Source organism: Enterococcus sp. AMC1623 (assembly GCF_058216495.1).
Genome location: NZ_CM177096.1, coordinates 880,073 through 1,110,758, shown reverse-complemented (window position 1 = coordinate 1,110,758; position 230,686 = coordinate 880,073). Strand labels below are relative to the sequence as shown.

Here is a 230,686-nt window from a genome sequence, read left to right as displayed (position 1 = left end):
TTTAACCTCACATGCACCAGGCTATCTACTTGAAGAAGAAGAAAAAATTGTTGGTTTGCAAACAGATGTGCCATTGAAACAAGCATTTCAACCATTTGGTGGCATTAACATGGCAAATAATGCGTTAGTTTCAAACGGTTATGAAGCAGATGAAGAAATGACAAAAGTCTTTAGTGAGTGGAGAAAAACACATAATCAAGGCGTTTTTGATGTATATACGCCAGAAATGCGTTTAGCTCGCAAAAACAAAATTATTACAGGTCTACCAGATGCTTATGGTCGTGGTCGAATCATCGGTGACTATCGTCGTGTGGCGTTGTACGGTGTCGATTTCTTAATGGAACAAAAGAAAAAAGATCACGATAATACTGGAAATAAAGTGATGACCGATGACGTTATTCGTTTACGTGAAGAAATTACAGAACAATATCGTGCATTAAATGATCTGAAGAAAATGGCAGCTTCTTATGGATTTGATATTTCTCGCCCAGCTGAAAATGCTCAAGAAGCAATCCAATGGTTATACTTCGGTTACTTAGGCGCCATTAAATCACAAAATGGGGCAGCGATGTCAATTGGACGTATTTCTGCATTCTTAGATATTTATATCCAACGCGATTTAGAACGCGGTGTGATTGCTGAATTTGAAGCTCAAGAAATGATTGATCATTTAATTATGAAATTACGTATGGTGAAATTTGCACGTACACCAGAATACAATCAATTATTCTCAGGTTACCCAATTTGGGCAACGTTATCAATTGCTGGTATGGGTATGGACGGACGTTCACTTGTTACGAAGAGCGATTTCCGTATTTTACACACATTAACAAATATGGGACCATCACCAGAACCAAACTTAACTGTTTTATATTCTTCTCATTTACCAGAAGGCTTCAGAACTTATGCAGCTAAAATTGCAAAAGAAAGTTCTTCTATTCAATTTGAGAATGATGATTTATTACGAACAAACTGGGGATCAGATGACTGTGCAATTGCCTGCTGTGTATCTGCAACAGTTACTGGGAAAGATATGCAATTCTTTGGTGCTCGTGCTAACTTGGCAAAAGCTGTACTGTATGCCATTAATGGTGGTATGGATGAAAAAACAAAAATGCAAGTGGGTCCTAAATATCGCCCAATGACTGGTGAAACTTTGGATTATCATGAATTTATGGAACGCTTCAAAGATATTATGGATTGGTTAGCTGAATTATATGTAAATACATTAAACGTAATTCATTACATGCACGATAAATATGCGTATGAAGCTGCACAATTAGCATTGATGGATTCTGATTTGAAACGTACTTTTGCAACTGGTATTGCAGGGATTTCTCATGCCACAGATAGTGTAATGGCAATTAAACATGGAAATGTTCAAGTAATCCGTGATGAAGATGGCATGGCAATCGATTATGTTCCACAAAATGAATTCCCAACTTATGGTAATGATAATGAAGAAGCTGATGAGATGGCGAACTGGATTTTGGATTATTTCATGACACAAATTAAACGTCAACATACGTACCGTAATTCTCGTCCAACAACTTCATTATTAACAATTACATCTAATGTTGTTTATGGAAAAGCGACTGGAAATACACCAGATGGACGACGTGCAGGTAAACCACTTGCTCCAGGTGCCAACCCAAGTTATCAAGATGGTAAATTCCTAGGTGAGAAAAATGGTCTATTAGCATCATTGAATTCAACTGCTCGTTTGGAATATACACATGCACTAGATGGTATTTCAAATACACAAACCATCAATCCAAATGGTTTAGGAAAAGATGAAGAAACAAGAATTAATAATTTACGCAATGTCATGGATGGTTATTTTGACAAAGGTGGTTACCACTTAAACGTCAATGTATTCACAAATGAATTGCTATTAGATGCACAAAAACATCCAGAAAAATATCCAAACTTAACAATTCGTGTATCTGGTTATGCTGTGAAGTTCCGTGATTTAACACCTGAACAACAAGCAGACGTTATTGCAAGAACATCACATAGTAAATTGTAAGAATAAAAAAATAAGAGAGTGGCGTAGTCACTCTCTTTTGTAAAGAGAGAGGGATTTATATGACGACTCCAGTTATGGGAAGAATACATTCTACAGAAAGCTTTGGAACAGTTGATGGACCAGGTGTCCGCTTTATCGTATTCACTCAAGGATGTCGGATGCGTTGCCAATTTTGCCATAATCCAGATACTTGGAAAATCAATGATCCGAAAGCAGCTTTGCGCTCATCAGATGATGTGTTGGCAGAAGCTGCGAAATACCGTGCGTATTGGGGAGAAAAAGGTGGCATCACTGTAAGTGGTGGTGAGCCGTTGCTTCAAGTAGATTTTCTGATTGATTTGTTTAAAAAAGCAAAAGCACAAGGGATTCATACGACGTTAGATACGTGTGGAAAGCCATTTACTAGAGAAGAACCGTTTTTTAGTAAATTTGAAGAGTTAATGAATTATACAGATTTATTATTGTTTGACATTAAACATATTGATAATGAAGCGCATAAACGATTAACAACTCAAAGCAATGAGAATATTTTAGAAATGGCTAAGTATCTTTCTGAGATTGGGAAACCTGTTTGGATTCGTCATGTATTAGTTCCTCAACGGAGTGATTACGATGAGTTTTTGATTCGCTTAGACGATTTTATCCAAACGTTGAATAACGTCGATAAAGTAGAAGTGTTACCTTATCACACAATGGGTAAATACAAGTGGGACGAATTAGGAATTAAATATCCTTTAGAAGGTATTGAGCCTCCAGGTCAAGACCGAGTGAGCAATGCGAAAGAGTTATTGCATGTTAATCAATATACGGGCTATTTGACTCGGTAATCTATTCATAAGAATGCAACAAAATAATCAACTATCCGAACTATGAAGAACAATCAAGTGGATCCTTATCTAAAAGTTATTAAGGACGACAGAATGTTTCTTGTCATATATAGTTCGGATAGTTTATTTAGATTGGCATCATTTATTATATTCTAAAATAATCCGCGTCTTTTCAAGGAAAGATATGGAAATTTCTGGATGATTTTGCTATGATTAACAATGAATTGAAAGATTGGAGCGAAGTATATGTCAAAAATTTTAGTCTTTGGACACCAAAATCCAGATACAGATGCCATTGGTGCAGCAATTGCTTTTGCAGAATTACAAAAAGCTTTAGGGAAAGATGCGGAAGCAGTCGCATTAGGTACTCCAAGTGAAGAAACACAATATGCCTTGGACCATTTTGAGTTAGCTGCACCTCGTGTTGTAGCAACAGTCGCAAATGAAACAGCTGACGTGATGCTAGTTGACCACAACGAGTTCCAACAAAGTGTGGCAGATATTGCAGATGTCAATATTTTATCTGTAGTTGACCATCACAGAATTGCTAACTTTGAGACAGCAAACCCACTGTATTATCGTGCAGAACCTGTAGGATGTACAAGTACAATCGTATTTAAAATGTACAAGGAAAACAACGTCGAAGTACCAGAAGCGATTGCGGGTATCATGTTGTCTGCAATTGTATCAGATACATTATTGTTTAAGTCTCCTACGTGCACAGAAGAAGATGTTCAAGCGGCGAAAGCTCTAGCAGCCATTGCAAAAGTAGATTTAGAAGCGTATGGACTAGAAATGTTAAAAGCTGGGACAAAATTAAGTGATAAGTCTGTTGAAACACTATTAGATTTAGATGCCAAAAGTTTCCCAATGGGAGATAAAAATGTTCGTATCGCTCAAGTAAATACGGTAGATTTATCAGAAGTATTTGAACGTCAAACAGATTTAGAAGCAGCGATGAGCAGTGCAAATGTAGAGAATAACTATGATTTATTTTTATTAGTGGTAACCAACATTTTAGATAGCGATTCTGAATTGCTAGTTATTGGTGAACCAAAAATTAATGTGGAAAAAGCTTTCAATGTGACATTAGAAAATAATCGTGCTTTTTTACCAGGAGTTGTTTCTCGTAAAAAACAAGTAGTTCCACAATTAACAGAAAGTTTTAATTAAACAAAAAACACTTCGGAAGAGTTGACTCTGCGAAGTGTTTTTTCGTAGGAGACAGAGATGAAAATTATTTATGAAACATCTGATACAGAGTTGGCAGAAATAGTAAGCAGTCCTTTTTTTGTAGAATTAGTCATTTTGCTGGAAGCTGAAATTCCAACCCTGCGACATTTAAAAGAAGTATTTGGGAATAAAGTTGAGAAAAAACTGGAAAAATTGATAAAAAAAGGAATAATTCAGCGTAAAGAACGACGCTATTTTATTGCTTTCCCTATACTCGAAATTGATAATAAATTATTAGATGACTGGGTGGTAACAATTGTAAAAAGTGCATCAGAAAAAAATAAAAGAGAACGCATAGCTTTCTTAGAAGATTTATTTCCTCATGATAATTCCGAAAGAATTTGTGGAATAGAGACATCTATTCCTTTAGCGTATTACGATTCACTTTCTAATGAAAATTTGACAGTAGCTTCGCTTTCCGTCGAAGAATGGCCGCTAACATTGCCGCGTTATTTTAGTAATTTACGAACCAAGCCAATAGAACCAGTCTATAAAGAAGTAGAACAATTAATCGGTGATGTAGATCCAAAGTATTATTTGGATCAAGTTCAGGTGGTTATTGAAAAAATATTGGTACAGCGCAGACGAGTCCGAGAAAGCATTTTTATTGAATCGATGAGAAAGTTTGGTTTAATTCACAAAACAGAACCTTTAGAATTATGCGTACCAGTATATAGCTCAGCGTCTTCATTTGAAATGCAACCTCAATTTAATCAATTATCTGTCATTATGAAGCGAATTATTCTAGCAAAAGTGATGACTGAATTGAATATCACAACAACAACAAGCATTTTTATTAAAGAAGAGCGCTAAGGTGGCGACCCCTAAAAGTTAGAGTTTTTATTATGCAGCTGATTGGCTGGATTGAATTCGGTATTCGACCGGACTCAGTCCAGCCAATTTTACTTTTGATCGTACGTGGTTATACCAGTAGATGTATTCTTTAATTCGTCGTTTTAATTCTTCATAACTGACTAGTTTCTCTCCATAATACATTTCTTGTTTTAATATGCCAAAGAAATTCTCCATCGAAGCATTGTCTGCACACGTTGCTTTACGTGACATACTCTGGAATACATTGTTTTTATTTAATGTTTTTACCCATTTATTATGTTGGTAATGCCAACCTTGATCCGAATGGATAGTTGTACGGTAGGTTGCGTGATTCTTTATTATCTCTATTGTTTCATTTAGTGGCTCCATGACTAAATCTAATGTTGGGCGTTTCTTAATTCCAAACGCAATCACTTCTCCATTATATAGGTCAAGAATAGGGTTTAAATACAACTTTTCTTCCCCTAGACATTTGAATTCCGTAATGTCAGTTACTAGTTTCTGAAATGGGATAGGTGTACTAAACCGACGTGACAATCGATTCTTCACTATTTTTCCAGTAGTTCCTTTATATGAATTGTATTTACGGGATTTTCGCATGAATTTTACACACTTTAATCCTAGCTCTCGCATAATGCGATACACCTTTTTATGATTAATACAGTATCCTAATTTCTTTAACTCGTCTGTAATCCGTTTATATCCATAACGTTCATAAAACGCCTTAAATAGGTGAGTAATGCGTTCTTTTAGTTCGATATCCAGATCTTCTTTTCCGAAGTTCTTGACATGATAGTGATAGGTTGCTTCGGGAATTCCCACAACTAGGATAATATCCTTTAATCGGAACCCTTCTTCTTTAAGTTCGAATGCCCATTTTGCTTGCGCTTTTCGAGTAAGACATTCGGATTTTCCCGAAAAGCTCTCAGCTTTTTTAAATAGGCAATTTCTAATCTCAGTAGTTCATTCTCTCGTTCTAACTCCGTTTCACGTGTGAACTTGTTTTCTTCCTTTTTCGTTTGTTTATTTAGTTTCTTAGTCATAGAAGGTCGCTCCTTTGATTTTGGTTTCAAGCCTTCTATCCCTTGAGAATTAAAATCTTTCATCCAACGATAAATTAATGAAGGATTATTTAATCCGAATTGTTCAGTCGTTTCCTGATAAGAAGCACCTGTGTCTAACATAAATTGTATCGTATTTAATTTAAATTGAACAGGATATACTTCCTTCCTTTTTCTTCGTTTTAATCCCTCCATCCCTTGTGTTTTATAAGCTCTTACCCAATTTTGTAATGGTGTTGCAGAAGGCATATTGTATTTCTTCGCCAATAATTTATAACCAATATTTCCATCCAAATACTCCGTAACAAGCTTTATTTTAAATTCTTCACTATATTTAGCCATAAAAATACCCCCGAAAGTTAGATTTATTACTCTAACTTTCGGGGGTCGGTACCTAAATAAAGCGTTCTTTTTTAATAAAAAGATAATTTTAATTTAATTCTAATGTAAGTGCTTTCTCTTTAAAGTGTTATCTAATCTATAAAAATCACCCAAAATGCATTTATTCTAGTTATTTTTATCAGTAGAGGTTATTCATTGGAAAAAATTTTTTGAGAATATTTTTATTGTTTTGTGAAAATGTTAAGAAAAAATGTTCGTGTTTTAATGTATTTTTTTTGTTTTTGAAATGAAACTATTTTCAATAGCTGTTTTGACAGTGTTTTCATAATATTTATTTGTGAAAAATGAAAGGAAATAAGTTTTAAAATTCATTCTTGAAAAATGAAAATTTTTCCGTAAATAACATTTTTTTATTGAGAATTTTAAATAATATTATTCCTGCGTTATTTTAAATAATGTTGTTAATTTTTATTTTAAAAGATTAAAAATATGATATAATCGTATTAGAAATCAAAAGACAATAGGGTTACATGGCTTTTCGATTTTTTTTATTTTTAGCATTAATAGTTATTTATTTATAAAGCGGTTAGGAGTTTTTGCATGAGTGTGAAAGACAAAAAGTTTTTAGAAGCTGAACAACGATTTTTAACCGGAGAAAATTTTTACGCTCAACATTTATTGGGAGTGCACAAAGAAGGAGAGAACTATATTTTTCGTGTTTGGGCACCAAATGCACAAAAAGTATGGTTAGTTGGCGATTTTAACGAATGGGACGATTCTTTGCCTATGGAAATACGCAAAGTATCAGGGATTTGGGAAGTAGCAACTTCTCTTCCTAAAGAAGGCGAAAAATATAAGTTTAAAATTTGTCAAGCCGATGGAAGGGAGATTATGAAAATCGATCCCTTTGCTATCAGGTTTGAAGAGCGACCTGGTATGGCAGCAGTCTTGCATACGGTTCCAACTAAAACTTGGAAGGATGGTTTATGGCGTGGACGACAAAAAAGACGTAATACATTTAAACGTCCATTAAACATTTACGAAGTCCATGCAAGTTCGTGGAAACAACATTCAGAGGGCACACCATATTCATTTGCTGATTTAAAAGATGAACTCATTCCTTATGTGAAAAAAATGGGGTATACCCATATTGAATTTATGCCATTGATGGAACATCCACTAGGTATGTCTTGGGGGTATCAATTGACCGGTTATTTTGCATTGTCTTCGTATTACGGTACACCAAAAGAATTCCAAGATTTTGTCGAGGAATGTCATTTGAACAATATTGGCGTATTTGTCGATTGGGTTCCAGGTCATTTTTGTATTAATGATGATACATTACCTTATTATGATGGTACACCGACATTTGAGTATGAAGATCCGAACCGAGCGAAAAATAATCGCTGGGGTACTATTTGTTTTGATTTAGGAAAACCACAAGTCCAAAGTTTTTTAATCTCAAGTGCTTTGTTTTGGCTTGAAATGTACCATATTGATGGGATACGTGTAGATGCAGTTTCAAGCATGTTATATCTAGACTACGATGATGGACCTTGGACACCAAATCATGAAGGTGGTAATCGGAATTTTGAAGGATTTTATTTCTTACAAAAATTAAATGCCGTAATTAAACTTGCATATCCCGCAACAATTATGATGGCGGAAGAGAGTAGCTCTGAAACCAAAATTACAGGATTAATCGAAAATGATGCGTTAGGATTTGATTATAAGTGGAATATGGGATGGATGAATGACGTCTTACGTTTTTACGAGATGGACCCATTATTCCGTAAAGATAACTTTCGTTTATTGACATTCTCATTTATGTATATGATGAATGAAAATTATATATTAGCTTTTTCTCATGATGAAGTTGTTCATGGAAAGAAAAGTTTGATGCATAAAATGTGGGGAGATCGGTATAAGCAATTTGCGCATTTACGAAATATGTATACGTATATGATGACGCATCCTGGGAAAAAACTTCTCTTTATGGGAAGCGAATTCGGACAATTTCTCGAATGGAAATATGATGAGCAATTGGAATGGGAAAACTTAGACGATGACATGAACCTCAAAATGCAACACTTTACAAGTACATTGAATCACTTCTATGAAAAAGAGCCTGCCTTATGGGAATTAGAAGACAGTCGTGAAACAATTGAAATTATCGACGCAGATAATTTAGAGGACACGGTCCTTTCTTTTATTCGTAAAGGCAAAACAAAAAAAGATTTCTTGATTGTCGTTTTAAATCTTGCACCGGTAGAACGACATGATTTTGTAATAGGTGTTCCTTATCCAGGTACGTATCAAGAAATACTTAATACAGAAATGGAGGAGTTTGGCGGAACGTGGACTAAAAATAACGATGATATGCAAACGATTGAGAAATCATTTAAGCAATTTGATTATCAAGTTCAAACCGTTTTACCAGCATTAGGCGCACTAATTATTCGTCCGAAAGATGTTAATGTACGAATAAAGAAAAAAGTCAAAAAAGCAACAAAAGTAACTAACGGAATAACAGCAACAAATGAAATACAAGCAAGTAAGTTGAAAGGGGGCAAGGTGAATTCTTCACCGAAAAAATGAAAACAGAAATGGTAGCCATGATTCTTGCGGGAGGGCAAGGTACGCGACTTGGCAAATTAACCAAAAATATGGCTAAACCCGCAGTTCCTTTTGGAGGAAGATATCGTATTATCGATTTTACTTTAAGCAATTGTGCAAATTCAGGAATTAATAATGTAGGTGTAGTCACGCAGTATCAACCTTTGGCGTTAAATCATCATATTGGAAATGGTGCAAGTTGGGGCTTAGACGGAATTAATGCAGGTGCAACTATTTTACAACCTTACTCAAGTTCTGAAGGTAGTAAATGGTTTGAAGGAACAGCGCATGCGATTTATCAAAATATTTCTTATTTAGATCAATTAGATCCACAATATGTCTTAATCCTATCTGGAGACCATATTTACAAGATGGATTATGAAGAAATGCTTGAAAATCATAAACGTAACAATGCTTCTTTATCAGTTGCTGTTATTGAAGTACCAATGAAAGAGGCGTCTCGTTTCGGTATTATGAATACAGATGATAATGATCGTATTATTGAATTTGAAGAAAAACCAGACGAACCAAAGAGTAACCTTGCATCAATGGGGATCTACATTTTCAACTGGGGTCGTTTAAGAAATATTTTAACGACAAGTTATGCAAAAGATAGTTCAATGAATGACTTTGGTAAACACGTTATTCCTGCTTACCTAGATAGCGGTGAAACAGTGGTTGCTTATCGTTTTGATGGATATTGGAAAGACGTGGGTACAATTGATTCTCTATGGGAAGCAAATATGGAATTTTTACGTCCTGACATGGAATTAAATATTCGTGATAAAGCATGGCGTATTTATTCTAAAAACCCAATTTCACCACCACATTTCGTTACGGAAACTGGCTCAGCGAAAAACTCCTTGATTTCTGATGGTTGCTATATTGCAGGGGATGTTAATCACAGTGTCTTATCAGATGATGTACAAGTAAAAGAAGGTGCAAAAATTACAGACAGTATCGTGATGTCTGGTGCAACAATTGGTAAAAATGTATCAATCCACAAAGCAATTATTGGGGAAGATGCGATTATTGGCGATAATGCTGTAATCGATGGAACAGAAGAAATTGCTGTGGTTGGCTATTCTGAAGTGATTGGAGTGACTGTTGATGAGGACTAATAAAATGTGTGCGCTTGTTGGAAATTTGCATCGTTATGATGATTTATTACCATTAACTGCAAATCGTCCACTATCTACTTTACCGTTTGATGGTAAGTATCGTTTACTTGATTTCAATTTATCTAGTATTGCAAATGCAAATATTAAATCATTGTTTATGGTGTTTAATGAAGGTGAAACACAATCCGTATTTGACCATATTGGTGGCGGAAAAGAATGGAGTTTAGATGGTATTCAAAACCGCTTCTTCATTCATATTTATCAAGATTTTATCCGTCGTGCTGACAACAATAGTAGTTATTATGATTTAGTTATTGATTATTTGAAAAAATCAAAATCTGAATATGCGGTATATATGGGTAGTAAAATCTTAGTGAATATTGATTTACGAGCTTTATTACACATTCATCAAGCACATGGCAATGACATGACGGTTGTTTATAAACGTGTACCTAAGAGTCTTTTATATAAAGAAGACATTGTGATTAACTTAGGCGAAGATAACCTGATTGATAAAACTTCTTTAGTGAAAGATACCGAAATACAAGATGTTGTAAATCTATGTGCGGATATTTTTATTATCAAAACAGAAAAATTAATTGAAATTTTACTTGAGAAACAATCTAAAAATATTTTAGGAAATGTTGAAAGTTTCTTACGTGAACGTATTTCAAAAAGTACGTATGCTTATGAATACACAGGCTATTTGAACAATATTTATGATATTCAATCTTATTATCAAGCAAATATGGATATGTTAGATACTCAAAAATTCACGTCGTTATTGTATTCAAGCCAAAAAGTTTATACAAAAATGAAAAATGAAGTACCAACATATTATTCTGAAACATCGATTGTTAATAACAGTCAATTTGCAACAGGATGTATGATTGAAGGTCAAATAGAAGATTCTATTATCGGTCGTGGTAGCGATATTGCAGAAGGTGCAAAAGTTACTGGATCATTAATTTTCCCAAGTAATACAATCAAATCAAATGCAGAAGTTAGCTACGCAATTTTAGATAAAAATATTGTTGTAGAAGAAGGTGTGAAGATTATTGGCACACCAGAAAAACCAATCGTTGTTAAAAAAGGAACGCATGTAACAGCAGATATTATTGGAGGTTAGAAAATGAAACTTCTATTTGCAGCAGCTGAATGCGCCCCGTTTTTTAAAACAGGCGGATTAGGCGATGTAGCAGGTGCACTACCAAAAGAGTTAACGAAAAAAGGTATTGAAACAATAGTTGTCTTACCTTATTTCACTAAGATGCCTCTGAAATATAAAGAGCAATGTGAAGATGTATTGAACTTTACGATCTCTGTTGGATGGCGTAGCCAGTATTGTGGTGTGAAACGTCTGGAACTAAATGGCGTAACGTACTATTTTATTGATAGCTTGTATTACTTTGATCGTGAAAGTTTATACGGTTATTATGATGATGGTGAGCGCTTCGCATTTTTCCAAATGGCAATTATTGAATTGATGGAAAGAATTGATTTTATTCCAGATGTTCTACATGTCAATGATTACCACACAGCAATGATTCCATTTTTATTAAAAGAAAAATATAATTGGATTGAAGCTTATCGCAATATTCATACGGTGCTAACAATCCATAATATCGAATTCCAAGGTCAGTATAGTGGCAACGTCCTGCCAGATTTATTTGGCATGGGAAGAGAACGGTATGATGATGGAACCATTCGGATGGGCGATGCATTAAACTTCATGAAAGCTGGAATTTTATATTCAGATCGTGTAAATACGGTAAGTCCTTCGTATGCCAATGAAATCAAGACTCCAGAGTTTGGTTCTGGACTTGATGTGATTTTGCGTATGGAAAGTGGCAAATTAAGTGGAATTGTAAATGGAATTGATTACGATATCAATAATCCTGAAACAGATCCTGCTTTGGTGAGCGCATACTCTGTGGATGATTTATCCGGTAAGGCAGCGAATAAAGAAGACTTGCAACGTTTAATGGGTCTACGTCCAATTAAAGAGGTACCATTAATTGCAGTTGTTAGTCGTTTGACTTATCAAAAAGGTTTCCATCTAGTATTAGACGAATTAGAAAACTTATTACAGTTTGATGTTCAGTTTGTTCTATTAGGAACAGGCGATCCAGTCTTTGAAAATCGATTCCAATCGATTGCTGAAAGATATCCTGAAAAGTGTTCCGTTAGCATTTCTTTTGATGTTCAGCTTGCTCAAAAAATGTATGCCGGAGCGGACATTTTCTTGATGCCATCTGCATTTGAACCTTGTGGCTTGTCACAAATGATTTCAATGCGTTATGGAACATTACCTGTTGTTCATGAAATTGGTGGTTTACGAGATACCGTTGAACCATTTAATCCGATAGAAGGCACAGGTACAGGATTTGGATTCCAAGATTTTACATCATATAATTTAATGCAGTGTTTACAAAAAGCTATTGATTTATACTATTCTTCACCAGAGGCTTGGGATAAATTACGTCGCAATGCGATGTCAAAAGATTTCAGTTGGGAAACTAGCTGTGACGGATACCTTGCTTTATATGAGAGCATAGTGTAATAAAATAAAAAAAGTTTTAGAAACAGGCAGACTGAGGCGTTGAATTATTCAATGTTTCAGCCTGTTTTTAGAAACAGGGGGTAATGACCATTTTAACAAAGGAAAATTTAAAAGAAGAATTGCGACAACGCATAAGAGAAAGCTATGCAGTAGAATTAGAAGATGCCTCAGCAGATGAGTTGTTTTTTACTTTAGGTAGTTTAGTGAAAGCTATTTATAACGATAACTGGCGGGAAACTTGGAAAAATTATTTAAAGGAAGAACAAAAACAAGCTTATTATTTCTCCATTGAATTTTTACCAGGCAAAATGTTAAAAAGTAACTTGCTAAATTTAGGATTATTAGATTTAGTGCGTGAAACATTGTCAGATTTAGATGTAGACTTGGATGATTTAGCAGATGTTGAAAAAGATATGGCACTTGGAAACGGTGGTTTAGGCCGTTTAGCTTCATGTTTTATGGACTCTATTGCTTCAAGTGGTTTACCTGGAAACGGAAATGGTATTCGTTATGATTACGGCTTGTTTAAACAACAATTTGTTGATGGCTATCAAGTGGAATTACCTGATGAATGGCTAAATAATGGGAATGTATGGGAAATCCGTCGCCCGAGTAAAGCAGTCAATGTACATTTTGCAGGAAATGTTTATTTAAAAGAAAATGAACATGGGCAATTAAAACCTGTTGCAGAAAATGAAATTATCTTACGTGCAGTTCCATATGATACTGGAATGGTAGGTTATCAAAATGGCATTGTAAACACTATGAGTTTATGGAGTGTTGAAATTCCGGCTTCAGAAGAAGGTAAATATAAGAGTATCGAAGAACGACGTGTATATGAAGATTTAACGGCTGTATTGTATCCAGATGATTCAAATGAAAGAGGCCGTATGACTCGCTTGATTCAAGAATATTTCTTTGTTTCAGCAGGGGTACAAAGTATTGTGCGTTATTTCCAAAAATTAAATAAACCTTGGTCTGCATTAAGTGAAAAAGTCGCAATTCATATCAATGATACACATCCAGCATTATGTATTCCAGAATTAATGCGTATTTTAATCGATGAGAATGACGTTAATTGGGAACAAGCATGGGACATTACTGTTAAAGTTATGAGCTATACAAACCATACTATTATGGCAGAAGCTCTAGAAAAATGGCCAGTTTATTTGATGAAACAAATTGTTCCGCGTATGTATCAAATTATTGAAGAAATTGATCGTCGCTATGTTGATTCAATGCGTGGTATCCATCCTGAAGATTTAATTCAACGCACACGTATCATTCAAGGCGATCAAGTACACATGGCTAATTTATCGATTATTGGTAGTCATAGTACCAATGGTGTCGCAAAACTGCATTCTGATCTATTAAAATCAGTTGTGTTACATGATTTCTATTTAGTTTATCCAGACCGTTTTAACAACAAAACAAATGGAATTGCACAGCGTCGTTGGTCACAATTAGCTAATGAGCCTTTATCTCATGTATTAGATGAAACGATTGGTAAAACATGGCGTAAAGATTCGTCTGACTTGAAATTATTGATGAATTATCAAAATAATGAAAAAGTGCTGGGTAAATTAGCTGAAGCTAAGCATCAAAAGAAAGAAGAATTGGCAGAATACATTCAAGAAACAACTGGAATTACTGTATCTCCAAATGCAATTTTTGACGTACAAATCAAACGTCTGCATGCGTATAAACGTCAGTTATTAAACTTAATGCACATTCTAAAATTGTATTTTGACTTGAAAGATAATCCTGAGTTAGATATTCATCCACGTGTGTTTATCTTCGGTGCGAAGGCTGCACCAAGTTATACCTATGCCAAAGCAATCATTAAGACCATTAATGAAGTGGCAAATATGATTAACAACGATGCTTCTATTCAAGATAAAATTAAAATTGTCTTTTTACCAAACTACAATGTTTCCTTAGCAGAACGTATCATTCCAGCAGCAGATGTGAGTGAACAAATCTCATTGGCATCAAAAGAAGCATCTGGTACAAGTAACATGAAGTTAATGTTAAATGGTGCTGTAACAGTAGCAACTTTAGATGGTGCGAATGTAGAAATTCGAGATGCTGTAGGCGATGAAAATATTTGTATTTTTGGGTTAACTGAAGAAGAAGTGTACGCATATTATGAAAATCATGAATATTACTCTCACCAAATCTATGATGAGAACCCGGTAATCCGACGCGTAGTGGATGCCTTTATTGATGGAACTATTCCAAATATTGGGTATGAAGGACGCGAAATTTATGATTCATTACTTCGCTACAATGATGAATATTTCTTGCTGCGTGATTTTGATGATTATTGTCGAGCGCAAGAAAGAATTGATGCAACTTACAAAGATCAATCATTATGGCGTAAAATTAGTCTAGTAAATATTGCAAATGCTGGACGTTTTTCTTCTGATGATACTGTAAGACTATATGCAGAAGATATTTGGCAAATTGAACCAATTTTTGCCCATACAGAAAAAGAGGGAACCAGCAATGTCTTTAATCCGTTTTAATCCTTGGCAAAGCTATCATAAACATCCTTTTGGAGCAGTCAAAGAAAATGGACTCGTGCGATTATCTATTGAGGTAATCGCCGAGGACATTTTACAAGTTTATTTGGTTATGCATAAGGATCATCAACCAGAACAACGAATTTTTATGGAAAAACAAGAAGAAGGCTTTTACTCATATGAGTATTTCTTTAATCAAGGGAAAGGTCTTTATTTCTATCATTTTGAAGTGCATACGAAAGTAAACGATCAAGTGTTTGTTGAATATTATGGTGCAAGTGAACAAGGTGGAGAAGGCCGTTTGTATGATGAACCAGCCACTATTTGGGATTTTCAAATTACTTGCTATAAAGAAGCAGAACGCACACCAGACTGGTATCGTAATGGAATTTTTTATCAAATATTTCCAGATCGTTTTTTCAATGGAAATAAAGATAAAAAAATTAATTCACCCAAACCAAACACGTTTATTTATGCAACTGAAGAGGATGAACCATTATATGTAAAAGGTCCAAATGGCGATATTTTACGTTGGGACTTTTTTGGAGGGAATTTACAAGGAATCATTAAAAAAATTCCGTACTTAAAAGAGCTAGGGATAACAGGAATTTATTTAAACCCTATCTTTGAAGCGTGTAGTAATCACCGCTACGATACATCTGATTACTTTAAAATTGATCCTGTTTTAGGCACGGAGGAAGATTTTAAAGAATTAATTGATATTTTACACATAAATGATATGCATCTTATTTTAGACGGCGTGTTTAGTCATGTTGGACAAAATAGTCGTTATTTCAATGCAAACGGTACTTATGGCACACATGTTGGCGCATTTCAAAATCGTCATAGTGAATATTTTTCTTGGTTTAATTTTATTAATTATCCAAATGAATATGAATCATGGTGGGGAATTAAAGATTTACCAGAAGTCAATAAGCACGACCCAGAGTTCCAAAAGTTTATTTTTGGAGAAGAAAATAGTGTGTTAACGAAATGGAATCAACTGGGTGTTGATGGTTGGCGCTTGGATGTTGCTGACGAATTACCCGATGAGTTTATTGCAGGTATTCGCAAAAACTTAAACAATTATGAAGATCGTGTATTAATTGGCGAAGTATGGGAAGATGCTTCAAATAAAGTATCTTATGATGTACGACGTGAATATATCTTAGGGGATCATTTGCAAGGCGTGATGAACTATCCATTGCGTGATAGTGCCATTGAATTATTGAATGAGACAAGCTCCCCAGAACAAATTGCGAAGTCATTGACAAGACTATATGAAAATTATCCACGGGATATTTTTTACAATAATTTGAATAATATTGGTACTCATGATACGGAGCGTATTTTGACTATGGTTGGCAACCATACAAAAAAATTAGATTTAGCATTTGGGTTTATGTTTTTATCTCCGGGTGTTCCATGTATCTATTATGGCGATGAGGCTGGTTTGACTGGAGCGAAGGATCCTGAAAATCGCAAATTTTTCCCTTGGAGCCAAATCGATCGTGAAATATATGATAATTGTCGGAAATGGGTAGAATATCGTAATAATTATGAAGTATTAATTCATGGTGATTTGAGTTTCTTCTATACAGATGAATTATTTGGTATTTTAAGAAGAGATAAGAATGAATATGTAGCTGTGATAATGAATCCAACTAATTATCCAAAACATGTTAATAAAAAACTACATTTTATTGCAGAAGAAACATCTTTGACCCAAGAAGTGAACCGTCGTTTGGTTGGACGCTCGATTGCTGAAAATAGTTATATTTTAATCAGTAGCAAAGAGAAGAAAGAAAAAATTGAACGTTTCCAAATGAATCAAGAACAATTACAACTTGTATAAACTTACGACAGAGCGCAGACATCTTGTTTGCCTCTGTTTTTTAGGATTAGAGCTGTTGAAGCATGGATATTTATGTTATCATAAAAAAAAACCGTGATAAAAGGAATGAAAGTAATGGCACAATATGAAGAAATTAAACGAAAGCATGCACGTTTTCCAGCTTATTCAGATGAGGCAGGCGTAAAATTGCAGCCTAAGAATAAACGACCTACTTTTAAAAGTGATGATAATTGGATTCTTACAGAAGCAGCGAAGCATTCACACACAGTTTCTGTTGAAAATAATGAAGAACGTTCATTACGTCGTTCACCTCGGGTAAGTCAGGAAAAAGCAGGACAGAGCATTCGTCAACGTGATGAATTAAGTAGGCATCGTCAGAATTTACCCAACTATAATAAAAAGTATCAGCCCGAAGTAACACCAACAGGGAAAAAGCGTTTGTTTGGAGATACAGTTGCGCACAGTACGTATCAGGTGACAGAAAAAAGAGCAGAAACGGTCACGCGTCCATCGATTAACAAAGAAACGACTGAAAAATCGCCATTTGTTCCTAAATATATTCCTACATCAATTATTCAAGACGAATATGCACCTGCAATTTCTGAAGAGGATTTGATGAATTCTATGAAAAAAGACGAGTATCTCTTATTTGATACAGAACCTGCTGCGTATCAAACTCGCAAAGATACCGATCCTGCTGTTCGTAAATTCAATTCCAATTCTTCTGTCAAAATGACTCGCAGTCAATATCGTGCAAATTCAAAGAAAAAGTAGAAAAAATAAGGAAATCTATTTGCATTCATAAAGTATTCGTGTTAAACTACGTAAGTAATACTTTTTGATATGTAACTATAATATGTTTATCTTTATAAAAAATGATACGCACTTCTATTTGCACTTCACTCGTTATTACAAAATAAACACATATGATGTGTAATTTGGAGGTACGTTATGAATAACGGTACAGTAAAATGGTTTAACTCAGATAAAGGTTTTGGCTTTATCACAGCAGAAAATGGAACAGATGTGTTTGCACACTTCTCAGCTATCCAAGGCGAAGGTTTCAAAACTTTAGAAGAAGGTCAAGCAGTAACTTTTGATATTGAAGAAGGTCAACGTGGACCTCAAGCAACAAACATCGTTAAAGGTTAATTATCAAGTCAGCTATCGTTCAGATAGTTGACTTTTTTTGTTTCTAAAAATAAAAAAACTAGCATTGTTACACTAGTTTTCATGAAGAGAGAATAAAGTTATTTATTCTGATAAATTTTTAAAATAGTGTAATTGCCATTTTTGAGTTTGCAAGGCAGTTTGATTTAAATTATGGCACCACACTGGGTAAAATCTCATGGCCATTTTACCATTTTGGTTTGCTGTAGATAAAATCTGTTTTTCTACAGCAATTTCTTTTGGAATAGTAAAAATTCCTTTTTTATTTTCATCATCGATTACTACTGCTAACAGCTCTGGACTATCCTCTGCTTTAAAAGGTGTATTGTTTGCTTGTGCATCCTTTTCCCAAAACGCCACAAAATAGCCTGCTTTTTTTGATGTCTTCTTTGCCAGACGGGTTCTTATGATGATATCCTTTGTTTTTGAGTAGAAGAGACAGCCTTCATACGCTGAATTTTGTTGTTCTAAAGAATAAATTTCAATGTTTCCAAATACTTTTTGTAATATATCAGTTGATTTCATTGAAATATCTCCTTAATTCTCATAAGTTATTTATGGACTTGTTATTAGGATAAGACGAATGTTTATTTTTTACAGGAAGGAAACATCGATAAATATAAAAAAACATCACTATTCCTAGTGATGACAAAATGCGGACGATGGGACTTGAACCCACACGAGCATACGCTCACATGACCCTCAATCATGCTTGTCTGCCATTCCAACACGTCCGCAGTAACAGTTAAAATCTTACTTTTTATTTGGATATTTGTCAATACTACAATTCTTACTTTTTTAGTAAAAATGAATAATAATACTTCCCGTTTTTTCAGAAAATTTGCTATAATAGGTACACTGAAAAAAAGTTCTATGGAAGACGCAGCAATACAGTTCAATATACATTATGTATATTTATGAAAAGAGGGTTCTACTATGAGAAATTTTGAAAAATCTAGCAAACTTGAAGGTGTTAGTTATGACGTGCGTGGGCCTGTGTTAGAAGAAGCAGATCGCATGCAAGAAGAAGGAATCAGTATTTTAAAATTAAATACAGGGAATCCTGCAACATTTGGGTTTGAAGCTCCAAACGAAATTATTCGTGACTTGATTATGAACGTGAGAGAATCAGAAGGGTATTCTGATTCAAAAGGCATTTTTTCAGCACGTAAAGCTATCGAACAATATTGTCAATTGAAAAATTTCCCCAATGTGACTATTAATGATATTTATACTGGAAATGGTGTCAGTGAGTTAATTACAATGTCAATGCAAGGTTTATGTGATAATGGGGATGAAATTTTAGTACCAATGCCTGATTATCCCTTATGGACAGCTTCTATTTCATTAGCTGGTGGCAAACCTGTCCATTATATCTGTGATGAAGAGAGTGAATGGAATCCTGATGTAGCGGATATTCGTTCAAAAATCACTTCTAAAACAAAAGCAATTGTTTTAATCAATCCTAATAATCCTACTGGAGCGGTTTATCCAAAAGAAATTTTAGAACAAATTGTTGAAATTGCCCGTGAATTTGATTTAATTATTTTCTCTGATGAAATTTACGACCGTCTATTGATGGATGGTCATCAACATATTCCTATTGCTACGCTAGCTCCAGATCGTCCAGTCGTAACATTTAGTGGCTTATCTAAATCTCACCGTGTGGCAGGGTTCCGTGTTGGTTGGATGGTTCTTAGTGGAGATAAAAGACATATTAAAGATTATGTTGAAGGCTTAAATATGTTATCTTCGATGCGTTTATGTTCAAATGTGTTGTCACAACAAATTGTTCAAACGGCATTAGGTGGTTATCAAAGTATCGATAAATTATTATTGCCAGGTGGACGTATTTATGAACAACGTGAGTTTATCCATAAAGCAATTAATGATATTCCAGGATTATCTGCTGTGAAACCAAAAGCTGCTTTTTATATGTTCCCTAAAATCGATACGAAACGCTTTAACATTTTAGATGATGAAAAATTTGTTTTAGACTTTCTTCATGAGCATCATATATTGATGGTGCATGGTGGTGGATTTAATTGGCAACAGCCGGATCATTTTAGAATTGTCTATTTGCCAAATGTGGAAGAATTAAAACTAACTGCAGATAAAATGCATGAATTTTTAGCAACTTATAAACAAAAATAAAAAAATGGAGGAGCGAATAATCGCTGCTCCATTTTTATTCGGAAATTTTTTCGCAAACTTTTTTACTAATGACCATACGGCCACTAAATTTATCCATGATTTCTTTAGAAGGTTCGTTAACTTGTATTAAAAATGAATTTTCGTATTCTCGTTCAATAAAGCCAAATAAAGTTAGGTTTTCCCACTTGAATGTTACGTTTGTTTTCGTTTCCATACGTGTCACTCCGATCTAAATAATGAAGAATTCCGAACGTTTTTCGATAAAATCTTCCTTTTTTAACATTATGTGTTAAAATAAATAAAAAATAAAATGCTAATTCGCATATTTTGGAGGAAGTACGATGTCAACATCTGAAACTTTTGGCGAAACAATCAAGCGCTTACGAAAAGAACGTAAAATGACTCAAAAAATGCTAGCTCAAGGGATTTGTGCTCAAAGTGTTTTAAGCCGCATAGAAAATGGCGTAGAAATTCCCAATGTGATGGTTTTACAGAGTATTTGTCAACGATTAAATGTAACTTTGGACCAAGTTTTGCATTCAGAGTCTGAAGAAATACAACGAATTAAATTTTTGTTTAGTCAAGTACACTACTATTTAATTCATCAAGAATATCAAAAAATGGAAGATTTACTAGAAAACTCCCGTTTGATGGATTATCTTTATTTAGATACAGATTTTCAACTTTATTATTACTATTTAGGAAGTTGTGAATATTTTTTATACCAAGCGTATGATGCTTCCATTCAATCTCTGAAAAAGGGATTATCATATACATATAATAAAGGAAATGAAAATAGTTCCTCTATTGAAATTCAATTATTAAGCTGTTTAGGTCGTGTCTTCGGCGATGCAGGGAATATTGAGAAAGCTTCCTTTTATTTGGAAACAAGTTACGAATTAATCGAATTATTACCAACTGAATTAACCAGTTTTGAGTTAACAAAGATATTTTATAATTATGGGAGTTTCTTATTCCAAATGCAAAAATATGAACAAGCACTAGAAGTTTCAGAACAAGGCATTTTATGGGCACAGCAACGTTGCAGTCATTATTATTTGGAAGAACTCTTTTCGTTATCAGGTGTTATTTGCCAAAAAATGAATCTTATAGAAGAATCGAAAGAATATTTATCTTTAGCTACTTATGTATCAAAAATTCGATAAATGGTGTAGACCTTTCTTGACTTCTAAGGAAAATAAGAGTAATTTTAGGGTAGAAAAAATAAAGAGGAGCGAGTCAAATGAGAACTTTTATAAGTGCAGATAAATTTTTCTTGAAATCAATGGTAAAAGGGCCTGGATATTTAGAAATTGTTGGCGAAAAATTTGGAGAGTATACTTCTGAGCTTCCTGAAGAAGAAGTAACGTTGATTGATTATTCGGGCAAATGGATTGCACCGGGACTGGTAGATACGCACATTCATGGTTATATGAATCATGATGTAATGGACAATGATGCAGAAGGTATTAAGGTGATGTCAGATGCATTGTTATCTTGTGGGGTGACATCTTTTCTACCAACAACTTTAACTTCTAGCAAAGAATTATTACGCGATGTGGCTGAAACGATTGGTCGTGTTCACAAGGATGTAACTGGTGCTAAGATTCAAGGAATTTATTTTGAAGGACCATTTTTTACAGAGGAATACAAAGGGGCACAAAATCCATCCTATTTCGGTGATCCTGATATTGATACTTTTCATGAGTGGCAAGAAGCTTCTGGCGGCATAATCAAAAAAATTGCTTTAGCTCCTGAGCGTAAAGGTGTTGAAGAATTCGTTAAGCAAGTAACAGACGAAGGTGTAGTTGTTTCTCTAGGACATAGCAACGGCACATTGGAAGATGCCTCTAAGGCAGTGGAAGCTGGAGCGAGCGTTTTTGTGCATGCGTTTAACGGAATGCGTGGATTGAACCATCGTGAACCTGGTATGGTTGGAGCATTATTAAGTTTGCATGACGTTTTTTCTGAATTGATTTGTGATGGTCATCATGTTCATCCAGCAGCAGCAGAAGTATTGATGGAAAAAGCAGGGCATGATCATGTAGCTTTAATTACAGATTGTATGATGGCTGGTGGAATGCCTGATGGAAATTATATTTTAGGAGAGTTTCCAGTAGTTGTTGAAAATGGAACTGCTCGCTTGCAAGAAGGTAATTTAGCAGGAAGTATTTTAAAACTAAAAGAAGCAATCAAAAATGTCGTTGATTGGGGATTGGCAACACCTGAACAAGCAGTTATGATGGCAAGTTTAGTACCAGCTGTTAGTTGTAAAATTGATGATGTATGTGGCATGATAAAAAAAGGCCGTGCTGCAGACTTCATCGTTCTAAATTCAGATATGACACTTGAAGCTACTTATTTAGACGGTATTAAACGCTTCGATGCATCTAAATAATAAATGAAACAGAGTGAATATTTTTCGCTCTGTTTTTTTATAGTAAGTCGTCATAGTTAAATGATATAATGAATTAAAAGAAACTACTTCATTTAGTGAGATTAGTGCGAATCCCAAGCTCCCAGAAATTCTCTAGGAGATTCGCACCATGAAATATCCTATAAATGAGAAAATGATGAGAGATAAATACGATTATATTCGATTTTAAAAGAAAAATACATATAATTGGGCGATATTCATCAAAAAATAGGAAGGTTTGCTATTTTTTTACTTTTAATCGCCGTTGCAGTCTTCGTGACTGCATGGATTGAAATTTACTCCTTTTAAGATTAATTTTATGACATGTAATGTTGCAGTCTTCGTGACTGCATGGATTGAAATAATTTTGCTAACGCACTTTGTTGATTCGGGTTGAGTTGCAGTCTTCGTGACTGCATGGATTGAAATGACGATGCGCTATCGATGTTACTAATAAACTTAGGTTGCAGTCTTCGTGACTGCATGGATTGAAATTGATTGAATCCCGAGCAATTTTTCATTGTCATTGTTGCAGTCTTCGTGACTGCATGGATTGAAATGGGTCGCTTCAAGGCAATTACTGCTGGGAAAATAGTTGCAGTCTTCGTGACTGCATGGATTGAAATATCAGTCGTTATCATCGCATTAGGCGGTAAAAAGTCGTTGCAGTCTTCGTGACTGCATGGATTGAAATTGATTAGTAGCGACATCGCTTGTTTGACTAGAAAAGTTGCAGTCTTCGTGACTGCATGGATTGAAATGCACGATCAGCAACCATCATGAATTACGCTGGTTGTTGCAGTCTTCGTGACTGCATGGATTGAAATATTTTTCGTGAGCAAATTTTTATTGATGTACTCTTGGTTGCAGTCTTCGTGACTGCAACGAATTGAAATACGTAAACTATCGCCATAATTAGTTTGCTTCTCACGTCGTCGTAGGCTCCATAACGACATCAATTAAATAGGTCATCACTACATATTTTTCCGCAAGCATCTTTTATTAAAAGTCTATCTAATCATACGAACTACCATCTCTAGAAATCCTTTGAGTAATAAATAGTGAACTGGTTAACCAAAATTTATTTAATCAATAATTATTAGGTGAGCTTCAGAATCAAAGTATTGCTTAAAGAAACGAGAATTGAATTGATTCTCGTTTTTTTATATGTAAAAAAACGTCTGTGTTTTTATTTGTTTGTGTTAAACTAAAGAAAAAGGGGGAGGGCAAATGAGTTACATTGAAGTTATTGATGAAGTAAAAAAATATCAGATGGGTGATACGACAATCATGGCAAATGATGGTGTCACTTTTGGTGTTGAAAAAGGTGAAGTAGCTGTGATTTTAGGACCGAGTGGTGCGGGAAAATCAACAGTTTTGAATATATTAGGTGGCATGGATAGTTGTGATAGTGGCCAGATAATCATTGACGGTGTAGATATTGCAAATTATGATGCCAAGCAACTAACAGCATATCGCCGGGATGATGTAGGTTTTGTGTTTCAGTTTTATAATTTGGTTCCTAATTTGACTGCAAAAGAGAATGTAGAATTAGCTGCACAAATTGTGGAAAATGCGTTGGATGCAGAAGCAATTTTAACGCAAGTAGGTTTAGGAAATCGTATGAATAATTTCCCGTCACAATTATCAGGAGGAGAACAACAACGGGTTACAATTGCGCGAGCTTTGGCTAAGAGACCGAAATTGTTGTTATGTGATGAACCCACAGGCGCATTGGATTATGAGACTGGAAAACAGATTTTGCAAATTTTGGAAGATACTGCAAGAAATACAGGAACAACCGTGATAATTATTACTCACAATTCTCAGATTGCTCCAATGGCGGATCGTGTTATTCGTATTAATGATGCAAAAGTTCGTAGTATTGAGCATAATGAAACACCAACACCAATTGCTCATATTGAATGGTAAGGAGGAAGGCAATGAAAAAGACAGCTCTCCTTAAAAGTAGTATTCGGGAAATCAAGCAATCGCCTGCACGCTTTTTTTCTATTTTAGGAATTATCTTTTTGGGTGTCGCTTTTTTTGTAGGCATTGGTGCGACAGGTCCAGATATGATTCAGTCTGCTGATGATTATTATAAAAAGCAGCAGTTATCTGATATCACAGTGTACTCTAGTCTTGGGTTTTCAGAAGAAGATCAAACATACTTAGAAAAACAAAAAAATCTTGAATCGGTAGTTCCACAATATGTATTAGATATGCATTTAGTAGAAAAAAATGAAGTTGTTCGTTTTTATAGTCTAACAGATACAATGAACGTACCTGTGCTGGAATCAGGTAAATTACCAAAAGAAAATGAAATTATTTTGGATACTCGTGCGAAAGAATACTATAAATTAGGAGATACCTTTGAGGTTCAAAAAAGTGATGATTCAGAAAATAATTTAAAGCAACAGCAATATAAAATTGTTGGTTTTGCGACAACACCAGAGTTTATTGATAATGCTAAACGTGGAAATACAAATGTAGGAAATGGTGCTATTGATTATTTTGCGCTTTTACCAGAAGAAGCTTTTCAAATGGATGCCTATTCACGAATGCTGTTGTCATTTAAAAATGTACAAACAGTGACTGCTTATTCTGACGAGTATACGAAACTCATGGGTAAAAATCAAGAACAGTTAGAAGACTGGTTGGAGCCTCGAAAACAAGCTCGCTTAACTGAAATTAAAGAAGCTGCAAATCGTGAATTAGAAAAAAATCGCCAAAAAATTCAAGAAGGCGAAGAACAACTAGAAAAAGCTGAACAGGAATTGAAACAAGCAAAAGAAAAATTGGATCAAGGGCAGACGGAATTAGAAGTAGCACAACAAACCTATGATGAAAAAATAGCTGCTGCGAAAGCTGAAATTCAAACACGAGAGCAACAAATTACTGAAGCAGAAAAAGAACTCGCTGCAAATGAACAAATTTTAAATGAAAGTCAGCGTGAAGTCGATCGTCAATCCGGATCTTTAGATGCATACGAAGCTCAACTTTCTCAATTAGAAGCACAGCGCACTCAGTTAGAAGAAGCTCTTAATCAATTACAAATAGCACAACAAACCTTTAAAGATATTGAGCACTTAACTTCACAGGTCAATGAGGTACCTGAAGAAGAGCTGGATCAATTGTTGGATGATCTGCGAGTGAGTTTACAATTGTTGCTAACACAATTGCCAGAGGATAATGAATGGCTAACTACAGTTCAACAGATTCTTGATGAACTTTCATCGGAATCATTGTTAATGCTTGTTGCAGATATTCGTAGTTTAGGAGGAATGATTGATTCTCAAATTGCTACTCTTGAAGAAAATCTTGCGCAATTAGGAGCTGGAGTGGATGAAATTGCCCAAGGACAGCAACAACTTAAAGAAGGGCAAAGACAATTAGATGAAGGAAAGCAACAAATAGAAGAGGCAAAAAAACAATTAGCAGATGGGAAGCAGCAACTCGCAGAAGGGAAACAAACCCTTGCTGTAGAAGAAGAACGTGGAGCTAATCAATTAGAATCAGCTGAGAAAGAATGGCAAGCTGGTAAAAAGCAATATGATGAGGGCTTAGCAGAATTTACGAAGCAAAAAGAAAAAGAGCTACCAAAACTCAAAGAAGCGACAGAGACATTAGCTTCTGAACAAAAAAAGATCGATGAATTAAAGCCAGCATCCTTTACTTTAATTGATCGTGAAAGTAATCCTGGATACGCTGAATACAAGGAGAATGCGAATCGAATTTCATCAATCGCTACTGTTTTTCCAACGATTTTCTTTTTAATAGCAGCACTGGTTAGTCTAACAACCATGGGACGAATGATTGAAGAAAAACGTGTAGAAATTGGTACATTGAAAGCATTGGGCTATAAAAATGGCGAGATTTCTCAAAAATTTTTGTTGTATTCTTTATCTGCCGGACTTTTAGGAAGTTTATTAGGCTTAGCAGTGGGCTTTTATCTGTTCCCAACAATTATCATTAGCGCTTATGGACAGTTGTACAATATTAAAGAATTTATGACGCCATGGTATGTAGGTTATAGTAGTATTGGTATTGTCGTTGCATTAGTTTGTACAGTGGGCATTTCGTTGGTTGCCTTGCGTGTGGATTTATTCAGTTCGCCTGCTACGTTATTACGTCCGAAAGCGCCAAAAGCAGGAAAACGAATTTTATTGGAATATTTAACGCCATTATGGAAACGCATGAGTTTTATTCAAAAAGTAACGATGCGAAATTTATTTCGCTATAAGTCACGGATGTTTATGACTATTTTTGGTATTGCAGGATGTACAGCGATGATTCTGACAGGTTTTGGTTTACGGGACTCTATTAGTGATGTAGTCCCGATTCAATTTTCAAAAATTTGGCACTATCAAGGAATTGTCACTTTTAAAGAACAACCAACAGAAGTAGCGTATCAAAAGTATTTGGATGAACTTGAACAATTTGATGATTATCAGACACATTTAGCAATTGGTTCGGAAACTTTGACAATGGAGAAAACAGGAATAACTAGTCAAGATGTGACGGTATATGTGCCAGAAAATCTTGAAGCATTGTCTGATTTTGTTTTATTTAACAATCGTCAAACAGGAAAAGAATCTTATTTAACAGATGATGGAGCGATTATAAATGAAAAATTAGCCACTCTTTTTGATTTATCTGAAGGGGATACTTTTACCTTGAAAAATGCTGATAATCAAACTTTTAAAGTGAAAATAGCGGCAATTGTTGAAAATTATGTCGGTCATTTTGCTTATTTAACACCAAAAACTTTTGAAGAAGTTTTTGATAAGCAACCCACGTATAATACAGATTTAGTTGTCTTCAAAGATGAACAAACGAAAAAGCAAGAAAAACAAGTTGCAGAAAAATTGATGGAGCAAGAAGACATCATTAATGTTAGTTTCTTGTCTGATTCATCTACTGCATTAGACGAAACGACAGGAACATTAAATATTGTCGTCTGGGTATTAATTATTTCAGCTGGATTATTAGCGTTTATTGTGCTTTATAATCTGAATAATATTAATATTTCTGAACGGATTCGAGAATTATCAACCATTAAGGTGTTAGGCTTTTATGATAAGGAAGTAACGATGTACATTTATCGTGAGAACATTTTCTTAACGTTCTTTGGTGTTCTTGTAGGCTTAGCAATGGGGATTTTATTACACGGGTATGTTTTACAAACAGTAGAGATGGATATGCTGATGTTTTCGCCAACGATTCATTCAATCAGTTATATATATGCGAGTTGCATTACGATTTTCTTTACGTTAGTTGTAGGAATTGTTATGTATTTGAAGTTGAAAAAAGTTGATATGATTGAAGCGTTAAAATCAAATGAATAAGAGACTGGCATGCCAGTCTCTTATTTTTTGTTTTCAATTTTTTCTTGAATTTCTTGTAGTTGTTTTTGAAGTTCGGCTTCTTTGTTTTTTAATACAACAAGATCTTCTTTTATTTCCTCTTCAGCTTCTGGTTCAGGTGGACGCAAAATGAAATTAAGGCCAATTGCCACAGAAGTACCTATAAATGTGTCGAAAATACGATCTATCGCTACATTGACAGAATCTCCAGGAGCAACACTTAAAGTAATTAACAGAATGGTTGCAATGGCAGAAATAATCCCAGCATTATTATTAATACCATCTGATACAACAATCACTAATGCCACTAGAGCAGGTAAAGCGATAATTTCAACAAGAAAATGTTCAGTAAATCGTTGTTGTAGTAACAAATATAAAATACCTGCAATCCCACCGATAGTATTTCCGAGAACCCGTGATTTACCAAAATTAAAGGTAGTTGTTAAATCTTGACGTAATGAAAAAACAGCTGCTAATGAAGCAATCCACGGTTCGCCACGATTAAAAAATTCGAAAATTAAAATACAAATTAACACAGACAAAGATGATTTGAATGTTCTCATGCCAAGTCGAAAACGGCCAATATGCACAATAATAGCCCCCTTTCATTTAATAATAACGAATCTATAGAGAAAACACAAAAGGTTTAGTATAATTCCTTATGTAGGGAGGAACTTATATGAGAATTGGACTGCGTACGATTAAAACGGCAGTAGCCGCTATTTTATCCATGCTTTTAGCAAATGTATTAAATTTACTTTATGCGCCAGCAGCAGGAATTATTGCAATATTAAGTGTAGGAAATACAAAAAAAGCTTCCTTATACACTGGCTTAGGACGCTTAGCTTCTCTGGCAATTGCGACAGCGATATCTTTTGTATGCTTTCAAGTGATTGGTTATAATGCCATCGCATTTGGTATTTATTTATTATTTTTTATTCCTGTATCGGCTACCTTTCATTTAACAGATGGTATTGTTGTTAATTCAGTATTAGTCACACATTATATGATGGAGCAGTCGTATTCATTACCGCTTTTAATTAATGAACTACTTTTAATGAGTATTGGTGTAGGTTTTGCTTTAGCATTTAATTTGTACATGCCTAATATTGAAAAACAATTAAAAGAAGATCAAGAAAAAATAGAAGACAGTTTTCGTCATATTTTATCAGGTATGGCTGCGATGTTAAATCACCCCTCACGAGATACGCTAAAAAATTCGTGTGATAAGCTATTGATATTTATTCGTGAAGGTCAACGACGAGCACAAATGTACCAAGAAAATCAGTGGCAGGTAGAAGATGCTTATTATGAAGAATATTTCTCTATGCGACGGACGCAAGTTAGAATATTATCAGACATGGTTCAATTACTCGATGGTATTCAAGTAGAAGAGGTGTTGGTAGAGGATTTGAGATTGCTTTTAAATTTCACTGCTGCGACATTTGATGAGGATAATGATGGGAAAGAAATTTTAAAACGTATTGACTTGGTTTATCAAGTGTATCGTTCAAAAACTTTGCCTCGGAATCGTGAAGAGTTTGAAAATCGTGCACGACTCTTCCAATTTCTTCAGTCTTTTAAAAGTTTTATTGAGATTAAAGCTGAGTTTTCAAAATCTATTACTAAACTGAATGAAGAGACAGCCGCTTAAACAAACGGCTGTCTTGCTTTTTACCAAAACCGACGCATATCATCTAAAATACGGATAACATCTGTTGTAAGTGGTAGCGTCCGATTATCGGCTCCCTCAACAGTGTCGATTAGGGTTTGAATTTCATAATTTAACGCTTCAGCAGTATCGCCTGCTTCAATCACTTCTTTGCGGCCGTCACGATAATTAATTTCAGCCTTATCAGCACGCGGGTATTCGTCAACAGTAATGTACGCATGTTCGTAGGCGACAATCCCTTCTTTAGGCATTTTTGCTTGGAAAGCTAGACTAACTGTAGCCATTTCATCTTTTTTATTGCGTAAAACAGTAATTGATTGTTCGTCTACACCTGTTTCAAACGGCAGAACGTTACTGAATAACACATCAGGCGCTTCAGATAAGAAAAAGCGTGCGAAAGATACAGCATAAGTTCCAATGTCTAACAAAGCGCCACCCGCCAACTCTGGACTGAAGAAGCGATTGGTTGGATCAGGATCTTTATAACTACCAAAAGGCGCTTGAATTAGTTTTAATTTACCTAATTTACCACTATCTGCGATTTTCTTTAATTCAAGGTAAAGTGGCATGTTAAAGATGGTCATTGCTTCTTGTAGTACAAGGTTTTTCTCTTTTGCAAGAGCAATTTCTTCGGCCAATTCCTCGCTGTTCATCGTAATTGCTTTTTCACATAAAACATGTTTATTTGCTTGTAATGCGGCCATAATGTAGTGATGATGGACATTATTTGGTACGGCAATATAAACAAAATCAATCGCTTCATCAGCTAATAAATCATCAACTGTTTCATAAACATTCGGAATGGAAAATTTTTCTGCAAATGCTTGCACTTTAGATAATTTTCTAGCTGCGACACCGTAAATTTCACTAGTCTCACTTTTAAAATCTGCTGCAAATTGATGCGCAATATCACCTAGACCGATAATTCCCCAACGATAATTTGTCATTCTATCTTCTCCTTTTACTAATGATATCCTTAGTATAACAGAATTAGTTTAAAATTGAGAAAAGGTAGTAGCGAAAAAGTTTCTTTTATCATAAAATTTGAGTAGAATGGAAGATGGAGGGATTGCTTATGCATGATGTATATATTGAATTGGTTTTAAGTGCTATTTACGAACAATACGGCACTGAAGTGTTATTTTATGAAAATAATTTAGGAATTTCTTCTGAAAAATGGGAGAACTGGAAAAAAGGTATCGATTCTTTAGCACCCGAAGAGAATCAAAAAGTAAAAAATTTGTTTAGTGATTATGAATGGATGTTATTACAAAAGATTTTGCGTCAAACAATTATCTATCCAGAAAAACGTGGCATTGCTGTAAGTGACTATCGAAAAATGAAAACAGCAATTGCTCGCAAGTGGTTAAACATCGGTCTTGGGACGGTTGAAATGATTCAATCAAAAGAGGAAAATAGTTCAAGTCAATACTTAAACTTACGTGTAGGGATTGCCTATGATGAATGGGGCTTTGATGATATTCTCACTTTCCGCTTGCCAGCATATATTCAACAACAATTAGAAAATGAGCAAGTTGCTTTATTAGACTGGGTTAACGAAAACTTAGAAGAAACGTATAATAAGTAAAAGTGAGAGGGGAAAGGTTGTTGAAAAAAATAGTAAAGACGGTTAGTTTGATCATAATAGGTATTATCGTCATTTATGGTATTAATCGTTTTGTTACAAGAAAAGTGGTAATCGAAGATGCTGATTCTTCGGTTATAGCCTCTGAAAAAGAGACGACACAGAAAAAAGAAAAAGAACAAGAAACAAAGCAAGATATACTTCCTGACGGTTCGATTGATGATTGGAATTTAATTCTAGTCGGTCCTGAGCATCCATTAGAAAAAGACATTCCACAAGATAACCTTGTAGAAATTCCTGGAAGCGTGATGCAATTAGATCGCCGTGTCATTGAACCTTATCAGCAACTAACACAAGCTGCAGAACAAGCGGGCTATCCATTAGCGCTAGTGTCTTCCTATCGTTCTGTCTCTTATCAAGAGCAAGTATTTAATGATGCTGTTTATCAGTATATGTCGCAAGGATTATCTGAAAAAGAAGCCATTACAGAGACGAAAAAGACTTCAACTGAACCAGGAAATAGCGAACATCATACCGGATTAGCTATCGACGTGGTAGATACCGATTGGCAACAAAATTATCCACGTGTTTTGTTAGAACCAGCTTACGGCGACGAACCAGGAGCAAAATGGTTGGCAGAGCATGCCAGAGAATATGGATTTATCGTTCGTTATCCTGAAGGAAAAGAAGATATTACTAAAATTACGTATGAGCCATGGCATTTTCGTTATGTTGGTGTAGAGCATGCGAAGTATATCGAAGAAAATCACCTGACACTAGAAGAGTACATTGACTTATTAAAAGAAAAGTAGGGTGTATATGAGTAGAAGAAAGAAAAAAACACTTCGTTTACCTGCCATTTTGATTGGGTTTATTATGATTGGTGGAGCATTTGTTTTTTCGTTACGTAGTTTAACAAATCCAAATTTATCACAAAATATGTATGCATATGAAGAAAATTCAGAGATGACCAAAGAAGAATTTATTTCTCGTTTGTTACCTCATGCCAAAGAATTACAAGAAGGGTATGGGATTTTACCGAGTATTGTTATTGGACAAGCTATTTTAGAATCAAACTGGGGAAACAGTCAATTATCTAAAGAGTATAATAATTTATTTGGCATAAAAGCATACGGAGACCAAAATAAAGTAACACTGGACACGCAAGAATTTGTTAATGAACAATGGATTACCATCAAAGGTGATTTTCGTGTTTATAATTCTTGGGAAGAGTCAATGGATGACCATACCATGCTGTTTGTCAACGGGGTGGATTGGAGTCCTGAAAAATATGAAAAAGTTCTAACTGCTCCAAATTATGAAGTTGCAGCAGATGCTTTGCAAGAAGCAGGTTATGCAACGGATCCAGGGTATGCTGCTAAAATTAAAGAAGTGATTGAAACCTATCAACTTAATCAATACGATTAAAAGGAGCTGTTGTGCGATGAGTGAAAAATTTATTCCGAATATCACCACTGAATTGAGAAAAGACATTGTCAAAGTACCAGAAATAATTGATGAAGCGAGTGGAATTATTATTTTTGGGAAAAAAATTAAATCTATTATTTTTACGACAGATATTGCGATTATTCGCAATACAAATGCAAATGCTGTGATTGCGGTTTATCCATTTACCCCGCATCCAGCTATTACCAAAAGTATTATTGAAGCAGCAGACATTCCAGTTTTTTCTGGAGTGGGTGGTGGTTTAACTCAAGGAACACGAGCTTCTTATATGAGTCTGTTTGCTGAAGCACAAGGTTCAATTGGTGTCGTTTTAAATGGACCTACACCACTGGATACTGTTCAAGCAGTTTGTAATGTGGTAGATATTCCTGTAGTTAGTACAGTGACTAGTAAATATACACTAATTGATGAAAAAATTGAAGCGGGAGTCAAAATTATTAACATCAGCGCAGGAAAAGAAACAGCAGATACTGTCCGTCATTTCCGAAAAATCTATCCAGAATTACCAATTATGGCTACAGGTGGACCAACTGAAGAAAGCATTCGTGAAACAATTGAAGCTGGGGCGAATGCCATTACGTATACGCCACCTTCTAATGGAAAGTTATTCAGTAAGAAGATGGATTTTTATCGTGAAAAAGAACGATCCGAATTTAAAAATCACATTAAAAACGAACAAAAATGAGAAATTCCAAATTTATGATTGAGTTTACTTGTATTTTATTCAATTTATAGGCATAATGATGGTTGTGTTTTTCATAATTAGTTCTTACTTATATATCGTCGTAATAGGTCGACAGTTTCTACCCGATACCGGAATATCGGACTATAGGTAAAAAAGTGTTTGTTTGTGCACCTTTTTTGCTGTATTCGCAAAGAGGTGCTCTTTTTATTTTATTAAAATAAAGGAAAGTGAGTTTGTAAAGATGGAAGAATTAGTTAGTCGTATTCAAAAAGATGGAAATGTTTTAGGAGAAGGTGTGTTAAAAGTCGATAGTTTTGTCACTCACCAAGTTGATCCTGAATTAATGGAAAAAATGGGTGCTCGTTTTGCAGAAGTATTTGCAGAAAGTGGTATCACTAAAGTTGTAACGATCGAAGCATCAGGTATTGCTCCTGCATTATACGCAGCGAAACAATTAAACGTCCCAATGATTTTTGCTCGTAAAGCCAAAAGTTTAACGATGGATGAGGAGTTATTAACTAGTTCTGTTTATTCATTTACAAAACAAGTGACAAGTACTATTTCAATTTCACGTAAATTTTTAAGTAATGAAGACAAAGTATTAATTATTGATGACTTTTTAGCGAATGGTCAAGCAGCAAAAGGGTTGATTGAATTATGTCGCCAAGCAGGTGCACAAGTGGAAGGTGTTGGGATTGTGATTGAAAAATCCTTCCAAGACGGTCGTCAATTGTTAGAAGATATGGGAATTCGTGTTGTATCGTTGGCACGTATTGCATCACTAGCTGATGGGGAGGTAGCCTTCCGTGAAGCAGATGCGTAATCAGACAAATGAAGAGAATGGCAAAGCAGCTCTAGTTGGTTTACAACATTTATTAGCAATGTATGCAGGAGCAGTAGCCGTTCCGCTATTGATTGGTACAGGATTGGGCATGGATGCGCAACAGATGACGTACTTAATTTCAATGGATATTTTCATGTGTGGATTGGCAACCTTGTTACAATTAACTGCAACAAAGTATTTTGGAATTGGGTTACCCGTTATTTTGGGTTGTGCAATCCAAGTAGTTGGACCAGCTATCATGATTGGTTCTCAAGCAGGTATTGGTGCATTATTTGGTTCCATTATTGTCGCAGGTTTATTTTTAATTTTAACGGCTGGAATCTTTTCTAAAATTAGAGTGTTGTTTCCTACAATTGTTACGGGGACCGTTATTACCGTTATTGGTTTGACCTTAATTCCTGTAGCGATTAGTAAAATGGGTGGTGGCGATGTCTCTATGAGTAATTTTGGTGAACCAAGTTACTTAATTCAAGCTTTTGTAACGATTGCACTAATTATTGGCGTTCAAGCCTTTGGTCGCGGATTTATTCGTTCGATTGCCGTCTTGATTGGATTAGCTGGCGGCACGTTATTAGCCTATTTCATGGGGAATGTCAATTTCTCAGCGATTAGTCAAGCACCTGTTTTTCAAATTCCACATCCCTTTTATTTTGGAATGCCTACATTTGACCTTGTATCAATTGTTTTAATGATTATTATTGTGATTGTCTGTATGGTTGAGTCTACAGGAGTTTATTTTGCTTTAGGTGATATTACTGAACAAGAAGTAACTGGCGCAGATTTAAAACGCGGGTATCGTACTGAAGGTTTAGCTATTTTATTAGGCGGAATTTTTAACACATTTCCTCATACAGGATTTTCACAAAACGTTGGTCTAGTTCAGCTTTCAGGAATCAAAACCAAATTACCAATTTATTTTGCTGCTATCTTTTTAATTATTTTAGGTCTATTTCCTAAAATTGGTGCTTTGGCCCAAGTTATTCCAGAACCTGTTTTAGGGGGAGGTATGTTGGTAATGTTTGGCATGGTAGCTGTTGCAGGAATGCGTATGTTAGCAAAAGTGGATTTCAACAATGATAGAAATTTATTAATTGTTGCAGTATCGATTGGTTGTGGTCTAGGATTTAATATGATGCCACAACTATTTGAACGTTTACCACAAACATTACAATTATTTACAAGCAACGGAATTGTTATGAGCAGTTTAACAGCAGTTGTTTTGAACTTGATCTTAAATGGAGTCAAAAACAAAGAATAATTATAGAAATGCGATAGTTGAGAGACTATCGTATTTTTTATGAAAAAGAATAATTTTGTTATATGACGAACAATGGGTAGTTTTTATTTGAAATTATTCGTTAATGTTTTGACTTTGTTTTTTTCGATTGCTAAAATGAAAAAGAATAAATGAGAAGGAGTTTAGAAAATGAAACCTTTAGTTGCTGTTGTTATGGGGAGCACCTCAGATTGGGAAACAATGAAAGGTGCTTGCGATAGTTTAGATGAACTAGGCGTACCGTATGAAAAGAAAGTTGTTTCCGCACACCGTACCCCCGATTTTATGTTTTCTTTTGCTGAGAATGCTCGTGAAAATGGGTTGAAAGTAATTATCGCTGGTGCAGGAGGAGCGGCACATTTACCGGGGATGATTGCAGCGAAAACTACGTTACCAGTAATTGGTGTTCCGGTGCAATCACGAACATTAAATGGGTTAGATTCCTTATTATCAATTGTACAAATGCCAGGTGGGGTACCAGTTGCGACAACAGCAATTGGAAAAGCTGGTGCAATCAACGCAGGAATACTTGCGGCACAGATGCTTTCAATGTATGATTTAAAGGTAGCAGAAAAACTTGCTCAAAAACGTAAACAAATGGAAGAATCAGTAATGGAAAGTAGTGATCAACTTGGTTAAACCTTTGATGCCGGGTGCAACGATTGGAATCGTTGGTGGCGGTCAATTGGGTCGAATGATGACCATAAGTGCAAAACAAATGGGTTTTCGTGTAGGAGTATTAGACCCCATGGAAAACTGTCCGACAGCACAAATTGCTGATTGGCATATTATCGCTGACTACGATGATATTTTAGCGTTAGAAGAAATGGCAAAACGAAGCGATGTTATGACGTATGAATTTGAAAATGTTAGTGTGGAAGCACTAAATGCCATTTTACCGTTTTGCGATGTACCTCAAGGAACCGATTTATTGGCAATTACTCAAGATCGTTTGTTAGAAAAATCTTTTTTAGAGGCAAATAATATTGTCATCGCGCCATATGCTACAATTATTAGTCCTACCGATATTCAAGATGCGATTGAGCATATTGGTTATCCGTGTGTCTTAAAAACAACGCGTGGTGGCTATGACGGTAAAGGTCAATATGTTTTAAAAAGTCGTACAGACCTTGCATCATCAATGAATTTATTACGTGAAGGAACATGTGAATTAGAAGCATGGATTCCCTTTGATAAAGAACTATCAATTATGGTAGCAGGAAATGGTCGAGAATATACCACTTTCCCAGTGGTTGAAAATATTCATCGCAATAATATTTTGCATGAAACTATTGCGCCTGCAAATATTCCTCAAGATGTAGCCAAAGAAGTAGAACGAATTGCCAAAGTCATTGCGAAAGCGTTAGATTTACGCGGTGTCTTAGGAATTGAATTATTTTTAACTAAAACTGGTAGCATCTATGTCAATGAATTAGCACCACGTCCACATAATTCGGGTCACTATTCTATTGAGGCATGTAGTATGAGTCAATTTGACGCGCATATTCGTGGTATTTGTGGCTGGCCATTAGCAGATGCGCATTTATTAAGTAATGCTGTGATGGTCAACATTTTAGGCGAGCATTTAGCAGCAACGTATCAAATGATTGCACGTAAGCCTGACTGGCAATTTCATTATTATGGCAAAAATGAAGCTAAAAAAGGACGAAAGATGGGGCATATTACCATTGTCACTGAAGATGTGCAGCAAACTTTAGAAGAAATCGAAAAAACAAAAATTTGGGATTAAGAGGAGAAAAACTATGTTAGAACGTTATACACGACCTGAAATGGGCAAAATTTGGACAGATGAAAATCGCTATCAAGCGTGGTTAGAAGTGGAAATCTTAGCAGATGAAGCTTGGGCTGAGCTTGGTGAAATCCCAAAAGAAGATGTTGCAAAAATTCGTGAAAATGCCTCATTTGATATTCAACGCATTTTAGAAATTGAAGAACAAACAAGACATGACGTGGTTGCTTTTACGCGTGCCGTTTCAGAAACATTAGGCGATGAAAGTAAGTGGGTACATTATGGTTTAACTTCAACAGATGTCGTGGATACAGCATACGGTTATTTAATGAAACAAGCCAATGATATTTTGCGTCAAGATTTGCAACGTTTAACAGATATTATTGGTGAAAAAGCTAAAGAACATAAACATACAGTAACGATGGGGCGCACGCATGGAGTGCATGCAGAACCAACTACTTTCGGGTTGAAATTAGCTTTGTGGTATTCTGAAATGAAACGCAATATCGAACGTTTCGAACATGCTGCTAAAGGTGTGGAAGCTGGGAAAATTAGTGGTGCAGTAGGAACGTTTGCCAATATACCACCATTTGTTGAAGAATATGTGTGTACAAAATTAGGTATTCGCCCGCAAGAAATTTCTACTCAAGTCTTACCAAGAGACTTACATGCGGAATATTTTTCAGCGATGGCTTTGATTGCAACAAGCATTGAAAAATTTGCAACAGAAATTCGTGGCTTACAAAAATCAGAAACACGTGAAGTAGAAGAGTTTTTTGCAAAAGGACAAAAAGGTTCTTCAGCTATGCCTCATAAACGTAATCCAATTGGTTCTGAAAATATGACTGGTTTAGCACGTGTCGTTCGTGGACATATGATTACTGCATACGAAAATGTTACATTGTGGCATGAACGTGATATTTCCCATTCTTCAGCAGAGCGTATCATTATTCCTGATACAACTATTCTATTAAATTACATGTTAAATCGTTTTGGCAATATCGTGAAAAATTTGACTGTTTTCCCAGAAAATATGAAACGTAACATGGAAGCAACATTTGGTTTGATTTATAGTCAGCGTGTGATGTTAAAATTGATTGATCATGGGATGACACGTGAGCAAGCCTATGACTTAGTTCAACCACATACAGCAAAAGCATGGGATGATCAAACTGCTTTTCGTCCTTTGTTAGAAGCTGATAAAAAAGTAACCCAAGTGTTAACAAAAGAAGATTTAGATGATGCCTTCGATTACAATCATCACTTAAAAAATGTGGATACCATTTTTGAACGTGTTGGTTTAGGCAATAATTAACACAGAAAAATAAACCCGATTTCCAAACTTTTTGGGAATTGGGTTTTTTGCTTTTGGTTATCCGTAAGTTACGAAGCTGATTGTATAAAGCTCTCGTTTCAACACAAGAAAAATTGTTTGAATAAAGTCAATCGATGTTTCTTTAAAATTGTAAAATACTTCGACATGGTATTGACGTTGAAAAAAATGTGATTGATATACTTCACGAATAACAATTTCTTCATTATGGTGATTAGTAAATTGAAAAAGTTGCTTGCAACGACGATAGGGTTTTGTCAAAAAAATCATACGTTCATTCCATGATAGCTTTCGTTTTTGCATTTCAGCATATTGTTGTAAAACTTTCGAAAGATCATAAAACATTTTTTTTCTTTCTGCTAGTGTTAAATATGATACAAAATGTTGAGCCTCTTCATAAAACTCTATCATATACTCATCGTCCTCCTTGAAACCAGACTATCATCTGCCATTATAATAACACCCAAACCGCTTTGTGTAAACGCTTTATTTTTGTAAGTGTTAAATAAAAATATTTTCAATCGTAAAAACACGAACTATTTTAAAAATATAAACGATTAATGTAAAGTTATCGTTGACGGTAGGAAATGGGTATTGTTAGAATAACAGTACACAAAAAGAAGTAGCAGGAAAAAACAAAATGAGGTGTAACATGGAAAAAAGATCATTAGCTTATGAAGGTAAAGCTAAAAAGCTATATGAAACAGACGATGAATCAGTGTTTTTAGTTGAATATCTAGATCAGGCAACTGCATTAAATGGTGCGAAAAAAGACGCTGTTAAAGGCAAAGGGCAAATGAATAATCAAATCACTTCCCAAATTTTTGAAAAACTAACTGTTAAAGGTATTCAAAGTCATTTTATTGAAAAAATATCTAAAACCGAACAATTAGTGAAACGAGTTGAAATGATTCCCTTAGAAATTGTTGTGAGAAATGTGGCTGCTGGGAGCTTTTCAAAACGATTGGATATAACGGAAGGGACCGATTTGCCATTTCCAATCACCGAATTTTATTACAAAGAAGATCGTTTAGATGATCCATTCATCAATGATGACCATGTTGCTTTTTTACAAGTCGCAACGAAAGAAGAAGTACAAAAAATTAAAGAACTTGCATTGCAAGTGAATCATTTGCTGCAAGAATTATTTCTTTCAATTGATATTCGTTTGATTGATTTTAAAATTGAAGTTGGACGTACTGAGGATGGCACTATTTTATTGGCTGATGAAATTTCGCCAGATACCTGCCGTTTATGGGATGTTAACACCAATGATCATTTAGATAAAGATGTTTATCGTCGTGATTTAGGCGATTTAATTCCAGTATATGAAGAAGTATTACAAAGATTAGAAGAAAAAGGAGCGTAATTATGTATTTCGTAAAAGTATTTGTCACATATAAAGAGTCCGTTTTAGATCCTCAAGGGGAAGCAGTGAAAGGTGCAGTTCATCGTTTAGGCTATGATGAAATCGACGAAATTCGTATTGGGAAATATTTTGAAATTAAAGTGGCAAAATCTGATCGTCCAGTTGAAGAGGCGATTGAAGAAATTTGCGATAAATTATTAGCAAATGTCAATATGGAAACCTATCGCTATGAAATTGTAGCAACGGAGGAAGTTTAAACATGAAATTTGCAGTCATTGTTTTTCCAGGTTCAAACTGTGATATGGATATGCTTTGGGCAATCAAGGATGTCATGGGTGCTGAAGCTGAATACGTTCGCCACGATGCAGACTCGCTTGAAGGATTTGATGGTGTCTTGTTACCAGGAGGTTTTTCTTATGGAGACTACTTACGTTGTGGGGCAATCGCTCGTTTTTCTGCAATTATGCAAGAGGTGATTCGTTTTGCGGATGAAGGCAAACCAGTCTTTGGTACTTGTAATGGATTTCAAGTGTTGACAGAAGCTGGATTATTACCGGGAGCTCTTCGCCGTAACGAGTCACTCCATTTTATTTGTAAAACAACGTCTTTAAAAGTTGTTAATAATCAAACAAAATTTACTTCCGAATATGAGCAAGATGAAATTATTCGTATTCCAGTTGCGCATGGCGAAGGAAATTATTACTGTGATGAACAAACGTTAGCATCTTTGGAAGCGAATAATCAAATTGTATTCAAATATGAAGAAAACATTAATGGTAGTCTAAAAAATATTGCCGGAATTTGTAATGAAAAAGGTAATGTATTAGGTATGATGCCACATCCTGAACGTGCGATGGAATCATTGTTAGGGTCAGAAGATGGGAAAAAATTCTTTGCCTCTATTTTGAAAAACTTCGGAAAGGTGTCTGTATAATGATAAAAGTAGAACCAACTCCTCAAGAGATTAAAGAACAACGTATTTATTCACAATGGGGGTTAACCGATGAAGAATATCGAATGATTGAAGAAGATATTTTAGGGCGGATGCCAAATTATACCGAAACAGGACTATTCTCGGTGATGTGGAGCGAACATTGTTCTTATAAAAATTCTAAACCTGTTTTACGCAAATTCCCAACAAGTGGCCCACAAGTGCTTCAAGGTCCAGGAGAAGGAGCCGGAATCGTTGATATTGGTGATGGTCAAGCAGTTGTATTTAAAGCCGAAAGTCACAATCATCCATCGGCGGTTGAACCTTATGAGGGAGCTGCGACTGGTGTCGGTGGGATTATCCGTGACATTTTTAGTATGGGCGCGCGTCCAATTGCTATTTTAGATTCTTTACGCTTTGGTGAGTTAGATAATGAACGGACAAAATATTTATTAGAAGAAGTCGTTGCAGGGATTAGTGGGTATGGAAATTGTATTGGTATTCCTACTGTTGGGGGCGAAGTGCAATTTGATGCTTGTTATGAAGGCAATCCGCTAGTGAATGCAATGTGTGTTGGTTTAATCGACCATAAAGATATTCAAAAAGGTCAAGCAAAAGGTGTCGGTAATGCCATTATGTATGTTGGCGCGAAAACTGGACGTGATGGGATTCATGGGGCGACATTTGCTTCTGAAGAATTTGTCGAAGGAGAAGAGCAACAACGTTCTGCTGTTCAAGTGGGCGATCCATTCATGGAAAAATTATTGTTAGAAGCTTGTTTGGAATTAATTTTAGATCATAGTGATATTCTAGTTGGAATTCAAGATATGGGAGCAGCTGGTTTGGTTTCTTCTAGTTCTGAAATGGCTTCAAAAGCCGGTTCAGGTTTGAAACTTTATTTAGATGATGTACCACAACGTGAAACGGGTATGACTCCTTATGAAATGATGTTATCTGAGTCACAAGAAAGAATGCTGATTTGTGTCCAACAAGGTCATGAAGAGGAAGTCGTTGAGTTATTTGCGAAATATGATTTAGATGCAGTGTCTATTGGAGAAGTAACAGAGGATGGGTTATATCGTCTTTATCATCATGGAGAAGAAGTTGCCAACTTACCAGTAGATGCGTTAGCAGAAGATGCACCAACTTATCACAAAGAACGTCAAGAACCAGCACGTATTCAAGAATTTGCTGCATTAGAAGATTTTGTACCAACGATTGAAAATCCTTCTGAAACATTGCTGGATTTATTGCAACAACCAACAATTGCTTCTAAAAAATCAATTTATGAGACCTATGATTCACAAGTACGTACAAATACAGTCGTTCCACCAGGGAGTGATGCTGCGGTGTTACGAATTCGTGGAACTGAAAAAGCGTTAGCAATGACGACTGATTGTAATAGCCGTTACTTATATTTGAATCCGGAAGTTGGCGGACAAATTGCTGTTGCAGAAGCCGCACGTAATATTGTAGCTAGTGGTGGGAAACCATTAGCAATCACGGATTGTTTAAACTATGGTTCACCAGATAAACCAGAAGGCTTCTGGGAATTATGGACATCAGCGGATGGGATTTCTGAAGCTTGCCGTATATTAGATACGCCGGTTATTTCCGGAAATGTTTCTTTATACAATGAAACCAATGGAAAAGCAATCTATCCAACACCAATGATTGGTATGGTTGGTTTGATTGAAAATCTTGCTCATATTACCACACAAGATTTTAAAAACGCAGATGATTTAATTTATGTGATTGGTGAAACAAAAGCTGATTTTAATGGAAGCGAAATTCAAAAACGACAAGTAGGAAAAATCGAAGGAAAATTAATGGTGTTTGATTTGACTACAGAAAAAACGGTTCAAGATTTTGTGTTAGAAGCGATTCAAGCAGGGCTAATTGCTAGTGCGCATGATAGCGCAGAAGGTGGACTGGCGATTGCTTTAGCTGAAGCAACTTTTAAAAATGAATTGGGCATTGATGTTTCATTAGATATGCCAAAAGAATGGTTGTTCTCAGAAACACAATCACGTTTTGTAGTGAGTGTCAAACCGGAAAATCAAGTAGCATTTGAGGAGTTACTAGGTGATTTAGGCCAATATATCGGAAAAGTTACGACAACTGGTCAATTAAAGATTACTGCTCAAAATGACGAAATTAATGTAGACACACAAGTAGCTAAACGATTATGGGAGGAAGCTATTCCATGTCTTATGAAGTAAAAAGTTTAAACGAAGAGTGTGGCGTTTTCGGTGTGTGGGGACATCGGGATGCGTCCCGCGTAGTTTACTTTGGTCTGCACAGTTTACAGCACCGGGGACAAGAAGGTGCTGGGATTGTTTCAAATGATCAAGGGCGCTTACGTGGACATCGTGATTTAGGGTTGTTATCTGAAGTGTTTTCAGATGAAAATAAATTGACTAAGTTAAAAGGAAATGCCGCAATTGGGCATGTTCGTTATGCAACAGCGGGGAATGGTAGCGTAGATAACATTCAACCATTTTTGTTCAAATTTTATGATAGCCAAATTGCTTTAGCTCATAATGGTAACTTAACGAATGCGAAAACCTTGCGTCGTGAATTAGAGAAAGATGGTGCGATTTTTCACTCTAATTCAGATACTGAAATTTTGATGCATCTCATTCGTAGAAGTCAACAGCCAACGCTTAATGGTCAGTTAAAAGAAGCCTTGAATCAAGTAAAAGGTGGTTTTGCGTACCTGTTAATTACTGAGGATGCTATTGTAGCAGCGCTTGATCCAAATGGCTTTCGACCATTATCAATTGGACAGATGAAAAATGGGGCGTATGTGATTGCTTCGGAAACGTGTGCTTTAGAAGTGAGTGGCGCAGCATTTGTTCGTGATGTCCAACCTGGGGAGTTGGTCATCATTAACGAAGAAGGCATTACGATTGAACAATATACAACAGAAACACAACATGCAATTTGCGCAATGGAATACATTTATTTTGCACGACCGGATTCTAATATTGCTGGAGTCAATGTACATACAGCAAGGAAAGAAATGGGACGACGTTTAGCACAAGAAGCACCTGTTGAAGCAGATATGGTGATAGGTGTACCCAACTCATCTCTGTCTGCTGCTAGTGGTTATGCAGAATATTCAGGTATTCCTTATGAATTAGGATTAGTTAAAAATCAATATGTTGCTCGAACGTTTATTCAGCCAACACAAGAATTACGTGAACAAGGCGTTCGTATGAAGTTGTCAGCAGTTCGTGGTGTTGTTGAAGGAAAACGGGTTATTTTAGTGGACGATTCTATCGTTCGTGGAACGACGAGTCGACGGATTGTGAATTTATTGAAAGAAGCGGGAGCAAAAGAAGTTCATTTACGAATTGCTTCACCACCATTGAAATATCCTTGTTTTTATGGCATTGATATTCAAACTCGTAAAGAACTAATTGCTGCGAATCATTCAATTGAAGAAATTAAAGAGTGTGTCAAATCTGATACCTTGGCTTTTTTGAGTGAACAGGGGTTAATTGATTCTATTGGTTTAACATTTGATGCACCTTATTCTGGACTGTGTATGGCGTATTTTAACGGGGATTATCCAACGCCACTGTATGATTACGAAGAACAATACCAAGCATCATTACAAGAGCAAACATCATTTTTTTAAATGGAGGAAAGCAAGTGACAAACGCATATTCAAAAGCCGGCGTGGATGTAGAAGCGGGTTATGAAGTAGTTGAACGTATTAAAAAACATGTAAAGAAAACAGAGCGCTTAGGTGTTTTAGGTAGTCTAGGTGGTTTTGGTGGCTGTTTTGATTTAAGTACTCTTTCAGTCAAAGAACCTGTTTTAGTATCAGGAACAGACGGTGTAGGAACAAAGTTAATGATTGCTATTCAGACAGATACACATGACACAATTGGTATCGACTGTGTGGCGATGTGTGTGAATGATATTGTTGCTCAAGGAGCAGAACCATTGTATTTTCTCGACTATATTGCAACAGGCAAAAACGTTCCTGAGCGTCTAGAAAAAGTCGTTGCCGGTGTGGCGGATGGGTGCATTCAAGCTGGTGCCGCTTTAATTGGTGGAGAAACAGCTGAAATGCCAGGGATGTATGACGAAAATGATTATGACTTAGCCGGATTTGCAGTTGGCATTGCTGAAAAAAGTCAATTAGTCACAGGCGAAAAAATTCAAGCCGGCGATGTTTTAATTGGTTTGCCATCTTCTGGTGTTCACTCAAATGGTTTTTCACTTGTTAGAAAGATCTTCTTTGAACAACATCAATTAACGTATGATGCACAGCTACCAGAGTTATCACAAACGTTAGGGAAAGAGTTATTAACGCCAACGCGCATTTATGTTCAAGCTATTTTGCCATTAGTCAAAGAAGAATTGGTACACGGTATTGCGCATGTAACAGGTGGCGGGTTTGTTGAAAATTTACCTCGTATGTTGCCTGATGGATTAGCAATAGAAATTCAAGAAAATAGTTGGCCGATTTTACCGATTTTTGATGTGTTATCTTCTTATGGCAATCTCCCAATACATGAAATGTATGAAATTTTTAATATGGGTATTGGAATGGTGGTTGCTGTTGCACCTGAGAATGTAACCAAAGTTCAAACGTTATTGAAAAAACAAGATGAAGCAAGTTATATTATTGGTAAGGTGATTGATCAAGCGGAGCAACCGATTGTTTTTAAAGAGGTAGAAGCATGAAGGTAGCAGTTTTAGCTTCCGGAAATGGTAGTAACTTTGAAGCGATTGCCCAAGCTTTTGTAGATCAACAAATTCAAGGTGAATTAACGTTAGTTTTCTCAGATAAAAAAGATGCGTATGTGTTAGAGCGAGCCAAAAAATATCAAATTCCACGTTTTAGTTTCACGCCGAAAGACTTTGCCTCGAAAAAACAGTATGAAGAAGCATTACGAGATTTATTGCTTGCGAATCAAATTGATTTTGTCGTGTTAGCAGGATATATGCGAATTATTGGAAAAGATTTATTAGCGTCATTTCCTAATAAAATTTTGAATATTCATCCTTCTTTATTACCGAGTTTTCCAGGTTTACATGGAATTAAAGATGCCTATAACTATGGTGTGAAAATTACTGGAATTACCATACATTTCGTAGATGCTGGAGTGGATACAGGCCCAATCGTAGCTCAAGCAGCGGTTGCAATCACTGAAGAAGACACGCTAGAATCGTTGGAAGAAAAAATTCATCAATTAGAACATCATTGGTATCCCAAGGTCATTGCGGAGATTACACAAAAAGGAGTAAATTAAAACATGAAAAAAAGAGCATTAATCAGTGTATCAGATAAAACAGGAATTGAAGAATTTGCTAAAGCATTAGTGGCAAAAGACATCGAAATTATTTCAACGGGCGGTACAAAAAAAGCGTTAGATGAAGCAGGGATTTCGACAATTTCAATTGATGAAGTCACTGGTTTTCCTGAAATGATGGATGGTCGTGTCAAAACATTACATCCCAAAATTCATGGTGGCTTATTAGGGCGTCGTGACTTAGCAACACATATGGATGCGATGGCAGAACATGATATTGCTCCTATTGATTTTGTTGTCGTTAATTTGTATCCATTTAAAGAAACGATTTTAAAACCAGATGTAACCGAAGAAGATGCTATTGAAAATATTGATATTGGTGGACCAAGTATGTTGCGTTCTGCAGCTAAAAATCATGCTTCTGTAACAGTTGTAGTGGATCCAACTGATTATGAAGTAGTTTTAAATGAATTAGATTTGGATGGTCAAACATCAATAGCTACTAGAAAACGTTTGGCAGCGAAAGTTTTTCGTCACACAGCGGCTTATGATGCGTTAATTGCTAACTATTTAACCGAACTAGTGGGCGAAGAGGAACCTGAAAAATTAACATTGACTTATGATTTAAAACAATCTTTGCGTTATGGTGAAAATAGTCACCAAGAAGCAGCTTTTTATGCGGATGCTTTACCAAAAACGTATTCAATTGCTTCTGCAAAACAATTACACGGAAAAGAGTTGTCTTATAATAATATTCGTGATGCGGATGCGGCAATTCGCATTGCACGTGAATACTCTGAACCAACAGTGGTTGCTTTAAAACATATGAACCCATGTGGTATTGGTACAGCAGATACTATTTTTGATGCTTACACAGCAGCTTATGAAGCAGATCAAGTCTCTATTTTTGGAGGGATTGTTGTATTGAACCGTCCGGTAGATGTAGCTACTGCTGAAGCGATGAGTAAAATTTTCTTAGAAATTATTATTGCACCTGCGTTTAAAGAAGAAGCACTAGCAGTTTTAACGAAGAAGAAAAATATTCGTTTAATGACACTAGATTTTTCTGATCAAACATCAATACAAGCAGAAACTGTTTCTGTATTAGGTGGTTTATTAGTACAAGACCAAGATTTAATTGAAGAAAATAGTGCGGATTGGCAAGTCGTAACCAAACGCCAACCAACTGAAACAGAATTAAAAGCGTTGGAATTTGCTTGGAAAGCTGTTAAACACGTGAAATCAAATGCAATCTTATTGGCTAATGACAAGCAAACGGTGGGAATTGGTGCAGGACAAATGAATCGTGTAGGTTCCGTAAAAATTGCGATCGATCAAGCCGAAGCAGCCGGTAAAATTGAAGGTGCTGTTTTAGCGAGTGATGCTTTTTTCCCAATGGGTGATAGTGTGGAATATGCTGCAAAAAAAGGAATTAAAGCGATTATTCAACCTGGTGGCAGTATCAAAGATCAAGAATCAATTGATATGGCAGATAAATATGGCATTACAATGCTGTTTACAGCTGTTCGTCATTTTAGACATTAATCTTTTTTAAAGGAGTAAATGAATGAAAATACTCGTAATTGGCAGTGGTGGTCGTGAGCATGCGATTGCTAAAAAATTACTTTCAGATTCAAATGTATCAACTGTTTTCTGTGCTAAAGGAAATCCTGGAATGAAAAAAGATGGGATTCAGATTGTGGATATTTCTGAAGATAATCATGAAAAATTGATTGAATTTGCGAAAAATCAAGCTGTTGATTGGACGTTCGTTGGCCCAGAAATTCCTTTGCTAAATGGAATTGTTGATGATTTCGAGCAAGCTGGATTACAAATATTTGGTCCTAAAAAAGCTGCAGCCATGATTGAAGGCTCCAAAGAATTTGCCAAGGAATTAATGATAAAAAATCAAATTCCTACAGCAGCCTACCAAAGCTTTTCAGATTTCGATTTGGCCAAGGCTTATGTTTTAGAACAGGGAGCACCCATTGTAATTAAAGCAGATGGGTTAGCTGCTGGAAAAGGCGTTGTTGTTGCAGAAACAATTGATGATGCAATTATGGCTCTCAAAGATATGCTGGAAGACAATAAGTTTGGAGCAAGTGGTGCGAAAGTAGTTATTGAAGAGTTTTTAGCAGGTGAAGAGTTTTCATTATTAGCTTTTGTTCGTGATGAAAAAGTTTACCCAATGGTGATTGCTCAAGATCACAAACGAGCATTTGATGGAGATCGGGGTCCTAATACTGGTGGAATGGGAGCATACTCTCCAGTACCACAAATTCCAGAAACGATGGTGGAACAAGCTGTTCAAGAAGTTCTGCTACCAGCTGCGAAAGGAATGGTGGAACAAGGAACACCTTTCACTGGTATTTTATATGCAGGATTAATTGCAACTGAAGCTGGGCCCAAAGTAATTGAATTTAATGCACGTTTTGGTGATCCTGAAACTCAAGTGGTATTACCTCGTTTAGACAGTAGTTTAGCAACAATTATCACTGAGCTTTTAAAAGGCGAAGAACCTGAAATTAGCTGGAATAATCAAGCAACTTTAGGAGTAGTTGTTGCTGCAGAAGGATATCCAGGTGAGTATGTATCGGGACAACTGCTTCCAGACTTTATTAGTGAAGAATGTCGAGTTTATTATGCGGGTGTAGCAGAAAAAAATGGTTTAGTAAGTGCTGGCGGGCGTGTGTTATTAGTCGAAGCTCAAGCAGAGACTTTACAAGAAGCCCAACAAAAAGTTTATCAAGCATTAGAACAAGTTGAATGGCCATATCTATTTTATCGTCATGATATTGGAAATAAAGCATTTTAAGTGGGAAACTGGATGTAAAATGAACATCCAGTTTTTTATTGATTAAATTTAGTATAGCGTTTGCATTAAACTGTGCTAAAATATAAACGTAAAAGGAGGAATTTTAACTTATGAAAACTGTTAAATTTGGTACAACTAATCTTGATGTTGCAAGTGTCATTCTTGGTTGTATGCGTATTAGTAATGCTGAAGATTCAGTGAAAGTAATTGAGACTGCTGTCGACAATGGTATTACATTTTTTGATCATGCCGATATCTATGGTCGCGGAGAATGCGAGCGTATCTTTGCAGATGCCTTAGCAAACACAGAGATTAAGCGTGATGATTTGTTTATTCAATCAAAATGTGGAATTGTTCCAGGAAAAATGTTTGATTTTTCAAAAGAACATATCATTTCTTCTGTTGAAGGTATTTTACAACGTTTGGATATGGATTATTTAGATGCATTATTATTGCATCGTCCAGATACATTAGTAGAGCCAGAAGAAGTAGCCGCAGCTTTTGATCAGCTTGAACAACAAGGAAAAGTGAAATATTTTGGTGTAAGTAACCAAAAACCAGGGCAAATTGAATTGTTGAAAAAATATGTGAAACAACCTTTAGTTGCTAATCAATTACAATTTGGTATTATGCACACAGGAATGATTGATCAAGGAATTCATGTGAATATGACAGATGCTGGATCAGTTGATCATGATGGAGAAATTCTAGAGTATTCTCGTTTAAATGATATGACCATTCAAGCTTGGTCACCTTATCAATTTGGTTTCTTTGAAGGCGTTTTTATTGGTCATGAAAAATTCCCAGAACTAAATAAAGTTTTAGAAGAAATGGCTGAGAAATATAATACTACGCCAACTGGTATTGCTTCTGCATGGATTTTACGTCACCCAGCAAATATGCAAGTGATTGCTGGAACAATGAACATTCAACGTATTGAAGAGATTGCTAAAGCATCGGAAGTACAAATGTCAAGAGAAGATTGGTATAGCGTGTATATGGCTGCTGGAAATATTTTACCATAAATTAAAAGTGAGAAATCGTTCGTAAAACACGAACGATTTCTCGTTTCTTTTTATAAAACGAAAGAATATAGTTGCTTTATTTAATGATATCAGCTAAATTATTGAAGGCATTAAAAATAAAATACGTATAAAAATATTTAATGTTTCGATAATAAGTGAAGATTTGAGAGGATGTTTTCAATGTTTGATTTAACGGTTTTTGATTACGAAGATGTTCAGTTGATTCCTAATAAATGTATTGTAAATAGTCGTTCAGAATGTGATACAACTGTAAAATTAGGAAAACACGAATTTAAAATGCCAGTAGTTCCAGCAAATATGCAAACAATTATTGATGAAAAAATTGCGGAATTCTTAGCAGAAAATGGCTATTTTTATATTATGCACCGTTTTGAAGAAGAAGCACGTATTCCATTTATTAAAAAAATGAAAGCACGCGATTTGATTTCTTCTATTAGTGTAGGTGTGAAAGACAATGAATATCCATTTGTTGAGGAATTGGCAAAACAAAATTTAATTCCTGATTATATTACAATTGATATCGCACATGGGCATTCAAACTCAGTTATTCGTATGATTCAACATATCAAAAAACATTTACCTGATACATTTGTTATCGCAGGAAACGTGGGTACACCTGAAGCTGTTCGTGAGCTAGAAAATGCTGGAGCAGATGCAACAAAAGTCGGCATTGGACCTGGTAAAGTATGTATTACTAAAATCAAAACTGGTTTTGGTACAGGTGGATGGCAGTTAGCAGCACTAAGATGGTGTGCGAAAGCTGCACGTAAACCAATTATTGCTGATGGTGGGATTCGTACACATGGCGATATCGCGAAATCTGTTCGTTTCGGAGCAACGATGGTTATGATTGGTTCACTGTTTGCAGGACATGAAGAGTCACCAGGTGAAACAAAAGTTGAAGATGGCGTATTCTACAAAGAATACTTTGGTTCAGCTTCTGAATTCCAAAAAGGTGAAAAGAAAAACGTTGAAGGTAAGAAAATTTGGGTAACACATAAAGGCTCATTAAAAGATACATTAGTTGAAATGCAACAAGACTTACAATCTTCTATCTCTTATGCAGGTGGGAAAGATTTAGAAGCAATTCGCAAAGTTGACTATGTAATTGTTAAAAATTCTATCTTTAATGGCGATACAATCTAAAAATAACTTTTTCAAGAAGTAAAATCACTTTGATTTTACTTCTTTTTTCATAGCTTACTGAACAACGGTTTGTTACAATACAACTGAGGTGAATGAAAATGGGAATTAAAGTATTTTCAATATTCGGTACACGACCAGAAGCAATCAAAATGGCTCCGTTAGTTAAAGCGTTAGAAAAAGATGAACGGTTTGATTCTAAAATCGTTGTCACTGCACAACATCGCGAAATGTTAGATCAAGTGATGACCATTTTTGATATTGTTCCTGATTATGATTTGAATATTATGTCCACTGGTCAAACGTTAACTGATATTACAACAAAAGTTCTTTTAGATATGCAGCCAATTTTAAAAGAAGAACAACCTGACATTGTATTGGTTCACGGCGATACAACGACGACATTTGCGGCTGCTACGGCTGCTTTTTATCAACAAGTTAAAATTGGTCATGTGGAAGCAGGGTTACGAACATGGAATAAATATTCGCCATTTCCAGAAGAAGCAAATCGCCAAATGACCGATGCCTTAGCTGATTTGTATTTTGCACCAACTGAACAAAGTAAGGAAAATTTATTGAAAGAAAATCATCCAGAAGACCAGATTTTTATTACAGGAAATACCGCAATTGATGCAATGAAATACACGGTTAAAGAGGACTACGAAAATGCCGATTTAGTTTTGAATCAGCAAAAACAAATAGTTGTCACTATGCATCGTCGCGAAAATTTAGGCGAACCAATGACGCACGTTTTTTCTGCTTTACGTCGTATCGCCAAAGAGTTTCCGGATGTTCGGTTGATTTTTCCGATGCACAAAAATCCGAAAGTACGAATGATTGCTCAAGAATTGTTAGGGAATCTATCCAATGTGCAATTAATTGAACCTTTGGATGTAGTGGACTTTCATAATGTAATTGCACGTAGTTATTTGATTCTCACTGATTCAGGTGGTGTCCAGGAAGAAGCCCCTTCATTAGGCGTTCCTGTCTTAGTATTGCGTGATACGACTGAACGTCCAGAGGGAGTTGCGGCAGGTACTTTGAAATTGATTGGAACAGAAGAAGAAAAAGTTTATGTGGAAACAAAAGAATTGTTGACTAATGCTTCTAGTCATCAACAAATGGCACAAGCAAAAAATCCTTATGGAGATGGAAATGCCAGTGAATATATTTTAGATGCGATGGCAGATTATTTTTCCAAACATTAAATTAGTTGACAGAATGACACCAAATAAGTAGTATGAAGGATGACGAAAGTTTTCGTAAAAAATAAAATAATTGTTAGGTGAGGCTCCTATATGGACATAGGCTACTGCCGCGAAAGGATCGAGAGACCCTTAGTTTGGTATAACAAGAATAATCGTTGAAGGTTATTCATAACGTAGCTGACAAATAATCATTTGTCTACGCCCTATAGTGCTAAAGCTCAACGATGACTATGAATTAGCTACTAAGTAGGCGCATGCTCATTGTTGAGTATGCGTTTTTTATTATGTTGAAAACGTATCTTCACTAGACAGAAAGGAAGGTTTATTATGGATCACCCCGCACCCGAGAGGAATCTAAAAAACTAATTGTCTAGGAATAAACTCCTAGACAAAACTAGGAGGAAGAAAATATGTTGAAACAACCACAAACAAAAGAACAAGAACTAAAAAAATTAGCAATGTTGTCAGATCGAGAGTTATTTATGGAATTACGAACATCCTTAAATGGACTTTCTGCAGAAGATGCCACAAAACGCTTAGAAGAATTTGGTTTAAATCAAATCGATGCAGAGAAACCCACACCAGGATGGTTAATTTTTCTGCACGCTTTTCGCGATCCATTTGTTTTAGTGCTAGCGTTATTAATGATTGTCTCCTTAGCAACGAGAGACTATGAAGCAGCAATTGTCATGGCAGTTATGATTACGGCAAGTGCAACGATTTCTTTTATTCAAGAGTATCGTTCACAAAAGGCGAGTTTAGAATTGAAAGAACTAATCGAAAATACGTGCGCTGTGACACGAAACGGACAAACAAAAGAAATCCCGATGGATGAAGTTGTGCCAGGTGACATTGTTACGTTAGCAACGGGTGATATGATTCCAGCTGACGCGGTATTAATTTGGACGAATGATTTATTTGTTAATCAATCTTCTTTGACTGGTGAGTCAATGCCAATTGAAAAGTTTGTAGACGCAGGAATTCAAGTAAAGCAATCTATTTCAGCTTTAGATATGAACAATTTAGTTTTCATGGGAACAGATGTCTTAAGTGGTCAAGGAAAAGCAATTATTTTAAAAACAGGACAATATACTTTTTTTGGAGATATTGCTAAAAATGCGACCAAGCAACGAGGAAAAACAGCATTTGATACAGGCTTAACTCAAATTAGTAAATTATTATTACGAATGGTTTTTGTGTTATTCCCAATCGTTTTTCTGATTAATGGCTTAACAAAAGGTGACTGGAGCTCAGCGTTTTTCTTCGCTATTGCAGTTGCAGTGGGGTTAACACCTGAAATGTTACCAATGATTGTTACCAGTAATTTAGCAAAAGGTGCCATGACTTTAGCAAAGGAAAAAGTCATTGTTAAGGAACTGCCTTCGATTCAAAATCTAGGAAGCATGGATGTTTTGTGTACAGATAAAACAGGTACAATCACCGAAGACCGTGTCGTGTTAGTTCAACATCTAAATCCGTTAGGTGAAGATGACGAAACAGTCTTGGAAATGGCGTTTTTAAATTCTTCTTATCAAACAGGGTGGAAGAATTTAATGGACATTGCTGTTATCAATTATTTTGATGAAAAAGAAAAAAAGCTACCATTTAAAGAAGTAATTAAAGTAGATGAAATTCCATTTGATTTTTCTCGTCGTCGTTTAACCGTAGTAGTGAATGCAGATAACCATCAATGGATGATTACAAAAGGTGCTGTTGAGGAAATGGAGGAAATTTGTTCTCATGTTATGCTTGATGGTGAGGTACAACCATTAACAGACACGTTGAAAAAACGTCTGCGTCAGGTGAACCGTCGTTTGAATGAAGAAGGGATGCGTGTATTGACTGTCGCCGTCAAAAAAGATGCACATCAAGAAGCAATTTATTCTGTGGCAGATGAACAAGAAATGACATTAATTGGTTTTATGGGATTTCTTGATCCTGCAAAAGAATCCGCAGTCACAGCAATCAAATCACTTCATAATCATGGCGTAGCAGTCAAAGTTTTAACTGGTGACAATGAAGTAGTCGCAGAAAAAGTGTGTCGTGATGTTGGTATTGAAGTAAGTCATGCATTGTTAGGGGCAGATATTGATTCTATGTCTGCAGAAGAGTTAGCAGAAGCTGCGGAAACAACAAATCTTTTCGCAAAATTAAACCCTATGCAAAAATCACGTATTATTCAAGCGTTGCAAGCAGAAGGACATACAGTTGGTTTTATGGGCGATGGAATCAATGATGCACCAGCTTTACGAACAGCAGATGTAGGAATTTCTGTAGATACCGCTGCGGATATTACTAAAGATGCCAGTTCAATTATTTTATTAGAAAAAAGTTTGAACGTGCTAGATAAAGGTGTGGGTGAAGGTAGAAAAGTCTTTAGCAATATGATGAAATATATCAAAATTACTATCAGTTCTAATTTTGGCAATGTGTTTTCAATTTTAGTTGCTAGTGCCTTCCTACCTTTTTTACCTATGCTATCCATTCAATTACTCGTACAAAATCTAATTTATGATATGGCGCAATTAACGATACCTTGGGATTCTGTTGATGAAGAGGAGATTGCTAAGCCAGTTAAATGGCAAGTAGGGGGATTATTAAAATTCACGTTATGTATTGGCCCTGTAAGTAGTGTCTTTGATATTTTAACCTTTTTGATGATGTGGTACATCATTGGTGCAAATACAATAGCAGATCAAGCAGTTTTTCAAACGGGTTGGTTTGTCGTTGGTTTAGTGACTCAAACACTTGTTGTGCATATTGTACGAACAAAAAAAGTGCCGTTCATTCAAAGTCGTGCATCCTTCCCAGTGATTATTGCTAGTTTAATAGCTATTCTTGCGGGTATCTTACTTGTTTTATCGCCTATGAAAGAATATTTTAGCTTTACTGATTTACCAGCAAAGTATTGGTTGGGTTTTATCTGTATTACTATAACTTATCTTTTATCAGTAGAAATTGCTAAACGCTTTTATATTCGATTGACCAAAGAATGGTTATAAAATAAAATGTCTAAAAGGGCAGAGAAACTCTTGTTTTAGAGAGTTTTTCTGCCCTTTATTTGGTGTAATTATTCTCATTTTTTGATGTTTATTTTAGAAGATAAAGATAGAGAAAGCTTAAAAATTCCCTCTAAATTATGTGGGCTGTTTCGTGTGGTATTTTAATCTGTACTAATATAGATTGTTACATATGGGAAACGCTTTACTTTTAAAAAAGCTTTTTTCTGAATGTGATTGATTTCACGAGAAAAAGTTAGTATAATAAGGATTGGCAAGAAACAAAATAAAAGAATTGCAAACTTTTTACTTGTTTTTCTCTTGTAAAAATGATAGCTTATTAACTGTAAATGATTCCGACAAGTGATACAGAAGAGAATCGCTGTTACAATCTATCATATACAAGAATTAACCTAACAAAGAGAGGAAAGTGTGACAAGATGGCAAAGAAAAAAACAATTGACTTTCAAGCACTGCTAGAAAATGTCGATGCTCAATTTCCAACTTATCAGGCATTAGACCAAGATGGAAACATTGTAAACGAAGCTTTAGTACCTGATTTAAGTGATGAGGAATTAGTTGAATTAATGACTCGTATGGTGTGGTCTCGTGTCCTTGACCAACGTTCAACTGCTTTAAACCGCCAAGGTCGCTTAGGTTTCTTTGCTCCAACAGCTGGACAAGAAGCAAGTCAATTAGCAAGTCATTTTGCTTTTGAAAAAGAAGACGTATTATTACCAGGATACCGTGATGTACCTCAATTAATCCAACATGGTTTACCTTTAACTCAAGCTTTCTTATGGTCTCGTGGCCACGTAGCTGGTAACAACTACCCAGAAGATTTGAAAGCTTTACCACCACAAATTATTATCGGTGCACAATATGTTCAAGCAGCTGGTGTTGCTTTAGCATTAAAAATGCGCGGTAAGAAAAATGTAGCATTCACTTATACAGGTGATGGTGGTTCTTCACAAGGTGACTTTTATGAAGGTATTAACTTTGTAGGTGCGTATAAAGCAAACGCAGTATTCTTTATTCAAAACAATGGATTTGCGATTTCTACACCTCGTGACAAACAATCAGCTGCAACAACTTTAGCTCAAAAAGCAGTAGCTGCTGGTATCCCAGGTATCCAAGTTGATGGTATGGATCCATTAGCAATGTACACTGTATCTAAAATGGCTCGTGATTGGTCAGTTGCTGGTAACGGCCCTGTATTAATCGAAGCATTAACTTACCGTTATGGTCCACATACATTATCTGGTGATGATCCAACACGTTACCGTTCTAAAGAGATGGACGATGAATGGACTGCAAAAGATCCATTGGTTCGTTTCCGTAAATATTTAGAAGCTAAAGGACTATGGTCTGAAGCTAAAGAAGAAGAAGTAATTGAAGCAACAAAAGAAGAAATCAAATTAGCGATTGCTGAAGCTGATAAAGTTCCAAAACAAAAAGTTTCTGATTTCTTGAAAAATATGTTTGAAGATCAACCACAAAGCATTAAAGAACAAATTGAAATTTACGAAGCGAAGGAGTCGAAATAATCATGGCACAAAAAACAATGATTCAAGCAATCACTGATGCCCTAGCTTGTGAGTTAGCCAGCGATGAAAACGTAGTGATGTTTGGTGAAGACGTTGGTAAAAACGGTGGAGTATTCCGTGCAACTGAAGGCTTGCAAGAAAAATTTGGTGAAGATCGTGTATTCGATACACCATTAGCAGAATCAGGTATTGCTGGTTTAGCGTTTGGATTAGCCTTAGAAGGATACCGTCCTGTTCCAGAACTACAATTCTTCGGTTTCGTATTTGAAGCAATGGATGAAGTTGTAGCTCAAATGGCACGTACTCGTTACCGTATGGGTGGCACAAGAAACTTGCCAATCACAATCCGTTCACCATTTGGTGGTGGAGTTCATACGCCAGAATTACACTCAGATAACTTAGAAGGATTGATTGCTCAATCTCCTGGTATCCGTGTGGTTATTCCATCAAATCCATATGATGCAAAAGGATTATTAATTTCTGCTATTAGAAGTAACGATCCAGTTGTTTTCTTAGAGCATATGAAACTTTACCGTTCATTCCGTGAAGAAGTGCCAGAAGAATCTTACACAGTACCTTTGGATAAAGCTGCTGTAACACGTGAAGGTACTGACATTTCTATCATCACTTATGGCGCAATGGTTCGTGAAGCAATCAAAGCTGCTGATAACTTAGCAAAAGAAAATATCAGCGTTGAAATTGTTGACTTACGTACAGTAGCTCCTCTTGATATTGAAACTATCATTGCATCTGTTGAAAAAACAGGCCGTGTTGTAGTTGTTCAAGAAGCTCAAAAACAAGCAGGTGTAGCTGCTCAAGTAGTATCTGAAATTTCTGAACGTTCGATCCTTTCTTTAGAAGCTCCAATCGGACGCGTATCTGCTCCAGATACTGTATTCCCATTTGGTCAAGCTGAAAATGCTTGGTTACCTAATGCATCAGATATTGAAGCAAAAGTAAGAGAAATCGCAAACTTCTAAGATCATAAGAGAGGAAGATATCAAACATGGCATTTCAATTTAAATTACCGGATATCGGTGAAGGAATTGCAGAAGGCGAAATCGTTAAATGGTTTGTAAAACCAGGCGATACTATTAATGAAGATGATACTTTATTAGAAGTACAAAATGATAAATCAGTGGAAGAAATTCCATCACCAGTTACAGGAACAGTTAAAAGCATTCTTGTAGAAGAAGGTGTTGTAGCAAACGTTGGTGACGTGTTAGTTGAAATCGACGCACCAGGTTTTGAAGACGAAACTCCAGCAGCTCCTGCTCAAGAACAAACACCAGCAGCTCCAGCAGCATTACCAGAAGCTGGCGGTCAAGGCGTATTCCAATTCAAATTACCAGATATTGGTGAAGGAATTGCAGAAGGCGAAATCGTTAAATGGTTTGTAAAAGCCGGCGATACTATTAATGAAGACGATACTTTATTAGAAGTACAAAATGATAAATCAGTGGAAGAAATTCCATCACCAGTTACAGGAACAGTTGTACGTGTTGTTGTAGCAGAAGGCGTTGTAGCAAATGTTGGTGACGTATTAGTTGAAATCGACGCACCTGGACATAACAATGCACCTGCAGCGGCTCCGTCAGCTCCAGCACCAGAAGCAGCAGCGCCTGCATCTGCACCAGCTGAAGCAGCGGCTCCTACTGGTAAACCAAGCAAAAACGTATTAGCTATGCCATCTGTACGTCAATTTGCTCGTGAAAACGATGTTGATATTACTTTAGTTACACCTTCTGGAAAAGGTGGACGTGTAACAAAAGAAGATATCCAAAGCTTTATCTCTGGTGGTTCATCTGCTCCAGCTCCAGTACAAGAAGCAGCAGCTCCAGCAGAAGAAGCAAAACCAGCTGTGAAAGCTGAAAAAGCAGAACCAGCAAAACCATACCAATCTAACTTGGGCGAATTAGAAACTCGTGAAAAATTAACACCAATGCGTAAAGCAATTTCTAAAGCAATGGTTAACAGCAAACACACTGCTCCACACGTAACTTTACATGATGAAGTAGAAGTTTCTAAACTATGGGATCAACGTAAGAAATTTAAAGACGTTGCTGCCGCTCAAAATACTAAATTAACTTTCTTACCATATGTTGTTAGAGCATTAACTGCAACAATGAAGAAATATCCAGTATTGAACGCATCAATTGATGATGCTTCTCAAGAAGTAGTTTACAAAAACTATTACAACATTGGTATTGCTACTGATACTGCGAACGGTCTATACGTACCAAACGTTAAAGATGCTGATCGTAAAGGTCTATTTGCAATCGCTGATGAAATCAATGCAAAAGCTGCTTTAGCTCATGAAGGTAAATTAGCTGCAGAAGATATGCGTAACGGTACAGTTACAATCAGTAACATTGGTTCAGTTGGTGGAGCTTGGTTCACACCAGTAATCAACTACCCTGAAGTAGCAATTTTAGGTGTAGGTACAATTGCTCAACAACCTGTTGTCAATGCAGAAGGCGAAATCGTAGTAGGTCGTATGATGAAATTATCATTAAGCTTCGACCACCGTATCGTTGATGGCGCAACTGCTCAACAAGCTATGAATAACATCAAACGTTTGTTAGCAGATCCAGAGTTACTATTAATGGAAGGATGATAAACAAATGGTAGTTGGAGATTTTGCCTTAGAATTAGATACAGTAGTAATCGGTGCGGGACCTGGCGGCTATGTAGCTGCCATCCGTGCTGCTCAAATGGGACAAAAAGTAGCGATTATTGAAAGAGAAAACGTTGGTGGCGTATGTCTAAACGTTGGTTGTATTCCTTCAAAAGCGTTAATCGCTGCTGGACATCATTATCAAGAAGCACAACATTCAGAAATGTTTGGTGTGTCTGCAGAGAATGTAACATTAGACTTTGCAAAAACTCAAGAGTGGAAAACAAATGGCGTTGTTAACAAATTAACTTCTGGCGTGGGTATGCTTTTGAAAAAAAATAAAGTAGAAATCATTGAAGGAGAAGCTTTCTTTGTAGATGATCACACTTTACGTGTTATCCATCCTGATTCTGCACAAACGTATGAATTTAAAAATGCGATTGTAGCAACTGGTTCTCGTCCAATTGAAATCCCTGGTTTCAAATTTGCTGGACGCGTAATTGATTCAACTGGTGGTTTAGCATTAACTGAAGTTCCTAAAAAATTAGTGATCATCGGTGGCGGAGTTATCGGTGCTGAACTAGGTGGCGCTTATGCTAACTTGGGTTCGGAAGTAACAATTCTTGAAGGTTCACCACAAATTTTACCTACTTATGAAAAAGATATGGTTAAAATTGTTGAAGCTGAATTCAAGAAAAAAGGCATGACTGTTATTACTAGTGCAATGGCTAAAGAAGCTGTTGACAATGGAGATAGCGTAACTGTTAAATATGCAGTAGATGGCAAAGAAGAAGAAGTCACTGCTGATTACGTAATGGTTACTGTAGGTCGTCGTCCAAACACTGATGACATGGGCTTAGAGCAAGCTGGTGTTGAAATTGGTGAACGTGGTTTAATCAACGTTGACGCACAATGCCGTACAAATGTATCAAATATCTACGCTATTGGTGACATCGTTCCTGGTGCTGCTTTAGCGCATAAAGCAAGCTATGAAGCTAAAATTGCTGCCGAAGCAATTTCAGGTAAAAAAGTAGCAGTTGATTATAAAGCAATGCCAGCTGTGGCCTTTACTGATCCTGAATTAGCTTCAGTAGGTATGACAATTGCAGAAGCAAAAGAAGCTGGAATTGATGCTAAAGCATTTAAATTCCCATTTGCTGGTAACGGTCGTGCATTATCATTAGGTAAAACTGAAGGATTTATCCGTTTAGTTGCTACTACTGAAGGTCACGTTCTTATCGGAGCTCAAGTTGCAGGTATCAGCGCTTCAGATATGGTTTCTGAATTAGCATTAGCTATCGAATCAGGTATGAATGCAGAAGATATCTCATTAACAATCCATCCTCACCCATCATTAGGTGAAATCGTAATGGACGCTTCAGAATTAGCATTAGGTCTACCAATTCACGCTTAAGATGAATAATGAAGAGCTATCGTTTTAGATAGCTCTTTTTTTGTCTGTAATTATAAGTGTAATCATTCTCTAGGCGGATGAATAAATAAAATTATTCAATTATAGTAAAGTTAAATAATTTTATTTTTACAAAGGAGAAAAAAATGAAAAAAAAGCGATTGATGGCAGTAATGGTATTTTGGGTAATATTTTTGTCGGGGTGTCAAGATATTAAAATGTGGTTTAAAGGTTTTGAAGAAAGTTTCAAAGGATTAGAAATGGTGATTCAGACCTATGATGAACAAAGTCAGTTAATTGATCAAATTACTGGTAAATCAATTTTAATTGAACGTGACTCTACTTTTGATACGGATGCTGAAACGAAAGATTCTTCTGTGATTCAAATTACAATTGGTACTAAAGAAATGCACCATGTAGGTTCATCTATGATTATTGCTGAAAAAGGTTTAGAAAATATTTTTGATGATTATGCTCAAACAGTTGATGCTCAAACTATTCAACGAGGTGTACCAGTCATAAATTCATTAGTAAATGATTTTAAAAATTCATTTGTTGGTAAAGAAAAAGTTGTTTTAATTCGTAGTCAAAATGGTACACCATTAGCCACATACGGAGGAAATAATGTTTCGTTGTATAAAACAGATGTCCCCAAAAGTACGGGGTTATTAATTGATGGTCAATACTTATTTGTTTATCGTTGTGATTATACAATTTATGATTTAGCATTATTAGAATAAAACAGTGTTTATTCATCGATTTGAGTGACAAAACCGTAAGAAATTTTTCGGCCTATAGACTGAATAATAATTTCTTTTCTTCTATTAAAATAAAGTTATCAAATGAAAGACGGAGGAAAAGAAAGATGAAATTAATTGCGAAAATCGGAGGAGTTATTTTATTAATGGTGGGAGGCTTATTTGCTTCAACCTTCTATACTAAAAATTCAGCGAATGAGTTTGCGGGGATTTTGGATCAACTAAATCCTCTAGTTAAAGAAGGACACGTGTATGTGAAAACCAAAGCTGCAGATAGTGTGAATGGCTATGGAACAGCATATTATGAACAAATCGCAGTGGATGAAGATGGAAAAACTCGACCGATTGCCTTTAATGGCATTTCAGAATTAAAAGTAGGACATTATTTAAAATTAACTAACAAAGGTGCTCATGTTGAAACGTATGAGGAAGTAGCTAAGGAAGATGTTCCAAAAAACGTATTAGAAAAACTAGAGTAAAAAAGCTGAGAAAATCAGCTTTTTTTCATTTTTAAGACAAGTGTTTTACTCCTAGGATATCTATGATAAACTGAATGAGAAGAGAATAAAGTGAGGGAACTATATGAGAGAGTATCAATATCCTTTGAACCTAGACTGGACCACTGATGAAATGGTCTTAGTCATGAACATGTGGGATGCTTTGGAGCAAGCCTATGAAAAAGGAATACCTACTGAAAAATTTTTAAAGACCCATCAAGCGTTTAAAACAGTTGTTCGCAGTATTGGTGAAGAACGTCGTTTAGGGAGAGAGTTTGAAGAATTATCCGGTTATTCACTGTATCGAACATTGCAAGAAGCAAAAAATAATGCTACTGGTAAATTGAAAATGAAAGGATAACCATCATGCAAATATTAATTAGTGAAATTAAGCATTGGATGACAGAAGCCGGCGAAATGATTAAAACGGCGCTTTTCGATGATGCTTTAACTGTCGATACAAAAAGCGAACGAAAAGATTTAGTAACCAATGTGGATAAAATAGTACAAACTTATTTTGCACAGAAAATTTTAGCTTTTGATCCAAAAGCTAAAATTTTAGGAGAAGAAAATGGACAAGACCATCTGAATAAATGGAATGGTCGAGTGTTTATTATTGATCCAATTGATGGGACAATGAATTTTGTTTTGGAGCGTGAAAATTTTTGTATTATGTTGGCTGTTTACGAAGAAGGTCAAGGAATTTTAGGTTTTATCTATGATGTGATAAAAGGACAACTTCTATGGGGTGGTCGCGATATCGGTGTGTTCTTGAACGAAGAACGTGTGCCTCAACCAGCCAATGTTTCTTTAAAAGACGGTTTATTAGGAATGAATGCAGCAATGTATGCTAGAAACAGTCATAATGCCCAAATTATGGGTGATCGAGCAATGGGCGTACGAATGTCTGGTTGCGCTGGTTTAGAATTAATGGGAATGGCATTAGGGCGTCGAGTTGGCTATGTATCTAATTTAGCACCGTGGGACTATGCTGCTGGTGGCGTGTTAATCGAGGCATTAGGAATGAAAATGAGCCATATTACTGGTAGAAAATTAAAACTAGACGGACGTGAACGATTTTTAGCAGGAACGCCAAGTGCATATGAAGAAATGCTAGCCTTATCGCAACAAAACGATGATTAAGAGATAAAAACTTCAAAGTTAGGTGACGGTAACTTTGAAGTTTTTCTTTTTTTGAAAAAAAACGTTCAACTGAAAACTTTTCACTAGTTTTCAGAAAGATTATTTGTTATAATTACTCGTCAAGTGTAAAGCCAAATTAAAAGGAGCAAATAAAATTGAAACATAGAGAAGATATTAGAAACGTAGCTATTATTGCCCACGTCGACCACGGTAAAACAACATTAGTAGATGAATTATTAAAACAATCCGATACATTGGATGCGCGTACACAATTACAAGAACGTGCAATGGACTCCAATGCCATTGAAAAAGAACGCGGAATCACAATCTTAGCAAAAAATACTGCTGTAGATTATAAAGGAACTCGTATCAACATCATGGATACTCCTGGACACGCGGACTTTGGTGGAGAAGTGGAACGTATCATGAAAATGGTAGACGGTGTAGTATTAGTCGTAGATGCCTACGAAGGAACAATGCCTCAAACACGTTTCGTATTGAAAAAAGCTTTAGAACAACGTGTAACACCAATCGTTGTTGTAAATAAAATCGACAAACCTTCTGCTCGTCCAGAACACGTAGTAGATGAAGTGTTAGAATTATTTATTGAATTAGGCGCAGATGACGATCAATTAGATTTCCCAGTTATTTATGCATCAGCATTAAATGGAACATCTAGTTTATCAGATGACCCTGCCGATCAAGAAAAAACAATGGCACCAATTTTTGATACCATTGTAGAAAACATTCCTGCTCCAGTTGATAACAGTGATGAACCGTTACAATTCCAAGTATCTTTATTAGACTACAATGATTACGTGGGACGTATCGGAATCGGTCGTGTATTCCGTGGAAGAATTAAAGTTGGAGATAGTGTAGCCTTAATGAAATTAGACGGTTCTGTTAAACAATTCCGTGTAACAAAATTATTTGGTTTCTTTGGCTTACAAAAAGTTGAAATTCAAGAAGCACAAGCGGGTGATTTAATTGCCGTTTCTGGTATGGAAGATATCTTCGTAGGGGAAACAGTAACACCAGCTAGCCATCAAGATGCGTTACCAATTTTGCACATTGATGAGCCGACATTACAAATGACATTCTTAGTAAATAACTCTCCTTTTGCTGGTCGTGAAGGTAAATATATCACTTCTCGTAAAATTGAAGAACGTTTAATGTCAGAATTACAAACAGATGTATCTTTGCGTGTTGAACCGATTGGACCTGATTCATGGACTGTTTCTGGTCGTGGTGAATTGCATTTATCAATTTTAATTGAAAATATGCGACGCGAAGGCTATGAATTACAAGTATCACGCCCTGAAGTTATCGAACGTGAAATTGATGGTGTGAAGTGTGAACCATTTGAACGTGTACAAATTGATACACCAGAAGAATATATGGGGTCAGTTATTGAGTCATTAGGTATGCGTAAAGCAGAAATGCAAGATATGATTAATACAGGAAATGGGCAAGTAAGACTTGTCTTCTTAGCACCAGCTCGTGGATTAATTGGTTATACAAATGAATTTTTATCAATGACACGTGGCTATGGAATTATGAACCACACATTCGATCAGTACTTACCAATGATTCCAACTCAAATCGGCGGACGTCATCATGGTGCGTTAGTTTCAATCGATACAGGAAAAGCCACAACGTATTCTATCATGAGTATTGAAGAACGTGGAACTGTCTTTGTTGAACCAACAACGGAAGTATATGAAGGTATGATTGTTGGAGAAAACTCTCGTGAGAATGATTTGACAGTTAATATTACAAAAGCAAAACAAATGACTAACGTTCGTTCGGCTAATAAAGATCAAACGTCAGTAATCAAAAAACCACGTATTTTATCTTTAGAAGAATCTTTAGAATTCTTGAATGATGATGAATATTGTGAAGTAACTCCAGAAAGCATTCGTTTACGTAAACAAATTTTAAACAAGAACGAACGTGAAAAAGCAGCGAAGAAAAAGAAAAAAGCTGAATAATTTTATTAAAAAGAGTCATCGAATAATTTTCGATGGCTTTTTTTGTAAATCTGTGGGAAACTTTAAGAATTAAATAAATAAAAAGTTGATATAGCAATGTTTTGTTTTTTTTAGTTAAAATAGAAAGCGATAGAATGTTTCATATTGTTTGTGTGTTTCACGAACGGAACGTACGTTCATAAAAAAAGCGAATAAATTAAAAAAATATAGTGAATTTTTGTTTGAACTTCTTAAAAAAACAAGATTTATAGAGTTTTTGTTCGTTTTTTTCATTTTTTTGTTAAAACTTCGTGATTTGAAACATCCAATTCTATATAAAGTTGTGCTATAATAATGAAACGAAAGATAGGAGGGAGCGGAAATGGAATCTATTTCTCCAGAACTAGCATTAGAGCTTCTTGTACAAGAAGCGGATCGTATTCGTATGTTAATTCGCAATCAAAAAAATAGCTTATGTATTTCTCAATGTAAAGCTTTTGAAGAAGTTGTAGATACTCAAATGTACGGTTTGTCAAGACAAGTCACATACGCTATTCGCTTGGGAATTGTATCGAATGAAATAGGTCAACAATTATTAAGTGATTTAGAAAAAGATTTGAATCAACTATACAATGAAGTATATGAGGAAACCAGAGCAAATGAAATAGGCAAGGAGGTTTAGAACTTGCCTAAAGAGATAAAAAAACGGCATCTGTTAGACTTAGGCATCCTAATCCCATATCTTATTTTAAGCGTTGTTGGATTAATGATGGTTTACAGTACAACAACCTATGTTATGTTAGAAAGTGGGCAGAATACAACCCGTCAAGCATTGTTACAATTTGCTTTTTGGTTGTTAAGTTTATTTACTATTTTTGTTGTTTACAAAATGAAAACTGATTTTTTAAAAAATAAAAAACTGATACAAATAGTAATGACCATAGTTACTGTATCGTTATTTGTGGTTTTTTTGTTCGATAAGGAAGCGACAAACGGAGCGTATGGATGGATTAAGCTAGGAAGCTTAGGAACCATTCAGCCCGTAGAATTTCTAAAATTTATTGTAATTTGGTTTCTAGCAACTAATTTGGCACAACGACAACAAATGATTCATGAAGATTTTTGGACAAGTGTAAAAGGTTTGCTAGCGGTTATTGGGTTTCAAATTGCTGTTATTCTATTTTACCCTGATTTTGGGAACGCAGCAGTTATTGTATTGTTAGTGATGATTATGTTATTAAGTAGTGGCGTAAATTATCTCTATACATTATATACCGGTATTATTGGCGTAGTAGGCAGTGTTTTAATGGTCACTTTAGTCAATCTTGTCGGAAAATACTTTTTACCAGCACACGTTATTTCTCGTTTTGCAGTTTTCCGTAACCCATTTAGTGATGAGTTTGGAAATGGTCACCAATTAATTCATGGATACTATGCGATGTTTAATGGTGGACTGTTAGGGCGAGGACTTGGTAACAGTATACAGAAAAAAGGATTCCTAAAATTCGCCCACACCGATTTTGCGTTTTCAATTGTTGTGGAAGAATTAGGTCTCATTGTAGCAATCATTATTTTAGGCTTACTATTTTATATGATTGCGCGTATCATATTAATTGGCATTCGTTCGAATGATGCGTTCAATTCTATGATGTGTATAGGAATTGGCTCATTGTTCTTAATTTCAGTATTTATCAACCTAGGTGGAATTACGGGAATTATTCCTTTAACTGGGATTACGTTTCCGTTTATCAGTCAGGGTGGTTCCAGTTTACTGATATTCTCTATCTGTATTGGTTTTGTATTGAATATTAGTGCGGATGAAAAGAAAAAAAATTATCAATTAAATTATTGATATTGAAGTGAAAGAGGAGTGGTTTAATGAAAAAAATTCTTGTTGCTAACCGTGGAGAAATCGCGATTCGAGTATTTCGAGCGTGTGTGGAATTAAAAATAAAAACAGTAGCAATCTATGCAGAGGAAGATGAATATTCTGTTCATCGTTTTAAAGCAGATGAAGCGTATTTAGTCGGTAAAGGCAAACGCCCAATTGATGCTTACTTAGATATTGAAGATATTATTCGTGTTGCAAAAGAATCAGGCGCTGAAGCGATTCATCCAGGTTATGGTTTCTTATCAGAAAACCTAGAATTTTCTAAACGTTGTGAAGAAGAGGGAATTATTTTCATTGGCCCTACACCACATCATTTAGATATTTTTGGTGATAAAATTAAAGCCAAAGAGGCAGCGATTGCAGCAGGTATTCAATCCATTCCTGGGTCAAATGGTCCAGTTGAAACCGTTGAAGGTGTTTTAGAATTCGCCAATAATCATGGCTATCCAGTTATGATTAAAGCAGCTCTTGGCGGAGGCGGACGCGGAATGCGTGTGGCTCATGATGAAAAAGAAGCACGTGATGGTTATGAACGTGCGAAAAGTGAAGCGAAAGCAGCTTTTGGTAGTGATGAAGTATATGTTGAAAAATATATCGGTAATCCAAAGCATATCGAAGTACAAATTTTAGGGGACTCTCATGGAAATGTTGTTCACTTATTTGAGCGCGATTGCTCGGTTCAACGTCGTCACCAAAAAGTTGTAGAAGTTGCTCCATGTGTCTCCTTAAATGATGAACAACGTGCGGCAATCTGTAATGCTGCAGTTCAATTAATGAAACATGTTGATTACGTTAATGCTGGAACAGTAGAATTCTTAGTTGAAGACGATAAATTCTATTTCATCGAAGTAAACCCGCGTGTTCAAGTAGAGCATACAATTACTGAAATGATTACAGACATTGATATCGTAACCACACAAATTTTAATTGCTCAAGGCAAAAACTTACACACAGAAATCGGTATTCCGACTCAAGATAAAATTACTTTTGAAGGTGCAGCCATTCAATGTCGTGTAACTACAGAAGATCCATTAAACGGATTTATGCCAGATACAGGTAAAATTGATACGTATCGTTCACCAGGTGGTTTTGGTGTGCGTTTAGACGTAGGTAATGCGTATGCTGGAGCAGTTGTAACACCGTATTTTGACTCTTTATTAGTAAAAGTCTGTACGCATGGTTCAACATTCCAACAAGCAATTGATAAAATGGAACGTTGCTTGAAAGAATTCCGTATCCGTGGGGTAGAAACAAACATTCCATTTATGCGTAATGTTGTTCGCCACCCACAATTCCGTTCAGGTGATGCAAAAACAATTTTCATCGATACAACACCAGAATTGTTTGAATTCCCACGCACACGTGACCGTGGAAATAAAACAATGAAATATATCGGTGAAATCACAGTGAATGGTTTCCCTGGAATTGAAAAACAAACAAAACGTTTCTTTGATGAACCACGTATGCCTAAAAAATTAGAGCGAGTGGAAAATCTAGTAACTGCTAAAAATATTTTAGATGCAAAAGGTGCAGATGCTGTTGTTGAATGGATTAAAGAACAAAAAAATGTTTTATTAACAGATACAACATTCCGTGATGCGCATCAAAGTTTATTAGCAACGCGTGTTCGTACACATGATTTAGCAAAAATTGCTGGTAAAACAGAAGAAGCAATGCCACAATTATTCTCAAGTGAAATGTGGGGTGGAGCAACATTTGACGTTGCTTATCGTTTCTTAACAGAAGATCCTTGGGAAAGATTACGTATCTTACGTAAGAAAATGCCTAATACGTTATTGCAAATGCTATTCCGTGGTTCAAATGCAGTCGGTTATTCAAATTATCCAGATAATGTCTTAGTTGAATTTATCAATGAAGCAGCACATCAAGGAATTGATGTTTTCCGTATTTTTGATAGCTTAAACTGGATTCCACAAATGGAAAAAAGTATTCAAGCAGTTCGTGATGCAGGTAAGATTGCTGAAGCAACAATTTGTTACACTGGAGACATTAATGATGCTTCTAGACCGAAATATTCATTGCAGTATTATAAAGATATGGCAAAAGAGCTGGAAGCATTAGGTGCACATACGATTGCGATTAAAGATATGGCAGGTTTATTGAAACCACAAGCATCTTATCGATTAATTAGCGAGTTAAAAGATACTGTAGATGTGCCAATTCATTTGCATACACATGATACAAGTGGTAACGGAATTATCACGTATTCTGCAGCAGTAACAGCAGGCGTTGATATTGTCGATGTAGCGATGAGTGCGATGAGTAGCAATACAAGTCAACCAAGCTTGAGTAGTTTATACTATGCTTTAGTTAATGGCAAACGCGTACCGGATATCAATATTGAAAATGTACAAGAATTGAATCATTATTGGGAAGATGTACGTATGTATTATCAACCATTTGAAAATGGCTTGAACGTTCCTCAAACAGAAGTTTATATGCATGAAATGCCTGGTGGACAATATTCTAATTTACAACAACAAGCAAAAGCAGTTGGTTTGGGCGATCGTTGGGATGAAATTAAGAAAATGTACCACAATGTAAATATGATGTTTGGTGATATTGTAAAAGTAACTCCTTCTTCTAAAGTAGTTGGAGATATGGCGCTATTCATGGTTCAAAATAATTTAACAGAAGAAGATATTTATGAAAATGGTGAAACAATTAGCTTCCCAGAATCAGTAATTACTTTCTTCCAAGGTGAATTAGGTCAACCAACTGGCGGCTTCCCAGAAAAATTACAAAAAATTATTATCAAAGACCGTCCTGCTTATACAGACCGTCCGGGTGCTTTAGCAAAACCGGTTGATTTTGAACAAGTAAAAGCAGAACTAGCTGAATTAATCGGCTACGAACCACAACATGATGAAGTATTGAGCTACTTGATGTATCCAGAAATTTTCTTAGCTTATCGCAAAGCTTACGAACAATTTGCTGATATCAAAGTCTTAGATACACCAACCTTCTTTAGTGGTATGCGTACAGGCGAAAAAATCAATGTTGAAATCGAAAAAGGTAAAAACTTGATTATTCGTTTAGATGAGATCGGTGATGCAGATATTGAAGGAAATCGTACGTTGTTCTTTAACTTGAATGGCCAACGTCGTGAAATTTCAGTGAAAGATACTTCAATTAAGAGCACTGTTATTGCTAAGCGCAAAGCTGAGCCAACTAATAAAGAACAAATTGGTGCTACAATGTCTGGTTCGGTTTTACAAGTTTTAGTGAAAAAAGGTGACCAAGTGAAACGTGGAGATACATTGCTAGTTACAGAAGCAATGAAGATGGAAACATCAATTGAAGCACGCTTTGATGGTACAGTTGACCATGTATATGTTACTGAAGGTGAACCAATTTCATCTGGAGATTTATTAATCGAAGTAGCAGAAAAATAACGAAAGGCTGGAATCAGCATGAAACATCGAGGAATATTATTTAGTGTCATTTTCATAGGATGTACATTTCTGTTGTATATGTATCCTGTGTGGTTTCCTCATGTTTCTTCTGATCCGTCTAATAAAAGTGAAATTCGAAGAGATCCACCGGCGACATCTTGGAACTATGAACCAATTGCGACGGATGGGTTTGCCAAATGGATAGGGCAAAAACTAACGGATTTCGAAACGGTTTATGGAGATCCAGAAGAGGTGTATTCTTCTGGATTTTCTTTTGTTATTCATCAATATTTTATAGACGATCAGACATATTTGGAAGTTAACACAGAAGGTAATCGTATTACTAGTATTAAATTTTTAGGAAAAGAAAACACCGATATTGCACCCTTTCAATTTGGTATGACAATGAATGAATTAGCAAAAATTACGATGATTTACCCCAATTTTACGCTTAATCATGACGGGAAGATTATCGCGTTTGAATTGATGGAAGATGATATGAATTATCGACCATTAATCGCTTTTGATAACGGAACTTTCGCAATGTTATTTTTTAGTCAGAAAAAAGGTGAGAGTTCGTTATATAGTGTGATGTACTTGGATAAAGAAACATTATTGCAACTTGAACCGTATCAATTAACTGATGGAGTATCGTCTCGTTTTACTACGGAAGAAGATGCAGATTGGGAGATTATTAATCAAAACAAACAAGAGCAAAGCAAAAACTTATTTCAATTTTTAAGAAATTATGATCGTTTGCCGGAATTTATTTTAGATACTAAAAATCAAATGCTTGGGGAACAAATTTTGGGCTCTTTTTTCTCAAAAACAGAAGATTTCTTAACTACTGAGCGTACCCAGCAATTAAAAAGAATTCAAAGTGGTACCGAAGATGGCCGTTTTACCTTATCTCGCTCTGAAATGGAAGATGTTCTAAAGGAATTTTCAGCAACCACTGCGAGTGTCTATTTAGAATTACCCGTTTATGACCCAACGTTTACTATTTTGACGTGGTATAGCACGCCGTATTTACATACGCGTTTTATGCATCAAGATCCTGAGTCTTTAGGAATTGCCTTTTCAAAAGAGAATGTGGTAGTCTTATTACAGAAATTAGAAAATAAAACAGAGGACAGTGACGCCAATTGATTTACGATGATCAATTTTTTGAAATAGAAGACCAGGTACAAAAATTATTAACGTGTTTGAAACGAAGTCAGACATTTCAAACGTATATTGATAATAAGAAAATTTTATATGAAGATGCAGATGTACAAGGAATAAGAACGGACTTTTTAACTAAAAAAGAATCTTTTGACCGTGTTGCAGCTTATGGAGGGTATGCACCTGATCATCGCGAGAAGCAACGAGCTTTGCGAAAATCAAAGCGTGCATTAGATTTACATCCGCTAGTTGCTGAGTTTCGCTTTTCAGAAACAGAACTGCAAGGAATTTTAGATGAAATGGGTATAAAAATTGCCCATTGTATTTCAGACGATATTAAAGTAGATACAGGAAATCCATTCTTTGAAACAAAATCAAGTTGTGGAGGGAAATGCCATGTCAGTTAACACTGAGGAATTTACGATGCAAAAAAGACGAGGACTGATTGTCTGGGTGTATAGTTTGCGTCAGTTAAAGAACTTAAGACGTTTCGGATTTGTTCATTATGTTTCAAGACGCATGAAATATGTAGTGATGTATGTGAATGAAGAAAATGTTGAAGAGAATCGAGAAAAAATTGAACGCCTTCATTTTGTGCGTAATGTAGACATTTCTCACCGTCCAGATATCGAAATGAACTTCGCCGAAAAAATTGGCACCAAAGCAGCCTTTCAAGTAACCGAAGACAAAGACGATATTGAAGAACGAAATACAACAATTCGCCTAGCCGAAAACGTATAGCAAACAAGGTTGGACTGCAAAGCCCAGCCTATTTGCTGTGAATCACTGCGATTCGCCGACTGTAAGGAGAGCGAGAGCAGCTGATGAACAGCACTAGCAGAGTGAAGCGAGGGTAGTTCCCCTCCTGAATCACTGCGATTCGCCGACTGTAAGGAGAGCGAAAGCAGCTGATGAACAGCACTAGCAGAGTGAAGCGAGGGTAGTTCCCCTCCTGAATCACTGCGATTCGCCGACTGTAAGGAGAGCGAAAGCAGCTGATGAACAGCACTAGCAGAGCGAAGCGAGGGTAGTTCCCCTCCCGAATCACTGCGATTGTCCGACTGTAAGGAGAGCGAGAGCAGCTGATAAATAAAAGAGAATATAGCCGATGAAAGGAACAACCGTATGCGTGTAGTATCAGGAACTTATCGTGGTCGCCGTTTGAAAAGTTTAGATGGTGATAATACACGACCAACCTCTGACAAGGTAAAAGAATCGATTTTTAATATGATTGGTCCGTATTTTGATGGAGGCAAAGTGTTAGATTTATTTGCAGGCAGTGGTGGATTAGCCATTGAAGCAATTTCTAGAGGAATGGAGCACGCTGTTTGTGTTGACCGTAGTTATCCTGCAATGAAAGTGATTCAAGAAAATATTAAAATTACGAAAGAGCCCGAGAAATTTACGACTCTTAAAATGGATGCTAATCAAGCGATACAAAAATTATCTCATGGAGAAAATTCTTTTGATTTGATTTTGTTAGATCCGCCCTATGCAAAACAGCAAATTGTCACGCAATTAGAAAAGATGTTAGATGAAAATCTATTGAATTCAGACTGTTTAGTTGTTTGTGAAACAGATAAGGGTGTTGTTTTGCCAGAGGAACTGCAAACACTTGTCCAAATTAGACATCAGGTGTATGGGATGTCAGCAGTTACTATTTATAGAAATGAGGTCTAAACGAATATGAAAAAAATCGCATTATTTCCAGGAAGTTTTGATCCATTAACGATGGGACATTTAGATACCATTGAGCGAGGGTCTAAAATCTTTGATGAGCTTTATGTGGGGATTTTTGTTAATACCAATAAGCATTCATTTTTTTCAGTAGAAGAAAAAGTGAAATTAGTGAATGATGCAGTAGCACATTTACCAAATGTGACCGTTATTTCTCAAGAAACCGAATTAACAGTCACAACTGCCCAACGCTTAGGCGCGAGTTTTTTATTACGTGGTGTGCGTAATATGAAAGATTATGAATATGAACGTGAAATTATGGAAATGAATCGTCATTTAGACCCAAATTTGGAAACAGTCTTTTTAGTAGCAAAATCTGAATATAGTCATATCAGTTCTAGTTTGATTAAAGAAGTGCTATTATTTGGAGGAGACGTTCAAAAATATCTTCCTAAGAATGTCTATGAAGCGATTAAGAAGCGGTGATTAAAATGAAAAATAGAACCTCTGTCAATTATCTTTTATCTATTGTGGTGGCGTTGACAATTGTGGCAAGTGTCTTTATTCCATTGCCTTATTATATTGAACAGCCCGGCTCGACCATTGATTTAAAAGAACTCGTTACAGTCAACGACCAAAAAGATGATAATCCTGGTTCATTTTCGCTAACGTCAGTAGGGATTCGCCAAGCATCAGTTGTTACAGCAATTAAAGCCAAGTTTGATCCTTTTGAAGATGTCGTTAGTGAAAAAGAACTATTTGGGGAGTCAAGTGGTGCGGAATATGACCGTATTCAACAATATTATATGACTTCATCCCAAAATAATGCGATTGAGCAAGCATTAAAACAAGCGAAACGTCCGTATCATTTCGACTACAAAGGTGTCTATGTGATGGGAATTGAATCCAATTCCAATTTCATCGATAAAATTTCTGTAGGAGACACAGTTACTAAAGTTGATGGTAAAACGTTTAAGAACACCCAAGAATTTATGAGTTATGTTCAAGGGAAAAAAGCCAATGATGAAGTAACGATAACTTATCTTCAAGATGGCGAAGAGAAAGAAGCCACGGCTAAATTAATTACTTTAGAGGCAAATAAAAAAGCTGGGATTGGCATTACTTTAGTCGATCATACAGAAATTCAATCAGATGACAAAATTGATTTCCACGTAGAAAATATTGGAGGTCCTTCTGCGGGATTAATGTTTACTTTAGAAATATATGAACAGTTAGTCGATCAGGATTTGCGTAAAGGGAAAAACATTGCGGGGACTGGAACCATGAATAACGATGGAACCATTGGTCGTATTGGAGGAATCGATAAAAAAGTTGCCAGTGCTAGTAAAGAAGGCGTTGAAATTTTCTTTGCACCTGACGATGAGATTACTGTAGAACAAAAAGCTGCCTATCCCGAATTAAAAACCAACTACGAAGAAGCCGTAGAAGCAATGAAAAAAATTAAATCAGATATGAAAATTGTCCCTGTAAAAACATTACAGGATGCATTAGATTATCTTGAAAAAATGTAAGGGTGAAATCGAAGCAGATATTCTGTTTCGATTTTTTGTTTTCGCAAAAAAGCATAAGATACAAATAGGTTCCTACTTTAAATTATGATATACTTTCGTTAAGGAGCGTGAGAAGTTTGGAAATAAAAAGACAAAAACCAGTAGTTGAAACATATCACTTTGATATGCGTAATCCAGAGCAAGAAGCAGAAACAAAATTAAACGTTGGTTTTGCGCCATTAAAACCACAAGAAAATTATCCAGAAGAAAATACAGTTTTAGGTGCTCGTTTGCAATTTGAAGTGGTCTTCCCAGAGTTTATTATTAGTGGAGCGATTGGACAAATCAATCATATTGTCAATCGTAAAATCACAGGCCCTAATGACCTATCAAAGGTTGAAGCAGATGAATTAGTTGAACCTTTATTTGAAATGCTGCAACGTTTAACATACGAAGTAACAGAAATTGTCACAGATCAACCAGGTATCAAATTAAACTTTAACAATCAAGAAAATGAGGATTGATAGCTATGTTTTCAAATGAGATGCAAGTGATGATTTATGTAGATGATGTTCCCGCAGCAGTTGATTTTTGGACAGAATTGGGATTTATCGTGATTGAAAAACAAGAATTAGACGGAACACTTGTCGTTGAAATTGCAGCGTCAAGTGATGCGCAAACCCATTTTGTTTTATATGATCGTGAATTTATTGAACGTCATTCACCAGAAGTTGCGACAAATTCACCATCAATTATGTTTGTTTCTAATCAAATTGTCGATTTATATAAAAAACTATTATCTATGGATGTTGAAGTTGGCGAATTGATTCAAATGGAAGAACAAATGGTCTTTAATTTTGCAGACCGTGATGGAAATTATTACGCTGTTTCAGGTAAATAAAAAATGATTCATCGTATGTTATTGCGATGAATCATTTTTTTATTTTTGACAATCATTCGCAATAGCACCTGTACGAATGGATTCTTTCATTTCTGCTTTAAATTGTAACCAATAGTGTGTCCATTTCTTCAATGTGCTCACATCCTTATTTTTTAGTATAGCGACTTCCTAAATAAAGCGCAAATAATTATCCATGAATTTGCTTGAAAAAAGGCGTATACTTAAGAAAAGGGGATGAAGAATATGAAACCATATGTTTATGTGATTAGCGATATTCATGGTCAACTTGATTTGTTTAAGAAATTATTAGAAAGCTTTGATCCAGTTCATCATCAACTAGTTTTAATTGGTGACTTAAATGATCGAGGAAAAAAAAGCAAAGAATGTTTTTTATTAGGAAAAGAATTAGTTGAAAAATATGGTGCGATTTATCTTCGAGGGAATCATGAAGAATATTTTTTACAATTTTTGCATGCGCCGGAAGATTGGATGACAGGTTATGTACGTAATGGTGGCAAAGAAACTATTGATAGTTTGCTTCATCCTGGAGCGACAGAGGAGTATTCACCTACGGAAATTGCGATGATGATACGTTCTCGTTACAAAGACTTAGTTGATTTTTTGATGGATCGTCCATTGAGTTTTGAGTGGGGCAAGTATTTATTTGTCCATGCCGGAGTGGATTTAACAAAAAAGGATTGGAAAGAAACCGATCCTCGTGATTTTATTTGGATTCGAGACTCGTTTCATACAGGGAAAAATAATACAGGAAAAACAATTGTCTTTGGTCATACGATCACACCGATGTTACACGGAGATATGAAAACCACAGATTTATGGATTTCTGATCATAAAATCGGAATTGATGGTGGAGCGGTGTTTGGTGGTTCGGTTCATGGAGTGATTTTTGACCAAAAAGGAATTGTTCAAGATATTGAATATCAAAATGTGTCTGGTCCATGGCAACCAGATTTTTAAACGGAGAACGCAGATGGGAACATATCCATCTGTGTTTATTTTATGTTAAACTTAAGAAGATGTTTGAGGAAAGGAATTTAACAAATGAACGATAAAATTATTCAGTTATTGCAAAAAGAACTTACGCAATATCGTGGAAACCAACTAACAAAAGTGTTGGAATTATTAGGAGAAGGAAATACTGTTCCTTTTATTGCTCGTTATCGGAAAGAAATGACTGGCGGATTGGATGAAGTGCAAATTCGTGAGATTGAAGAACGATATACGTATTTAGAAAATTTAGAAAAACGTAAAGAAGAAGTGTTGCGTTTAATTGATGAACAAGAAAAATTAACACCTGAATTAAAAAATTCTATTTTAGTGGCAACAAAGATGCAACAAGTAGAGGATTTATATCGTCCCTATAAACAAAAACGTCGAACAAAAGCTACGATTGCAAAAGAAAATGGTTTAGAACCCCTTGCAACATGGTTATTAGCTTTTCCTAAAGAAGATGTCTATCAAAAAGCACAGAGTTTTGTGAATGAAGCAATTGAAACATCTGAAGAAGCGTTACAAGGTGCCCATGAAATTTTAGCAGAACAATTTGGTGATTCTGCGACATTTCGTACATGGATTCGTAGTTATCTTTTTAATAAAGGAAGCTACGTCAGTAAGGTCAAAGATGCAGATAAAGATGAAAAAGGCGTTTACGAAATGTACTATGATTTTTCTGAACCGATTAATAAAATTGTCTCTCATCGTATCTTAGCCACAAATCGTGGTGAAAAAGAGGACATCTTGAAAGTTTCTCTAGAAGTGGATGAAACGAAAATTTTTGATTATTTTAACCGACAATTAATTCAACAACCACAGTCAACAGCCGCGCCTTTTATTATTGAAGCCTATCAAGACGCGTATAAACGCTTTATTGGTCCAGCAATTGAACGCGAAATTCGCAATGAATTAACTGAAAAAGCAGATGAGCAAGCGATTGCGATTTTTGGTGAGAATTTACGCAATCTATTATTACAACCGCCCTTAAAGGGAAAAGTAGTATTGGGATTTGACCCAGCGTATCGTACAGGATGTAAATTAGCAGTAGTTGATGCAACAGGTAAGCTTTTAGCGATTGAAGTTATCTACCCACATAAACCGGCGGCACCAAATAAACGTCAAGCGGCAGGACCAGCATTGAAGAACTTAATTGAAACTCATCAAGTAGATATGGTTGCCATTGGGAATGGAACCGCTAGTCGCGAATCAGAACAATTTGTTGCGGAACAATTAAAAGACATTGCACGCGAAGTCTTTTATGTGATTGTCAATGAGGCCGGAGCTTCAGTATATTCTGCGAGTGATACTGCTCGTCAAGAATTCCCAGAATTACCAGTAGAAGAGCGTAGCGCAATTAGTATCGCTCGTCGTTTACAAGACCCACTAGCCGAATTAGTGAAGATTGAGCCAAAAGCAGTCGGTGTGGGTCAATATCAGCACGATGTTTCTCAAAAGCGTTTAGGAGAACAATTGGATTTTGTGGTAGAAACCGTAGTAAACCAAGTCGGTGTAGATGTGAATACCGCAAGTCCTCAACTTTTACAACATGTTTCTGGGTTGAATAAGACGACAGCTCAAAATATCGTTAAGTACCGTGAAGAAAACGGTGCTTTTGTGCAACGAAACCAATTAAAAAAAGTTCCACGTTTAGGACCTAAAGCATATGAACAAGCAATTGGATTTTTACGTATTCCAGGTGGAAAAAATATTTTAGATAATACAGGCATTCACCCAGAGAGCTACGCTGTTGCCAAAGATATTTTAGCGTTAGTCGATCTTTCATCAGAGCAATTAGGAACAGAGTCTGCGAAAGAAGCGTTAGCTCAATTGAATGTGATCCAAACTGCGAACGAGTTAACCGTGGGCAACGAAACTGTTTTAGATATTATCAAAGCCTTACTTCAACCAGGAAGAGACATGCGTGATGAAATGCCTGCGCCTCTTTTACGTAAAGATGTGCTTTCCATGGAAGACCTGAAAACAGGAATGGAGTTAAAAGGTACAGTACGTAATGTTATTGATTTTGGTGCCTTTGTTGATATTGGTGTGAAACAAGATGGTTTGGTTCATATTTCTAAATTAAGTAAAACTTTTGTTAAACATCCCAAAGATATTGTATCTGTGGGTGATGTGGTTACGGTTTGGATTGATCAAGTCGATGTCAATAAAGGGCGAATCAGCTTAACCATGCTTGATCCTGGATCGTCTAAATGACACCATTTGAATTGCAAGAATTGGTTGAAAAAATATCGCTTGAATTTTTTGATAAACCTTTTCAACATAAGGCTGTATTTAATGCGCGTCTAAAAACAACAGGTGGTCGGTATCATTTGAATGATCATCACTTAGATTTTAATCCTAAGATGTTAACACAGGGAATGGAAGTATTTATCGGAATTATCAAACATGAGCTTTGTCATTATCATCTACATTTAGCAGGTAAAGGTTATCAGCATAAAGATTGGGAATTTAAAGAATTACTTACTCAAACAGGTGGACTTAGGTTTGCGCCCAGTCCACCTCGAGAAGTAAAAGTTTTGATTTATCAATGCCAAAACTGTGAGAAATGTGTCCAACGACGTCAAAGAATTAATACGGAACGCTACGTGTGTGGCGCTTGTCGTGGGAAGCTCCAATACTTAGATACAACAATTATTTCTTTGGGAAAATGATGAGAGAAAATTAAATCTTGACTATGATAAGTTAAAACTCGTTGCTATTTTCGAAGTTTTGTAAGATAATGTATCCCAGTTAAATATACTTATTAGACGATAAATGAATCTTTATATAGAGAATGTTTTGAGAAAAGAGGACAACAAATTATGACGAATCAAGATAAAAAAATCTATCATTTTGTAGGAATCAAAGGCTCAGGTATGAGCTCTTTAGCACTTGTTTTACATGAAAAAGGGTTGCAAGTACAAGGGTCTGACGTAGAAGAATACTTTTTCACACAACGTGAATTAGAACGTGCGGGTGTTCCTTTATATACGTTTGATGCTGAGAATATTCATGATGGTTTAACAGTCATTGCTGGTAATGCGTTCACAGATGCTCATGAAGAATTAGTGCGTGCACGTGAATTAGGTCTAGAAGTGATTCGTTACCATGATTTTATTAGTAACTTTATTCAACAATTTACAAGTATTGCCGTAACTGGTTCCCATGGAAAAACAAGTACGACAGGATTATTAGCTCACGTATTAACTGGTATTCGTCCAACAAGCTATTTAATTGGTGATGGAACAGGTCATGGTGACCCAAATGCTGAATTATTTGCTTTTGAAGCATGTGAGTATCGTCGTCATTTCTTAGCATACTCACCGGATTATGCAATTATGACAAATATTGATTTTGACCATCCTGATTATTACACAAGTATTGAAGATGTTTTCTCAGCATTTCAAACAATGGCTCATCAAGTGAAAAAAGGAATTTTAGCTTTTGGTGATGATGAGTATTTACGTAAATTAGAAGCAGATGTTCCCATCTATTACTATGGGGTAAATGAAAACGATGATATTCAAGCAAGAAATATTATTCGTACAACAGAAGGTTCTGAATTTGATGTGTATTTCCAAGGTGAATTTATCGGCCACTTTGCTTTGCCAGCTTTTGGTCAACACAATATCAACAATGCGTTGGGTGTGATTGCAACGGCACATTTAGAAGGCTTTAACATGGAGAAAGTTGCCCAAGAAATGTTAACATTTAAAGGGGTAAAACGTCGCTTCAGTGAAAAAATTGTGGCAGATATGACTATCGTTGATGACTATGCACATCATCCAGCCGAAATCAAAGCAACGATTGATGGCGCACGTCAAAAATATCCAGATAAAGAAATTATTGCAGTCTTCCAACCACACACATTCACTCGAACGATTGCATTGATGGACGAATTTGCAGAAGCGTTAGATTTATCAGATAAAGTGTATTTATGTGATATTTTCGGTTCAGCACGTGAAACGCAAGGCGATGTGAAAATTGAAGATTTAGGAGCAAAAATTTCAAAAGGTGGACAAGTTATCAAAGAAGATAATGTGTCGCCATTATTAGATCACGAAAATGCGGTGATCATCTTTATGGGCGCAGGCGATGTTCAAAAATTTGAACAAGCTTATGAAAAATTATTAAGCGGAACAACACGTAACGTATTATAAAAACAAGACGGATGGTAGCTTAGCTATCATTCGTTTTTTTAGAAGTAACGACGCTTGCACTTTTCTGTGCATTTGATAAAATAAGAGAAACTATATATTTTATTTGGAGGTCTGCTATTTTGGATATAGGTAAGCCAAGAAAACTAGGAAAAACCATTGATGAAATTGAGGAGGGTGAATCGTTATCCGTTACAGAATCGATTGAAGATAATCAGCTGTTGTTGTATTTAGGATTAACGAATGATGCTAATCCATTATATATTCAACATGATTATGCACGACAAACAGCGTATGAACGCCCAATTGTTCCGTCAATTATGTTGATGGGGATTGTAACGAGTGCCATTTCAAAACATTTGCCTGGACCAGGGTCACATGTGGTTAATTTTTCTGTGAACTTCGTGGAACCTGTCTACCATTATGAAACATTGACATTTGAATTTGAAGTTATCAAAGTTGATAAAATGAAGGATGTCATTACTATTTCTGTGGAAGCAGTGAATACAGAAAACGATCGCGTATTGGATGCGGTTGTGATGGTTCAACCACCAATTTTAATTGACGAAAGCGAGGAAACAAATGAATAATCATCAAGTTATTGAAGATACATCTGGATTAAATAAATTTTATGCAAAGGTTTATGGAATCTTCGGTTTAGGTCTAGGTATCAGTGCTTTAGCTGCTTTTTTAGGTGGAAGTATTTTTTTAAAACAAACATTAGCGTTTATTCAAAACTTCCCATTAGGCTTAACAGGGATTTGGATTGCTGAAATCATCTTAGTAATTGTATTAAGTGCCAAAGCACAAAAAAATCCATCGTTAACACTGGCAGGATTTATTGTCTATTCCTTACTAAATGGATTAGTTTTATCTATTACTATTTTAGCTTATGGTGTAGAAAATGCAGCAAGAGCTTTTGTTGTAGCTACTATTACATTCCTAGTAATGGCACTGTATGGTGCCTTTACGAAACGTGATTTAAGTGGTATTGGTCGTGCGGGAATTGGTTTACTATTTGGGGTAATCATTGCGACAGTTGTAAACATGTTTTTACAAAGTTCAGGTGTCGATTATTTCTTATCCTATGTTACGGTGTTAATCTTTGTTGGCTTAACAGCCTATGATAATCAACGTATCCGTCACGTCTATTTTGCTTCACAAGGACAAGAGAATTTAGGTTTAGCTGCTTTCATGGCATTGCAACTTTATTTAGACTTTATCAACTTGTTCTTATCACTATTACGAATCTTTTCAAGAGACTAATCAAGCAAACGAACATTGGCAAACCAATGTTCGTTTTTTTGTACTTAAATAATCGCATTCCTTAGATTTCTTTGTTAAAATAAAGAAGAATGTTTCAAGTGAGGAGCCAAAAAAATGACAAAAAATAAATTATTATTAGTGGATGGCAACAGCGTCGCGTTTCGTGCGTTTTTTGCGCTACATAATTCGCTAGAACGCTTTAAAAACAACAATGGATTACACACCAACGCGATTTATGCCTTCAACAATATGTTTGAAAATGTAATGGCTAAAGAGCAGCCAACGCATGTCTTGGTTGCATTTGATGCGGGTAACACTACTTTTCGTAATGCGATGTATGAAGAATACAAAGGTGGGCGTGCAAAAACGCCAGGTGAATTCAAAGAACAGATGCCGTATATTCGTGAATTGATTACAGGCTTGGGTGTCAAGCACTACGAATTGGATAACTATGAAGCCGATGATATTATAGGAACCTTAGCTAATCGTGTGGATGAAGAACAATTTGACGTGGTAATTTTAACAGGTGACCGTGATTTAACCCAATTAGCCACTGAACATATAAAAATCGATATTACAGTAAAAGGCGTCAGTGATCTTGAATCTTATACACCTGAACATATTGCAGAAAAATATGATGGTTTAAAACCTTTACAAATCATCGATATGAAAGGTCTAGCTGGTGATGCCTCGGATAACATTCCTGGAGTGACCAAAATCGGTGAAAAAACTGCAATTAAATTGCTAAAACAATATGAGTCAGTAGAAGGCATTTATGAACATATTGATGAAATGAAAAAAAGCAAAATGAAAGAGAATTTAATCAATGATCGTGAGTTAGCTTTTCTTTCAAAACAATTAGCAACCATCAATACCGATGCCCCTGTTGAGGTGAACGTTGATTCCTTAAAATATGAAGGCAAAGATTTAGATAAATTAGTGCCCTTTTATAAAGAAATGAATTTTAAAACTTTCTTAGAACGTTTAAATATCGTTGATGACCAAGAGATGGATGATATTTTATTTGAAGTGGTAGAAGAAACGACTCCTGAAATGTTTACCTCAGAATCAGCGCTATACGTTGAAATGCTAGGGGATAACTACCACATTGAAGATATTGTGGGGATTGCTTGGGGAACGAAGAAAAAAATCTATGTTGCCAATAACGAAGCTGTATTTGAAGATGCTGCATTCCAAGAATGGCTATTTGACGAAACGAAAAAGAAAAAAGTCTATGATGCCAAGCGTACCCAAGTCGCTTTAAATCGTTATATTGGCTGTCCAAAAGGCTTGTCTTATGATGTTTTATTAGCCGCTTATTTATTAGATACCAATGATAATAGTAATGATATTGCAGCTGTTGCGGCTCATTATGGATATACAGAAATTCAATCAGATGATGTGATTTATGGAAGAGGAGCTAAAAAAGGTCTGCCAGAAGAGGAAGAAGTCTTTTTTGCGCATTTAGCTCGTAAAATTGTTGCGATTGAATGGTTAAGTGAGAAACTAGTTGAAGAGTTGGAAGAAAAAGGGCAAACGCAACTCTTTTATGAGATGGAATTTCCTTTATCGAATATCTTAGCAGAAATGGAAATGACAGGGATCAAAGTGGATGGACAACGTTTGAATCAGATGAAAGGTGAATTTGCTGAACGCTTACAAGAAATTGAACAAAAAATTTATGCACAAGCAGGCGAAGAATTTAATCTGAATTCACCAAAACAGTTAGGCGTTATCCTATTTGAAAAAATGGGTCTACCTGTCATTAAAAAAACAAAAACAGGCTATTCCACAGCGGTTGATGTTTTAGAACAGCTAAAAGAACAAGCTCCTATTGTCGAAGATATTTTAGTTTATCGCCAAATTTCGAAGATTCAGTCAACCTATGTTGAAGGATTATTGAAAATGATTCAAAGCGATGGAAAAATTCATACACGTTATGTACAAACGTTGACACAAACAGGACGTCTAAGCTCAGTCGATCCAAACTTACAAAATATTCCTATTCGTTTAGAAGAAGGTCGTAAGATTCGTGAAGCATTTGTACCAAGAAAAGAAGATTGGGTAATTTATTCTTCCGACTATTCCCAAATTGAACTACGTGTGTTGGCTCATATTTCAGATGACGAGCATTTAAAAGCGGCCTTTTTAGAAGGACAAGATATCCATTCAAGTACAGCGATGCGCGTTTTTGGCATTGAAAAAGCTGAAGACGTCACTCCCAATATGCGTCGCCAAGCCAAAGCAGTTAATTTTGGAATTGTTTATGGCATTTCTGATTATGGATTATCACAAAACTTGGGCATTACTCGAAAAGCTGCTCAACAATATATTGACACTTATTTCGAACGTTATCCAGGTGTGAAAAAATACATGGAGACAGTAGTTCGTGAAGCTAAAGACACCGGCTATGTAGAAACCTTGTATCATCGTCGTCGGTATTTACCAGATATTAATTCACGTAATTTTAATTTACGTTCATTTGCAGAAAGAACGGCCATTAATTCACCAATTCAAGGAAGTGCCGCCGATATTTTAAAAATTGCGATGATTGATTTGAATCGTCGGATGAAAGAAGAAAAATTAGAAGCAGCGATGCTTTTACAAGTACATGATGAATTGGTTTTTGAAGTTCCAGAATATGAGTTAGAAAAATTAAATCAACTTGTAAAAGAAGTGATGGAGACAGCTGTTTCCTTACATGTACCATTAATCACTGACAGCAGTTGGGGAAAAACATGGTATGAAGCAAAATAAAGAGGTGAAAAGCTTTGCCAGAATTGCCAGAAGTAGAAACTGTTCGCAAAGGGCTATTGCATTTAGTTAAGGGAAAAACGATTGAATCTGTCGAAGTTCGCTGGCCACGAATTATTGAATCGCCCGAGATAGAAACTTTCCAAAGAAATTTGGTTAATCAGACGATTGAAGATATTCAGCGTCGAGGGAAATTTTTAATTTTTAAATTCACGAATTTTGATATGATCTCACATTTGCGTATGGAAGGTAAATATGAATTTGACCCTGATATGCAAGATATGCTTGATAAGCATACACATGTCATCTTTAATTTTACGGACCATTCTCGCCTTTTTTATAATGATGTGCGTAAATTTGGACGAATGGTTTTGGTGCCTAAAGATGAGAGTAGCCAATACAAAGGAATTAAACAATTAGGTCCAGAACCTCAACCAGATGTCTTTTATTTGGAAACTTTTCAAGAAAAATTAAAACGATCGGCTAAAGCGATTAAGCCACTTTTATTAGATCAAAAACTAGTCACCGGTTTAGGAAATATTTATGTAGACGAAGCACTATGGGAAGCCCAAATACATCCTGAAACGCCAGCAAATGCATTAAACGAAAGTGAAACAACCCGCTTGCATCAAGCGATTATCGATGTCTTAGCTAGAGCTGTGGAAGCAGGGGGAACGACGATTCGTTCTTACGCTAACGCACTAGGAGAAGCAGGCACTTTTCAAGTATCACTAAATGCTTATGGGCAAACGGATTTACCTTGTCCACGTTGTCAAACACCGATTGTTAAAACAAAAGTCGCCCAACGTGGCACCCATTATTGTCCAACTTGTCAGAAGCGGAAAGGATGAGTGCTGATGGGCATGGTTTTAGGTCTTACAGGCGGTATTGCTACAGGAAAAAGTACCGTTGTGAACATCTTTCGTGCATATGGCTTTCCGATTGTGGATGGGGATGTGATTGCACGAGAGATTGTTGAACCCAAACAAGCAGGTCTACAAGCGATTGTCTCCGTCTTTGGAGAGGATATTTTGTTAGACAATGGTCAGTTAGACCGTAAAAAATTAGGTAATATTATTTTTTCTGATGAAGAAAAACGTCGCCAATTAGATGCGTTATTAGATCCTATTTTACGACAAACAATTACTCAACGTATCCGTGGATATCGAGAGGAACCCTTAGTAATTGCAGATATTCCGCTATTATTTGAAGCCCATTATGAAGATGAAATGGATCAGGTTGCCGTGGTTTATGTTCCTGAAGCTGTTCAATTAGAACGTTTAATAAGACGAGATGACTTAACAAAAGCACAGGCGTTGCAACGAATAGCTAGTCAACTATCAATTGAAGAGAAAAAGCAACGGGCGGATATTGTGTTTGATAACCAAAATTCACTGGAAGAAACAAAAAAGAAAGTTAAAAACTGGTTAAAAGCACAAAAATTTATTTAAAAAGATTAAAAACTCTAGAGTTTTCTAGAGTTTTTTCTTGTCTATTCTGTCAGAAGAACTGATAAACGTGTTATAATATAGAAAGAAATTTAATTTATTCATTCAGTAAATTTAAAATAAATAAAGATAAATGGGGTGGAAATATGCACTGTCCAAAATGTCATCATAATAATTCTCGTGTTATTGATAGCCGTCAAGCCGATGACGGTCGTGCGATTCGCCGTAGACGCGAATGTGAAAACTGCGGCTTTCGTTTTACAACGTTTGAACGATTAGAAGAAACACCTCTGTTAGTCATTAAGAAAAATGGCGCGCGTGAAGAATTTAATCGTGAAAAAGTATTACGTGGTTTAATTCGTTCTGCTGAAAAACGTCCAGTAGCGATGGAGCAAATGGAACAAATTGTCGATCATGTAGAAGCTAGAATTCGTGAGCGAGGCGAAAATGAAATACCTTCAACTTTAATTGGTGAGTATGTTATGGAAGAATTAGTCAATTTAGACGAGATTGCTTATATTCGCTTTGCAAGTGTCTATCGTCAATTTAAAGACATGTCGGTATTCTTAAAGGAACTACAAGACATTGTTGATAAAGCAAAAGAAGCAAATAAGTAATTTAAAGGAGGGGCTTTTGTGAAGACCGCTTGGGATGAAGTCCAACCAAATCATATTTATCAAGTGTTCAAGAGCCTGCCTTTAACAAAAGAAGGCAATGATGGTTTATTATACCTCTACCAACCAATTATTGGTGCACAAGCTTTGGCTCTGTATTATGCATTATTGGGTGATGAGGAAGATTCGTTTGAAAATGACTTTGCGCACATTGATATGTTACATGCATTAAATATCGGTTTGCCAGATTTTTTACATGCTCGTAAACAATTAGAAGGTATGGGATTGCTTTCTGTTTTTATGAAAGAAGATGTAGAGTTTGGTCGAATGTTTTTATATCGCTTAGAAGAACCATTACATCCAGAAGTGTTTTTTAAAGATGAAACATATAGTTTTTTGCTATGGAGTGCAATTGGGGAGCGAAAATTTAATCAAATGGTTGAACGTTTTAAGCCTAAAAAGCTCGATGTCTCTAACTATCAAGAAATTACGTGTCGCTTTAAAGATGTGTATGGCTCAATTAACGAAGAATCATTTATGCGCAAATCATCAAAATTAGAACAAGTGGCACAAGTCTATGATGTGAATAAAAACAATGGTATTCAGCTTGATGCTTCTCAAATTGATTGGGACTTTTTACTTAACTTAGCTGAGAAAAAATATATTTCACGTACAAACTTTACGACATCCTTTAATCATCAATTAGTTCTTTACCAAAATCTCTATGGCTTTGATGAGATGGAATTAGTTGACTTGATGACGGAAGCAGTATCTTTTATTGACGGTAAAGTGAATGAAAAAGAGCTTGCTAAGGTTGTAGCACGTCATACAAAGCAAATACCACAAAAAAAGACAGGGATTTATGTTTCAAAAGATGCTGAAACTCGTCGCTTCAATACATTGCGTCAGTCGGGATTTTCTGAACAAGATATCGGTTTAATTCAGATGAGTGAAGCGACAGCACCAGCTGATTTTTTACAAGCAATCAAGCAAGAAAAGCATAGTTTTGTAGCGGATTCAGAAAGCTGGTTGTTGAAATCATTGATTGAGAAAAGTCCGCTAGCCAATAGCGTCATCAATGTTTTGATGCATTATGTGCTAGTGGTACAAAACAATAGTTCATTACAAGCGAGCTTTGTTAATCGAATTGCAACCAATTGGTCCGAAATGGGAATTAAAAGTCCTGAAGAGGCAATTAAACATGTTCGACAACTGGTTAAAGAATCTAAAGAAGCCAAAGAAAAACGAGAAACCCAACGAACCAATTACCGCAAACCGATTCGTAAAGAAACATTACCTGACTGGGTTGATAATCCAGTTGAAGAAGTGGAAGATTCCGAAAAACAAGCAGCAATTAATCAACGATTGCAAGAATATTTACAACGCAAAGAAGGTGAAAAATGATGGAAGATGTAGGTAAAAACTTAAATCGTCTATTAGATCAAAAAAATTATCGGACACGCTTTGAAGAAATGATGCAAGAAGTTTTACAAGACGTCGATGTGCGTAATTTTTTAGATCTGCATAAAAATCGTTTAACCCAACAAGATATTGAGCGTAGTTATGCAAAACTTTATGAGTTTGTTCAAGAAAAACGTAAATTTGAGTTAAATGATCCAGCCCAAATTGCACCGGGATATGAGCCTCAGTTGATGTTAAATTTTCATTCAGTCGATGTGACGTATATCCCAACTGAAGAATTATTAGCTAGAAGACATCAAGAAGAAGTGCGTAACCGCGTGCAAGCGTTGAATATGCCAAAAGACATCCAAGAAGCTCGTATTGCTACCTATGAAGGAACTGCTGGACGTGGTGAAGCATTAATGGCAGCAATTGATTTTATTGAAGCGTACAAAGAAGAACCAAAAAATTTTCATAAGGGCTTGTACTTAGCCGGCAGTTTTGGTATTGGCAAAACCTATCTTCTAGGGGCAATTGCTCGTGATTTAGCAGAAGCAGGTTTTTCATCGACGCTGTTACATTTCCCTTCATTTGCTGTTGAAATGAAACAAGCAATTGGTAAAGATCAAGTCGCTGAAAAAATGGAAGCTATCAAAAAAGCGCCGATTTTAATGTTAGATGATATTGGTGCGGATGCCATGAGTAGCTGGATTCGGGATGAAGTATTTGGTGTGATTTTGCAATATCGGATGCAGGAACAACTCCCAACGTTTTTCACCTCTAACTTTACCATGTTAGAATTGGAAAAACATCTGTCTGTTACGCAACGTGGTGAAGAAGAACCATTAAAAGCTAAACGTATTATGGAACGTATTCGCTACTTGACCAAAGAGGTTAGCATGAGTGGGCGTAATCGACGAAATCAATAGAGGTGAAACCAAATGAAGAACTGGCTACTAGGTAGTCTTTTAGGATTAAGTTTAGTCTTTGTGGCAGGCTGTGGTACTCAAAATGCTACACCTGAAACAAAAGAAAGTACTGAGAGTAGTGAAATAATGGAATCACGAACTATTTTTACAGGAACATTGACAGAGCATCTTGAAGAATCAGCAATGGAAGATGACAGTGTCTTATTGTTTTTAGAAAATGTGGAATCAATTGAAGACCCTGAAAATATTGTTGACATTTTTATTCAGCATGGGGTCGGTATCAATGTGAAAACCAAAGATATTGCTTATTGGCGGGCGTGGCGCAAAGGAAGTAAAGTAGAAGTAACCTTAAAGGGACTTCCAGCAACCACAGCGTCAATTCCACCACAAGTTGCTGGAAATGCAATTGAAAATATTACCTTATTACCATAAATATTGAGTATTCTCTTGAATATGGTGTTGTGCCATTTTTAAGAGAATTTTTAGTGAGAAAAGAGGAATTTTAATGAACGAACAAGAATTATCACGACGCTTAGCACGTGTTGGTTCGCATGTTCCCCAAGATGCACGATTAGCAGATATTGGTTCAGATCATGCCTATCTACCCGTAGCGTTGATGTTAAAAAATAAAATTACATTCGCGGTAGCCGGTGAAGTTGTTAGGGGGCCTTTTCAATCAGCTGAAAAGCAAGTCCGTAAAAGTGGTTTAACAGATCGGATTGTTGTCCGTTTAGCTGATGGTTTAGAAGCGATTGAAGTGAATGATGAAATTAACGCAATCACCATTGCCGGTATGGGAGGGACATTAATTCGCTCAATTTTAGAAAGTGGTAAAAATAATGGTCGAATGAATGGTACTGAACGTCTCATCCTCCAACCAAATATCGGTGAGAAAACATTACGGGAATGGTTAGCACAAAATGACTATGCAATTATTGAAGAAGAAATTTTAGAAGAAAACAAAAAGACGTATGAAATTATTGTTGCCGAAAAACAGAAACCTACGACCTATACTGAGCAAGAATTATTTTTTGGTCCGAAATTATTAGAAGAAAAAAATGAGGTTTTCTTCCAAAAATGGCAACGTGAACTAACTGCTAAAGAACGTGTGTTAAGTCAATTAGAAAAAGCTGAAGAAAAACCTTTAGAAAAAGTTGAAGAAATAAAAATGCAACTTGCTTGGATTAAGGAGGTTTTGGCATGAGCCTTTCAGCCAAAGAATTTATTCATCGCTTTGAAGAATATTGTCCTTTATGGTTAGCAGAAGAAGGCGATCCAGTCGGTTTACATATTGGAACATTAGACCGTGAGATTCAACGTGTGATGATGACTTTAGATGTTCGTCCAGAAGTTGTGGAAGAAGCAATTGAAAAAAAAATTGACTTGATTATAGCTAAGCATCCGCCTATTTTTCGTCCTATTCAGCGTTTAACTGAAGATGATTTACAAACAAAGATGTATATTGATTTATTACGTCATAACATTTCTGTTTATGCCGCACATACAAACATGGATATCATCGAAGACGGACTAAATGATTGGTTTTGCGAAATGTTGGGTATTCAAGTGACAAATTATTTGAAAAAAACACATGAGATTCACTTTAAAAAATTAGCTGTGTATGTTCCTGTTGAAGCAAGTGCAGCGATGCGTCAAGCGTTAGGTGATGCCGGTGCAGGAACACAAGGGAATTACCATCATACGAGTTATTCGTTGATTGGTACGGGACGTTTTACGCCAACCGAGGCAGCCAATCCAGCGATTGGTTCAGCAAATAAAGCAGAGCAAGTACAAGAAGCCCGAATTGAAGTACTTTACCCTGAGACAATTCAACAACAAGTATTAGCAGCGATGTTTTCTGTTCACCCTTACGAAGAGCCTGCCTATGATATTTTAACGTTGGACAATCCACCACAAACATTTGGATTAGGTCGTGTGGGGAAATTAGCCCAGCCAATGTCGATTGATGCCTTTACACAAAAAGTGAAAGAAGTTTTTCAATTAGATGGTTTGCGGTTGATTGAACCACAGCAACCTAAAAAAATGATTCAAACAATTGCCATTTGTGGTGGTTCAGGTGGTAATTTTTATGGAGATGCATTAAAAGCTGGCGCAGACGTCTATATTACAGGCGATGTTTATTATCATACAGCGCATGATATGCAAACAAATGGGTTGACAGTTATCGATCCTGGTCATAACATTGAAGTTGTCTGTGTACCAAAATTCATAGAAAAAATGGAAGAATGGAAAAAAGAACAGCAATGGGATATCGAATTTATCCCATCTGAAACAAATACCAATCCTTTCCAATTTAGATAAGAGGAGTAATGTCAGATGTACGAAAATTTATTACCACGTTTTTTACGTTATGTAACAACAGAAACACGTTCAAATCCAGAAAGCACTACAACACCTTCAACGCAAACGCAAGTTGCTTTTGCGCATACATTGAAAAATGAGTTAGAAGAATTAGGTTTATTTGATGTCCATTACAATGAAAAAAATGGGTTTGTCCTAGCAACTTTACCAGCAAATACCGATAAAGAAGTGCCAGCAATTGGATTTATCGCACATATGGATACAGCTGATTTTAATGCGGTCAATGTCAATCCACAACTTATAGAAAATTATGACGGTGTGTCTGATATTCCATTGGATAAAGATGGGAAATATGTCTTAACTACCGCAGATTTTCCTAATTTAAAGAATTACACGGGTCAAACATTAATCACTACAGATGGTTCTACCTTGTTAGGTGCAGATGATAAAGCAGGGATAGCAGAAATTATGACAGCAATGGAAATTTTGTTAGCTAATCCATCAATTCCACATGGTGAAATTAAAGTGGCATTCGGTCCTGATGAAGAAATCGGGGTTGGCGCTGATAAGTTTGATGTAGAAGATTTCAACGTTCAATTTGCCTATACGATGGACGGAGGTCCAGTAGGTGAATTACAATACGAAACGTTCAATGCAGCACAAGCAGATATTACTTTTTATGGTAAGAATGTTCATCCTGGTACAGCAAAAGATACCATGATTAATGCACTACAATTAGCAATCGATTTTCAAAATCAATTGCCTGCGGACGAAGTTCCTGAAAAAACAGATGGCTATGAGGGATTCTTCCATTTAATGGGATTATCTGGTTCTGTAGAAGAAGCGAAAATGAGCTACATTATTCGTGACCATAACCGCGAAAAATTTGAAGCACGTAAAAATCTAATTACAGAAATTCAAGAAAAAATGAACCATCCGTTCGATCAAGAACGTGTTGCTGTTCATATGTATGACCAATACTACAACATGAAAGAAGTCATTGAAAAAGATATGAGTATCATTGATGTTGCTGAGCAAGCGATGCATGAATTAGCAATCCAACCAATTATTGAACCAGTACGTGGTGGAACAGATGGCTCAAAAATTTCCTATATGGGAATTCCAACACCAAATATTTTTGCAGGTGGCGAAAATATGCATGGTCGTTTTGAATACGTTTCTTTACAAGCGATGGAAAAAGCAACAGACGTTATTGTCAAAATCGCTGAATTAGTTGCAAAATAACAAAAAAGATAGTAAAGTCGAATTGAACTTTACTATCTTTTTTAGGGGTGAGTAAGATGAAAATCATGGTCATTTATAATGATACGTCTGGTAAAAACGAAGGTGAGCAAATTGCTAATAACTTCAAAAACTTTGTGAAAAATAACAAAGATGTTAAAAAAATTATTTTTCAAGTCACAAATCCAGATGTTGATGAAAAGAAAATTCTTCAAAGTGCAAAAGATCATCAAATCGACACCCTTGTAGTTATTGGCGGCGATGGCACTGTCCATCATGTGGTTCGCATGTTCCAAGAAACGATTGACCAATATCAAGTCGGCTTGATTCCAGGTGGAACAGTTAATAATTTAGCTCGTGTATTAGCTATTCCGTTAGAACAAGATGAGGCTTTTAATGTAATAATTAATCAACACACACGTAAAATCGATTATGCAAAGGTGAACGATGATGTGATGATTTCGACTATGACAGTTGGTATTTTAGCAGATACTGCATCGAAAGTTAGTCAAGAAGAAAAGCAAAAATATGGTCCATTGGCATTTACAAAACGTTTTTTCCGTATCTTATTCAAGCGCCGAAAATATCCACTTTCTATTCAAACAGAAGATGATTTTTGGCAAGGAAAGGCGCATTTAGTGACAATTACTATGACAAATTCAGTTGGTGGATTTACTCAATTTGATGCATCTGCCACACCAGATGATGGACAAATGCATGTGACGATTATTCCGAAATTGCAATTTTTCCGTTTTATTTATAATATTCCACGTATTTTTAAAGGAGAATTTCATAAAATTCCAGGAGTAACTTATTTTTCAGCCAAAGAAGCCACACTAACACCATTGACTGATGAGAAAAAAATTGTTACTCGAACCGATGGAGACCCAACAGATGATTTACCTGTTCACTTACAAGCGATTCATCAAAAATTAGCAGTGTTTACACCTTCAACAAAATAAAGGAAAAGCAGACGATGAGAATTGTCTGCTTTTCTATTGATAAATTCTCATTGTAAGTTATCCTATAGGTATGGAGGTTTATATGTCAGAAATAATTCAAAATCCGGTATGGATGTATTTGATACTGGTCAATGTGTATGTATTTTGTTTAATGGGCTACGATAAGCAGCAAGCAAAAAAAAGACGATGGCGTGTACCAGAAGCAAATCTTTTGTTTTTTGGGATTATTGGTGGAGGTCTAGGTGGTCTACTTGCACGCGCTTTTTTCCATCATAAGACGCGTAAACCTAAATTTTTAGTTTGCTTTCTAGTTGGTGTCGTTTTTGATGGATTAGGTGGCGACCCCTAAAAGTTAGAGTTTTTATTATGCAGCTGATTGGCTGGATTGAATTCGGTATTCGACCGGACTCAGTCCAGCCAATTTTACTTTTGATCGTACGTGGTTATACCAGTAGATGTATTCTTTAATTCGTCGTTTTAATTCTTCATAACTGACTAGTTTCTCTCCATAATACATTTCTTGTTTTAATATGCCAAAGAAATTCTCCATCGAAGCATTGTCTGCACACGTTGCTTTACGTGACATACTCTGGAATACATTGTTTTTATTTAATGTTTTTACCCATTTATTATGTTGGTAATGCCAACCTTGATCCGAATGGATAGTTGTACGGTAGGTTGCGTGATTCTTTATTATCTCTATTGTTTCATTTAGTGGCTCCATGACTAAATCTAATGTTGGGCGTTTCTTAATTCCAAACGCAATCACTTCTCCATTATATAGGTCAAGAATAGGGTTTAAATACAACTTTTCTTCCCCTAGACATTTGAATTCCGTAATGTCAGTTACTAGTTTCTGAAATGGGATAGGTGTACTAAACCGACGTGACAATCGATTCTTCACTATTTTTCCAGTAGTTCCTTTATATGAATTGTATTTACGGGATTTTCGCATGAATTTTACACACTTTAATCCTAGCTCTCGCATAATGCGATACACCTTTTTATGATTAATACAGTATCCTAATTTCTTTAACTCGTCTGTAATCCGTTTATATCCATAACGTTCATAAAACGCCTTAAATAGGTGAGTAATGCGTTCTTTTAGTTCGATATCCAGATCTTCTTTTCCGAAGTTCTTGACATGATAGTGATAGGTTGCTTCGGGAATTCCCACAACTAGGATAATATCCTTTAATCGGAACCCTTCTTCTTTAAGTTCGAATGCCCATTTTGCTTGCGCTTTTCGAGTAAGACATTCGGATTTTCCCGAAAAGCTCTCAGCTTTTTTAAATAGGCAATTTCTAATCTCAGTAGTTCATTCTCTCGTTCTAACTCCGTTTCACGTGTGAACTTGTTTTCTTCCTTTTTCGTTTGTTTATTTAGTTTCTTAGTCATAGAAGGTCGCTCCTTTGATTTTGGTTTCAAGCCTTCTATCCCTTGAGAATTAAAATCTTTCATCCAACGATAAATTAATGAAGGATTATTTAATCCGAATTGTTCAGTCGTTTCCTGATAAGAAGCACCTGTGTCTAACATAAATTGTATCGTATTTAATTTAAATTGAACAGGATATACTTCCTTCCTTTTTCTTCGTTTTAATCCCTCCATCCCTTGTGTTTTATAAGCTCTTACCCAATTTTGTAATGGTGTTGCAGAAGGCATATTGTATTTCTTCGCCAATAATTTATAACCAATATTTCCATCCAAATACTCCGTAACAAGCTTTATTTTAAATTCTTCACTATATTTAGCCATAAAAATACCCCCGAAAGTTAGATTTATTACTCTAACTTTCGGGGGTCGGTACCTTATTGCTCTTTTTTAGTTAGGAGAATGAAATGAAAATAAATGCAAAAGCTAAATTTATCTTAAATATTTTAGCGTTATTACTGATTTTTGGAATCATGTTTTATTTAATTAAAAATTCTTTATCCGACATACTTGCGGAATTAAAAGAAACAACGATTATTGTTTTAGTGGGTGTCGTTTTTTTAGGAATTGCCTATCAATTTTTTGAAGGTTGGTCTATTCGTTCAATTGTGACCGGCTTCTCTAAGAAATTTCGTATTTTTGATGGAATGCTAACGGCTTTTTATGTGGCTTTTTATCGGGTGATTACATTTGGCATGGGGACGTTAATCTCAGAAATTAATTTTTATAATCGTAAAGGATTAAAAGTTTCGCAAGGGATGGGTGTTGCAGCGCTACATATGATTATGTATAAAGGTGCTATTCTAACCTATGCTATCTTTGCATTAATTATCCAATTTTCTCTGTTTTATGAACATGCGCCTAAAATGATTCCATTGATTTTATTGGGCATGGTCATGACAGGTGTGATTATCTCATTCTTTTTAGTTATCTCAATAAGTTTAAAATTACAAGTTGGTTTTGTCATGTTGTGTCATCGTTTCTTAAAGACAAAAAAAATGCGTGATTTTGTTGATCGGTGCAATATTCAAATCTATTCTTTGCGAGAAACTGTTTCTTCTGTTTTAAAAGATCGAACAGCCCTTGTTAAAATTTATTTGTTAAATTTATTGAAATTGAGCATGTGGTATCTCATTCCGTATGTTTGTTTAGTAGACAATCATCCAGATATTGACTTTTTATTAGTCTTTTCCTTGATTAGTTTCACCCTCGTTTTGGCGGGTGTTTTGCCTTCTCCTGCGGGTATCGGAGCATTTGAATTTGTCTATCTCTTTTTATTTAGTCCATTAGTAGGAACCGTGGATGCCGTATCATCTATGTTGTTATATCGCTTTGCATCGTATGTCTTACCATTTTTACTTGGATTTGTTGGTGTATTAGTCGATCGTAAAAATGCTATTTCAAATGAATTAGAAGAATTGAAGGCAGAGAGAAGTGAATAGCGGATGAATGTTGAAGTAGATGAATTATCTGCTTACGTAGAGGACTTACCAGAACTAGCGATTCATTCAAAAGAAATTAAAGAATTAACAGAGACGTTGTTTTTGGTAAGTGACACAGAAATAGAAAAGGTTCAAAAAGCATTTGTTTTTGTTCGAGATAAAATTGCCCATTCTTGGGATGTTCAACAAAATGAAGTCACTAAAACTTCGCTAGAGGTATTACATGCTGGTCATGGAATTTGCTATGCAAAGGCTAATTTATTAGCAGCTATTTTACGGAATGAAACGATTCCCACAGGATTTTGTTACCAACGTTTATTGCTAATGGATAAAGAAACAGGCAAATATTGCATTCATGCGCTTAATGCAGTCTATCTACACTCCAAAAAAAGATGGGTAAAATTAGATGCGCGTGGAAATAAAGAAGGGATTCAGGCAGATTTTGATGGGAAAGTAGAAAAATTGGCGTTTGTTCCTAATTCGGAAGAGGATGAATACACGTATCCAACTATTTATGTGAAACCAAACAGTCAAACGATGATCACTCTGTCTGAAGCTACGAATGCTTGCGAGATGTATTTGAAGGATTTACCTGAAATTATTTAAAATAATTGCCACAACATCCAATTTTTGTTAGGCTTAAATTGAGAAAACCAAAGGGAGTGACGAATATGAAGAAAAAAGATGATGTAAATTATACAGCTCTTGGTGTCGCATTAGGTCCCGCTTTTGGTGTCGTATTTGGTTTATTATTTGATAATTTAGCTCTAGGTATTGCTTTAGGGGTGGCACTTGGCGTTGCCATTGGTGCTGGATTAGATAGTCAGAAAAAGAAAGAGAAGTAAAATGATTTGATAGAAAGCTATTATAGCTTTCTATCTTTTTTTGTATTTAGTTTACATGAGGTTCTATTTTAGTTTACAAATTAAACTAAAATGTATAAATTATAAATAAAGGAGGATTCGATAGGTGACTAACTTATACTTTATAGATAAATTTCGTGGGTTTAACCGATTTTATGCAAATTTATTAGGGAAATTTGATTTTAAATTTTATGGTAAATTATTTACAATTGGTGAAGCAAACGTAATCGCTGAAATTTATAATAATCATGCATTAAGCGCTAAAGATATTAGTGAAAACTTAATGATGAATAAAGGGCAACTAAGTAAAATGTTAAATAAATTTGAAAAAAATGGTCTCGTAGTACGTGTACCAGATAATAATGATAAACGTTCTTTTATTTTATCTCTTACTGAAAAAGGGACACAGATGTATTTAGAACAAACTGAAATTGTGCGTCTAGGATTGAGAGAAGAGTTACTTCCGTATTCTAAACAAGAAATGCAACGATTAGATTGTGCGATGACTATTTTTAAAAATACTTATGAAAAAAACAATCACATCGCAATTGATGAAGGAACCACTCAAGATATTGGTTTTATTGCAGACTTGCATAGTAGATTGTATACAGAGCTAGGGTATCATTATGCCATTCAAACGCATATTTTAACTTCTTTGATACGTTATACGGAGAAACCTCGGTCGGGAAAAATCTGGATTGCGAAAGTCAACGGTATTCGTGTAGGATCGATTGGAATTGTTGAAAATGAGAAAAATAAGTGGGAAATTCATTGGTTTGCTGTAGATTCAAATTATCAGCATTTAGGTTTAGGTAAGCAATTATTAGATACGCTTATGCAATTTATTACAGAAAAACAAGTGCAACACGTTTATTTATGGACGATTAATGAATTAACACAAGCTAGAAATCTATATGCAAGAAGTGGGTTTACTTTAACTGAAGCAGTTCCGACTACCAAATGGAAGAACAAAGAATTAATGGATGAAAAATGGGTATGGCAACATATTTAATAAAAAAGGTGGAAAAAAGATGCAGGTTATTCGTTATAAAGAAAAATATAAACAAGACTTTATTGATTTGAACAAGCGTTGGATTGATAAATTTTTTAAAATCGAACCACATGATTTAGAACAATTAGAAAATGTGGAAACTTATATAGAGCAAGGTGGAATGATTTTTTTCGCGATAGAGGATGATCATGTTTTATCAACGTGTATGGTGACTGAACTGCAACCGAAAGTATGGGAAATTTGTAAATTTGCTACAAACGAAAAATTCCAAGGAAGAGGCGCAGGGAAGATAGTATTTACTGAGGCAATAAATTATGTAAAAGAGCAAGGTGCGAAAAAAATTGTTATCTATTCCAATAAAAATTTGAAAACAGCATTGCATATTTATCAATTGTTTGGCTTTAATGAAGTGCCTGTCGATATAGATGATTATGAACGTTGTGATTATCAAGCAGAATTGTTGTTAAATGAATAAGCTAAATGAATATCTCCTTACTCTAATTAAAGGATTAGATTTTGACAGTATCCTTTTGCATAAGGCTTTAGATAAAAATAAGAAACAACAAGGAAGTTAATTCTTGTATCTTTTGAACGTATAAAAAATTCCTCACCTATCCAAACAGGCGAGGAATTTTTTTAATCTAACAAAGCTAAAATATCCTCTTTGATTTCTGCAGGTTCAACAGTTGGGGAGTAGCGATGTACGACTTGTCCTTTGGTATCGACTAAAAATTTTGTGAAATTCCAATTAATTGCATCAATTTCTGCATCGGGATGAACAGTGTGCATTTTCTCAGCGAAAGCTTGAGCCTCTTTTCCTTCATCTGTCGGTTTATTTTTTCGTAACCATTGATATAAAGGAATGGCTTGTGGACCATTGACATCAATTTTTTCAAATCGTGGGAAGGTAGTGCCATAATTCAGTGAACAGAATTGATTGATTTCTTCACTTGTTCCTGGTGCTTGTTCCATAAATTGATTGCATGGGAAATCAAGAATTTCAAATGGTTGTTCAGCGAGTTCGCTGTATAATTTTTCTAAGGCTTCGTATTGCTTCGTGAACCCACATTTTGTTGCAGTATTCACGATAAGTAGAACTTTTTCTTGATAGTTATTTAATGAAAAATCATTATTTGATTGATCGCTTACTGTGAAATCGTAAATTGTTGTCATAGTATTTCCTCCTTTTGTTTATTCTACTGCAAACGATTTATTTATGCGAATGTTTGATTAGGATTGTCTTGTATTTTGATAAGAGAAGTAGCAATTTTGGTTGTATAGTAAGTGATGTGATAAAATTAATTAAAACGTTTTCGATTTTGGTTTTCAAAGGAGAGAAGGTCTATGAAAAAAATTAATCATCTGTTACAACTCGGTTCGATTTTATTAATGATTGGTTCAATTATTCTATTTGTTATGGTATCGAAATCTGTAAAACAAGTGGGTACAACTAATTTTGACCTTGCAAAGTGGCAAGATGCAGATCTTTTTGTACTAAAATTAGGGTTTAATTGCTTAGTTGCTAGTTTTGCTTTAAGTGTTTCCTCCCTTTTTTTCAGCGTAAAATGGTTAACTAAAAAAGAGAAATAACAGACGAACACCAGTCATCTTGATTCCAAAAGATGGCTGGTGTTCTATTATTGAGACAATAGTTATTCTATGGTAGACTTTGAAAGAAATAAAAATGCAAGGAGATGTCTACTTGGTTTTAGATATTTTAAGTTTATTTATCACCGTATTAGTATCGATTTATTTAGCGCTATTGGTTTCTGTGCTATTGTTAATGTTGTTTTTTCATTTGAAAAGAATGATATTGCAAATGGATGAAGGAAAATGGATTGCCTATTTTAACACAATTAAAGCAAAAGGATTATTTCTGCGAATGCTGTTTTGTTTTTTTATAGCTTTGTTGCTAATTTCTGCCTTTAATACATATGTGTTTTGGCAAGGAAATCTGATGTACGGAGGACTCCTAATTGCCTGTGGTATCTTTCATATTTCATTTAAACTCTATACAAAAAAAGCCGAATATATCGATAAGATGAAAAATCAATTTCCTAAATAGTCAAGAGGTGCAAGATGTTACGTAAAATTGAACGAAAAGACGTTTTGGCTTTGCAACAGTTGAATGCAATGGAATTAGGTTATGCTGTTTCTTTAGAGCTAACAGAAACTATAAATTACAAAAACTAATGAAAGAGAAGCATCATCATTTTTTGCGTGTATATGAAGACGTTAAAACGAAACAAGTAGTTGGTTATGTTCATGCAGAAATCTATGATAATTTATATTCTGAAACAATGTTTAACGTTATGGGATTAGCTGTTTTAGAAACTCACCAACAGCAAGGAATTGGGAAGCAGTTAATGGATGAAGTAGAACTCGAAGCAAAACGACGGAATTATTTGGCTATACGTTTAAATTCTGGTGAAAATCGAAGCAATGCACACCCATTTTATAAAAAATGGGATACCAAGTGAATAAGATGCAAAAACGTTTTATCAAATTTTGTTAACTATACTGTTAGAAAGCTTAGACGATAGCTGTGTCTAAGCTTTTTATTACGTTTTATAATCAGTCAAAAAAACTTTTGACTTTTAAGGGTTATTTTTTGACCTTTACTGACCATAGTCGTATAATAATTCTTGTAAGACAATAAGTCTTAGTCAAATGATGGGAGGAAATGTTATGAATATAGAGAAAATGACGACGACGCTTCAAGGAGCAATTGCCGAAGCACAACAAATTGCAGTGACTCGTCATCATCAAGAAATCGATATAGCCCATTTATGGAAAATCTTTTTACAACCAAATCATTTTGCAAGAAATTTTTATACAGATGCTGGGATTGACGTGGATGCTTTTGAAACAGAAGTTGATCGTGCGTTAGATGAATATCCAAGTATTGAAGGTGGAAATGTTCAATATGGGCAAAGTATGAGCCAAAATTTATACAATTTATTAAATGAAGCGGATAAATTAAGAGAATCTTTTCAAGATGAATTTTTATCAACTGAAATTGTATTACTTGCTTTAATGAAGTTAAAAAATTATCGACTAACAAAATATTTAACCAAACAAGGAATCAATGAAAAAGAATTACGTAAAAATATAGAAGATATGCGAGGAGGGGATCGAGTGACCTCACAAAATCAGGAAGAGCAATACAAAGCATTAGAAAAATATGGTGTTGACTTAGTGCAACAAGTGAAAAATGGCAAGATGGATCCGATTATTGGACGTGATGAAGAAATTCGCGATGTTATTCGTATTTTGTCACGTAAAACAAAAAATAATCCAGTATTAATTGGTGAACCAGGTGTTGGTAAGACGGCCATTGTTGAAGGACTAGCCCAACGTATCGTTCGTAAAGATGTTCCTGAAAACTTAAAAGATAAAACCATTTTCTCATTAGATATGGGAGCATTGATTGCTGGTGCAAAATTCCGTGGTGAATTTGAAGAACGATTAAAAGCTGTTTTACAAGAAGTGAAAAAATCAGATGGTCGCATTATTTTATTCATCGATGAAATTCATAATATTGTGGGTGCTGGTAAAACAGAAGGCAGTATGGATGCTGGCAACTTATTAAAACCTATGTTGGCGCGTGGCGAATTGCATACAATTGGCGCCACTACACTAGATGAATATCGTCAATATATGGAAAAAGACAAAGCCTTAGAACGTCGTTTCCAAAAAGTGTTGGTAAAAGAACCAACTGTTGAGGATACCATTTCTATTTTACGCGGACTAAAAGAACGTTTTGAAATCCATCATAGTGTAAATATTCATGACAATGCGTTAGTCGCTGCGGCAACACTATCCGATCGTTATATTACAGACCGCTTTTTACCAGATAAAGCGATTGATTTAGTAGATGAGGCTTGTGCAACCATTCGTGTGGAAATGAATTCTATGCCAACTGAATTAGACCAAGTGACTCGTCGTTTAATGCAATTAGAAATTGAAGAGGCCGCTCTAAAAAAAGAAACAGACGATGCATCGAAAAAACGTTTAGCTTCTCTCCAAGAAGAATTAGCAGAATTACGTGAAGAAGTTAATGCGATGAAGATGCAATGGGAAACTGAGAAAGAAGAAGTCAATGAAATTTCTAATAAACGTGCTGAAATTGATCGAGCTAAGCACGAATTAGAAGATGCTGAAAATAATTATGACTTAGAACGTGCCGCTGTTTTACGTCATGGAACTATCCCACAATTAGAACGTGAATTAAAAGAATTAGAAAACAAAGATGCTAGCGATCATTTACGCATGGTACAAGAATCAGTGACAGAAAATGAAATTGCAACAGTTGTTGGTCGTCTAACCGGTATTCCTGTAACTAAATTAGTTGAAGGTGAACGCGAGAAATTAATGAAATTAAATGAAACACTTCATCGCCGTGTCATTGGACAAGACGAAGCAGTGAATGCGGTCAGTGATGCGGTTATTCGTTCGCGAGCTGGCTTGCAAGATCCAAATCGTCCATTAGGTTCATTCTTATTCTTGGGACCAACAGGTGTTGGTAAAACGGAATTAGCAAAAGCTTTAGCCGAAAACCTATTTGATTCAGAAGATCATATGGTACGTATTGATATGAGTGAGTACATGGAAAAACATTCTGTGTCTCGTTTAGTCGGAGCGCCTCCAGGTTATGTGGGATTTGAAGAAGGCGGTCAATTAACTGAAGCCGTCCGTCGTAATCCATACACAATTATTTTGTTAGATGAAATTGAAAAAGCCCATCCAGATGTATTTAATATCTTATTACAAGTGTTGGATGATGGTCGTTTGACAGATTCGAAAGGTCGCGTAGTTGATTTTAAAAATACGGTGTTAATTATGACAAGTAATATCGGTTCCCAACTATTACTTGAAGGTGTAACAGCCGATGGAACAATTCCAGAAGCTGTTGAAGAACAAGTAATGGCCATTCTAAAAGGACACTTTAAACCAGAGTTCTTAAATCGAATTGATGATACCATCTTATTTACACCATTAAGTCTTGAAAATGTGAAAGGCATCGTTGATAAGGTAGTTGTCCAATTAGCTAAACGCTTAGTTAATCAAGAAATTTACTTGAGTATTTCTAATGATGCAAAATCTTGGATTGCAGAACAAGCCTATGAGCCAGCTTATGGTGCGCGTCCCTTACGCCGATTTATTACACGCGAAGTCGAAACGCCTCTCGCTAAAGAGATTGTTTCTGGACGTGTGTTACCAAAAACAAACGTCACAATTAGCTTGTTAGATAACCAATTAGTATTCCAAAATGAACCAATCGAAGAATAAAAAATAGACTGAGATTCTTTTTTAGAGTCTCAGTCTATTTTTTACGAATGATAATAAAATGAAAACAAAATCATTAAGGATTGATTAGGGTTGAAAACATTGATATACTTAGATTTGTTTGTTGTTTTATAGAAAAAAGTAGTAGTGGATAAAAAAATAATGGGTCAAAATACGAACGTTCGTTAAAAATAGATATGTTTTTTATGTTTTTTTATTGAAAGCCAGGAACTCATCCCGTATAATCTCTCTGTGCTTAAAACAAAGAGGAGTGTAACAATGAAAAAAAATATTCCATATATGATTTTATTACCAGGAATTATCCTTCTAGTATTTTTCTTAATGGTTCCATTGATTGCGAGTATCTTTCCTACTTTTCTTCCTAAAAATGGAGGTATTGGTAATTACATCGCTTTCTTTCAAGATGAATATAACCGTGGGATTTTTTGGAGAACAATTCGCGTGTCAGGAATTGTGACGATTATTTCGTTAATTTTAGGAATACCAACTGCTTATTTTATTGCTGGTTTACAGAAAAAATGGCGCGGCATTTTAATGGCAATGACTTTGTTTCCTTTATTGACAAACTCGGTTATTCGAAGTTTTGCGTGGATTAACATTTTAGGAAAAAATGGTGTTATTAATAATTTTTTACTGTCAGTAGGTATAATTGACCAACCCCTAAGTTTACTTTACACGGAATTTGCGATTATCATTGGTTCTGTGTATCTATTTTTACCAACTATGATTATGACACTAGTCGGCGTAATGGAAAATATTGAAGGAGAAATGTTGGAAGCTGCAGAAACATTGGGTGCTTCACCATTTATCGCTTTTATCAAAATTGTCTTGCCATTATCCATTCCAGGTGCCATTGTTGGGAGTATTTTAGTATTTACCGGAACACTAACAGCATATACTACACCACAATTGCTTGGTGGAAATCAAAAAATGTTATTAGCGACGTTCCTTTACCAAAAAGCGTCAACGCTAGGTGATTGGAATGCAGTTGCTATTATTGCTTTGATTATGATTGTTACAACGCTAATCGTAATGAAAGGTTTAAATGTAATTGCTAGTCGAATGGATAGGAGAGAAGTGAATCATGCGTAAACAAAAAGGAATGACGATTATTGCAATATTAGTATTTGCCTTTTTATTTCTACCCTTGTTGCTAATCGTTGTGACATCGTTTGGAACAGCTGCGGCGATTCAATTTCCTATCAAAGGATTTACATTGGATTGGTATGGCAATGCACTGCGCTCAGAAACCATGCTAGAGAGTTTTAAATTAAGTTTAATTGTTGGCTTACTTGCAACTATTTTGGCGTTATTAGTCGGTGTTCCTGCTTCTTATGCATTAGCGAGATACACAGTGAAAGGCAAAAATTTGATTAAGAGTTTCTTCTTATCACCTACTGTTATTCCAGGAATTGTTGTCGGCTATACTCTTTTCCAATTTATTGTTGTTGCACTAGGTTTGCCAGTATTTCAAGGGCTATTGATTGGACACTTTTTAATTAGTTTACCTTATATTATTCGTGTCGTAGGTTCAAGTATGGATCAATTGGACTATTCGATGGAAGAAGTTGCTTGGACATTAGGATGTACACGTTTTAGAGCATTTATGCAAATTGTGCTACCAAATGTTTCTTCAGGAATTTTCGCTGCATTCATGTTGGCATTTGTTAACTCATTTAACAATGTTCCTGTATCGATGTTTTTATCTGGTCCAGGAGTGACAATGTTACCAACATCTTTATTAAGTTATATGGAATACAACTACGATCCAACCGTTTCGGCAATTTCAGTTATGTTGATGTTATTGACAATCGGCTTGATGTATCTGATTGAAAAAACGTTAGGCTTAGCGTCTATTGCGTAAAGGAGAGAAAAACGTGTCATTTGTTGAACTAAAAGACATCCGTGTGAGTTATGACGGAAAACAAAATATTTTAGAAGAAATGAATATTTCGATGGAAAAAGGCGAACTTGTTTCTTTATTAGGTCCGAGTGGTTGTGGTAAAACGACAACTTTACGAGTGATTGCAGGTTTAATCAAACCGAATGATGGCGAGTTTATTTTAGATAATGAAAATCTAACAAAAATTCCTGTTCATAAACGTAATTTTGGAATGGTTTTTCAAAGTTATGCATTATTTCCTCATTTAACAATTGCTGAAAATGTTGGTTTCGGTTTAAAATTACGCAAAGAAAGCAAAGAAGTAATCGCAAAACGTGTTGCTGAAATGTTAGCAATCTGTGGTTTAGAAAACCTAGGTGATCGTTATCCTAAACAATTATCTGGTGGTCAACGCCAACGTGTTGCTTTAGCACGTGCGTTAATTATTGAACCAAAATTATTATTATTGGATGAACCATTATCGAATTTGGATGCTAAATTGCGCGTAGCTATGCGTATTGAGATCAAACGAATTCAACAACAGTTAGGAATTACAACTGTATTTGTTACTCATGACCAAGAAGAATGTTTCTCGATTTCCGATAAAGTAGCGATTATGAATAACGGAGTAATTGAGCAATATGATACACCTGAAAACATTTATCGCTTACCAAGAACCCAATTTGTCGCTCAATTTATTGGATTTGAAAATTTCTTTGATGTAACTAAAACGGCAGCTGGTTATCAGACAAAAAATAATACTATTCTTTCTTCAACGATTTCAACTGCAACAGCTGAAAAAGCAGTTGCAACCATTCGTCCCGAAGATATCCAAATCGTCAATGCTGGTGCAGTAAAAGGAACCGTTGTTGTCCGTACATTTTTAGGCAAAAGCCACCAATATGAAGTAGCAACGGAATTAGGTACGTTGTTAGTGAATGGTAGCGATCAACAAGTTTACCAAACTGGTGAAGAAATTCAATTAAACTTCCCAGCTGAAAAATTAGTTATTTTAGAAAGGTGAGAACACAATGAAAAAGTATATGTTCGGTTTATTATTGGTGTCGGGATTAATTTTAGGAGCTTGTGGTAATAGTGAAGCAACCAAAACAGAAGAAACAAAGGGTGGAGAAAGCTCAGGAAGCAACGCATTAGTTGTTTCAACATTTGGTTTAAGTGAAGATATTGTGAAGCAAGATATCATGGCACCATTTGAAAAAGCAAATGATGCAAAGATTACATTAGAAGTTGGAAACAGTGCGGATCGTTTTACAAAATTGAAAAATAATCCAAATGCAGGTGTTGATGTAATTGAGTTAGCACAAAACAACTCAACAGAAGGTAATCAAGACGATATGTTTTTAGAAATTACTGAAGCAGACGTACCAAACTTAGCAAATTTAACAGATAGTGCAAAAGAAGTTTTTGAAAGTGGTTCAGGGGTACCGATTGCTGTTAACAGTATTGGTATTGTCTACGATAAAGAAAAAGTTGGACATGAAATTACTAGTTGGGAAGATTTATGGAGTGAAGACTTAAAAGGTCAAATTTCAATTCCAGATATTACTGTAACAGCTGGTCCATTAATGTTATATGTAGCAAGTGATTATGCAAAACAAGATATCACTGCAGACAATGGTGAAAAAGCTTTTGAAGCATTAAAAGAATTAAAACCAAATGTAGTTAAAACTTATTCAAAATCATCTGATTTAGCGAATATGTTCCAATCAGGCGAAATTTCAGTTGCTGTAGTGGCAGACTTTGCTGTTGATATTATTAAAGGTGCAGCAGAAGATGTCACATATGTTGTCCCTGAATCAGGCACATATGCTAACTTTAATACAGTAAATATTCCAAAAGACACAAAAAACAAAGAATTAGCTTTAAAATTTGTTGACCACCGCATCAGCGAAGAGTCTCAAAAAGCTAAAGCTTTATCTTTAAATGAAGGTCCAGTGAACAAAGATGTTGAATTAACTGATGAAGAAGCAGAAAATAAAACATATGGTGCTGTTGCTGACCGTGCGCAACCAGTAGATTTCAAACTAATTAATGAAAATATGAGTTCTTGGGTAGACCAATGGAACCGTACAATGAATAATTAAAAGAGGGATACAATGAACGCAGATGTGATTATTAAAAATGCTTGGGTCTTTCAAACACCGACTCGAAGCTTTGTGAAACAAAATGTTGCCATCAAAGGGAACAAATTTTATTATATCAGTGCTGCCGACATAGACGATCTTTCTGCAAAAACGATTGAAGCCGAGAATCAATATTTGATTCCCGGCTTAATTGATATTCACATGCATATTGAAAGTTCTATGACGACACCAACGATTTTTTCTGAAACAGTTTTGCGGTATGGTGTGACAACGATTGTAGCAGATGCGCATGAAATGGCGAATGTTTTTGGATTAGAAGGTCTTAAGGAATTTATGGCTGCCAAAACTACTTTGGATATTTTTCATGCGATTCCATCTTCAGTTCCATCAACTACACCGGAATTAGAAACAACAGGTGGCATTATTGGCTTACCTGAAGTGGAGCAATTACTGCAAGATCCACGAGTGATTTGTTTAGGTGAAGCAATGAATTTCAAAGGAATTGCTTATGAACCCGATTCCTTGATTGCTCAAATTATTGATTTATGCAAAAGAATTCGCCCAACGATGCCAATGGAAGGACATATTCCTAAAATTTATGACCAAGAGTTAGCCGATTTCTTATATAGTGGGATTTCATCTGATCATACCCACCAGTTTCCTGAACATCTACTAGACAAAATTCAAGCAGGATTGTTTATCCAATTTCAAAATAAATCCATTACACCAGAAAATATGGCAGTCATTCGCGACAATAATTTATATGATTTTGCTTGCTTAATTACAGATGATGTAATGGCAGACGATCTGTTACAAGGGCACTTAAATGAGAATTTAAAAAAAGCTGTCTCTGCTGGATTGCCCATAGAACAGGCGATTTATATGACAACATACACACCTGCTCGTCGCATGAGTTTATTAGACCGAGGAATGATTGCTCCTGGTCGAGTGGCGGATTTTATTTTATTAGATAACTTGGAAGATTTCTCGATTGCTCAAGTTTATAAAGACGGTCAAAAAGTTTTTGAAAAAGGCGAACCATTTGTTTATCCGCAAGTCATAGAAGAATTTCCACAAGCATACCAGCAAAGTGTTAAATGTCGTCTATTAACAGCGGATGATTTAGTCTTAAAAGTTGAAACAGACAAGGTACAAGTTCGTTGTAATGTCATTCAAAAGCAAGTCATCGGAACTTTTACGGAAAGAGTTACAAAAGAAATTGCTGTTGTAGAAGGAATATTACAAACAGAAAGCGAAAACCTTGGTCATCTACTTGTGATGGAACGCTATGGTAAAAATGGCAACATTGCTCATGCTTTAATGGAGCAACCTTTAAAGCATAAAGGAGCCATTGCTACAACATGGGCGCATGACCATCATAATTTAATGGTGATGGGGAATGATTCAGCATCTATTTTAGTCGCGCAACAAGCTTTGTTAGCACTACAAGGTGGTTATGTAGTTGTCCATGATGGCAAAGTAGTAGCGACTTGTCCGTTGCCAATTGGTGGTATTTTATCGCAAGCACCTGTTGAAGAACTCGGTGCTGATTTACAACAAGTTCGGTTGGCAATGCAGCAACTCGGTTATGAAAATATGAATGAAATTATGTCTTTCTCCACATTATCATTACCTGTTTCACCGGCGATTAAAGTAACAGATAAAGGCATGATGGATACTAAATCACAAACGTTTTATCCATTGGTTTTCCCAGAGGATGGTGTTTTACATGCGACAACTCATTAAAAATGTTCATGTGTTAACGATTGATGACCAAATGACCGAGTTTCCAGAAGGTTATGTTTTAATTGAAGAGGATGCAATTCAAGAAATCGGTGCGATGGATGCAAAATTGCCATCTGCAGATAGGGTCATTGATGGCAAAAATGGCATTTTAATACCAGGCATGATAAATGCGCATACGCACGTAGGAATGATTCCATTTCGTTCTTTGGGAGATGATGTACCAGATCGTTTACGTCGTTTTTTATTTCCATTAGAACAGGTCATGACAAAAGAACTAGCGCAAGCTTCCGCTCAATATGCTGTAGCAGAAATGCTTTTAAGTGGAGTAACAAGTTTTTGTGATATGTATTATTTTGAAGATGCTATTGCTGAATCAGTTGAAAAGATGGGCGCTCGAGCGATTTTAGGTGAAACAATTATTGATATGCCAACATGTGATTTTCAAACGCCTGAAGAAGCACTTATGTGGTGTGAATCGTTTATTGAGAAATGGCAAGGACATCCATTGATTATACCAGCGATTGCTCCTCATGCCACCAATACGAATACACCAGAAGTCTTATCAAAAATTGTAGCATTAGCTAAACGCTATGATGTTCCCATTACAATGCATGTAGCCGAAATGACCTATGAAATGGAAGAATTTGCACAAAGGTACCAGCAAACACCGATTGCTTTTTTAAATGAATTAGGTTATTTTAAACAACAATTTATTATAGCGCATGGTATTTTTACACAAGCGAGTGACTTTGATTTGTTGCAAAGCAAAGCGCAGGCCGTTAAAGTAGCTCATTGTATTGGTGCCAATACAAAATCAGCAAAAGGTGTAGCACCAGTCAAAGATATGCTGAAAAATCACTGGCATGTTGGCTTAGGAACGGATGGTCCAAGTAGTGGCAATACCTTAGATTTATTTACCCAGATGCGAATGTTTGCTAATTTTCATAAAACGCATGAACATGATCGAGGATTATTCCCAGCTAACGAGATTGTTACCTTAGCAACAAAAGGTGGCGCACAAGTCTTAGGATTAGATCATTTGGTGGGGTCAATTGAAGTTGGAAAGAAAGCTGATTTAACATTAATTGAAACAGAATCAGTTAATATGTTTCCTATTTTTGATGCCTATTCAGCCTTGGTTTATTCTGCAAATGCAAGCAATGTCTCAGATGTTTGGGTTAACGGTTGTCAACTAGTCAAAGAGAAGCAATTAGTCGCGCAACAAGTCTCTGATTTGCGCCAACAGTTGGTAGAAAATATGACAGAATTTGTGAAAGAAGCCAAACGTCGTTCAGAAGAAATATAAAAGAAACAACACCGCAAACTTATTCAGATTGCGGTGTTGTTTCTTTTATGGAATCGTCAAGCCAATTGGTCACGATAATTTTTAAGATAGCAGCGATTGGTACAGCAAGGAACATTCCTAAAATCCCTAAGTAGGCACCACCAATAGTAATTGAAATAATGATGATAATCGGATTTAGATTTAATGCACCACTCATAATACGAGGACCGATAATATTTCCATCAATTTGTTGCAAGACAATCAAAGCAAATAATACCGATACCGCATGACTCAATCCACCCGTAAAGAAGGTGATAATTGCTGTAACTACAGACGCAAAGATTGAACCAAAATAAGGAATCATATTACAAATCCCTAATAGCAAACCTAGCGTAATGGCAAATTTGACATTCATCAATAAAAGGACAATTGACGCAGAAACACCAACAATACAAGCGTCAATAAACTGAGAACTAATGAATTTATAAAAAATTTGGTTGGTAGTTTGTATCCAACGTCGACTACTATTAAAGACAGTTTCTGACATGATTTTACTAGATAATTTACCAATAAAATCTAAAATTGAGTCTTTAAACAACAACGTATAGATTGAAATAATGACAGATAAAAAGAAATTAATGACTAACGAAGACAAGCCTTTGGTGAATGCACCTAAAGAAGTTAAGGCTTGCGTCCACTGAAGTAACAATTTATCAGGAGAATAATCCGCTGTTAAATTAGTCAATAACTCTTCTAAACGAATAAATTCAATGACACCTTGGTCTTCTAAATTTGTAGCCAAATCAATTAAATAATTATAAAACGTTGGCAATAACGTCAATAAATCAATCACATTATTGATAATCAATGGTACAAGATAATTTAATGCAATAAAAATTAAATAGATTGCACAGAGATATAAAATCAAGATACTAATACCACGACTTCTTTTTTTGATAAAGGGATGTCTAATTTTTTGACACAATTTCTCAATTCTATTTTGTGCTCCGTTGAGTAAATAAGCAAGGATAAAACCCATGATAAAAGGGGATAGAACATGGAAAAAGTTACGCAACGCATTGACTATAATCTGATAATTAGAGATGAATTTATATCCTAAGATAACGGCCATCAGAAATAAAAACCGAATAATCCAATAATTCCAATCAATTTTGATTTTTCTCAATCAACAACACCTCAATTTCATTGTTTCATTTTCTTTTATTCTAACATAAATGTTTCATGAAAGACGTAAACTTTTTATCTTGGATTATCTGTATGATTTCTCAATAGTAAAATAGCGATTGTTAAACGCATTCTCACTTCTGGGTCCTCTAAAGAAACGTGTAAAATTTGTTCGATTTTTTTTAAACGATAGATGACCGTATTTCGATGTAAAAACAAGGAACTTGCGACTTTATTAATTGCTCGTGAATGATAGAAATAGTGATAGAGTGTTTCTATCAATTCAGCTTTTTCAACAGGATTTTCCAATTGCATTAAAGCAAGTAAATTATCTTCAATATAACTTTCCTGTTCGTTATTAGGAATCAGTTGTAACAATTCAGAAATCACTTTTGGTCGGTATTCAATTAAAGTCCGTTCTGGTGGATTGGTGACGAGTGTCAATGCTTCAGCAGCTTCCGTAAATAAAGTATGGGTCTGAATTAAAGGGAGTTCACTATGAGAATATCCAATCACAACTGTATAGGGTGTTGCAATTTGTTCAGATAAAAATGTTTGCAGGTGATAGAGTCGTTTAAAAGTCATATCTAGAGAGGGAATGAGAAAAACTAATTCTTCGCCATTAATGAATAATTGATAATCCAATTGTTCTTCATCTAAAAACCATTTTAAGTAGTCATGCACTCTGCGCACCATTTTGTAACTAATTAAATAAGAAGTCGTCACTTGCTGAATTGAGACAATGGCACACTTATGCAGTGTGAACGTATCAACTTCTTGTAGGCGTAATTGTTCTACTAGCACCGACGAATCAACTTTTTTTGAGATAATCGAAGTGAATAAATCATTTTTTATTTGACGTTTAGCTTCTTCATTAATTAAAGTACGCAATGTAGAAAAACCGAGTAAGTTTACAATTTGTTGCAATAAAAGAGTCGCTTCTTTATTCCCATTTTCATAATCTAATATACCTAGAAATAACCCATCTGATTGGAAATCTGTATTAATGGGTAATAAAGCGATGGTATGATTATCATAAGTTCCGATAAGCGGTTCAGACAAGTCCAATAGCTTTTGTGTCAATGATGCTTTTAGCGTTTGTCCAATGTATTGCGCATGTTCATCAATATTTTTACTAGTGTAAGTGACGACATAATGTGAATTGATTAAAAATAATTCTTTATTAATAATCATGGAAATTTTTTCTAAAAATAAACTAGTGGGGCCTTCTTCTAAAATAAATGTTGATAATTTACTGGTATGTTCAATAATGCGTGACAAAGCATTTGATTGCGATTCTAACAAGCGATGCAATAAATCACGGACAACAACAGACAAACCAGTATCTTTAGGCAATAATAAAACAGGGAATTGTAATTCATTCGCTACATCTAAGACTTCTTGAGGAATTTTATCAAAATAACGTTGATCTTTAATGCCAATTGCTGCACAATTTCGTTCGTCCATTTCTCTAATTAAACTGGTTAGTGCGGGAATATCCTGATAAAAGTGAAAACCGGTTGTGACTAATAACTGTCCTTCAACTAAAAAGTCGATAATGTCAGGAGCTTCCATCATTCCCACGGTCGTCACTTCTCTAGTTAAATCTGCTTTTTGGTTGGCAACTTGAATATAATGCGTTTCATCTGCATTTAATAAAGAATAAAGCTGCATAAGGACTCCTTTCTTTGTACACTGAGCACTAAAAAAATAAATTTTTGGTATTTTCGTACAAGGTCTCATTGTTTGTATAGAGTTATACTATACAATATATAAAATGGCAAGACATAGTAGAAAGATAAATGAAAGAATTGACTGTTGTTTGACTATTCCACGAGGAAAAATCAGTCACCTTTTCTAGTGAATGATTATTTAAAGGCAAAATAGCTTTTGTTAAAATTAAACAAACAGACAAAGTGGAAAATCGTTTTTTCCGCTTTTTTTTTGAAAGAAACCCTTTTCTTTTGGTTTTTTTTAGTTAAAATAGACAAATAGAGAATTATTCTCATACTTGATGACCAATTCTTTACACAAGGAAATTAGTTATAATATGCTTAATAAAAAAATAGGAGTGTGGGGTTTATGAAAGTATTATCATTTATAAAAAAGTCGACCACAACGCAAATGGTTATTGCGTTAATTGGCGGTATGGTATTTGGAACAGTTGTTGGTGAATGGGCAGGTAATTTAAAATTTATAGGAGATATATTTATCCGTTTAATTCAAATGTCCATTGTTGTCTTAGTTATGGCTTCGGTCATCTCGGCGATTGGCGAAATGGCTCGCCAAAAAGAAGACAGTACCTTTGGAGTGAAGATGGGGGTCAATACTTTTAAATGGATTTTATTTTTCACAGTGGTTGCATCGACATTAGGCTATCTATTGGCGATAATTATCCAACCAGGTAAAGGAATGATGACAGCTGAAAGTTTAACAGTTGAAGTTCCTGAAGCATTAGGTTTTCAAGAAACTGTAACGAATTTTGTTTCAACAAATATTTTTCAGTCAATGGCATCCGCAGATATGATTCCAATTATTATCTTTTCTGTCTTTTTTGGAGCAGGTTTAAATATGCTTGTGAAAAAAACTGGCAATACCTTAGTTTTAGATGGTGTGAAAGAAGTCCATACGATTGTTTTGAATATCATTCAGTTAGCGATGAAAGTTGCGCCAATCGGTGTATTTTGTTTATTAGCAAATGTAGCGGGCACAACTGGATTACAAATTATATTCCCAATGATTAAGTATTTAGGAATTTTATTAATTGGTGTCTTATTAATGATGCTGATTATGTCGGCTGTGGTTGCTGTACGTTGCCAACTAAATCCAATGCTTCTTCCAAAGAAATTTATGGATATGTCAATTGTTGCATTGACCACAACAAGTTCAGCAATTACTTTTCCTACAGCATTAAAAGACTGTGTAGAGAAATTCGGTGTGCGTCGTGATGTAGCTAATTTTACCATGAGTGTCGGAATGACCATGGGAAGCGCAGGAGCGGCTATGTGTTATGTTGTCATGATTTTATTTATGCAACAAAGTGCAGGCATCGAGTTACCACTCTTGAAATTGTTAATCGGTATTGGTTTATCAATTATGTTAACTTTAGGAACAATCACTGTTCCTGGAAGTGCAGCTGTTGTTGCGACATTTTTAGCAACATCTTTAGGCTTACCATTGGAATCAATTGCTTTGTTAATCGGTGTCGATTGGTTTGCAGGAATGTTTAGAACATTCTTAAATGTAAATAATGATGTATTTGTTTCTTTATTGGTTGCAAACAGTGTGGATGCTTTGGACAAAGATGTTTATAACAATAAGAAAACCGTTTCTATTGGTAAAGTGGAAGAATAAAAAGAAAGGCAATGAATAAGAAATTATTCATTGCCTTTCTTTTTAGCTCAGCGAAAATATTCAGTATATTTTTTAAGAAGTAAGTAGTCTTTTTCTACAGTAGAATTAATATTCACTTTGTCACCAAAGAGGCTGCGTTTTGAGTTTTCCATCACGCGATGATGAATATTATTGTCGATTAAATATTCGATTTCATCTTCCCGAATGTCGGCACTATCATCAGCTATACGCATTTGGCTGTAGTTAAAGCGAAGGTGAGCAGCATCGTTAACTACTTTTTTAAATTCAAGACGATCAACTTTCATTGCAGGACCTCCTATTTTATTTATATACGATAGCTCAAAATTCTAAATATTACAAATGATACATAGTAATTTTATACAATTTTAATCTTTAAATCCAATAAAGGGGCTATTTATATAACTTTTTTTTGTATATAAAAAAATTATTAGAAAAATAAAATAACAAAGTAGAAGGTTTTTATGTGTTATTCATTTAGTTAAAAAATCTTGCAAACAATCAGCTAACAAAATATAGTTCAACATATTTCATAAAAAATGTTTACTTAAAATGTAATTGTAAATAACAAATTGGACAAATTTTTATATCTCGATGTTTTTAGACTTTAAATTATCTAAACATTCTGTTAGATAATTTTGATTGTGTTCAATATAAATTGGTTTGGATAGTGTTTCAACGTCCAAAGATTTATAAGGCGCACATTTTAATCCTCTGTAAAGAGGATTACGCCATAAATCTGTGGGACGATAATCTCTGCGAACCATTTCATCCATAACTAGTTGATGGTATTGATATAATTTATAGGGTGAGTAGTCAAAAACATAGTTAACCGTAGCATGTCTTTTTCCCCAACCTTTACCTCTTAATGCACAACATTCTCTGTGTTGACCTAATAATTGTTGTCTAGGCAAACGAGAAATCAAATCTTCATGCCATAATCTCACAATATCACACCTCGTCATATAAGTTTATCTTTTTATAATATCATTTCAAGCATTTTTGTAAAACATAATTTGGCATATGATATAATTAATTGTAAAACAGATGTTAATTTTTAGTGTAAAGGAGAGTTTATTATGCTTATTTCAGGTACATTATGGATTATATTTTCTTTTCTTTTATTAGTGACAAATCAAATATATAGTGAACTATTTTATCATGCGCCACATCCATTAATAGTCATGCTTGCAGTGCTTGCAGTGCTTGCTTTAATGATTGGTATCTTCTTTTATTATGAATATTATTCTGGAAAAAAGAAGAATGAACTATAACTAAACAAAAATATCTAGAAAATTCAGCGTGTCTTACTAAAACATAAGCTCTTTTCATTATTCTCCTTAACGGATTCGAACCATCGTTGCCAGAATTTGTAGTAGGGGGGATAAAGATTAAAACATCAATGGTTTTGTTGAATGATTAAAAAAACGTTTTGAACTCAAATCTTTAAAGCGCTCAAATAATTAGTGAATCCTTTTTTAATAATGAAAAATCTAATATGCAAAATTTTTGTTTATCTAGATCTATTAACGTTGAAATTGTCAAAAATTCAGATATAGAAATATTTTAAATAGTAAGAAAAGATTCATAAGGGGATTATTATTCTAAAAAATTAACTGAATATACTCCCTATTCTATATTTCTCCCAATTGAAAGAATGGGGAAGAATAAAGAAAAAAGGGTTTAGCAATTTTTCTAAGCCCTTGATATATCTACTGGTTGTTACAAATCGTATAGCAGTCGCGATAGTTATGTCGCAGTAGTTTGATAAAGCACTAAGTAGAGTAAAACGGAGTAATCGCATTATCGGTTACTCCGTTTTTTATTATCTTATTTTTCTTTTCTTAACTAACTGGCTCCCAATATAGCCTCCTGTGAAAATTCCTACAGTTATCCACCATCGAAATTGCATTCCTGTAATCTTCGACAATGTAAAAGAAATTAATAGACCCGCAGCTATTATTAAAATTAACTTTAGTAGTTCTTTTAAAAAATTAGATTTCATTAAAAATTGATTCTCCCATTGTTAGGTACCTTGTGTTTGTGGCAAGATAGACGTACATACAATTGCAGCGCAAAAGTACATAACTCCGCAAGCAGCTTAGGGTAAAATAAAAAGCCATTGCGGGCGTCCTGAAATTCCTCTAAAGTTATAGTTCCGACACTGTAACTGGAGGTAAGAAAGGGAATGCTCGCAATGACCGATATTAATACTATCAGAAATCTACGAAACAATCACGATAAATCTATTCAACACATAGCTGACGAATTGGAAATCAACTGGCGCACCGCAAAAAAGTATGCAGATGAGGATCTTTTACCTGAGCCGAAGGTCCGAAAGAAAACGGGCATGATGTATGTGGAACACTGGGGAGGCATCGTTGCTCTCTGGCTTTCTGAAGATTCTAAGCTCCCGAAGAAGAAGCGTAGGACCGTTGACTTTATGACTAAAGAATTGAAGAACCAGGGGTTCCCCGGTTCGTATCGCACGGTTTGTGATTTCGTTAGGGACTGGAAAGCCACTCACTACGTTGAAGCCAATGAAGATCAAGGCTTTGAGCGTTTGGAACATCCTCCGGCGGAAGCGCAGCTGGATTTTGGCACCATGGAGGTCTGCCATGAAGGAGCCTTTAAGGATATCAAAGCACTCGTGATGTCTTTTCCTTATAGTAACGGCGGATTTGCGGTGGCATTACCAGCGGAGAATCAAGAGTGTCTACTTGAAGGAATGAAGGAGCTATTCCGACAAGTTGGCGGCGTCCCACGAAAAATTCGCATTGATAATATGTCTACGGCAGTAACGCAAGTAAAGTCGAAGACGGAACCAGCAGTGTTAACGGATGGGTTTCTGCAGTTCGCTACGCATTATGGGTTTGAGACACAGGTGTGCAACCCTAGAAGCGGAAATGAAAAAGGCAGCGTAGAAAATAAAGTCGGCTATGTTCGCTACAACTTCTTTCCGGCCACTCCAATCATGAAGGACTTCGCAAGCTTTAATGAGGCATTGGCGGTTCAATTAGCGAAAGACAGGGAACGCGTTCATTATGAGAAACATGTACTTATCAGTGAACTCTGGCTTGAGGAAAAAGCGGATCTTTTGGCATTGCCCGATGTCGCATATCCAGTCTTCAAGGAAATCGAAGTAAAAGCCAATAAGTACAACGAAATCAAGCTGGATGGCGAGCGAATCCATGTTCCTCGCGCCCGGAACCATTCCATCATCTACGGGCTGCTTCGCTTTGACTCCTATCAACTGGTTAGCACGGATGGTGAAATTATCGCTGAAGGCCCCCGGCCCTACATGATGAAGAAACGAGCGATTGACTGGCAAGCAATACTACTCGATTGGCGGCGCAAATTGCGTGCGATGCATTACTCTCGTTACTGGAAATATCTACCCGAACGCATCAAGCTCTATCTCAGCCATCCCGATTGGAAAGAACAGGCAAAGCGTGTAGATCAGCTTCTCGTTTTTCTCGTCACCAACGATATGTTAGGTATTGATCAGAACTTCTACGACCTTATCGGTTCTTCGAAAGAAACGGATGCCTATGATGTGGATTGGAATGACTATGATGCATTTCTCAAGTCATCTAATGGGGAGGCGGCGAGTTGATGGAAACCGATCGTTTAGAAGAGGTTTGTAAGCAGTTGCGGCTCTCTCATATTCCTAGAGTCATTGGAACGGAGGGCTTTGAAACCAAAGAAGATTGGTTGCTATTCCTGTTAGAGAATGAATTGAAGTGCCGGGAAGAACTAAAGACAGCTCGGCTCTTCAAACAGGCCAAATTCCCTGTACGCCGGACTTTAGACAACTACGACTGGCATGATCATATCACGCTGCCAAATCCGACCACAAAGGAAGAGTTAATCAGCCTCTCCTTTATCCGCCAAAAAGAAAACGCCGTTTTCGTGGGTACCCCAGGAACTGGTAAGACGCATTTAGCTTGTGCTCTTGGCCAAATGGCCACGCATGCTGGTGTTGAAACACGCTTCTGGCGAGTCTCTGAATTGGTGGGAGAATTGGAACGTCAATGGAAGAACAACACGTTGGAGACCTTCAAGCACCGCTTTGACAAGGTGAAGTTGGTTATCCTAGATGAGATGGGCTATGTGCCGTTCACTAAGGAAGGTGCCGAGTTGCTCTTCCAGCTGATCAGTGATTGGTATGAAACGAAAAGTATCATCATCACCAGTAATTTGGAGTTCAGCCAATGGAATAAGGTGTTTATCGATACACGTTTGACGGCGGCATTGGTGGACCGCTTAATTCATCACGCACACATTTTAAGCTTCACCGGAGAGAGCTTCCGGCTCAAAAACGCTCTATCAAGACCAAAATAATCAGAGAAAAATTTCAGGCGCAAAGGTGTGTACTTTTTCTTTGCAATATTGTGTAGGAAGGTCTTGCAAAACACACCTTGTCTTGTTGATCCCATTTTTGTGCAATATAAGAAGTTCCTGGTGATAGTAAATTCATTGCGTAGTCAAATGCTACACTATTTAAGAACCAACTACCAAAAAATTTGCCTGCTGCTACTCTAATTGCATTTTTTGCTTCGTGTTTGCCGACTGTTGCTAAAGCAGTCGCTAAGCCACCTGTACCTACACCTAGAGCTACGGCTATAGCAGTATCAATCGCAGCACCCATTTGATTAACAGTAATTCCTTGCCAACTTGACCTTGCAGCTAACATTCCTTTTTCCTGTATTGGTTCAAGGGAATAGTCACCTCTCATTTGTTTATAGATGCCTTCACGCAAATATTCTCTAGATAGTGTAGGATATTTAGACGCTAACTCATTAGTCAAAACTTCAACAGCTTCTTCTGATAATTGCTTTGGACTATAATCGAAATTCGAGATATTTTATCAAAACAAGAAAGAGAATATTTTTTACTGAAACATCCAGCGATGATGTCAAACAAAGAATGCGCGAAAAAGATGGAGATTAAAGAAGGTACAGTTAAATCAATGTCACAACGTATAAGAACTGAAATTGAAAATTATTTTATACAACCTACACAAACGGCATTATTTTATTTTGAAGAATAAAAAAAGAAGTCCAGACTGTAGACAAAGTCCACATTTTGGATGCAATCTACAGTCTGAAAGGAGTAGCCATATTGGTTACTCCTTTTTACATATATCAATTATCAGTTATTTAAGTAATTTTAAACCCAGAGTAAATAGCATAGAAATAAATGTAACAGCGTATAGAGCTTTAGAAATTACATAACCAGAATCTAATGACTCGCCATCAAATATTAATAAACTTGGATTAAAAACCAATGCTATCGCCAATATCATAGATATAACGATACAAATATATCCCCATTTCTTGATAATAGATCACTCCTCAATGAAATTTTTAATAGTTAATTAATGCGTACTCCCCATAAGAAGGTATTTTTACTGTGTAATCATTAGTGAAATCCCATCTTCTGTGCGCATGATTATATACATATCTTTTTCCTTTCTCTACATTATATTTTACACGATATCCCAGATATACGCGTTTATTTTTTCCAACATTTAGAGTATATCCAATTGAGTTTTTAACTGAGCCTGAAACTTTAACATTAATTCCCTGAACTTTCCCTGATACTTCTGCACTAAATGTTGTCGCTTTAGTTGAAGATATTGATCCTCCTTTTTCTCCAGTTTTTAAGTTATCCGAAACTCGTCTATAGCCGGACCATTGTGTTGACGTTGTAACATTGTCTTTTTTATACATAATTGGCATGGCCCCAGAGAAGGTAGTCATAGGGTTGTCTGTTGTCTCGTAAGGTAATGATTGTTGGTTTTCTTCATCATATTCAAAAATAAGTTCGTCATCAGATAAGACTATTATATCTTTTTCATCCACAATATTGTACGCCGACACTTCAGCATTAATATCTGAACTTTCAGTGGCGAAAATAGTCATTGGTATTAAACATAGACCTAAAACACTACTACTTAGTAAAATAGTTCCATAATTTGAAAAATTTCTTTTTATTTTTTTTAACATAATAAATTACCCCCGATTTTTTATTATGTACGCGCATACATTACATTGATAACCATATCATTAATTTATAATTAGCAACCATTTTTGTCCTAAATGTCGTAAATTCATGCCTGAACGTAGTAAATAACTCAAATAATGTTACTTTGCTATAGAAGGATGGTACTTAAAACAGAAATATTCTTTGTTATTTCTTTTAAATAAAATACGATAAAAATAGTAGAAACGACATATCCTTAATTAGGTATGTCGTTTCTATCACTTTTTCTGTGAATGTAAGATAGAGGAACATCTACGATATATCTAGCAGTAAATTGTTTAGTATCTTTGTCAAAGATGATTTCATGTTTTATATCAAAATTAATCTTATTTTCAGTATGATTTATGACGAGCAGTCCATATAAATCCACTGTCAATTTATCTTTATCATCTAGTTTTTCATACTTTTTATCAAACTCATCATCAACTTGACCTCTGAATAAATTGAAACTCATTGCTATACTGCCACCTTTCTTAACGAGATTACACAATATTTTTTTACAATAAATTGGTTTCTATTATTATAGTCACCGGCAACAACTATTTCGCAATCTTCTAAAGCTTCATACATAAAATTGAGACTATTTGTCGCAAGCAAACAATTAACATCGTCAACATTAAATCGCACAAGAGGGGAGATTGATAATTTTAATACTTTTATTTTACTAACAGTACCTTTGATTGTTTGCATAGAGATCACTCCTTATTCAAACTCAATTTCCGATAATTCCGTATCTAACATGTCAAATACTTCTTCAGATTCCATAGATGCTGTCCAAGTTTCGACAGGCTTATAACAATTGACGCTGGGGCAGTTTTTTAAAGTACGTACTTTATCAAAAATATTTCTAGAAACTGTATTCCACATGCTATTGACAGTTCGTTCTATTTTTCTTTCGTCCCAACGTTTGTCTTTGGCACGTTTTTTATTTTTTTCGTTTTGATATTCAGTTGCTTTTACTAAAAATGCTTTGTATCCAGATAGTTTGCTTTCTAACAAATCTTTAAACATAAATATATTCATACAATCACTCCTAAATTGGCTCATGAAATAATTGTACGAACATTTGTTCTCTTTGTAAAGCGAACAAAACTTTAAATTGATGGTATAATAATTTTAAGAATACAGATTTAGAGGTGTTGCATTAAATGGAGCAATATAAAGAACTGATACAAAAATTGGTAGATAGAGAAATAGATGAGGTAAAAATTGAAAGAGAAAACGTCATGTATTTCATCGAAGCTTGGAGAGAAAGAGAAGATAGAAAATATGTTGTTGGCGAAGCGATGCAGGGTGGGAATGTGATTTATCGTTATGATCCAACAGCATTATAAAAAAAGAAGGCTCCTAAATCGGGCCTTCTTTTTTGTTTTTGCCAACATCCGTTTCAATGTTGGCAAAATGTTGGCAAAACTCTTTAAAATAGTAATTATTTACCATTTAAAAACTAGTAAAACGTTGATATAACTTACTTTACATCATCATCCATTTTAAGAACTGCCATGAAGGCGTCCTGTGGAACTTCGACTGAACCGATTTGTTTCATTCGTTTTTTACCTTCTTTTTGTTTCTCAAGTAATTTACGCTTACGAGAAACGTCACCGCCGTAACATTTTGCCAAAACGTTTTTACGTAGGGCTTTAATATCTGAACGAGCAACAATTTTTTGTCCAATAGCTGCTTGGACCGGAACTTCAAACTGTTGGCGAGGGATCAGTTTTTTCAACTTCTCAACGATAGCCTTCCCGCGTTCAAAGGCAAAATCACGATGGACGATGAAGCTTAGAGCATCCACTTTTTCGCTATTTAATAAAATATCCATCTTCACAAGACGACTTGCGCGATAACCTGACATTTCATAATCTAAAGAAGCGTAACCTTTTGTACTTGATTTTAGTTTATCAAAGAAATCAAAAACGATCTCTGATAAAGGAATTTCGTAAATAACATTTACACGATAATCGTCTAAATAATCCATGGTTACAAAATCGCCACGCTTGCGTTGTGCTAATTCCATTACTGCACCTACATAATCATTAGGGACCATAATTTGTGCTTTGACATAGGGTTCTTCAACGCTGTCAATGGTTACTGGTTCTGGAAATTCCGCAGGGTTATCGACAATGACGGTAGAGCCATCTGTTTTATTCACATGATAAATTACCGAAGGAGCAGTTGTGATTAATTCTAAGTTGAATTCACGTTCTAAACGTTCTTGGATAACATCCATATGCAATAATCCTAAAAATCCGCAGCGGAAACCAAAGCCTAACGCTTGAGATGTCTCTGGTTCGAATTGTAATGCGGCATCATTTAATTGTAGTTTTTCTAAAGCTTCACGTAAATCATTGTAACGAGAAGTATCGATAGGGTAAAGACCACAATAAACCATAGGATTCATTTGACGATAGCCTTCAAGGGCTTCTGTTGCTGGATTATTAGCTAAAGTAATTGTGTCACCTACACGTGTGTCTTGGACCGTTTTAATTGCTGCTGTAACATAACCAACATCACCGACCATTAAATAATCACGTTGAATGGCTTTTGGTGAGAAAACACCAACTTCAGTTACATCAAATGTTTTACCATTGCTCATCATTTTAATTTTATCACCTGGACGAATGACACCATCCATCACACGAATGTTCAAAACAACTCCACGGTAAGCATCGTAAACCGAATCAAAGATTAATGCTTTTAGCGGTGCTTCCAAATCGCCTTGTGGTTGGGGAACATATTCAACAATTTGTTCTAAAATATCTTCTATACCAATGCCTGCTTTTGCACTAGCTAAGACTGCTTCACTAGCATCGATACCGATAACATCTTCAATTTCTTTACGGACACGTTCTGGATCAGCAGCCGGTAAATCAATTTTGTTAATAACAGGTAAGATTTCTAAATCGTTATCTAAAGCTAAATAAACATTTGCTAGGGTTTGTGCTTCAATTCCTTGTGCGGCATCAACGACTAAGACAGCTCCTTCACAGGCAGCTAAACTTCTTGATACTTCATAGGTGAAATCGACGTGTCCTGGCGTATCAATTAAGTGAAAAATATACGTTTCACCATCTTTGGAAGTGAAGTTTAACTCAACAGCATTCAACTTAATTGTAATTCCACGTTCTCTTTCTAAATCCATGGAATCAAGGAGTTGCGCTTGCATTTCGCGTGAACTTACAGTATTCGTTTTTTCTAAAATACGGTCAGCTAAAGTCGATTTTCCGTGGTCAATATGTGCGATAATGGAAAAATTACGAATCTTTTTTTGACGCTTTTTCATTTCTTCTAAATTATGCATGGATAAATTCCTCATTTCTTATAGTCAGCTTTTATATTATACCAACGAAAGTAATAGATTTAAAGAGTTTTGTTATACCTTAAACAGACAAAATTTCTTTGAGTTTGTTATACTATAAAAAACAAGAGATGGAGTTGGAATTATGGATAAACCTTTCAATCATAATTTACGGATTCGCCCTGTCGAAGAAAAAGACGTGGCGCAATTTAATGAATTACTGAGTTATGTCTTTCAAGTGACAAAATCAGACATTGAAGAAAGTGGCTTTGAAAATAAACGAGAAATGATTAAATCGAAAAAACCAATCTTGGAGTTGTCAAAGGTATTTGGATGGTTTAATAACGAGCAATTAGTTTCGCAAATAGCGATTTACCCTTGTGAAGTAAATATTCATGGGACGCTTTATAAAATGGGAGGCGTGACCGGTGTGGGGACCTATCCTGAGTATGCTGGTCATGGATTGATGAATGAATTAATTCGGGTATCCTTAGAGAATATGCGTGCAAATCAACAATGGATTTCCTATTTATATCCGTATAGCATTCCTTATTATCGTCGTAAAGGATGGGAAATCATGTCAGATAAATTGACGTTTAAAATCCGAGACACGCAATTGCCTAAAACAGTGGATGTACCTGGCATGGTAGAACGTCAAGAAGTCGATCACGAAGATGTTTATAAAGTATACAATCAATTTGCGAAAGAAAATCATGGTGCCTTACAACGGACAAAATTTAATTGGGAAGAATATTGGCGTTATGAGAATGAAGAACAGCGCACAGCAGCGATTTATTATGGTGTAGATGGTGAACCTAAAGGTGTTTTGTTCTATTGGATTGCCGAGGAAGTCTTTCACATTAAAGAAATGTTTTATTTGAATCAAGAAGCTCGGAATGGTTTATGGAATTTTATCACGGCGCATTTTTCAATGGTTTATTGGATTCAAGGGAACATCTATAAAAATGAGCCTCTAGCTTTCTTATTAGAAGACGGTCAAATCCGTGAGACGATTGAACCTTATTTTATGGCAAGAATTGTTGATGTTGAAGAATTTCTAAAGGTGTTTCCTTTCAAACCTTTCAGAAAAAACTTCCATTTTGTGGTCAGCGATCCGTTAGCTCAATGGAATAATGGTATCTTTGGTTTAATATGGGAAAACGAACAGTTGCAGGTAGTCAGAGAAGCTGTGGGAGAGCCGGTTTATCTCGATATTCAAACATTGACTTGCTTATTAATGAATTACCGTCGCGCTGCTTACTTGGCTCGCATTGAACGGATTGAGACGGATAAAGAAACGTTACGAACGTTAGAACGCATCATCCCTGATATGGCGGCGTATTTCAGTGATGATTTTTAAAAAAATGACAATTTTGGAGGAAAAATGATGAATATTTATTTTGCAGCACCAATGTTTGCGAAAAGTGATTTAGTCTATAATGCGTATTTAGTAAAAACAATTCGAGACAGCTATCCTGAAGTTGCTATCTATTTGCCTCAAGAAAATGAAGCAATTAATGATAAAACAGCTTATGCAGATAGTAAAATGATTGCCTTAGCGGATACCGAAAAAGTTTTAGAGAGTCAGTTGATGATTGCTTTATTAGATGGTATTACAATTGATGCGGGAGTGGCTTCAGAGATTGGAGTTGCCTATGCAAAAAATATTCCTATTTTAGGATTGTACACAGACACTCGACAACAGGGCGGTGAACATCCTAAAAAATTAGCTGCGTTACAAACAGCAGGAGAAAATCAGTTTCATTACTTAAATTTATATACTGTAGGATTGATTAAACTAAATGGTGAAATTTATTCGACTGAAGAAGCACTGTTAAAAGGTTTGGCTGCATATATAGAAAATAGTGAGGTATCCAAATGACATTTGAAACTAAATTAAGACGAGGATTGTTAGTTGTTGGTTTGCTTACGTTGGCATTTAATATTGGCGAGTTGGTTTTAGGTATTGTTCCACCGCTAGCTGCCTTAATTACTATTATGGAATGTCTCATGGGAATTGGATTAATTTACGGTCCGCAGTTTTTAAAAAGATTTTTCAAAATAGTTTTTCCACCATCAATTGTTTATTTTTACTGGTTCTTTTTATTAATTTCAGTCTTTGTGGGAACTTGTTTGCATATGATGGATATTGTTCCATTTTGGGATAAAATTTTGCATATGACTAGCCCAATGATTTTGACAGCAGTTGGTTATGGAATCGTCTGCACATTATTAGGTAGTCTGGATAATGAAGTGAGTGATATTTCACCATGGGTTTTCTTATTATTTGGTTTTTCATTTGCTGGTGTATGTGGCATTTTTTGGGAATTCTGGGAATGGTCATGGGACGCAGTGGGGAATATGAATTTACAACGTTACATGACAATTGATGGCGTGGAATTTGTCGGACGTGCTGCTTTGTCTGATACGATGGGTGATTTGTTAATCAATACGATTGGCGCAGTGATTATGGGCGTATTCTCTTGGAATCAGTATCGTAAAAATGCAAAATATTTTGAAGGGTATCAAATTCAGATTCTAAAATAAGAAGAATGGCCAGTCTTTTAAAAGACTGGTTATTTTGTCTACTGTGGATTAAAAAGTGAACATGACAATTAATGGGCAGTTAAAACTTTTTTCGTTACAATAGAAGTAGTATTGAAAAGGAGGAGACACGGTATGACAGAACCAGTTTTAAAAGACCCAAGAAAGATGTACCATTCAGGAAAGTTTTCGAAACAGGATCAAGACACTCCAGCCTTAGAAGAAGACATGGTTATTCAACCTGATTGTGGAGAAAAAAGTTACCAGGGAAATAATCGGTTAGAAAATCGGCGAGTATTAATTACAGGAGCAGATTCCGGTATTGGACGAGCTGTTGCGATTGCATTTGCGAGAGAAGGTGCCGACATTGCACTTCATTTTTTACCTGGAGAAGAAAAAGATGCAAATGAAGTTGCTAAATACGTCAAAGAAGCAGGAAGAAAAGTCGTTTTACTGCCCTATGATTTACGTGACGAACAAGCACCGCATGAAATTGTCAAGCAGGCAGTGAAAGAATTAGGTGGTTTAGACACGTTGGTTTTAAATGCTGCGCAACAATTTGCTCGCAAATCAATTAGTGAATTGGCTATTCAACAAGTTAGAGATACTTTTACAGTCAACATTATTTCGATGTTTGCTTTAGTAAAAGAAGCAGAACCACATTTGCCTGCAGGAGGAGCAATTATTACGACGACTTCGGTGCAAGCGACTGATCCGAGTGATAACTTATTAGACTATGCTGCAACTAAAGCTTCTATCAGCAATTTTACAGTTAATTTAGCAACCCAATTTGCTAAAAAAGGAATTCGAGTTAATGGTGTTGCCCCTGGCCCAATTTGGACGCCATTGCAATTAGATGAAGGTCAGCTCCCAGGTGCACTACCTGAGTTTGGACAGGATTCTTTATTAGAGCGTGCGGGCCAACCAGTAGAATTAGCTCCAGTATATGTCTTTTTAGCCTCAAATGAAGCTAGTTATGTAACAGCTCAAATCTATGGTGTAACTGGTGGAACTGCGATAAATTTATAAAAATAATAAACGAAGGTCTGACGAGTCAGACCTTCGTTTTATTTTGGTGTTTGATTATTGTGTAACCGTTGTTCTGCCATCGCAAGTTTTACAATGGGATCTTCTTCAATTGGAACTTTGTCCAAATGTTCATCGACTTCCTCTTCTTCGGATACTTGAGGTTCTTCATCCAAGTTATATTCTTTTTCAAGTTCATCGATTTTTTCAAAAGGATTATGTTCTTTACGTTCTTCTGCTAGTTTTTTTAATTTATCTTCAGGGTTCGTCATAGTAAATTCCTCCTTTTCTTTCATCATAACAAAATAGTAGATGGATGACAAAAGAAAGGGTTTTCGTTTATTTGAAATAGTTCTTATTTTTCAAGTAAATACCAGTAAAAATAGTTAGAATAACGGTTAAGAGCATGACAATTCCAAAACCTAAAGAAGATTTCTCCCAAGGTAAACCGCCTGTATTCATTCCCCAAATACCAGCGATAACAGTAGGAATCGTCAAGACTAAAGCTGCTGATTCTAAATATTTCATCAAATGATTTAAGTTGTTATCAATCATACTGGCAAAAAGACTGCCGATTGTATTGATTAAATCATGATAAATTTCGACTAACTTTAATGCTTGTTTTTGCCGTAGCTTGACATCGTGAATTAAAGCTGGATCATTTACTTTTTCAAGTAATTTTTCATCTTTCCAAAGCTTATCTAACATTTGATTTTGATCAGCAAGTGTATGATCGATAAAAATAATTGCGCGATCAACATCAGCTAATTGGAATAAGCGCTTACTATCGGTTGTTTGCCGGGCAGCAGTGTCTAATTCATCAATTTCTGTTTTTAATTCTTTTAGACCAGCAATAAAATGACGATAACTTACTAAAAGAGAGGTGAGAAGGACTTGCTCAAACGAATAAAAGGAACGATTATCTTTCAGTAAATGTTGAATAAACAGACTATTCTTGCCAATATAAGTAATCAATAAGTCATCTGATAGAATAAAAGAAATTGGCTCAATCCGTTCTTCGATATTTTGTTGTTTGGAAGAAAGGTTTAATAATACAACTGAAACAGGATTGGTTAACTTGGTATCTTTCAAATGTTCAATACGAGAGACTTCACCAGAATCATCCGCACCAATAAAAATATCGTCTGGTAATGAAAAATCTGTTAAAAGTTTTTCAACGGTTTCTTGTTCTTTTTGGTCAAGAATCAACCAATTATGATTATCGAGCGTTCCTTTTTGTAAACCTTGTTCTTTATCAATTGTATAATAGGCTAACATCCACTCACCTCATTTAGTTTTTGTTACTGTAAGCATACCATATTTTTTCTATTAGATAGGATGCACAGCTTTTGATTCTACGTTATACTAAAAAAATAGAATGAGAAAGGAATATATCTATGAAAAATGAACAAAGCACTTTTTTTTCAACCTATGAAATTGCGTATTTAGCGATGACTGTAGCTGCCTGTGTGGTGGGCCGAATGTTATTTCAATTTATTCCTAATATCCAACCAATGACAGCTATTTTTTTAATTCTAACCTACCAATTAGGTGTATCACGGGGATTGGTAGTAAATGTTTTATCGTTACTTATCACTAACCTATATATGGGAATGGGGATATGGACAATTTCGCAAATTCTTTCATTTAGTGTGGTCATTGGATGTATGGGATTATTATGTCGCTGGCCTACGTTTCGTAAAAAGCGCAGTTTACAAGTGATTTTTAGTGTTTTGGCAGGATTTTTATATGGTTTGGTGATTGCGATGATTGATGTCCAAATCTATGGAATGCCACAATTTTGGCCGTATTATCTTGCAGGACTTTATTTTGATTTACTGCATGGACTAGGCAATGGTATGTTTTATCTTTTATTAGCACCAATTTTTCAGCAATTATTTTATCACATAAAAAAGAAGGCATAGCTACGCCTTCTTTTTTTGTGTATCTGTCAATAATTCTAATGTTTCGGTTAATTCTAAAAGAACTTCTTCGTCGGCTTCAGTTTCTTTCATTGCTTGCAACTGTGACAGGTATTGTTCAGGATTTCGTTGCGTTAATTGTCCAATTGCCCATACAGCTGTTCCACGAATAACAGGACGTTGATCGTCTAAACATTTGACAATATCAGGAAGAGCTTCACGACCACCAAGATTGGCAAGAGCAATTAAAGCATTGCGTTGCAACGGTTTTTTTCCACGCCATGATCCAGCTAAATGACCAAATTGTGCTTTAAATTGTTTATTAGAAATCGAAAGCATAGGTGTTAATTTTGGAAATACTTCGTCAGGTTTAGGTTCCATTTCTTTGTGGAAATGAAAATCTTTTCCTTTATTATAGGGGCAAACGAGCTGACAAATATCACAACCGTAAATTGTGTTGCGAATTTTACGACGATATTCTTTAGGCATCATCCCTTTTGTTTGTGTTTGATAAGAGAGGCATTTTTTTGCATTCATACGTCCATCACCTAATAATGCTCCAGTAGGGCAACCTGTAATACAGCGCGTACAATCACCACAACCATTTGGCACAGGTGTATCTGGTTCAAATTGAATATTAGTAATAATCTCTCCTAAATAAACAAAAGAACCATATTCTTCTGTAATTAATAAACCATTTTTTCCGATAAAACCTAAACCAGCTCGTTGGGCAACCGCAACGTCGACTAATTCACCAGTATCTACTTGTGGTGCAAATCGCCAATGGGCTTCTTCTTGTTCGCAAGTAGCTTCTGTTTTAATGTACTCGATTAAACGTTCCAAACGATCCTTTAGAATATTATGGTAATCAATTCCCCAAGAGGCACGTGCAAATTGACCACGTTTTTCATCACGAGGAACTTCTTCATGAATACGTGTAGGATAAGCCAAAGCAATGGCAATGATACTTTGAGGATTTTCAAAAGTTTTTTCGGGATAGATTCGTTCATCAATTACTTGATGTTCAAAACCAGATGTATGACCTACTTCTCGTTGCTCAATTAAAGAGTCTTTTAAATATTCAAATGGTTCAGCTGTTGTAAAACCAATTTTATCAATGCCAATCTTTTTACTTTCGGCAATAATTTTTTCTTTTAAGGTTAACATCAAAAACACTCCATTATGTTCATTATCTGCACTAACTATAACACAAATTGTTAGATTCTATCCTTGAAAAACACATTGTTTACGCTAAAATTGCTTCGTATACTAACAATGAGGAGGAAAACACATGAAAAATTTTGATTTATTAGAAAAATTATCTTTTGAACGTGTTGCTGGCTCAAAAGAAGAATATCAAGCGATGGCTATTATCAAAGAAGAAGTGGAGAAATATGGCGTGCAAGTCGAGATTGAACCATTTTCAATTGATTTTGCAGAAGAAGTGACTGCGACATTTGAAGTTTTAACCCCAACAAATGAACTATTTGAAGTAACGGGTGTTGGTATGGCTGGCAGTGGTGAGTTAGAAGCAGAGTTTCTTTATATTGATGCCTTAGATTCAGTTAGTTTAGCGCAGGCTAAAGATAAAATTGTCTTATTTAATGGCGGCATTACTTATGCCTCTTATAAAAAAATTATTGAAGCTCAAGTCGCTGGTTTTATTACGTTTAATGGAGATTGTTACGATGACCAGACAGATGTTGAAGAGCGCTATTTACGTCCGCAACTCCAAGAATTGGGAAAAATTCCTGGAGTTACGATGAGTATTCGTGATGCTGAACGGCTAGTTCGGATGAATCCGCAAAGGGTTAAAATGAGTATTACGAGTCGAGAAAGTACGCGAACATCACATAATATTGTGGCAACCATTCCTGGTGACAGTCAGGAAATAATCGCGTTTACTGCTCATTATGATTCAGTTCGTCATTCAAAAGGTGTTTATGACAATGCAACGGGTGTTTTGGCAGTCTTTGATTTTTTCACTCATTTTGTCAAAACAAAACCTAAACGCACCTTGAAGTTTATCTGGTGTGGGGCAGAAGAACGTGGGCTTTGTGGATCAACAGCCTATGTAAAAGCGCATCAAGAAGAGTTATCTGACTATCGGTTAGTGATTAATATTGATATGTTAGGAGCAGTTTTAGGGCATGACGTAGCATGCGCAACTGCAACTGAAGCGATGATTCATTATGTTGATTTTGTAGCGAACGAATTAGGACATGGGATTAAAATTAGTCAAGGCGTCTATCCAAGTGATTCGACTCCTTTTGCAGATGGTGGTGTGCCTGCATTAACGTTTGCTAGAGGTGCCGCACCAGGAGGCCCCGTGATTCATTCAAAAAAAGATGTAGTGGATTTTCTCAGTATAGATTCTTTTAATAAAAGTGTGGCGTTTATCATTGCATTTGCTTCACGAATTATTGATGCAAAAGTGATGCCCATTCCACAAGAGATTTCAGAAAAAATGAAAGAAGAGCTGGATATCTATTTATTAAGAAAAGAGAAATGAAAAGAAAATAAAACTTTTTCATAAAAAATTTGATTCGATGTAGTCTATTTTCCTAAAAAATGATAAAATAATTAAAATAAATTTTTTCTAAGGGAGAGCAATGTATGACTTTATTATATAAAAGCACGCGAGACGCAGGGAACATCGTATCAGCTTCGCAAGCAATTCTACAAGGATTAGCGACAGATGGCGGTTTATACGTGCCAACAGAACTACCAAAACTTACATTAGATTTTGATGAATTAGCAAAACAAAGTTACCAAGAAGTCGCTTTTACCATTATGAGCGCATTTTATCCTGATTTTACAGAAGAAGAATTACGTCACTGTATTCATTCAGCCTATGATGAAAAATTTGATGATGCAGCCATTGCGCCTGTTGTCAAAAAAGGAAACGATTATTATTTAGAATTGTTTCACGGTTCAACTATTGCGTTTAAAGATATGGCGTTATCAATTTTACCGTATTTAATGACAACTTCTGCCAAGAAAAATGGCGTTGATTCAGAAATCGTTATTTTGACGGCTACTTCTGGTGATACAGGTAAAGCAGCTATGGCTGGTTTTGCTGATGTTCCTGGTACAAAAATTATTGTTTTTTATCCAAGAGACGGTGTCAGCAAAATTCAAGAAAAACAAATGGTTACTCAAAAAGGTGACAATACGTATGTGGTGGCGATTGATGGCAATTTTGATGATGCGCAATCAACAGTTAAAGCGTTGTTTAACGATGAAGCTTTAAAACAAAAATTAGCAGAAAACGGTAAGCAATTTTCTTCTGCCAATTCAATTAATATTGGCCGTTTGATTCCACAAGTTGTTTATTATGTATATGCCTATGCACAATTAGTGAAAGCTGAAGAAATTAAAAATGGGGATCAAATCAATGTTTCTGTTCCTACGGGGAATTTCGGAAATATTTTAGCAGGTTATTATGCGAAACAGTTAGGTGTACCGTTTAATCAATTAATTTGTGCCTCAAATCCTAATAAAGTGTTAACTGATTTCTTCCAAACAGGTGTTTATGACCGCAACCGTCCATTCTTTGTTACATCTTCACCATCAATGGATATTTTAATTTCAAGCAACTTAGAACGTTTGATTTTCCACCTAACTGGCGATGATGTGACTAAAACCAAAGAATTAATGGACCAATTAAGTTCAGCAGGTTCATATGAAATAACGCCAGAAATGAAAGCAAAATTAGCAGATTTTTACGGTGATTTTGCTACGGAAGAAGAAACAAAACAAGCGATTGAAAAAGTATACCAAGCAGCAAATTACGTGATTGATCCGCATACGGCTGTAGCAGCTGGGGTTTTAGAAAAATATCAAGCACAATCTGATTTACCAGCATTAGTTGTTTCAACAGCTAGTCCATATAAATTCCCACGTGTAGTTGTTGAAGCTTTAACGAACACGGTAACAGATAAAGATGACTTTGAACTAGTTCATGAATTAAATGGATTATCCAATGTAGCAATTCCAAAAGCAGTAACTGAGCTTAATGATGCGCCGATTCGTCATAATCGTGTCATTGCAGCAGGAGATATGAAAGCTTGCGTGGAAGACCTCTTAGGCGTGAATTAACCAATTAAAAATAACTATCCGAACAATAGAGCATATCATTCTTATGCTCTATTGTTCGGATAGTTTGTTTTGCGTCAACTGCATTTATTTTTTCTTCATAACAGTCATGATAGTAAGTGGCACAGTTAATACAATATAACCAATAATACTAACGACCAGCATATATACCCATTGATTTGTAATAGGAAATACATTTGCCAATAAGATTGCGACAACAATTGAAGCAAAATAGCAAATAAATAACTGAATAAAACGTTTTGTAGACATTTAAAAACCTTCTATCTTTACTAGGATGGTTTTATTGTATCGAATAATCTTTTAAAATTCTACTTTATTTTCCATTTCAACTCATAAATTAAAGCTAGTATTAAATGTCAGCAATGAGAGACAATTTTAGTTGAATTATCGTGAGTACATCTGTGTGCATTGCTTAAACTTCTTACTTTTGTAAATCAGCTGGAATGAACCAATAATTATCTTGATTTTTTCCTTTTAAAAAATCTGCAAATTCATCAGATTTATAGGCAGCAACAATATCTTTTGCCCATTGTTCATTCGCATTCTTTTTATCCACAGTGACCACTAATTCATATTCTTTTAAAATATCTTCGCTTAATAAACTATTTTCAGCAGGAATTTCAGCACTATACACAATGCTTCCAGGAATTACGCCAAAATCAATATCTTGCAGGCTTCGAGGAATTTGAGCAGAATCCATAGCAACAATATCTAAATCTAAGGGGTTTTCTTTAATATTGCTGGTTGTTGCCGCTACTGGTTCAATTGTTTCATCCAGTTTAATCCACCCTGCTTTTTCTAATAGTAGTAATGCTCGAGCAGTGTTGGATGCATCTTCAGGAATAGCTATTGTGTCGCCTTCTTCAACTTGCTTCAAGCTATCTTTGCGTCCACCAAAAAGCCCAGCAGGAACTGTTGGAATAGAGACCAATCCGACTAAATTCGCCTCACTGTTTTCATTAAAGTTTTCTAGATAAGCTGTGTGCTGGTCCACATTGACATCAATTTCACCTTCATTTAGTGCAACATCTGCTTGTAAAAGAGCATCAAAAGCTGTTTCAGTTACTTGATAACCTTCTTTTTCTAAGATTGGTTTGATACCTTCTAAAAACAACTCACTGTAAGGTCCCGGAGAGGTTCCAACACGAATATTGGTGTTTTCAGTTTTATTTGTATTGCCACATCCCGATAATAAAAGCACTGTTCCAACTAACCCGACAATCCCACTTAATACTGATTTTTTCATTTAATTTCCTCCTTGTGTAATAAAAAAATCCCTAGAAGAATTCATTCTTCTAAGGATGTACGGCTGACATGTTACCACCTTGATTTATGCGCATTTCACAATCGCGCAACTCATGAAGTAAAGGTTCTTACTTCTGCTTGATAACGGAAGCATCCGCTTGCGACTATCATGGATGAGTCATCGCAATCACTCCAAAGTCATGTTCACACCTACATTTTCATCTCTTCTCAGCTACCGAGACTCTCTGTTGGAAAAAGGATAGGTGTTACTCTCTTTATCAACGTGTTTGTTGATTTGATTTGAATCATAACAAAGGAAAAATAACATGTCAACGGAGATAAGTTTAAATAGCAAGGGTTTCAGAGTTATGATAGCTTTTAGTTATCGTAAAAAAAGACTATCGAATAAACAAATAATCTTTCAAGCTATTTCGGAAATCAGAGAAAGGCGTATGAGCTATACAATAAATCAATCAAGCAATAATGTACGTAAATCTTTCTGCATACTTTTTGAAATATGCAATGTATTAGTTAAGTAATTGTCCATACTGCCAAATTCGTTAGCAACAGTCTGATAAAATGTATCTAAAAATTCCGTCTCAACATTTAGTGCGACATCTAGCGCATCAGTTACTTCTTTAGAAGCACCATTGTCTTTGGCAAGTTGAATAATTTCTTGATTTTCTTTGACACGTAAGGTATTTGTTTCTAAATAATCTTGATAAATAGTGGATTGGGGGATATCTAATATTTCTAACAACAAAGCGGCAGATACACCTGTCCGATCTTTTCCTGCAAAACAATGAAATAAGAAACTATTTTTTTCTGAGACACTTAAGGCAGCTTCAATCATTTTTGAAAAACCAGCTTGAGCACCAGGATTTATCGTCATTGTATGATAAATTTCATGCATGTATTCACGCGCTCGTTCGGCAGAGCCAATTTTAATAAAATCTCCTAAACTTGCACCTTCATCAGTGATATTTTGGAAAATATCAATATGAACATAATCTATGTTATTAAATACTTTGTCTGGTCGTTCACTCACTTCTTCAAGAGAGCGCAAGTCTACAATTTTCGCCAATTGATAGGCAGTGATTAATTGCTCTTGGTCATGCGGTGAAATACGTGATAATTCACCTGATCGTAATAATTTTTTTGGTAAAATAGTTTGACCTTGACGATTGGTTAGGCCACCTAAATCTCGAAAATTTGTAATGGTTTCCATTTAAAGCACTCCTTTATGTCGTTTTATCACCCAATATAGAGTAGTTTAACATATTTTTGAAAAGGATTGAGCTAAAAATAATTTTGAATATTTATTAAAAAACAATTATAATAAAGATGTTTACAATGTATTGAAATTTGAAAGGACGTGGAAAAATGGTTGGAAAATTCCCAGAAAACTTCTTGTGGGGTGGCGCTACAGCTGCAAATCAGTATGAAGGTGCGTATGATGCAGATGGAAAAGGCTGGTCAGTTCAAGACGTAACGCCAAAGGGTGGGTTCGGAATAGTTACTGATGAACCGACAGAAGATAATTTAAAATTAGTTGGAATTGATTTTTATAATCGCTATAAAGAAGATATTAAACTATTTGCAGAAATGGGCTTTAAAGTATACCGTACGTCTATTGCATGGTCTCGCATTTTTCCGAAAGGTGACGAAAGTGAACCAAATGAAGCTGGTTTAGCATTTTATGATAAAGTGTTTGATGAGTGCTTAAAATATGGGATTGAACCATTAGTGACAATTTCACATTATGAAACACCCTTACACTTAGCTCGTGAATATGATGGGTGGACTAATCGTAAATTGATTGATTTTTATGAAACCTATGTGCGTACCATTTTTGCGCGTTATAAAGATAAAGTAAATTATTGGTTGACGTTTAACGAAATTAATTCTGTTTTGCATGCGCCTTTTATGAGTGGAGGGATTGCAACTCCGCCAGAGGAATTATCACAACAAGATTTATATCAAGCGATTCATCATGAATTAGTAGCTAGTGCGTTGGCAACGAAAATTGGTCATGAAATTAACCCTAATTTCCAAATTGGTTGTATGGTTTTAGCAATGCCTACGTATCCAATGACGCCTAATCCAGATGACGTTGTAGCAAAATTAGAAGCGGATCGTCAAAATTATTTATTCTCAGATATCCATGTACGTGGGAAATATCCGAACTATATTAAAAAATATTTTGCAGATAATAATATTGAAATTCAATTTGCTGAAGGTGATAAAGAACTATTAGCAGAACATACTGTTGATTTTATTTCATTTAGTTATTATATGAGTATTACAGCAACAGCAACTCCAGAAAAATACGAACGTGGACGTGGAAATATTTTAGGTGGTTTCCCAAATCCTTATTTAGAAGCTTCAGAGTGGGGGTGGCAAATTGATCCTAAAGGTTTATATATTATCTTAAATGAATTTTATGATCGCTATCAAATACCATTGTTTATTGTTGAAAATGGTTTAGGGGCTGTTGACGAATTAGTTGAAGGACCAGATGGTGAATTAACCGTGATTGATGATTATCGCATTGATTATATGAACGACCATTTAGTGCAAGTTGGTAAAGCAATTGAAGAGGGCGTAGAAGTAATGGGTTATACTTCATGGGGATGTATTGACTTAGTCAGCGCATCAACTGCACAAATGTCAAAACGTTATGGCTTTATTTATGTAGATCGTAACGATGATGGTTCAGGTTCGTTGAATCGTTATAAGAAGAAAAGTTTTAATTGGTACAAAGAAGTTATCGAAACAAATGGTGGAAGTTTGAAAGAAAAATAATAAACAAAACACTTTCTGATGAATAAACAGGAAGTGTTTTTCAATCGTTAGGAGAGAAGTATACATGACAAAAAAACTATTTGAATCTATTGAAATTCGTAATCTAACACTAAAAAATCGGATTGTAATGTCTCCAATGTGTATGTATTCAGCAAAAGATGGAGAAGTGACACCTTGGCATGTGACTCACTACGCTTCACGTGCAGTCGGGCAAGTGGGCTTAATTATTTTAGAAGCTACAGCAGTGAAACCAGAAGGCCGTATTAGTGTGAATGATTTAGGAATTTGGTCAGATAAGCAAATTGAAGGATTAAAAAAAATTACTAGTGCTGTTAAAGCAAGTGGTGCAGCTGTGGGAATTCAATTAGCTCATGCGGGTAGAAAAGCGGAACTACCAGAAGCAATCTTTGCACCTTCAGCAATTGCTTTTGATGAACAGTCAAAAACACCCCAAGAGATGTCGTTAGCAGATATTGAAAATGTCATTGAAGCTTTTCGTCAAGCTGCAATTCGTGCTAAACAAGCAGATTTTGATATGATAGAAATCCATGCAGCACATGGCTATTTAATCAACCAATTTTTATCGCCTTTAGCAAATCACCGTCAAGATAAATATGGTGGATCTTTAGAAAATCGTTATCGTTTATTAAAAGAAGTTATTTCTGCTGTTCGTGAGGTTTGGGATAAAGCAATTTTTGTGCGTATATCTGCTCATGATTATGTGACAGGTGGTATGACACCTGCTGATTATGTACCTGTTGCTAAATGGTTAAAAGAACAAGAGGTAGATTTAATCGATGTTAGTTCAGGAGCTGTTGTGTTAGCGACAATTGATGTTTATCCAGGTTATCAAGTTCCTTTTGCAGAATTGGTTCGGAAAGAAGCTGGAATACGAACTGGTGCTGTGGGTCTTATTCAAACAGGTATTCAAGCAGAAGAAATTTTAAAAAATGAACGTGCCGATTTAATTTTTTTAGGTAGAGAGTTACTTCGTGATCCTTATTGGGCATACCATGCTGCTAAAGAATTACGTACAGAAATCGAGGCACCCGAACAATACCGTCGTGGTTGGTTATTTTAAAAAAGCTTGTCAGCCGTTTTGGCTGACAAGCTTTTTTTATTATTCTACCGTCACAGATTTAGCTAAGTTACGTGGTTTATCGACATCGTAACCACGTTGTAAAGTAGCGAAATAAGCAATTAATTGTGTTGGAATAACAGAAACTAAAGAAGTTAATAATGGGTGTACATTCGGTAAAACTAATTGGTCCGTTGGTCTTGCCAAGTCTTCGCTAGCAATCACAACAGTTTTTGCTCCACGACTTTCAACTTCTTTTAGATTTCCACGAGTATGAGCGCCTGTATGCGCTTCTGTGATTACGCCGATAACTGGTGTATCATCTTCAATCAAAGCGATTGTTCCGTGTTTCAATTCACCTGCTGCAAAACCTTCTGCTTGGATATATGAAATTTCTTTTAATTTTAAAGAAGCCTCGCAAGAAACGTAGTAATCATTGCCACGACCAATATAAAAAGCGTTGCGTGTTCCTGTTAAATAATCTTCTGTCAATTGCGAAATGACAGCTTTTTCACTAATCATTGTTTCCATCGCAGAAGCAACTAATGCTAGTTCGTGGAATACGTCAAATTCTTTGGCAGCTGCGATTTGTTTCACTTCACCAATCCCTTTGGCAAATAGAGCTAAAACAGCGATTTGACCAGTATAAGCTTTGGTTGAAGCTACAGCAATTTCTGGACCAGCATGTAGTAACAACGTATATTTTGCTTCACGTGAAAGAGTTGAACCTGCCACGTTAGTAATTGTCAATGAAGGGTGATTCAAACGGTTAATTTGGACCAACACTTGACGACTGTCTGCTGTTTCACCACTTTGCGTTAAGAAAATAAAGAATGGTTTTTGTGACAACAATGGCATGTTGTAGCCAAATTCACTTGATAAATGTACTTCAACAGGGATTTCTGTTGTTTTTTCAATCAGTTGTTTGGCAGCTAAACCAGCATTGTAACTTGTACCGCAAGCAACGATGTAAATACGATCGCTGGTGATGACTTCATCAACTAGTTCTTGATCTAATTTGATTGCACCATTTTCTGCTTGATATTCTTGGACAAGACGACGCATAACAGCCGGTTGTTCGTCAATTTCTTTCAACATGTAATAAGGATAAGTTCCTTTTTCAATATCTGTTAAATCCAATTGTGCTTCATAAGATTCGCGATAAACATTGTTGCCTTTTTCGTCTTCAATTTGAATGCCGTCAGCAGTTACAGTAACCATTTCACCATCAACGATTTCAACAAAATGACTTGTTTGATCTAGCATTGCTAAAGCATCGCTACAAATAACATTGAAGCCATCACCAAGACCAATTAATAGTGGGCTTTTATTTTTGGCAACATAGATTGTTTCGCCATCTTCTTTATCGACTAAAGCAAAAGCATATGAACCTTGAATGATTGTCAATGCTTTTTGGAATGCTTCTTTTGTTGAAAGTTGTTCGTTTTCCATTAAAGCTGCAACTAAATGAACAGCGATTTCCGTATCTGTTTCACCATAAAAAGTGTCATCTGTTAAGTACATTTGACGAATTTCTTCAAAGTTTTCAATGACGCCGTTATGAACAAGAACTAGACGACCATTTTGAGAAGTGTGAGGATGAGCATTTTCTTCAGATGGTTTGCCATGTGTTGCCCAACGTGTATGGCCAATACCAATCGTTCCGTTTACTTCTTCTGTCATTTTTTCTTCTAAGTTTTTAATACGACCTTGTGCTTTAATTAAATGATTGTTTTGTTCATCAGCTACAAATAGACCTGCTGAGTCATAGCCACGATATTCTAAACGTTCCAATCCGTTAATAATAATTTTTTCTGCATGTTCTTTTCCTACGATTCCTACGATTCCGCACATAATGAGTTTCCTACTTTCTTTTTGTCATTATGTATTTCTAACTGCGTGACAAGTTTTTTGTGAAGGCTTCACAGCCTTTTTTTGTACTTGTCTGTAGAGTGCAGACCCTAGAGCCACCCGCCGAATATTCGATAAGCTCTATCCTCGTCATCTATCAAATTTTTTTAATAGATCTGGCGCTTAAAATTGGTATAGTCTATATTTATTTGTTTATTTTTAGAAATACATTGGTAATCATATACATAATCACGTTATAAGTCAACAAAAAAATTAATAAAATTAAATTGGTCTAATTTAATTATTGGAAAAATAGAGAAAAATAGGTTTTCCCTATCAAAATTTTAGTGAATTCGATACAATGATAGAGAAAGAGGGGATAGTATGTCAGAAGTTCAAGCGATGACTTTTAAAGAACTAAAAGAAATTGTACAACAATTGGAAAATGCTAACGTATCTGATGAGACAAAAGTCATGTTAGACACAGGATGGGACAGTTTGCAAGAAATTTTACCGCAATCTATTCAAATGAAAGAAGCGCGTTCATTTAAAGTGCAAGATGTTTTAACAGAAGAATTTTTTGGTGGCTATGCATTGATTGAAAAAGCGGAGAAAATGAATGCAGATGGACCAATCGAACAGGTAATTGTGATTGAAAATTTATATTGATAAAGGAGACTGTCAATGAATACAAGGAGATGGGTAGCGGTAGCAATTGCCGTTGGATTATTTATTTGTTCAGGAATTGCTGTATTGATACAACCGAAACAAGAAGAATCGGATGCACTAAGTGGTTTAAATGCATTGCTTTATGGAACAAATGAACTAACGGAATATGTAGTTGAGCCTGGAGATGAGCAACAGCGCATTGCACATTTGTACGTAGAAGGTGAAATTTCTGATACTGGTAGCAGTTTGTTTGCAACAGAAGGATATAACCATCAAGTCTTTTTGGAACAGTTAAAACAAATTCAATATGATCCAACGATTGCCGGCGTGTTATTAGAAGTAAACTCACCAGGTGGAGGCGTTTATCAAAGTGCAGAAATTGCTAAAGAAATTCGCAAAATTCAAGAACTAGAGGTGCCGATTTATGTAACGATGACGCAAATGGCTGCAAGTGGCGGTTATTACATTTCTGCTTCAGCAGATAAAATCTTTGCTACCGATGAAACAGTGACAGGGTCGATTGGGGTCATTATGAGTGGAGTTAATTATGCGGGTTTGTTTGAAAAACTGGGAATTGAAGATGCCACATATAAAAGCGGTGCGTTAAAAGATGTCGGTTCTGGTGCACGAAAAGCAACAGCAGAAGATAAGGAAGTGTTACAAACGTTTGTAAATAACTCGTATAATCGTTTTGTAAAAGTTGTCTCAGAAGGTCGTCAAATGCCGGAAGATCAAGTGCGCAAAATTGCGGATGGTCGTATTTATGATGGGCAACAGGCATTGGATAATGGTTTAGTGGATGCGATAGGTTTTCCAGAAGAAGCACTTGAAGCATTACGAACAGAGCAACAACTAGAAAATGCTGCATTAATTGAATACGAACTTTCAGCAACCGGTTTTGCAAATACTTGGTTTGGTTCGAAATTAGCGGAAGTTCAAGGATTAAAACCATCCGAAAGTAGCCGAGTATTAACAATCCTTGAAAGTATCGGCACACCAGATGCGCCAAAACCTTTATATTACTATGGAGGTGAATAACATGAAGCCATTAGAAAAAAAGCAATCAACCACATCAGATCATCCCGATGACTTTTATCAACAAGTGCTTACATCGTTTAAAGAAAAAGAATACACAGAAGAAGAAATTAAACAAAAGCAAACTGCGTGGCAACGATTGGTTGAGCCTCCCAAAGAATCATTAATCAATGACTTTCCTACGTATTTTTATGCGGGATTTTGGATTCGTCTATGGGCATTTTTAATCGATATTCTTTGTATTGCTGCCATTACTGAAATCTTAATTAACGTTATTTTTCGGGCATTACATTTATCGATGTCTTCTTCGTTATTTAGTCTGTATGGTTTATTGAGTATTAGTATTTACTTGGCTTACTTTACGCTATTAACGAAACTAAATCATGGTCAGACTGTTGGTAAGATGATTTTTGGTATTCGAGTCATTGGTTTGAAAGAAGAAGAATTATCTTGGCAAACAGTTTTGATTCGTGAAGTTGCTTGTCGTTTCATTTTACAAGCCAATCCATTTTTATATTTAGGTTATTTACCTGCCGCTTTTACGAAACGTAAACAGCATGTGGGTGATTATTTAACGGATACAAGCGTTGTTACATTAAATATGATTAAAGCATTTAATAAGCAGGTTCAAATTTAAACAACTGTATAATCAATAGAAGAAAAAGATATCCGAACTATTATCAGAGACCACCATTAAGTAAGGTGAATTTGCGATGAGAAGCAAACTCTTAATAGTTCGGATATTTCATTATTCATTTACTAGATGACACAGATTACTTATTTTTTAGAAAGAAGGCAAGAAAATGTCAGAGATTTTATCCTTTCTTAATGAGGTTGAACGCCTATGGGCAAATGGAAATAAAAAATTTGAACAACAAGAATTTTTAGCAGCTAAACAGTTATTTGAACAATTGTATCAATTAGAGCCGACTTTTCAACACTGCCAAAAATTAGTGGAAACTTTGCAACATTTAGGCGAATTTACTCAAGCGTTAGACCAAGCCGAAGATTACTTAGAAAATTTCTTGAATAATCCAAGCAGTTTTGAAATGTATTTGCGCTTACTGATGTTAGATGGTCAGTATCTAGCAGTCCATAGTTGGTTACACCAAACTGTGTTATCTTTTGATGAGCTGAAACAAGATTTACAAAAACTAGAATTTGCGCAAGAATTAATTGGTGCCAACGATCGAGTGCTAAAAAGAAGACAATTACAAGAATGGGAAAGTACAGGTTATCCAGTACCACAAAAAGCTTGGAATGAATGGCTAAAAAACAGTTCAGCTGCTGATTTTTTACGATTATGCCAAGAATTTCTTCCTACCGCTAAAAATCCGTTTATTATTCCTAAATTAGTAGAAGAATTAGTGAAAATCGGAGCAGATGGAGAAGTGATGATTCGTGGACAAATAGTACATCTGTCTGAATTAACTTTATTAGAAAAAACACCAACCTTACAACAAGTGCATAAATTGTTAAAACAAAAACAATTAAAAGATGTTCAATTAGAAGAAATGATCATTGCTGAAATCCATGCACATTTTGCCTTGCTGTATCCTTTTTTACCTAATGAATCAGAAGTTTTAGCATGGGTAGATAGTTATTTATTAGAATATAAAAGTCTCTTTGGGGATGAATCAGCTGGGGAACAATTGCAAAACTATGAAAGAATTCAGCAAAAAAAACAAGAACTCAGAGAAATTTATCAAAAATTGCTGTAGAAACATTGGAAGTTGCATTCAAAATGTTTACATTTTTCAAGGCATAGTGTACTATTTAAAGGTATGCATGAAACTATTTCATATGTAAATTTATTTGTTAATTCGGAGGGAAATACATGACTGCAAAATGGGAAAAAACAGGCACCAATAATGGTGAATTAACTTTTTCAATTGCTCAAGAAGAAATTCAAAAAGGCCTAACAACAGCCTTTAATCGTGTGAAAGGAAATCTTAACGTACCAGGATTCCGTAAAGGTAAAGTATCTCGTACAGTATTTAACCGTATGTACGGTGAAGAAGCATTATATGAAGATGCTTTAAACGCTGTATTACCAGAAGCTTATGAAGCTGCTGTAAAAGAAGCTGGAATTGATCCAGTTGCTCAACCAAAAATCGATGTTGAAAGCATGGAAAAAGGCGAAGCATGGGTAATCAAAGCTGAAGTAACAGTTAAACCTGAAGTAAAATTAGGTGACTACAAAAATCTAACTGTTGAAAAACAAGAACGTGAAGTAACTGACGAAGATGTAGATGCTCGTCTAAAACGCGAACAAGAACAACAAGCTGAATTAGTAATCAAAGAAGATGCTGCTGTTGAAGGCGATACAGTAGTAATTGACTTTGAAGGTTTCTTAGGCGATGAAGCTTTTGAAGGTGGAAAAGGCGAAAACTATTCACTTGAATTAGGTTCTGGTTCATTCATTCCAGGATTTGAAGAACAATTAGTTGGTAAAAAAGCTGGCGACAACACAGAAGTAACTGTGACTTTCCCAGAAGATTACCAAGCAGAAGATTTAGCTGGCAAAGAAGCTGTCTTCAAAGTAACTGTTCATGAAGTAAAAGGCAAAGAAGTACCAGAATTAGACGATGAATTTGCAAAAGATGTTGACGATAGCGTTGAAACTTTAGCAGAATTAAAAGAAAAATTCCGTGCTGAAATCCAAGAAAATAAAGAAAAAGCTGCAAAAGAAGCAGTTGAAGAAGCAGCAATTCGTCAAGCGGTTGAAAATGCTGAAATCGTTGAATTACCACACGTAATGGTTCACGATGAAGTTCACCGTGCAATGGATGAATTCTTAAACAACATGCAACGCCAAGGGATTAACCCAGAAATGTACTATCAATTAACTGGTTCTACTGAAGCTGACTTGCATAAACAATTTGAAGGCGAAGCAGATACTCGCGTGAAAACAAACCTTGTAATTGAAGCTATCGTTGCTGCTGAAGGCTTAGAAGCTACTGAAGAAGAAGTTGAAGCAGAAATCAAAGAGTTAGCAGAAAGCTACAACATGCCAGAAGCTCAAGTACGTCGTGTACTTACAGAAGACATGTTAAAACATGACATCAACATGAAGAAAGCTGTAGATTTAATCACTTCTACTGCTGTTGAAGCATAATTTTAAATTAAAGACGACTTGGTTATTATCCAAGTCGTCTTTTTTATTAGTCAATGTTTACTAAATGAATGAGCGAGGACGGATTAGCTGAAACTAATTTTTGAAGACAGCTAGGCTTTAATGCAGAGATATCATCTTTAGAAATCCAACTGATAAGCTCTTCTTCAGATTCGCTCGCATAATTTTCTTTAGTTGGAATTGTTCCACGATAGATATAGAGAAATTCATGGTATTGCTGTTTTTCTTGCTGAAAAAAATTTTCAATAATTGCCCAAAGTTGTGCATCTATTAATTGTTCACCCGTTTCTTCAAATAGTTCACGATAAATGCCTGCTAGTGTTGTTTCAGAAAATTTAAGGCGACCGCCGGGTAGCGAAATAGTGCCATCAGGATAAGTAGCCACGAGTAACTGATTTTCTTGTTCAATCCATGCGGCAACACGGATAGTTAGTTTTCCTTCTGGCATTTCAAGCGTTAAATCATTCATCAAAACCCTCCTTTTAAATATACTATTTCTATCCTATCTTTAAATAAATTAAAACACAATATTTCTTTGTTTTTACAAAAGCATGGAACGGATTGCTTTTCATCGTTTTGTTACGGTATAATTCTAAAGTGATAGTTATTTTTATTTAGTTTAGAGGAGTGTGTAAACATCAAATTTAAAAAAATTGGAATAATTTTCTTTTTGCTTGTCATTAGCGTTATCTTTGGTAGCTATCTTTGGAAAAGCTTAAATGTACTAGAGATGCAGGTAACGCAAGTAACGACGAGTGAAACAAGTATTTTTAGTCGTGAAGAAACCTTAGAAACAACCATCCAATCTTCCAGTAGTTCTCAAGAATATATACTCAATGACACAGAGCTGCTTGCTAGTGCTGATAAGGTTGCGTATGGGGTCTATTATTTTAACGACAAAAAAGAATTGTCTCATGCTAAAGAAGAAGCATTTATCGCTGCAAGTGTAATTAAAGTATTTATTATGGAGTATGTCTATACCCATCTAGAACAAACGATGGAGATTGCTGGCTATTCTGTGGATGAACTAGTTCGTTTAATGATTCAAAATAGTGACAATCAAGCAACCAATATCTTGATTGATTTTATTGGGCTGGATACATTAAATGAATTCTTTACTATTAATTACACATCGACTCAATTACAAAGAAAAATGTTAGACGAAGATGCACGAGCACAAGGGTTAGAAAATTATACCTCAGTTAAAGATGTTTTGACCTTTTTAGAAACTATCTATCTTCATCGAGACCAGTTTCCTTATTCAGAAATGTTGCAACTATTATTAGGACAAACGATTCGGACCAAAATACCGAGTAAATTTCCTGAAGAAGTATTAATTGCAAATAAAACTGGTGAGCTTGAAAACGTGGAAAATGATGTAGCTTTGATTCTAGATGATGAAAATCCGTTGGCTATTGTTATTTTAACAGAAGACGTTCATGGCAATGGTATCGTACGTGAAGCAATTGGTAGCTTTGCGTTAGAAGCCTGGCATGATAAATAAAAGGAAGTGTAAAAAATGAAGTACTGTCCGAGTTGTGGCAAAGAATTACTTGAAGGAGCAAATTTTTGCGGTCAATGTGGAACAAAGATAGAAAAAGAAATTCCGAAAGAAGTGCCGTTAACTAAAGAAGAACCCCCAAAAACGCCTGTCGAACCAGTCGTTGCGAAAAAAATTTCACCAGTCAAAGCAGAACGATCAGAAATCATTAAGAAGAAGAGACCAAATCCCTTGATTATTACCCTGCTTTTAATTATTTTTGGAATTGGTTTAGCTATATGGTTTTTATTATCTGTTTTTACAACCAAACCAGAAGCAACTATAACTGAAGCGACGGATATTTCAACTACCGAGACAACCAGTCTTTCTACAACCGCAAGTACAATTGTTTCAACAACGGCTAGTTCAGAAGAACCTTTGAGTGCTAAATATGATGATATTCTTGAAAATGCGCAACGTTTAGCTGATGAAGGGAATTATTCAGAATCTGAATTAGAATTAAGTACGATTCCAGAAGAAGTTCTAGCGCGTTCAGAATATGCTTCAGTTAAAAAAGTTGTAGATGAAATTCATGCTCAAAATCAACCAGCAATTGAAGCTGCAAAAGCGAAAGAAGAAGCAGAACAGAAAAAAGCAGAACAAGAACAAAAAGCGAAAGAAGAGCAAGCAAAAAAAGAAAAAGCCAACAAAAAAGAAGAGAAAAGTGATCCGGTGTTTGTCGGAGATTTTGCTTCATGGGCAACTAGCTATGGATTTTACTTTGCGCAAGAAAAACAAAATCAAAGTTCGCTAACGATTGGCACAGATGGTCGAGTAACGAAAGATGCTCAAACTGGTAAAGCAACCGTTGAGAATTATAGTGGTGATACACTAAGTTATGAGACCAATGAACAAAAGCCGACTAAAATTCCTGCAATGAAAACCGTTCACCCTAACGTGAGAATTACCATTAAATGGGACAATGGTGGGAGCCAAGTCTTGTATGGTTATACCTCATTTACTGGACGTCTTGTTCTAACCGATGGCGTTTCTAAAGGAAATGGTATTAATGAAGTGTGGATTACCAATTAAAGAAAAGTCTAGGCGATAGAAAAATCGCTTAGACTTTTTATTTATACGTATTTATTATCAGAAAATTTTTACATTAAGAAAGCTTAATTCTCAAGGCTTAAAGGCTTTTTCTTTCTAAGGAACTATGCTAAAATGGATAAAGACTGTTAAAGTCAGAAATGTTTTTTTCCAGTCGGAAAGAAAAAATCAAGGGGTGAACACCATGTACGACAATACTAACGGAAATGAACCGATACGCTGCTCTTTTTGTGGCAAAGCACAAGAAGAAGTGAAGAAAATCGTAGCTGGTCCTGGTGTCTACATTTGTGATGAATGCATTGAATTATGTAAAGAAATCATTGACGAAGAGTTCTACGAAGAAGCGATTCGTGAATTTATGGAAGTACCAAAACCAAAAGAAATTCTTGATGTCTTAAATGAATACGTGATTGGACAAGATCGTGCGAAGCGTGCATTAGCTGTTGCGGTTTACAACCATTATAAACGCGTAAATGTAGAAAAAACAGAAGAAGACGATGTGGAACTACAAAAAAGTAATATCTGTCTTATCGGACCAACTGGATCTGGTAAAACATTTTTAGCTCAAACACTAGCAAGAAGTTTAAACGTGCCTTTTGCAATTGCAGATGCAACCAGTTTAACAGAAGCTGGCTATGTTGGTGAAGATGTTGAAAATATCTTGTTGAAATTATTACAAGCCGCAGATTATAATGTAGAACGTGCAGAAAAGGGCATTATTTACATTGATGAAATCGATAAAATTGCGCGTAAAAGTGAAAATGTATCGATTACACGTGATGTTTCTGGTGAAGGTGTGCAACAAGCGTTACTTAAAATCTTGGAAGGAACAACCGCAAGCGTTCCTCCTCAAGGTGGCAGAAAACATCCACATCAAGAGATGATTCAAATTGATACTACGAATATTCTCTTTATTGTAGGCGGAGCATTTGATGGAATTGAAACAATTGTTAAAAACCGCATGGGTGAAAAAACAATTGGTTTTGGTTCAAACAATCAAAAAATTGCCGAGGATGAGAGTGTTATGAAACATATCATCCCTGAAGACTTATTGAAATTCGGATTAATCCCAGAATTTATCGGTCGCTTACCAGTGATGGCTGCTTTAGATAAATTGACGACGGATGATTTGGTTCATATTTTGACAGAACCTAAAAATGCTTTAGTGAAACAATATAAGAAGTTAATGTCATTAGATGATACAGAGCTTGAATTTGAAGCGGGAGCATTAAAAGCTATCGCTCAAAAAGCTATTGAACGCAATACAGGTGCTCGTGGCTTACGTTCAATTATTGAAGACATTATGATGGATGTTATGTTTGAAGCACCATCAAAAGCTGAAATTGAAAAAGTAACGATTACTGAAGCAGCAGCTAAAGGTGAAGCAGAACCATTAATCAGTTATAAAGAAGAAAAAAAAGCAGGGTAAGGCAATAAACCGGATAGTGATTTTCCTATCCGGTTTCCTGTTTTTACGAAAGGAAGAATCACATGAAAGTTCATTCAGCTGATATTGTTATAAGTGCTGTTGCTCCAGCGCAATATCCAGAAACAGAATTACCTGAGATTGCTTTAGCCGGGCGTTCGAATGTAGGGAAATCCTCTTTCATTAATACATTAATTAATAGAAAAAACTTAGCACGAACTTCGTCAAAACCAGGGAAAACACAAACCTTGAATTTTTATTTAATTGAAAATTCATTACATTTTGTAGACGTACCTGGATATGGTTATGCAAAAGTTTCTAAAACAGAGCGTGCAAAATGGGGAAAAATGATTGAAACGTATTTAACTCAACGTGAACAATTGCGAGCAGTCGTATCGCTAATTGACTTGCGTCATGCGCCAACACAAGAGGATATTCAAATGTATCAATTCTTAAAATACTACGAGATCCCTGTGATTGTGGTTGCAACAAAAGCGGATAAAATTCCTCGTGGAAAATGGAATAAACATGAAAGTGTCATCAAAAAAGCCCTAGATTTTGATAAAACAGATAAATTTATTCTTTTTTCATCAGTTACGAAACAAGGAAAAGAAGAAGCATGGCAAGCCATTGAAGAAGCAATCAAATAAAGAAGTGTTACATTCAGAAACAATCTGTTTGTAACACTTCTTTTTATTTATCTTTTTCGTCAGTTTCTTTTTTCTTAGGTGTCGGGTTTAAGAAACGTTCAATATCTGGTTTCTTTTCTTCTTTTTTTTCGTCTGGAAAAAAGGCGAATTCTTCAAATTTTTTATCTAAAGAATCATCTCGTTGGAATTTTAAACTCATGCTGTCACCTCCACTATAGAAAGTTTAGCATGAAAAGTCTGAAGATACACGTAAAAAATCTTTTTCACTCTACTGAAAGAAAACACATATGTTACAATAAATGTGAAGGAAACATCCAGGGGGTGATTAAATGCAACTGACAGAGAAAATGTATTGTTACATACAAGCTGTACCGCCAAAAGGAAAGCGGTATCAAGAGTGGATTAGGAATGGTTTATCATTTGGTCGGATTGTATTTAATCCGTTATATATTGAATTTAACCAGCAAATCTTACCTTTTTCAGTAAAGACTCAAGATAAATTGATTGATGCAGCAATGCTTGGAGATAATTTTATCTTGCGCATTCATGATCAATGGAGTGAGACAGTTATTCAACGGCATAATGAGGTGTTATTTGAGCGTCATTATTTTACAAAAGAACAATTTGAACAAAATCGGCCGATGATTTTTGATTATGTCAAGTTACGAATGGAAAAAGCTACGTTTGCATATATTCGTTCCTACGATGAGTTTTTATATCACAATATTGAACAGCCTAATTATCGTAAAATAATTGAATCTGAAGAAGAAATGGCGCATTATCCGAAAAAGAAAAATACCCAAGGCGAAGTGATTATTGATGGGAATTATTTTGCTGGATTTGATATTTTTCATGTCGGTTTTTGTCTAACGTCTTGTTGGCAGATGTATTTTAGTCCTTCATACAGCGAGATTTTACCTCTAAACTTGATTAGAGAGGTACAGCAAGTTGATAGGGTAGAGGAATTAGCAACTGGAACGATTTTAGTGGAGCTATATAAAGATCCCTATCGTTGGAATACGCCGGCGAATTTACATTTTCAGCGCATGTTTCGGAATCAACTAGGCATTGATCAATTGAGTTGGTTAAACGGAGTAGGTGTATTACGCGAACCCTTTGTGGAATATCGCACGTCTTTTAATTTATTACAAATCATTCAATATCAAAATGATTTTTTACAGCCAGTTCCTAAGAGTCAATCCACACATTTTGTTACTCGTATGTATAATCCACTGACAAAAGAAGAACAGGTTAGTCGAATAAAAGGAACCTTAAATACTCAGGCTTATTTCCCATTGATTAATGAACGACAGCGAAAGATGAAGACAGTTATTACGTTGTTTGTTGATCAGACAATTGACGAAGGATTAGAAGCATACGAATTTTATTTGCGTCAATATTTAGCCATTAATTTGGATGATAAAAAGTATAAATCTTATACGCCAATTATTACCTTTTTTTTACCAGATGAATATGTGACAAAAATTCCTTTAGCAAAACTAAAAGAACGCATGTCCGATGTTTTATTTAGCAAAGAAAAAATGGGCAGAAAGAAAAGTGTATTTTCTGTCAAAAAAGGCGAGGTTCAGCTGCAAGTAGAACTTTTGCCTTTAAGTACTATTTATCCAATAGAAAAAGCGTCAAGTACGTAACATGTACTTGACGCTTCTTTTTATTTTTCGATTGGTTTTCTTAAAATACCTAATAAGATACCAGATACCACAGCACCGATAGCCACGAATGCTAAGTATAATAATGGATTTGATAACAATGGAACTACGAAGATACCACCATGAGGAGCCATCAAGCGAATACCGAATGCACCGACTAATCCACCAGTTAATGCTGAACCAACAATGAAACTTGGAATTGCACGTAATGGGTCAGCAGCTGCAAATGGAATTGCGCCTTCTGTTACGAATGATAGACCCATAACAATGTTTGTTAAACCAGCTTCATTTTCTTGTTTTGTAAATTTATTTTTAAATAAACGAGTTGCAACAAAGATTGCTAATGGTGGAACCATACCACCTGCCATAACAGCCGCCATCACGATACTACCGCCTTGTGCCACTGTTGCAGCAATTGTACCAGTACCGAATACATAAGCTGCTTTGTTAATTGGTCCACCTAAGTCAGCCGCCATCATACCTGCTAATAAGGCACCTAATAACGCAGCATTTGCACCATCTAAACTTTGTAGGAAACCATTTAAACCATCATTGATAGCTTTCATAGGAACATTGACTAATAACATGATGAATCCAGTAATTAATAATCCAAAGAAAGGATAGAACAAGATTGTTTTAATACCATCTAATGACTTTGGCAATCCTTTTAATAGTTTGCGTAGGAAAACAATCACATATCCGGCAATGAAACCACCTAGTAAAGCGCCTAAGAACCCAGCACCACCAGCATTTGCTAAAGCACCGGCAGCAAAACCAGCAACTAATCCAGGACGGTCACCGATACTCATTGCAATAAAACCAGCTAAGACCGGTAACATAAAGCCAAATGCAGCCCCACCAATTTGGTTAAACCATGCAGCTGCTTGGTTATAAGAACCTAATTGTCCTAAAGCATCATTAGGAACACCGATAAATTGATCAACCATGAATGAAATGGCGATTAAAATCCCACCAGCGATAACGAATGGTAACATATGAGAAACACCATTCATTAAGTTTTTGTAGATTTCTTGTCCGATAGAACCTTTTTCGCTTGATTCTTCAGAAGATGCACTACCGTCACCATGATAAATTGGAGCAGAACCACTTAAGGCAAGATTGATTAGTTCTTCTGTTTTACGAATACCATCACCAACTGGACGGTTAACTAAATGTTTGCCATCAAAACGAGCCATCTCAACTTTTTTATCCGCAGCAACGATGACACCAGTTGCACGTTCAATATCTTGAGTTGTTAAACGATTTTTAATGCCCTCAGAACCATTTGTTTCAACTTTAATATCGACACCTAATTCTTTTGCTTTTTTCTTCAAAGAATCTTCAGCCATATAGGTATGAGCAATACCAGTCGGGCAAGCTGTTACAGCTACGATAAATGGACGATCACTTGTTGTTTCAATTGTTGCTTCAGCCGCTTGTTCCGCCGCTTTTTCTTCCGCTTCTGCTTTTTCCGCTTCGGCAAAAGTTGCTTGAACTTCTTCAGGTGTTTTAGCAACTTTTAGTTTTGCAACAAAATCAGGGTTGATTAATTGACGAGATAGGGCAGCTAAAGCTTGTAAATGAGTGTCATTTGCGCCTTCTGGAGCGGCAATCATAAAGAACAGATAAGTTGGTTGACCATCTAATGCTTCATAATCGACTCCTTTACTACTTTTGGCAAACAATACTGTCGCTTCTTTAACAGCCGCATTTTTTGCATGAGGCATAGCAATGCCATCGCCTAAGCCTGTTGAAGTTTGTGCTTCACGAGCGAGAATTCCTTCTTTATAAGTTTCAATGTCAGAAATTCTGCCTGCATCGTACATTTTTTGAATCATTTCATCGATAGCACCTTTTTTATCAGTTGCTTGTAAATCCATGATCATCGCATCTTTGATTAATAAGTCATTGATTTGCATGTTATAGACCTCCTATAATTTTGTGATTTCTACTTCTGGAAGTAGTTCCTGAATAAAGGCAGCTTCAGCTAAGTCATCTGAAAAAGCAGTGGCACTACCACAAGCAACACCCCATTTGAACGCTTCAACCGAATCTTGTGTTTTTGCATATTGCCCGATAAAACCTGCAATCATCGAATCACCAGCGCCCACAGAATTTTTTAATTCACGTTTTAAAACATTTGATTGGTAAGTGCCATCTTCTGTAATTAAAAGAGCGCCATCACCAGCCATTGAAATTAAAACGTTTTTTGCGCCTTCTGCTAATAATTTTTTCCCATGCTCGATAATATCATCGATGGATTCAAATGTTGTGTGGTATAAATCAGCTAATTCATGATTATTAGGTTTTACTAGTAATGGACGGTGTTTCAATGCTTGTAAGAGATCATCGCCCGTTGTATCAATCACAAATTCTGCGCCTTTTTCTTCAATTAATTGAATCAATTCTTGATAGAATCCTTTGCGCAAGCCTGCTGGAGTACTTCCTGAAAGAACGACAATATCACCAGAAGAAACAAGGGATAACGCGTCTTTCAAGTTTTGAATTTCTTCATCAGAGAGAGCAGGACCTAATCCATTAATCTCAGTTTCTTCTTCGGCTTTTAGCTTGACATTAATCCGTGTATCTTCTTTCACTGGTGTAAATTGGCAATCAATGCCTTCTTGTTCCATCCAGTTTTCAATGAAAGAACCTGTAAATCCTCCTAAAAATCCTAACGCAGTAGAAGTCGAATCAATTCTTTGTAAAATACGAGAAACATTGATTCCTTTTCCACCAGGAAGTTTGAAGTCTTGTGACATACGATTGACATCGCCCATTTTTAAATCCTTTACATGAACAATATAATCAATCGAAGGGTTTAAAGTCATTGTGTAAATCATGATTTTACCTCCATAATTTTAGTTTGCAGTTGAAATTTACGATAAATATCTTTTGGACATTCATTTGTAATAATTTCAGCTGCTTTTAATGATGCAACTTGGGTAAAGGTTGTCTGTTGAAATTTGGAGCAATCCAACAAAACAAAAGCAATTTGACTTTGTGACATAGCAATTTTCTTAACGACAGCCTCTTCTGGATCAGGAGTGGTGAAACCAGCTTCTAAATGGGCACCGTTCATTCCCATAAATGCTTTACTAAAATGAAATTGCTTTAATTGCCGCAATGTTTCATAACCTAGGGTCGCATTTGTAGAAAGTTTGATTGCACCGCCGAGAATAATTGTTTCAATTTCTCGATCAACTAAAAGAGAGGCGTGTTTCACGGAATTGGTCACAACTTTTATAGATAAATCATTTGGAATAAATGGAATCATTTCGATTGTTGTTGTGCCCGCGTCCAAGTAAATAACGTCTTCTTTTGTGATTAAGCTTGCTGCCGCTTTTGCGATAGCAAGTTTCTCGGTATGAAACTGTTGCTGTTTCTCATTCATCGTGGCTTCAAAATTCAACCGGGGTCGTTTTTTTGCACCGCCGTGGATACGAGTGAGCAATCCTTGGTTTTCCAGATTTTGTAAATCTCGACGAATGGTAGACTCCGATGCTTTGAGGGGGAGTAGAAGTTCATTAATCGTAACAATGTCATTTTCTTCCACTTTTGTTAAGATATGTTGATATCTCTCTTCTGTAAGCATTTTCATTCACCTCTTCATCGAGTATTTTAACATGCCTATTTGCTTAAATCAATCAAAATCAGTAGAAAACATTCAAAATAAATCATTTTATGAAAACAAGCTATTATTTGACAAATAAATAGAAAATTTGCTTAATGAAGATATGGGAGGTCATCATATGAAAAACAAAACAATTTTACAAGGTTTCGAATGGGATTTACCTGCTGATGCCACACATTGGCAAACAATTCAAAAAAAAGCAAAAGAATTACATGACTTAGGTTTTACAGCTGTGTGGTTACCACCAGCATACAAAGCATCATCAGGGATTAAAGATGTAGGATATGGTGTCTATGACCATTATGATCTAGGAGAATTTGATCAAAAGGATACAGTTCCTACAAAATATGGAACAAAAGACGAATATCTTCAGGCGATTCAAGCTTTACATGAAAATGAATTGGAAGTATATGCAGATATTGTTTTTAATCATTTGATGGGCGCTGATGAAACAGAAACGGTGCCTGCCGTTCAATACAATACAGAGAATCGAACAGAAGCAGTCAGCGGTGAAGAAGAAATTGAAGCGTGGACAAAATTTACGTATCCTGGTCGAAAAGGTACGTACAACGATTATGTTTGGACGTGGAAAAATTTTTCTGGTGTTGATTATGATGCACGTACCAAAGAACACGCAATTTATAATTTTGCCGATAAAGGTTGGGATGAAGAAGTCGATAAAGAAGATGGCAATTTCGACTATTTAATGGGCTGCGATTTAGATATGGAAAACCCTGAAACAGTTGAGCAGTTGGATAAATGGGGAAAATGGTATCAAGAATTAACCAATGTTGATGGGTACCGTTTAGACGCCGTGAAACATATTCAATTTGATTATTATGTAGATTGGTTAATCAATCGTCGTGAAGAAAAAGGTAAAAGCCTTTTTGTTGTCGGTGAATATTGGTCGAACGATTTGGAAAAATTAGAAACCTATCTTGATTCGTCAGGAAATTTAATTTATTTATTTGATGTACCGCTACATTTTAATTTTTATGAAGCAGCAAATTCCAATGGTGAATTCGATATGACGCAAATTTTTAATCATACGCTTGTTGATTCTCGTGAGGATTTTGCAGTTACTTTTGTCGATAATCATGATACGCAAAAAGGGCAAAGCTTAGAATCGTGGATTGACGGTTGGTTTAAAGTACATGCCTATACTTTAACGCTTCTTCGTAAACAAGGAATACCGGTTGTGTTCTGGGGAGATTTATATGGTATTCCTGCGCAAGATATTCAACCAGTTGGGGATGATTTACATGCTTTGTTAAGACTGCGAAATGAAACAGATTTTGGGAATCAAATTGATTATTTTGATAATCCAGACTGTATTGGTTGGGTTTTAACAGGCGACTTTGAAGATCCTGCTTCAGGTATAGCTGTTGTTATGACGAATGGTAAAGGCAGTGAGAAAGAAATGACGGTTAGTGCGATTCATCGCGACAAAACATTTGTCGATGTCTTAGGAAATAATGAAACGAAAGTTGTCCTTGATGAAAATGGCAAAGGTGTCTTTCCAGTAAATGATGGACAGGTTTCTGTCTATGTCCAAGAAGAGGTTGCTAACCAATTGCGATAAATATAAGCTGACTATTTTCAAAAGAAATAGTCAGTTTTTTTGTAAATTTTCTTGGAAATCATGTTGTTCGGTTTTATGAAATGACGGATAATGCTATAATTGAGAGGATTGATAAAGAAAGGATGTTTGTCGAATGTCATCCAAAGAAAGACTATTAAATGGAATGAATCCCAAACAAAAAGAAGCGGTTGTCTGCACAGAAGGACCGCTCTTATTAATGGCTGGTGCCGGAAGTGGAAAAACGCGTGTGCTAACACATCGCATTGCGTATTTAATTGAAGAAAAAGGAATGAATCCTTGGAATATTTTAGCCATTACCTTTACCAATAAAGCAGCCAAAGAGATGAAAGAACGTGTGAAAGATTTATTAGGTAGAGAAGGCGAAGACGTTTGGGTATCAACCTTTCACTCAATGTGCGTCCGAATTTTACGACGGGATGTTGATCATATAGGCTACTCCCGCAATTTTACTATTATTGACTCATCAGAACAATTAACCTTGATGAAACGAGTATTAAAAGAGTTAAATATTGATCCGAAAAAATATGACCCTCGTTCTATTTTAGGGGCAATCTCGAATGCGAAAAATGCGTTACAAACACCTGCTGATTATCAAGATTTACAAGGTGATTTTTTTGAACAAATTGTTGGACGTTGTTATGAAGTTTATCAAAAAGAATTACGTCAAAATCAATGTATGGACTTTGACGATTTAATTATGAACACCATTCGTTTATTCAGAGAAAACCCAGATGCGTTAGCCTTTTATCAAAATAAATTCCAATATATTCATGTAGATGAATATCAAGATACCAACCACGCGCAATATACTTTAGTTAATATGCTAGCAGCGCGGTTTAAAAATTTGTGTGTTGTCGGTGATGCCGATCAAAGTATTTATGGTTGGCGTGGCGCTGATATGCAAAATATTTTGGACTTTGAAAAAGACTACCCAGAAGCTGAGGTCATTTTGCTAGAACAAAACTATCGCTCAACAAAAACAATTTTAGAAGCAGCGAACCAAGTCATTCAAAATAATCGCAATCGTCGCGATAAAAATTTGTGGACAGAAAATCAAGAAGGACCACGTATCAAATATTATCGTGGACAAACAGAACGTGATGAAGGACAGTTTGTTATACGCGAAATACAAAATCAAATTGCCAATGAAGGCCGCGATTATGGCGATTTTGCAGTGCTGTATCGGACGAATGCCCAATCTCGTGCTGTCGAAGATATTTTGGTTAAATCTAACATTCCTTATACGATGGTGGGAGGACATAAATTCTACGATCGGAAAGAAATTAAAGATATTTTAGCCTATCTAAGTGCCATTGCGAATCCGGATGATTCACTTAGCTTAGAACGAATTATTAATGTACCGAAACGAGGAGTTGGACCAGGTTCTTTAGATAAGTTGCGACAGTTTGCTGAATTACATGGGTTTCCATTATTAGAAGCTGCCCAAAATATTGAATTGAGTACTGTTACTGGAAAAGCAGCTAAGGAACTTGGTAAGTTTGGCCAAATTATGGCAGAATTTCATCAAATGATTCCATATTTAACCATTACTGAATTAACTGAAGAAGTTTTAGAGAAAAGTGGCTATAAGGATGAATTACGTATTCAAAATACATTGGAATCACAAGCTCGTTTAGAAAATTTGGAAGAATTCTTAACAGTTACCAAAGAATTTGATAAACAATACGAAAATCGTTCTGAAGAAGAAGGCGATGCACCGGAAGATAAGTTATCTATTTTCTTAAACGATTTAGCATTATTTTCAGATTTAGATAATTATGAAGAAGAAACAACGCAAGTGACTTTAATGACCTTGCATGCGGCAAAAGGTTTAGAATTTCCTGTGGTATTTTTAGTCGGAATGGAAGAAAATTTATTCCCGCTTTCTCGTTCATTAATGGAAGAAAGTGAATTAGAAGAAGAACGTCGTCTGGCGTATGTAGGCATTACTCGAGCGGAAGAAAAGCTTTACTTCACCAACGCATTTTCGCGTACCTTATATGGCCGTACCCAATACAATCAGCCTTCTCGCTTTGTAGCAGAAATTGAATCAGATTTAGTGGAGGGGACAAGTGCACGAGCAGCCCAACCTGTGCAAATGAATGGCTCTCGAGGAACATTTAATCCGAAAGTATTTAAACCTGTGTATCAGCAAGCTCAACCAACTAAACCAGCTGTTTCTACGAAAAAAGAAACCGGTGGCGATGCGGGAAATTGGAAAGCTGGCGATAAGGTTAGTCATAAAAAATGGGGAACTGGAACTGTTGTGCGTGTGAGCGGTACTGCAAAAGACATGGAATTAGACGTGGCATTTGCACAGCAAGGAGTAAAACGTTTATTGGCGGCATTTGCCCCAATTGAAAAAATATAAGTAAAGGAGCACAATTAAATGGCAGAGTCTTTAGTTGCGCAAAGAATGGACGAATTAAAAACACAATTAAATCAATATGCATATGAATATTACGTGAAAGATCAACCCACTATCGAGGATCACTTATATGATGCTCTTTATCGAGAATTAGTTGAATTAGAAGCTCAACATCCTGAGTTAGTCACAGAAGACTCCCCCACACAACGAGTTGGTGGAATTGTTTTAGAAGGATTTGAAAAAGCAGTTCACGATATTCCATTGTATAGTTTAAATGATGTGTTTAGTAAAGAAGAAATTTTAGCCTTTGACCAACGTGTTCAAAAAGCTGTTGGTCATCCTGTTACTTATACATGTGAGTTGAAAATTGATGGTTTGTCTATTTCATTACGGTATGAAGAGGGCAAATTTGTGCGCGGTGCTACCCGTGGTGATGGTAGTGTGGGTGAAAATATTACAGAAAACTTAAAAACAGTTAAATCGATTCCAATGACACTACGCGAACCAATCACACTAGAAGTTCGTGGAGAATGTTATATGCCCAAAGCTTCTTTTTTACGTTTAAATCAAGAGCGTGAGGAAGCAGGTCTGGATGTTTTTGCCAATCCACGTAATGCGGCTGCCGGAAGTTTGCGTCAATTGGATTCTGGTGTAACAGCGAAACGTAATTTAAGTACTTTTTTATATGCTGTAGCCGATGTTGCGCCACTGGAAGCAGAAACGCAACACGACATGTTAGCGGAATTAGATCAACTGGGATTTCGTATTAATACAGAGAGTCGTTTATGTCAAACAATTGATGAGGTTTGGGTGTACATTGAAGAACTACACGAATATCGGACCGAACTACCTTACGAGATTGATGGCGTGGTTATTAAGGTCAATGACTTCCATTTACAAGAAGAATTAGGCTTTACGGTTAAAGCACCGCGTTGGGCTGCTGCGTATAAGTTTCCACCAGAAGAAGCCCAAACAATCATTGAAGATATTGAATGGACAATCGGTCGAACAGGAGTTGTGACACCAACTGCAGTAATGACTCCGGTTCGTGTAGCAGGTACGACAGTTAGTCGAGCAAGTTTGCATAATAGTGATTACATTGAAATGAAAGATATTCGTTTGCGTGATACGGTCATTATTTATAAAGCAGGCGATATTATTCCGGAAGTGGCACAAGTCGTTTTGGATAAGCGACCAGAAGACAGTGAACCTTATCCAATCCCAAGTCATTGTCCAATTTGTGACAGTGAATTAATTCATTTAGATGAAGAAGTGGCATTGCGTTGTATCAATCCCAAATGTCCTGCTCAAATCAAAGAAGGGTTAAGTCATTTTGTTTCGCGAAATGCGATGAACATTGAAGGCTTAGGTCCTCGCGTATTAGCGCAAATGTTTGACAAAGAATTAGTCCAAGATGTGGCTGACTTGTACTTTTTAAAAGAAGAAGACTTATTGACTTTAGATAAAATCAAAGAAAAATCAGCAAATAACATCTTGTCGGCAATTGAAGCAAGTAAGACCAATTCAGCCGAGCGTTTAGTTTTTGGTTTAGGCATTCGACATGTTGGCTCGAAAGCTGCCAAAATTTTAATGGAACATTTTGAAACCCTTCGAAAATTAAGTCAAGCCAATGAAGAAGAAATTTTGAACTTGCATAGTATGGGAAGTACCATTGCCGATAGCGTCGTAACCTATTTTGAGAATAATGAAGTTCACGAATTGTTGAACGAATTGGAAGCTGCAGGTGTTAATTTTGATTATTTAGGTCGAACAACGAGTCAAATAGCTGCAGTAGAATCACCATTTAAAGATAAAACAGTTGTTTTGACAGGAAAACTAACAACATACACCCGTCAAGATGCCAAAGAAAAAATAGAGAATCTTGGTGGAAAAGTGACTGGTAGTGTGTCAAAGAAAACAGATATTGTCGTTGCAGGTGAAGAAGCAGGAAGCAAATTAACAAAAGCTGAAAGTTTAGGTGTCACCGTCTGGAATGAAGCCCAAATGATTGAAGCAATTGAAGGAAGTAGTTCAAGAGAGGCATAGCCGATTGCGAGTAGTTTGACCATTCAATTGGCTAATCTTTTAAGAGTAGGATGCAAATGTTGACAACTCAACCAAATTCCCAATATTATAGATAAAGCAGAAATGACCATTCTAAATGAAGCGATAACTTTCCTCAGTGAAATTAATCGGATTTACTGAGGAAAGTTGAACTGTTTTTGCGTAGAGAAAAAATAAATCAGTTTATATGTTTTCAATTAAACAGAAAACATTCATGATAGTTATTTATTGATTTTCAATAAAGTGATACAATACAGTGAAAACAACATGCTCAATGGAAGCATGGAAACTAAAAGGAGGACATTATGGCGATTAGTGAAGAACAAGTAAAACATGTTGCCAAGTTAGCAAAATTATCTTTTTCAGATGATGAGCTACAAGACTTTACCGTACAATTAGGAAAAATTATTGATATGGTGGAAACATTAGGAGAAGTGGATACAGAAGGCGTACCATTTACTTCAAATATTGTAGATACAATCAACGTATTGAGAAAAGATGAAGCAGCTGAAGGTTGGAATCGCGATGAGTTAATGCGCAATGTTCCAGAATCAGAAAATGGCTTTATTAAAGTGCCTGCAATCATCGACAATGGGGAGGCAGGAGCATAATGACAAAATTATACGATAAAAGTCTAGAAGAATTACATTCTTTATTGGTTTCTAAAGAAATCACTGCAACCGACTTAACACAAGCGACATTAGATCGTATTAAAGAAACAGAATCTCAAGTTGACTCATTTATTACAATCAGCGAAGAAAAAGCATTAGAATTAGCAAAAGCCATTGATCTAAAAGGAGTATCAGAAGAAGCGATTTTAGCTGGTATTCCAATCGGGATTAAAGATAATATTGTAACTCGCGATATTTTAACAACAGCAGCTTCTAAAATGCTTTATAATTTCGATCCAATTTATGATGCAACGGTTATGGATAAAGTGTATCAAGCTGATATGATTCCAGTTGGTAAATTAAACATGGATGAATTTGCCATGGGCGGAAGTTCAGAAACTTCTTACTTCAAGAAAACTAAAAACGCTTGGGATCATACCAAAGTTCCTGGTGGCTCATCAGGCGGTTCCGCAGCAGCCGTTGCTTCTGGTCAAGTTCCTGTGGCTTTAGGAACAGATACAGGAGGTTCTATTCGCCAACCCGCTTCATTTAATGGAATCGTTGGTATGAAGCCAACGTATGGTCGTGTTTCACGTTTTGGTTTAATCGCTTTTGCCTCTTCATTAGACCAAATTGGTCCATTGACTCGTAATGTTAAAGATAACGCCTTAGCATTGAACGCTATTAGTGGTTATGATCCAAAAGATGGTACTTCAGCTGGGGTTAGTGTTCCTGATTTTACAGCTGGCTTAACTGGCGATATCAAAGGAATGAAAATTGCTTTACCAAAAGAATATTTAGGTGAAGGTGTAGATGCTGATGTAAAAGCGGCCATCCTTAAAGCTGCAGATACTTTCCGCGAATTAGGAGCAACCGTTGAAGAAGTGAGTTTACCACATTCAAAATATGGGGTAGCCGTGTACTACATTATTGCCTCTTCGGAAGCAAGTTCAAACTTACAACGCTTTGATGGTATTCGTTATGGATACCGCTCAGAAAATGTTAATAGCTTAGATGATGTTTATGTAAACTCTCGTAGTGAAGGTTTTGGCACGGAAGTAAAACGTCGTATCATGTTGGGAACATTCTCATTAAGTGCTGGTTATTATGATGCTTACTTCAAAAAAGCAGGTCAAGTGCGTACGTTGATCAAACAAGATTTCGATAAAGTCTTTGCTGATTATGATTTAATCATGGGCCCATCATCACCAAACGTTGCGTATGGTATTGGTGAAAACATTAATGACCCAATTAAAATGTACATGAGTGATATTTTAACGATTCCAGTAAACTTAGCTGGTTTACCAGGAATGTCATTACCAGCTGGTTTCTCAGAAGGTTTACCAATTGGTCTACAATTAATCGGTAAACATTTTGATGAAAACACGATGTATAAAGCAGCGTATGCCTTTGAGCAAGCGACTGATTTCCATACAAAAAAACCAGTGATTTTAGGAGGAAATAGCTAATGAACTTCGAAACAGTCATTGGGCTTGAAGTCCACGTAGAATTAAAAACAAACTCAAAAATTTTCTCTCCTGCTCCAGCACATTTTGGAGCAGAACCAAATAGCAATACCCACATCGTTGACTGGGGTTATCCAGGTGTATTACCTGTAATGAATAAAACTGCATTAGAATTTGGAATGAAAGCAGCCCTGGCATTAAACTGTGAAATCTCAAAAGATACCCATTTTGACCGTAAAAATTACTTCTATCCAGATAATCCCAAAGCGTACCAAATTTCTCAATTTGATCAACCAATTGGACATGACGGTTGGATTGAAATTGAAGTAGAAGGCAAAAAGAAAAAAATCCGTATCGAACGTGTGCATTTAGAAGAAGATGCGGGAAAAAACATGCACGGAATTGGTGGTTATTCTCACGTTGATTTAAACCGTCAAGGAACACCATTAATTGAGATTGTTTCTGAAGCAGATATGCGTTCTCCAGAGGAAGCCTATGCATATTTAGAAGCATTACGTTCAATCATCTTATTTACAGAAGTATCTGATGTGAAGATGGAAGAAGGTTCAATGCGTTGTGATGCGAATATCTCTTTACGCCCTTATGGACAAGAAGAATTTGGAACAAAAACAGAGTTGAAAAATTTAAACTCAATGAACTTTGTTAAAAAAGGACTAGCATTTGAAGAAAAACGCCAAGCAAAAGTATTACTTTCGGGTGGCGAAATTCAACAAGAAACACGCCGTTTTGATGAAACAACGAACAAAACTGCTTTAATGCGTGTGAAAGAAGGTTCTTCAGATTATCGTTACTTCCCAGAACCAGATATTCCTCGTTTTGCGATTGATGACGAATGGATTGAACGTGTATGTGAAACATTACCAGAAATGCCACAATCTCGTCGTGCGCGTTATATGAACGATTTAGGTTTACCAGAATACGATGCCATGGTCTTGACATTAACAAAAGAAATGTCTGATTTCTTTGATCAAACTGTTGCAGCTGGAGCAGATGCGAAACAAGCATCTAACTGGTTAATGGGTGAAGTTTCCGCTTATTTAAATAGTGAAAAACTAGAATTAGCCGAAACAAAATTAACACCAAGTAATTTAGCAGGTATGATTACACTAGTCGCAGATGGAACAATTAGTTCTAAAATTGCGAAGAAAGTCTTCCGCGAATTGATTACAAATGGTGGCGAGGCAAAAGAAGTTGTTGAAGCAAAAGGTTTAGTTCAATTATCAGATCCTGCACAATTACTACCAATCATTAATGAAGTATTAGACAACAACCAACAATCTGTTGATGACTTTAAAAATGGAAAAGATCGTGCAGTTGGTTTCTTAGTCGGTCAAATTATGAAAGCAACCAAAGGGCAAGCAAACCCAGGCGTTGTTAATAAATTGTTAAAAGAAGAATTAACAAAACGATAAGAGGGAATGTTATGAAAAGAGCACGCGTCATTTATAACCCCACTTCAGGAAAAGAATTGGTAAAAAAAAGTCTAGCAGATATATTAGATGTTTTAGAAAAAGCTGGTTATGAGGCAAGTGCATTTGCAACAACCCCCACTCCATTTTCTGCTAGAGACGAAGCAAGAAGAGCTGGAGAAGCTGGTTTTGATTTAGTTGTTGCTGCTGGAGGAGATGGGACCATTAACGAGGTCGTTAATGGAATCGCTCCTTTGGAAAAACGTCCCAAAATGGCGATTATTCCTGGAGGCACGACGAATGATTACGCCCGAGCGTTAAAGATACCAAGAGACAATATTAAAGCTGCGACAGAAGTTATCTTAAAAAAACAGACAGTTAAAATGGATATTGGAAAGACACCAAGCTCGTATTTTATTAATATCGCAGCTGGTGGTCACTTGACTGAACTGACTTATGATGTTCCTTCTGAGCTAAAAAGTATTTTTGGCTATTTAGCGTATTTAGCTAAAGGTGCCGAATTATTACCACGTATTAAACCAATTAATATGCATTTTAAATACGATACTGGTGAATACAATGGCAATGCGTCTATGTTTTTCCTTGGCTTAACGAATTCTGTGGGTGGTTTTGAACAAATTGTTCCAGATGCAAAATTAGATGATGGTAAATTTTCATTAATTATTGTTAAAACAGCAAATATTTTTGAAATTGTTCATCTAGTTGGTTTAATGTTGAATAAAGGGAAACACGTCAATGATTCCAGAATTATTTATACCAAGACATCGTATTTAGAAGTTTCAACCTCTGATACGGATGAAAGACTAATGATTAATTTGGATGGTGAGTATGGTGGCGATGCGCCAATGCAATTTGAAAACTTACATCAGCATATTGAATTTTATGCAAATGTCGATCAAATTCCAGATGAATCTGTCACTGGGACCATTGATCCATTTGATGTGATTAGCAAAGAATTAATTCTTGAAGTTGAACGTTTGAACGACGAAGATATTGACGGTGATGGCCAGATCGCAGACGAAAAAGAATAGATTATTTACCTTTAAAACTAGAACGTTTTTGAGAATGTTCTAGTTTTTTAAGGTTATTAGTAAGTGTAGAAAAGCTTAAACATTAAGGAGAAAAAGAATGAAACAATATCCAGTAACGAAAAATCAACAAATCGAAGCAACAATCATCGATTTATCACATGAAGGAATGGGCATCGCAAAAGTTGATGGCTATCCTATTTTTATTGAAAATGCTCTGCCAGAAGAAGAAGTGCGAGTAAAGATTTTAAAAGTTGGCAATAAATTTGGTTTTGGTAAAGTCATGGAAATTTTAAAACCTAGTCCAGATCGTCAAACAGTTGAAAATGAGGATTTGCTACGAACAGGGATTGCGCCATTAAGTCATTTACGTTATGAAAAACAATTAGAATTTAAACAACAACAAGTCCAAAATGTTTTAACTAAAGTTGCTAAAATGCCTGAAATTAATGTTTTACCAACTTTAGGAATGGAAGCACCTTATGCTTATCGCAATAAAGCGCAAATTCCAGTTCGGAAAATCGATGGTCAATTAGCTACAGGTTTTTATCGTAAAAACAGTCATCAATTAGTTTCAATCGAAGACTTTTTTATTCAAGACCCAGCAATTGATGCGGCAATAGTTACTGTCCGCAACATTTTACAACGTTTCAATATCAAAGCGTATAACGAAGAATTTAACGAAGGTTTTATGCGACATATCGTAATTCGTCGTGGTCATTATTCTCATGAAATGATGGTTGTTTTAGTAACGCGAAAAGCTAAGTTCTTTAAAGGAAAAGAAATCGCTCAAGTCATTCATGACGAATTACCAGAAGTTGTTTCAGTTATCCAAAATGTCAATGAAGAAAAAACAAACGTGATTTTAGGTAAAGAAGAAAAAGTCTTATTTGGAAAAGGTCATATTGAAGATGAATTATTAGGGAAAAAATTCCAGATTTCTGCTAAATCTTTCTACCAAGTAAACACGAAACAAACAGAAGTTCTTTACCAAAAAGCAATTGAATTAGCTGATTTACAAGCAACAGATGTAGTGATTGACGCTTATGCTGGAATCGGCACCATTGGTTTATCAATTGCCGATAAAGTAGACCACGTGTATGGAATGGAAACAATTAGCGAAGCAGTCGATGATGCACGTGATAATGCCAAATTAAATGACATTGACAATGCAACCTATCTAGTTGGACGTGCAGAAAAAGTGATGCCACAATGGGCAAAAGAAGACATCGCACCAAATGTCATCTTTGTAGATCCACCACGCAAAGGCTTAGATCAAACCTTCATCCAAGCAGCTTGCGATATGAAACCAGAAAAAATCATTTATATCTCTTGCAATCCAGCTACAATGGCGCGTGATTTAACACACTTTGCAGAATTAGGTTATACGACTGATACCGTACAACCGGTAGATTTATTCCCTCAAACGACGCATGTGGAGACTGTTGTGTTGTTGCAACCGAAAAGCTAATAGAAATCCTTAATTTCAAGCTATCTTATAAGCATGCTAACTTCATTCTGAGGGCGGAAAAGTAAGAAATAAAGTGCTTAAAGACCACTACAGAGTTTCTGTAATGGTCGACCTACTAAGTGGTGATACAACAAAAATTGAATTCTATATGTATTGGAGAAAGACGTTCATTTTAGAGCGTCTTTTTTTATTTTTCTCAACAAAAAATATAAGTAAACAAAAGAACAGGAGAAAATCATGAATATTTTTCAATTTAGTAGCGAATATAATCAACGCCAGCCACCAAGTAAAACAAATGATGGTTCCATTCTTCGTTATAAGAAAAATAAAGTTTATGAATCCATTACACAAGAATTTAGACAAAATGAATCATTAACTTATGAAGCGAGAGGAATGTTGATTAGTATCGCTTCTTATCTGCCCAATTTTAAGTTTTACAAGCGTGAATTATATAATCATTCTAAATTAAGTAGTCGTCGAAGAATCGATTAATCATGGGAAGAATTAATCGAATAAGGCTACATTTTATAATTCAGAAAATGATCAGGTAAAATTTTTTTCTTTTCCTATCTTTTTTCGTTAGAGCGGTATGAAACAAATGATTTAATTGAAATTTTTGAAGAAGCCTATCAATTTGATTATCTTTTTTACCATCGATTAATTTGCAAAAAAGAAAAACGAACTATCGAAAATTACCAACAATTATTTACGACATTTGTCCCATTAAAAGAAATCAATTCATGAAATCAACGATTTTTCTAATTTTCAATATGAACAGTCCAAAATGGACAGTTCATATCGTACAAGTAATAAATCAACTACAGAAACAAACAATACGAAAGATTATGGGACAGAAAAGAATGATACGCGACTAGACAAGGAACAATCTTTGTTAAATTCATTAGACCAGTTCTTAAAGATAACCTTTCTCGATTCAGAATCGCTTCAACTGATTGCAGATAATTCAAAGGATGGACAAGAAGTTCAGAAAACTATCGACATCTTGTATCAATCAAAAAAATGTACTCAAGATCATTTAGCTGGATTGACGATTGTGGGGGAATATTTAATTTTGGATGAACCTACATCAGAATTAGATGAACGTAATATGCAAAGAATGCAAAGTTTGATTAATAAATATAGTATTCAAGGGATTACTATATTTATTAATCAAACTTTGAGTTTATTTCAAAGATGAAATGTAGAATGATATTGATTTATATAATTAGAAAAACTTTCATATATCCTAAATAATAGTAATGTAGTTTAATGAATACTTGCTTCTAATGACCAGTCAATGGCGCCATTTTTAATCGCATCAGCTTCTATTAAATCAGCAAGAGTGATTTTTTCTAATTCTTTAGAAAATGCTTGTTCACCGTTGTTAATAGTATCTATAACTAATTGTTCACTTTTAAGAGTATGTTTCTTATTCGGAAAAATGCTTCGTGCGAGATGGGTCAAAGAATATTTTATTACTTGATCATTTTCAATGGCATTCATTACATCTAAAAGTGTAATCTCTTGAATAGGTTTCTTTAATTTAAATCCACCATCTTTGCTAGCATTAGAATCAATCAAATCTTTTACAACTAATTTTCTAAGCACTTTTTTTAATGATGAATCTGACACATCTAATATTTTGCTCATTAAACTACTTTTTAATGGCTTATGTTCTTTTTGTGTTGCTAGTAATAGCAGAACATAAATCCCCTGCTCAAAATTTTTACTGATTCTCATGCTGTTAACCTTCTTACTCTAGAATATTATTGACTAAGTTTTGGGCTACCAACTCTACATGTATAGGACGCATATTTTTTGAAAAAATTTCAAGAAATTTAAATAGAGGTACTGTTTTAGAAAGTATATCTTTTCGATTACCACCATATACAAGAGTAGGTTCAACAAAACCCAATTTAATATTACTTTGTTTAAGCGTTTCAATCAACTCTTTCTTTGTTGTTAAAAAATATTTTGGTCCTAAAAGCCCTCCAATAAACCCCATTGCAGCAATGTTTTTTTCTTCTGCAATTCTTTTCATAATTAGAGCTGGTTGAGTATTGATTTTATCAGATATGCGGGGGTCTTTTTCTGGTCTACCAACAAAATCAACGATATAGTCGATCTTTTCAGGCAGAATAGAAATTAATTCTTGATAGTTTGAGACATCTGCTTTCAAGTTTATAATATTGTTTCCAAGCAATTCATTATTTCCTGATCGTGAAACAACATAGAAATATGCTTTATTATCTTTTTTCATCCATTTCTTAGTAGTGGCTCTTCCAATATATCCATTCCCACCTAATAATACAATATTTGTCATATAAATTCTCCATTCTTTTAATCTGTAGAAATTATATATCTATAGATAAAAAAAGTCAACGGTATTGGTGTTGATGAAGCATTACTTTATCATAATGCTTCATCAAATCCGTTAGCATATACTGGACTTTTCAGAAGCAAAAAACATAAAATTTTAGGCCCTGTTTCCAGTTATTTAATTGAGCATCCAAAAGAGGTGATTTTAGTGGATACTGGTTGGCATTCTAATGTAAGGGAAATCAATTTAAATTTTTAGGCTTCCGAGTAATAGCTAGTCAAGCTTATTTACCTCATGGTTGGGCGATAAATGAACGATTAGAACAATTAGGATATAAAAGATTATGATATCCTAATTCATTTAGATACAGATCATGCTGGTGGCATTGATTTAGTAAAAAATGCAAAGTGTTTTTTAGTTAACGAAAAAGAAATTTATAAAGCATCTAATAATAAAATTAGATATCTCTCAAAACTGTGGGACAATATATTTTTGGAAAAATTCACAACAAGTTACAATTCTGCGATAATTAATAAACCGTTCTTTGATTTATTTCAGGATTTCAGGATGGTAGTATTTTATTGGTTAATACATCAGGACATAGTGCGGGCTTAACATCTGTATTAATTACAAATCAAACAAATAAGTTCGTATTATTAGCAAGTGATGTTGGTTATGCAAAAGACTCACTGATTGATTTTAGAATACCTAGTATTTTAGAAAATAAACAAGAGGCAATTGAGTCTCTTGCATGGGTTAATGAAATGTCACATTTAAAAAATTGTAAAATGATTTTATTTAATCATGATATAGCCATTCATCAACAAGAAATTATGCTATAGAATAACTTATCAGTATTCGTATAGCAATTATTCTTAAAATATTAAAAATTGTTTTTGTGAACAATGGGTATTTATGGACTAAAATAGGCAGATAAAATAATTACTTAATGGTATTTTTAAGAAACTTGATAACACATAAAGTTTGTAAGTATACCTTGGAATAAATATTTTTGTTTATTTGTTTGTCTAACATTAAATTAATTAAGAAGGGTAATTCTTAATGTTTTCTTTTTTTATTTCAAAATATTCTGTATAACTTTTGTTTGAAAATTAAAAATCACAGTTATTTATGTGTTTTGGATGTCTTTTAAGGAAAACTATACTCATGATAGGTAATTTACTTCTTGTTTATAATATTGTCTAATAGCAGTTAAATTGATATGATGAAGCTGTTAAGTAATAAAATTAATTGTAAATTTTTATGTCTATGAAAAAATTTTATGTAAGATAAGAAGTCAGAATGGGAGGATATTAATGAGAAGGCAGAAAAAAATTATAGAATTAATTAAAACTATGGAAAATGGAATTGATACCCAAACTATTTCAGAAAAACTAAATATTTCTCGCGAGAATGTTTCCCGTATTCTTAATCAACTAGTAAAAGAAGGAAAAGTAATCAAGAAAAAAGGCAAGCCAGTTATTTATCATTTAGCAGAAGCGCAAAAAATTTATTTACAAGAGTTTGAAAGAAAAAATCCTTCTTTAAAAAAAGCAATCAATCAAGCAAAATCAAGTATTCTATATCCTCCAAATGGAATTAATACCTTAGTTATTGGAGAAACTGGTGTGGGGAAATCTTATTTTGCACAATTGATGCATCAGTTTGCTATCGAGACAGAAACGTTAGCTGCAACATCACCTTTTATTTTGTTTAATTGTGCAGACTATGCCAAAAATCCAGAACTTTTGATGGGAACATTATTCGGAGTAAAAAAAGGGGCTTACACAGGTGCTGACAATGACAAAAAAGGTTTAATCGAACTAGCAGACAAAGGGATGATCTTTCTCGACGAGATTCATAACTTGCCTCAAGAAGGACAGGAAATTCTATTTACATTTATTGATAAAGGAACCTATCGGCGTTTGGGCGAAAGTGATACGCAAAGAAATTCAAATGTGAGAATTATCGGCGCAACGAGCGAGCCTATTGTTTCTGCTTTAGTTGCACCTTTTAGACGAAGAATGCCTATGGTTATTGAGATTCCCAGTTTATCCAAAAGAACTGACGAAGAACGTGCAAATTTGATTCAGCTATTTTTTGAAAATGAAGCTAAAAATCTAAAACAGGAAATTTATATTTCAAAAAATGTATTGGTCTCTTTACTGTTCTACGAATGTCCTCATAATATCGGTCAGTTACAATCAGATATTCAGCTTCTCTGCGCAAAAGCCTACACAGATTTTTTAATCGAGCAAAAATCAAAAATCGAAATTAAATCTGAAGACCTGCCAAAAAATATTGCTTATGGTCTGTGGAATAAGACTGAGCATCGTTCAATTCGTACCCAGTCTGACTTTTTCTCGAAAAAAATGTTGCGTTTTTCTCCAGACAAAAGTATTGATTCTAGCCAAAACACAATCTATGAACTTTTAAAACATACTGTTTCAGAATTAACAAACGAGCAAGTAGCTAACGATAAAATGAAACAAATTGTCGAACAAGAGATTAGCGAGTATTTCTCAAAATTTGCAGACTCTAAAGAACATCCGGAAATATTAGCCTTAGAAAATATTATTGATCCGACTCGAATGAAAACTATTAATGAGGTTGTGTCCTATATATTATCAGAACTATCTTTAAACTGGGATCAAAATATTACGATGGGTTTTATTTTGCATCTGCATCATTTGATAGAAAGATTCAAAAATAACCCTACTTTTACTGAAGAAGAAATCAATTTAGACTATCAAATCAATTATCGCAAAGAATTTCTTGTAGCAATGCACTGTCTTCAAATGATTGGATTTACCGAAAAGATCCAGTTACCTTATAGTGAAGCCAACAATATCGTTTCCTTTTTTATTAACAGTAAAGAAACAAAAGAAAGGGAATATCTTAATAAAGTCCAAATAGTCGTCATTGCGCATGGTGATTCTACAGCCACATCAATGGCTAATACTGTAAATCAGTTATTAAAAACTGATTCAGTTATTGGAATTGATGCCCCTTTAAATCAGAAGCCTTTGGAGATAATGAATTTAGCGAGTAGTCATTTAGCTGCTATAAATCACGGAGAGGATATTCTATGTTTAGTCGATATGGGATCATTTTTACAAATTGATAAAAGACTGGCAACGGACTTAAATGTCAATGTCTTTTCGCTTCCTCTAGTTAGCACGATACATGTACTGGAAGCCACCAGAAAATCATTACTTGGGAACGAACTGAGAACTATTTATAATGATCTACTAAAAGTTAATTTTGATTTCTTTGGGTGTGGCGAATTATCCACATCAGATGAGATAAAGAGCACTAATACAAGCCTAAATATGTCTGATAAACCTTTGGCCATTTTGACTTGCTGTCTAACTGGTCATGGGACTGCCATTTATTTAAAGAATATTCTTGATCGACATTTTTCAGAAAAATATGCCTTTGTGGAGATTATTTCACTACAATTATCAGATAAAAAAACTGAAAAACAGGAAATCTCAAAGCTTGCAGAAAAGTATGAAATCATTGCGATTGTCTCAACTTTTTCTGTTGATTATCCTTGTCCGCAACTTAATGTCAATGATGTTATTAGTGGCAATGGTATTGATCAGCTGCAGGAACTTATTCAGAATACGTCGATTGGTTTCCAAATTCGCAAATCTTTGAAAACTGAGTTAAAAAATGTCGATGGAGGGGATTTGTTTGACGATATTGTCAATCTAAATATAGCTGTTCAAGAAGCTTTAAATGTAAAATTAAATCAGCATGAATCAATTGGTGTCATCATGCATACAGCAATACTTATTGATAATATCAAAATAAATAAACATTATAATTCTAATAGGTTTATAGATTACATGAAATATCAGAGTGAATTAACTTTAATTAAAGAAATATTTTATCCAATTGAAAAAAAGTATCAAATTCATTTATCAAATCAAGAATACTACCCATTGTTGGAGTATTATTTACATTTAAGATAGGATGTGTGTCATATTCATATGACACACATCCTTTTTTTAGACACGCATATTTGTTATTGTTGTTTTGACGATTATTTAAAAATTGGCATACAATTTGCTTATAGTATTTTAGGAGGGATGATAATGGATAATGAAATGATGATTATGCAACTCATTGCAAAAGGAGGAGATGCACGTAGCTCTGCAATGAGAGCAATTTCTTTAGCTCGCAAAAGTAAAATTGAGGATGCCAGAGTGAAACTTAAAGAAGGACGTGGATATGTTAATGACGCCCACCATATTCAAACAAGCCTTATTCAAAAAGAAGCAAGTGGAGAAAAACAAGAAATTAGTTTACTTTTGATACATGCTCAAGATCATTTGATGAATGCAATGACAGTATTGGATATGGCGGAAGAATTTGTTAATTTATATCAAGAAAGGAATTAAGAAAATGAAAAAAATATTATTAGTTTGTGCAGCAGGAATGTCTACTAGCCTATTAGTTAATAAAATGAAAGAAGAAGCGAAGAAGCAAGCATTAGATATTCAAATACAAGCAGTAGCAAAAGAAAAATTAAGTGAAAATATTGAAGGGACGGACGTGCTCTTACTTGGACCGCAAATTGGGTATCTTGTAGATGATTTTAAAGAAGAATATGGGCATTTAGAAATTCCTATTAAAGTGATTAACTCAATTGATTATGGAATGATGAATGGTAAAAAAATTCTTGAGGAATCTTTATAGAGGGAGTGAAGAAAATGGATGCTTTAATGCAGACGATGAACAAAAAGTTGGCACCAATTGCCAAAGCATTTGATACCAATAGGTACTTAGACGCAATTAAGAATGGTTTTTATGGAGTTATGCCATTTTTAATTTTAGGTTCATTTCTTTTAATCTTTAGTAATTTACCTATTACTGGTTATCCTGAGTTTATGTCATCTACTTTTGGGTCTCAATGGGATCGCGTATTTACAATTCCATATGAAGCAACGATGAGTATCATGACATTATATGTGATAATGGGTTCTGCTAAATCATTAGCAAAATATTATAAAATAAACGAATTAAACGGTTCAATTGCAGGTGTAGTTGCTTTTATTATTTTAACACCATTTTTGACTTCTGGAGAAGAACTAGGAATTCCGACCGGTGCTTTTGGGGCATCTGGATTATTTTTAGGTTTAATTACTTCCATTGTAACTGTTGAAATTTTACGATTAATTGAAGGGAAAAACATTACAATTAAAATGCCAGCTAGTGTTCCCGCAAATATTTCTAGCTCATTTACTTCATTAATCCCTTCTTTTTTTGTAATTGTAATATTTACAATCATTCGATTAGTCTTTGAAGCTACTAACTTTGGAACAGCACAAAATTTCATTTATGAAATGTTACAAGCACCGTTAACTCATGTGGGTAGCTCATTACCTGCGATGATTTTGATTAATTTATTTGCTTGTATTTTATGGGCATTTGGTATACACGGAACAGTGATTATCGGTGCTATTATGGACCCTATTTGGTTATCATTGACTGCTGAAAATGCAGCAGCCTATGCAAAGGGTGATATGATTCCTAACATTATCAATACAGAATTTCAATCCAACTTTGTTCAATTAGGTGGAGCAGGATGTACTTTAGGTTTAGTGCTATGTATGGTTCTAGTTGCAAGATCCAAGCAATATAAAACGTTAGGAAAACTAGCGATTATTCCAAGTTTTTTCAATATCAATGAACCCGTTATTTTTGGTACACCTATTATTTTGAATCCGTTAATGCTAATTCCTTTTGTTATTTCTACTCTAGTTGCATTATTGGGTACTTACTTTGCAATGGCATCTGGTTTAGTACCTCTTACAAATGGTGCAAACTTACCTTGGACAATTCCTCCAATTATTTCAGGCTTTCTATTGTCAGGATGGAGAGGATCAGCATTACAAATTGTTACAACTTTAGCTACAACAGTAGTGTGGTATCCATTCTTTAAACTTTCAGATAATAAAGCTTTAACATTAGAAACATCGAATGAAAGTGGTGAGTAATATGAGAGAAAACGAAAAAAAATTTCCTAATAATTTTTTATGGGGAGGTGCTATAGCAGCTAATCAAGCAGAAGGAGCTTTTGATGAAGATGGAAAAGGATTATCAATAGCAGATTTTCACGCTTATAAAAATAAACAAGGTACAGATGATCGGTTGGAACATGCGACATTAAGTGTTTCAGATAGTATGTTTGATACTGTGCCAGGAACGTATTATCCAAAACGTACAGGTATTGATTTTTATCATAAATACCGAGAGGATATCCAATTGTTTAAGGAATTGGGTCTGCAGTGTTTTAGGACATCGTTTAATTGGACAAGAATTTTTCCTACTGGTGTGGAAGATACTCCTAATGAACTTGGATTAAAATTTTATGACGATTTAATTGATAATCTATTAGCAAATGGAATCGAACCAGTGATGACTATTTCTCACTATGAAATGCCAGTTTATTTAGTGGAAAAATATGGAGGATGGTTATCACGAGAAACTATTTTTGCTTATGAAAAATTATGCGAAGTTCTATTTGAAAGATATCATGATAAAGTAAAGTATTGGATTACTTTCAATCAAATAAATTTATTATCTTTTAATTCCTTAGGATTTAAAGATAGCCAAACAAATAACATTTTGGAAACGACTTATCAGTCTGTGCATCATCAATTTGTTGCACAAGCCAAAGCTAAAAAAATTGCTAAAAAATATGGGGACAACGTTTTGATAGGAACAATGCTGAGCGATAAAATCGCTCATCCAGCAACATGTAAACCTGAAGATGTATTGTTTAGCTATAAAAAGAATCAAATGGAATACTTTTTTGGCGATATTGCAATGCGTGGGGAATATCCAGGATATGCAAAACGATTTTTTAGAGATAATGAATTAAACATTGAGATTACAGACGAAGATACTCAATTATTGAAAGAAAATACAATGGATTATCTATCTTTTAGTTACTATTATACGAAAATCAACGATTCTGAAAAAAATAGTTTTAGACCGATGGATAAATCAAAAAACCCATATTTAAAAGCAAGTGAATGGGGATGGGAAATAGATCCAATAGGATTACGAACAGCATTAAATCAATACTACGATCGCTATCAATGTCCACTCTTCTTAACCGAAAATGGAATCGGTGCCACAGATATACTAGAATCAGATGGAAATATTCATGATTCTTATCGAATAGATTATTTGAAAAAGCATTTTGAACAAATGCTTGAAGCAATTGAAGACGGTGTTGATCTTATTGGTTACTGTTTATGGTCTCCTATTGATATTGTTAGTTGCTCTTCTGCAGAAATGATTAAGCGATACGGAGTTATTTATGTAGATTTAGATAATGAGGGCAATGGAACCTTAAAAAGAGTAAAAAAAGATAGCTTTTACTGGTATCAGCAAGTGATACAAAAAAATGGCGAGAATCTACAAATTTAACTTTTTTAGTAAAAGAAGATTATAGTACAATCTAAAATAGAAAGTTAATTGAATTCAAATAACCTAATCTTCAATAATTATTGAAGATTAGGTTATTTAATTATTCGTAAATAAATTCAACCGGATTACGATTTTTATAAGTTCCCAGTATTTTTCGGCAATTTTTTCGGGAGAAAAATGATTATTTTGACACAATTCCACCAGCAATTGTAATTGTGTCAATAAATATGCCTGAATCTTTTAATTCCTCGGATAAAGTGAAAGTTAAATTTCTCAAAACCGCTTTTCCCAGAGATACAGCAGCATAATCTACAGAGGGATAAATAGCTGTTCTTCCACCTGTAAAAATAATTGTTCTTTCTTTTTGACTCTTTTGATCAGGGATCACTAGTTGTGAACAATACAAAGCACTTAATTATATCAATTTGTAATTGATTATAAAAATTTCAGGTAAAATTACTTCAATGTATTTTCCATATCCTAACAAGACATTATATCCCCATTCGTTGTCATGTAATGGATAGATAACCTCATAAATGTCATTATCAATTTTTTTAATAGAATTATTCCCTACTAATTCTATAAATCTATCAATCACTATTTTATTTATGTAGAGAGTAACAGAAATTTTGTCTTTATTTACCCATGTTCCACCATCATAAGGTACAGGAGTGAACTCTCTCTTTTCAAAGACCTCATGAAACACTATACCAGATATTCTAGCTATTTTATAAACACTAAATCGCTTTCTATTGTTATCATACGCATCTAAATACCAACTTCTATCTTTATAAACGATTCGATAGGGTTCACAATTTCTTTTTGATGACTCCCCTTTAGAATTGATATACTCAAAAGTAATCCTTATATTTTTTCTGATTGAATTAAGCAATTGAAATACAATTTTACGCAGTTCCAAGTTTCCTTGGGATAAAGATAAGTCAATTTCAAAGTCTGAATGTAATTTTGTTTTGTTTAGTTTTAGTATAGCATTAAATGTTGAATTATCTCCTAAGACTTGATATCTACTCTTTAAGCTAGTTTCTATAGAGCTTAGTTCTATAGTAGTTAATGGAGGTTTGTCTGACTTGAAATTTTCCATCATAAAAATTCCACCATTTTTTCCTTGTGCTACATACAATGGGATTCCCGCTAGTGTCAAATCGTCTATATCTCTCATTATAGTTCTAACACTCACGTTGAATAAAGAGGCTAATTCTTTAGCGGTTGTTTTTTGTTTATCAATCAAATAAGAGATTATTCCCATGTGTCGGTCAATTTTCATAAAACACCTCCCAAACATGTCATACAGTTGTCATATTAACACTGATATGATTGTATCATAAAATGAAAAGGAGAGAATTTATTATGAGAAATCAAAAAAGAAATTCATTTAAGTTAGTTGGAAGAAGTGTATTAATTAAAGGACAAAAAGTTCATGAGCCATCTTACTCAGAACAAAAAACAGAATTTTATACTCAATTGTTCGAAGAAGGAATGATAAAGAATCTTATGCCTTATTCGTCAGATAAAAAAGGTTATGCTCTTATAATTCCTCATGATAAAGGAATTCAATATTATGCAGGAGTGATATCAGAAACGAAAATTGACGGTTATGAATTAGTAGAAGTTCCAGAGCAAAATTATTATGTTACTGAAGCTAGTAGCGACAAATCAAGAGTACTATTTGATCAGCTAGAAGATTCTTATTTTAAAAATGGCATTCATGAGAGTATAGCGTATAATAATGGAATAATCTTGGAAGTTTTATTAAATGGGAATCCTCAAAATGCGGAAGTAGAGCTTTGGATTCCGGTAAAATAATTCTACCAGTATATTTTACCAATAGAATATTGCAATAATCCTTATACTTTTACAGTTAAACAATTTTGATAGTATTCATTATGAAATTTTATAATGAATACGTACATAAGTATTGATTCTGTACAACTTTCATAAGTATAATAACATCTATCAGATAAGTAGGTGACTAGTATGAAAATCATTGATTTATCCACCCCATTATTTACAAATATGACAGTTTTTCAAGGAGATCCAGCAGTGAAAATTGAGGTCATCCATACGCATGACAATGAAACGTGGGAGCTACGACATCTAAGCATGGGGTCACATACAGGAACGCATGTTGATGCATTTTCGCATATGCATGAGGGAGCAGAAAATTTAGATGAGATACCTCTTGAAAACTTTTATGGAGAAGCCCAAGTCGTTAGTATAAATCAGATATGGCCTCAGAAAACAGGATTGTTTTTTATGGAAGAAGTGGGCACAGAAGAAGTAAATAGAATTGTAGCCTCGAATCCAAAATTCATTGGTGGAAACATCACAGAAGAATTGGAACGTGCTTTATTAGGTAAAAAAATCATTACTTATACGGGATTAGTTAATTTAGAAAGTTTACCGAAAGGAAGTAATTTTATGTTCTATGGCTTCCCTCTAAAAATACAATCAGGAGATGGGTCCCCAGTCAGAGCGATTGCGATGGTAGAAGATTAACTGATAACAATAGTGTAGAAATCTTGTAGAAAAACGACTATTAACGTATGCTAACTAGAGAACATAATTTTTTATAGCGAGGAGAATGACATTGAAACTTATTTCATGGAATATTGATTCATTAAATGCGGCATTAACAAGTGATTCTGCCAGAGCAGTATTATCACGAGGGGTAATGGATACGATTATCAATTTGGATCCAACAGTTATTGCGATTCAAGAAACAAAACTATCTGCTAAAGGTCCGACAAAAAAACATATCGAAATTTTAAAGGAAAACTTTCCTGAATACCAAATAGTATGGAGAAGTTCCCAAGAACCGGCAAGAAAAAGTTATGCAGGTACAATGTTTTTATATAAAAATCATTTAGAACCAAAACTGCATTTTCCTGAAATTGGTGCGCCAAGTACGATGGATTCAGAGGGGCGGATTATTACCCTTGAGTTCGATCAATTTTATTTAACACAAGTGTATACACCGAATTCTGGAAATGAATTAGTTCGTTTGAAAGAAAGACAAATTTGGGACGAAAAATATGCTGCATATTTAGCTTCTTTAGACAAAGAAAAAATTGTTTTAGCGACGGGCGATTTTAATGTGGCACATAAAGAGATTGATTTAGCTCATCCGGATAGAAATCGTCTTTCAGCTGGTTTCACAGATGAAGAACGCCAAGGTTTCTCAAACCTGTTGTCATTAGGTTTCACAGATACATTTCGTTATTTGCATGGAGATGTAACTGGTCAGTACAGTTGGTGGAATCAGCGAGTAAAAACAAGTAAAATTAACAATTCTGGTTGGAGAATCGACTATTGGTTAGTCAGTGATCGTGGAGCAGATAAAGTAGTTACTTCTGAAATGATTGATTCAGGAGTACGACAAGATCACACACCACTATTACTCGAAATTGCTTTAGACTGATTGAAAAAAATTTGATGAACGTTTAATCATGAGGAGGAATACGATGATTAATAAAGAAAGAGCAATCAATAAATTTTTAGAACTTGTTCAAATTGATAGTGTTAGCTACCATGAACGTGGTGTGGCTGATTATTTGATTAACTATTTTAGTGAATTAGGTTATGAAGTTCTTGAAGATAAACTATCAAATGAAAAAGTTCCCTTATCAAATGCAGGAAATGTGATTGTTAAAATACCTGGGAAGGGTGCTTTAGCCAATCAAGAAACATTGATTCTTGAAGCTCATATGGATACCGTGGAACCTGGAAATGGGATAAAACCTTCTATTACAGAAGACGGGAAATATGTTGTTTCTGATGGTACGACTATTCTTGGTGCAGATGACAAGGCGGGGATTGCTCAAATACTAGAAGTTGAAGCAGTTTTGCGTGAGAATGACTTGTCACATCCTCCCTTAGAGTTTTTATTTACAATCTGTGAAGAAGTAGGTATTTTGGGTGCTTTTGCAGTTGATACAGAATTATTAGCAGGAAAAGTTGCGTTTGTTTTAGATGGAAAAGGCGGACCAGGAACAGCTATTATTGGTGGACCAGATTATTATGATGTTTCTGGAAAAATTATTGGTAAAGCCGCTCATGCTGGGATAGCGCCGGATTCAGGTATTTCATCTATCCAAGTGATGGCAGAGGCAATTTCAAATATGAATCTTTTGAAGATTGATGAAAATACAACAACAAATATCGGAAAAGTAATTTGTGACTATCCAACAAATGTTGTTCCTGAGATTACAACATTTGCCATGGAAATACGAAGTCTTGATCATGAGAGTGGTAAAAAACAGTTAAATCACGTTATTGAAACGCTTCAAAAAGCAGCAGATAAATTTGACGCGAAGTTAGAATATGACGTCGATCAAAGCTTATATGCATATCATCATGAAGACGATAATCCGGTAATTAAACGTTTTAAAGAAATGTGCAAACGGCATAATCTTAACTATCAAGGACTAGTAATGCGTGGAGGTACAGATGTTAGCGGTCTGACTTTTAATGGTATTGATGCCATTGTCCTAGCAGCAGGTGGAACAAATGGACACGAGCTACAAGAGCGCTTAATTATTGATGAGTTCTTAGAAAATATCCAACAAGTCATTTGGCTTGTTACGGAATAATTAGAAGATAAAAAATAATCTCGTAACCGTAAATACGTTATGAGATTATTTTTTTATAGATGGTTTCATGAAATTAAATGAATTACTTAGGAAATGGCTGGTCGGTTCTTCTTTTTTTAGATGTTCAAACGAATTTATAGAGAAAATACTCCATAGAGACTGTTCAAGCAGATAGAGATACTAATTACATAAGACCATGCATTGATAGTTTTTCAATGAGAAAATATCTTGACAAAACATACGAATAAGTGGTTATAATATACACGAACATACGTTTGTTTTACGAGGTGAGAAGTATGAAATTTGGAAAGAATCCTGAATTTAATTATGCTAAAGAACCTTCGAGAGATATTTTGTGTATTGATTGTAAATCTTTTTATAGTTCGGTGGAATGTGTAGAACGTGGTCTAAATCCGATTAAAGCGAAGTTAGTTGTAATGAGTTATCCGAGTGATAGTTTAACAGAAAGAGGCAGTGGGTTAATATTAGCTAGTAGTCCAAAAGCTAAAGAAGCTTATGGTATTACGAACGTTTCAAGAGCTAGAGATTTGCCTTTTCCTTATCCAGATGATCTTGTAATTGCACCCCCAAGAATGGCTTTATACATGCGCAAAAATATGGAGATTAATAATATCTATAAAAAATATGCAGACGAAGCAAACCATCATGTATACAGTGTGGATGAATCATTTATTGATGTTACTGATGGGTTAAAAATGTACGATGTATCGAGTGCTTATGAACTGGCACGATTGATTCAATTGGATGTTCATGAACAGATGGGATTGTACACAGCGATTGGTATTGGCGATAACCCTTTATTAGCTAAACTTGCGCTAGATAATGAAAGCAAACACAACAGCGATATGAAAGCTGAATGGCGTTATGCATCAGTGCCTAAAACTGTTTGGAAAATTGCATCTTTAGAAGAGATGTGGGGGATTGGTAGACGAACAGCTATGAAGTTACGAAAAATGGGGATTAAAACAGTAGATGATTTGGCACATAGTAATTATTATCAATTAAAAGAAAAAATGGGAATTTTAGGAACGCAACTGTACGCTCATAGTTGGGGAATTGATCGGAGTTTTTTAGGTCAAACGTATCAGCCAAAAAGTAAGTCTATCGGAAACTCGCAAGTGCTTCCACGAGATTACACACAAAAAAAACAGCTTGAAGTAGTTATCAAAGAAATGGCTGACCAATTAGGAACTCGTTTACGTCGAGAAGGGGCAAAAGCACAACTTGTTTCTTTATGGGTTGGTTTCAGTTTAGGCTACACAGATTGGACGGGTAAAGGTGGCTTTCATCAGCAAGTTCGTATACCTGCGACAAATACAACAAAAGAGTTAGTAACTTGTCTATTAACCATTTTTGAGAAATATTATAAAAATCAAGATGTTCGCAATATAAGTGTGAATTGCAGTGATTTAATCTATACAACTTCTTTGCAACTCAACTTATTTGAAAAACCAGAACAACAAGAACGTCAAATAAAAACTGATTTAGTCGTAGATACGATTCGTCATAAATTTGGATTTGGTTCTATCGTTCATGCGCATTCATTATTAGAAGGAGGTCGTGCTATTGCACGTTCTAATCTGGTTGGGGGACACGCAGGAGGTTTGGCAGGTATTGAAGGAGTGAATACACATGATAGTCAATCAAAAACGAACGAAAAAGGAATTTCATGAATACAATGACTATCATGATCGTCCATTTGGTTTAAAATGGGGCACAGCTTTTGCAATGGAAGAGTTGATGACCAGTATTCATACAAACGAAGAATTTGCTGTAAAGGACAATCAACCTTTGGAACAAATGTCTCAAGAAGAGATTGACTTGTTGTTAGTTGAATCATTCACCTATTCGAAAGAAGTGGAGATTCAGCTAAATAGCAGGGATGAATTTGGACGTCTTTTAGACAATGTTACGGGTTTCTTTTTAGGTGAAGTGTCTGACGATTATCTTATCATGGATAATCAAAAAATATTTTGGGAAGATGTTCGGCATATTCACATTAAAAATCCAGAAAAATGGTTTGAAGTTGACGTATTTACAAATGATTCTCAAAAGAAAGAAGTCTTAACTAAAGAATACGTAGAATATATTGTTGATGACAGCTATCAGCCTTTTTTTGAAGAACTTGATTAAATAGTGTGATAAGTTTTTTTCAACCATTTATACTTACTGAAAATTCTGTTTAATTGGGAAACAAAGATAAATCCAAATAAGAGGTTATATGTACATAGCCTCTTATTTGGATTTATTATTCAGACTGGTATATCCCATGTAAGTATAAATAGATTCTTTTAGAGAAATCTTCACTTCTATCCGTGCTATCTAAATATGCTGCCATCAATATAAATAATTGGCTTACTGCAAAATCAATATCCACTGAATGTCGTAGATGATTTTTATTTTCTTGTAGTAGCTGGATAAACGGAGATTTATACGACTTTAAAAACAATTGATACAGTTTCATAGAAGTTTCTGTAGATACTGTATGCTGTATATCATGCATCATTACAAATAAATTAAAAGGATGCTTGGCTTTTAAAAATTCAACCATATCTAATAATTTTATCTCTAAGGTAGAATTTGATGCGTTTGCAATTTTTTTTAAGTTAATCTCTACGTCATTTGATAAACGCAACATAACTTGATAGTAAATATCTTCCTTTTTTTTAAAGTGATAGTAAATTGTCGGTTGTGTTACGCCCAAAATTTGTGTGATTTGTCTGGTAGATGTAGCTTGATATCCTTGAGTCATAAACAGCTGTTCGGCTACATCTAAAATTTCTTCATACATAAAATCACCTGAATTCTTAATTCTACATGTTTCCTTTTAATGCATGAATTAACTCAATCTTTCTACGAGTACTAACCACGTGTTTCTTTTCATAAATATTATAGTGATTTCTTCTAATTTCAGGGAGTAATTCTTTGTAAATCATAAGTGCACTTAAGAGTGCGTGACGTGCGTCATTTGCAATAAAAGGAATCATTTCTAAGGATTCATTATACAGTTTTTCTGCTTTTTTTGCTAGTGCTTCCCAAAGATTAATAAAATTGTCTGATATAATTTGTTTTTCTAAATGTGTTGTTGTAATTTGGTAACGAAGCATATCTTCTTTCGGAAGATAAATTCTACCTAAACGATAATCTTCGCCAATATCTCGCAAAATATTTGTCAGCTGCATTGCTTCGCCTAATTTTTTTGCGGGTGTGATAATTTTAGTTGGGGTAGGAGATAGCACAGGTAGAAGCATTAATCCTACACTACCAGCTACATAATAGGCATAATCTAATAGTTCTTGTTGTGTTTTTGGTTGTTGAAAATTCAAATCCATTCGTTGCCCTATTAACATATCATAAAAGGGGCGGATATCCATTGGAAATTCACTAAAAACGGCCTCTAAAGCTAGCCACATTGGATGATTGGGAACTGATCCAGCTTCAAATAATTCTAATTCTTGAAAAAGTTGTTGTAATTTTTGAGCATCTTTCTCTTCGTCTACTATATCATCAGCTAATCGACAGAATGTATAAATGGCATAAATACTTTGAGCTTTCTTTTTTGGTAGTTGAGAAAAAGCTGCATAGAAAGACTTTGAATGTTGTTTGATAGTTTGTTCGCAAATTTTAAATGCTTGTTTGCGGTCTTCAAAAATATTTTGCTGATTAAGTTTCATCTCTAACTAACTCCTCTACTGCAAGTTTTGCACTTTGCATAACAATGGGAACACCGGCTCCTGGATGGGTACTACTACCACAAAAATAAAGATTGTTAGCATAATTAAATTTGTTATGCGGACGATAGTAATTACTTTGAGCTAATGTTGGTTTTAAACCAAATGTTGCACCATAATAGGCATTGAAATTTTTTTCAAATTCTTTTGGCGTATAATAGGTTTCCATGACAATATGCTCATCAATGTCTTTAAATACCGAACGCTCCTTTATTAATTCAATCATTCGATTACGGAATAATTGTATACTATCTTCTGACCAGTCTTGATATTTAGATAGTTCTGGCACTGGTACTAAAACATATAAGCCTTCTTGATTTTCTGGAGCCAACGTATCATCCATTAAAGATGGACGATACAAATAAAATGATGGGTCATCGGGTAAGATGCCATCTTCAAATAAATCATCAATATTTTTTTTGAAATCATCTGCAAAATAGATACTATGCAATGTATTGTCGGGATACTTCTTATCTAACCCTAAGTAAAGCAAAAAGCAGGAGCAAGAATAATCCATATTAGCAATTTTTTTATTCGTATATTTTCCGCGTTGCTTTTCATTTGGAATCAAATGTTGCATAGCATAAGGAAAATCAGCACCGCAAACGATGGAATCTGCTTCAATAAAATGGTCAGCCACTTTAACTCCTATTGCTGTTTTATTTTCAATAACTATCTCATCAATAGGTTCCCCATAATGACAAACACCTCCAAGTTTTTTAAATAATTGATTCATTGAAGTTGCTAAGGTATACATACCACCCTTAATAAAATAAACTCCATAAAATAACTCAATCATAGGAATAATTGTATATAAAGAGGGACCTTGGTAAGGTGAAACACCAATATATAAAGTTTGAAACGCCAAAGTTTTTCTTAAACGCTCGTCTTTAACAAATTTTGAAATAGACGAATAAGCATCACTAAATGTTTTCAAGCGTAGACCTGCATATAACGACTTTGGATTGTAAAAATCCCAAAAATTTCGAAAGGACCGTGTAATAAAATGCTTTTTGGCAATCAAATATCTTTGATAAATACTTGCTAAAAAAGCAAAGTAACCTTTTGCGTCCTCCTCGGATATAGATTCTAATGATTGCGTTAATTCTACTAAATCGTTAGAAAAAGCTAACGGATCTTCATTGCGAAAGAATAATTTCAACATAGGATCTACTTTTTCCATCGGAATATAGTGATCGGGATTTTCTCCACAAAATTCAAAAATTTCGCGATAAATTTCAGGCATCATCACAATGGTTGGTCCAACATCAAACGTAAAGCCACCTTGTTTGATTTGATTCATTTTCCCACCAGGTTGATGTTCTTTTTCGTATAGATGAACATTGTATCCTAATTTTTGTAAACGAACTGCAGCAGAGAGGCCTGCTACGCCAGCTCCTATAACGATTATTTTTTTCATAGTTTTTCCCTTCTGGTTAATACACCATCTTTCATAATAAACACACGGTCACAAAAGTCAGTCATTCTTAAATCATGCGTGACCATGATGGTGGCTTTTTGTTTTTGTTTCGTTTCGTTCGCCAGTATTTCTACTACTTCGTATGCTTTTTCTGTATCCAAACTGGCTGTTGGTTCATCTGCTAAGATAATAGAAGGATCATGATACAATGCACGAGCAATTGCCACTCGTTGCCGTTCACCTCCAGATAATTCTTCAGGGTATTTATTAACTAATTTTTCAATACCTAAATCTTGAAATAATTGATTTTCTGTATATTTTTTTTTGCGAACTTTGTCTACTAAAACTAATTGATCTTGTACTGTTAAAAAAGGTATCAAGTTTGAAGCTTGTAAAATAAAACCAATTTCTTTAAATCGTATTTTTGCACGTTCTTTTTCTTTTTTATCACTAAAAGATTGATTGTTAATTAATACTTGTCCTTTACTAGGAGATTGTAATCCGCCCGCAATCGTTAGAAAAGTACTTTTTCCTGATCCTGATGGACCAATTATCGCAACAAATTCACCTTTTTCAACAGAAAAATTGGTTTCTTTTAAAGCTTCGATTGTATTTGCTCCATCTTTAAAAATTTTTTTCACTTGCTGAAATTCAATTTCACTCATATTTTCACTCCTATCCAATAGCTTTTAAAGGATCAATTTTTACTACTGCTCGCACAGAAAAGAAGGCACCTAAGATAGCAAAGAGTACCATTAAACTACTAATTGCTGCTAAAAAACTACTATTTGTTTCAAAAGGTACTTGAGCTGGTAGGAGATAAGACGTGCCAGTAGTAGCCAATAATCCTATTCCTACACCTAAAAATGCTAATATAAATGTCTGTGAAATGACTGATCTAGCAATATACGTACTCGAAATTCCTTGTGCTTTCATCACCCCGAAAATATCTGTTTTTTGCATCGTTAAAACATAAATAAAAATGCCGATTACAATGGCAGCAATGATAATTAAAAAACCAATCATAAAACCAAATGTTAGCACTTGTGCGTTATAGCCAGGCAAATTATTGATAAATGTAGCAATAGATATTTTCTCTAAGTTATCAGGCAGATTGCTGACTTTACCTTTCGTTACAATTGCGTTAATTGGTACATCTTCGGACTGATTTCCGTTTTCAAAACGAATTTCTTGGTATGTCTCCATAGAAATATAGAAGACTGGTGCAACATTGAATTTAGCATTTTCTATAAACCCAACTATTGTTAATTCTGTATTACTTCCAGATACCTTTAATTGATCGCCAATCTGTAAACCATATTGCTTTCTTAGACTGTCATCAACGACTGATTCATTTTTTGTTTCAAACATTCTTCCTGTTTCAATTTTAGGAACTAAAAATTGGTCAGGTGAAATGCCAAAAAAGATAGTGTTAATTGTCTCTTTTGTTCCTTTTTTTGAAACGACAGCAGGGAGTTGTGCAAGAATCGCTTTTTCTTCTGCGTTGACTTCCTCGTAAGTTTTGATAGGAAACATTGACATATTTAAATTATCGTTAGCGTCTTCGGCAATTAAAATATTATCTGCTTTCCACTGGTCTACTGCGTTTCGATTATCTTGTGCTAATCCGTATGCTAAGCCAGTCAAAAAAAAGACAAGATAGGCGATTAAAAACATGACACCTATCACTAAAAAATAACGTAACTTGGAATGCTTAATTTCTCTTAGAGCTAAAAACATCAAATTCTCCTTTCTACTTATCAGTTGATAAGTAGATTCTAGCACAAATATAATTAGATAGTAAATTATCTGCTTTTTATTAAAAAGATAGAGATTTATTTTGTTTATTACTGTTATTTTTTTACCTCGTAAAATAGTTAGTAAGAAAGATTGACTCTGTTATACTTAATAAGTACTTGTTTCTAGAAAAGTTGGGAAAATGGTTATAAATCCTTTGATATTATGTAGAACGTAATAATAGAATTCATTCTTTTTCTAATTGTAAAAAGAGGATTAAAGAAAATAATGGAGGATTAATTACGATGAAAAATGTAATTTTATTAGATAATTATTTGAAGGAAAAGAGGATGTAACATTTAAAAAAAGTGATGGAATGATACCCTAAAGGAGTTAGATAAAATAAATCTCACAAAATTAAAGAAAAAAGACTAAATAACTGAAGTAGTTACTTAGTCTGCACTAGCTAGTAAGAATTTTCGATAATAACTTTTAAAAATTCAAACAGCGATAATCTAATTTTTGCACTGTTGTATTAAGAATAAAAGTATGATAGCTCCAAGAAAGTATCTCTTGATAATCAGCGTTTTTTCGATGCGAATTTTTTAGTGATTTAATCACTAACAGTATTTTCTGAAAGAATTCCCTGCTCTAAAAGCGCATGCTTTCTTTTTAAATTGACAAGATTTTTTTTAAATTCTTTCGCATATAAAATTGAAAAAATAGTATCTAATAGATATTGAAAGGCAATTTGCGAAGAAAACGTGCCTATTTTTAAAAAATCATATTCATTTTGACTGATACCAATAGAAAGAGTGGCTAAATCATTGAGTTCTGAATGAGGATTACCAGTTAATAGGATTGAAGGAATTCGTTTTTCTTTGAAATAAGTAAGAATTTTAAAATGCTGAGTTGATTTGGCCCCATAAGTAACAAACAACGCACAATCTGTACTATTAAGATTTGCTGCAGTCCATGCTTCATCTGCATACTCATCAGCTACAATTAAAAACTTATTTATTTTAATCATTTTATTTTGAAAGCTGCGGGCACGAATTTGAGAATCGCCTTTAGCAAAGAGAAAAATACGGTTCGCTTTTGTTAACATATCAGCTACTTCTTCTAAAACTGCTCCATTCACTTGAAATTGCGTTAATTTGATGGTTTCAATTGTTAAATCGGCCATCTTTTTAGCAATTTGATCTGGAGAATCATTTGGTTCGAATGGAAAATTCACATCCACTTGCTCTTGTGTGTAGAGTTTACTATAAGCGGCTTCAGATAGTGCAATTTTAAAATCTCTAAAACCTTTAAAGTCTAGTTTTTTAGCTAATCTGACGACAGCAGAATGTGAGGTATAGGTTTGTTTGGCAATTTTTTTTATGTCGATAGTAGGAATTTGTGTTAGATTTTCTAAAATATAGTCGGCAATTTTTTGTTCGTTACTAGTGAAATTTTCTTGATTTGTTAACTGTTCAATGATTAACATCGCAGTAACCTCCTTCTATAAAACTATCATATACTATTTTTTCTATTCATTCATGGCAATATTTCTTTAGATGAACAAATTGTTCACTAAATATATATAAAAGTCCAATTTTTATGAAAGTTTTGACCAATTAATTGAGAAGAACTTTTAAAGCATAGAAGACCTAGATATACTACATATATATTCTATAAGAAACAGTGAAAGTGGAGGAAGACAATGAAATTAGCTATATTTGGCTCCGGGATGATTGTACAAGATTTTTTAACAATAGCAAAGGAAATACCTCATTTAGAACTGCACTCAATTTTAGGAACAGAGCGTTCATTACCGAAAATCAAAGAATTAGCAAAACAATACGGCATTCAGACATTCTATACAGATGTTGACAAAAATTTATTAGATGATGAAGTAGATACGGTTTATATTGCCTTACCAAACCATCTGCATTATTCATTTGCTAAAAAAGCTTTAGAAAATGGCAAACATGTTATTTGTGAGAAACCTTTTACGTTAACACTTGCTCAATTAATTGAGTTAGAGCAACTAGCTAAGCGTAAAAATTTAATCTTAATCGAAGCGATAACCAATCAATATTTATCAAACTATCAAGAAATCAAAGAAAACTTAGCTTCAATTGGTGAGATTAAATTAATAGAATGTAACTATTCACAATATTCTTCTAGATATGACTCGTTTAAACAAGGCATTATTTTGCCAGCATTTGATCCGCAAATGGGCGGAGGCGCGTTGATGGATATCAATATTTATAACATTCATTTTGTTGTGGGAATAATGGGAAAACCTAAAAAAGTAACCTATTTTGCCAATAGTGAACGACAAGTTGATACTTCTGGTGTCTTAATTTTAGACTATCCGCATACGAAAGCGGTATGTATCGGAGCGAAAGATTCTTGGACACCGTCTAAATCAGTCATACAAGGGACGAAAGGCATCATTACTGTAGAAAGTCCTGCAAATACGGTAGAAAATTATAAAGTGACACAACGAGATCAAGTCTCGCAACTAATGAATAAGAACAAACATAACCATCGAATGGTGGAAGAATTTTTACATTTTGTCAAAATAATAGAGAAAAATGATTTTGATGAAGCTAACAAACGGATGGAACATTCAAAAATTGTCATGCAAGTAGTTGAAGAAGCGCAAGCTAGTTTGAAATCTGAAGTATAAGGAGGAAAAAGATGCAGAATATTCTTATTATCGGGGGAACAGGAACGATTTCTTTACCGACAACCTTGAAGTTATCTGAAAATCCACAAAATAGAGTGACAGTTATCAATAGAGGATCAAAAAATGATCAGTTACCTTCAAATATAACAGTAGTCAAAGGTGACATTAACAAGCCTGATGAAATTCAAGAATGGTTAGCCGATAAACATTTTGACTCGATTATTAATTTTGTTATTTTTAATCCAGAGTCTGCCCAAAAAAATAGTCAACTTTTTAAAGAGCACACCAATCAATTTGTCTATATTAGCACAGTTGCTGCTCTCAATCATCAGAATAATTGTCTTGTGAACGAGGAGTCTACTTATGGCAATGAATTTTCCAACTATGGGAAAAATAAAGCTGCAGCAGAAGCACTTTTTTTAGAGGAATTTCATACCAATAATTTCCCGATTACGATTGTTCGACCAACTCAAACGTATTCAGAAGATAGAATTCCCCTCAGTATTAAAGGGAAGAATTGTTGGAGTGTGGTGCAACGAATGATTGCAGGAAAAGAAGTAATTGTTCATGGAGAAGGACAATCTGTTTGGGCAAGTACGCATGCGTCCGATTTTGCGGAAGGAATTTATCCTATAATAGGTAACACACAAACGATTGGTGAAATTTATCAGATTATGAATCCTGAACCGCATACTTGGGATATGGTGTATCAATATTTAGCCGATGAATTAGCAGTTGAGTATAAACCTATCTATATACCAACTGATTTTCTAAAAGAATCTACACGTTATAACTTTTCTGAAAGCATTCAAGGAGATAAAAGATGGTCCAATATATTTGATATTTCTAAATTGCTCTCAATAAATCCAACCTTTACATGCAAGATATCTTTAAAAGAAGGCTTGCAAAAATATTTAGAGCATATGGATGCACATCCTGAATTAAAAGAAGTAGATGAAGAATTTGACAGCTGGTGTGAAGAAACAATTACCAACTTTAAAGTGGTAAAAGAAAAATTTTTAACTTCTTTTGATTAGTGGAGTGATTGATTACTCTTATCCATACGAAAATAATTGACTTCAAATAAGATAACCAAAAAGCTAAACGATAAAAAAATTCGTTTAGCTTTTTGGTTTAATTAGATGTACAGCATTCAATCAATTCTTTAGTGAAGGAATCGAAAGAAGTGATTTGACTCAATTTCTGTATATTGTTTTCTTCGGAACAAATCATGGCTAAATTATCAAAAATTTCTCTAAAAACATGTCGATTCAAGTAATTAATTGATATCAAAAAAATAAGAGTGACTCGGTTATCATGCCATTGTATGCCGTTGGGATTAGCAACAATTGAAATACAAGTTTGTTTTGCATTCATAGTCAAAGAATGCGGAATTGCCACAGCTCCGTATGCGGTAGATGAAAGTTCCTCTCTGGCCATTACTTGTGAAAAAAAGGATTCATCTACCATACCGTCAGCCTCCATTTTTTTACATAATTGTTGTAATAATTCATCAAAGGCTAAATTTTCGGTCGTGTATAAAAAGTGTTCTTTACTAGCTATGGATAGAAAATTTTTGGAGAAAATATCTTTGCGTTTTTGCTGTTTGATGTCAAATATTTTTTCTGTAATTTGCTGTCTGTTTTCTAAAGTAAAAAAAGGATTAATGATGACATAAGGTATAGTGACTACTTGTTTTAATTTTACGGCAGAAATAATCAGCTCTGTATCAATAAACTGCAATTCTTTTTCATTTGTAAGAATATTTTGGATATCTAAATCATCAGCAAAGTTTTTTTGTAATTTTTCTAAGACTTGAATATTCATATTATAGTAAAGAGGAACTAAAACGACACATTTTATTTTTGTCGTTCGCTGTTTTTGTACTTCCAAAGCATAACCTAAATGAAAGGCGATATAAGCAATTTCATCTTCATTAATAGTGTAAGCCAATTCTTCTTGAATCATGTGGGAGACTTGAACCGCACAATCATAAATGAGCGGACATTCTTTTTTTAATGTTTCCGTCATTGGATTTCTAATTGTATAGTCATTGTTTAATCGATAAAGTAAATTTTTCATATGCAAAGCAAAACGAATATAAAATTCAGGCTCTGTATTATCAATAAAATACAATTCACGCACTTTAGTTAAAATTTTTTCTACTAAATTTAAACAGCGTTCGTCTATAATTCGTTTTAACTCTTCAATCGAAATTTGTGTAAAATTGATGTTTGTTCCATTGGCAGCAATCAATAACGAGAGATCTCTTATTTCTTCTTTAGAAAAATAAATATCGTAGTGTAAAGAAACATTTTCAGCGATTTTCTCCGCGATTTCAAGAATAGATATAGGAATAGATTGAGAAGAAATCATCTCTGATTTAGGAAATTGAAAATTATTTTTCATTCGATCGATTGCTATTGCCAAATGAATAACTATATTTGTTAACGCATAATCATTCGTAAAAAAGGCGTCATTAGAAAAAATTTCTGCCACAATTTCTTTAATGTAGTCCAAATCAAAATCAGAAAAACTTTCCTGCAATTTGGTAATATCTCCAAAATTATTATCTAATTCGGCCAACAAAGTTGTATGGATTAGTTGGCGTTTAGCTTTTTCTGTACCTAAAAGCTGTAAGGTATTCTTAGTATATTTGATTTCAAGCGAGTGACTAGAGCATTTCTTTTTCAACAGCTTTATATCATTTAATAATGTTGATTCACTAATAAATAACTCTTCAGTCAATTCGTATATCGAAATTGGTTGTTCAATGGAAATAAGTTTCAATAATAAATAAGAAATTCTCTCTGCTCGTGTTTCAGGAACATTCACTTCGGTATTATCCAAGAATGCTGCCAACTTATTAGAATTTACTCGATACCCTTTATTGGATGAAACGACTATTTGTGGTGCTAATAGTTGGATATCTGCTACATAAGATTTAATCGTTCTCTTAGACAACGCGAATTGAGCAGCTAATTGATTAGAAGAGACCCAAGTATGTTGTTCATTTATATATTGTAAAAGTTTGATATATCTTGTTTTCAATTAACATCCTTCTTTCTTTCACCCCTATGGTGCAAAAAAATATTTGTTTCACCTTGGATAATTTCTTATAGTATACCTATAAATGATAGCGTTATCAATAAAAGGATAGAAAGAGGAATTGCAATGAAAAAAATGAATGTCTTATTAGTTTGTGGATCAGGTGCAAGTTCAGGTTTTATGGCGGCTAATATTCGTAAGGCTGTTTCTTCACAAGGTTTAGATATCAAGATTACAGCTAGAGGAGAAAGTGAAATTGAAAACTACATTGATGAGATTGATGCGTTGATGGTTGGTCCGCATCTAGCTTATATTCTTGATGAGGTGGAGGAGTACATTGGAGACGCACCAGTCAAAGTTATTTTAATGAAACCAGAGTACTATGCTACATTGAATGGCGAGCAAGCATTAACACATCTACTAGAAGAAATGAAATAAGGATGGAGGAAGAAATATGAAACCATTTATTAATTGGCTTGAGGGGAGTTTTACTCCTCGAATGAATAAAATTAATCATAATACATGGATTGTTACTTTAAAAGATTCTATCATGCAAGCTTTACCATTGATTTTTTTAGGTTCGTTATTTGCAATGTTAGCTATTTTAAATGATTATTTTCCTAGTTTACCTAATTTTTGGGTATTGTATGGTTGGACAATGGGAATGATTTCTTTAATTATTTCATTTTTAATTCCATTTAACTTGATGGAGAAAAAAAGATTGAGAAAACAACGAATCAATGCGGGTATGTCAGGAGTGATTTTGTTTTTAATTATTATTTCGCCACAGGTAATCGCAGATGGTCAACCTGGATTTTCCCATAGTGCATTAGGTGCTGGAGGAATGTTTGTTGCGATTATCTCAGGACTATTTGCAGGGTTTGTTTTAAATATGTTTGGTAAGTTCTCGTTCTTTAAAGAAGAATCTGTTATCCCAGATTTTGTTAGAGCTTGGTTTGATGCAATGTTACCAATTGGCATTGTAATCATTGTAGGTTGGTTGTTAGTCGATTTGCTTAAATTTGACGTTTATAATTCAATATTGGCTATTTTTATGCCATTGCAAAATGTTGTCGAAACACCTTGGGGCTTCTCATTAATGATGTTTATTGTGTGTTTCCTCTATTCTTTAGGGATTTCTACTTGGGTGTTGACACCTGTAATAAATCCAGTGTTATTGACTGCGATTCAAGCAAATATAGACGGTACTTCACAAAATCTAGTAACTGATCCAACAATTTATTCTGCTTATTTATGGATTGGTGGGATTGGTTGTACAATGCCCTTGGTCTTTATGTTGATTCGTTCGAAGTCAAAGAAATTAAAAGCCTTAGGAACAGCATCTATTTTACCAACATTTTTTAACATTAATGAACCGATTGTATTTGGAGCCATTGCATGGAATCCGTTGTTAATGATTCCAATGTGGTTACAAGGAATTATTTTACCCCTAGTTGTATGGTTCTTTACTAAAGTTATCGCATTTGCACCGATACCTATGATTAATTTTCAAATGTGGTATTGTCCATTTCCTATCTCGACTTGGTTAACTACAGGAAGTATCTCAGGGATTTTGTTAATGCTGATCATATTTGTTATTTCAGCAGCAATATGGTATCCATTTTTCAAAACGTATGAGAAACAAGAATGTGAAAAAGAATTGAAAGAAATTTAATTAATTTAGAGGTGAGAGATATGGTAAGTGAAGGTACTGTTCAAAAAGCAATGCAGATTATTTTATTCTCTGGCGATGCAAGAAAAAACTGTATGGAAGCATTAAAAGCGATAGAAGTGAGTGATTTTGTTTTAGCTAAAGCTAAAATGCAGGCAGCTAATGAACAAATTGTGCAAGCGCATCGCGTGCAGACGGATGCGATTTCGGCTGAGACTTCTGGAGAAGCGGGTGAGTATTCTGTTTTGTTTGCTCATGCCCAAGATACATTAATGACAATCTATAGCGAAATTAATATAGCGAAACGAATGATACAAATTTTTGAAACGTATGAAGAACGTATTCAGCGATTAGAGAAGAAGATGGAAGGTAGGGAAAATAATGAATAAAATACCTAATGGATTTCCGAAAGACTTTTTATGGGGAGGAGCCATTGCAGCAAATCAAGCGGAAGGTGCTTGGGATGTTGACGGCAAAGGATGGTGTGTTGCTGATATTAATGAGTTTGTACCAGATGTTGCCTTAGATAAAAAGAACAATATGGAAATAACAAGTGAATATATTAAAACAGCGATGTCTAGTAATGACCGCATATTCCCTAAACGAAAAGGTATTGATTTTTACCATACGTATAAAGAAGATTTAAAACTACTTTCAGAATTAGGGTTAAAAACATTCCGAACATCCATTAATTGGTCACGTATATTTCCTAATGGAGTGGAAGAAGAGCCGAATGAAGCGGGGCTAAAATTTTATGATGATTTATTTGATGAAATTATTCATAATGGGATGGAACCAATGATTACAATGTCTCATTATGAAATTCCTATTCACTTAACAACTGAATATTCAGGGTGGTATTCAAGAGAAGTCATCGATTTTTTTGTTAAATACGGAAAAGTATTGTTAGATCGATATCATGAAAAAGTTAAAAAATGGATTATTGTGAATCAAATTAATTTAATTATTCATGAATCGTTTAATCATTTAGGAATTGCTGAAGATAAAGTAGATGATTTACTTTCGGCTAAATATCAAGGTGTGCACAATGAGATGGTAGCAAGTGCTCTGATTACTAAATATGCTCACGAAAATTATCCTGATAATGAAATTGGTATGATGCTTTGCGGTGGTCCTTCTTACGCAGCATCCAGTAAAGCGACCGATGTATTGGCAACATTAAAATTAAATCAAATGGAATATTTTTATGCAGATGTCTTACTTCGTGGCTATTATCCCGGCTATGCGTTTCGTTATTTTGCTGATAAAGGGATTCAAGTTGAATTTGGAGAAGGCGATGAAGAAGCATTAAAAAATACGGCTGATTTTATGTCATTTTCGTATTACTACACACAAATTGTCGATCAAGATTCTTATGACAAAGATTTAGGACCTCATCGTAACAAAGAGTTGCCAGCAAATCCTTGGGGGTGGACGATTGACCCAATTGGACTTCGAATTCTATTGAATGAATTTTATGATCGTTATCAATGTCCAATTTATATTACTGAAAATGGGATTGGCTATTTTGATAAATTAGAAGATGGCCAAATTCATGACGACTATCGAATTGATTATCTTAGAATGCACATCGCAGAGATGAAAGAGGCAATTAAAGATGGTGTCGATTTACGAGGCTACTATGCTTGGGGACCGATTGATATTGTTAGTTGTTCTTCCAGTGAAATGAGTAAAAGATATGGATTTATTTATGTAGATATCGATGATTACGGTAATGGGAGTGGCAAACGTTTGAAAAAAGATAGTTTTGAGTGGTATCAAAAAGTTATTTCTAGTAATGGAGAAAATTTAGAATAAAAAGATAAGGCAACAACGAACTTGATTAAAAGTCGTTGTTGCTTTTTAGTTTGTTATAAAAGCGGACAACTGCTTGACTATTTTATATATATGCACTGATTATTACTAAAAAAATTTATTGTTAGGAATGTTGATATAACTAGGTTTCTAAAATGATTATGATAGTTATGTTAAATAATGTGAAGTTTTTTCACATCAAATAGGTTTACTTGATGAGTAAATTATGATAATATTCAGAAAATTAAATAAATGAAACGGTGGTTCGTTATGAGAACCATTTTAGAGGAGGGACCTAAAATTTTAAGTAGTGTACAGCTTTCATTACAAGTAATGAAATGTTTTACCGTTGAAAAACCGGTATGGGGTATTAGGGAACTAGCGCGTGAGCTTGATCAAAGTCATACGAAAATTTTCAGAATATTAGAGACAATGAAAGAAGAAGGTTTTGCGGTTCAAAATCCTGAAACGAAAAAATATAGTTTAGGAACTCCCTATATTGAGTTAGGTAACTTAGTGAAGAAACAGTTTAATGTGGAAGAAGAGTTGCGTCCATGTATGATTGAACTTCGAGATGCGTTAGATGAATCGATATTTTTCACTGTTATCAATCAGCGCCAGGGGAAAACTCTGATTGCTGTCGATTCACAACAAGGTGTCAAATTTACGGCATTTGAAGGAAGTTCAGAACCTTTATATGCAGGAGCTTCTTATCGAGCAATTTTGGCATATCAGAGTCCAGAATTTATTCAAGAAGTATTGTCAGAAGAAATGTTTCCTTATACAGAAAAGACGATTTTAGATAAAGAAGTCCATTATGAAAAATTGGCAGAAATCAGAAAGCAAGGCTATGCCATTTCTTATGGGGAATATACACGAGATGTTTGTGCTATTGCCTTTCCAATTAGAGATGCAAGTTCAGAAGTTCGGGCATCTTTAACCATTTCTGGTCCCCTTTATCGAATTTCAGAGGAAAAACAACAGGACGCATTGAACATAGGTAAGGTCACTCAGGGCAAGATTGAACATATTTTAAAACGATCCAATATCTATTTTTAAGAAAAGAAAGAGGGAGTACAAATGAAAAAGAATTTTAAAGCATTGATGCTTTGCTTTGCAGCAACAGCGCTATTGGCGGCATGTGGTGGCGGTAAAGATTCAGGAACAGAAGCAAGCAAGGGCACAAACACACTTGATCGACCATTTGTCTATGTAGCACAGCAAGTGGTAGGGTCAATTGATCCTGCAAAAGTAATTGATGAAACAGAAATTATTGCGGCAGTCAATTTATATGATCCTTTATTCTATCCCGATACGGCTAATGGCAAAATGGATCCAGTGCCACATCTAGCTTCAGAATATGAAGTATCAGAGGATGGTTTGGTGTATACGGTGAAATTAAGAGATGATGTAACCTTCCATTCAGGAAATCCATTTACAGCAGATGATGTAGTGTATACAATGCAGCGTATGTTGGCGATAGGTCAAGGAAATTCTTGGTTGTGGAACAATGTATTAGATGCTGAAAATGTGAAGAAAATTGATGATTATACCGTTGAATTTACCTTAAACAATGCGTATGCGCCATTTATCTCTTCAATGACACAATTATTTATTGTGGATAGTAAACTGTTAGAAGAAAATACCACAGGCGATGATTACGGACAAGCTTATTTAGAAAATAATGAGGCTGGTTCAGGACCTTATACATTGTCAAAATGGGATCGTGAATCACAAATCGATTATAAAGCGTATGAAGATTATTGGAAAGGTTGGAAAGACAATCAATACAAAGATGTTCAAATGAAAATTATTACAGAAGAAGCAACTGTTAAAACATTGCTTGTTTCTGGACAAGCAGATATGGTTCATCAATGGTTGAATGTTTCAGCCTATAAAGAATTTGAAAGCAATGACAAACTAGTCGTTCAAAAAGATCCAAGTGCAAAACTTCAACATATTCCAATGAATATGCAAAAAGCACCAACTGATGATGAGAATGTTCGTAAAGCAATCGCAGCGGCATTTGATTATGATTCAGCGAACAAGGATATTTTAGGAGATTCAACACAAGCAGTTGGTCCAGTTCCAATTGTTGTTACTGGAAACAATCCTGATGTGACAGTCTTTAAACAAGATTTGGAACAAGCGAAAGAATACTTAGCTGCTTCTAAATACGCAGGACAAGATATTTCAGTAGACTTTATGATTATGGGTGAAAATCCAGAGCAACGTCAATTTGGACAACTGGTATCAGATAATTTATCGAAAATTGGGATTAAAGTAAATATTGTAAATGCAACATGGCCACAAATTACTGAAGCGGCTACTTCGGCTGAAAAAACACCAAACTTAACTTTAATTTCTGATTCATTGAAATATCCTCATGTAGATAGCCACACTTATGGTATTTATCATCCTTCTACACAAGGGAGCTTCCGTACAATGAGTTGGTATGATGATGAAGAAACGACAAATATTTTGGATGAAGCAAGAAAAGAGATTGATATAGATAAACAACTTGAGCTATATAAGAAAGCACAAGAAATTATTACAGCAAAAGCACCATCAATTTATGTAGCGAATCCTACACATAATATTGCTTATGCAAATTATGTTGATGGCTATACTTTTGTTGGATTGATGGGTTATGATATTGCCTTTTACAATTTGAGCATGAAATAAGAAAGTTGAGACAGAAAGGTTTTTTATCAGTTACCTATGATAAAAGCATTCTGTCTCCCTTTCTTTTCACTACTATGGGAGGAGCAGATTAGATGGGACGATTTATAGGAAAAAGAATTCTTGGCTTAATTCCAACAATACTAGGATTGATTTTGCTTATCTTTTTATTATCAAGAATTATGCCCGGAGATTCTGTTCGATTGGCATTAGGGCCTGAAGCAACGCAAGAACAGATTGTGGCAATGGAAAATCAATTAGGGTTACATGATCCACTGCCGGTACAATTTTTTAATTACATTAAAGGATTATTTGTCGGAGATATGGGGTTGTCTTTACGCTCCGGTCGTAATGTTTGGTTGGATATTAAAGACACCTTTCCAGCGACTTTTGAATTATCTTTAGTCTCAATGATTATTTCAGTAGCAGTAGGAATTCCTTTAGGTATTTATTCTGCGGTGAAGAATAATAAAATTTCTGACCACATTATTCGTATTGTCTCTTTATCAGGAATTGCGTTGCCACGTTTTTGGTTAGCAATTTTATTGCAATTGATTTTTTCTTATTGGTTAGGCATTTTTCCAGTTATTGGTCGAGGTAATGTTGCGGTTGAGTCGATTACAGGCTTACGTTTGTTAGATAGTTTGCTTACAGGGAATTTTGCGGGTTTCACAGATAGTTTTATTCATATTTTATTACCTGCTATTGCTTTATCGATTGCAACTGCTGCTCAGATTATTCGAATGACACGTACAAATATGATCGATCAAATGAACAAAGATTATGTGTTAGCTGCGGAGTCTTATGGCTTGCCAGAAAATCTAGTGTATCAACGATATATGTTGAAAAATGCGTTCATCTCGGTATTGACAACAGTCGGAATGCAGTTTGGATCATTGATTGGGAATGCATTTCTTGTAGAAGCTGTGTTCGGTTGGCCAGGAATGGCACAATATGCCATTCAAGGAATCTTGTATAAAGATTACAACGCAATCATTGGTGTGACATTGGTTATTGGTTTGTTCTTCGTCTTAATTAATGTCATTGTTGATTTACTTTATGGATTCTTTGATCCAAAAATTAAATTAGATGCGTAATAAATGAAAAAACAATAGGAGGTTCATATGGAAGCAAATGTAAAAGAAAGAAAAGCTCCTGGGAAAATCCGGAAACTCCTAAAAAATAAATTGACGCTTGTTGGATTGATTATTGTAGCATTAGTAGTCTTTGCTGCGATTTTTGCAGATTTTATCGCTCCTCATCCAAGCGATGTCACTGGTTCGATTGATTTTTCATTAATGAATCAACCGCCTAGTAGTCAATATATTTTTGGGACAGATGAAGCAGGAAGAGATATTTTTAGTCGTGTATTATTTGGTGCACGTTATTCTTTAATCATGGGTGTGGTTGTTTTAACTGTGGCGATTGGGATTGGTGTCCCGTTAGGCTTAATTGCTGGATTTTGGGGTGGAAAAGTTAATGCTGTCATCATGCGTTTGACAGACATTTTTTTATCAATTCCATCAATTATCTTAGCGATGGCTGTGGCAGCAATTATGGAACCCTCTTTATTTAACTCAATGGTAGCTATCTCTTTTGGTTGGTGGCCATGGTTTACACGATTAGTTCAAGCAGAAACGTTAAAGATAAAAAATGAACAATTTATTTTAGCTTCAGAAGGAATAGGTGCTAGTAAATGGCGCATCGCCTTTATTGAAATTTTACCAAACTGTTTATCTACAATTATCGTTAAAGCCTCTACAGATATTGGATTTGTTATTCTGACTGGTGCGAGTTTAGGGTTTTTAGGGTTAGGTGCACAACCACCCGCTCCTGAATGGGGAACAATGGTGGCTGAAGGGCGAGTTTATTTGCCGACAATGTGGTGGCAAACAACATTTCCTGGTTTAGCAATTTTAGTAACAGTGCTAGGATTCAATCTTTTAGGCGATGGATTAAGAGACTTCTTCGACGTAAGAGTAGACTAAGGGGGAGTAAACATGACAACAGAGAATTTATTAGAAATCAAAAACTTATCAATAAGTTTTAAAAATGGACCAGAAGAGGTGCCAACATTACACAATATCAATATTTCTTTAAAACCTGGCGAATTGGTCACCATTGTTGGTGAATCTGGCAGTGGCAAAACAATCACGGTTCGTTCCATTTTAGGATTACTTAAAACGCCACCAACACTCTATACAGGTGGCAGTATCCTTTATAAAGGAAAAGATTTGTTGAAGAATAAGAAAAAAGATTGGCGTGAGATTCGAGGAAAAGAAATTTCGATGGTCTTTCAAGATCCAATGACAGCATTAAACCCTGTGTTTACCATTGGTGAGCAGATGATGAATGTTTATTTATATCAAGGGAAAAAACGCGCCCGCCGTTGGTTTGGTAAACCTTCAAAAGAAGAAAAACAAGCAGCTCGAGAACGGGCAATTGAGTTACTTAATAAAATGAGTTTGCCTGATCCAGAAGGGTTGTTGGAGCGTTATCCTTTTGAACTTAGCGGTGGGATGCGTCAACGTATAGTAATTGCGCTTGCACTTATCCATACACCTAAGCTATTAATTGCTGATGAACCAGGGACAGCTTTAGATGTAACGGTTCAAAATAGTATCAATAAAGAATTACAGCGTTTAGTCAAAGAAGAAGGAATCTCGATGTTGTACATTACACATAATTTGGGTGTCGCTAAAGAAATGGGTGAACGAACTTACGTCATGCAGTATGGAAAAGTTGTTGAAGAAGGCAATACAGAAGATGTCTTCTTACGACCAAAAGAAACCTATACGAAAGATTTATTAGCGGCGTTGCCAAAACTTGTTTAGGAAAGGAGACAAGCTAGTGGATAATCAACCAATTTTAGAAGTTCAAGGATTGAAAAAAGAATTTATCGTCAAAACGAAAAATCGTGGAGAAAAGAAAATCGTTCATGCTGTGAATGATATCTCTTTTACGATGAAACGTGGTTCTACATTGGCGGTGGTAGGTGAATCAGGAAGCGGAAAAACGACATTAGCAAAAATGATTATGCGTTTTGAGAGCATTACGGCTGGAAAAATTCTTTTCAATGGAACCGATATTAGCCAAATTAAAGGAAAAGAGGCTATTAAAGCTTTTCATAAACAAATACAAATGGTTCATCAGGATCCCACATCTTCTTTAAATCCAAGTAAGACTATTCGCCAAATTATCGAAGAACCTTTACTTGTGCATAAATATGGAGATGCAAAGCAGCGATTAGAGAAAGTCAGAGAATTGATTCAAGTGGTAGAATTACCCTTGGACTTTTTAGATCGCTATCCTCATATGTTAAGCGGAGGTCAAAAGCAACGGGTGGGAATTGCGCGAGCGATAGCTTTAGATTCTGAATTGATTATTTTAGACGAACCCACATCTGCACTGGATGTTTCTGTGCAAGCAAAGATTATTCATTTGCTAGAAGAATTACAGGAAAAATATCAGCTTTCGTATTTATTCATCACTCATGACTTAGCCTTGGTGAAAAACTTTTCTGATGATGTCATTGTCATGCAATTAGGAAACCTAGTTGAGCAAGGCAATGTGGAAGAAATTTTTTACCACGCCCAAGAAACCTATACGAAAAAATTATTAAAATCAATTCCTGTAGTTGAACCAGCGGAACAAGAATATTTAGATAGTATTGTGATTTAAGATCGTTTGGCTAAATCGATTAAGGAGTTAATCGATTGAAAAATGAACTACCATAACACAAAGTAAGTAGGAGGTTGACATGGTTTTAAAAATAGATGAATCAAAAATTGAAGCACTTGCCATTGGTGGTCTGATTTTAGGTGGTGGCGGTGGTGGTGGTATGGCCCACGGAATTGAAAACGCACAAAGTTCTTTAGCGGATGGGCATACACCAGAAGTGATTGCAGTGGAAGACTTACCAGAAAATGCCACAGTGTTGACAATTTCCGCTGTAGGAGCTCCTTCTGCAACTGAACAATATGTCGTTGTAGAAAATTATGTAGAAATCGTCGACCTTTTAGAAAAAAATTATGGCCTTAAAGTGGATGCTTTAATTACCAATGAAATGGGTGGCGGTTCTAGTTTTAACGCTTTTATCCCAGCCGCTTTGAAAGGAATACCAATGGTGGATGCCTCTTGCAATGGACGAGCACATCCATTGGGAACGATGGGGGCGATGGGATTAGCTGAAACACCAGGATATGTGACTCAGCAATCAGCTGTTGGTGGAAATCCGACAACTAATAAAGCAGTCCAATTAGTCACACAAGGTTCAGTTAATGCCACATCAACTTTAGTTCGGCAAGCAGCAGTCGAAGCAGGGGGACTAGTCGTTGTTGCGAGAAATCCTGTTAGTAAAGAATTTATTTTAAAAAATGCTGCGTTGAATACCTTAACGCAATCGTATGAAGTTGGAAATGCTTTTTTACAAGGAACGACACCATTGGAAAAAGTAGAAAATGCCGCTAATTATCTTGGTGGAACTATCGTATGCCAAGGCAAGGTGCAAGATTTTGAACTAACTATGTCTGGTGGTTTAGATATAGGGAAATTCACGGTTCAAGAACAAGAGGATAACTATGTATTGTATATTTGGAACGAATATATGGCATTAGATAAAAATGGCCAACGTACCAGTACATTCCCTGATTTATTGATGTCTTTTGACCAAGCAACAGGCTTACCGATTACTACAGCTGAATTAAAAGCAGAGCAAGAAATTTTTGTCCTGCAAGTGCCTTACCAAAAATTGGCTTTAGGAGCAGGTATGTATGAAGCCTCTGGTTATGAACGGATTGAACAAACCTTAGGCATTGAAATTTTACCCTATGTTCAAGATATCATCCAAAAAGCATAAGGAAGCGATTCGATGAAAAAAATTGTATTTGTCACAATCGGTGAAGCACCACGTTTGGATATTGCTGATTCGTTTGCTACATTTTTTCAAAAGTCTGCAAACGTCAAACAAGATGGATTGTTAAATGGCTTAACTATGACAGGGGCAGAAAATTTATTGTCTCCACAAGGCAATGAAGAAGTCGTTGTTAGCACTTTTTGCAATGGACAGAGTATTCGCATGTCAAAAGAAAAAGTACAAACGCGAATGCAACAAAAAATTGACGATTTGGAAACCCAAGGAGTCGACGTGATTGTCGTATTGTGTACCGCTGAGTTTGAAAAACTAACTACTAAAAAAGCTATTTTAGTTGAACCTGAGCGAATTTTATTACCGTATATTCAGCAAAAATTTGGCAAACAACAACTGGGAGTAATGCTTCCGCTTGCACTTCAAATAGAAGCAGCAGGGAAGAAATGGCAAACCAATCAATTAAATCCGATTTTTGCTGTTGCTTCACCTTATGACTTTTCAGAAGAGACATTTGCAAAGGCAGGAAATTATTTGCAAAAAGCTGGTGCTGAAGCAATTATTCTAGATTGTATGGGCTATAGTCGATACATGAGTGACTTTGTGATTCAGGTAACCGGACTGCCGGTATATCAAAGTAACGAATTACTATTTGAATATGTTCAACATACATTTTAAACCAGGTTGTATTCATACAAAAAGGAGGAGCAACATGTTAAAACAAGTGATGGAAATCATTGATTTATTAGATGATCCTAAAATTACTGGAGAAAAGGCGTTGCAGGCGTTTCAAGGAATTGAAGGAATTACTGCTACTAGCACGACTCTTCAAGGAGCAGAAGGGTCAACGGACTTTGTAAAGATCTTCATTGAAGGTTCCGATGGAAAAAGTACAGGTGGAACCGCTCCAACATTAGGAATTATTGGTCGGTTAGGTGGCATTGCCGCCCATCCAAGCCGAATTGGATTAGTTTCTGATGCCGACGGAGCTATTGGTGCTTTAGCTTCAGCATTAAAATTGACGGACATGTATCAAAAAGGCAATCAAGTAGCCGGTGATATTATCGTGACAACGCATATTTGTCCAGATGCACCAACTCAACCACATGAACCCGTGGATTTTATGGGTTCTCCTGTTGAAATGTCCGATATGAATGAATACGAGATTTTACCAGAAATGGATGCGATTATCTCGATTGATGCAACAAAAGGCAACAACGTGATTAATCATCGTGGTTTTGCTATTTCACCAACGGTTAAAGAAGGCTATATTTTACGGATCTCGGATGATTTACTTCGTTTAATGAGTATGACGACAGGTCAGGCACCTGTTACATTCCCTATTACAATGCAAGACATCACACCTTATGGTAACGATGTGTATCATATCAATAGTATCTTGCAACCAGCCATTGCTACGAATGCACCAGTAGTTGGATTAGCTTTAACAGCTGAATCAGCAGTTCCTGGTTGTGGCACAGGAGCTAATCATGAAATTGATATTGCAGGAGCGGTACGTTTTGTATTGGAAGTAGCCAAAGAATTTACTCAAGGAAAATGTTATTTCTATGACGAAACAGAATTTGCTCGTTTAGAAAAATTATATGGAAAGATGACTATTTTACAAACATTAGGTCAAGAATAGCTAGTCGTCAGTTTTTTTCATTTTGAAAACCATTCAGTTCAGATAAATAACTTTAAAAATTTTGTTTATATACAAGATTTTTAAAGTTATTTTTGTTGTGTTAAAATAAGTCTATTTGATTGAGAGCTTTCTTGCAATTAGTTGTAAAAGAGGATAATCTATTCTTGAAAACGATTTAACACACACATGGAACCATCACAGAATGACTATCATGAACTTAGCTAAAATATAGGAGAAAAAATATGACCTTAAAAGAACAAGTACAGAATCTTAGTGACTCACAAAGGTGCTTACGTCAAGTGCAAAACCAATTAAGTCAGCAGACAGCATTGATGAAAAAAGAAGAGAACCAACTATTTATTTTTGAGCTTCGTGACTATGTAGATAGTTTATCTCTCGTAACAGATTATGTGGAAAAAACAACGCCTAGGTCAGTTGAATCAACCGCAATTTCGGTGTTATTAAGTGAGCAAAATCAATTCATTCGAACACTAATTCATAACATACAACAGTTAGAGGCAGAAGATGGCGATTTTTTTGGTCAAAAAGAAGGCGAACTCCGACGCACCTTGATTGGATTACAGGGGATTTTAGAGTTGAATGAACTGTTACTACAAGATAATTTGATTTTTCAAAAACAGCTTACCGATGCTAGTGCTGAATTAACATCTGTAGCTGAAGAAACAAAGGGCGGTTTTTTTCAACGTTTCTTTGGAAAGAAAGGAGGATGATAGATGTTAACGTATCGTCAACTATTGATTTTGTCTTATATTTCCAGTATAGAAGATGGCATTCACGCGTCTTTTTTAATGCAAGCATTACATATTTCGGAAAAAACATTAAAAAAAGAAATCAGAGAAATTAATCAGATTCTTCCGATTAAGGAACAGATTGAATATTCAGCTAGAAGAGGTTATTGGCTTTCGCTCGTTAGTTCAGAAACCCAAGAATTAATTGAAGCGTCTTTTCAAAATAATTTAGAAGAATACATCGATAAAGACCGAACGAATCAAATTTTGATGATTTTATTGTATGAAAAAGATTATATCAGCATGGAAACGTTGGCGAATCGCTTGTTTCTTTCAAAATCAATGTTAAATCGACATATGGATAAATCATGGCGTTTGCGAAAATATATTGAAGTATCACCAGTCAAAGGGTTAAAAATTCCGTGGAGTGAACGACAAAAAAGAAACTTTTTAGCGAAATATTTCTTTTTAAATACAAGTACGTTACCCTTATTAAATGAAAAAATCGATTTGGAAAAGCTTATGCAAAAGTTGTATTATATTTTGCAAACATTAATGGTAGAACATCATTATTATGTATCGGGCTTAGCTTTTACGACGTTTTATCACTATTTATTGATTACGATTATTCGTCAACAGCAAGGTTTTACGTTAGAAGATGAAGCAAGTCCCTTACCTGTATCCAATCTGATGAATGAAATCGCACTTACCTTCCAAAAAGAGTTACAAGTTGTTTTAACAGAAGCGGATTTATGGAGTTGTCAAAGTAAATTAAATGAATTGAATGTGTTAGATACTGACCGAGAAGTTGTTTACAACGAGCAATTGAAGCAGCAACTTCAACGTTTCTGTCAAACACTATTAGACGAGTTTGGTATTCGAGTGGAGATGAGTGAGAAACAAGAAGAAAGCTTTGTGTTACACATGCACAAATTGAAAATTCGAAAAGAGAATGATAATGACGTGGCTAATTTTGAAAAACGAATGATTAACACGAGTTATCCGCTTACTGCTCAGTTAATTCGTGATTACTTTTTGCCGATCTTTCAATTAGATATACCAGAGTCTGAAATTTCTTACATTATTCCATATTTTGCCGGCTTTATAGAAGAAAAACCTGAGGAACAAGACATCTTATATATAAGTGATAGTACCCCAAGTTTAATTCATGATAGCTTGCGAAAATTGGAACAGTTGCCCTTAGATGTTAAGATTTCATGGAAGGTGTATCCACAATATTATTATGAAGCGCATAAATCAGAATTACAAAAAGATGTGCTGATGGTATTGACTACAGAATTACCGATTGTTGTCAAAAATTCTAAAGCGTTATTGCTTTCAAAAATACTTGTCGATACTGATTTAGAATTGGTAAAGCTTTATTTATCAGGCTGTTTAAATAAAGAACGACAAAGAAGATTAGCAGCAAACGAAAAAAAATACCTTTTACCGATTACCCAAGTGACAGAAAAGAAAGCGTTGTTTGAGATTCTTCAAAAAGAAGAACTGGGTAATTATCACGTGTATGATTTAGTTATGGATAAAAATGTCGGCTATTTTGCGGCATTTACTCAAAAAAGTAGCATTCATGTCTATACATTGACCCATCCTGTTTTTTACAAAGATCATTTTTTGAAAAAAATTGTTGTGGCGAATTATTGTGTCCAAGATAAAAATTTACATTCTTTTTTTGAAGTTGTACGTCCACTTTTACTTGAAACGTAGCCGTTCACTCTTTTTCCATTTTTTTTGGAAAAAGAGTGAATGGTTCTTTTTTTTGTCGTGCTTTATTATACATATAAAGAAACTGTTTTCATTTGGAAAATCAATCAGATGGATAGTTAGAGGTAGTCGTTAAAAACTACTTTAATAAAAAGCAGGAGGAATACAAATGTATCATAAGCGAATCAAACAATTTCCAGAGGACTTCTTATTTGGTGCAGCCACATCTGCTTTTCAAGTAGAAGGAGCAGCTGATATAGACGGTCGCGGAGTAGCGGTTCATGATTTACAACCTAAAAAAGAAGGCATTACTGATTTCTCAGTTGCCAGCGATCATTACCATCATTACAAAGAAGATATTGCCCTAATGAAAGAATTAGGATTAAAAGCATATCGTCTTTCTCTTTCATGGGTTAGAATCATGCCTGATGGAAAAAATGTTAATCCAAAAGGAATCGAATTTTATGATCGATTACTTCAAGAAGTTGTGGATAATGACATGGAACCAATTGTCACAATTTATCACTTTGAATACCCACAAGCGTTAGTAGATGCTTATGGTGGTTGGACTTCAAGAGAAGCGATTGAAGATTTTGAAAAATTTGCGGCGGTTTTATTTGAGAATTTCGGCGATCGAGTGAACTATTGGTTAACTATTAACGAACAAGATCACTTGTTAAAAATTCCAAGTCGCCTAGGTTTTCCAGAAGAGATAGATGGCAAAGAATATTTAAAACTAGCTGAGCAAGTCAACTACAATATGTGTGTCGCAACAGCACGAGTGATTAAACTTTGTCACGAAGTTTTACCGCATGCACAAATCGGTCCAGTTATCAATCCAATGTATGGTATCCCAAATAGCAATAAACCAGAAGATGTGATTGCAACTATGGAATTTAATGAATTGTCTACTTTCTATATTACTGAATTACACTGTCGTGGACGTTTTTCTCCAATTCATTGGAAATATATGGAAGATCGCGATGTAGTACCAGAAATTTTTGAAGAAGATTTAGAATTGATGAAAGCGAATAAACCAGATTTTCTAGGTATGAATTATTACTTAAATCAAACAGTAGCAGCAAGTCAACAAGATGCAATTGCGTACCATGAAAAATCTGTTTTTATCGTAGAAGAACCAGGTGTTTACACAGTAACAGATAATCCGAATATTGTTCAAACAGACTGGGGCTGGAATATTTGTCCAGAAGGAATGAAATTGGCAATTATGGATTTTTATAATCGTTATCAATTACCAGTGTTAATTACAGAAAATGGGCTAGGTGCACATGATGAATTGAAGGATGAACAAGTGGAAGATGATTATCGCATTGAGTACATTCATAATCATTTAGCACAAATTAAAGATTGTATTGGTTTAGGATATCCTGTAATTGGTTATTGTGCATGGTCATTTATTGATTTGGTAAGTGGTCGTGAAGGAATGGATAAACGATATGGATTTATTTATGTGAATCGTGATAATGACGATTTAAAAGATATGCGTAGAATTAAAAAGAAAAGTTTTTATTGGTATCAAACGATTATTGAAGAGAGAGGCGAATCACTGTGAATAATCAAGACCTAGCAAAAGAAATATTAAAACTCATCGGTGGCAAAGAGAATGTAAGTACAGCCACCCATTGTGCTACACGTTTAAGAGTTAACTTGAAAAATGATAAGAAAGCTGACTTAACAGCATTGGATAAACTACCGGATGTGATTCGTGCTCAATTTAGTAGTGGACAATTACAAGTTGTTTTAGGTGGCAAAGTGGCGGCAGTGTACAAAGAATTTCAAGAAATGCTACCAGAAAACGGTGGTGACAGCGAAGAACCAACTGAAAAGAAAAAATTATCATTTGGCCTACTGATTGAAACAATTGCGGGAATTTTTAGTCCAACCTTACCAATCTTGATTGGTTGTGGTATGGTTCAATCTGTCAATGCTATTTTAACTAGTTTTCAATTAGTTTCACCAGACTCAGATATCGTTAAATTGTTGCAAATGACTGGTGATTTAATTTTCTACTTCTTACCATTCTTCCTAGCGGTAAGTGCGGCTAAAAAATTCAAAACAAATGAATATATGGCTATTGCGTTAGCAGCTGCATATATGTACCCAACCATTCAAAATGGTGCGTTACAAGCAGCAGAAACTGGAATTCGTGCGTTAGATTTCTTTGGGTTACCATTGTTGTTCGTTAATTATAAATCAACAGTTTTCCCAATCATTATTGCTGTATGGATTATGAGTTATATTAGTAAATGGATTGAAAAAGCTATCCCAGATATGTTGAAAATTTTATTAGCACCACTTTTGACATTATTAATCATGGTTCCATTACAATTAGGTGCTTTAGGTCCAATTGGTTCTTATTTAGGTATTTATATTGCGCAAGGTGTGAATTGGTTATATAACACCGGTGGATTCGTTGGAGCCTTCTTACTTGGAGCAATGCGTCCTGTACTGGTTATGTTTGGGATGCACTATGCAATTACGCCAATCATGGTACAAGAAGTTGCAGAGACTGGAAAAACAGTCATCATTCCAGCTTTATTAGCAGGAAACCTAGCCCAAGCAGGTGCAGCATTTGCGGTTGCTTTCAAATTGAAAAACAAAGTAGAAAAAACGGGCGCATTCACAGCTGCAACTACAGCATTTTTAGGAATTACAGAACCGGCAATGTATGGATATAATTTAAAATATAAAAAACCTTTTTATGCAGCCTTACTTTCTGCCGGGGTTGCGGCAGCATACATGAGTATTTTCAAAGCGTATAGCAATGCGGTTGCACTTCCAGGAATTTTAGCAGTATCTACTTACACGGCAACAAGCTTCATTCATATTATCATTGGCGTAGTTATTGCTGTTGTAGGTGCATTTGTTTTAACAATGATTTTAGGAATTGGAAACCAAGAAGAAGTTGTAGCTACTGAAACAGCAACTACTGAAACAGCAACTACTGAAACAGCAACTACAACAACTACTGTAGATACAAACAATGATGTAGTGGCTACAGAAGTTCAAGAAATTTATGTACCAATTCCAGGATCGCGTATTGATTTAAGCGAAGTACCAGATGAAATGTTTTCCCAAAAATTATTAGGTGATGGTTTTGCCGTTCGTCCAACAGAAGGAAAAGTTTATGCACCATTTGATGGAACAGTGGAAATGATTTTTGATACGTATCATGCAATTGGCTTGAAATCAACGACAGGTACTGAATTATTGATTCATATTGGTATTGATACGGTTAATTTAAAAGGTGAAGGATTTACACCCAAAGTCAAAGCAGGCGATCCAATCAAAACAGGTGATTTATTAATGGAATTTGATATTAATAAAATCATAGACAGTGGTTATACAATTGAAACCCCTGTTATTGTAACCAATGGCATGGCATTTACCGTAAAAGACTAATAAGAAAAAGCTTATTTCCCAAGATAGAGGAAATAAGCTTTTTTATACTACTGATAATTTAATTTTTTGTGACAACCACCACAACATTTTGGATACCTTCTTCATCATTGGGAGAGAGGTGATGAAGAAGCTTGTTACCATTAGATTCACGTTCATCGTTGATTACTTTTCGATCATCTTCTAATTCTAAAGTGGTTAAAGTTCTACTATCAAGAAGAGTTCTTCTAAATCAAGGTCAGATGTACTACTAAAAGTTGAACTGTTTTCGCTTTCTACTATTTATTTAGAGCAACGTCTACTTTTTGTATGCGAATAATTACAAAGAATTCTATATTTGGGAGACTGTATTTACACCAAATAAATTGAGTAAAGAATTAGAAAAAGCCATGTTTTCATCAGTTGAAGTATATGCAGATATATGTGGAGAAAAATGGACGGAAGATTCAGAGACAGCTTGTTTTGTTGCGAAAAAATAATTAATTATTCGATTCCGTATAAAACAATGCAGTCACTGGCTCATAAAATTATTGATGAATTAGAACGTATTTAAGAATAAGAACTGTACAATATAAGATTAAACAATCCGCACGATAGCGTGAGCTGATGCCGCCAATTAACCAGAATTAGCGCTCCTCACACGATATCGTGCGGATTGTTTTGTTTAGATTTGATTTATGTGAATGTTTTTTTAGTAATTTTTATTCCAATCATCTTTTATTTGTTGCCGTTTTTGTTTCGTTCTTTTTTTATAGTAGTCTTTATCAATAACTGCTTTTATTGGTTTTTTCGGAGAGTACACGATTTTAAGGCTGGTTCCAACTTTCCAACCTAAGAGACTAGCAAATTGTGATTCAGATCGACCAGTTGTGTAAGTAGGCGTATAGCGATTTCCTTGCTTGTCGTGATATTCTAGCTTGTATTGTTTTTGACGAAACCCACCATAACCGCCTTCAGTCGTATTGTAACTAACATTGGTGAGCCGTTCTTTTCTAATAATAGCCGTTGTAGGAATGTATTTTTTTCTGATTAAAAAGAAAAACGTTTCTTTGATAGATAAAACATCAGTAATAATGAGTAAAGCAAAAATAAAACCAATTGTCCAAACGATAAAATATGTCACCAAGAACTCACTTTGTTTTGCTTCTTCTAAAAGATTGTAATGGATCAATATCGAAGGAATAAGTGAAGTCACCACAGAGATTGCTAACGTAATTAGTGTTTTTTTCATAATCTATCCTTTCTAACTGAATTGTTTCATTATTACTTGTTGTAAATCATCCCTTTATTCTTATAGTACAGGAGTTTTTTGTGAATACAAGTATTTAGCAGTTTTGACAACGGAAGGCTTGGGTTTGATTGGTGAAGATTGCGATAAATCATCTTACTAAAAAAATAAATAGAGAAACTTTGTTAGTTTTGTCTTGCTGATTATATTTTAATTATATTTATCTTTTAAAGTAACTTTAGGAGGAGATAAATATGGAATTTTCAATTGAAACAAAGCAATTAACGAAATCATTTAAAGGAACCCCTGTTTTAATGGATGTTTCTATTAAAGTACCAAAGGGCTGTGTGTATGGATTATTAGGACCCAATGGGGCAGGGAAATCAACGTTATTAAAAACTTTGACTGGTGTATTAAAGCCAAATTCCGGAGAGATTTTATATCAAGGAGTTCATTGGAAACACCACCATTTACAAAATATCGGTGCAATGATTGAAGGACCCGCAATCTATCCTAATTTGACAGCTTCCGAAAATCTAAAGGTTTTAGCTACGTTATTAGCTATCAATGATGAAAGAATTGAAGAAGTTCTAAAAATCGTTGGTCTTCAAGACACTGGTAAAAAACTAGTTAAACATTTTTCGCTAGGTATGAAACAGCGCTTGGGCTTAGCGTTAGCTTTATTAAATAAACCCGAAGTATTAATTTTAGATGAACCAACTAATGGATTAGATCCTATAGGCATTCAAGAATTAAGAGAATTTATTCGTGATTTGTCTCAACAAGGAATGACTATTATTTTGTCTAGTCACATTTTAAGTGAAGTGCAACAATTGGCAGATAAAATAGGAATTATTTGTAAAGGGTATCTAAGTTATGAAGGACTAAATAATCAAAAACAAGATGATTTAGAAAAACTCTTTTTAGATATTATTCAAAAGGAAAGAAGGGGAAAACATGTTAAATGAGCTGACAGTAGAATGGTTAAAGGAAAAACGCACAGCTAATCAAAAATTTCTTTTTGTTATTCCTGTTATATTTGTTTTTTTTAGTTTTTTTATGACGCTATTGATGGGAGAAAACCCAATAAATAAAAGTTATTTAGTTGCAACAGGGTTTAATTGGTATCCAACAATGATATTGCCAGTTGTTTTATCTCTATTAGTAGGAAATATCTTGACCAAAGAGAAGGAAATTAATCAAATTTTTTATCGTTCACTAGGGCGTAATCCTTGGTTACAAATAATAGCTAAAAATATTGTTGTTTTATTTGAAGTAATGATTATTTTGATTATTTCTAGTATATTGTTTTTCTTAGTAGGACGTTTTATCCTAAAGGAATACATTGTGGGGATAGAGATTATTGAAGCAACACTGACCCTTTTTATAGGGTGTTTACCGATTATTGGGCTATCTTTTGTATTAAATCAATTTTTTCCACGAGTAGTAACTGTTTTAGTGAATTTTTTATGTGGTATTTGTGCGGCAATTTTTGCAATTACGCCTATTTGGTGGCTCTTTCCATGGGATTATATGCTAAGGATGCTTTGTCCAGTTTTAGGCATTCATCCTAATGGCACTTTTTTATCAGAAAATGATTCATTAAGAAATCCTCAAATAGTTGGAGTAGGGATTATTGTGTCGCTGGTTGTTTACTTACTTATTTTTTTAATTCAATTGCTAGTGGAGAGGAAGAAACTCAATGGTTAAATTAATGTATGGACACTGGTTAAAAACCAAACGTACCTCTATTCGTTTATTGAGTTTTTTTTTACCAGTATTTTATAGTATAAGCTTATATTTCTATTTTTTTATTGGTGCAAAAAAAGAATTTAATGAATATCAGGAATTTAATGCTTTTTTCCTATTTTTTGTGATATCTGCCTTGTTTTCTTTAAGTTTTTTTATTCCTTTATTTTGCAAATTAGATAAAGAGGCAAGTTTTTTTGGAAATGAATTACGAATTGGTGTTTCTCGTAGTAAGTTGTTTCTTAGTAAATATTTTCTTGTTTTAAGCCTAGTAACAGGTATTGAAGTGATTGGATTTAGTGTATTTTCAGTTCTGCAATTCATTTTATCACATCACCAACTGGATCTTTCTTTAACTATATATTTTTTATTAGCTAATTTAGTAAGTTTGATGCCCATGACACTTATTTATTTCTTTTTGGCACTCACTTTAAATGAAGCAGGGAGTATTGTTGCCGGGATTATCTTTACTTTGTCAGGTATTCTATTGGGAACAACAGATTTAGGTGGTCATTTATGGCATTATATGCCTTGGGTTTGGGGAGTTAGACTGTCCTATGAAATTATTCCCCAATATGTTTCTATGAACAAATCTACACAATATTGGCAAATTCTTTGTAGTTGCATATTACTTAGTGTGATTTTGTTAATTTTAGTGTTGCTTTGGTATAATCGTTGGGAAGGCAAATCAGTTTTGGAGGAATAGTTATGGAAGTTTTAGTTGTAGATGATGATCTTGATTTGTTACAGTTGGTAAAACAGACCCTAGAACCGATGTATTGTGTCACTACAAAGAATCAAGTTAGCACAATTGATCCAAATGATTTGAAATATTTTGACTTAATTTTGTTAGATGTCATGCTACCAGAGATATCTGGTTTTGAATTTTTACGTCGCTATCGAGAACTAATAGACGCTCCAGTTCTTTTTTTAACAGCAAAAGATTTTGAAGAAGATAAATTAGAAGGATTTGCTTCTGGTGGGGACGATTACATTACAAAACCTTTTTCGATTAAAGAACTACGAGCAAGAGTGGATGCTCATATGCGTAGAGAAAAGAGAGAGAAACGTCAGCGTTTAGTTGACGAAGATATCTCTTGTGATTTAATTGCAAAAAAATTTTATATCAAGGATGAATCTATAGAATTGACATCATCAGAGTATGAACTCTGTTTATTATTGTTTCGCTATAAAGGACAAGTATTTTCAAAAGAAGATATCTATTTATCCGTGTATGGATTAGATGCGGTTGGTGATAGTCAGACCACCATTACAGAAAGAGTCAAACAAATTCGAAATAAATTTCAAAGAAAGCAGCTTAATCCAATCCAAACAGTTTGGGGGGTGGGATATAAATGGGGCGTCGTTCGTCTTTAGGAAAAGTTATTGTTCGATATTCGTTATTAGAGTTATTTTATACCTTCTTTTTAATTCTATTCTTTTTTATCATCATTGATTTATCAATAAATATGGGGATTTTTTATCGCGCAGATTATGCGCAATCACAGGTTAAAGTAGTAAAAGAAAGAATGCAGAAAAAAGATTGGAACATAGAAGAATTACCTTATTATTTTGACTATCAGGTCATAGAAAATGGTCATAATCAACAAACAATTCCTTCAAAGTATAATACCTATATTGAACGTGCTAAGATAGATGGTAAGAGTCGAACAGGTGATTTCGTCGCGCCATATTATTTTGAATATGAAAAAAATGCTTATCGAGAAGTTGTTTTAAGTTATCAAATGTCGCTGATTTTTACTAATAAAACACTCTATCAATTAGTTCCAAATGCGGAAATGCTTTCTAGCTTGTTCTTTATTGGTCTTTGGGTGATGGGTTTTTTAGGTTTTGTTCGGCAGTGTGTTAGAAGAATACAACATGAATTTATGAAAGTTACTCGTACGAATGAAGCAATTCGTCAAATGAATCTAGATTATAGGAGAGAATACAGCTCTTATAAGGAAATCCAAGGCATATTAGATTCTCTAGATTCAATGAGTCAGGAATTAAAAAAATCTTTAACAAAACAGTGGCAGTCTCAACAAAAACAAAAAGAGCTTGTACAGTCAGTTACTCATGATATACGTACACCAATTACGTTAATTAAAGGACATTTAGAGCTTTTAAAAGAAGAGTTGGATGAGAAAGAATACCCAAGTTTATATTCTTTGGGGAAAGGTGTCTATCGTTTAGAACAATATATCGACCAGTTAAAAAAAATCAGTTTATTTTCGACTGAAAAAAAACATTCTGTGAATACAAAGGTATTAGAAGAATGGATTGAATTAGCAGAAGACTTAGCTCACCATACGAATCATTCAATTTGTATCAAGCAACAAGATACCAGTGCTATTTTTATTGATAAAGAGCAAGTGACAAGAGCGTTACAAAATGTAATTGTTAATAGTCTGGAACATTCTGCTTCAGAAACTACTTTATTTCTTATCTTTAAAGATGATCCGGATTATTATCGAATTATTATTGAAGATGAAGGTACAGGTTTTAGCAAAGAAGCATTAATTCATGCTACAGAACGTTTCTATACGACTAAAACAACACAAAAATATCGAGGATTAGGATTATCAATTACACAAGAAATTCTTTTAAATTATCAAGGATTCCTATCTATTAAAAATACTGAAAATGGGGCAAGTGTTACTTTGAAATTAAAAAAATAGAGAAAGTTATTGCATTTTTTATCCGTTTGTTATTTCTAACTATAGAGTAACAAGGAGAGAAATAAGATGCCGAGTTATCTATTGCCTATTTTTGACAGTGGTATCGGTCTCGTAGGCAACATTGCATAAACAATAGAACCAAATTCTTGCTATAAATGAAAAAATTTTACTGGAAGAAACTCACTTAAACAAGATTGAAAAGTTTTACTAATCTAGTGAGTACGATGAACTTTGTGCTCATCATTGATTTTATGAAGAACATCCATTAGAATTACAGTAACTTATAAGAAAGGGGAGGTTATGTGAAGTTTAGTAATGAAAACTTAAGGTGGACCAATCAACCTAAAGAATACGAAATAGCTGATAATCGCATTTCAATTACAACTGAACCGCACACTGATTTTTGGCAACGAACATTTTATGGGTTTCGGAATGATAACGCACCTGCTTTACAACTAGACACTGAGGAAGAATATTTTTCTTTTACTGTAAAAACTCGTTTTAATACCCAAACAAGATTTGATCAATGTGGAATTATCGTCTATCTAGATTCTGATAATTGGTTAAAAGCTTCATCAGAGTACAAAAATAATGAAACCCAACGTTTAGGAAGTGTCGTTACAAACTTAGGTTATTCTGACTGGGCAACGATGGATATTTCTTCAAAAATAGATACAATTTGGTATCGACTTAGTAGAAGAAAAGCCGACTATCGTTTAGATTATTCATTAGATGGTGTGGAATTTAAGCAGATGCGTATTTGTCATTTGCATCAAGGAAAACAAAAAATTTCATTCGGCATCTATGCTTGTAGTCCGGAACAATCATCATTTCAAGCAGTATTTTCAGAATTTGAAATTACAGAGTGCCTTTGGAAGGCGCATGTATAATTTTTTGCGAAGTTTTTAAACTTTATTCATAAAGTTAGCTTTTATTATTTATAGACAAGGAGAGAAGTAGAATGCATATAGAACATGTGGCAATTTGGACAAAGGATTTAGAGAAAATGAAAGAATTTTATATGAATTATTTTAAAGCGCAACCTAGTGAACGTTACCATAATAAGAAAACAGGCTTTCAATCCTATTTTTTAACTTTTGAAACGGGAAGTAGAATAGAATTAACAACGAAAAATTTTCTATCTGATCGGAGCGTAGATACATTAGGATATACCCATATCGCCATTTCAGTTGGTAGTAAGCAGAATGTGGATGATTTTGTTGAACGCTTTTTAGAAGATGGTTATCCATTATTAAATGGACCTCGTACAACTGGAGATGGTTATTATGAAGCTGTTGTTCAAGATCCAGAAGGAAATTTAATTGAATTAACAGTATAAAATAGATGATAACTAAAAGAAGCTGTGACAACAATGAAAATTGTTTGTCACAGCTTCTTTTTAACGATACATTCAATTTCAACATCGGCTTCCAAAGGTAATTCAAGTACAGCTACGCAGGTTCTTGCTGGATAAGGGGCTGTAAATTGCTTTTCATAGACGGCATTCATTTCAGCGAAATATTTCATGCCAGTTAAATAGACATTCACCTTTACGACATCATCTAAACTAACACCAGCTTCTGTCATCACATCTTGTAAATGTGCGAAACACTTGTGAGTTTGGGTGGTAATGTCCAACTTCTTGCCATCATAATCAAGTGCATTATAGGCTGTTTGCCCTGAAAAAAATAAATAGTCTCCAGCATCAACAGCATGCGAATACGGTCCGGATGAAGTTACTTGTTTTCCTGTAATAATTTTTCTAGTCAAAAAAATCCCTCCTTATGAAAACGATTTTACCATAGTTTTGTTTTATATCAAAGGTTATAGAATATTGCTTGTATATGACTATTTCATAAGTAATGTCTTTTGCTAATCACTTTTCACTTCATTTTTTTCAGACCTGACTGAAATTATCGACCAATAATAGGTGATAATTCCACCTATAATTAAGCTATCAAGAAAAGAGGGGGAATATTTCATGAAGTGGTATCAATTAGAAAATCAAGAAATCATGAAACAAATTAAGACAAAAGAAACGGGTTTGTCTACAACAGAACGTAAGAAGCGTTTAGTCGAAAACGGCTCTAATAAAATGGCAGAACGAAAGCAGTTAAAAACATGGCAGAAAATTTTAAAGCATTTTACAGATTTACTGATGCTGATTCTATTGGCAGCTGCAATTTTAAAATTTGTAACAGGCGAATATGTCGAAGGCGGGATTATCTTTTTAGTCGTTGTCGTAAATGGTTTAGTTGGCTATTGGCAAGAGCGTAAAGCAGAAGAGTCATTGGATGGTTTGAAGCAAATGATGAGTCAAGAAGCGGTCATTTTAATTGATGGAATGAAGCAAAGTGTTTCAACTGAAGAATTAGTTCAAGGCGATATAGTGGCATTAAAAGCTGGCGATGTTGTACCAGCAGATCTTCGTTTACTTGAAGTCCATGAGTTATTAATTGAAGAATCCATTTTAACAGGTGAGTCAGAGGCTGCAGAAAAAGCTACCTTGGTATTAACAGAAGAGGCTCCTGCAGGTGATCAAAAAAATATGGCTTTTTCAGGAACCTTGGTTCAAGCAGGTTCGGCACTTGGAATTGTGGTTGAAACGGGTGATACAACAGAAATTGGAAAAATAAATCAAGCGTTACAAGCTGTTAAGCAGCAAACAACGCCTTTAGTGAGAAAGATTCATCAATTGAACCAACAAATTTTCCGAGGCATCATGGTTTTAGTTGTATTTCTCTTATTCTTTACGACATTACACTATGGGATGGAATGGCAATTAATCTTTTCAGCAATGATTGCATTAATTGTAGCGATGATTCCAGAAGGCTTGCCAGCTGTTTTAACCATGATTTTGTCAATGGGTGTGAAGGAGATGTCTGAAGAAAATGCGATTATTAAGAGTATGCCTTCTGTTGAAACATTAGGTTCCATGACGGTCATTTGTTCAGATAAAACGGGCACTTTAACTAAAAATGAAATGACGGTAGTCAATATTGCTGCCCAGCATGACGAGCGTATTTTAGAAATTATGAACAACTGTCAGGAATTAAAGTTATCAGATAATCAAAAAACTTCTGAGTTAAAAGGAAATCCGACCGAATTGGCTTTGCTACATTATGTAGAGGAGCAGACTCCCAAAGCAACGTTAAAAACAATTCAAAGCAAAATACCATTTAGCTCTAGTTATAAATATATGGCGACGCTACATCCAGAAGGGGAGCAAGCAATCATTTTTGTCAAAGGAGCACCAGAAGTTTTGCTGGATAAAACGAATTTAAGTAAAGAAGAGCGAAATAACTGGCAAGAACAAGCAATGTCCTTTGCCCAACAAGGTCAACGAGTATTAGGGTTCGCCTTTAAAAAAGTGGCACAGCATCAAGAATTAACCCACGAAGAACTGAAAGAATTAACTTTTGCTGGCTTAGTAGGTATTATTGATCCACCAAAAGAAAGCGCCATTCAAGCGGTCAAAGAATGTCAAACAGCAGGGATTGCAGTGAAGATGATTACGGGTGATCATAAAGATACTGCTCAAGCAATAGGTAAAGAAATTGGTTTGAAGCATACATCTGTTGTTTTAGAAGGAATTGAAATTGATCAATTAAGTGAAAAAGAATTAGCAGAGCAAGTACAAAAAGTAGATATCTTTGCTAGAACGACACCTGAACACAAACTGAGAATTGTAAGTGCGTTACAAGCCAATGGGGAAATCGTTGGTATGACAGGCGATGGTGTAAATGATGCTCCGGCACTAAAAAAAGCCGATATAGGAATCGCTATGGGAATTAAAGGAAGCGAAGTCAGTAAACAAGCAGCAGATATGGTATTAGCAGATGATAATTTCCATACAATTGCTAAAGCAGTAAAAGAAGGACGCAAGATTTTTGATAATTTAAAGAAGACCATTAACTTCTTTTTACCAACTGCGTTAGCTCAAGGTCTAGTGGTAATTTTCGCACTCTTAATGAACCATCCCTTGCCGTTGACACCAATTCAAATTTTATGGGTAAACATGGTTACGACTATCACACTTTCATATGCGTTAGGTTTCGAAAAAGCTGGCAAAGATATTATGAATCGTCCGCCGAGAACTGCTGATGAGAGCATCTTACCTGGCTATAGTTTGTTTAGAGTCATATATGTTTCATTATTAATTATGATTCCAGCTTACGTTTTGGCTATGCAATTTGAGGGTCAAGCACTACAGCAGACAATTCTATTACAAAATATTGTATTAGCCCAAGCTGTTTACATGATTAATTGTCGTGAATTAACTAATCCTTCAATTAATAAAGGCTTATTCCAAAATCGACCACTCTTTCTTTCATTAGGAATTTTGACACTTTTACAAGCAACGGTTTTGTTTGTCCCACTTATGCAACAATGGATTGGAACAACTACCTTAACTAGCAGTCAACACATGATTATTTTTGCGAATGTTGCGTTACTCTTCCTAATTGTTGAAATCGAAAAAGCTCTGACGAAACGAATTACGCATCGGCAGAGCCAGATATCCAAGGAGCTTAAGTAAACTATAAATAGTGTTCTAAAGTGAGCTCGGTTAATTGCCGTAGCTCATTTTTTGTGGGTATGGTTGAAATGTAGAGATGTTTTACAGGAACAAAGTCTAAAGGAACATTCGAAACAATAATATCCTGTTTTTCAAATAGTGTTTGTTCTATTTGTGAAACTTCCAGATTTGTTAGGTGCACTCTACGACCTAGCAAATCGGTTAATTCTTGTTGTAAAAAAGCTTTCCATGCAGGTTCGCCTTGAAAAATAAAATAGACGGTCATCATTTGTGGTTGATTAGCAAACAAAGCTTGTTGTTCTAACAATGAAATGAGATTCAATAAATACGTAGGGTCATCTAATTGAATAATTGGCTGAAGAATGGGTAAAATTTCAGCATCACTTTGATAACGTTCACTGTCTTTTCGTTCTGTAAGTAATTCATGGTATTCTAATTGGAATTGTTCAGATAACCATGTTGATTCACTATATTTTAATAGAAGTAGTAATAGATTTTCTGCTAATGAGGATTGTTGTAAAGAAATCTGCGTTTGCTTGGTCACTTGCTCGGTGAGTTTATCAGCCACTGCCATTAATACAGGATAATGTTTGGCTAGTGCAATCGCGTCACCAAAAGAATTATTATAATTCCAGCTTTCTAGAAAACAAAAAAAAGCAAAAAAACTTTCATCTTCACGTAGATAAATACCTTCTTTTTCGTATAAATCCTTTAAGGGTTGCTTATACAGTTGGTACAAATAATCGTCTTCTTCAAAAGGAAACTTGTCAATTCGACAATTGACTTTCATTCGAATCGTGTTAATAAAAAACCAACATGTGCCAAAAATATGCTCTGTTTCAACGGCTAAAGAAGATTGATTTATCTGCTTTAAATAATGATAATAATGTTCTTCATGAATAGCATAATTTTCAAAAAAATAATTATTATGAGTAAAAGGTAATAACAACCGATGAAAAAAGATTCGAATCGCACTTTCATTCCCTAAAAGCTGTGCGGTTTTTGTTGTTAGCTTAATTTTAATATGATAGGTCTGTAAATAGCGATTCATCTTATTTGTATGTCGTCGAAGTGTTTCCAAAGAAAGCCCATTTTCTTGGAGAAAGTTTGCTGTAGTTAATTCCTTAGTAAAAAAAAGAGCTTTGATAAATTGAACACTAATCGATTGTGGCAAAAATAAGGTCCATAAATCATTAGTTAATTGTCTTTTTTTGTTTATTAATTGAATACCTTGGCTACTCGAATCAATTTGCCAGCCATTGGGTAATTGTTCTCGAATCAGTTGTAAATCAGAAAAAATTGTACGTTCAGTGGTTTTGATTTGTCGCGCTAGCTCTTTAACAGTAATGTTGGGATGATTGAGTAATTGCTCCAATAAGGAAACTTGGCGCTGAATATCTTTTTCAGTAATAATCTTTTTGACTAATGAATACACAGATACACATCCTTTCTACTGTAAGCATACGGCTCTTTTTAAAAAGGGTCAATTCATAACTAAAACGAGAGGTTATTAGCTTTGAAACTTTTAAAAGACTCTAAATATAGATGGGATTCTATATAAAAGGAAGGGAATTTAAATCCATCGCAAAAAAACTTTTAAAAGTTTTTTAGAAGGGTCTAACTATCAAAAAAACGAATTCGTCTGTTTTAATGGTTATTGGGAAGATTTTTCAATTCATTCCAATCTAAAATTTTGTCAGACCATAATTCCAATTGATGTAGTTTTTCTGAATCGACTTTTCTTCTGCTCATTAAATAAATGTCTTTACCGCTATTTAATCGAGGGGTAGTTAAATTTTTTCTTTCGGACTGGATATAAATAATGGATTCTTTTTTTCCACCAACTAGTGACCAATTGCCACCACCTAATAAAATTTGCAAGCTATGATCATTTGATATATTAACAAAGCCTGTATATTTTGTAAGGTTTACGAAAGGTTTGGCTGTTTTAAAATGGATTTTATATTCGACATCTTCAGGTAGGGTCCACGTTTCGTTTGTCTCAGAATTTATGATGGTTTCTTTTGGTAATATTATTTTTTCTACTTTGGTTATCTCGATATCAGATGCTTGCAAAAATGGTTGGTCAATGAGTACAAAGAAAATAAATCCTCCAAGCATAACACCTAATAAAACCAAGCCGAGAATAATACTAGTTAATTTAATGCGCTTTTTTAACTTCGTATCAAAATTTAATTCATCAAGCATTTTGGTATCTTCTTTCAACAAGTAATCTAGTGGTAATTCAAACCATTCACTCATTTTAACAACTTGATCTAAATCAGGATAACTTTTACCATTCTCCCATTTGGATACGAGCTGTCTGGTAACAAAAAATTCTTGAGCCAATTGCTCTTGTGTCAGGTCTCGCTTTAAGCGTTCGTCTTTAATAATTTTTCCGATTTTCATTTCTTCACCTAGCTATTATTTTCTCCTTTTAAGTATAGCAAACTCCTATTTTTTTCTCGCTAAATTTGAGTATTTTTCCTCGCAACAATATCGAACATGTTGATTTAATAGGATGTTTCCTTTTATTGCTTTATAAATAATTGGCATTCACCTAAGCTGTGTTTGAGGTGATAGAATGAACTTTTTTTTGAAAAATAGGCGATTAATTGGCTATCTAGGTGCTATTTGTTTATTATTTGGGCCCCAGATATTTTCGCAACAAGTTATATTAGGTTCAGATAGTCTTTTTCATTTTAATCGCTTTTATGATACTGCGATGCAAATGAAAGAACAAAATTGGCAGTATTTTATTTCGATGTATGGATTTCATGAATCAGGAAGAATTGTCAATGCGTTATATGGTCCGCTGATTGCGTACTTTCAGGGAGGCTTATTATTACTAACTGGAACATGGTTTCGTTATCAGCTTAGTAGTAATTTGTTGCTTGCTTTTTTGGCTTTTTTTTCAATGAATCAATTGTTAAAGCACTACCAAATTGATCAATACTTTCGTTACCCAATTAGTTTCTTTTTTGTGACGACCTATGCTATTCAATATTGGGTCCTTCGGCAAGGGTTTAGCAGTTGGGGGATAGCGTTATTGCCAATATGTTTAATTCCGATGAAAGAATTAATTGATAAGCGACGTTTGCCAATTGTAACAGTCGGATTGAGTGTAGCTGCCATGGTTCAGACACATTTGTTTACGAGCTTACTGTTAGTTAGCATCTATTTTCTAGTATTTATCTATGTATGGATAATGTCTAATCAGAAAATAATGTTATTCAAACAGCTAGCAAGTAGCATGATTGTGTGTGGCATTTTTTCAATGAATATTTGGTTGGTGCTGTATCAGCTCTATACTGATAATCAATTGGTTGCACCTTTTGTTAATAAAGAAATATATTTGAGTACTATCAATTATCAAAGTGCTTACTGGTTGTTGACCCCGATAAGCTTTTTGGGCGTGATATTTTGGCTAATCAAAGAAACAAGCGTGTATCGAAAAAAATTACCGAAACCGACCTTGTTTATTGGAGGTATTTCTTTAGTATATTTGCTTTTCTCCACTAATTTGATTCCTTGGAAACTACTTTCTGAGCAATCATTTAAAATCATTGAACTCATTCAATTTCCGTTTCGCTTTTTTATGCCGTTTATCGTTTTATGTGGTCTTTATTGGGGATTAATCCAGCAAAAAACACAAAAAAGGAATAAAAAAGTTGAAAAAGGCGTAGTAATTATTAGTATAATACAGACGATTTTGGTGAGTAGTTTTCACTTATTTATGCAGTATCAACAATCGCCAGCAACTTATTTAGGAAAACATGCCCGATTCACAGGAGCAGTGGTAGAAGAGGTGGTCGATAGTTTCCATTCCCATAATCTATCCGAATTGTTACAATTGGTTAACAAGTCTACGCCAGATTATGTTCCCATTTATCAAAAAACTGCTGACAATAAGTATGAACTGTATCGCCAAGAAATCATTGAAGCAAAAGGGTTTGATAAAAAGGTAAAGGATAGAAAATTAATCATTGAATGGTTTTCTTTGGAAGAAGAAACTATGGTTCCGATTGTCGCTTATAAGGGAACCGAACTAAACTTTAACCAAACAAAGTTAGAAATAGCAGATGTAACATTCAGCCCGATTGGTGCCCCAATTCTTCTTTCTCAAAAAGGCCTCAATCATTTAGAAGTAACTTATCCAGCTACTAAAAACTATAACTATTTATTTATAGTAGTGGTTGTTTTGTGGTTGGGCGTAGGAGGTTATCTAGGTGTTGAAAAGCTTAGAAAAATGTATGTTGGAAGAAGTGATTAGCTGATACTATCAAAGAGAGGTGCAAAAAAATGTCAAATACTATCTATCAAATAACAACTAATCCAAGACAGGAAAGTCAATTATTAGTCAATCCTAAACTGTTTGAAGATGAGAAGGGAAGAGTTGCAGCAGTGGCTATTCCCACAAATTGTATTCAAACAGGGATGTATCATCACTTGGAAGACATTAAATATTTCATGCTAAAAGCAGCCTTTATCTTTACTTTAGGAAATTTAGACGAAACGAGTTATTTTGAATTAGGAATCGCAAGTGCTTTAAAGAAAAAAATTTATGTTGTTTCAAAAAATAAAAAACTTTCAGCAACTGATTTAAAACTTTATATGAGTGATATCGATATAAAATTCATCAGTCCAGATGCGTTTATTGAATTACTTAATACAATCGAATAAGCAAAAGCAACCATAGCTAGTTCGCAGAGCTATGGCTTGTTTGTTAAGGCAACGCTTATTTTTCCCTGAATCTAAAACTTCTTTAATACAAGCTTTCAATCTTGAGTATTTAATGTATAATGTTATTCGTTTATGATTATTTATTCATAGAATATGTAGGAGGATTAGGATGAAGAAAGGCAAAACAGATTTAACAAAACTAAAAACACCGCATACATATGTCATTATTTTTTGTGTCGTTATTTTTGCATGGTTGCTCACGTTTTTAGTTCCTGCTGGGAAATTCAGCACAAAAGAAATTCAATATGAGGATGCAAGTGGCGATGTAGCTTCGAGAACCGTTTTAGAACAGGACTCTTTTCGGTATGCGTATAATTTAAACACTCAATTTGTATTTAATCAGCTAGAAGAATTAGTGGATAATCCTGAAGCTTTAGATACATTAGGTGTAGAAAAAGAGCAATTAGAAGCTGTTTTAACGGAAGGTGAAAAAAATCTTTCGCAAGAAAAACTAGACGAGATTGCTTTAACAGATGATGCACTTTATGAAGAATATGGCGATGCGATTTATGACACTTCTGAAAAGTTGCATAAAACAGCTAAAATTTGGGGAACCGACGATTTTGGTGGATTTGGTTTCTTGAATTTTATCTTTGAAGGGTTAGTGTCAGGTGATAAATATGGTTCGGCAGTTGGAATTGTTGCATTAATTTTAGTAGTTGGTGGAGCATTTGGGATTATCATGCGAACGGGAGCGATTGACGCAGGGATTTATGCGTTTATCAATCGCACGAAAGGATTAGAACGATTAGCTTTGCCGTTATTATTCTTTGCGTTTTCATTTGGTGGTGCTACATTCGGGATGGCAGAAGAAGTTATTCCCTTCTCGATGATTATGGTACCATTTGTAATTGCTTTAGGATATGATTCGATTGTCGCTGTCACTGTGACTTACGTTGCTTCACAAGTCGGAAATGCAACTTCTTGGATGAGTCCATTTAGTGTTGCGGTAGCACAAGGAATTGCAGGGATACCTGTTTTATCTGGTGCCACTTTCCGTTTGATTATGTGGGGTGTAGTGACCGCTTTAGCTGCGGCTTATTTGATGGTTTATGCTGAAAAAATTCGTAAAAATCCAGAGTCTTCAATTGTTTACAAGTCAGATGCGTATTTTCGCAAACACATTGAAAATAATGTGAATGAAAGCAATGAATTTAAATTAGGACACAAGGTGATTTTACTTGAAATGTTAGTTGTTTTAATTTGGATTGTTTGGGGTGTCACACAAAAAGGCTATTACATTCCAGAAATTGCTTCTCAATTCTTTGTGATGGGTTTATTAGCAGGTATTTTTGCTGTAATTTTCAAAGTAAACGATATGGGCATCAATGATATTGCGACCTCTTTCCAAAGTGGTGCAGCAGATTTAGCTGGTACAGCAGTGGTTGTAGGGATGGCAAAAGGAATTTTATTAGTGTTAGGTGGAGCGGATGCAAGTCAATATTCTACTTTGAATACTGTTCTTCATAGTATTGGTTCTGCATTAACAGGTGTTCCGGCAGTTGTTGGAGCATGGGCTATGTACATTTTCCAAAGTTTATTTAACTTAGTTGTTACTTCAAACTCTGGTCAAGCAGCCTTAACTATGCCGATTAT

The 230,686-nt window shown here is 35.1% G+C and carries 218 protein-coding genes, 1 tRNA gene, 1 CRISPR repeat array, 2 riboswitches and 1 other annotated feature (2 of these 223 cut by a window edge); of the genes, 172 read left to right on the top strand and 47 right to left on the bottom strand.

What is annotated here, in order from left to right; all coding sequences use genetic code 11:
- From pflB to AC4BC7_RS05495, 4 genes are all read left to right on the top strand, one after another.
- Window positions 1–2,029, top strand: partial view of a formate C-acetyltransferase gene (pflB, locus tag AC4BC7_RS05510; protein WP_207940879.1) — the 3' portion only. It extends 251 nt beyond the left edge of the window; 2,029 of the gene's 2,280 nt are visible here — the last part of the coding sequence; the start codon falls outside the window, past its left edge; its stop codon occupies window positions 2,027–2,029.
- A gap of 59 nt (window positions 2,030–2,088) precedes the next feature.
- Window positions 2,089–2,856: a pyruvate formate-lyase-activating protein gene (gene pflA, locus AC4BC7_RS05505; protein WP_207940878.1), complete on the top strand. Its 768-nt coding sequence runs from the start codon at window positions 2,089–2,091 to the stop codon at window positions 2,854–2,856.
- 246 nt (window positions 2,857–3,102) lie between these two features.
- Window positions 3,103–4,029, top strand: coding sequence for a manganese-dependent inorganic pyrophosphatase (locus tag AC4BC7_RS05500; protein WP_490504081.1), 927 nt, complete (start codon window positions 3,103–3,105; stop codon window positions 4,027–4,029).
- A gap of 57 nt (window positions 4,030–4,086) precedes the next feature.
- Window positions 4,087–4,902: a DUF1803 domain-containing protein gene (locus AC4BC7_RS05495; protein WP_490504080.1), complete on the top strand. Its 816-nt coding sequence runs from the start codon at window positions 4,087–4,089 to the stop codon at window positions 4,900–4,902.
- A 30-nt stretch (window positions 4,903–4,932) separates the two neighbouring features.
- Here AC4BC7_RS05495 and AC4BC7_RS05490 read toward each other — a convergent pair whose 3' ends face one another.
- Both AC4BC7_RS05490 and AC4BC7_RS05485 read right to left on the bottom strand, forming a co-directional pair.
- Entirely contained in the window at window positions 4,933–5,877 is a 945-nt protein-coding gene (locus AC4BC7_RS05490) for an IS3 family transposase (RefSeq protein ID WP_490504395.1), read from the bottom strand.
- Window positions 5,763–6,326 carry a helix-turn-helix domain-containing protein gene (locus tag AC4BC7_RS05485; RefSeq protein WP_311055572.1) on the bottom strand — a complete coding sequence of 188 codons (564 nt, stop codon included), beginning with the start codon at window positions 6,324–6,326 and terminating at the stop codon, window positions 5,763–5,765. The genes AC4BC7_RS05490 and AC4BC7_RS05485 overlap by 115 nt, the downstream gene beginning before the upstream one ends.
- A gap of 600 nt (window positions 6,327–6,926) precedes the next feature.
- On the opposite strand from AC4BC7_RS05485, the gene glgB reads away from it, so the two are divergent.
- The 8 genes from glgB to AC4BC7_RS05445 all read left to right on the top strand — a co-directional run bounded on the left by glgB (window position 6,927) and on the right by AC4BC7_RS05445 (window position 18,158).
- Entirely contained in the window at window positions 6,927–8,924 is a 1,998-nt protein-coding gene (gene glgB / locus AC4BC7_RS05480; protein WP_490504078.1) for a 1,4-alpha-glucan branching protein GlgB, read from the top strand.
- A complete protein-coding gene (locus AC4BC7_RS05475) occupies window positions 8,921–10,063 on the top strand; it encodes a glucose-1-phosphate adenylyltransferase (RefSeq protein WP_207940874.1) in 1,143 nt (380 codons plus the stop codon). Before glgB ends, AC4BC7_RS05475 begins: the two co-directional genes overlap by 4 nt.
- Window positions 10,053–11,192 (top strand): glucose-1-phosphate adenylyltransferase subunit GlgD, encoded by a 1,140-nt coding sequence (glgD, locus tag AC4BC7_RS05470; RefSeq protein WP_207940873.1) that lies wholly within the window; start codon window positions 10,053–10,055, stop codon window positions 11,190–11,192. Before AC4BC7_RS05475 ends, glgD begins: the two co-directional genes overlap by 11 nt.
- A gap of 3 nt (window positions 11,193–11,195) precedes the next feature.
- Window positions 11,196–12,626 (top strand): glycogen synthase GlgA, encoded by a 1,431-nt coding sequence (glgA, locus tag AC4BC7_RS05465; RefSeq protein WP_490504075.1) that lies wholly within the window; start codon window positions 11,196–11,198, stop codon window positions 12,624–12,626.
- 83 nt (window positions 12,627–12,709) lie between these two features.
- The gene (locus tag AC4BC7_RS05460) at window positions 12,710–15,154 is read left to right on the top strand and encodes a glycogen/starch/alpha-glucan phosphorylase (RefSeq protein ID WP_490504073.1); all 2,445 of its coding nucleotides are present in this window, start codon (window positions 12,710–12,712) and stop codon (window positions 15,152–15,154) included.
- Window positions 15,135–17,006 (top strand): glycoside hydrolase family 13 protein, encoded by a 1,872-nt coding sequence (locus AC4BC7_RS05455; RefSeq protein WP_490504071.1) that lies wholly within the window; start codon window positions 15,135–15,137, stop codon window positions 17,004–17,006. The genes AC4BC7_RS05460 and AC4BC7_RS05455 overlap by 20 nt, the downstream gene beginning before the upstream one ends.
- A 114-nt stretch (window positions 17,007–17,120) precedes the next feature.
- Window positions 17,121–17,780 carry a hypothetical protein gene (locus tag AC4BC7_RS05450; protein ID WP_490504069.1) on the top strand — a complete coding sequence of 220 codons (660 nt, stop codon included), beginning with the start codon at window positions 17,121–17,123 and terminating at the stop codon, window positions 17,778–17,780.
- A 177-nt stretch (window positions 17,781–17,957) separates the two neighbouring features.
- Entirely contained in the window at window positions 17,958–18,158 is a 201-nt protein-coding gene (locus AC4BC7_RS05445; RefSeq protein ID WP_016174801.1) for a cold-shock protein, read from the top strand.
- Between the two features lie 102 nt (window positions 18,159–18,260).
- On the opposite strand, the gene AC4BC7_RS05440 is transcribed toward AC4BC7_RS05445, so the two are convergent.
- Complete coding sequence (locus tag AC4BC7_RS05440) at window positions 18,261–18,701, bottom strand: MepB family protein (RefSeq protein ID WP_490504068.1); 441 nt, start codon at window positions 18,699–18,701, stop codon at window positions 18,261–18,263.
- Between the two features lie 129 nt (window positions 18,702–18,830).
- Window positions 18,831–18,913: transfer RNA gene (locus AC4BC7_RS05435), tRNA-Leu, on the bottom strand.
- A 199-nt stretch (window positions 18,914–19,112) separates the two neighbouring features.
- Between AC4BC7_RS05435 and AC4BC7_RS05430 the strand changes: the two genes are divergently transcribed.
- Entirely contained in the window at window positions 19,113–20,330 is a 1,218-nt protein-coding gene (locus AC4BC7_RS05430) for a pyridoxal phosphate-dependent aminotransferase (protein WP_207940867.1), read from the top strand.
- 34 nt (window positions 20,331–20,364) lie between these two features.
- On the opposite strand, the gene AC4BC7_RS05425 is transcribed toward AC4BC7_RS05430, so the two are convergent.
- Window positions 20,365–20,544, bottom strand: a complete 180-nt coding sequence (locus AC4BC7_RS05425; protein WP_207940866.1) for a DUF2187 domain-containing protein — start codon at window positions 20,542–20,544, stop codon at window positions 20,365–20,367.
- Between the two features lie 127 nt (window positions 20,545–20,671).
- Between AC4BC7_RS05425 and AC4BC7_RS05420 the strand changes: the two genes are divergently transcribed.
- From AC4BC7_RS05420 to AC4BC7_RS05405, 4 genes are all read left to right on the top strand, one after another.
- Window positions 20,672–21,496: a helix-turn-helix domain-containing protein gene (locus tag AC4BC7_RS05420; RefSeq protein WP_490504065.1), complete on the top strand. Its 825-nt coding sequence runs from the start codon at window positions 20,672–20,674 to the stop codon at window positions 21,494–21,496.
- Between the two features lie 77 nt (window positions 21,497–21,573).
- Window positions 21,574–22,728, top strand: coding sequence for an N-acetylglucosamine-6-phosphate deacetylase (gene nagA / locus AC4BC7_RS05415; RefSeq protein ID WP_207940864.1), 1,155 nt, complete (start codon window positions 21,574–21,576; stop codon window positions 22,726–22,728).
- Window positions 22,729–23,010: 282 nt separating this feature from the next.
- A CRISPR array of direct repeats spans window positions 23,011–23,641; the repeat unit is 32 nt; unit sequence GTTGCAGTCTTCGTGACTGCATGGATTGAAAT.
- Between the two features lie 335 nt (window positions 23,642–23,976).
- A complete protein-coding gene (locus AC4BC7_RS05410; RefSeq protein WP_490504063.1) occupies window positions 23,977–24,678 on the top strand; it encodes an ABC transporter ATP-binding protein in 702 nt (233 codons plus the stop codon).
- 11 nt (window positions 24,679–24,689) lie between these two features.
- Window positions 24,690–28,094 (top strand): FtsX-like permease family protein, encoded by a 3,405-nt coding sequence (locus tag AC4BC7_RS05405; protein WP_490504061.1) that lies wholly within the window; start codon window positions 24,690–24,692, stop codon window positions 28,092–28,094.
- A gap of 20 nt (window positions 28,095–28,114) precedes the next feature.
- Here AC4BC7_RS05405 and AC4BC7_RS05400 read toward each other — a convergent pair whose 3' ends face one another.
- On the bottom strand, window positions 28,115–28,702 hold the full coding sequence (locus AC4BC7_RS05400) for an FUSC family protein (protein ID WP_490504059.1): 588 nt from the start codon (window positions 28,700–28,702) through the stop codon (window positions 28,115–28,117).
- An 89-nt stretch (window positions 28,703–28,791) separates the two neighbouring features.
- Between AC4BC7_RS05400 and AC4BC7_RS05395 the strand changes: the two genes are divergently transcribed.
- Window positions 28,792–29,766: an aromatic acid exporter family protein gene (locus tag AC4BC7_RS05395; protein WP_490504058.1), complete on the top strand. Its 975-nt coding sequence runs from the start codon at window positions 28,792–28,794 to the stop codon at window positions 29,764–29,766.
- Between the two features lie 20 nt (window positions 29,767–29,786).
- Here AC4BC7_RS05395 and AC4BC7_RS05390 read toward each other — a convergent pair whose 3' ends face one another.
- Entirely contained in the window at window positions 29,787–30,731 is a 945-nt protein-coding gene (locus AC4BC7_RS05390; RefSeq protein WP_207940859.1) for a Gfo/Idh/MocA family protein, read from the bottom strand.
- Between the two features lie 128 nt (window positions 30,732–30,859).
- On the opposite strand from AC4BC7_RS05390, the gene AC4BC7_RS05385 reads away from it, so the two are divergent.
- From AC4BC7_RS05385 to purB, 9 genes are all read left to right on the top strand, one after another.
- Window positions 30,860–31,372: a hypothetical protein gene (locus AC4BC7_RS05385; protein ID WP_490504056.1), complete on the top strand. Its 513-nt coding sequence runs from the start codon at window positions 30,860–30,862 to the stop codon at window positions 31,370–31,372.
- Window positions 31,373–31,392: 20 nt separating this feature from the next.
- A complete protein-coding gene (locus AC4BC7_RS05380; protein ID WP_207940857.1) occupies window positions 31,393–32,181 on the top strand; it encodes a M15 family metallopeptidase in 789 nt (262 codons plus the stop codon).
- Between the two features lie 7 nt (window positions 32,182–32,188).
- Window positions 32,189–32,797, top strand: coding sequence for a glycoside hydrolase family 73 protein (locus tag AC4BC7_RS05375; protein WP_207940856.1), 609 nt, complete (start codon window positions 32,189–32,191; stop codon window positions 32,795–32,797).
- 16 nt (window positions 32,798–32,813) lie between these two features.
- Window positions 32,814–33,521, top strand: coding sequence for a beta/alpha barrel domain-containing protein (locus AC4BC7_RS05370; protein ID WP_207940855.1), 708 nt, complete (start codon window positions 32,814–32,816; stop codon window positions 33,519–33,521).
- 68 nt (window positions 33,522–33,589) lie between these two features.
- A riboswitch (purine riboswitch) is annotated at window positions 33,590–33,685 on the top strand.
- A 77-nt stretch (window positions 33,686–33,762) separates the two neighbouring features.
- Window positions 33,763–34,344 carry a xanthine phosphoribosyltransferase gene (locus AC4BC7_RS05365; RefSeq protein ID WP_207940854.1) on the top strand — a complete coding sequence of 194 codons (582 nt, stop codon included), beginning with the start codon at window positions 33,763–33,765 and terminating at the stop codon, window positions 34,342–34,344.
- On the top strand, window positions 34,337–35,623 hold the full coding sequence (locus AC4BC7_RS05360) for a nucleobase:cation symporter-2 family protein (RefSeq protein WP_207941463.1): 1,287 nt from the start codon (window positions 34,337–34,339) through the stop codon (window positions 35,621–35,623). Before AC4BC7_RS05365 ends, AC4BC7_RS05360 begins: the two co-directional genes overlap by 8 nt.
- A gap of 168 nt (window positions 35,624–35,791) precedes the next feature.
- Window positions 35,792–36,280: a 5-(carboxyamino)imidazole ribonucleotide mutase gene (gene purE, locus AC4BC7_RS05355; protein WP_207940853.1), complete on the top strand. Its 489-nt coding sequence runs from the start codon at window positions 35,792–35,794 to the stop codon at window positions 36,278–36,280.
- A complete protein-coding gene (gene purK, locus AC4BC7_RS05350) occupies window positions 36,273–37,391 on the top strand; it encodes a 5-(carboxyamino)imidazole ribonucleotide synthase (protein WP_207940852.1) in 1,119 nt (372 codons plus the stop codon). The genes purE and purK overlap by 8 nt, the downstream gene beginning before the upstream one ends.
- A 13-nt stretch (window positions 37,392–37,404) precedes the next feature.
- Window positions 37,405–38,706, top strand: coding sequence for an adenylosuccinate lyase (purB, locus tag AC4BC7_RS05345; RefSeq protein WP_207940851.1), 1,302 nt, complete (start codon window positions 37,405–37,407; stop codon window positions 38,704–38,706).
- Window positions 38,707–38,763: 57 nt separating this feature from the next.
- On the opposite strand, the gene AC4BC7_RS05340 is transcribed toward purB, so the two are convergent.
- On the bottom strand, window positions 38,764–39,135 hold the full coding sequence (locus AC4BC7_RS05340) for a hypothetical protein (protein WP_490504055.1): 372 nt from the start codon (window positions 39,133–39,135) through the stop codon (window positions 38,764–38,766).
- 241 nt (window positions 39,136–39,376) lie between these two features.
- Between AC4BC7_RS05340 and purC the strand changes: the two genes are divergently transcribed.
- From purC to AC4BC7_RS05085, 51 genes are all read left to right on the top strand, one after another.
- On the top strand, window positions 39,377–40,093 hold the full coding sequence (gene purC, locus AC4BC7_RS05335) for a phosphoribosylaminoimidazolesuccinocarboxamide synthase (protein ID WP_490504054.1): 717 nt from the start codon (window positions 39,377–39,379) through the stop codon (window positions 40,091–40,093).
- Window positions 40,094–40,095: 2 nt separating this feature from the next.
- The gene (gene purS / locus AC4BC7_RS05330; RefSeq protein ID WP_207940848.1) at window positions 40,096–40,350 is read left to right on the top strand and encodes a phosphoribosylformylglycinamidine synthase subunit PurS; all 255 of its coding nucleotides are present in this window, start codon (window positions 40,096–40,098) and stop codon (window positions 40,348–40,350) included.
- Between the two features lie 2 nt (window positions 40,351–40,352).
- Window positions 40,353–41,027, top strand: a complete 675-nt coding sequence (gene purQ / locus AC4BC7_RS05325) for a phosphoribosylformylglycinamidine synthase subunit PurQ (RefSeq protein WP_207940847.1) — start codon at window positions 40,353–40,355, stop codon at window positions 41,025–41,027.
- The gene (gene purL / locus AC4BC7_RS05320; protein WP_243430507.1) at window positions 41,027–43,246 is read left to right on the top strand and encodes a phosphoribosylformylglycinamidine synthase subunit PurL; all 2,220 of its coding nucleotides are present in this window, start codon (window positions 41,027–41,029) and stop codon (window positions 43,244–43,246) included. The genes purQ and purL overlap by 1 nt, the downstream gene beginning before the upstream one ends.
- Entirely contained in the window at window positions 43,231–44,670 is a 1,440-nt protein-coding gene (gene purF, locus AC4BC7_RS05315) for an amidophosphoribosyltransferase (RefSeq protein ID WP_490504053.1), read from the top strand. Before purL ends, purF begins: the two co-directional genes overlap by 16 nt.
- A 14-nt stretch (window positions 44,671–44,684) precedes the next feature.
- A complete protein-coding gene (purM, locus tag AC4BC7_RS05310) occupies window positions 44,685–45,728 on the top strand; it encodes a phosphoribosylformylglycinamidine cyclo-ligase (protein ID WP_207940845.1) in 1,044 nt (347 codons plus the stop codon).
- Complete coding sequence (gene purN, locus AC4BC7_RS05305; RefSeq protein WP_207940844.1) at window positions 45,725–46,297, top strand: phosphoribosylglycinamide formyltransferase; 573 nt, start codon at window positions 45,725–45,727, stop codon at window positions 46,295–46,297. The genes purM and purN overlap by 4 nt, the downstream gene beginning before the upstream one ends.
- 3 nt (window positions 46,298–46,300) lie before the next feature.
- On the top strand, window positions 46,301–47,842 hold the full coding sequence (gene purH, locus AC4BC7_RS05300; protein WP_490504052.1) for a bifunctional phosphoribosylaminoimidazolecarboxamide formyltransferase/IMP cyclohydrolase: 1,542 nt from the start codon (window positions 46,301–46,303) through the stop codon (window positions 47,840–47,842).
- Window positions 47,843–47,864: 22 nt separating this feature from the next.
- Window positions 47,865–49,112 carry a phosphoribosylamine--glycine ligase gene (purD, locus tag AC4BC7_RS05295; protein WP_207940842.1) on the top strand — a complete coding sequence of 416 codons (1,248 nt, stop codon included), beginning with the start codon at window positions 47,865–47,867 and terminating at the stop codon, window positions 49,110–49,112.
- 110 nt (window positions 49,113–49,222) lie between these two features.
- On the top strand, window positions 49,223–50,137 hold the full coding sequence (locus AC4BC7_RS05290; protein WP_207940841.1) for an aldo/keto reductase: 915 nt from the start codon (window positions 49,223–49,225) through the stop codon (window positions 50,135–50,137).
- A gap of 180 nt (window positions 50,138–50,317) precedes the next feature.
- Window positions 50,318–51,304, top strand: coding sequence for a GMP reductase (gene guaC / locus AC4BC7_RS05285; protein WP_207940840.1), 987 nt, complete (start codon window positions 50,318–50,320; stop codon window positions 51,302–51,304).
- Between the two features lie 98 nt (window positions 51,305–51,402).
- Window positions 51,403–52,509 (top strand): non-hydrolyzing UDP-N-acetylglucosamine 2-epimerase, encoded by a 1,107-nt coding sequence (wecB, locus tag AC4BC7_RS05280; protein WP_490504051.1) that lies wholly within the window; start codon window positions 51,403–51,405, stop codon window positions 52,507–52,509.
- A gap of 62 nt (window positions 52,510–52,571) precedes the next feature.
- Window positions 52,572–52,745: riboswitch (M-box (ykoK) riboswitch) on the top strand.
- A gap of 174 nt (window positions 52,746–52,919) precedes the next feature.
- On the top strand, window positions 52,920–55,511 hold the full coding sequence (gene mgtA / locus AC4BC7_RS05275) for a magnesium-translocating P-type ATPase (RefSeq protein ID WP_490504050.1): 2,592 nt from the start codon (window positions 52,920–52,922) through the stop codon (window positions 55,509–55,511).
- A 437-nt stretch (window positions 55,512–55,948) separates the two neighbouring features.
- Complete coding sequence (gene pdhA, locus AC4BC7_RS05270; RefSeq protein ID WP_490504048.1) at window positions 55,949–57,055, top strand: pyruvate dehydrogenase (acetyl-transferring) E1 component subunit alpha; 1,107 nt, start codon at window positions 55,949–55,951, stop codon at window positions 57,053–57,055.
- A gap of 2 nt (window positions 57,056–57,057) precedes the next feature.
- Window positions 57,058–58,035: an alpha-ketoacid dehydrogenase subunit beta gene (locus tag AC4BC7_RS05265; protein ID WP_207940836.1), complete on the top strand. Its 978-nt coding sequence runs from the start codon at window positions 57,058–57,060 to the stop codon at window positions 58,033–58,035.
- Between the two features lie 26 nt (window positions 58,036–58,061).
- Entirely contained in the window at window positions 58,062–59,672 is a 1,611-nt protein-coding gene (locus tag AC4BC7_RS05260) for a 2-oxo acid dehydrogenase subunit E2 (RefSeq protein WP_207940835.1), read from the top strand.
- 7 nt (window positions 59,673–59,679) lie between these two features.
- Window positions 59,680–61,086, top strand: coding sequence for a dihydrolipoyl dehydrogenase (gene lpdA, locus AC4BC7_RS05255; RefSeq protein ID WP_207940834.1), 1,407 nt, complete (start codon window positions 59,680–59,682; stop codon window positions 61,084–61,086).
- Between the two features lie 143 nt (window positions 61,087–61,229).
- A complete protein-coding gene (locus AC4BC7_RS05250) occupies window positions 61,230–61,823 on the top strand; it encodes a DUF5052 family protein (protein WP_490504047.1) in 594 nt (197 codons plus the stop codon).
- Window positions 61,824–61,948: 125 nt separating this feature from the next.
- On the top strand, window positions 61,949–62,320 hold the full coding sequence (locus AC4BC7_RS05245; protein ID WP_490504046.1) for a YxeA family protein: 372 nt from the start codon (window positions 61,949–61,951) through the stop codon (window positions 62,318–62,320).
- 103 nt (window positions 62,321–62,423) lie between these two features.
- Complete coding sequence (locus AC4BC7_RS05240; RefSeq protein ID WP_207940831.1) at window positions 62,424–62,699, top strand: UPF0223 family protein; 276 nt, start codon at window positions 62,424–62,426, stop codon at window positions 62,697–62,699.
- Between the two features lie 5 nt (window positions 62,700–62,704).
- Entirely contained in the window at window positions 62,705–63,481 is a 777-nt protein-coding gene (locus AC4BC7_RS05235; RefSeq protein WP_490504045.1) for an inositol monophosphatase family protein, read from the top strand.
- Window positions 63,482–63,636: 155 nt separating this feature from the next.
- Window positions 63,637–65,472, top strand: a complete 1,836-nt coding sequence (typA, locus tag AC4BC7_RS05230) for a translational GTPase TypA (RefSeq protein WP_490504044.1) — start codon at window positions 63,637–63,639, stop codon at window positions 65,470–65,472.
- A gap of 361 nt (window positions 65,473–65,833) precedes the next feature.
- Window positions 65,834–66,133, top strand: a complete 300-nt coding sequence (locus AC4BC7_RS05225) for an Fpa/YlaN family protein (RefSeq protein WP_207940828.1) — start codon at window positions 65,834–65,836, stop codon at window positions 66,131–66,133.
- 3 nt (window positions 66,134–66,136) lie between these two features.
- Entirely contained in the window at window positions 66,137–67,303 is a 1,167-nt protein-coding gene (locus AC4BC7_RS05220) for an FtsW/RodA/SpoVE family cell cycle protein (protein WP_207940827.1), read from the top strand.
- A gap of 26 nt (window positions 67,304–67,329) precedes the next feature.
- A complete protein-coding gene (locus AC4BC7_RS05215; protein WP_490504043.1) occupies window positions 67,330–70,758 on the top strand; it encodes a pyruvate carboxylase in 3,429 nt (1,142 codons plus the stop codon).
- Between the two features lie 78 nt (window positions 70,759–70,836).
- Window positions 70,837–71,907 carry a CAP-associated domain-containing protein gene (locus tag AC4BC7_RS05210; protein ID WP_490504414.1) on the top strand — a complete coding sequence of 357 codons (1,071 nt, stop codon included), beginning with the start codon at window positions 70,837–70,839 and terminating at the stop codon, window positions 71,905–71,907.
- Window positions 71,904–72,329 carry a YlbF/YmcA family competence regulator gene (locus tag AC4BC7_RS05205; protein WP_207940824.1) on the top strand — a complete coding sequence of 142 codons (426 nt, stop codon included), beginning with the start codon at window positions 71,904–71,906 and terminating at the stop codon, window positions 72,327–72,329. Before AC4BC7_RS05210 ends, AC4BC7_RS05205 begins: the two co-directional genes overlap by 4 nt.
- Window positions 72,319–72,663, top strand: a complete 345-nt coding sequence (locus AC4BC7_RS05200) for a YlbG family protein (protein ID WP_207940823.1) — start codon at window positions 72,319–72,321, stop codon at window positions 72,661–72,663. The genes AC4BC7_RS05205 and AC4BC7_RS05200 overlap by 11 nt, the downstream gene beginning before the upstream one ends.
- 384 nt (window positions 72,664–73,047) lie before the next feature.
- A complete protein-coding gene (rsmD, locus tag AC4BC7_RS05195; RefSeq protein WP_207940822.1) occupies window positions 73,048–73,602 on the top strand; it encodes a 16S rRNA (guanine(966)-N(2))-methyltransferase RsmD in 555 nt (184 codons plus the stop codon).
- Between the two features lie 6 nt (window positions 73,603–73,608).
- Window positions 73,609–74,085 (top strand): pantetheine-phosphate adenylyltransferase, encoded by a 477-nt coding sequence (gene coaD / locus AC4BC7_RS05190; protein WP_207940821.1) that lies wholly within the window; start codon window positions 73,609–73,611, stop codon window positions 74,083–74,085.
- Between the two features lie 5 nt (window positions 74,086–74,090).
- Complete coding sequence (locus tag AC4BC7_RS05185; RefSeq protein WP_490504042.1) at window positions 74,091–75,131, top strand: SepM family pheromone-processing serine protease; 1,041 nt, start codon at window positions 74,091–74,093, stop codon at window positions 75,129–75,131.
- Window positions 75,132–75,247: 116 nt separating this feature from the next.
- Window positions 75,248–75,634, top strand: a complete 387-nt coding sequence (locus AC4BC7_RS05180; protein ID WP_207940819.1) for a DUF1149 family protein — start codon at window positions 75,248–75,250, stop codon at window positions 75,632–75,634.
- A 5-nt stretch (window positions 75,635–75,639) separates the two neighbouring features.
- The gene (locus tag AC4BC7_RS05175) at window positions 75,640–76,011 is read left to right on the top strand and encodes a VOC family protein (protein ID WP_207940818.1); all 372 of its coding nucleotides are present in this window, start codon (window positions 75,640–75,642) and stop codon (window positions 76,009–76,011) included.
- A 243-nt stretch (window positions 76,012–76,254) separates the two neighbouring features.
- A complete protein-coding gene (locus AC4BC7_RS05170; RefSeq protein WP_207940817.1) occupies window positions 76,255–76,989 on the top strand; it encodes a metallophosphoesterase family protein in 735 nt (244 codons plus the stop codon).
- Between the two features lie 84 nt (window positions 76,990–77,073).
- Window positions 77,074–79,239, top strand: a complete 2,166-nt coding sequence (locus AC4BC7_RS05165; RefSeq protein WP_207940816.1) for a Tex family protein — start codon at window positions 77,074–77,076, stop codon at window positions 79,237–79,239.
- Window positions 79,236–79,697, top strand: coding sequence for a SprT family protein (locus AC4BC7_RS05160; RefSeq protein ID WP_207940815.1), 462 nt, complete (start codon window positions 79,236–79,238; stop codon window positions 79,695–79,697). The genes AC4BC7_RS05165 and AC4BC7_RS05160 overlap by 4 nt, the downstream gene beginning before the upstream one ends.
- Before the next feature lie 150 nt (window positions 79,698–79,847).
- Entirely contained in the window at window positions 79,848–81,185 is a 1,338-nt protein-coding gene (gene murC, locus AC4BC7_RS05155) for a UDP-N-acetylmuramate--L-alanine ligase (protein WP_207940814.1), read from the top strand.
- Between the two features lie 119 nt (window positions 81,186–81,304).
- Entirely contained in the window at window positions 81,305–81,772 is a 468-nt protein-coding gene (locus tag AC4BC7_RS05150) for a MaoC family dehydratase (RefSeq protein ID WP_207940813.1), read from the top strand.
- Complete coding sequence (locus tag AC4BC7_RS05145; protein WP_207940812.1) at window positions 81,765–82,448, top strand: Bax inhibitor-1/YccA family protein; 684 nt, start codon at window positions 81,765–81,767, stop codon at window positions 82,446–82,448. Before AC4BC7_RS05150 ends, AC4BC7_RS05145 begins: the two co-directional genes overlap by 8 nt.
- 114 nt (window positions 82,449–82,562) lie before the next feature.
- Window positions 82,563–85,205, top strand: coding sequence for a DNA polymerase I (gene polA / locus AC4BC7_RS05140; protein ID WP_207940811.1), 2,643 nt, complete (start codon window positions 82,563–82,565; stop codon window positions 85,203–85,205).
- A gap of 14 nt (window positions 85,206–85,219) precedes the next feature.
- A complete protein-coding gene (gene mutM / locus AC4BC7_RS05135; RefSeq protein ID WP_207940810.1) occupies window positions 85,220–86,053 on the top strand; it encodes a DNA-formamidopyrimidine glycosylase in 834 nt (277 codons plus the stop codon).
- 6 nt (window positions 86,054–86,059) lie between these two features.
- On the top strand, window positions 86,060–86,653 hold the full coding sequence (gene coaE, locus AC4BC7_RS05130; protein WP_207940809.1) for a dephospho-CoA kinase: 594 nt from the start codon (window positions 86,060–86,062) through the stop codon (window positions 86,651–86,653).
- Between the two features lie 143 nt (window positions 86,654–86,796).
- Window positions 86,797–87,267 (top strand): transcriptional regulator NrdR, encoded by a 471-nt coding sequence (gene nrdR, locus AC4BC7_RS05125; protein WP_207940808.1) that lies wholly within the window; start codon window positions 86,797–86,799, stop codon window positions 87,265–87,267.
- 18 nt (window positions 87,268–87,285) lie between these two features.
- The gene (locus AC4BC7_RS05120) at window positions 87,286–88,668 is read left to right on the top strand and encodes a DnaD domain protein (RefSeq protein ID WP_207940807.1); all 1,383 of its coding nucleotides are present in this window, start codon (window positions 87,286–87,288) and stop codon (window positions 88,666–88,668) included.
- On the top strand, window positions 88,668–89,594 hold the full coding sequence (dnaI, locus tag AC4BC7_RS05115) for a primosomal protein DnaI (RefSeq protein ID WP_207941461.1): 927 nt from the start codon (window positions 88,668–88,670) through the stop codon (window positions 89,592–89,594). Before AC4BC7_RS05120 ends, dnaI begins: the two co-directional genes overlap by 1 nt.
- A gap of 12 nt (window positions 89,595–89,606) precedes the next feature.
- Window positions 89,607–90,026, top strand: a complete 420-nt coding sequence (locus AC4BC7_RS05110; RefSeq protein WP_207940806.1) for a hypothetical protein — start codon at window positions 89,607–89,609, stop codon at window positions 90,024–90,026.
- A gap of 73 nt (window positions 90,027–90,099) precedes the next feature.
- Window positions 90,100–90,798: a tRNA (adenine(22)-N(1))-methyltransferase gene (locus tag AC4BC7_RS05105; protein ID WP_207940805.1), complete on the top strand. Its 699-nt coding sequence runs from the start codon at window positions 90,100–90,102 to the stop codon at window positions 90,796–90,798.
- Window positions 90,795–91,916 carry a Nif3-like dinuclear metal center hexameric protein gene (locus AC4BC7_RS05100; RefSeq protein ID WP_207940804.1) on the top strand — a complete coding sequence of 374 codons (1,122 nt, stop codon included), beginning with the start codon at window positions 90,795–90,797 and terminating at the stop codon, window positions 91,914–91,916. The genes AC4BC7_RS05105 and AC4BC7_RS05100 overlap by 4 nt, the downstream gene beginning before the upstream one ends.
- A gap of 15 nt (window positions 91,917–91,931) precedes the next feature.
- Entirely contained in the window at window positions 91,932–93,161 is a 1,230-nt protein-coding gene (gene pepT, locus AC4BC7_RS05095; protein ID WP_207940803.1) for a peptidase T, read from the top strand.
- A 56-nt stretch (window positions 93,162–93,217) separates the two neighbouring features.
- On the top strand, window positions 93,218–94,120 hold the full coding sequence (locus tag AC4BC7_RS05090) for a diacylglycerol/lipid kinase family protein (protein WP_207940802.1): 903 nt from the start codon (window positions 93,218–93,220) through the stop codon (window positions 94,118–94,120).
- Between the two features lie 82 nt (window positions 94,121–94,202).
- Complete coding sequence (locus AC4BC7_RS05085; RefSeq protein WP_490504041.1) at window positions 94,203–94,469, top strand: DUF1294 domain-containing protein; 267 nt, start codon at window positions 94,203–94,205, stop codon at window positions 94,467–94,469.
- A gap of 15 nt (window positions 94,470–94,484) precedes the next feature.
- Here AC4BC7_RS05085 and AC4BC7_RS05080 read toward each other — a convergent pair whose 3' ends face one another.
- Together AC4BC7_RS05080 and AC4BC7_RS05075 are read right to left on the bottom strand one after the other, a co-directional pair.
- A complete protein-coding gene (locus AC4BC7_RS05080) occupies window positions 94,485–95,429 on the bottom strand; it encodes an IS3 family transposase (RefSeq protein ID WP_490504395.1) in 945 nt (314 codons plus the stop codon).
- Window positions 95,315–95,878, bottom strand: a complete 564-nt coding sequence (locus AC4BC7_RS05075) for a helix-turn-helix domain-containing protein (protein WP_311055572.1) — start codon at window positions 95,876–95,878, stop codon at window positions 95,315–95,317. Before AC4BC7_RS05075 ends, AC4BC7_RS05080 begins: the two co-directional genes overlap by 115 nt.
- 83 nt (window positions 95,879–95,961) lie before the next feature.
- On the opposite strand from AC4BC7_RS05075, the gene AC4BC7_RS05070 reads away from it, so the two are divergent.
- The 5 genes from AC4BC7_RS05070 (at window position 95,962) to AC4BC7_RS05050 (ending at window position 99,346) form a co-directional block, all read left to right on the top strand.
- On the top strand, window positions 95,962–96,996 hold the full coding sequence (locus AC4BC7_RS05070; protein WP_207940800.1) for a lysylphosphatidylglycerol synthase transmembrane domain-containing protein: 1,035 nt from the start codon (window positions 95,962–95,964) through the stop codon (window positions 96,994–96,996).
- Window positions 96,997–96,999: 3 nt separating this feature from the next.
- Window positions 97,000–97,602, top strand: a complete 603-nt coding sequence (locus AC4BC7_RS05065; protein WP_207940799.1) for a transglutaminase-like domain-containing protein — start codon at window positions 97,000–97,002, stop codon at window positions 97,600–97,602.
- A gap of 65 nt (window positions 97,603–97,667) precedes the next feature.
- Window positions 97,668–97,841 carry a glycine zipper domain-containing protein gene (locus tag AC4BC7_RS05060; RefSeq protein ID WP_207940798.1) on the top strand — a complete coding sequence of 58 codons (174 nt, stop codon included), beginning with the start codon at window positions 97,668–97,670 and terminating at the stop codon, window positions 97,839–97,841.
- A 124-nt stretch (window positions 97,842–97,965) separates the two neighbouring features.
- Window positions 97,966–98,871, top strand: a complete 906-nt coding sequence (locus tag AC4BC7_RS05055; RefSeq protein WP_207940797.1) for a GNAT family N-acetyltransferase — start codon at window positions 97,966–97,968, stop codon at window positions 98,869–98,871.
- A complete protein-coding gene (locus AC4BC7_RS05050; RefSeq protein ID WP_243430505.1) occupies window positions 98,843–99,346 on the top strand; it encodes a GNAT family N-acetyltransferase in 504 nt (167 codons plus the stop codon). Before AC4BC7_RS05055 ends, AC4BC7_RS05050 begins: the two co-directional genes overlap by 29 nt.
- A gap of 161 nt (window positions 99,347–99,507) precedes the next feature.
- On the opposite strand, the gene AC4BC7_RS05045 is transcribed toward AC4BC7_RS05050, so the two are convergent.
- Complete coding sequence (locus AC4BC7_RS05045; RefSeq protein ID WP_207940796.1) at window positions 99,508–100,044, bottom strand: glutathione peroxidase; 537 nt, start codon at window positions 100,042–100,044, stop codon at window positions 99,508–99,510.
- A gap of 171 nt (window positions 100,045–100,215) precedes the next feature.
- Here AC4BC7_RS05045 and AC4BC7_RS05040 point away from each other — a divergent pair, with 171 nt between their 5' ends.
- The 10 genes from AC4BC7_RS05040 (at window position 100,216) to AC4BC7_RS04995 (ending at window position 111,220) form a co-directional block, all read left to right on the top strand.
- Window positions 100,216–100,461, top strand: a complete 246-nt coding sequence (locus AC4BC7_RS05040; protein ID WP_207940795.1) for a hypothetical protein — start codon at window positions 100,216–100,218, stop codon at window positions 100,459–100,461.
- A gap of 112 nt (window positions 100,462–100,573) precedes the next feature.
- Window positions 100,574–100,936 (top strand): hypothetical protein, encoded by a 363-nt coding sequence (locus tag AC4BC7_RS05035; protein WP_490504040.1) that lies wholly within the window; start codon window positions 100,574–100,576, stop codon window positions 100,934–100,936.
- Window positions 100,937–101,087: 151 nt separating this feature from the next.
- Window positions 101,088–101,351: a GNAT family N-acetyltransferase gene (locus AC4BC7_RS05030; RefSeq protein ID WP_243430502.1), complete on the top strand. Its 264-nt coding sequence runs from the start codon at window positions 101,088–101,090 to the stop codon at window positions 101,349–101,351.
- Between the two features lie 208 nt (window positions 101,352–101,559).
- A complete protein-coding gene (gene clpB, locus AC4BC7_RS05025) occupies window positions 101,560–104,163 on the top strand; it encodes an ATP-dependent chaperone ClpB (protein ID WP_207940793.1) in 2,604 nt (867 codons plus the stop codon).
- Window positions 104,164–104,439: 276 nt separating this feature from the next.
- The gene (locus tag AC4BC7_RS05020; RefSeq protein WP_490504038.1) at window positions 104,440–105,273 is read left to right on the top strand and encodes an ABC transporter permease; all 834 of its coding nucleotides are present in this window, start codon (window positions 104,440–104,442) and stop codon (window positions 105,271–105,273) included.
- A complete protein-coding gene (locus AC4BC7_RS05015; protein ID WP_207940791.1) occupies window positions 105,266–106,045 on the top strand; it encodes an ABC transporter permease in 780 nt (259 codons plus the stop codon). The genes AC4BC7_RS05020 and AC4BC7_RS05015 overlap by 8 nt, the downstream gene beginning before the upstream one ends.
- Before the next feature lie 13 nt (window positions 106,046–106,058).
- Window positions 106,059–107,087 carry an ATP-binding cassette domain-containing protein gene (locus tag AC4BC7_RS05010; protein WP_207940790.1) on the top strand — a complete coding sequence of 343 codons (1,029 nt, stop codon included), beginning with the start codon at window positions 106,059–106,061 and terminating at the stop codon, window positions 107,085–107,087.
- Between the two features lie 7 nt (window positions 107,088–107,094).
- Window positions 107,095–108,168 carry an ABC transporter substrate-binding protein gene (locus tag AC4BC7_RS05005; protein ID WP_207940789.1) on the top strand — a complete coding sequence of 358 codons (1,074 nt, stop codon included), beginning with the start codon at window positions 107,095–107,097 and terminating at the stop codon, window positions 108,166–108,168.
- Window positions 108,169–108,180: 12 nt separating this feature from the next.
- Entirely contained in the window at window positions 108,181–109,914 is a 1,734-nt protein-coding gene (locus AC4BC7_RS05000) for an adenine deaminase C-terminal domain-containing protein (protein ID WP_490504037.1), read from the top strand.
- Complete coding sequence (locus AC4BC7_RS04995) at window positions 109,898–111,220, top strand: amidohydrolase (RefSeq protein ID WP_490504036.1); 1,323 nt, start codon at window positions 109,898–109,900, stop codon at window positions 111,218–111,220. The genes AC4BC7_RS05000 and AC4BC7_RS04995 overlap by 17 nt, the downstream gene beginning before the upstream one ends.
- Before the next feature lie 19 nt (window positions 111,221–111,239).
- Here the strand turns inward: AC4BC7_RS04995 and AC4BC7_RS04990 are convergent, their stop codons facing one another.
- Together AC4BC7_RS04990 and AC4BC7_RS04985 are read right to left on the bottom strand one after the other, a co-directional pair.
- Window positions 111,240–112,385, bottom strand: a complete 1,146-nt coding sequence (locus AC4BC7_RS04990; protein WP_490504035.1) for an AI-2E family transporter — start codon at window positions 112,383–112,385, stop codon at window positions 111,240–111,242.
- A 74-nt stretch (window positions 112,386–112,459) separates the two neighbouring features.
- On the bottom strand, window positions 112,460–114,058 hold the full coding sequence (locus AC4BC7_RS04985; RefSeq protein WP_207940786.1) for a PucR family transcriptional regulator: 1,599 nt from the start codon (window positions 114,056–114,058) through the stop codon (window positions 112,460–112,462).
- 408 nt (window positions 114,059–114,466) lie between these two features.
- Between AC4BC7_RS04985 and AC4BC7_RS04980 the strand changes: the two genes are divergently transcribed.
- The gene (locus AC4BC7_RS04980; protein WP_490504034.1) at window positions 114,467–115,738 is read left to right on the top strand and encodes a dicarboxylate/amino acid:cation symporter; all 1,272 of its coding nucleotides are present in this window, start codon (window positions 114,467–114,469) and stop codon (window positions 115,736–115,738) included.
- Window positions 115,739–115,785: 47 nt separating this feature from the next.
- Here the strand turns inward: AC4BC7_RS04980 and AC4BC7_RS04975 are convergent, their stop codons facing one another.
- Both AC4BC7_RS04975 and AC4BC7_RS04970 read right to left on the bottom strand, forming a co-directional pair.
- Window positions 115,786–116,043, bottom strand: coding sequence for a hypothetical protein (locus AC4BC7_RS04975; RefSeq protein ID WP_207940784.1), 258 nt, complete (start codon window positions 116,041–116,043; stop codon window positions 115,786–115,788).
- 297 nt (window positions 116,044–116,340) lie between these two features.
- Window positions 116,341–116,703, bottom strand: coding sequence for a TIGR02328 family protein (locus AC4BC7_RS04970; RefSeq protein ID WP_207940783.1), 363 nt, complete (start codon window positions 116,701–116,703; stop codon window positions 116,341–116,343).
- A gap of 132 nt (window positions 116,704–116,835) precedes the next feature.
- Between AC4BC7_RS04970 and AC4BC7_RS04965 the strand changes: the two genes are divergently transcribed.
- From AC4BC7_RS04965 to istB, 3 genes are all read left to right on the top strand, one after another.
- Window positions 116,836–117,030 (top strand): hypothetical protein, encoded by a 195-nt coding sequence (locus AC4BC7_RS04965; RefSeq protein ID WP_490504032.1) that lies wholly within the window; start codon window positions 116,836–116,838, stop codon window positions 117,028–117,030.
- Window positions 117,031–117,944: 914 nt separating this feature from the next.
- Window positions 117,945–119,372 (top strand): IS21 family transposase, encoded by a 1,428-nt coding sequence (gene istA, locus AC4BC7_RS04960; protein WP_093365140.1) that lies wholly within the window; start codon window positions 117,945–117,947, stop codon window positions 119,370–119,372.
- Window positions 119,372–120,100, top strand: a complete 729-nt coding sequence (istB, locus tag AC4BC7_RS04955; protein ID WP_490502869.1) for an IS21-like element helper ATPase IstB — start codon at window positions 119,372–119,374, stop codon at window positions 120,098–120,100. Before istA ends, istB begins: the two co-directional genes overlap by 1 nt.
- Window positions 120,101–120,113: 13 nt before the next feature.
- On the opposite strand, the gene AC4BC7_RS04950 is transcribed toward istB, so the two are convergent.
- Window positions 120,114–120,566, bottom strand: coding sequence for a hypothetical protein (locus tag AC4BC7_RS04950; RefSeq protein ID WP_490504031.1), 453 nt, complete (start codon window positions 120,564–120,566; stop codon window positions 120,114–120,116).
- A 102-nt stretch (window positions 120,567–120,668) separates the two neighbouring features.
- Between AC4BC7_RS04950 and AC4BC7_RS04945 the strand changes: the two genes are divergently transcribed.
- Window positions 120,669–120,809: a hypothetical protein gene (locus AC4BC7_RS04945; RefSeq protein ID WP_490504413.1), complete on the top strand. Its 141-nt coding sequence runs from the start codon at window positions 120,669–120,671 to the stop codon at window positions 120,807–120,809.
- 316 nt (window positions 120,810–121,125) lie between these two features.
- Here AC4BC7_RS04945 and AC4BC7_RS04940 read toward each other — a convergent pair whose 3' ends face one another.
- The 4 genes from AC4BC7_RS04940 to AC4BC7_RS04925 all read right to left on the bottom strand — a co-directional run bounded on the left by AC4BC7_RS04940 (window position 121,126) and on the right by AC4BC7_RS04925 (window position 122,827).
- A complete protein-coding gene (locus tag AC4BC7_RS04940; protein ID WP_490504030.1) occupies window positions 121,126–121,767 on the bottom strand; it encodes a hypothetical protein in 642 nt (213 codons plus the stop codon).
- 233 nt (window positions 121,768–122,000) lie between these two features.
- On the bottom strand, window positions 122,001–122,258 hold the full coding sequence (locus AC4BC7_RS04935) for a hypothetical protein (protein ID WP_490504028.1): 258 nt from the start codon (window positions 122,256–122,258) through the stop codon (window positions 122,001–122,003).
- 2 nt (window positions 122,259–122,260) lie between these two features.
- Window positions 122,261–122,494 (bottom strand): hypothetical protein, encoded by a 234-nt coding sequence (locus AC4BC7_RS04930; RefSeq protein ID WP_490504027.1) that lies wholly within the window; start codon window positions 122,492–122,494, stop codon window positions 122,261–122,263.
- A 12-nt stretch (window positions 122,495–122,506) separates the two neighbouring features.
- Window positions 122,507–122,827, bottom strand: a complete 321-nt coding sequence (locus AC4BC7_RS04925; protein WP_490504026.1) for a hypothetical protein — start codon at window positions 122,825–122,827, stop codon at window positions 122,507–122,509.
- A 125-nt stretch (window positions 122,828–122,952) separates the two neighbouring features.
- Here AC4BC7_RS04925 and ykzS point away from each other — a divergent pair, with 125 nt between their 5' ends.
- Window positions 122,953–123,138, top strand: a complete 186-nt coding sequence (gene ykzS / locus AC4BC7_RS04920) for a protein YkzS (protein ID WP_490504025.1) — start codon at window positions 122,953–122,955, stop codon at window positions 123,136–123,138.
- Between the two features lie 134 nt (window positions 123,139–123,272).
- Here the strand turns inward: ykzS and lepA are convergent, their stop codons facing one another.
- The gene (lepA, locus tag AC4BC7_RS04915; protein WP_207940781.1) at window positions 123,273–125,105 is read right to left on the bottom strand and encodes a translation elongation factor 4; all 1,833 of its coding nucleotides are present in this window, start codon (window positions 125,103–125,105) and stop codon (window positions 123,273–123,275) included.
- A 142-nt stretch (window positions 125,106–125,247) separates the two neighbouring features.
- On the opposite strand from lepA, the gene AC4BC7_RS04910 reads away from it, so the two are divergent.
- From AC4BC7_RS04910 to AC4BC7_RS04895, 4 genes are all read left to right on the top strand, one after another.
- Complete coding sequence (locus AC4BC7_RS04910; RefSeq protein WP_207940780.1) at window positions 125,248–126,462, top strand: GNAT family N-acetyltransferase; 1,215 nt, start codon at window positions 125,248–125,250, stop codon at window positions 126,460–126,462.
- 27 nt (window positions 126,463–126,489) lie between these two features.
- Window positions 126,490–126,984: a nucleoside 2-deoxyribosyltransferase gene (locus AC4BC7_RS04905; RefSeq protein WP_490504024.1), complete on the top strand. Its 495-nt coding sequence runs from the start codon at window positions 126,490–126,492 to the stop codon at window positions 126,982–126,984.
- Window positions 126,981–127,649 carry a DUF2238 domain-containing protein gene (locus tag AC4BC7_RS04900; RefSeq protein WP_207940778.1) on the top strand — a complete coding sequence of 223 codons (669 nt, stop codon included), beginning with the start codon at window positions 126,981–126,983 and terminating at the stop codon, window positions 127,647–127,649. The genes AC4BC7_RS04905 and AC4BC7_RS04900 overlap by 4 nt, the downstream gene beginning before the upstream one ends.
- Window positions 127,650–127,781: 132 nt before the next feature.
- A complete protein-coding gene (locus AC4BC7_RS04895; RefSeq protein ID WP_490504023.1) occupies window positions 127,782–128,675 on the top strand; it encodes an SDR family oxidoreductase in 894 nt (297 codons plus the stop codon).
- A gap of 38 nt (window positions 128,676–128,713) precedes the next feature.
- Here the strand turns inward: AC4BC7_RS04895 and AC4BC7_RS04890 are convergent, their stop codons facing one another.
- Complete coding sequence (locus tag AC4BC7_RS04890; protein WP_490504022.1) at window positions 128,714–128,944, bottom strand: hypothetical protein; 231 nt, start codon at window positions 128,942–128,944, stop codon at window positions 128,714–128,716.
- A 67-nt stretch (window positions 128,945–129,011) separates the two neighbouring features.
- Window positions 129,012–129,950: a magnesium transporter CorA family protein gene (locus AC4BC7_RS04885; protein ID WP_207940775.1), complete on the bottom strand. Its 939-nt coding sequence runs from the start codon at window positions 129,948–129,950 to the stop codon at window positions 129,012–129,014.
- A gap of 119 nt (window positions 129,951–130,069) precedes the next feature.
- Between AC4BC7_RS04885 and AC4BC7_RS04880 the strand changes: the two genes are divergently transcribed.
- Complete coding sequence (locus AC4BC7_RS04880; RefSeq protein WP_490504021.1) at window positions 130,070–130,597, top strand: ECF transporter S component; 528 nt, start codon at window positions 130,070–130,072, stop codon at window positions 130,595–130,597.
- Here the strand turns inward: AC4BC7_RS04880 and queG are convergent, their stop codons facing one another.
- Window positions 130,598–131,761 carry a tRNA epoxyqueuosine(34) reductase QueG gene (gene queG, locus AC4BC7_RS04875; RefSeq protein WP_490504020.1) on the bottom strand — a complete coding sequence of 388 codons (1,164 nt, stop codon included), beginning with the start codon at window positions 131,759–131,761 and terminating at the stop codon, window positions 130,598–130,600.
- A gap of 124 nt (window positions 131,762–131,885) precedes the next feature.
- On the opposite strand from queG, the gene AC4BC7_RS04870 reads away from it, so the two are divergent.
- Both AC4BC7_RS04870 and thrC read left to right on the top strand, forming a co-directional pair.
- On the top strand, window positions 131,886–133,106 hold the full coding sequence (locus tag AC4BC7_RS04870) for a M28 family metallopeptidase (RefSeq protein WP_490504019.1): 1,221 nt from the start codon (window positions 131,886–131,888) through the stop codon (window positions 133,104–133,106).
- A gap of 104 nt (window positions 133,107–133,210) precedes the next feature.
- Window positions 133,211–134,695 (top strand): threonine synthase, encoded by a 1,485-nt coding sequence (thrC, locus tag AC4BC7_RS04865; RefSeq protein ID WP_207940771.1) that lies wholly within the window; start codon window positions 133,211–133,213, stop codon window positions 134,693–134,695.
- Window positions 134,696–134,779: 84 nt separating this feature from the next.
- On the opposite strand, the gene AC4BC7_RS04860 is transcribed toward thrC, so the two are convergent.
- The 3 genes from AC4BC7_RS04860 to AC4BC7_RS04850 all read right to left on the bottom strand — a co-directional run bounded on the left by AC4BC7_RS04860 (window position 134,780) and on the right by AC4BC7_RS04850 (window position 137,186).
- The gene (locus tag AC4BC7_RS04860; RefSeq protein WP_490504018.1) at window positions 134,780–134,962 is read right to left on the bottom strand and encodes a hypothetical protein; all 183 of its coding nucleotides are present in this window, start codon (window positions 134,960–134,962) and stop codon (window positions 134,780–134,782) included.
- A 172-nt stretch (window positions 134,963–135,134) separates the two neighbouring features.
- Window positions 135,135–135,959, bottom strand: a complete 825-nt coding sequence (locus tag AC4BC7_RS04855) for a MetQ/NlpA family ABC transporter substrate-binding protein (RefSeq protein ID WP_207940769.1) — start codon at window positions 135,957–135,959, stop codon at window positions 135,135–135,137.
- A 48-nt stretch (window positions 135,960–136,007) separates the two neighbouring features.
- Window positions 136,008–136,249, bottom strand: a binding site (T-box leader).
- Window positions 136,250–136,427: 178 nt separating this feature from the next.
- A complete protein-coding gene (locus tag AC4BC7_RS04850; RefSeq protein ID WP_490504017.1) occupies window positions 136,428–137,186 on the bottom strand; it encodes a tyrosine-protein phosphatase in 759 nt (252 codons plus the stop codon).
- 155 nt (window positions 137,187–137,341) lie between these two features.
- Between AC4BC7_RS04850 and AC4BC7_RS04845 the strand changes: the two genes are divergently transcribed.
- Window positions 137,342–138,763: a glycoside hydrolase family 1 protein gene (locus AC4BC7_RS04845; protein ID WP_207940767.1), complete on the top strand. Its 1,422-nt coding sequence runs from the start codon at window positions 137,342–137,344 to the stop codon at window positions 138,761–138,763.
- Window positions 138,764–138,827: 64 nt separating this feature from the next.
- Window positions 138,828–139,844: an NADPH dehydrogenase NamA gene (gene namA, locus AC4BC7_RS04840; protein ID WP_490504016.1), complete on the top strand. Its 1,017-nt coding sequence runs from the start codon at window positions 138,828–138,830 to the stop codon at window positions 139,842–139,844.
- 39 nt (window positions 139,845–139,883) lie between these two features.
- Here namA and glmS read toward each other — a convergent pair whose 3' ends face one another.
- Entirely contained in the window at window positions 139,884–141,695 is a 1,812-nt protein-coding gene (gene glmS / locus AC4BC7_RS04835) for a glutamine--fructose-6-phosphate transaminase (isomerizing) (RefSeq protein ID WP_207940765.1), read from the bottom strand.
- Between the two features lie 381 nt (window positions 141,696–142,076).
- On the opposite strand from glmS, the gene AC4BC7_RS04830 reads away from it, so the two are divergent.
- The 5 genes from AC4BC7_RS04830 (at window position 142,077) to tig (ending at window position 146,514) form a co-directional block, all read left to right on the top strand.
- Window positions 142,077–142,361, top strand: coding sequence for a hypothetical protein (locus tag AC4BC7_RS04830; RefSeq protein ID WP_207940764.1), 285 nt, complete (start codon window positions 142,077–142,079; stop codon window positions 142,359–142,361).
- 15 nt (window positions 142,362–142,376) lie between these two features.
- Complete coding sequence (gene sppA, locus AC4BC7_RS04825) at window positions 142,377–143,399, top strand: signal peptide peptidase SppA (protein ID WP_490504015.1); 1,023 nt, start codon at window positions 142,377–142,379, stop codon at window positions 143,397–143,399.
- 1 nt (window position 143,400) lies between these two features.
- Window positions 143,401–144,033, top strand: coding sequence for an RDD family protein (locus AC4BC7_RS04820; protein ID WP_339076089.1), 633 nt, complete (start codon window positions 143,401–143,403; stop codon window positions 144,031–144,033).
- Window positions 144,034–144,199: 166 nt separating this feature from the next.
- A complete protein-coding gene (locus AC4BC7_RS04815; RefSeq protein WP_490504014.1) occupies window positions 144,200–145,117 on the top strand; it encodes a hypothetical protein in 918 nt (305 codons plus the stop codon).
- 116 nt (window positions 145,118–145,233) lie between these two features.
- Entirely contained in the window at window positions 145,234–146,514 is a 1,281-nt protein-coding gene (gene tig, locus AC4BC7_RS04810) for a trigger factor (RefSeq protein ID WP_207940760.1), read from the top strand.
- A gap of 46 nt (window positions 146,515–146,560) precedes the next feature.
- Here the strand turns inward: tig and AC4BC7_RS04805 are convergent, their stop codons facing one another.
- Complete coding sequence (locus AC4BC7_RS04805; protein WP_490504013.1) at window positions 146,561–147,001, bottom strand: NUDIX hydrolase; 441 nt, start codon at window positions 146,999–147,001, stop codon at window positions 146,561–146,563.
- A 201-nt stretch (window positions 147,002–147,202) separates the two neighbouring features.
- On the opposite strand from AC4BC7_RS04805, the gene AC4BC7_RS04800 reads away from it, so the two are divergent.
- The 4 genes from AC4BC7_RS04800 to yihA all read left to right on the top strand — a co-directional run bounded on the left by AC4BC7_RS04800 (window position 147,203) and on the right by yihA (window position 151,198).
- Window positions 147,203–148,036 (top strand): serine hydrolase, encoded by an 834-nt coding sequence (locus AC4BC7_RS04800; protein ID WP_490504012.1) that lies wholly within the window; start codon window positions 147,203–147,205, stop codon window positions 148,034–148,036.
- Between the two features lie 15 nt (window positions 148,037–148,051).
- The gene (locus AC4BC7_RS04795; RefSeq protein WP_490504011.1) at window positions 148,052–149,104 is read left to right on the top strand and encodes a zinc ribbon domain-containing protein; all 1,053 of its coding nucleotides are present in this window, start codon (window positions 148,052–148,054) and stop codon (window positions 149,102–149,104) included.
- A gap of 202 nt (window positions 149,105–149,306) precedes the next feature.
- On the top strand, window positions 149,307–150,551 hold the full coding sequence (clpX, locus tag AC4BC7_RS04790; protein ID WP_207940756.1) for an ATP-dependent Clp protease ATP-binding subunit ClpX: 1,245 nt from the start codon (window positions 149,307–149,309) through the stop codon (window positions 150,549–150,551).
- Window positions 150,552–150,613: 62 nt separating this feature from the next.
- Entirely contained in the window at window positions 150,614–151,198 is a 585-nt protein-coding gene (yihA, locus tag AC4BC7_RS04785; protein WP_490504010.1) for a ribosome biogenesis GTP-binding protein YihA/YsxC, read from the top strand.
- Between the two features lie 43 nt (window positions 151,199–151,241).
- Here the strand turns inward: yihA and AC4BC7_RS04780 are convergent, their stop codons facing one another.
- Window positions 151,242–151,397 (bottom strand): SPJ_0845 family protein, encoded by a 156-nt coding sequence (locus tag AC4BC7_RS04780; RefSeq protein WP_490504009.1) that lies wholly within the window; start codon window positions 151,395–151,397, stop codon window positions 151,242–151,244.
- A gap of 130 nt (window positions 151,398–151,527) precedes the next feature.
- On the opposite strand from AC4BC7_RS04780, the gene AC4BC7_RS04775 reads away from it, so the two are divergent.
- On the top strand, window positions 151,528–152,850 hold the full coding sequence (locus AC4BC7_RS04775) for a hypothetical protein (RefSeq protein WP_490504008.1): 1,323 nt from the start codon (window positions 151,528–151,530) through the stop codon (window positions 152,848–152,850).
- Between the two features lie 20 nt (window positions 152,851–152,870).
- On the opposite strand, the gene AC4BC7_RS04770 is transcribed toward AC4BC7_RS04775, so the two are convergent.
- Genes AC4BC7_RS04770 through AC4BC7_RS04760 form a run of 3 tightly spaced genes read right to left on the bottom strand, consistent with a single transcriptional unit; the run spans window position 152,871 to window position 156,463 of the window.
- Complete coding sequence (locus AC4BC7_RS04770; RefSeq protein WP_490504007.1) at window positions 152,871–154,787, bottom strand: PTS fructose transporter subunit IIABC; 1,917 nt, start codon at window positions 154,785–154,787, stop codon at window positions 152,871–152,873.
- Window positions 154,788–154,799: 12 nt separating this feature from the next.
- Window positions 154,800–155,711, bottom strand: a complete 912-nt coding sequence (gene pfkB, locus AC4BC7_RS04765) for a 1-phosphofructokinase (protein WP_490504006.1) — start codon at window positions 155,709–155,711, stop codon at window positions 154,800–154,802.
- Window positions 155,708–156,463, bottom strand: a complete 756-nt coding sequence (locus AC4BC7_RS04760; protein WP_207940750.1) for a DeoR/GlpR family DNA-binding transcription regulator — start codon at window positions 156,461–156,463, stop codon at window positions 155,708–155,710. The genes pfkB and AC4BC7_RS04760 overlap by 4 nt, the downstream gene beginning before the upstream one ends.
- Window positions 156,464–156,620: 157 nt before the next feature.
- Between AC4BC7_RS04760 and AC4BC7_RS04755 the strand changes: the two genes are divergently transcribed.
- The 10 genes from AC4BC7_RS04755 (at window position 156,621) to AC4BC7_RS04710 (ending at window position 169,762) form a co-directional block, all read left to right on the top strand.
- The gene (locus tag AC4BC7_RS04755) at window positions 156,621–158,084 is read left to right on the top strand and encodes an alpha-amylase (protein WP_207940749.1); all 1,464 of its coding nucleotides are present in this window, start codon (window positions 156,621–156,623) and stop codon (window positions 158,082–158,084) included.
- Window positions 158,085–158,217: 133 nt separating this feature from the next.
- A complete protein-coding gene (pcrA, locus tag AC4BC7_RS04750; RefSeq protein ID WP_490504005.1) occupies window positions 158,218–160,476 on the top strand; it encodes a DNA helicase PcrA in 2,259 nt (752 codons plus the stop codon).
- Window positions 160,477–160,494: 18 nt separating this feature from the next.
- Entirely contained in the window at window positions 160,495–162,519 is a 2,025-nt protein-coding gene (gene ligA / locus AC4BC7_RS04745; protein ID WP_490504004.1) for an NAD-dependent DNA ligase LigA, read from the top strand.
- A 323-nt stretch (window positions 162,520–162,842) separates the two neighbouring features.
- On the top strand, window positions 162,843–163,148 hold the full coding sequence (gene gatC, locus AC4BC7_RS04740) for an Asp-tRNA(Asn)/Glu-tRNA(Gln) amidotransferase subunit GatC (protein ID WP_490504003.1): 306 nt from the start codon (window positions 162,843–162,845) through the stop codon (window positions 163,146–163,148).
- Complete coding sequence (gene gatA, locus AC4BC7_RS04735; RefSeq protein ID WP_207940745.1) at window positions 163,148–164,617, top strand: Asp-tRNA(Asn)/Glu-tRNA(Gln) amidotransferase subunit GatA; 1,470 nt, start codon at window positions 163,148–163,150, stop codon at window positions 164,615–164,617. The genes gatC and gatA overlap by 1 nt, the downstream gene beginning before the upstream one ends.
- Window positions 164,617–166,047: an Asp-tRNA(Asn)/Glu-tRNA(Gln) amidotransferase subunit GatB gene (gene gatB / locus AC4BC7_RS04730; RefSeq protein ID WP_490504002.1), complete on the top strand. Its 1,431-nt coding sequence runs from the start codon at window positions 164,617–164,619 to the stop codon at window positions 166,045–166,047. The genes gatA and gatB overlap by 1 nt, the downstream gene beginning before the upstream one ends.
- Window positions 166,048–166,058: 11 nt before the next feature.
- Window positions 166,059–167,096 (top strand): diacylglycerol kinase, encoded by a 1,038-nt coding sequence (locus tag AC4BC7_RS04725; RefSeq protein WP_490504001.1) that lies wholly within the window; start codon window positions 166,059–166,061, stop codon window positions 167,094–167,096.
- Window positions 167,097–167,193: 97 nt separating this feature from the next.
- Entirely contained in the window at window positions 167,194–168,564 is a 1,371-nt protein-coding gene (rlmD, locus tag AC4BC7_RS04720; RefSeq protein WP_490504000.1) for a 23S rRNA (uracil(1939)-C(5))-methyltransferase RlmD, read from the top strand.
- Between the two features lie 237 nt (window positions 168,565–168,801).
- Complete coding sequence (locus AC4BC7_RS04715; RefSeq protein ID WP_490503999.1) at window positions 168,802–169,056, top strand: hypothetical protein; 255 nt, start codon at window positions 168,802–168,804, stop codon at window positions 169,054–169,056.
- A 292-nt stretch (window positions 169,057–169,348) separates the two neighbouring features.
- Entirely contained in the window at window positions 169,349–169,762 is a 414-nt protein-coding gene (locus AC4BC7_RS04710) for a hypothetical protein (RefSeq protein ID WP_490503998.1), read from the top strand.
- Window positions 169,763–169,830: 68 nt separating this feature from the next.
- On the opposite strand, the gene AC4BC7_RS04705 is transcribed toward AC4BC7_RS04710, so the two are convergent.
- Together AC4BC7_RS04705 and AC4BC7_RS04700 are read right to left on the bottom strand one after the other, a co-directional pair.
- Window positions 169,831–170,304 carry an RrF2 family transcriptional regulator gene (locus AC4BC7_RS04705; RefSeq protein ID WP_490503997.1) on the bottom strand — a complete coding sequence of 158 codons (474 nt, stop codon included), beginning with the start codon at window positions 170,302–170,304 and terminating at the stop codon, window positions 169,831–169,833.
- A gap of 13 nt (window positions 170,305–170,317) precedes the next feature.
- Window positions 170,318–170,887 (bottom strand): NAD-dependent epimerase/dehydratase family protein, encoded by a 570-nt coding sequence (locus AC4BC7_RS04700; protein WP_490503996.1) that lies wholly within the window; start codon window positions 170,885–170,887, stop codon window positions 170,318–170,320.
- 45 nt (window positions 170,888–170,932) lie between these two features.
- Between AC4BC7_RS04700 and AC4BC7_RS04695 the strand changes: the two genes are divergently transcribed.
- The 7 genes from AC4BC7_RS04695 (at window position 170,933) to AC4BC7_RS04665 (ending at window position 178,333) form a co-directional block, all read left to right on the top strand.
- Window positions 170,933–171,142, top strand: coding sequence for an MBL fold metallo-hydrolase (locus tag AC4BC7_RS04695; RefSeq protein ID WP_490504412.1), 210 nt, complete (start codon window positions 170,933–170,935; stop codon window positions 171,140–171,142).
- 323 nt (window positions 171,143–171,465) lie between these two features.
- Window positions 171,466–171,726 carry a hypothetical protein gene (locus AC4BC7_RS04690; RefSeq protein ID WP_490503995.1) on the top strand — a complete coding sequence of 87 codons (261 nt, stop codon included), beginning with the start codon at window positions 171,466–171,468 and terminating at the stop codon, window positions 171,724–171,726.
- 474 nt (window positions 171,727–172,200) lie between these two features.
- The gene (locus AC4BC7_RS04685) at window positions 172,201–174,864 is read left to right on the top strand and encodes a sigma 54-interacting transcriptional regulator (RefSeq protein ID WP_490503994.1); all 2,664 of its coding nucleotides are present in this window, start codon (window positions 172,201–172,203) and stop codon (window positions 174,862–174,864) included.
- Window positions 174,865–174,987: 123 nt separating this feature from the next.
- Entirely contained in the window at window positions 174,988–175,293 is a 306-nt protein-coding gene (locus tag AC4BC7_RS04680) for a PTS lactose/cellobiose transporter subunit IIA (RefSeq protein ID WP_490503993.1), read from the top strand.
- Window positions 175,294–175,297: 4 nt separating this feature from the next.
- Window positions 175,298–175,591 (top strand): PTS sugar transporter subunit IIB, encoded by a 294-nt coding sequence (locus tag AC4BC7_RS04675; protein WP_490503992.1) that lies wholly within the window; start codon window positions 175,298–175,300, stop codon window positions 175,589–175,591.
- Window positions 175,592–175,605: 14 nt separating this feature from the next.
- Window positions 175,606–176,892: a PTS sugar transporter subunit IIC gene (locus AC4BC7_RS04670; RefSeq protein WP_490503991.1), complete on the top strand. Its 1,287-nt coding sequence runs from the start codon at window positions 175,606–175,608 to the stop codon at window positions 176,890–176,892.
- Between the two features lies 1 nt (window position 176,893).
- The gene (locus tag AC4BC7_RS04665; protein WP_490503990.1) at window positions 176,894–178,333 is read left to right on the top strand and encodes a glycoside hydrolase family 1 protein; all 1,440 of its coding nucleotides are present in this window, start codon (window positions 176,894–176,896) and stop codon (window positions 178,331–178,333) included.
- A 415-nt stretch (window positions 178,334–178,748) separates the two neighbouring features.
- Here AC4BC7_RS04665 and AC4BC7_RS04660 read toward each other — a convergent pair whose 3' ends face one another.
- The gene (locus tag AC4BC7_RS04660; RefSeq protein ID WP_490503989.1) at window positions 178,749–179,618 is read right to left on the bottom strand and encodes a helix-turn-helix transcriptional regulator; all 870 of its coding nucleotides are present in this window, start codon (window positions 179,616–179,618) and stop codon (window positions 178,749–178,751) included.
- Between the two features lie 83 nt (window positions 179,619–179,701).
- On the opposite strand from AC4BC7_RS04660, the gene AC4BC7_RS04655 reads away from it, so the two are divergent.
- The 6 genes from AC4BC7_RS04655 (at window position 179,702) to AC4BC7_RS04630 (ending at window position 185,097) form a co-directional block, all read left to right on the top strand.
- Window positions 179,702–180,157, top strand: a complete 456-nt coding sequence (locus tag AC4BC7_RS04655) for an effector binding domain-containing protein (RefSeq protein WP_490503988.1) — start codon at window positions 179,702–179,704, stop codon at window positions 180,155–180,157.
- A 171-nt stretch (window positions 180,158–180,328) separates the two neighbouring features.
- Complete coding sequence (locus tag AC4BC7_RS04650) at window positions 180,329–180,850, top strand: cyclase family protein (RefSeq protein ID WP_490503987.1); 522 nt, start codon at window positions 180,329–180,331, stop codon at window positions 180,848–180,850.
- A gap of 91 nt (window positions 180,851–180,941) precedes the next feature.
- Entirely contained in the window at window positions 180,942–181,772 is an 831-nt protein-coding gene (locus tag AC4BC7_RS04645; RefSeq protein WP_490503986.1) for an exodeoxyribonuclease III, read from the top strand.
- Between the two features lie 43 nt (window positions 181,773–181,815).
- Window positions 181,816–182,943, top strand: coding sequence for a M20/M25/M40 family metallo-hydrolase (locus tag AC4BC7_RS04640; protein ID WP_490503985.1), 1,128 nt, complete (start codon window positions 181,816–181,818; stop codon window positions 182,941–182,943).
- Window positions 182,944–183,239: 296 nt separating this feature from the next.
- Window positions 183,240–184,637, top strand: coding sequence for a Y-family DNA polymerase (locus tag AC4BC7_RS04635; protein ID WP_490503984.1), 1,398 nt, complete (start codon window positions 183,240–183,242; stop codon window positions 184,635–184,637).
- Window positions 184,597–185,097 carry a hypothetical protein gene (locus AC4BC7_RS04630; protein WP_207940723.1) on the top strand — a complete coding sequence of 167 codons (501 nt, stop codon included), beginning with the start codon at window positions 184,597–184,599 and terminating at the stop codon, window positions 185,095–185,097. Before AC4BC7_RS04635 ends, AC4BC7_RS04630 begins: the two co-directional genes overlap by 41 nt.
- 115 nt (window positions 185,098–185,212) lie before the next feature.
- Here AC4BC7_RS04630 and AC4BC7_RS04625 read toward each other — a convergent pair whose 3' ends face one another.
- The 6 genes from AC4BC7_RS04625 to AC4BC7_RS04600 form a co-directional block, all read right to left on the bottom strand.
- Window positions 185,213–185,755, bottom strand: coding sequence for a TetR/AcrR family transcriptional regulator (locus AC4BC7_RS04625; RefSeq protein WP_207940722.1), 543 nt, complete (start codon window positions 185,753–185,755; stop codon window positions 185,213–185,215).
- A 22-nt stretch (window positions 185,756–185,777) separates the two neighbouring features.
- Window positions 185,778–186,638, bottom strand: coding sequence for a phytoene/squalene synthase family protein (locus AC4BC7_RS04620; RefSeq protein ID WP_207940721.1), 861 nt, complete (start codon window positions 186,636–186,638; stop codon window positions 185,778–185,780).
- Window positions 186,628–188,115, bottom strand: coding sequence for a phytoene desaturase family protein (locus AC4BC7_RS04615; RefSeq protein WP_207940720.1), 1,488 nt, complete (start codon window positions 188,113–188,115; stop codon window positions 186,628–186,630). The genes AC4BC7_RS04620 and AC4BC7_RS04615 overlap by 11 nt, the downstream gene beginning before the upstream one ends.
- The gene (locus AC4BC7_RS04610; protein WP_207940719.1) at window positions 188,112–188,780 is read right to left on the bottom strand and encodes an ABC transporter ATP-binding protein; all 669 of its coding nucleotides are present in this window, start codon (window positions 188,778–188,780) and stop codon (window positions 188,112–188,114) included. Before AC4BC7_RS04610 ends, AC4BC7_RS04615 begins: the two co-directional genes overlap by 4 nt.
- 10 nt (window positions 188,781–188,790) lie before the next feature.
- On the bottom strand, window positions 188,791–189,855 hold the full coding sequence (locus tag AC4BC7_RS04605; protein ID WP_490503983.1) for an ABC transporter permease: 1,065 nt from the start codon (window positions 189,853–189,855) through the stop codon (window positions 188,791–188,793).
- Between the two features lie 610 nt (window positions 189,856–190,465).
- A complete protein-coding gene (locus AC4BC7_RS04600; protein WP_490503982.1) occupies window positions 190,466–191,341 on the bottom strand; it encodes a MurR/RpiR family transcriptional regulator in 876 nt (291 codons plus the stop codon).
- Between the two features lie 216 nt (window positions 191,342–191,557).
- On the opposite strand from AC4BC7_RS04600, the gene AC4BC7_RS04595 reads away from it, so the two are divergent.
- Together AC4BC7_RS04595 and AC4BC7_RS04590 are read left to right on the top strand one after the other, a co-directional pair.
- Entirely contained in the window at window positions 191,558–192,532 is a 975-nt protein-coding gene (locus tag AC4BC7_RS04595) for a Gfo/Idh/MocA family protein (protein ID WP_490503981.1), read from the top strand.
- Window positions 192,533–192,543: 11 nt separating this feature from the next.
- Window positions 192,544–193,569 carry an NAD-dependent epimerase/dehydratase family protein gene (locus AC4BC7_RS04590; protein WP_207940716.1) on the top strand — a complete coding sequence of 342 codons (1,026 nt, stop codon included), beginning with the start codon at window positions 192,544–192,546 and terminating at the stop codon, window positions 193,567–193,569.
- Between the two features lie 97 nt (window positions 193,570–193,666).
- Here the strand turns inward: AC4BC7_RS04590 and AC4BC7_RS04585 are convergent, their stop codons facing one another.
- A complete protein-coding gene (locus tag AC4BC7_RS04585; RefSeq protein WP_490503980.1) occupies window positions 193,667–195,583 on the bottom strand; it encodes a BglG family transcription antiterminator in 1,917 nt (638 codons plus the stop codon).
- Between the two features lie 123 nt (window positions 195,584–195,706).
- Between AC4BC7_RS04585 and AC4BC7_RS04580 the strand changes: the two genes are divergently transcribed.
- From AC4BC7_RS04580 to AC4BC7_RS04495, 18 genes are all read left to right on the top strand, one after another.
- Window positions 195,707–196,018 carry a PTS sugar transporter subunit IIB gene (locus AC4BC7_RS04580; RefSeq protein WP_207940714.1) on the top strand — a complete coding sequence of 104 codons (312 nt, stop codon included), beginning with the start codon at window positions 195,707–195,709 and terminating at the stop codon, window positions 196,016–196,018.
- 16 nt (window positions 196,019–196,034) lie between these two features.
- Window positions 196,035–197,255 (top strand): PTS sugar transporter subunit IIC, encoded by a 1,221-nt coding sequence (locus tag AC4BC7_RS04575; protein ID WP_490503979.1) that lies wholly within the window; start codon window positions 196,035–196,037, stop codon window positions 197,253–197,255.
- 20 nt (window positions 197,256–197,275) lie between these two features.
- Window positions 197,276–197,641, top strand: a complete 366-nt coding sequence (locus AC4BC7_RS04570; protein WP_207940712.1) for a PTS lactose/cellobiose transporter subunit IIA — start codon at window positions 197,276–197,278, stop codon at window positions 197,639–197,641.
- On the top strand, window positions 197,634–199,070 hold the full coding sequence (locus AC4BC7_RS04565; RefSeq protein WP_207940711.1) for a glycoside hydrolase family 1 protein: 1,437 nt from the start codon (window positions 197,634–197,636) through the stop codon (window positions 199,068–199,070). The genes AC4BC7_RS04570 and AC4BC7_RS04565 overlap by 8 nt, the downstream gene beginning before the upstream one ends.
- Window positions 199,071–199,337: 267 nt before the next feature.
- A complete protein-coding gene (locus AC4BC7_RS04560; protein ID WP_207940710.1) occupies window positions 199,338–200,126 on the top strand; it encodes an IclR family transcriptional regulator in 789 nt (262 codons plus the stop codon).
- Between the two features lie 21 nt (window positions 200,127–200,147).
- On the top strand, window positions 200,148–201,752 hold the full coding sequence (locus AC4BC7_RS04555; protein WP_207940709.1) for an ABC transporter substrate-binding protein: 1,605 nt from the start codon (window positions 200,148–200,150) through the stop codon (window positions 201,750–201,752).
- Between the two features lie 92 nt (window positions 201,753–201,844).
- Window positions 201,845–202,846 carry an ABC transporter permease gene (locus AC4BC7_RS04550; RefSeq protein ID WP_206600730.1) on the top strand — a complete coding sequence of 334 codons (1,002 nt, stop codon included), beginning with the start codon at window positions 201,845–201,847 and terminating at the stop codon, window positions 202,844–202,846.
- A 27-nt stretch (window positions 202,847–202,873) separates the two neighbouring features.
- Window positions 202,874–203,737 carry an ABC transporter permease gene (locus AC4BC7_RS04545; protein WP_207940708.1) on the top strand — a complete coding sequence of 288 codons (864 nt, stop codon included), beginning with the start codon at window positions 202,874–202,876 and terminating at the stop codon, window positions 203,735–203,737.
- Between the two features lie 12 nt (window positions 203,738–203,749).
- A complete protein-coding gene (locus AC4BC7_RS04540; protein WP_207940707.1) occupies window positions 203,750–204,583 on the top strand; it encodes an ABC transporter ATP-binding protein in 834 nt (277 codons plus the stop codon).
- A 16-nt stretch (window positions 204,584–204,599) separates the two neighbouring features.
- Window positions 204,600–205,430, top strand: coding sequence for an ATP-binding cassette domain-containing protein (locus AC4BC7_RS04535; protein WP_490503978.1), 831 nt, complete (start codon window positions 204,600–204,602; stop codon window positions 205,428–205,430).
- A gap of 79 nt (window positions 205,431–205,509) precedes the next feature.
- The gene (locus AC4BC7_RS04530; protein ID WP_207940705.1) at window positions 205,510–206,607 is read left to right on the top strand and encodes an S-methyl thiohydantoin desulfurase family protein; all 1,098 of its coding nucleotides are present in this window, start codon (window positions 205,510–205,512) and stop codon (window positions 206,605–206,607) included.
- Window positions 206,608–206,619: 12 nt separating this feature from the next.
- Window positions 206,620–207,294: an AroM family protein gene (locus AC4BC7_RS04525; protein ID WP_207940704.1), complete on the top strand. Its 675-nt coding sequence runs from the start codon at window positions 206,620–206,622 to the stop codon at window positions 207,292–207,294.
- 34 nt (window positions 207,295–207,328) lie between these two features.
- Window positions 207,329–208,261, top strand: coding sequence for a DUF1177 domain-containing protein (locus tag AC4BC7_RS04520; protein ID WP_207940703.1), 933 nt, complete (start codon window positions 207,329–207,331; stop codon window positions 208,259–208,261).
- 242 nt (window positions 208,262–208,503) lie between these two features.
- Window positions 208,504–208,992 carry a hypothetical protein gene (locus tag AC4BC7_RS04515; protein ID WP_207940702.1) on the top strand — a complete coding sequence of 163 codons (489 nt, stop codon included), beginning with the start codon at window positions 208,504–208,506 and terminating at the stop codon, window positions 208,990–208,992.
- Between the two features lie 3 nt (window positions 208,993–208,995).
- On the top strand, window positions 208,996–210,735 hold the full coding sequence (locus AC4BC7_RS04510; RefSeq protein ID WP_490503977.1) for a helix-turn-helix domain-containing protein: 1,740 nt from the start codon (window positions 208,996–208,998) through the stop codon (window positions 210,733–210,735).
- Between the two features lie 166 nt (window positions 210,736–210,901).
- Window positions 210,902–212,305, top strand: a complete 1,404-nt coding sequence (locus tag AC4BC7_RS04505; protein ID WP_490503976.1) for a glycoside hydrolase family 1 protein — start codon at window positions 210,902–210,904, stop codon at window positions 212,303–212,305.
- The gene (locus tag AC4BC7_RS04500) at window positions 212,302–214,155 is read left to right on the top strand and encodes a beta-glucoside-specific PTS transporter subunit IIABC (RefSeq protein ID WP_490503975.1); all 1,854 of its coding nucleotides are present in this window, start codon (window positions 212,302–212,304) and stop codon (window positions 214,153–214,155) included. Before AC4BC7_RS04505 ends, AC4BC7_RS04500 begins: the two co-directional genes overlap by 4 nt.
- Before the next feature lie 302 nt (window positions 214,156–214,457).
- Entirely contained in the window at window positions 214,458–214,631 is a 174-nt protein-coding gene (locus AC4BC7_RS04495) for a hypothetical protein (RefSeq protein WP_490503973.1), read from the top strand.
- 212 nt (window positions 214,632–214,843) lie between these two features.
- On the opposite strand, the gene AC4BC7_RS04490 is transcribed toward AC4BC7_RS04495, so the two are convergent.
- Window positions 214,844–215,383, bottom strand: a complete 540-nt coding sequence (locus AC4BC7_RS04490; protein ID WP_490503972.1) for a hypothetical protein — start codon at window positions 215,381–215,383, stop codon at window positions 214,844–214,846.
- A 251-nt stretch (window positions 215,384–215,634) separates the two neighbouring features.
- Here AC4BC7_RS04490 and AC4BC7_RS04485 point away from each other — a divergent pair, with 251 nt between their 5' ends.
- The 7 genes from AC4BC7_RS04485 to AC4BC7_RS04455 all read left to right on the top strand — a co-directional run bounded on the left by AC4BC7_RS04485 (window position 215,635) and on the right by AC4BC7_RS04455 (window position 221,149).
- Entirely contained in the window at window positions 215,635–216,348 is a 714-nt protein-coding gene (locus tag AC4BC7_RS04485) for a lantibiotic protection ABC transporter ATP-binding subunit (RefSeq protein WP_490503971.1), read from the top strand.
- On the top strand, window positions 216,338–217,090 hold the full coding sequence (locus tag AC4BC7_RS04480) for a lantibiotic immunity ABC transporter MutE/EpiE family permease subunit (protein WP_490503970.1): 753 nt from the start codon (window positions 216,338–216,340) through the stop codon (window positions 217,088–217,090). Before AC4BC7_RS04485 ends, AC4BC7_RS04480 begins: the two co-directional genes overlap by 11 nt.
- The gene (locus tag AC4BC7_RS04475) at window positions 217,083–217,835 is read left to right on the top strand and encodes a hypothetical protein (protein ID WP_490503969.1); all 753 of its coding nucleotides are present in this window, start codon (window positions 217,083–217,085) and stop codon (window positions 217,833–217,835) included. The genes AC4BC7_RS04480 and AC4BC7_RS04475 overlap by 8 nt, the downstream gene beginning before the upstream one ends.
- A gap of 2 nt (window positions 217,836–217,837) precedes the next feature.
- A complete protein-coding gene (locus AC4BC7_RS04470) occupies window positions 217,838–218,506 on the top strand; it encodes a response regulator transcription factor (protein ID WP_490503968.1) in 669 nt (222 codons plus the stop codon).
- Entirely contained in the window at window positions 218,485–219,810 is a 1,326-nt protein-coding gene (locus tag AC4BC7_RS04465) for an ATP-binding protein (RefSeq protein WP_490503967.1), read from the top strand. Before AC4BC7_RS04470 ends, AC4BC7_RS04465 begins: the two co-directional genes overlap by 22 nt.
- 302 nt (window positions 219,811–220,112) lie before the next feature.
- Window positions 220,113–220,700 (top strand): DUF1349 domain-containing protein, encoded by a 588-nt coding sequence (locus AC4BC7_RS04460; RefSeq protein ID WP_207940691.1) that lies wholly within the window; start codon window positions 220,113–220,115, stop codon window positions 220,698–220,700.
- Window positions 220,701–220,771: 71 nt separating this feature from the next.
- Window positions 220,772–221,149 carry a VOC family protein gene (locus AC4BC7_RS04455; protein ID WP_207940690.1) on the top strand — a complete coding sequence of 126 codons (378 nt, stop codon included), beginning with the start codon at window positions 220,772–220,774 and terminating at the stop codon, window positions 221,147–221,149.
- Between the two features lie 47 nt (window positions 221,150–221,196).
- On the opposite strand, the gene AC4BC7_RS04450 is transcribed toward AC4BC7_RS04455, so the two are convergent.
- A complete protein-coding gene (locus tag AC4BC7_RS04450; RefSeq protein WP_207940689.1) occupies window positions 221,197–221,580 on the bottom strand; it encodes a RidA family protein in 384 nt (127 codons plus the stop codon).
- Window positions 221,581–221,791: 211 nt separating this feature from the next.
- Here AC4BC7_RS04450 and AC4BC7_RS04445 point away from each other — a divergent pair, with 211 nt between their 5' ends.
- Complete coding sequence (locus AC4BC7_RS04445; RefSeq protein WP_490503966.1) at window positions 221,792–224,347, top strand: HAD-IC family P-type ATPase; 2,556 nt, start codon at window positions 221,792–221,794, stop codon at window positions 224,345–224,347.
- Window position 224,348: 1 nt separating this feature from the next.
- On the opposite strand, the gene mafR is transcribed toward AC4BC7_RS04445, so the two are convergent.
- Both mafR and AC4BC7_RS04435 read right to left on the bottom strand, forming a co-directional pair.
- Complete coding sequence (mafR, locus tag AC4BC7_RS04440) at window positions 224,349–225,782, bottom strand: global transcriptional activator MafR (protein ID WP_207940687.1); 1,434 nt, start codon at window positions 225,780–225,782, stop codon at window positions 224,349–224,351.
- Between the two features lie 212 nt (window positions 225,783–225,994).
- Window positions 225,995–226,756, bottom strand: coding sequence for a helix-turn-helix domain-containing protein (locus AC4BC7_RS04435; RefSeq protein ID WP_490503964.1), 762 nt, complete (start codon window positions 226,754–226,756; stop codon window positions 225,995–225,997).
- Between the two features lie 175 nt (window positions 226,757–226,931).
- Between AC4BC7_RS04435 and AC4BC7_RS04430 the strand changes: the two genes are divergently transcribed.
- The 3 genes from AC4BC7_RS04430 to yfcC form a co-directional block, all read left to right on the top strand.
- The gene (locus AC4BC7_RS04430) at window positions 226,932–228,620 is read left to right on the top strand and encodes a hypothetical protein (RefSeq protein WP_490503963.1); all 1,689 of its coding nucleotides are present in this window, start codon (window positions 226,932–226,934) and stop codon (window positions 228,618–228,620) included.
- Window positions 228,621–228,649: 29 nt separating this feature from the next.
- Window positions 228,650–229,030, top strand: coding sequence for a hypothetical protein (locus AC4BC7_RS04425; protein ID WP_490503962.1), 381 nt, complete (start codon window positions 228,650–228,652; stop codon window positions 229,028–229,030).
- A gap of 169 nt (window positions 229,031–229,199) precedes the next feature.
- Window positions 229,200–230,686, top strand: the 5' portion of a protein-coding gene (yfcC, locus tag AC4BC7_RS04420) for a putative basic amino acid antiporter YfcC (protein WP_490503961.1). It continues 235 nt past the right edge of the window; 1,487 of the gene's 1,722 nt are visible here — the first part of the coding sequence; the start codon lies at window positions 229,200–229,202; its stop codon lies off the right edge, out of view.

Excerpts from the sequence above, each read along its gene's own strand:
- pfkB (WP_490504006.1), bottom strand. The coding sequence starts at position 155,711 with ATGATTTACACAATGACTTTAAACCCTTCGATTGATTATATTGTTCAT.
- mgtA (WP_490504050.1), top strand. The coding sequence starts at position 52,920 with ATGTTGAAACAACCACAAACAAAAGAACAAGAACTAAAAAAATTAGCA.
- AC4BC7_RS04820 (WP_339076089.1), top strand. The coding sequence starts at position 143,401 with ATGAAGCCATTAGAAAAAAAGCAATCAACCACATCAGATCATCCCGAT.
- AC4BC7_RS04685 (WP_490503994.1), top strand. The coding sequence starts at position 172,201 with ATGAGAAGGCAGAAAAAAATTATAGAATTAATTAAAACTATGGAAAAT.
- AC4BC7_RS05340 (WP_490504055.1), bottom strand. The coding sequence starts at position 39,135 with ATGATAGAGTTTTATGAAGAGGCTCAACATTTTGTATCATATTTAACA.
- thrC (WP_207940771.1), top strand. The coding sequence starts at position 133,211 with ATGACTTTATTATATAAAAGCACGCGAGACGCAGGGAACATCGTATCA.
- ligA (WP_490504004.1), top strand. The coding sequence starts at position 160,495 with ATGGCAGAGTCTTTAGTTGCGCAAAGAATGGACGAATTAAAAACACAA.
- AC4BC7_RS05065 (WP_207940799.1), top strand. The coding sequence starts at position 97,000 with ATGAATGTTGAAGTAGATGAATTATCTGCTTACGTAGAGGACTTACCA.
- AC4BC7_RS04605 (WP_490503983.1), bottom strand. The coding sequence starts at position 189,855 with ATGTTTTTAGCTCTAAGAGAAATTAAGCATTCCAAGTTACGTTATTTT.
- AC4BC7_RS04555 (WP_207940709.1), top strand. The coding sequence starts at position 200,148 with ATGAAAAAGAATTTTAAAGCATTGATGCTTTGCTTTGCAGCAACAGCG.
- nagA (WP_207940864.1), top strand. The coding sequence starts at position 21,574 with ATGAGAACTTTTATAAGTGCAGATAAATTTTTCTTGAAATCAATGGTA.
- AC4BC7_RS04705 (WP_490503997.1), bottom strand. The coding sequence starts at position 170,304 with ATGAGAATCAGTAAAAATTTTGAGCAGGGGATTTATGTTCTGCTATTA.
- AC4BC7_RS04885 (WP_207940775.1), bottom strand. The coding sequence starts at position 129,950 with ATGTTAGCCTATTATACAATTGATAAAGAACAAGGTTTACAAAAAGGA.
- AC4BC7_RS05495 (WP_490504080.1), top strand. The coding sequence starts at position 4,087 with ATGAAAATTATTTATGAAACATCTGATACAGAGTTGGCAGAAATAGTA.
- AC4BC7_RS05075 (WP_311055572.1), bottom strand. The coding sequence starts at position 95,878 with ATGGCTAAATATAGTGAAGAATTTAAAATAAAGCTTGTTACGGAGTAT.
- AC4BC7_RS04980 (WP_490504034.1), top strand. The coding sequence starts at position 114,467 with ATGAAAGTATTATCATTTATAAAAAAGTCGACCACAACGCAAATGGTT.
- AC4BC7_RS04855 (WP_207940769.1), bottom strand. The coding sequence starts at position 135,959 with ATGAAAAAATCAGTATTAAGTGGGATTGTCGGGTTAGTTGGAACAGTG.
- AC4BC7_RS04755 (WP_207940749.1), top strand. The coding sequence starts at position 156,621 with ATGAAAAACAAAACAATTTTACAAGGTTTCGAATGGGATTTACCTGCT.
- AC4BC7_RS04520 (WP_207940703.1), top strand. The coding sequence starts at position 207,329 with ATGTTAAAACAAGTGATGGAAATCATTGATTTATTAGATGATCCTAAA.
- AC4BC7_RS05420 (WP_490504065.1), top strand. The coding sequence starts at position 20,672 with ATGTCAACATCTGAAACTTTTGGCGAAACAATCAAGCGCTTACGAAAA.
- AC4BC7_RS04580 (WP_207940714.1), top strand. The coding sequence starts at position 195,707 with ATGAAAAAAATGAATGTCTTATTAGTTTGTGGATCAGGTGCAAGTTCA.
- AC4BC7_RS04945 (WP_490504413.1), top strand. The coding sequence starts at position 120,669 with ATGATGTCAAACAAAGAATGCGCGAAAAAGATGGAGATTAAAGAAGGT.
- AC4BC7_RS05395 (WP_490504058.1), top strand. The coding sequence starts at position 28,792 with ATGAGAATTGGACTGCGTACGATTAAAACGGCAGTAGCCGCTATTTTA.
- guaC (WP_207940840.1), top strand. The coding sequence starts at position 50,318 with ATGTTTGATTTAACGGTTTTTGATTACGAAGATGTTCAGTTGATTCCT.
- AC4BC7_RS05475 (WP_207940874.1), top strand. The coding sequence starts at position 8,921 with ATGAAAACAGAAATGGTAGCCATGATTCTTGCGGGAGGGCAAGGTACG.
- AC4BC7_RS05100 (WP_207940804.1), top strand. The coding sequence starts at position 90,795 with ATGAGCCTTTCAGCCAAAGAATTTATTCATCGCTTTGAAGAATATTGT.
- AC4BC7_RS04455 (WP_207940690.1), top strand. The coding sequence starts at position 220,772 with ATGCATATAGAACATGTGGCAATTTGGACAAAGGATTTAGAGAAAATG.
- AC4BC7_RS04485 (WP_490503971.1), top strand. The coding sequence starts at position 215,635 with ATGGAATTTTCAATTGAAACAAAGCAATTAACGAAATCATTTAAAGGA.
- tig (WP_207940760.1), top strand. The coding sequence starts at position 145,234 with ATGACTGCAAAATGGGAAAAAACAGGCACCAATAATGGTGAATTAACT.
- AC4BC7_RS04905 (WP_490504024.1), top strand. The coding sequence starts at position 126,490 with ATGAATATTTATTTTGCAGCACCAATGTTTGCGAAAAGTGATTTAGTC.
- purQ (WP_207940847.1), top strand. The coding sequence starts at position 40,353 with ATGAAATTTGCAGTCATTGTTTTTCCAGGTTCAAACTGTGATATGGAT.
- AC4BC7_RS04805 (WP_490504013.1), bottom strand. The coding sequence starts at position 147,001 with ATGAATGATTTAACGCTTGAAATGCCAGAAGGAAAACTAACTATCCGT.
- AC4BC7_RS04635 (WP_490503984.1), top strand. The coding sequence starts at position 183,240 with ATGAAATTTGGAAAGAATCCTGAATTTAATTATGCTAAAGAACCTTCG.
- AC4BC7_RS05185 (WP_490504042.1), top strand. The coding sequence starts at position 74,091 with ATGAAAAATAGAACCTCTGTCAATTATCTTTTATCTATTGTGGTGGCG.
- AC4BC7_RS04900 (WP_207940778.1), top strand. The coding sequence starts at position 126,981 with ATGACATTTGAAACTAAATTAAGACGAGGATTGTTAGTTGTTGGTTTG.
- AC4BC7_RS04590 (WP_207940716.1), top strand. The coding sequence starts at position 192,544 with ATGCAGAATATTCTTATTATCGGGGGAACAGGAACGATTTCTTTACCG.
- purL (WP_243430507.1), top strand. The coding sequence starts at position 41,027 with ATGATAAAAGTAGAACCAACTCCTCAAGAGATTAAAGAACAACGTATT.
- AC4BC7_RS05105 (WP_207940805.1), top strand. The coding sequence starts at position 90,100 with ATGAACGAACAAGAATTATCACGACGCTTAGCACGTGTTGGTTCGCAT.
- AC4BC7_RS04430 (WP_490503963.1), top strand. The coding sequence starts at position 226,932 with ATGAACTTTTTTTTGAAAAATAGGCGATTAATTGGCTATCTAGGTGCT.
- AC4BC7_RS04660 (WP_490503989.1), bottom strand. The coding sequence starts at position 179,618 with ATGAAAATTGACCGACACATGGGAATAATCTCTTATTTGATTGATAAA.
- sppA (WP_490504015.1), top strand. The coding sequence starts at position 142,377 with ATGAATACAAGGAGATGGGTAGCGGTAGCAATTGCCGTTGGATTATTT.
- AC4BC7_RS05250 (WP_490504047.1), top strand. The coding sequence starts at position 61,230 with ATGAAAAAAAAGCGATTGATGGCAGTAATGGTATTTTGGGTAATATTT.
- AC4BC7_RS04670 (WP_490503991.1), top strand. The coding sequence starts at position 175,606 with ATGGATGCTTTAATGCAGACGATGAACAAAAAGTTGGCACCAATTGCC.
- purF (WP_490504053.1), top strand. The coding sequence starts at position 43,231 with ATGTCTTATGAAGTAAAAAGTTTAAACGAAGAGTGTGGCGTTTTCGGT.
- AC4BC7_RS04770 (WP_490504007.1), bottom strand. The coding sequence starts at position 154,787 with ATGCAAATCAATGACTTATTAATCAAAGATGCGATGATCATGGATTTA.
- AC4BC7_RS04760 (WP_207940750.1), bottom strand. The coding sequence starts at position 156,463 with ATGCTTACAGAAGAGAGATATCAACATATCTTAACAAAAGTGGAAGAA.
- purD (WP_207940842.1), top strand. The coding sequence starts at position 47,865 with ATGAAAATACTCGTAATTGGCAGTGGTGGTCGTGAGCATGCGATTGCT.
- AC4BC7_RS05430 (WP_207940867.1), top strand. The coding sequence starts at position 19,113 with ATGAGAAATTTTGAAAAATCTAGCAAACTTGAAGGTGTTAGTTATGAC.
- AC4BC7_RS04600 (WP_490503982.1), bottom strand. The coding sequence starts at position 191,341 with ATGTTAATCATTGAACAGTTAACAAATCAAGAAAATTTCACTAGTAAC.
- istA (WP_093365140.1), top strand. The coding sequence starts at position 117,945 with ATGCTCGCAATGACCGATATTAATACTATCAGAAATCTACGAAACAAT.
- pcrA (WP_490504005.1), top strand. The coding sequence starts at position 158,218 with ATGTCATCCAAAGAAAGACTATTAAATGGAATGAATCCCAAACAAAAA.
- AC4BC7_RS05445 (WP_016174801.1), top strand. The coding sequence starts at position 17,958 with ATGAATAACGGTACAGTAAAATGGTTTAACTCAGATAAAGGTTTTGGC.
- pepT (WP_207940803.1), top strand. The coding sequence starts at position 91,932 with ATGTACGAAAATTTATTACCACGTTTTTTACGTTATGTAACAACAGAA.
- AC4BC7_RS05425 (WP_207940866.1), bottom strand. The coding sequence starts at position 20,544 with ATGGAAACGAAAACAAACGTAACATTCAAGTGGGAAAACCTAACTTTA.
- AC4BC7_RS05240 (WP_207940831.1), top strand. The coding sequence starts at position 62,424 with ATGAGAGAGTATCAATATCCTTTGAACCTAGACTGGACCACTGATGAA.
- AC4BC7_RS04975 (WP_207940784.1), bottom strand. The coding sequence starts at position 116,043 with ATGAAAGTTGATCGTCTTGAATTTAAAAAAGTAGTTAACGATGCTGCT.
- AC4BC7_RS04510 (WP_490503977.1), top strand. The coding sequence starts at position 208,996 with ATGTTAACGTATCGTCAACTATTGATTTTGTCTTATATTTCCAGTATA.
- AC4BC7_RS05090 (WP_207940802.1), top strand. The coding sequence starts at position 93,218 with ATGAAAATCATGGTCATTTATAATGATACGTCTGGTAAAAACGAAGGT.
- glgD (WP_207940873.1), top strand. The coding sequence starts at position 10,053 with ATGAGGACTAATAAAATGTGTGCGCTTGTTGGAAATTTGCATCGTTAT.
- yihA (WP_490504010.1), top strand. The coding sequence starts at position 150,614 with ATGAAAGTTCATTCAGCTGATATTGTTATAAGTGCTGTTGCTCCAGCG.
- AC4BC7_RS05245 (WP_490504046.1), top strand. The coding sequence starts at position 61,949 with ATGAAATTAATTGCGAAAATCGGAGGAGTTATTTTATTAATGGTGGGA.
- AC4BC7_RS04830 (WP_207940764.1), top strand. The coding sequence starts at position 142,077 with ATGTCAGAAGTTCAAGCGATGACTTTTAAAGAACTAAAAGAAATTGTA.
- AC4BC7_RS05060 (WP_207940798.1), top strand. The coding sequence starts at position 97,668 with ATGAAGAAAAAAGATGATGTAAATTATACAGCTCTTGGTGTCGCATTA.
- AC4BC7_RS04860 (WP_490504018.1), bottom strand. The coding sequence starts at position 134,962 with ATGTCTACAAAACGTTTTATTCAGTTATTTATTTGCTATTTTGCTTCA.
- glmS (WP_207940765.1), bottom strand. The coding sequence starts at position 141,695 with ATGTGCGGAATCGTAGGAATCGTAGGAAAAGAACATGCAGAAAAAATT.
- AC4BC7_RS04435 (WP_490503964.1), bottom strand. The coding sequence starts at position 226,756 with ATGAAAATCGGAAAAATTATTAAAGACGAACGCTTAAAGCGAGACCTG.
- purC (WP_490504054.1), top strand. The coding sequence starts at position 39,377 with ATGGAAAAAAGATCATTAGCTTATGAAGGTAAAGCTAAAAAGCTATAT.
- AC4BC7_RS05410 (WP_490504063.1), top strand. The coding sequence starts at position 23,977 with ATGAGTTACATTGAAGTTATTGATGAAGTAAAAAAATATCAGATGGGT.
- AC4BC7_RS05370 (WP_207940855.1), top strand. The coding sequence starts at position 32,814 with ATGAGTGAAAAATTTATTCCGAATATCACCACTGAATTGAGAAAAGAC.
- AC4BC7_RS04650 (WP_490503987.1), top strand. The coding sequence starts at position 180,329 with ATGAAAATCATTGATTTATCCACCCCATTATTTACAAATATGACAGTT.
- AC4BC7_RS05170 (WP_207940817.1), top strand. The coding sequence starts at position 76,255 with ATGAAACCATATGTTTATGTGATTAGCGATATTCATGGTCAACTTGAT.
- AC4BC7_RS04470 (WP_490503968.1), top strand. The coding sequence starts at position 217,838 with ATGGAAGTTTTAGTTGTAGATGATGATCTTGATTTGTTACAGTTGGTA.
- namA (WP_490504016.1), top strand. The coding sequence starts at position 138,828 with ATGACAAAAAAACTATTTGAATCTATTGAAATTCGTAATCTAACACTA.
- AC4BC7_RS04575 (WP_490503979.1), top strand. The coding sequence starts at position 196,035 with ATGAAACCATTTATTAATTGGCTTGAGGGGAGTTTTACTCCTCGAATG.
- AC4BC7_RS05405 (WP_490504061.1), top strand. The coding sequence starts at position 24,690 with ATGAAAAAGACAGCTCTCCTTAAAAGTAGTATTCGGGAAATCAAGCAA.
- rlmD (WP_490504000.1), top strand. The coding sequence starts at position 167,194 with ATGAAACAATATCCAGTAACGAAAAATCAACAAATCGAAGCAACAATC.
- purS (WP_207940848.1), top strand. The coding sequence starts at position 40,096 with ATGTATTTCGTAAAAGTATTTGTCACATATAAAGAGTCCGTTTTAGAT.
- AC4BC7_RS05145 (WP_207940812.1), top strand. The coding sequence starts at position 81,765 with ATGAATAATCATCAAGTTATTGAAGATACATCTGGATTAAATAAATTT.
- AC4BC7_RS04880 (WP_490504021.1), top strand. The coding sequence starts at position 130,070 with ATGAAAAATGAACAAAGCACTTTTTTTTCAACCTATGAAATTGCGTAT.
- AC4BC7_RS04490 (WP_490503972.1), bottom strand. The coding sequence starts at position 215,383 with ATGAAAAAAACACTAATTACGTTAGCAATCTCTGTGGTGACTTCACTT.
- AC4BC7_RS05390 (WP_207940859.1), bottom strand. The coding sequence starts at position 30,731 with ATGACAAATTATCGTTGGGGAATTATCGGTCTAGGTGATATTGCGCAT.
- polA (WP_207940811.1), top strand. The coding sequence starts at position 82,563 with ATGACAAAAAATAAATTATTATTAGTGGATGGCAACAGCGTCGCGTTT.
- AC4BC7_RS04775 (WP_490504008.1), top strand. The coding sequence starts at position 151,528 with ATGCAACTGACAGAGAAAATGTATTGTTACATACAAGCTGTACCGCCA.
- pdhA (WP_490504048.1), top strand. The coding sequence starts at position 55,949 with ATGGCAAAGAAAAAAACAATTGACTTTCAAGCACTGCTAGAAAATGTC.
- AC4BC7_RS04715 (WP_490503999.1), top strand. The coding sequence starts at position 168,802 with ATGAATATTTTTCAATTTAGTAGCGAATATAATCAACGCCAGCCACCA.
- AC4BC7_RS05015 (WP_207940791.1), top strand. The coding sequence starts at position 105,266 with ATGCGTAAACAAAAAGGAATGACGATTATTGCAATATTAGTATTTGCC.
- gatC (WP_490504003.1), top strand. The coding sequence starts at position 162,843 with ATGGCGATTAGTGAAGAACAAGTAAAACATGTTGCCAAGTTAGCAAAA.
- AC4BC7_RS05460 (WP_490504073.1), top strand. The coding sequence starts at position 12,710 with ATGACCATTTTAACAAAGGAAAATTTAAAAGAAGAATTGCGACAACGC.
- AC4BC7_RS04640 (WP_490503985.1), top strand. The coding sequence starts at position 181,816 with ATGATTAATAAAGAAAGAGCAATCAATAAATTTTTAGAACTTGTTCAA.
- AC4BC7_RS05175 (WP_207940818.1), top strand. The coding sequence starts at position 75,640 with ATGTTTTCAAATGAGATGCAAGTGATGATTTATGTAGATGATGTTCCC.
- rsmD (WP_207940822.1), top strand. The coding sequence starts at position 73,048 with ATGCGTGTAGTATCAGGAACTTATCGTGGTCGCCGTTTGAAAAGTTTA.
- AC4BC7_RS04965 (WP_490504032.1), top strand. The coding sequence starts at position 116,836 with ATGCTTATTTCAGGTACATTATGGATTATATTTTCTTTTCTTTTATTA.
- AC4BC7_RS04545 (WP_207940708.1), top strand. The coding sequence starts at position 202,874 with ATGGAAGCAAATGTAAAAGAAAGAAAAGCTCCTGGGAAAATCCGGAAA.
- AC4BC7_RS05160 (WP_207940815.1), top strand. The coding sequence starts at position 79,236 with ATGACACCATTTGAATTGCAAGAATTGGTTGAAAAAATATCGCTTGAA.
- gatA (WP_207940745.1), top strand. The coding sequence starts at position 163,148 with ATGACAAAATTATACGATAAAAGTCTAGAAGAATTACATTCTTTATTG.
- AC4BC7_RS04610 (WP_207940719.1), bottom strand. The coding sequence starts at position 188,780 with ATGAGTGAAATTGAATTTCAGCAAGTGAAAAAAATTTTTAAAGATGGA.
- AC4BC7_RS05165 (WP_207940816.1), top strand. The coding sequence starts at position 77,074 with ATGAACGATAAAATTATTCAGTTATTGCAAAAAGAACTTACGCAATAT.
- AC4BC7_RS04630 (WP_207940723.1), top strand. The coding sequence starts at position 184,597 with ATGATAGTCAATCAAAAACGAACGAAAAAGGAATTTCATGAATACAAT.
- AC4BC7_RS05360 (WP_207941463.1), top strand. The coding sequence starts at position 34,337 with ATGCGTAATCAGACAAATGAAGAGAATGGCAAAGCAGCTCTAGTTGGT.
- AC4BC7_RS05215 (WP_490504043.1), top strand. The coding sequence starts at position 67,330 with ATGAAAAAAATTCTTGTTGCTAACCGTGGAGAAATCGCGATTCGAGTA.
- AC4BC7_RS04935 (WP_490504028.1), bottom strand. The coding sequence starts at position 122,258 with ATGAGTTTCAATTTATTCAGAGGTCAAGTTGATGATGAGTTTGATAAA.
- AC4BC7_RS05375 (WP_207940856.1), top strand. The coding sequence starts at position 32,189 with ATGAGTAGAAGAAAGAAAAAAACACTTCGTTTACCTGCCATTTTGATT.
- AC4BC7_RS04675 (WP_490503992.1), top strand. The coding sequence starts at position 175,298 with ATGAAAAAAATATTATTAGTTTGTGCAGCAGGAATGTCTACTAGCCTA.
- coaD (WP_207940821.1), top strand. The coding sequence starts at position 73,609 with ATGAAAAAAATCGCATTATTTCCAGGAAGTTTTGATCCATTAACGATG.
- lpdA (WP_207940834.1), top strand. The coding sequence starts at position 59,680 with ATGGTAGTTGGAGATTTTGCCTTAGAATTAGATACAGTAGTAATCGGT.
- AC4BC7_RS04925 (WP_490504026.1), bottom strand. The coding sequence starts at position 122,827 with ATGAATATATTTATGTTTAAAGATTTGTTAGAAAGCAAACTATCTGGA.
- AC4BC7_RS04620 (WP_207940721.1), bottom strand. The coding sequence starts at position 186,638 with ATGAAACTTAATCAGCAAAATATTTTTGAAGACCGCAAACAAGCATTT.
- glgB (WP_490504078.1), top strand. The coding sequence starts at position 6,927 with ATGAGTGTGAAAGACAAAAAGTTTTTAGAAGCTGAACAACGATTTTTA.
- AC4BC7_RS05500 (WP_490504081.1), top strand. The coding sequence starts at position 3,103 with ATGTCAAAAATTTTAGTCTTTGGACACCAAAATCCAGATACAGATGCC.
- AC4BC7_RS04710 (WP_490503998.1), top strand. The coding sequence starts at position 169,349 with ATGGACAGTTCATATCGTACAAGTAATAAATCAACTACAGAAACAAAC.
- AC4BC7_RS05200 (WP_207940823.1), top strand. The coding sequence starts at position 72,319 with ATGTCAGTTAACACTGAGGAATTTACGATGCAAAAAAGACGAGGACTG.
- AC4BC7_RS04655 (WP_490503988.1), top strand. The coding sequence starts at position 179,702 with ATGAGAAATCAAAAAAGAAATTCATTTAAGTTAGTTGGAAGAAGTGTA.
- AC4BC7_RS05265 (WP_207940836.1), top strand. The coding sequence starts at position 57,058 with ATGGCACAAAAAACAATGATTCAAGCAATCACTGATGCCCTAGCTTGT.
- gatB (WP_490504002.1), top strand. The coding sequence starts at position 164,617 with ATGAACTTCGAAACAGTCATTGGGCTTGAAGTCCACGTAGAATTAAAA.
- AC4BC7_RS05045 (WP_207940796.1), bottom strand. The coding sequence starts at position 100,044 with ATGACAACAATTTACGATTTCACAGTAAGCGATCAATCAAATAATGAT.
- AC4BC7_RS04665 (WP_490503990.1), top strand. The coding sequence starts at position 176,894 with ATGAGAGAAAACGAAAAAAAATTTCCTAATAATTTTTTATGGGGAGGT.
- AC4BC7_RS04815 (WP_490504014.1), top strand. The coding sequence starts at position 144,200 with ATGTCAGAGATTTTATCCTTTCTTAATGAGGTTGAACGCCTATGGGCA.
- AC4BC7_RS05290 (WP_207940841.1), top strand. The coding sequence starts at position 49,223 with ATGAAAACTGTTAAATTTGGTACAACTAATCTTGATGTTGCAAGTGTC.
- purN (WP_207940844.1), top strand. The coding sequence starts at position 45,725 with ATGAAGGTAGCAGTTTTAGCTTCCGGAAATGGTAGTAACTTTGAAGCG.
- istB (WP_490502869.1), top strand. The coding sequence starts at position 119,372 with ATGGAAACCGATCGTTTAGAAGAGGTTTGTAAGCAGTTGCGGCTCTCT.
- pflA (WP_207940878.1), top strand. The coding sequence starts at position 2,089 with ATGACGACTCCAGTTATGGGAAGAATACATTCTACAGAAAGCTTTGGA.
- AC4BC7_RS04940 (WP_490504030.1), bottom strand. The coding sequence starts at position 121,767 with ATGTTAAAAAAAATAAAAAGAAATTTTTCAAATTATGGAACTATTTTA.
- AC4BC7_RS04615 (WP_207940720.1), bottom strand. The coding sequence starts at position 188,115 with ATGAAAAAAATAATCGTTATAGGAGCTGGCGTAGCAGGCCTCTCTGCT.
- AC4BC7_RS05110 (WP_207940806.1), top strand. The coding sequence starts at position 89,607 with ATGAAGAACTGGCTACTAGGTAGTCTTTTAGGATTAAGTTTAGTCTTT.
- AC4BC7_RS04475 (WP_490503969.1), top strand. The coding sequence starts at position 217,083 with ATGGTTAAATTAATGTATGGACACTGGTTAAAAACCAAACGTACCTCT.
- AC4BC7_RS04850 (WP_490504017.1), bottom strand. The coding sequence starts at position 137,186 with ATGGAAACCATTACAAATTTTCGAGATTTAGGTGGCCTAACCAATCGT.
- AC4BC7_RS04445 (WP_490503966.1), top strand. The coding sequence starts at position 221,792 with ATGAAGTGGTATCAATTAGAAAATCAAGAAATCATGAAACAAATTAAG.
- AC4BC7_RS04895 (WP_490504023.1), top strand. The coding sequence starts at position 127,782 with ATGACAGAACCAGTTTTAAAAGACCCAAGAAAGATGTACCATTCAGGA.
- purB (WP_207940851.1), top strand. The coding sequence starts at position 37,405 with ATGTTAGAACGTTATACACGACCTGAAATGGGCAAAATTTGGACAGAT.
- AC4BC7_RS04845 (WP_207940767.1), top strand. The coding sequence starts at position 137,342 with ATGGTTGGAAAATTCCCAGAAAACTTCTTGTGGGGTGGCGCTACAGCT.
- AC4BC7_RS05020 (WP_490504038.1), top strand. The coding sequence starts at position 104,440 with ATGAAAAAAAATATTCCATATATGATTTTATTACCAGGAATTATCCTT.
- nrdR (WP_207940808.1), top strand. The coding sequence starts at position 86,797 with ATGCACTGTCCAAAATGTCATCATAATAATTCTCGTGTTATTGATAGC.
- AC4BC7_RS04780 (WP_490504009.1), bottom strand. The coding sequence starts at position 151,397 with ATGAGTTTAAAATTCCAACGAGATGATTCTTTAGATAAAAAATTTGAA.
- AC4BC7_RS04570 (WP_207940712.1), top strand. The coding sequence starts at position 197,276 with ATGGTAAGTGAAGGTACTGTTCAAAAAGCAATGCAGATTATTTTATTC.
- AC4BC7_RS05365 (WP_207940854.1), top strand. The coding sequence starts at position 33,763 with ATGGAAGAATTAGTTAGTCGTATTCAAAAAGATGGAAATGTTTTAGGA.
- AC4BC7_RS04985 (WP_207940786.1), bottom strand. The coding sequence starts at position 114,058 with ATGCAGCTTTATTCTTTATTAAATGCAGATGAAACGCATTATATTCAA.
- AC4BC7_RS04480 (WP_490503970.1), top strand. The coding sequence starts at position 216,338 with ATGTTAAATGAGCTGACAGTAGAATGGTTAAAGGAAAAACGCACAGCT.
- AC4BC7_RS05225 (WP_207940828.1), top strand. The coding sequence starts at position 65,834 with ATGGAATCTATTTCTCCAGAACTAGCATTAGAGCTTCTTGTACAAGAA.
- AC4BC7_RS05070 (WP_207940800.1), top strand. The coding sequence starts at position 95,962 with ATGAAAATAAATGCAAAAGCTAAATTTATCTTAAATATTTTAGCGTTA.
- AC4BC7_RS05050 (WP_243430505.1), top strand. The coding sequence starts at position 98,843 with ATGAAAAATGGGTATGGCAACATATTTAATAAAAAAGGTGGAAAAAAG.
- wecB (WP_490504051.1), top strand. The coding sequence starts at position 51,403 with ATGGGAATTAAAGTATTTTCAATATTCGGTACACGACCAGAAGCAATC.
- AC4BC7_RS05455 (WP_490504071.1), top strand. The coding sequence starts at position 15,135 with ATGTCTTTAATCCGTTTTAATCCTTGGCAAAGCTATCATAAACATCCT.
- AC4BC7_RS05450 (WP_490504069.1), top strand. The coding sequence starts at position 17,121 with ATGGCACAATATGAAGAAATTAAACGAAAGCATGCACGTTTTCCAGCT.
- AC4BC7_RS04550 (WP_206600730.1), top strand. The coding sequence starts at position 201,845 with ATGGGACGATTTATAGGAAAAAGAATTCTTGGCTTAATTCCAACAATA.
- AC4BC7_RS05385 (WP_490504056.1), top strand. The coding sequence starts at position 30,860 with ATGCATGATGTATATATTGAATTGGTTTTAAGTGCTATTTACGAACAA.
- AC4BC7_RS04425 (WP_490503962.1), top strand. The coding sequence starts at position 228,650 with ATGTCAAATACTATCTATCAAATAACAACTAATCCAAGACAGGAAAGT.
- AC4BC7_RS05000 (WP_490504037.1), top strand. The coding sequence starts at position 108,181 with ATGAACGCAGATGTGATTATTAAAAATGCTTGGGTCTTTCAAACACCG.
- AC4BC7_RS04700 (WP_490503996.1), bottom strand. The coding sequence starts at position 170,887 with ATGACAAATATTGTATTATTAGGTGGGAATGGATATATTGGAAGAGCC.
- AC4BC7_RS04910 (WP_207940780.1), top strand. The coding sequence starts at position 125,248 with ATGGATAAACCTTTCAATCATAATTTACGGATTCGCCCTGTCGAAGAA.
- ykzS (WP_490504025.1), top strand. The coding sequence starts at position 122,953 with ATGGAGCAATATAAAGAACTGATACAAAAATTGGTAGATAGAGAAATA.
- AC4BC7_RS04540 (WP_207940707.1), top strand. The coding sequence starts at position 203,750 with ATGACAACAGAGAATTTATTAGAAATCAAAAACTTATCAATAAGTTTT.
- queG (WP_490504020.1), bottom strand. The coding sequence starts at position 131,761 with ATGTTAACCTTAAAAGAAAAAATTATTGCCGAAAGTAAAAAGATTGGC.
- AC4BC7_RS04795 (WP_490504011.1), top strand. The coding sequence starts at position 148,052 with ATGAAGTACTGTCCGAGTTGTGGCAAAGAATTACTTGAAGGAGCAAAT.
- purH (WP_490504052.1), top strand. The coding sequence starts at position 46,301 with ATGAAAAAAAGAGCATTAATCAGTGTATCAGATAAAACAGGAATTGAA.
- AC4BC7_RS04515 (WP_207940702.1), top strand. The coding sequence starts at position 208,504 with ATGACCTTAAAAGAACAAGTACAGAATCTTAGTGACTCACAAAGGTGC.
- AC4BC7_RS04525 (WP_207940704.1), top strand. The coding sequence starts at position 206,620 with ATGAAAAAAATTGTATTTGTCACAATCGGTGAAGCACCACGTTTGGAT.
- murC (WP_207940814.1), top strand. The coding sequence starts at position 79,848 with ATGACGAATCAAGATAAAAAAATCTATCATTTTGTAGGAATCAAAGGC.
- AC4BC7_RS04530 (WP_207940705.1), top strand. The coding sequence starts at position 205,510 with ATGGTTTTAAAAATAGATGAATCAAAAATTGAAGCACTTGCCATTGGT.
- AC4BC7_RS04505 (WP_490503976.1), top strand. The coding sequence starts at position 210,902 with ATGTATCATAAGCGAATCAAACAATTTCCAGAGGACTTCTTATTTGGT.
- AC4BC7_RS05260 (WP_207940835.1), top strand. The coding sequence starts at position 58,062 with ATGGCATTTCAATTTAAATTACCGGATATCGGTGAAGGAATTGCAGAA.
- AC4BC7_RS04725 (WP_490504001.1), top strand. The coding sequence starts at position 166,059 with ATGAAAAGAGCACGCGTCATTTATAACCCCACTTCAGGAAAAGAATTG.
- AC4BC7_RS04465 (WP_490503967.1), top strand. The coding sequence starts at position 218,485 with ATGGGGCGTCGTTCGTCTTTAGGAAAAGTTATTGTTCGATATTCGTTA.
- AC4BC7_RS04870 (WP_490504019.1), top strand. The coding sequence starts at position 131,886 with ATGAAAAATTTTGATTTATTAGAAAAATTATCTTTTGAACGTGTTGCT.
- AC4BC7_RS05085 (WP_490504041.1), top strand. The coding sequence starts at position 94,203 with ATGTCAGAAATAATTCAAAATCCGGTATGGATGTATTTGATACTGGTC.
- coaE (WP_207940809.1), top strand. The coding sequence starts at position 86,060 with ATGGGCATGGTTTTAGGTCTTACAGGCGGTATTGCTACAGGAAAAAGT.
- AC4BC7_RS04560 (WP_207940710.1), top strand. The coding sequence starts at position 199,338 with ATGAGAACCATTTTAGAGGAGGGACCTAAAATTTTAAGTAGTGTACAG.
- AC4BC7_RS04930 (WP_490504027.1), bottom strand. The coding sequence starts at position 122,494 with ATGCAAACAATCAAAGGTACTGTTAGTAAAATAAAAGTATTAAAATTA.
- AC4BC7_RS04680 (WP_490503993.1), top strand. The coding sequence starts at position 174,988 with ATGGATAATGAAATGATGATTATGCAACTCATTGCAAAAGGAGGAGAT.
- clpB (WP_207940793.1), top strand. The coding sequence starts at position 101,560 with ATGAATATAGAGAAAATGACGACGACGCTTCAAGGAGCAATTGCCGAA.
- AC4BC7_RS05485 (WP_311055572.1), bottom strand. The coding sequence starts at position 6,326 with ATGGCTAAATATAGTGAAGAATTTAAAATAAAGCTTGTTACGGAGTAT.
- AC4BC7_RS05210 (WP_490504414.1), top strand. The coding sequence starts at position 70,837 with ATGTATCCTGTGTGGTTTCCTCATGTTTCTTCTGATCCGTCTAATAAA.
- purE (WP_207940853.1), top strand. The coding sequence starts at position 35,792 with ATGAAACCTTTAGTTGCTGTTGTTATGGGGAGCACCTCAGATTGGGAA.
- AC4BC7_RS04595 (WP_490503981.1), top strand. The coding sequence starts at position 191,558 with ATGAAATTAGCTATATTTGGCTCCGGGATGATTGTACAAGATTTTTTA.
- AC4BC7_RS04995 (WP_490504036.1), top strand. The coding sequence starts at position 109,898 with ATGCGACAACTCATTAAAAATGTTCATGTGTTAACGATTGATGACCAA.
- AC4BC7_RS05440 (WP_490504068.1), bottom strand. The coding sequence starts at position 18,701 with ATGAAATCAACTGATATATTACAAAAAGTATTTGGAAACATTGAAATT.
- lepA (WP_207940781.1), bottom strand. The coding sequence starts at position 125,105 with ATGCATAATTTAGAAGAAATGAAAAAGCGTCAAAAAAAGATTCGTAAT.
- AC4BC7_RS04565 (WP_207940711.1), top strand. The coding sequence starts at position 197,634 with ATGAATAAAATACCTAATGGATTTCCGAAAGACTTTTTATGGGGAGGA.
- AC4BC7_RS05040 (WP_207940795.1), top strand. The coding sequence starts at position 100,216 with ATGAAAAAAATTAATCATCTGTTACAACTCGGTTCGATTTTATTAATG.
- dnaI (WP_207941461.1), top strand. The coding sequence starts at position 88,668 with ATGGAAGATGTAGGTAAAAACTTAAATCGTCTATTAGATCAAAAAAAT.
- AC4BC7_RS04890 (WP_490504022.1), bottom strand. The coding sequence starts at position 128,944 with ATGACGAACCCTGAAGATAAATTAAAAAAACTAGCAGAAGAACGTAAA.
- AC4BC7_RS04625 (WP_207940722.1), bottom strand. The coding sequence starts at position 185,755 with ATGTATGAAGAAATTTTAGATGTAGCCGAACAGCTGTTTATGACTCAA.
- clpX (WP_207940756.1), top strand. The coding sequence starts at position 149,307 with ATGTACGACAATACTAACGGAAATGAACCGATACGCTGCTCTTTTTGT.
- AC4BC7_RS05005 (WP_207940789.1), top strand. The coding sequence starts at position 107,095 with ATGAAAAAGTATATGTTCGGTTTATTATTGGTGTCGGGATTAATTTTA.
- AC4BC7_RS05235 (WP_490504045.1), top strand. The coding sequence starts at position 62,705 with ATGCAAATATTAATTAGTGAAATTAAGCATTGGATGACAGAAGCCGGC.
- glgA (WP_490504075.1), top strand. The coding sequence starts at position 11,196 with ATGAAACTTCTATTTGCAGCAGCTGAATGCGCCCCGTTTTTTAAAACA.